A 230,686-nucleotide genomic window follows, 5' to 3' on the forward strand; every position below is an offset into this window, starting at 1 on the left:
GGACGCGTTGAGGGCGATCAGGTTAGTGGTGGAGGAAATGGCTACAATCTCGTTTGTCAGGCTGTTGACCTGATCCACGCTCTTGCTGTTCTCAATGGCTTCCCCCAGCACCGCCAGGATATCCGAAGCCTTTTTCCGGATGACGTCCGCATTGGTCTGGGCGGATGCCTCCATCTCATTGGCGCGTACCTTCATGGCGGAAGAATATTCCGTGATCGCGCCGCACTCCGAAGCCATGTCCCGGACGTCCAGCTTGATGTCCGACGCGCTGCTGTTGATATTTGCCGCGTTATTCGCCACCTTCACAATGGCCATGGACAAAGAATCCGCAAGGGAGGAAAGGCCCTCCGCGCTTTTTCCGGAGGTCCGGGTGCGCTTGAGCACCTCGCCGGCCACGCCGTTGAGCTTCTCCGAACTCTCCTGAAGGGTATCCACCGTCCCCTTGATCGGCGTGATCACATAGTTCTTGATGATCCGCACCGCCGCGAGCACCAGAATCACACAGGTCACAATGGCCGCCGCCGTGATCACGAGCGAAATGATATAGACGGCCAGGAGTTTTTTCCGGGCGTCCGCCGTCCGGGCGCTGACTGCGGCATCCAGTTCTGCCGTGTTGCTCTCAATGGCAGCTCCGAAGCTTGCTACATCGCCGTTTGCGTAAGCATAGGCATCCTGGGTCTTGCTGTCCGCGCTTGCGCACACGAGATAGACCAGGGCGTGCTTGAAAGAGTCGTAGTTGGACAAAAGCTGGGAATAGAGCGCCTCCTCATCTTTGGTGATGTATGCTTTATATTCCTCAAGAAATGCCTCCAGTGCCTGTTCTTCCTCCTTGATCTGCCTTACTACGGTGATCATCGTCGTATAGTCCGCCGCAACAATGTGGGAAAGCGCCATTTTGTGTATATTCGTGGTGGCATGGCGGATATCCTGCAATGTTTCCGAACCCACCATATAGTCGTCTACGATTTTCGAAGCATTGGAGTTGACATTGTTGATGCTGAAAACCGAGAGAAGATTGGAAATCAGGGCCACAACTCCCAGAAGTATGATCGGAAGTATCAGGCGCTGCTGTATACTGAGCTTCGTTTTCATGTTATCTCAAACCTTTCATTTCATCTTGCACATACGCCCTCTGCCATCAGGTCAAGCTGTTCCTGCAGGTCCTGTCCGGTGGGATTGCCTGACGCCATATTTCCCGCAAATAAGGAAACCGGATCCCAGAATTTTCCGCCGATCCTCTGAAGCTGAGAAAACTGAGACTGCTCCAGGAGGGCGGCGATGGCCGGGGACTCCTGGATCTCTGCGGAATCCGCAACCGTGATATTGGACGGGCCCTGTCCGCGCATCTCAAACCGGAGACGCTGGTTTTCCTCATTGGTGATCCACTCCGCGAGCCGGGCAGCCCATTGCGGGTGATCGGAATATGCGTTGACCCCGATCAGCTTGCAGCCGGAGAAAGACGCCATCTGCACCTGACGGCCGCCGCAGGTATAGGTGGGCAGCTTTGCGGCGCCTGCATGTTCGCCCCAAGCTTCCTCAACTGCAACGGCATTCCAAACGCCGCTGATGCCTGCGGCCACAGAGCCATTTCGCACCCCGTCCAGAAATTCCGTATCGGTTCCGCTGGCAAATCCCGGGCTGGCTGCGATCTGGAGCATGGCCTGGGCCACATCGACCCCGCGGATCTCGCCCTCGGCCTGGTTCCAGGTGCAGTAATTGGTGATGCCGTCATCGCTCAGACCAACCTGCATTCCGGTATTTCCAAAGAAAGAATAGACATACCAGGCAGAACTCCAGTCCATCATAAAGTGACGTCCGCCTGCCGCGGCGGCCTCCAGGATTCCGTCCAGGGTCTGCACCTGTTCCTCCGAAATAAACTGCTTATTATAATATAGAAAGTATCCGTTATCTGCCGTCAGCGGATATGCGTACAGCGTATCGCCGATGGAAGCCGCCTCCACAGCGCTTTCCAGATTTTTATTTCGAATCTCCTCATCCGGTTCAATGGGGTCTACGGCTCCGGCCGCGGCCAGTGAGTTTAGCTGGTCGTCCGCGAATGTAAATACATCCGCCCCCGCTTCCAATCCGCCGATCAGCGCATTTTTGCACTCAGACTCGCTCTGCACCTCAAAGGTGATGTTAAAATCTGCCTGGCCCTGGTAGCTGCTCTGGAAGCCCTGGATGATCTGCTCCATCAGCTCGGCGTCCTCCTCCGCGCCCCAGACCGTCAGCTCGACCCGCTCCGTTTTCGAGTCCCCGGCCCCTTTCTTCTCGGCCGTCTTGCACCCTGTAAACGCCGCCGCACACAGGATGGCTAAAAATAAACTGCACACTCTCTTTCTCATGCCTGTTCCGTCCTTGCAAAATCAACTTTTTTCCACCTGTACGGTTGCAATTCGAAGTCACATTTTTATGCAATGTATTGCAATGAAAATGACCTGTCGGATTAGCAACCGCACAACTGGAATTTTTTCTGTGTTTATCCGAAAAATATTATAACATTTGCGGGGCGGGTTTGCAATAAAAGGTTACTGTTCACACGGTGTCGTGCACTTGCTGCACGGCATCCGGCCAATTCAGTGATGGGGCGGGCATCCAGCCCGTCTACACTCCGTTCCGGTCCGTCCTAAACAAGCGTCGCTGGCGCTTAGGACCGCCGTCAGGCGACTTTTCAATGGGCTGGATGCGTTACAGTTCGCGGCCGGGCCGTGAACTGTAACATAATAGTTGTGCTGCAATTAACTGTAACACTCCGGCTTGTTAAACAGCCGGGTTTATGATACTATAAATCAAATTGTGAATTATTTGGAAAGCTGAAGATTGCGTCGCAGGAAGCGGCACGGAGGCTGGAGGCAGCAGGGGGCGGAAGCTACAGGGATTATCTGAACAGATACAATGTGATCTATATTGATTTCAGCGTGGAACCCAGGGACTGCAGCTCTTACAGCCAGTATATAGACCGTGTCCAGTCGGGAATCAATTTTGACCTGGCGGAAGCCTACCCGGAGTGCGGGCTTGATCAGAGCCGCGCTACATGGGATCTGCTGACAGACATATTTCAAAAGACCGACGACAAATTTATTTTTGTGATTGATGAGTGGGACACGGTATTTCACCTGCCGTATATTACGGAGGAGGAAAAGCAGAGCTATCTGCGGTTTTTGCGTTCTCTTTTAAAAGGACAGGTGTATGCGGAGCTCGCATACATGACGGGAATCCTTCCGATTGCGAAGTACTCCGATGGCTCTGAGATCAATATGTTTTTAGAATACAACATGGCCACATCGGAGCGTTTCAGCGAATACTTCGGTTTTTTGGATTTTGAGGTAGACGGGATCTATCACATTTACCAACAGACCGTGAAAAATGCGAGGATTACCCGTGAGGAGCTGGCGGGATGGTATGACGGCTACCAGACTGCGGCAGGCAGCCGGATCTACAATCCCCGTTCCGTGGTATGCGCTTTGACAGATAACCAGCTCAGGAATTACTGGACCAGTTCAGGTACCTATGATTCTATATTCCACTATATCAAAGACCGGATTACCGACATGCAGGACGACCTGGCGCTGCTGGTGTCCGGGGAGGCAGTCCCAGCCGATATTCAGGAATATGCCGCGGCTTCCATGCGGCTTTCTACAAAGGACGAAATCTATTCTGCGCTGGTCGTTTATGGATTACTGACGTATGAAGACGGCTGCGTATTTATCCCCAACAGGGAACTGATGGAGAGCTATTTTTATCTTTTACCCGGAACGCAGGTCGGCCGATGCGCTGATCCTGGAATTAAAGACAGACAGCACGCCGGAAGAGGCAATCCGCCAGATTAAGGAAAAAAGGTATGCGCTTCGTTTCCAGGGAAAGCTTGGAGAGCAACCGAAGTATACCGGAAGGATACTTGCGGTTGGAATCAGCTATGCGAAAGAAACGAAGAAGCATACCTGTAAAGTGGAAGAGCTGGTGCACTCAAATTGATGCCCCGTCAGCTTGCTGCGGGGTATTTGACTGCTGCTCATCCACGAATTTCTGCAGTTTTCCGTCCACGATCCCGCGGTCTGTCAGGATATACCCCGGCAGAACCGACAGCGAGCTGGTCGCGAACCGCAGGAGATTTCCCGGAAATGCGAAAAGCTCCGCGGCAGCCTGCTCAAAGTGATGAATCTCTTCCGCCAGCTTCTGCACCGGGTGACGGGACATGATGCCGCCCACCGGCAGGGCCAGGTCAGCCAGGATTTTCCCGCCGCAGGCCGCCGCGTAACCGCCGCCCATTTCCCGTATACGCTCCGCCGCCAGAAGGGCGTCGGCCTCGTCATGGTACAGTATCACCAGGTTGTGGCTGTCGTGGGACACGGTAAAGGCATAGGCTCCCCGCAGCAGGCCGCTGCCCCGCATGGGAGCCACCGCCTTTTCACCGGAACCGTAACGGTTGCACACGCACATCCGGCACAGCTCCTCATCTCCGGAAAAGTCAACAAATCCCTGAGAAACGGGCAGTCGTTCATAACGGCCGCCGTTGAAGGGCCCTCCGTTTTCCTTATACTGCAGGACAAAAATGCAAGCGCTGTCGTTATCCGTCTCCGCAGCGATCCCCGAAGCGCTGCCAGGATCGGCCCCTGCGGAAATCCCCGGGACGCCGCCGCCAGCCGTCTCCGCGGCGATTCCCAGTGCGCCCGGACGCCGAAGCTGTTCCATATGGATCTCCACCTGCGGAAACAGTCCGGCAGCCTGCTCCGGGGGACTGAACAGGCACTGTCCATGGCTGGCCGCCAACTGCCCGCCCAGAAATACGTGCTCCGGCTGTCCGCCGTCCAGCTCCCGTACCAACTGGATATCAGCCAGAAATCCCGGCGCAATCGCTCCCAGATCCCGGAAGCCGTATTCCCTGGCCGCATGGAGGGTGGCAAAACGAATCGCCTCCAAGGCCGGAAGCCCGTGGCCGATGGCCTCCCCTACAACACGGTTTAGGTGTCCGCGGGTCAGGATCGTCTGGGCATGTACGTCGTCCGTACACAGGGAAATGCGGTCCCGCCAGGGGACGTCCCGGATTCCCTCCAGCGTCTGTGCCAGGTGGTTGGACAGAGACGTACTCTTTAAATTCACATGCATTCCCAATCGCAGCTTGTTCAGGCATTCTTCGCCGCTGCGGCACTCATGGTCGCTGTCGATCCCGGCGCACAGGTAGGAAGCCAGGGCAGGGCCTTCCAGCCGCGGCGCATGGCCCTGAAGGAACAGGTCCTTGTCCAGGCCGCAGCGCAGCTCTTCCCGCATCCGGGGTTCATTTCGGCAGACCCCGTCAAAATCCATCACTTCCCCCAGACCCAAAATGTTCGGATGCTCCAGCAGAAGACGGATATCCTGGGGCGTCAGCACCGCCCCTCCGGTTTCCAGCGCAGGATTCGCGGGAACACAGGAGGGCGCCAGGATAAAATGCCGCAGCGGCATGGAGGACGCATCCTCTGCCATGTGCAGAACACCCTCTGTTCCCAGGACATTTGCAATTTCATGGGGGTCTGTCACTACCGTAGTCGTTCCCCAGGGAAGAACGGCCTCCGCAAAATGGGAAGGTGTCAGCATGGTACTCTCCACATGGATATGGGTGTCGATAAATCCCGGAATCAGATACGCGCCCTCGGCGTCAAATATCTGCGCGGGAGCGGGGAGCGCGCAGCTTCCCGGCTCATCCACCGATGCGATCCATTGCTGAAACAGGCTGACCTCCGCAGGATAGACCTCGCCGGTGATCACGTTGGCCAGCCGGCAGTTCACGATGCGCAGATCACAGGGAATCCGTCCCGCAGCGGCGTCCACAAGGCGGCCGCGGTCCGCATGACTTGATATTCTCATTGTATAACCTCCTCGTATAAATCATAAAAAATAAGTGTTCAGAACAGTACGGCGCAATTTGCCTGCCGCCCTGGATCAAAGAACAAACTGGCAGCAGGCCAGAACCGTCAGTATCACCGTCGGCAGGGACGGCAGGGCATTTTCACTCCGGTCATCGGTAAACAGTCCGTAAGCCAGTTTGATGACGCAGTAGGAGAACAGCCCGATGGCGATTCCCTGTGAAATGCCGTAAAACAGCATTGCGATCACCATGACCGCAACCGGGGGCCATTCGCAGTCGCTGAAATCTACATTCTGCAGGCCCTGCATCATGGAAATGCCGATCATGATCAGAACCGGCGCGGTAGCTGCGTCCGGAATCATCAAAAATAGCGGAGCAAAGGCAATGCACAGCAGGAACATGATCCCTGTGACAACCGAAGCCAGCCCGGTACGTCCGCCGCTCTCCACGCCGGATGCACTTTCCACATACGTGGTGACAACCGCCAGCCCGGTAAAAGCGCCCACCACGGTGCCGACAGCATCCACCAGGAACACCTTGCCGATGGACGGGAAATTTCCGTCCTCATCCATCATGCCCACTTTTCCGGCCAGGCCCAGAGCCGTTGCCAGCGTTCCGAAAAAGTCGCTGATGAAAAAGGCGAAGATGAGGGAAATATATTCCAAACGAAGGGCGCCGAAAAGATCCGCCTTAAAACAGACATTTTTGGCGGAAGATAAAGCGCCGCTGGTAAAAATACTTTCCGGGAGCGCTACGCAGCCCATAAAGACGCCGATGACGGTGGTGAGGATGATCGACAGTAGCAGCGCGCCCCGGATCTGATAGGTTTTTTCACCCACCTTCACACGCAGAAAGGAAAACAGCAGCGCAAGCACAAGCCCGATGGCAGCCAGACGCACCTGGGGCTGGGAAAAATCTCCGAATCCTTTGAATCCTTCGGTAAACAGCCCGGCATTGATCAGGGCGGTCCGGATGATGAACACTCCCAGTCCCGCGCTGATCCCGATCTTGATATTTTTCGGAATCAGCATAACGATCTGTTCCCGCAGACGGAAAAGGCTGAGGAGCAGAAAGAGGATACCGGAGATCAGCACCATGCCCAGCGCGGTCTGCCAGGAAGCCAGTCCCGGGATCACGATTGCCGTTGCGATCATGACACAGGAGCCGATTCCGGGGGCCAGGGCAAAGGGCAGATTAGAGACAATTCCCATGGCGATCGTGACCAGGCCGGAGATCAACGCCGTGGTAATCAGCACGCCTACAGGGTCCATCCCCGCCATGCCCATGAATTTTGGGTTGAGGATCAGGATGTACGCCATGGTGGCGAAGGTCGTGATCCCGGCTACGGTTTCCGTGCGGACATCTGTGCCTGCGGCTTTGAGTCCGAAACGATTTTCCAGCAGATTCATAGTTACCCTCCTTGATTTTGGTAGTTCTTGTGTTTTTTCAAAATCAATAGTATACTTTTTTTGTAGATTTGTTGTGACATTTGTCATAGAAACGGAGTTTTTCATGAAAATAATACATAATCCCAGAATTTTCGACTCGTTTGCTGAAAAGTACGATATTTTTTCGATTTTTCCTGTTTCCATGAAGCCGCACATGAATTTGAAAATGTATGATAAAAATGAATTTATCTTTTTACAGGGATATCTGCTGGACGGTTTTTATTTTCATCTGGAAGGAAATATTAAGATCCTGCACATGCTGGACGACGGCGACGAGGTCATTCTCCGTTTTTCAGGAGGGCCGCGCATATACGGCGGGGCGGAGTTCTTCCTGGGCTATCCGGTTTCCGCCTCCTTAAAAACAGAGGAGACCTCTTACTGCTTCTATCTGCCGTTTCATAAATGCCGGGATACCTTGCGCAGAGATCCCGACTTTTTGTTCTACCTTGGAAAAAATTATGCCGAAGTGATGCATGTTTCCAACCATAACTGGTCCATCAACCAGCTCTCGCCTCATAAAAGCCGGGTCGCTTCCTACATCCTGACACTGGACAGCCAGGAGGAAATCTTAAAAGATCTGAAAGACATCCCGCTGTTTCTGGGAATCGGCTACCGGCATTTCCTCCGGATTCTCAGCAGTTTTGTGGAGGAGGGAATGCTGGAAAAAACGGAGCAGGGCTACCGGGTTGCCGATTTTTCCAGGCTGAAAAAGCTGGCAAAGGACCGGTATCTGATCTGACATTCCGCAGTTCGCCGAACAGATAGGTGATCCCGTTTTCTGATGCATAGATATCCGTGATTTCCCGGGCTGTCATAAAAGTTCTTTTGACGGTCTGGTCGGGCACGCTGCCGAATACAGCCGCCAGCGGTTCCTCCGTCATGACCCTGCGCATAAGCGTTGCGCCGTGGTGTGCCGGAACCAGCGCAAACAGTTTGCGGATATTTGCGGGAAACATGCCGATGGGCAGAAACGCTCCGGTCAGAAAGCCCGCCAGTGCTGATTTGTCTTTCATTCATCATGATTGTGATTCCTTCTCAATTTTTTCGATGATACACTCGTGTTTTTTTGCCGTTTTATCGTAGTTTACAGCGACCAATAGCACGTCTCCGCTATAACTTTCAAGTGCTTTTATATATTTCCGCTCTTTAATTTGATGAATTGCTCCGGCGGCTGATTTATTCCATTTTAATTCGACAATCAAAGCAGGTTTATTTGAAAAAATCCTGGGGAGAAAAACAATATCAGCAAATCCTTTTCCTGCCGGAAACTCTCGAACCAGTATATAATCTTTTCTGGCACTGTAATATGCTAAAGTGATTACACAGCTTAACGAATTTTCATCATTATAGGAAAGTATGGACGTATTATCCATATGCGTCCTGTCTATTCCAAATGCGACAGCGGCAGCGTCACCGCGCAGCGTGGCATTTAACAAATCTTCTGACGCACTCAGTACTTTTGCGACTTCATCCCACCCCTCTCCTTCGACGGCATTTTCAAATTCATCATAAATCTCCATATTTGGAATAAAAACTTCCTTTGCTGTTTCATCGTAGGCAAGATAGCCAAGGTGCACCAGCAAGGTCAATACATCATCCCGACTTTTGAAGGTGGTCATGTCATTTTGAAATTTTCTGTAATTGATCCTGCATCGCCCATTTCCCATCATCTCAAGGATGGAATCTTTCAGGCCGTCAAAATTCATATCCATGTAAACTTTCAGAGCTTCATACGTTTCCGTGCCGGTCCAATAACTGTGAAATTCTGCGTTTAACAGGGCATCTACTACAGATTTTGGATTATACATATGGCTGACATTCTTAAGCTTATAACCGTCGTACCACTTCTGCATTTCTGAAAAATCCATGCCGTATTCCCGGCAGAGATGTTCCGCTTCGTTCTCGGTGAACCCTGTATATTCAGCCATTTCTTTCGGTTCAGTCATAGAGTATTCATAAAAAATATTCAGTGCGGAATGTGTGCCGTATTTTTTGATCGGCAAAATTCCTGTCATATATGCCAGTTTTACATAAGTCTGTCCTTTAAATAAATCCCTGAGAAAATCAAGATACTCTTTCTGTGCCGCAGCGTCATTGCGTGTTTCCCTGAAAACACAATCCCATTCGTCGATGATAAAGATAAATGCCTTCCCTGCCTTTTCCGCGAGGGTTTCCAGGGCAGCCGTCAGATCGGACGATTCGGGATGAATGCAGTCCGCATATACTTCCTTTAGCTCAGACAAAACGGTCTTCTGCAGATAAGCAGTCAGATTTTTCGGAGATTTTGCACGGTTTAAAAATCTCTGCATATCCAGGAACAATATATCATACCGGTTCAAATGGCAATGGAAGGACTCGTCTTTTTCGATTTTTAACCCGTCAAACAATGGACGGGAGTCATACGCTTTGCAGTAATAAGCGAGGAGCATTTGAGCGGCCATTGATTTACCGAAACGGCGCGGCCTGCTGACACAGATAAACCGCTGTTCCGTGTCCAGTACGCTGTTTGTATATTTGATCAGCCCCGTTTTATCTACGTATATCTTAGAATTACGTGCGATTTCAAACCCCTTATTCGTTGGATTCAAATACTTTCCCATACAGCCGTCCCTCCAAATCTGAACCCGTCCCCAATCAAAACGGATTCTCTTTCATTGTCATTCATCGTATCATGAATATCCGTATTTATCAAGTTTCAGGGTGCGGCCTGTGCTTAAATCCAGGCATTATATGTTACAGTTCACGGCCCAACCGGCCGCGAACTGTAACGCATCCAGCCCATTGAAAAGTCGCCTGACGGCGAGGGGCTGGATGCCCGCCCCATCACTGAATTGGCCGGATGCCGTGCAGCAAGTGCACGACACCGTGTGAACCAATGTCATTTAGTTAATATATGGACGAAATCCGATGTTCCACTCACCGGTGTTCACCCGTCTTGTTGGCTTCAACCCGCGATATTACTGGGGTTATTCTATCTGAAAACCTTGCATCTGAAAATCCATTTTCATGGAAATTATTGTTTTTTTCAGCAGAAAACTCAGATGGATGGGGTAGAGCCTTTTTTAAGTGGGGGTCTAACCATTCTTTTTGATTTTTTTGCGGAATTTTATATTAGTACTTGACAAATCAAACAAAATGTGCGGCCGCGCTCGCTGCTGATCCTCTTTTTAGAGGTAGCGAGCGCGGCCCTTGGATTTAGAGCGATATATGATTCTAATCCAAGGAGGTACATTCGTTATGTTTCATGAAAAAATCAAGGCTCTTTTTTCTTCTGCTGTGGACAGCGTTGCGTCCACAATCTCAAAATACTCCGTCCACCCAGACAAGGATTTTACCCGCCAGAAAAAGCTTCCACCGGATAAGCTCATTACGTTTTTGGTTTCCCAGGGCTCTTCCTCCACTTCCGAGGAACTTTTGGAGTTTTTTGATCTGGATGCAGATGCCCCTTCCGTTTCCGCACTCAATCAGCAACGGGCAAAGTTAAAACCGGAAGCCATGGAAGCCGTTTTTCATCACTTCCATTCCTCACTCTCTTCCTTGGAAGGCGCAGACGGCTATGAATCCATTGCTGCGGATGGCTCTACCTTTTCCTTTTTCAGTAAGCCCACGTTTGCTTCCCCTGACTACTTTGTTTCCGAAGGGCATTCTGCCAAAGGATTTTACAGTTTGCATTTAAATGCCCTGTACAATCTGGACAAGCACATCTATACCGATGCACTGATCCAGCCGATTCACAATAAGGATGAATACCGGGCCTTTGCCACCCTGGTGGACCGCCATCAGACTTCCCCCTGGAAAAAGACTATTTTTATCGGTGACCGTGGTTACTGCTCCTATAATAATATGGCCCATGTGCTCAAAAAAGGGCAGTTTTTCCTCTTCCGCGCAAAGGATATCCATTCCAAAGGCCTTCTTTCCGGTTTTGATTTTCCTGACAAGGAATCCTTTGACATCCGGGTTCGGGTCACCCTGGTACGCAGCCAGTCAAAAAAGATTGCTGTAGAGGGATACCGCCGTTTTGTCGATAAGGCAACCTCCTTTGATTTTATTGAGTACGGGACACGGGATACCTACCAGCTTACGTTCCGCATTGTCAGGTTTCCCATATCAGAGTCCACTTATGAGTGCCTGGTTACCAATCTCCCGGAAGAGGAATTTCCGCCAAAGCGTCTAAAAGAGCTTTATTTTTCCAGGTGGGGCGTGGAATCCTCATTTCGGAAACTGAAATATACCATCGGATTGATCAATTTCCATTCTTATAAGCCGGACTTTGTCAAACAGGAAATATGGGCAAAACTCATCGTCTACAACTTGACAGAAAGTATCATCAACCATACTGCTGTGGTCCATCAAAAGAAGACAAAGCATGATTACAAAATACATTTTGGTACAGCAGCCCATATTTGCAGGGTGTTCCTACGTCCTTCTGTGAAAGAAGGCTCAATCAATGTAACCGCCCTGCTTCAGCGCAGGTTGATCCCGATCCGAAATGAACGGCAGTATCACAGGCTAAAGACAGCCCATTTCCGGAGGCCGCGATATCTTATATACCGGGCAGCCTGAAAGCATTTTTACCTTAAATATAGATATTTTTTAAGCAGATGCGGATCTGCTTAGTCGTCATGCCCAAAAATAATTTTCACCTCTTTCATTATGATCCGAACAGTCTCTCAGACACAAGCAAAAACATATGTTCTGGCTTGTGCTGTGAAAACAAGTCCACTTTATATCTAATAATTTATAGAACACCGGTCTGGCTTTGTTTAACTAAATGACATTGGCCGGTAAACTGTAACGATAGTGTAAAGTATCGTATGAAAAAATGATACGGGTATTGCCCGCATTTAAAATCTGCTTCGCAGATGGCGGGCAAGCAATCACTTGCTGTGCAAGTGGTTGCATTCAGAAGGCAATCAATTTGCTTCGCAAATTGGTTACAGGTTACGAAGGGAGGAGATGATATGATGGTTATATAATGGAATTTATGGTCATTTGGTTCACCTTTCACAGGTGTCCATGAAGCACGCAATTCGGAATTGAACTTGTATTCCGGCAGTCGATGAACTATAATATAATTGAAACCAACGAGGAAAATGAATGGGACAAAAAGATATCGTAGAAAAAAATTTAGAGGATTATAACGATGTGTTCTCTGACATCGTTAACGGATTCGTGTTTTGCGGAAAGAGGACGGTTAAGTCCAGAGACTTGAGATCTTTAAAGGTCAGATCTCAGTATAAGGCGGATAAAGGAAGTCTGCATGAGGAAGAACGAGACAATGCGAAATACTGGTCTGTCGGCAAGGTAAAGATTGCCATTTTGGGCCTGGAGAATCAAACGAATCCGGACAAAGATATGCCTTTCCGGATCATCGGATATGACGGCGCTGCTTATCGGTCGCAGCTTCTTGATGAGAACTCAAAAGGGCGCTGCCCGGTGCTGAGCATCGTCCTGTATTTTGGCGAATCCCGCTGGAGCGGCCCCAGATCCATAAAAGAAATGGTTGAGATTCCCGAAGGATTGGAAGAATATGTCAATGACTATAAGCTTCATATATTCGAGATCGCGTATTTGACAGAGGATCAGGTAAAGCTATTCAGGAGTGATTTTCGGATTGTGGCGGATTACTTCGTACAGAAGCGGAAAAACAAAACTTATATTCCCAGCAAAAAGACGATAAAGCATGTGGATGCCATGCTGAAATTTATGTCAGTCATGACCGGGGATGAAAGATTTTTAGAAGCACAGAAGGTAAAAACTACAGGAGGTGAGCCGAATATGTGTGAGATATTGGATCAGGTTGAGAACAGAGGGATTCAGAAGGGGATAAAGTTGATGCAGGGCGAGAATGATATACTGCGCGCGGAAAGAGATGCCGCGCTTGCCGAGAAAGCTGCCGCACTTAGTGAAAAAGACACCGCCCTTACTGAAAAGGACGCCGCCCTTACTGAGCTTGTTCAAAAGGATGCCGCCCTTGCCAGAGCAATGGAATTATTGAAGAAGCATCATATCGCATTTGCATGATAAATCCCAAATACTTGATTGCCGTTTTAACTCTGGAAGTGGAAGCCAAAAGAAAAGCTGCAATTGGGATGGATTCAATGGCATGCTAAAGGAGTACCCATTAGCAAGGCCAGGAATCTATGTAAACGCGTGTGCAAGATCGTTGTGAACAATTCGTCTTGCAAGGAGCCCGGTGCGGGAAAGCTGCACGCCGGGTTCTGGGAGGGGCATACCCCGTAAGGGGCATGTCTACTCGACCACACAGTAACAGGAAAATTCTTATTTTTTGAAAAAGAAATTGCTTTTTATTTCCGGATATGCTAAAGTAAATGCATCTCGCAATGATATTTCCTCTGTCAAGCAGACAGAGGAACGATCACTGCAGGTGCATTTTTCAAACATTCTATCAATCTACAATGAAAATGTCTTTTTATTTTCAGGGCTGTATCGCCTTTACTTCAATGTTTGAAACAGTTTTTTATTAAGAGTTCAGAATAACAACTGTTTTTACAGCGGATACTTCGTGTATTTATGTTCTGAGCCGCACTTACAGTTCACTGGCCAGCCGGTAAACTGTAACGGTAGTGTAAAGTATCGTATGAAAAAATGATACGGGTATTGCCCGCATTTAAAATCTGCTTCGCAGATGGCGGGCAAGCAATCACTTGCTGTGCAAGTGGTTGCATTCAGAAGGCAATCAATTTGCTTCGCAAATTGGTTACAGGTTACGAAGGGAGGAGATGATATGATGGTTATATAATGGAATTTATGGTCATTTGGTTCACCTTTCACAGGTGGTTACAGTTCGCGGCTGGTTGGGCCGTGAACTGTAACACCACAGGTGTCCATGAAGCACGCAATTCGGAATTGAACTTGTATTCCGGCAGTCGATGAACTATAATATAATAGAAACCAACGAGGAAAATGAATGGGACAAAAAGATATCGTAGAAAAAAATTTAGAGGATTATAACGATGTATTCTCTGACATCGTTAACGGATTCGTCTTTTGCGGAAAGCGGACGGTTAAGTCCAGAGACTTGAGATCTTTAAAGGTCAGATCTCAGTATAAGGCGGATAAAGGAAGTCTGCATGAGGAAGAACGAGACAATGCGAAATACTGGTCTGTCGGCAAGGTAAAGATTGCCATTTTGGGACTGGAGAATCAAACGAATCCGGACAAAGATATGCCTTTCCGGGTCATTGGATATGACGGCGCTGCCTATCGGTCGCAGCTTCTTGATGAGAACTCAAAAGGGCGCTGCCCGGTGCTGAGCATCGTCCTGTATTTTGGCGAATCCCGCTGGAGCGGACCCAGATCCATAAAAGAAATGGTTGAGATTCCCGAAGGATTGGAAGAATATGTCAATGACTATAAGCTTCATATATTCGAGATCGCGTATTTGACAGAGGAGCAGGTAAAGCTATTCAGGAGTGATTTTCGGATTGTGGCGGATTACTTCGTACAGAAGCGGAAAAACAAAACTTATATTCCCAGCAAAAAGACGATAAAGCATGTGGATGCCATGCTGAAATTTATGTCAGTCATGACCGGGGATGAAAGATTTTTAGAAGCACAGAAGGTAAAAACTACAGGAGGTGAGCCGAATATGTGTGAGATATTGGATCAGGTTGAGAACAGAGGGATTCAGAAGGGGATAAAGCTGATGCAGGGCGAGAATGATGTGCTGCGCGCGGAAAGAGATGCCGCGCTTGCTGAGATAGCTGAAGCACTTACTGAAAAAGCTGCCGCACTTACTGAAAAGGATGCTGCACTTACCGAAAAAGACGCCGCACTTACTGAGCTTGTTCAAAAGGAAGCCGACCTTGCCAGGGCAATGGAATTATTGAAGAAGCATCATATCGCATTTGCATGATAAATCCCAGATACTTTATTCCCGCGAAGCAACGAGCCAAGTAGCCATGCTTGCATGGATCTTTGGCAAATGCCGTTTTAACTCTGGAACTGGAAGTCAAAAGCTTCCAGTTCCATTTTTTTCCAGTCACTGCATTGACCGACAGCCTTATTACAACACAGCAATCCTCACATCATACTTCCCCAGCATTTCCCCTTCCTCCATCGTCTGTCCCGACAGCAGATCCTTCTTCCCGGCAAATACCGTCGGCAGCGGAAGCTCCTGATCCTTGAAGTTCATCACAAAATAGACCGCCCCCGCATCCGAAATTCGTCTCGTCACTTCCAGTTCTGTTTCTTCCCCGATCACGGAAGCAACACCCGCCCCATCGCAGGCCAGATCCAGCACTTTCGCAAGCCCGTCCTCAGACAGCACGCTTCCTACATAGTACGTGTATCCCTTTCCAAACGCATTTTTCGTAACAGCCGGAGTACCCGCATAAAAATTACTCCCGTACCGGGCGATCTCCTCGGCGCCTTCCAGATGAAGGATATCGCACAGCAGTCCGCAGCAGGCCTTTGTCCCGTCGGTAAACAGGATTTCATTGGACTGTTCCGGCGCCAGCGCGTCGATCTCCTCCGCCCAGATACCCGCCAGAGCGCGCAGTGGCCCCGGGTAGCCGCCCAGATGTACGTTGTCGGACTCATTTACAATGCCGCTCATAAATCCGGTGACCAGGGTGCCGCCTTCCGCCACATAGCGTTCCAGGGCCTTAGCCATGCCCTCCTTCACCATGTACAGCACCGGCGCCGCCACCAGGTCGTATCTGGAAAAATCCGCATCCACAGGGATCAGATCGACGGACATATTTTTGCTGTAAAAATATTCATAATATCTGGTGATCTGATCCACGTATTTCAGGTCTTTGTTGGGGCCGCTTGTATATTCCAGCGCCCAGTAATTGTCCCAGTCGAACATGATTCCCACCTTCGATTCCGTTTTCGATCCGATGATGGAGTCTCCGATCCGATTCAGTTCTTCCCCGAGCTGCGCCACCTCCCGGAATACCCGGGTCTGGTCGGAGCCTGCATGCCCGATCACCGCTCCGTGGAACTTCTCACATCCGCCCACCGATCTGCGGAGCTGGAAAAACTGGATCGTATCTGCGCCGTGGGCAACGGTCTGCCAGCTCTGGGCCCGCATCTGCCCCGGTTTTTTCAGGGAATTGTAGGGCTGCCAGTTCTGCTGGCTGGGGGTCTGCTCCATCAGCATGAAGGGCGCGTTTTTCAATCCGCGCATCAGGTCATGCCACATGGCGACCGTGCTCCATGGGGTATCATAGCTGGGATAATTGTCCCAGGAAACAATGTCCATCTCCTTCGCCCATTTAAAATAATCCAGTCCTTTATACGTACCCATCAGATTCGTGGTGACCAGCGTATCCCTGTCATACTGCTGGATGGTATCCCGCTCCAGCCGGAAATTATCCAGAATGCTGTCCGAGTTGAACCGCCGGTAGTCAATAGATATCCCCGCAAACGCGGTTTTTTCATTTCCCGGCTCTTCCTCTCCTTCAATCCCCTCACTGAGGGCATTTGGCAGCACGACCTCGTCCCAGTCGTAAATATTGTGGCCCCAGAAGGTCAGATTCCACGCCTTGTTCAGCGCTTCGATGGTTCCGTACTTTTTCCGCAGCCAGACCCGAAATGCTTTCTCACAGTTCTCACAATAGCATTCCCCGCCGTATTCATTGTTGATATGCCAGCACACTACATGTTCATGACTGCCGTAACGCTCTGCCAGGCGGGCCGTCAGCTCCTTCACAAAATGCCGGTACACCGGGCTGTTGGGACAGGCGTTGTGCCGCTGGCCGAACTTGTGGCGGCGGCCTTCATAATCCACCCGCGCCACCTCCGGATAACGCTTCACCATCCAGGCCGGAAGGGCCGCCGTGGAGGTTGCCAGCACAATCTGTTTTCCCGCCTTAGCCAGAGTATCCACGATCTCATCCAGCTCCCGGAAGTCGTAAACCTCCTCCGCCGGCTGGATTCTGGCCCAGGAAAATACATTGATCGTCGCGCTGTTGATCCCCGCCTTGTCAAACAGTTCCATGTCCTGCTGCCAGACGTCCTTCGGCCACTGCTCCGGATTATAATCGCCGCCGTACAGCATTTTATTAAATTTTGCTTTCATCGTTCTATACCTCCGCTCTTAGATTTTTGCTTTTCGGTATTTTCATTATAATCTTTCTTTCAGTGAGAAAGTATGGTAAGGTAAGCTAAAAAGTATAAATTTTCGAAACAGATAACGGAGGGATCACATGCCTATTTATTTCAAGCTTTCCATACAGGAGCTGCCCCTGACCATTGACAGCATCGGCAACCGCTGGACCCAGGACTCCATTACCCGTCCAAGGGGCTTTCCCCTGTACCACTGGCTCCAGACAGAAAAGGGCGAGGGGACGGTCACGCTGGCCGGGGAAGCGTTCGTCCTAAAGCCCGGAGAAGGACTCCTGATCGCCCCCCATACGCCCCACCGCTACCGCAACAACACAGAGATCTGGACCACCTCTTTCCTGACCTTCGGCGGAACACTGGCAAATGATATCCGCAAAATCTGCGGGGATTCCGCCTGCCTTTTCATCGACGCCGAGGAAGGCCGGTATTTTCAGGACTGGATTGACCGGACGCTTGAAGCTTACCTGGAAAACCGCCTGGACGACTTAAGCCTGTCCGTCCAGTGCTATGAATTTTTGATGCATTTTTCCAATCTTTATATGAACCATTCCCAGACGGAACACCCGCTGTACCTGCAGTATGTGTCGCCGGTAATAGAAAGAATTGAAACAGATCCTGCCGCTGTGCCCGATGTGGAGGGCCTGGCCCGTGAGGTCCATGTCAGCCCCCAGTACCTCACCCGGCTGTTCCGCCGCTTTACCGGATACTCCGTACAGAACTATATCACCCGTTTTCGAATCAACCGGGCAAAGGAGCTGCTGGTCGGGAAACCCTATCTGAAGGTCCAGAGCATCAGCCATATGAGCGGATTTCATGATGTCAGCTACTTTATTTCCGTGTTCCGCCGGCAGACCGGCACAACGCCGAAGCAGTTCCGGAAGAATTATGGGGTAAATGAAAGCAGGGCACACCTGGAGTAAGTGTGCCCTGCGACTAAACCCGCCACATCCCTATTTCTTCTTTTTCAGCATCGCCAGCACCGACTGCAGCACAATAAAGAAGCAAAGCAGCGCCGCAATGGTAATCCTGGTCCACCAGGAGGACAGCGTCCCCTGGAATGTAATAAACGCTTCAATCGTAGCCTTGATCAGCACGCCGAACAGGGTCCCGATCACATTGCCCACGCCTCCTGTCAGCAGCGTGCCGCCGATCACCGCGGAGGCGATCGCGTCCATCTCAAAGCCCTTGGCCTGCTCCACAAAGCCGCCCAGGGTATTCAGGCAGAACAGGATGCTTCCCACGCCGCACAGAAACCCGTCCAGCATGTACGCCTTCAGCTTCACGCGCCGCACGTTCAGTCCCATCATCAGCGCCGACTGCTCATTTCCGCCGACCGCATAGATGCTGCGCCCGAACTTCGTATATTTCAGCATGATAAATGCCCCGGCCAGCAGGAGCAGCGCGATCACCACGGTAGGATATACATAAGGGTAGATCATCTCGCCCTTTCGGTTTACATGGCCGCCGAACGGGAAGTAAATCTTCATCTTCGCCCATCCCATAAACATCTCATTGCTGATACTGATCATATCCTTGGAGATGATCGCCGTCATCCCCCTTGCAAAAAACATGCCTGCCAGAGTCACAATAAACGGCTGGATATCCATATACGCCACAAGAAACCCCTGCACCAGTCCAAATACCACTCCTGTCAAAAGCACGATCAGAACCGACGGAACCGCGCCCATGCCGGCCCTCTCCATCATCCAGGCCAGCATCATGCAGCCCATGGCCACGAAAGAACCCACGCTGATATCAATGCCCCCTGTGATCATAACCACCGTCATACCGATTCCAATCACGATCAGCCCGGCATTGGAAACAAACAGATTCAGGAAGTTCTGGGTTTTCGCAAAGCCCTGATCCTTAAAAATGACGCACCCCACCGCGTACATTACGAAAAACAGTACAATCGTAATCAAGAGAAGAAAACTGGTCTGGTTCAAAGTAAATTTCTTTTTCATTTATGCCGCCTCCTTTCCTTCCGCCCTGTCCACCTTCTTTTGGGCAAGCGCCTTCCGCCACCTTGCAAATCCCGGGGACTGGAGGGTTACAATGATCACGACCACAATCGCCTTGTACACCGGAATCTGGTCGGAAGAAACATGCATGGCATACAGGGTCGTGGTAAGCGCCTGGATGGTATACGCGCCGATAACGGAGCCTGCAATGGAAAACCGTCCCCCGCCCAGCGAGTTTCCGCCGATGGCCACTGCCAGGATCGCATCCAGTTCCATGTTCAGGCCGATGTTATTTGCATCGGCGGAGTAAATCCGGCTGGAAGCGATCAGCCCGGAAAGCCCGGAGCAGAAACCGCAGTAAGCATAGGCCAGGAAAATAATCAGCACCGCCTTGATCCCGGTCAGGCCGGACGCCTTTTTATTGATCCCCACAGCCTGGATGTACATGCCCAGCGCCGTCCGGTTCAGCAGCAGCACGGTAGCCGCCACCACCACAATGGATACGATAAAGGGCGCCGGAACCGGAAAGCCCGGAAACGACGAACCCAGCGTCTTATAGCTCTCCACCCGCACATAGGTGATCTGCCCGTCCGTGATCAGCTGGGCGATCCCCCTTCCTGCCGTAAACATAATCAGGGTGGCAACCATCGGCTGGATATTCAGCTTTGCCACAAGCACCCCGTTAAAGCATCCGATCAGCGTCCCCACCAGGATGGCCGCCAAAAATCCCAGGATCAGCGGGTTTGCATATTCCGTGGCCGCACGTTCGCCGCCGGTCAGCACGTTGCAGCATACCGCCGCGCTGACCGCCATGATGGCGCCCACGGAAATGTCGGTTCCTGCGGAAGCAGATACCACCAGCGTCATGCCCACCGCCAGGATCACCAGCTCGGAAGCCCGGTTGATAATGTCGATCAAAAATCCGTACAGCACCCCGTCCCGGATCTCAATGGAGAAAAAATCGGGCCTCGTGACAAGATTGATCAAAAGCACCAGTATGAGACAGAAAATCGGAAGGAATAATCGTTTTGATGTTATATTTTTCAATGTATTGTTCATATCACTGTCCTCCTGCTATGGTTGACATAATGGCCGACTGGTTCATCTCTTCCCCGCTCAGCTCGCCTACCTTGCTTCCGTCCCGCATGACCACCATGCGCTCGCAGGTACGCAGCATCTCCTCGATCTCCGAAGAAATGAACACCACCGCCATCCCTTCCTTTGCCAGCCGGATCACCAGCTTCTGGATCTCCGTCTTTGTCCCCACATCAATTCCGCGGGTAGGCTCGTCAAGGATCAGGAAATCCGGATTGGTCAAAAGCCATCTTCCGATGATCACCTTCTGCTGGTTTCCGCCGGACAGAGACTTGATGGGCGTCTCCCTGTTCGCCGTCTTGATCTGAAGCATGTCGATGTATTTGTCCGTAAATTCCTCCTGCTGCTTCCTGGAAAGCAGATGGAACAGCCCCCGCTTCGCCTGGAGCGCAATGATCAGGTTTTCACGCACGGAGAGATCCGCAATGATCCCCTCATTCTTCCTGTCCTCCGGAAGATAGGCCATGCCCTCGTACATGGAATGTATAGGGTGCTTTGCCGCAAGCTTCTTTCCCTTCACAAACAGCTCGCCCTCATCCGTCCTCTCCGCCCCGTAAAGCACGCGGACTGTCTCGGAACGGCCGGAGCCTAAAAGCCCTGTAAAACCGACCACCTCGCCCTTATGTATCACCAGATCAAAAGGCTTGATATAGCCCTTTCTGCCAAGACCCACCGCCTTGATGACAATGTCCTCATCCCGGTATGAGCCGGTTCCGCCGTCGGTCTGTTTGATGGCCGCCAGGTCGTCAAAGTCCTTCCCCATCATCTTGGCCACAAGCTGCACCCTGGGGAGCTCCGCCGTCGTATAGCTGCCGATGAGCCGGCCGTTTCTCAGAACCGTGATCTTATCGCAGACCTCATAGACCTGCTCCAGAAAATGCGTCACGAATATAATGCCCACCCCTTCGGACTTGAGCCTGCGCATCAGCCGGAACAGCTTCTCTACCTCGCTGTCGTCCAGAGAGGATGTGGGCTCGTCGAGAATCAGAACCTTTGCCGACATATCCACGGCCCTGGCAATGGCGATCATCTGCTGAACCGCAATGGAATACTGGTCAATGGTTTTCGTTACGTCCGCAAAAATGTCCAGATCCGCGAGCAGCTCCCCGGCCCTTTTGTTCATAGCCTTCCAGTCGATCATTCCGAACCGCCTGGGTTCCCGCCCGATGAACAGGTTTTCCGCCACTGTCAGGTTGGGACACAGGTTGATCTCCTGGTACACGGTGCTGATCCCGTGCTTCTGTGCCTCCTGCGGGCTGCGGTTGATGATGGGGTGGGTCGAATCCTCCATCATGATCTCCCCTGTCTCAAATTCCTCTACCCCGGTCAGGACCTTGATCAGCGTAGATTTGCCTGCCCCGTTCTCCCCCATCAGGGCATGGATTTCCCCCTTGGCCAGGGTAAAATCAACATCCTGCAGAGCTTTTACACCCGGGAACGTCTTATAGATATGCCTCATTTCGAGAACAGAATCCTTTTCCATAAAAGCAGTGCCTCCTTTTTCTGCATACATAAAAACCTGCCGCTGGCAGCGTTTCCGCATACGATGGTATAAAAAGGAGACGCAGAGAGGAGAATCTAAGCCTCCGGCTCTGCGCCCCCTGACAATAAATACTACGGGTTATCGGATTTCAGAGTTTGATATGCGCTGCTGTTCCCCCCTCAAAGGGGATCTGACTAATACGCCCTCTCTGCCAAAATGGTTTCCAGATCCATGCTTGTATCAAAATATGCCTCGTCTACATACTGGATCTTATCTACAGTCTCGCCTGCTTCCAGCTTCTGGATGATCTCAGCCACACGCGGTCCGTGGAGCGGGTTGCACTCGAAGGTTGCGTTCAGGTCGCCTGCGATCATTGATTCAAAAGCAGCCTTTACAGAGTCAAAGCTCACTACGATGATATCGCCGTCCGGTCCGCAGCTCTTTCCTGCCGCCTTGATTGCGTCGATCGCGCCGAATGCTTCGTTATCATTCTCACAGATCACTACGTCAATGTCGTCATAGCTCTTTAAGAAGGACTCCATAACTTCCTGGCCCTTTGCTTGTGTAAATTCTCCGGACTGCATATCCAGCATCTTCCAGTTGGAATGCTCCTCCAGCTTGTTTGCCATGCCTTCCGTACGTCCAACCTGCGCGGATGCGCCGATGGTCCCCTGAATGGTCACCATATTGATCTCTTCATCGCCCCGGCCCTGCTCTTCCAGATAGTCTGCAAGCCAGTCGCCGCAGGTCTCCCCTTCTTTTACGAAGTTGCCGCCGACCCATGCCTCAAACAGGCTGTCGTCAGATACGTCCATCATACGGTCGGAAAGGATCACCGGGATGCCTGCTTCCTTTGCTTCCTCAAGAACAGTCTCCCAACCGGTCTCAACTACAGGTGCAACTACGATGTAATCCACCTCCTGCTGGATGAAGGAACGGATTGCTTTGATCTGGTTCTCCTGCTTCTGCTGCGCATCGTCAAAAATCAGTTTGTATCCGTTTTCCTCGATAAATGTGGATTTGAAGGATTCTGTATTCGCCGTTCTCCAGTCAGACTCAGCGCCTACCTGTGCATAGCCAACCGTGATGAGCTCGCCGGAATCCGCATCTCCTTCTGATCCCGTATCCTCCGCTTCATCAGAGGCCGGCGCCGTATCCCCTTCGGACGACCCCGAACCTGAACCCGAATTGCCGGAACCGCATGCCGTCATGGACAGCGCCATCGCCGCAATTAAAAATACGGATAATACTTTTTTCTTCATAATACATTTCCTCCTTGGCTTTTTTATACTCTTATTATAAGAGCTGCCCCCTGCATTTACCATGAGATATTTTTTGAAAAAAGTTGAATATTTTTTTATGAAAAAACCGGTTTCGGGCTGTTTTCCCTCCACCGGCAGTAAAAAATGCATTTTTTTCATAAATTTTTATAATTTTTTTTAATCCCTGTCCGCAGGCTGTCCCAGACAGATCCTGACGCAGGTGCCCTCGTCCTTCTTCGATGTGATCTGAATATCCGACTGGTCCCCATAATACATGCGTATCCTCTGGGCTACGTTATTGAGGCCGAATCCCCCTTTGGAGTGCAGGCTGCTTTTCTCCCCCCGGAGCTTCTTCTCAATCTCCCCGAGACGGGCAGCGTCCATGCCGATCCCGTTATCCTCCACCTCAAATACAATACGGTCCCCCTCCCTGCGGCCGCGGATGACGATCTTTCCGCCGCCCCGCTTATTCTTGATCCCGTGGTACAGCGCATTTTCCACAATAGGCTGGAGAGTCATTTTGAGGATCACCTGCTCTTCAATATCCGGCTCAATACAGATCGCATAATCCAGGATATTTTCATAGCGGATCTTCTGGATCTTCAGGTAGCTCTGAATGTGGCTTTCCTCCTCCTTCACGGTAATATAGTCATTTCCGCCGGAAAGCACGGTACGGAAAAAATCGCTCAGGTCGGCGGTCATCTCCACCACCTGCCTGTTGTTTCCGCCCTCCGCAAGCCACACGATGGAATCCAGGGTATTGTATAGAAAATGCGGGTTGATCTGCTCCTGATGGAGCCTTAACTCTGCCTCCCGCAGGTTCTTCTGCTCCCGCTTTGTCCTCTCCATAAGCTCCGAAATCTTGTCGCTCATGGTGTTGAAGGTTCTGGCAAGCACATTGACCTCCTCCAGGGCATACATCCTGGCCCGCACCTCCAGATCCCCCATACCGAACCTTTCCGCGGTCTGCCGCAAGGAATTGATGGGGATGGTGACGGATTTTGTGACCATCGTTGACAGACCGAAGCCTGCTGCCAGCACTGCCACCAGCAGGGCAATGAAGATCCTGACGGTTTGCTCCATCTGCTCCTCCAAATGCTTCTGGAGTTTTTCCATATTGATCAGTTCATAGTAGGTGTACTGGGTGATGTAGTCCTGGATCATGGAGCATAGCCCCTTGATATCGTTTTCCCAGATGACCTCGTTTTCCCCGTAAGTTCCCGGTACGGCGGAATTGTCAATCATGCGCCCTACAGCCGTTTCCAAACCGTCCAGGCAGGACAGGATTCCCTTGATCTTGATATCGCTGTCCGACCCCGGCACCCGTTCGATGGCGGTTCCGAAAGAATACCTGGCCGATTGGATCATATTGGCCGGATTCTTTACCACCGTGGCATATTTTGTTGAGCCTTCCAGAATATCCCCGTCCTCAAATTTGGAAGCGTCGATCAGCCCGATCATCACCCGGTACATGGAATACTCCATGTCCTCCTTAAACGTGATATTAAATTCATTCGCCACCTTCAGATTGGCTATGATCCCGTTGTAAGCCACCGAATAATCCCGAATCATGTTCAGAATCCCCAGCATCATGGCTGTCAGCGGAATCGCCGTAACAAACAAAAGAAGCGCCAGGCGCATTTTCAATGTCAGGCGGCGTTTCCTCTTTTCTTCCCTCTGCTTCCTTTTCAATGCTTTATCCTCTTTTTCTTTATTCCCGCGAAGCAACGAGCCAAGCAGCCATGCTTACATGGATATTTGGCGACTGCCGCGAGGGTCAGTTTTTTCCGCCCCGAAATTCCTTCGGCGACTGTCCCGTCGCTTTTTTAAAGGCCGTACTGAAATAATGGGGGTCGCTGTAGCCCACCTGTTCGCCGATCTCCGCGGTCCGCAGGTTGGTACATTTCAAAAGCTCGCACGCCTTGTCGATCCGGATTTTGGTCAGGTATTCCATCAGGGTCTGCCCGGTTCCCTGCTTGAAGATGGAGCTGAAATAGCTGGAGCTTACGCCGATATATTCCGCGACCCGGTTCAGTGAAAATTCGCTGTTGCTGAAATTCTCCGCAATATAGTCCTTGGCCTCCCGGATGATCTGGCCGTACCGATCCCCGGAGTTTTTGTCCCTGATGGACAATGCGGAAGTAAAAAGCCCCTTCAGATAGTCCATGGTGCCCCGCGCATTTTCAATCGCCTTGGCCAGCCGCTTCAAGTCCGTCCACTCCGAAGCGTTCTCCGCCTCCTCCGAATTGATGGATTTGACAAACTCCCGTACACAGTAAAATATATCCATGGTGATATACTGACGCAGCATCAGGGACATATAGTTTTCTTTTCCGACTGCCTCAAAATATTCCTCAATGAAAAGCCCGCACTCGTCGATCTCCCCGGTTTTTAAAAAGTTTTCTATGAGCTTTCGGTCCACCCCGTTGTAATCCGCCCTGTCCGGAAATTTCATATATTTTTCGTAGTTCACAAAATACCGCTCCAAAAGCCGGGAGTGCTCCCGTTCCTCCCGAATCGTCTCCGCGGCTTTTTTTAATGCGTCGATCAGGACGGAAGAAGTCACCGGCTTGAGAAGATAATCACTGATCCCGATCTTGATCGCTTCCTTGGCATATTCAAATTCATCATATCCGCTGAGTATGATGATCTTCGTCCTGGGGAGCGCTTTTCTTACCAGATGGCTCAGCTCCAGCCCGTCCATGAACGGCATTTTGACATCTGTGAGCAAAATGTCCGGCTTGCTCTTGAGGATCATGGGATAGGCATACTCCCCGTCCTCGGCTTCCCCCACCAGCTCCAGCCCATGGGATTCCCAGTCGATATTGTTGCGGATTCCCTGCCGGATGATCGTTTCATCCTCTACCAAAAATACTTTTATCATCGCTTCTCCCTCATTTCATTCCGGTGTAACCATCACCATTGTTACAGGCCAAACCTGACCAATTGCGCCTGTAACTCATAATTCCTCAATAAACTGAATCCCTTTCTCATGCGCCAGCACTTCCAGAATCTCCGCATGGGTACGGTGTATCTGGCTGGAAACCGTTACGGTATAGCTGAGTATCCCCGGCCTTCCATTCCGTTCAGACCAGGAAAACCCTTTATTGACCCGGATATTGCTCACCTCAAATTCGTGCTCCCTGGCGTACTGCAGAAATCCGCTGAAATTTCCTTTTTCTACATTATATTCAATATACAGATCCAGGTACATGGACTTTTTCCGAATCCAGATGTCAAACTTCAGAAGCCCGGATACGGTAAATGCAATCGCAAGCCCGCCCAGAACCGCACCCTCATAGAATCCGATCCCGATGGCCAGCCCGCTGCAGGCCGCAGTCCACAAGCCCGCCGCGGTGGTAATCCCCATGATCTTATTTCTTCCGGTCAGCACAATCGTTCCCGCACCCAGAAAACCGATGCCGCTGATCACCTGGGCCCCCAGCCGGACCGGGTCTCCGGTATCAAATGTTATATATACGTATTGGTTGGTCATCATGACCAGCGCGGAACCCAGGCACACCAGGATATAGGTACGCAGCCCGGCGGGGCGGTTCTTTCTTCCCCGCTCTATCCCCAAAATCCCCCCGATCAAAATGGACAGAACGATCCGAAGTGATATTGACGCAACATTCAAATCCCGCAGATATTCCAAAATCGCTTCCAAAATATTTCCAACCTCCCATTCTGATCCTGCTTTTATTCTCTGAACTAATCATAGCATGAAATACCGGCACAGAAAAGTAAAATTCATATGAAAGCATGTGTTACTGTTCACACGGCGTCGTGCACCCTGCTGCACGGTGGCTGCGCTCGGTGCGGCGTACATTTTTTCTTCTTTACACAAATATGCATGCGCGCTATAATAATTGCTATAGTATGCCCTTTGGATCTAAAACACTGTAATGGAGAAAAAACGACTATGAGAAAAATAACCCTCGGAAAAACGAATATCACAGTAAACAAAAACGGCTTCGGAGCGCTCCCGATCCAGCGCATTTCTGATAAGGACGCCGTATATCTGCTTCACAAAGCCTTTGACAATGGAATTGATTTTTATGACACTGCCCGGTACTATACGGACAGCGAAGAAAAATTAGGGATGGCATTTCAAGACCGTCGGGACAAGATCTTCCTCGCTTCCAAGACCGGAGCGGAAAATACGGAGGATTTCTGGAAGGATCTGGAAACCACCCTTCGGAATCTGAAAACCGACTATCTGGACATTTACCAGTTCCACAACACGCCCTTCTGCCCGAAGCCGGGAGACGGCAGCGGGCTCTATGAAGCCATGGAAAAAGCAAAGGAGCAGGGAAAGATCCGGCATATTGCCATCACAAACCATCGGCTGGCTGTTGCCCGGGAAGCCGTCGAGAGCGGACTCTATGATACGCTGCAGTTCCCGTTCAGCTACCTGTCCTCAGACCAGGAGCTGGACCTGGTAAAAAAATGCAAAGCAGCCGATATGGGCTTCATCGCCATGAAAGCCCTGGCCGGCGGGCTGATCAACCATTCCGCGGCCGCTTATGCATACATGCTGCAGTTTGACAATGTACTCCCGATCTGGGGCATCCAGAGGGAAACGGAGCTGGATGAATTTCTCTCCTATCAGGAAAACGAACCCGTCTTAGACGGGGAATTGTCGGCGGTGATCCGCCGCGACCAGGACGAGCTGCAGGGAGAATTTTGCCGCGGCTGCGGATACTGCATGCCCTGTCCGGCAGGCATTGAGATCAACACCTGCGCAAGAATGTCCCTCCTGATCCGCCGGGCCCCCTCCGAAGAACAGCTCACCGAAAAAGCCCAGGCCATGATGAAAAAAACCGAGGACTGCCTGCATTGCAACGCCTGCAGTAAAAAATGTCCCTACGGGCTGGACACCCCGGCTCTGCTGGAACGGAATTATCAGGATTATAAGGAAATACTGGCGGGGAAGGAATACGAATAGTATTCCTTCCCTTACGTTATCAGCCGCTCCAAAGAATGCATGACCAGACCACAGACCCGTCTGCTGCCCTGCTGAATCGTTTTATATTAAGTGCCGAAATATTTGGCCGTAAGTATTTTTATTGAGGGACGTTTCCGGAATATGCCGTCCTTATGATATCATCAATCCTGGCCTCCTTAAGCCCTACCTCCTTGATCGGCGCGGTATGGGAAATATCCTCGATCAGGCGGGCCGCAGTGATCTCGTCCTTTTTGAATTTGTACACAGCCCTGGCTTCCTCCACGGACACCAGCTCCGCTTTCGGGTGCCGGATAACGGCGGGATGATAAAAGTCAATCACAAGCTGCCGATAGGGCGCGATCCGGTCCACCAGACTGTCCAGTGAGCCGTCCTCAATGATCTTTCCCTCATTGATGATGATCAGCCGTCTGCACAGCTCCTGGACATCCCCCAGATCATGGGTGGTCAGGATGATGGTCGTCCCGCTGCGCTGGTTGATCTCCCTGATGAACTTTCGGACAGAATATTTTGCCTCTACGTCCAGGCCGATGGTCGGTTCGTCCAGGAATAAGATCTGCGGGGAGTGGAGCATTGCCGCCGCCAGATCCCCTCTCATCCGCTGTCCCAGGGAAAGCTGGCGCACCGGAGTGTCGATAAATTCACTGAATCGAAAGATCTCATCCAGCATCCTCAGGTTCCTGTCATAAAGCCCATCCTCAATCTGGTAGATCCTTTTGAGCAGGTCGAAGGTCTCGCCCAGACGCAGGTTCCAGTTCAGCTGGCTGCGCTGCCCGAATACAACGCCCAGGTTCCTAACCACCCGCCTGCGGTCCTTCTGTGGAGAAATGCCGTCAATCAGAATCTCTCCCGCAGTGGGCTGCAGAATACCGGAGAGCATCTTCACCGTGGTACTTTTTCCCGCGCCGTTGGGGCCGATGTAAGCCACAATATCCCCTTTTTCCACCTCAAAGGAAATATCATCCACAGCCCTTACATACTGTACGTCCTGCACAAACAGATTTTTCACCGCTCCGTACAGTCCCCTCTCTTTTTTGATCTTCTTGTATTCCTTTACCAAATGGCTGACTTCTATAATATTCATGAAAATTTCTCCTCCATGTCTTAGGAAACACTCTCGGAAACTCTCAGGAGCCGCGCAATGCGGCAAGTTATTTCCATACAGTTCCTTAGCAGTTCCTCAGCTCCCGGCGCTCTCATATCTGCGCATTCCGATCCGAAACAGTCCGCAGCTCAGGGCGAACATGACCGCGCCCACCCCCAGGCCGATGACTGCCATAGGAACCGGAATGACGCTCCCCTCCATTTCCAGAATGTCTTTAACCGGATAGAAAGTGATCCACGCCAGGGGCAGAAGGAATGTGAACAGCGCCTGCGTCCATTTCGGATATATAGTAAGCGGATACATGGACACCCGTTCAAAAAGCGCTCCCACCATATCCGTAAAATTTGCCGTACTCTTCGTCCAGAACGAGAGGGAGCCGCAGAAGATCCACACCGCGCCCCGGATCAAGGTCCCGCCGGCCAGAGTAAACAAGATCAGAGCAATGTTCGCGGCGTTTACTTCCAGATGCACCTTTGCGCACCCATAGAAAAATACCATCAGCCCGGGGATCATGTCGGTGATGCCGATCAGATTGAAATCCTCGAACAGAAACTGAAACAGCACTCCCATGGGCCGCAGTAAAAACATGTCATACTCTCCCTCTACCACGCAGTAGGGCATGTACCATGTCTGGATAAAAAACACCACTGCCAGCCCATGGCTCAGCACGGACATGCCATACAGGAATGCCAGGCTTTCATATCCCCAGCCGCCCAGGCTGCCGAAGGAATCCACCACGAACTTGATGGTGGCGAATCCCACCACCCACTGCACGCAGTTGGCCAGCACATGGCCGATCAGCATAAACGGGTATTCCAGCCGGGACTGGATGGATTGCCTTGTCAATGCGGCCGCCACAGAAGCGTAATATTTTATTTTTTTCATCCTCATCACCCTCCTTGGATCAGGACGGCCGCAGCCGCCTTTTTCTGCACCGCATGAAATATTAGCCACAGCGCCGCGCACCAAAACAGCTGCAGCACAGTGCGCAGGAGCATTTCTCCAAATGTATAACGCCCGATATAAATCCCAAGAGGAAGCTGGTAGATATTTACAAAAGGCAGACACTCCAGAACTACCCGAACTCCATCCGGGAAAAACCAGAGAGGGATGACGCTGCCGGAAAGCAGCTTCATAACGAATCCCTTTACATTTCTTATGGGCCCCATGACGATCGTCTTGAAGGCGCACATCCCCAAAAGAGCAGCCAGCATCCAGTTGATGAGATACCCGACCGCAAAGCTTACGAGGAAAAGTATGACGTGGACAGAAGATGCCGGAGCCGGAAGGCCGAACAAGGCGGAGCCGATAAGGAACAGCGGGACGGCGGTCTGGAAAAAGGCAACAGCCATATCGCCCAGATCCTCCGCCAGATAGATCCCATAGATATTCACAGGCTTTAACATGTCAAGCGCCACGCTGCCGGATCGGACACTGCTCTCGATTCGGCCCTCCACGCCCATGGTCAGCAGATTTCCCATGATCACAGAAATCGTCGTGTAGGTAAGCATCTCCCGTTCCCCTACTCCTGAGACATTTCCCGTCCCGCCATAGGCCGCCTTCCAGAAGCAGGCCATGGCGAACATGAGCAGACACTGAATGGATATGGTGGAGATGACGTTGAACCGGTAAGCCAGGGCAGACTGGATCCGCACCTTTGCAACAAATAAATAAGCTTTCATTTTAGACCAGATCATACTTCACAACATCCATCCTGACCTTGCCGTCCGCAAAGAAGGAAATCCCGTCTGCCGCAGGATCTGTGTAGAAGGTCGCCGTCATCACCTGCTCCCCGTCATTGACAAAGACCTCTGCGCTGAACCGGTCCAGGATGATCCTCAGCTTCAGCTCCTCCTCCCGGCCGCTGATCTTACATCTTCTCTGATGGATCAGCGCCCTGCGGGAGCCGGAAAACTTCCGGTCGATCTTCAGCACCGACTCATAGGGGCGGAAGCTTAAGGAGGTCTGATATTCCTCATTCTGTGCAAACCGCACCGCAAATTTCCGGTAAATGCTGTCCGGATCTCCCGGACGGATGGACAATTCCATATCGATCCTCCGTCCCCGGACGCCTTCCAGATGGATGGTGCCGTTTTCCAGGATCACATCGGAATGCACCACCTCATTTTTCCGCATGTCATCCAGTTCCCGGACCGGCTTCTGGTACAGCCTTCCGTTTTTCACAGAAAGCTCTCTCGGAAGGCTCATCTGTCCGAACCATTTCTGATAGGGAGAGTGGGGCATACTGGTGTCCCAGTTCTGCATCCAGCCCATCATGATCCTGCGTCCGTCCGGAGCCAGCACGGTCTGGGGAGCATAAAAGTCAATCCCATAATCAATGGACTGCTGCTTTTGCTCCGAAAATGTGAGCGTCTTCCTGTCATATTCTCCGATCAGGCAGAGCGTTCCGTTTCCGTTGTGAAATTCAAAGCCCTGGGGCAGCATATCCTGGGGGCTGGTCAGCAGCACCCATTTGCCGTCCAGTTCAAAGAAATCCGGACACTCCCACATTTTTCCGATCCGGTTCCGATTTTCCGCAAGCACCTTTTCATATTTCCACCGGAACGCATCCTCGCTGGAGAAAAGCAGGATCTGCCCGCTTCCGTCCGCCGGGCGGTTTCCGACCACACACCAGTACCTTCCGTCCTCGTCCTTCCACATCTTCGGATCCCGGAAATCCTCTCTGCTGAACCCTTCCGGCAGATCCCTGCTGTCAAGGACCGGGTTGCAGTCACATTTCTCATAATCCACACCGTCCCCCACCGCAATGCACTGTGTCTGTATATCACAGTGCCCGCCGTTCCACTGGGGCGTCCTTACCACTCCGGTATACATCAGAAGCTGCCTGCCGTCGGGAAGTTCGATTGCGCTGCCGGAAAAACAGCCGTCCCTGTCATAAGCCTCATCCGGCGCCAGCGCGGCGGGCAGGTAGTCCCAGTGCAGCAGATCCGTGCTCACCGCATGCCCCCAGTGCATGGGACCCCATTTGGTATCATAAGGGTAATACTGATAGAACATGTGATACCTGCCTTTATAATAAGAAAATCCGTTGGGGTCATTCATCCAGCCGGTACGGACAGATAAATGGAAATCAGGCCTTTCTTCTTTTTGGATCATTTTTTCGGAAGCTTCCTCATACTTCCTTGCTTCTCTCAATGTCTGACTTGTCATAATTCATTTTCCTTTCATCATATATATGTATACTGTGCGGCAGATTTATCTGGCGCGCAGTATAATTCATGCCGACCAGATGCTTGGACAGCAGGCCGCAGCCTCGTCCGCAGCCGCTGTCCTGTCTCTTTCGTCATATAATGACATTATAAATCATTTTTACTTATTCTGCCATCTCCGCGTTGTAGGCATCCAGATATTTCTGGAATAATCCCAGATACTCCTCCAGCCCGTACGCATCCAGGTCATCCAGGAATTTTTCCCAGTCCGCGTCCGTAAATCCGTTCATGATCCAGTCCGCCTTATGCCTGTTGATCGTCTTCTCGATATCCGCCTGCAGGTTCGACAGTGTCTCGGTGTCCTCCCTGCTCATGAAAAGGTTGGGATACACATATTTTGTGTGCATGTCCGGCGTGTAGATATCCTTGATCCAGTCCAGACGGTACTGTGCGTCATCCGGGCAGGTCACGTACACATCATAATACTCGTCCAGAACAGCGAGAGGTCCGCCGACAGCTTCGGCTTCCCGGACCTCCACCGGGGAGGCGTCGCCCAAAGGAGCATGTTTCAGCATCTCCCCCCCCTGGTCGTTGGTGCTCATCTCGAAGATATCAAAGTCGTCATCTTCCCCGTAGGTTCCCCAGTTATTCTGCGGGGACTGGATCGGCGCGTACATCTGGTCCAGCCATGCGCATACCAGGGCCGGATTCTCCGCCACAGAAGTTACCACGCAGCGTCCGCGTTCAAATCCGCTGGTAAAGGAGCCGTTCGTAGGAGTTATATTTCTCGTGTCCGCCGTCAGCGCCGGGAGCGGAACCCAGTCCTTCAGGTTGTCGATATTTCCTACGTCCCAGCTGAAGCATACGCCGTAACGGCCTGACTTTCCTTTCGCCACATAGGTGGACCATTCCTGGGTAAATGCCTCCGGGTCGATCAAGCCTTCATCATACAGTTTGTGAAGCCATTCGATCCCTTTCTTCCAGCCATCCTGCGCAGCGGCGCAGATGACTTCCTGATCATCCGTCACCGCGATATGTCTGGCCTTGTCCGCGTCGCCATAGCCTTCCCCAAAGCCATTGATCAGGATCGCCGGATCCTGGCCGCCATCATTAATTATACACGACATGGGGATGATATTTCCATCAATATTAAATTCTGCTTGAAGCTCTGACGCATGGTCGCGGAACGCCATCAGAACCTCTTCAAATTCATCGACTGTCTCCGGCATCTCCAGATCAAGAAAATCCATCCATTTCTTATTGATAAAGCTCATATTATCAATGGTCTGGATCGCCGTCTTTTCCGAACCAAGCTGCTCGATCCAGGGCAGAGACCAGATATGGCCGTTTACATCCGTACACATGATCCTGTACTCCGGATATTTGTCAAACACCGATTTCAGGTTCGGCATATAGTTGTCGATATATTCTTCCAGCGGAATGATTGCGCCAAACTCCCCGTACTTGAGCAGGTTGCTGTCTGAAAAGCCTGCCGTGAAAACAAAATCAGTCAGCTTGTTCGGGTCGGACATATTCAGGGATATCTTATCCGCCCACTGGTCGTTAGGGATGGCGGTCCAGTCAATATGCACATTGGTCTGTTCCTCGAGGCGCTTGAAGATCGTCCTGTTATTGGGTTCTGACTCCGTGCTGGGCGGATAACTGATCAGCCCGGTCAGCGTCACGGTTTCCTTCTGCGGAAACTCCAGGGTTGCCTCGTCCACCGGACGGAATGTGCCGTCATTGATCTTTACCTTGCCGCAGCCTGCCATAGAAAGTACCATACAGCCTGCCAGCGCCGCTGCCATTATACGTTTTACTTTTCTATATCTCATGGTCTATCTCCTTTTCCTCTTCAGCTTAGCCCTTTACAGCGCCTGCCATGATCCCGCTGTCAAAATATTTCTGGAAGAACGGGTACATGATCAGAAGCGGCAAACTGGAAATAATAATAGTTGCGTATTTCAAAAGCTCTGCCAGCTGCGCGCGGGCCGCCGTACTCTGCATATCAGAGATCATGCCGGATTCCGGCTGGTTCTGGATCAGGATGGAACGAAGTACCAGCTGCAGAGGCTGTTTCGCGGAATCATTGAGGTAGATCATTGCGTCAAAGTAGCTGTTCCACATACCTACAAACTGCCACAGAGCAAGCACTGCGATAACCGGCGTACAGACCGGAAGCAGGATCTTGAAGAAGAATGTCAGCTCATTTGCCCCGTCCACGTCCGCCGCTTCCCGGAGTTCCTTCGGGATCCCGCGGTAATAAGTTCTGGCAATGGTCATATTCCAGACGCTGAAAGCTCCCGGGAGGATGACCGCCCACATGCTGTCCACCAGACCTAAGTTACTTACGATCAAGTAGGTCGGGATCAGGCCGCCGCCGAAGAACATGGTGATCATGAAAATAATATTGAAAAATCCTCTTCCCTTGAAATCCGCCCTGGATAACGGGTAAGCCGCTAAAAGCGTAACAACTACAGACACCACCGTAAATAGTATGGAATAGATGACCGCGTTTTTAAAACCAATCCAGATCTGGCTGTTGGACATGACACGCTCATAGGCAGTCGTCGTCCATTTGCTGAAATCAAAGGTAATTCCCTTATTCTGCAGTGTAATGGGATCCATAAAGGATGCCACGATGATGTAGATCATGGGCACGATGATCGCCACTACAAACAGCCCAAGAAGTATGTATCCAATTGTCAATAATATCTTGTCCTGACCGGAATATCTTGTTTTTACCACTTCGTACGCACCTCCTTATAATCCCTGTCCGTCATTCATCTTGGCTACGATCTTGTTCACGGCAACCAGAAGGATGACATTGATCACGGTGTTAAATAAACCTACCGCAGTTGAAAAGCTGTAATCTCCGTCGATCAGACCTTTCCGGTATACATAGGTGGCAATGATCTCGGATGCCGGGAGGTTCAGGTCTGTCTGCAGCGCGTATGCTTTTTCAAATCCGATGCTCATGATATTTCCTGCCTGCAGGATGAACTGGATCACGACCATATCTTTGATCGCCGGCCACTCTACCGCCTTGATCTGCTGCAGGATATTCGCGCCGTCCATGACAGCCGCTTCTTTGAGCTCCTGGCTGGCGTTGGACAAAGATGCCGTATACATGATGGATGCCCAGCCCGCGCCCTGCCAGATACCGCTGATGATGTAAATGGAGCGGAACGCTTCCGGCATGGTCATAAAGTTAATCTCTGTTCCCATCAAAAGGTTCAGAGGACCTGTCACGGAAAGTAAGATCCTCACGATACCGCAAAGTACGATGACAGATACGAAGTTGGGAAGATACAGCACCAATTGTATCTTTTTCTTGATGCCCGTACTCTGGATCCGGTTCAACAGAAACGCCAATAGGATCGGCATTGGGAATCCCCACAGGAGGCCGTACACACTCAGTTTCAAAGTATTGGCCAGATAGCCCATAAAGTCCGGCGAGGATAAGAACCTGGTAAAATGCTTCAGGCCCACCCATTCGCTTCCGGAAACACCCCGGAATGGGTTGTAGTCCTGGAACGCGATCAGAATACCGCTCATGGGCGCGTACTTGAAGATCAGTGTCAGCAACAGCGCGGGCATCAGGAAGATCGCATATAGCTGCCAGTGCTGCTTTACATACAGCATGGTGTTGTGAAATCCCTTGTCCTGTCTTTGATTTGGAACAGTTGTTGCATTTGTATTCATAATTTCCTCCTTTCTCTCAAATCCCTTTTTCTTTTGCACACTTTTTCTCTCATTACCTTATTCTTCTCCTTCCCATTTTTATGATTTGTGCATTTGTAAAATCATTGTAACATATTTTGGGATTTGCTTATATAAATTTATATCACTTTTTTTACATTTAGTCAATACTTTTTCGCCATTTGCACATATTTATTTTTTGCATTTTTATTCTTAATGCACATATCGATTAGATTCAAAGCTATTTTTTATTACATTTTCGGAAAAATCTCTAATTTTTACATTTTTACATTTGACACAATCTCTTTTGTGCATTATAATGTTTTTAGAAAAGATTTACGGCAGACAGATCCCCGGACTCCGGTTTGAGGATATGCCGATACAGCAAAAGGAGGGACATATGGGTACTAGAGTTACGATACAGGACATTGCGGATGAGCTCGGCATTTCCCGCAACACCGTATCAAAGGCGATCAACAATACCGGCATCCTGGCCGATTCGACCCGGGAGAAGGTTTTAAAAAAGGCGATGGAGATGGGGTACAAGCAGTTTTCCTATGTGACCGCCGCAAGCGCTGCCTCGGGAAGCGCCGTGCTTTCCATCCCGGCCGCAAAGCAGAACACGGAGATTGCGTTATTGATCGCAAATTTTATAGACGGCTCTCATTTTGCTTCCGTCATGCTGGACAAATTTCAGATGGAGCTCTCCGGGCTGGGGTACAGCCTGACGATGCACCGGATCCTGGCGGATGAGCTGGATGCCATGAAGCTGCCTGCTTCTTTTTCCATGGAGCGGACCGCCGGGATCATCTGCATTGAGATGTTTGACTATGAATATGATAAGATGCTCTGCGGCCTGGGGCTGCCTGTCTTATTTGTAGACGCGCCGGCGGCCTGCTTCCAGGAACCGCTGGAGGCGGACCTGCTCTGTATGGACAACCAGACCGGTATCTACTTATTTATACAGGAAATGGCCCGGCGTGGAAAGACCAGGATCGGATTTGTCGGGGAATATCTGCACTGCCGTTCCTTCTTCGAGCGGTATATGGCTTACCGGAATGCCCTGCAGCTTCTGGGTCTCCCCTGCCCGGACGAATACTGCGTCACAGGGAATAAGAAGGGGATCCGCAATCCCAAATCGGAGGATTATCAGGAGTATCTCACCGAAAGCCTGCAGAAGCTGGAGCCTTTTCCGGAGGTGTTTTTGTGCTCCAATGATTCCGCCGCTCTGAATGTGCTGCAAGTGCTGAAAAAGCTGGGATACTCGGTTCCGGAGGATGTGTATCTGTGCGGCTTTGACGATTCCCCGGAGTCCAAGATCGTCACGCCCCCGCTGACTACGATCCATATCCACAGCCAGATCATGGGCTTTGCCGCCGTGAACCTGCTGATGTCGCGGATCAATGAGCCATCCCTGAATTACCGTACCATGCACACGGAAACCAGCCTGATCTACCGGGACTCTACGGAGGGGTGAGGAGAAAGGCAGATGCGGAGTATTTCTTTTTATACCTTTCGATGACCTGCCCTCGTACCGCAGGTGAGGGGGCGCCGTATTATAATAGGAGGAAAGATTTTATGGGTAATTTATTCAATCTGGACGGACCGGTCCTGCAGTTTATCAACAAGCTCGTATACAGCGTTTATCTGAATATTTTATGGTTCATCTGCTGTATTCCCATTGTGACGGTCGGCGCGTCCACCACCGCCCTCTTCTATGTATCATTAAAAGTCGCGAAAAATGAAGAGGGGAACCTGACGAAAGCGTTTTTCCATTCTTTCCGGGAAAATTTTAAGCAGGGAACGATCATCTGGCTGATCCTGCTTGGCGTAGGGATCGTGCTGGGCATCGACGGGTATGTCCTGTATCATATGCGGTTTGAAAACGCGTTCTGGACGCTTTGCACGGCAATATTTTTCGTGGCTGCGGCTGCTTACAGCGTAGTCCTGATGTATATCTTCCCTCTTCTGGCCAGATTTGACAATACGGTCGGCGCGATGTTCAAAAACGCTCTGTTTATCGGCATCCGTTTTCTGTTCTGCACCGCATTGATGGCTGTCATCTATTTTGTAATGCTGCTGGTCGTGGTACGGTTCTTTACCCCGGCTGTGATTTTCGGGGAAGGGTTGTGCGCGCTGCTCTGCTCCTACCTTTTGACCAATATTCTGCTGCTCTGCGAGGGAAAGACGGAAGCATAGCTGGCTACGGCGGCTGATGGCAGCTTTTAAGAGGGATTATACATGAGATTACCAGAAAGAAAAGACGTTTTCTTTAAAAATGGCTTGAAAGAACAGTGGGATTCCCTGAACGGAAAACAAAAAGTACAGTATGTCTGGGATTATTATAAATTCCCGATCACAGTGTGCATAATCTTCCTATATATCATCGGCTATATGGCATACGGTCATATTTCCAAAAAGGAGGTCCTGCTGTATACCGGTCTTATAAATGTATCCGCAGGAGAACAGCTCACCTACGATTTGAGCGGCGGTTTTTTGGATCATCTGGTTTCCCTGAACCCCCTGGAAGGCAATGCTTCCAGGACGGATCTGAAATTGTACACAGGATTATATCTCACCGACAATCCTGACGACCCAAACCATGAATACACCTATGCTTCCCGCATAAAGATCATTGCGTCCATTGATGATGAAAAGCTGGATGTGGTACTCATGAATAGAGAAGCCTTTGATGCATTTTCACAGAACGGATATCTCTGTAATCTGGAAGAGCTGCTCCGGGATGCGGAATCTCTGACCAGAACCGAATGGGAGCCGTACCTTGCGGCCAACACGGTCATTTTGGAAGACAATGCCGATGAAGTGCTGCAGGACAGCTCCTTGAAATATCAGGCTGTGACAGAGGAATATCCGATGGGGCTTAATGTGTCTCAGGCGGGAGTTTTCCGGCAGGCGGGCTTTGAGGATGACGTGTACCTGGGCGTGCTCAAAAATTCGCCGCGCATGGAGATGGCGGTGGAATATATCCGATACTTATGTCTTTTGCCCTGAAAAAACGATCCCTTTTTCGCTGCTGTCCGCAGCAGCGAATACATACAGAACAATTACGCCAAAATCTTCCGCACCTTCTCAACCGGAATGTCACACTCGGATGCAATATTCTGCTCCGTTTTCCCCTGCGCCTGCAGCCGGAATACTTGTTTTGCTAATTCGATGCCCTGTTCTTCTCCGATTTTCCTGCCGCGCTTCTCTCCACGTTTCTCCCCGCGTTTCTCTCCAATTCTCTGCGCACTGCTCAAAAATGAATTATGATCCTTCAGCGCTTTCTCTCTCGCTTCATACTCCAGGCGTTTCAAATCATCCGCACTTAACTTCTGCAGCGCCTCATAAGCCTCGCCCAGATATTCACTCTTCTTCGCCATCTGTTCAAACTCCTCCTTATTTTTCCCGTTAAAAAAACGCATCCAGTTGACGATCTCTTCCCCGGTCTGTATCTCCTTCGGCAGCTTTTTCAGTTCCAGGATCTGTATCTCCAGCTTGTCGCTGTAAAGCTTTCCTGTCTTTCTTTTGCAAAAGCCGATCCTGTGATAGCACTCCTTATCCTTTGGAAAACGGATAAAATCCAGAATACTGACGTGTATACATTTTTTCAGATTTTCATAGGATTCTCCGGATTTCAGCTGATCTGAAAACATTTTGCAAAGGTAAAACAGGGCTCGCTCATCCCAAAATTCGTACCCCTTTACCTGCATCTCCATGTTGATCTGAGTGCCGTCCAGCATGCGCACACGCACGTCCAGGATTCCCAGCTTATCGTCTGCGTAGCTGCGCTGCAGATGGGTAGGGAGCAACTCCGTTTTCTCAACCGTTTCCGGGGAAACCCGCAGGATTGCGGCGCAGAAGCCTTTCCGAACCATCGGGTTCTCCATCAGCCCTGCAAAGCATACGTCAACCTTCGGTGACATAATAAAATCCTGGTTTGTTTTTTTCGTTGTCTGATTCATTCAATTCTCCTTTCTCCTGCAAGGTTTTCCGAGTATTTCCATAAGAAGCCGGGAGAATTTCCGTCACACTTCAGAGTCGCCGGCAGGTCTGCGCGCGGCCTGCTGCTCTGAAGCGCTGTAAATTTTATTTTCTGAACTAATCATAACACGAATCACGGACTCAGAAAAGTAAAATTCCTGCGAAAACTGCCTAAATAATATATCCTCCTGGCATATCAGACTCGAAAATCTGCTTTGTAAAAACTGTGATTGAGTAACCCGGCGATGTACCGGCAAGAACAAAAAAGATGAATATCTTTTTGGATTCTTCCTGTTAAGGATAACATATCGCGGCCAAATACACAACCCCGAATGTATTTTCGCATCATGCCTTTTGAAAGACAGTCTTTCCGTTTGTATAAGTATTTTCCGGATTTTCTTCCCCCGAACCGTCGTCTATAAAATGCAGGCCGTCGATACAAAATCCTGAAAACTCCACTGAACTGATCCGCGGGCTTCCGCTCCGGCTGACATAAAATGCGGCGCCCCTGCTTTCGTCGCCCTTCGGCGCAGGCGGAAGGTCTACGAGTATACGGCTTTCCCACGTGCCACTCTGTCACGTCATAAAAATTCTTGCCAGTCATTTATTCAATCCTCCTGAACTTTTTCTATTCCCATGCGGTATTCCAATACGGACAGTCGTTTGTCCGGGCCTTCTCCCATCCCTTAACCGCTCCTGCCGTCATTCCGCTTACGATATATTTCTGGGCCGCGAGTGAAATGATCATGACAGGGAAGCTGAATACAAACGCGCCTGCACACATCGGCCCCAGATCAAGATTGTACGCGGACAGAAAGCCAGCCCCACGGTAAATGTCTTGGCATTGGTGCTTGTCAGAAGCAGAGCAACTAAAAAATCATTCCATGATTCAGTATAGTTTAGGTTCAGTATATTTTAAAAATAGTTCATTGCTATTTTTAGAAAAATCGACTATACTATTGATGAGGAAATATGAAAGGAGTAGATGCACATGGCAACACAGAGTATTAAAAAGAACATTGTAATCCATGACAAAGACTCCGCCGCCGCTTTTGTGGAAGCACTGGAAAAGGCCGCAGCCATTGCTACAAAGCCTGTTTCCCGTAATTACAGTGTAAAGGAATTAAAAGGCACCAGCAATATCAAGGCTTTTTTTGGAGATAAATTGTAATGGGTTATATAGAGCTGAATCTTTTAGAAATGCTCGGCGCATACGGAGAGGATAAACTACAAGCCATCCTCTCCCGTTTCATGTGTCCGCAAAATGCAGATGTAGAAAACTTTATACAGTCAAAGGCTATTGATTTTGCCAGACAGCGGCTTGCAATGACTTATCTCGTATTTTCTGATGAAGCGTCTCCAGAATTAGCAGGCTATTTTACACTGGCAAATAAATTTGTTTCCATTACAGGCAACGCATTGAGTAAAACGTTGCAGAAACGTATCGGAAAGTTTTCACAGTATGATGAAGAACTTGATCGTTTTCTGGTTTCTATGCCTTTGATCGCACAGCTCAGCAGAAATTTCAACCCTTCTTTATCCGCTTCTATACCCGGACAAGAATTATTAGCGATTGCCTGGAATTATCCTGCCGATAAAAATAATAGAGACAAAAGAAATCATCAATTTATTTTTATCTGTGATATATGTACTGATTCCACTGATTGATACCGGAATAAGAACGCAGTAAAAAAACAGGCTGTGACGGAGGATTACCCTATGGGGCTTAACGTATCGCAGGCAGGAATTTTTCAGCAGGCAGGCTTTGAGGATGACGTGTACCTGGGCGTGCTCAAAAATTCGCCGCGCATGGAGATGGCGGTGGAATATATCCGATACTTATGTCTTTTGCCCTGAAAAAACGATCTCTTTTTCGCTGCTGTCCGCAGCAGCGAATACATACAGAACAATTACGCCAAAATCTTCCGCACCTTCTCAACCGGAATGTCACACTCGGATGCAATATTCTGCTCCGTTTTCCCCTGCGCCTGCAGCCGGAATACTTGTTTTGCTAATTCGATGCCCTGTTCTTCTCCGATTTTCTTGCCGCGTTTCTCCCCGCGCTTCTCTCCAATTCTCTGCGCACTGCTCAAAAATGAATTATGATCCTTCAGCGCTTTCTCTCTCGCTTCATACTCCAGGCGTCTCAAATCATCCGCGCTTAACTTCTGCAGCGCCTCATAAGCCTCTCCCAGATATTCACTCTTCTTCGCCATCTGTTCAAACTCCTCCTTATTTTTCCCGTTAAAAAAACGCATCCAGTTGACGATCTCTTCCCCGGTCTGTATCTCCTTCGGCAGCTTTTTCAGTTCCAGGATCTGTATCTCCAGCTTGTCGCTGTAAAGCTTTCCTGTCTTTCTTTTGCAAAAGCCGATCCTGTGATAGCACTCCTTATCCTTTGGAAAACGGATAAAATCCAGAATACTGACGTGTATACATTTTTTCAGATTTTCATAGGATTCTCCGGATTTCAGTTGATCCGAAAACATTTTACAAAGGTAAAACAGAGCCCGCTCATCCCAAAATTCGTACCCCTTTACCTGCATCTCCATGTTGATCTGAGTACCGTCCAGCATGCGCACACGCACGTCCAGGATTCCCAGCTTATCGTCTGCGTAGCTGCGCTGCAGATGGGTGGGAAGCAGCTCCGTTTTCTCAACCGTTTCCGGGGAAACCCGCAGGATTGCGGCGCAGAAGCCTTTCCGAACCATCGGGTTCTCCATCAGCCCTGCAAAGCATACGTCAACCTTCGATGTTACTGTTTGCGGCCGGTTGGGCCGTGAACCAATGTCATTAACTTAAGCTGTCAAGGACAGTTCTGCATGATTAGAATATGCGCAAATACGTGCGATATGGGCATGGCAAAGCCTTAAGTTAATGACATTTGGTATGAACAGCAACAGACAGCGGAAACACGAAGCATCTTCGCTGCAGGCCGCCGGCAATGCAGCCCGTACGCTTCGTTTCCCGCTGTTTTTCTACAGAATATACAGCTATATCCTGTTGTTTTTTATTGTTTTTAAATCTTCCCGTGCAGCAGGAAGACTCTCAGCCTAATCATCAACTCGTCAATCCGTCATGCGGCGGCATATAATTTAAAAACACCCCTTCCATATACCGAATCACCTCCGCAATCGTCTCACTGTTCAGCCGGTAATACACCTTCCCGTCCTTCTTCTCCACCGTCACAAAATGGTTGGAAAGCAGGATTCCCATATGGTGGGACGCCGTTGCCGGAGTGAAACGGAGCTCCTCTGCGATCTCCAGATTGTACTTTCCCCGTTCCTTTAAAGAGCACAGGATCTCAAACTTGCTCTTATCCCCCAGAATCTTCAGCATTCCCGGAAGTATTTCCCTGGCATCTGACAAATTCTTTTTATACAGGTACAGCTTATCCGTCATAATCCCCTGAAACGCGGCTTTCGAATTGAGCCATTCCATCAGCGGAAATACCGCAGTCTGATAAACCGTGATCTCCCCCGGCGCAAGTTCTTCGACCAGGTTCTTCATCACGGACGACAATTCCCTCGGAGCTTCCGAAAGAAGCGTTTCCAGACATTCCCGATTTCTTTCTAATGTATACTCAAAGGCCGGCCGATTTTTCCTTAAAATCCCGACCAATGCCCTGCACTTTTCCAGCGGATGGTTCATAAACGTCAGCAGCTTCCATTTTGTCTCTTCCGGATAGTCCATTGACTGGATCAGAGCAAAACGCCTTTCCATCGTGTCCAGTTTGTCTACGGCGTCCGGCCCGGCTGCAGCTTCCGGTTTTTCCATAAAATCCGCCCTGCCTGCAGCCTGCGAAATCTCTTCCGCAAAAAAGCTTTCGATCCGCCCCAGGACTTCATCCTCCGTCAATGTATCAATGTCCGTTTCCAATTCCGGATATTCGATCAAGATTGCGGAGACGGTGATAAAAAATTCCAGGCTGTTTCCAAAGAAAAAGTCCTCCTCCGGGTCCGGAACATATTTCTTCTCAAATTCATTGACATACTTTTCCAGATAGGAAAGATTCTTTTTGTAAAATGCCTCTCCGTCAATCTCCATTTCTTTCAGAGACTGCACGCACTCTGCCCTGACAGAAGAAAAATTTTTCACTAGATAGATCAGCCCCAGCGTTTCCAGCAGCGGATGAAGTTCTCTTTTATATTCCATCATGCACCTCCCGTTTATATACCAATATATACGACTTCCGAAGTTTTTTCAAGACATGCTGTTACTGTCAGTGGGCTGATGTTACTGTTCATACGGTGTCGTGCACTTGCTGCACGGCGTCCGGCCAATTCAGTGATGGAGCGGGCATCCAGTCCGTCTACACTCCGTTCCGGTCCGTCCTAAACAAGCGTCGCTGGCGCTTAGAACCGCCGTCAGGCGACTTTTCAATGGGCTGGATGCGTTACAGTTCGCGGCCGGTTGGGCCGTGAACTGTAACGACTGATTTTTTGCAGACGTGCAGACTTCACCCCATCCCCATCTGATAGACGCGGTCATACCGTGTTATGAGCTCCGGATCTGGATTATGTGTAATCGTGATCAGCGTAATTTCCTCATCTTCCAGCAGCCGGCTCTCTATCTCATGGGCGGTCTCCCGATCCAGCGCAGAGGTTCCCTCATCCAGAATCACCAGCGGCGTGCGGCGGATCAGCGCCCTTGCAAGCGCAATCCTCTGCCGCTGCCCGCCGGAAAGCAGGGAGCCGTTTTCCCCGGCCATATAATCCAGCCCGTTCTCTTTTTCAGACAAAAATCCGGATACCCCGCTTTTTTTCACAGCCTCTTCCAGCTCCTGCACGGAAAAATCTTCATGCAGGAGGATATTTTCCCGGACAGACCAGTTGAACAGGTAGACATTCTGATGGATAAGGGACGCGATCCCCGCGATTCTGTCCGGATTCAATGTATTCAGTTCCCGCCCGTCATACAATATGCTGCCGCCGTAGCCTTCAAAACAGCCGGTCATCAGCTTTAGAAGCGTGCTCTTGCCGCATCCGCTGGGCCCCATAACCGCGTATTTTTTCCCTTTTTCAAACCGCATCGAAACATCCGACAAAACCGGTGTATTTTCATCATAGGAAAAAGAAATGTGCTTTAACTCCACCTCATGCTCAAACGTCGGAATCCCCTGCCCCGCCTGTTCTGCCTCCCCGCTGTCCGCATAATCATTCAAACGTGCAATCACAGATTTTACACTGCGGACTTTTGGGAGATTCTGCATCAGCATAATGATGGGCGCCGTAAATGTACTGCTCAGCTGCACCAGCGCCAGAAGCGTCCCCGTGGAAATGCGTCCGATCAGGACAAGCCAGGCAGATGTAAAAAGCACTACCGCGACCGACAGGACAGAAAGTGTATCGGAAATCCCTTCGTTCAGCGCAAACAACCTGGCCGCGCGAAACTTTACCCGGGTTTCGGTTTCATTCTCAATCTGAAAGCAGTCGTTGGCATCCTCTGTACGGCTGTAGCTTTTCAGGATTTCATAACCGGACAGGAGATCCTTCAACTTTTCCGTAAAGACCGCCATTTGCCGGGAAACCTGTGTCTGCCGTTTTTCCAGATACCGCCCGATCAAGGACGGAATTAAAAGCATCAGCAGAAATGTGGCCATCAAAAGCGCCGTGACCAGCGGGCTCAAAAGTACAAGGATGACCAGCGTTGCCGCCAGCATCACGATCAGTTCAAAGCTGTTCAGCAAAGCGATAATATAATTTTCTTCAATGAGCTTCATATCATTGGTCAGCGCGGAAATATAGTCCGCCGTATTTTCCTGATAATACCGGGACGGCCGGCGGCCCATGATCCCCCGAAACACGTCCCGCCGGTACTCCCTTATGATCCTCCCGGTAAGAAATTTTGCCGTAACTGAGCTGAAAAAGCTCGTTCCACAAATCAGCAAAATATAAATCACCGTAAATATACACAGCTTCCCGAACACCGCCGCCTGCTTCGCTGCCGCCGCATCCACGACTTCCCGGAGCAGAACGGAAATGCCGGCTGTCAATGCCGACGAAATCACACTGAGTACCAACGCCGCCGCGAGAATCAAACGATTATTTTTCCAATACCTTTTCAATGTTTTACCTCCATATAATTTATTTTATGTGTATAACATTATCATATAATATTATACTTGTCAAATATATTTTATAATTATCTAATTATAAACACGTTAATGGCTGCTGTTCACACGGTGCGTTTTGTCAAGTGCTTTTTTTAGTTATTGACGCAAACTTTTCAGCGCGGCGGGAAACGGGGCAGGAAAAAGGTGCAAGGCGCACCTGTGGACGGTTAGAAACCGTTTTCGAGGGTAGGTAGTATAAAGCCCTTTTCCTATAGATTTTTGCGTCCTCAACGCCTTAAAAATCAATCCTTTTCACCCCCTATTGCACAGCATTCCATACTGTTCCCTGTTTTCGGCGTCAAAACGGCAACGGCAAAAATCCAGACCGTAAAGGGACGTGGAACGAGGATTGTGTTTCGTAATTGGGTATGGTATAATTTTCCCAGTACAAATCGATAAATCGGCGCTGGTAGTGTCAAGTAATTTATGAAAAACTGAGCTGCAAAAAACAGGCTCAAATGAACCTTGAAAACTGTAGATATCGACTCCGAAAAGCTCTCCGAGGGCTTAGGGCGTTGCCCTAAGAACCCACAAGGGACCAATCCCTTGACCCGGTTTCGGGCTTTGCCCGAACCCATCCTCGCCGGAAGGCAGGAAAAGGGCGCAGTGGCCCCTTTTCTGACAGACAGGATCATCCGTGAGCCTTATGTCAATAGACTTTCGCGGCATATCCTCACCGCCTGACGGCGGCTGCGGTATTCCACGGTTCTATTGACAACAGCTCCGCTCCGGCGCAGAGCCGCCGTTTTTCTGCTGGTTCAGGATGGTCTGCTGGCCAAGGAAGATGAGAAGCTGCCATTTTCCAGGCATGTTGTCAGCGCCCCGCAGCATTTCTACTTCGTTAAGAACTTTGTAGTTCTTGTGTTTATGCGGACGGAGAAAGTTATAGTATGCGACCCAGAGGGCAAGGTCATAGTTGGCACCGTCGATGTGGTCAAAGCCGTTTGTGTGACGGTAAGATGCCTTATAAGTACGGTTGAGCCGTTCAATCATCTGTTTGTAGGGACGGTGTTCTTTGGAAACAGCATCGTCGTTGGTAAGTCCAATCACCTGAGTGATTTTGAATGTAAAATCGTTTCCCAGCTTTTTTACAAATTCCATTGCAGCGAGCGGGTAGGCGCTGTAACCGTCAGCAATGAACTTAAAGTTTTCCGGCAGTTTTGCAAGTCCCCGGAAAGCCATACGCATAGCGAGGATACAGGGGCCGACACCACGGTTATCAGAGATCTGGTAGCCAATGATGGATCGGGATGCGGCATTCATAATGAGCCAGACATAGGATTTGATCCCACGGATTTTGATATAGGTTTCATCGGCAGTAAAAACAGGCCCTTTTTCGTAGGGGTATTGGTCAACAAAAGGTTTCACGCAGATAGCTGCGGTCTTGCAGTAATTAGCGATCTGCTGGTGGGAAATGCCGATGTTGTACAGGTCTCTGAGAGCCTGGGAGGTTTTCCTAAGGGAGAGGCCAAGGTTGACGTGTAGGGTCAGGCACAAGGACATTACGTGGGCATTATGCTTGGTGAATTTCAGGGATGAAGCATTTTTAGGCAGGGTATTGAGATCCATGCTGAAAAAATCCATCGTAAACTCACGGTAGATATAGTGGAGTTTATATTTATTTTTGCCGTAGTCCTGCCTGAGATCTTCTTTATCTACCTTTTTGAGGTTGTAGAGGTAATAAGGACATTTGGGATTGATGCACTTATGGATGATAAAGTGTTTGCGCTCCTTCTTTGGGACCAGGGTATTGCCGCAGTGGGGACAGCGTAGTTTTACAGAGGAGAAGCGGCTTTCATCGGGTGAGAACCTTGCGCTGCAGACTTTGCAGAGAAGCTGTCCTTTGGAACCATTATTTTTATAAAGGAAAGGCTTCGGGGCACCACAGCGGGGGCAGGTACAGCTGTCCGGAATATCGCATTCTGACCGTCGGCTGACAGGGCGTATTTTCTTACCATAACGCTTTTCAAAGTAAGGGATGAGATCTTGATAAGTCCAGTCCTGCCGGAAGTCAGTGACAAGAGGGAGATCGTCAATTTTAAACTTCTGGTACTTTGGAGAATGGGAATCATCAAAAGCCCACTGTTTCAGTGGGATATATCTGCAGATAAAATGAATCAGCCAGCAGTTTTGTTGGTAAAGAGATTGAATGAGAAAGAGTAAATAGGTAATAATATCCATAAGCAATGATTTTCCTTTCAGTGTTTGTGGGATGGTAATAGTATTGACACAAAAAAGGGAGGTCATTGCTTTTTTCTTTGAAAAAGTGGTGAAACCCTTGAAATAATAAGGTTTGTTAAAAAAAATATGGTAGTTAACTTGACACTACCTCGGCGCTTGTGGAGGTAATGAAAATGAGATTAACTTTTCGAACTCAAATAATCGTTACTATGATTTTAGTTATTGTGGGATTTATAAGTTCCTTATGGTTCAATAAGGATATGAATAAGGATATGTATTACAATCTTGCATGGGTTTTTACGGGTCTTATTTTTTTCATTAACCCGGTGTATCCTAAAAACATAACTTCTTTAGAACAAGAAAGAGCGAAAAAGGGAATACGAATAGCGGGAATGATTTTAGTCTTTATCGGATTAACAAATGGATTTGGTGTATAAATTCCTGTTTGAATGAGGGATATCTTCAAATAAAAAATATGAATATAGAATTATAACAATCGCAACATCTTTAGCTGTGAGCAGAAAGCAATATGAAAAGATTGCACAAGAGTTTGAAATGCAATTAAATGAGTTAGGTGCTGATGGTTGGGAGCTGGTTCAACGTATGGATGGCATCAAAAAAACGGCGCCTCCATTCATTTAGGAAGCACCGTTTCCATGATACGTTCTATATTCACTATCTATTTTCCTTTCCGAAAGGAACCAGCACAGCATATTCGACCAAAGCCCCCCGCAGCAAACTGACAAAGCGTCATTTTTACAGCGATACAAGCTGACAAGACATCAATTTTACAGCGCTGCACGCTGACAAAACGTCATTTTTACAGCGCTGTAAGCTTCTCAACCGCAAGCTCCGCACTCGGCTGAAAATAAAAATCCCGTCCCATATTGCTCTCATACATAAAATCTTTCAGCGGTTTGCTCGTATACTTTGAAAAATCTCCATAGACTGCAAATCTCACACCATAATTGATAAATTTCTGCAGGATTTCCCCGGCCAGGCAGGTGCTCAAAATAAAGAAATCCTCTGTAACCGCCTCTTTATTGACTGCAATATTCCCGCACCCTGTCTCATAATTTACAGTCATGATCAGGTCTAGTGCGGACTGAACGTCCGTGATCAAAAGCTCCTCGCTGCGGATCACCGCAACGGATCTGTTGTTTTTCGTAATCATCTCTGTTTTCATCTCTTACCTCCTTGCTGAAATCATATACCGGCCTTCCTCCTAACCTGGCTAAATCAGAAAAGCACGATTCGTAAGTGTCTAATCAAATAAACTGCCGACCAGGTGATCGACCATAAAATCAAACGTCTCCTCATGGCTGTACGGCAGAATCTCCTTATTCCTGATATTCATAATCAAAGAATAAATCACCGAAGCCGCCATATCCGCATCCACCCTACATTTCAAATACGGATTGTCCGAAAAAAGCCGCCTGCTCCTGTCGGCAGACTCCGTCAGTTTTCCGGCCTGTTCTTCCGAAAGCTTGTTCATCAGGATCGTAAAATCCTCACTGTCCGCTTCGTATAAAAAATTGTGCTTGTCATACTCCCGGTAAATGAACTTCAGCGCTTCTGCTGCGCCGAATCTGTCCCTGCGCTCCTCGATCATCCGCGACGCCGTATCGCAGATCCGCCCCTGCACCGAACAAATGACCTCACAGAACAGAGCTTCCTTCGATTCATAAAAAATATAAAATGCGCCCTTTGAAATACCCGCCTTTTTGCAGAGCTCATCCACACTCGTCTTTTTATAACCATACCGGGCCCAGCTCTGCCGGCAAAGCTCCATTAAATGATTCCTGATATGTTCTTTTTCCTGCTCCGAAAAACTTCTTGCCATGGCTTTACTCCTCTTTTATGACTCAAAACTCTATTTCAGTCATAGATATAATATCACTGGACCTCAAAGATGTCAAGCAAGAACTGTATAAAACTTATTATTAAATCTTTTTTTGCAATTCACAGTCGTTGCTGTTCATACGGCAATGTCTTTTCACTCACATGCGCAAAAGCGGCCGGCAAATCTGACTGCCGGCTGCTCTGTATTCTATTTCAATTTACGATAAGCAGGTGTCACCGCCGCAAAAGAGCGGCGCTGACACTATGTAATTGATACAGCTAACTTTATCTTCCTTGCTTCAGCTTTTCTAATATGCCTGTTACATCCGGCTGCGTTGAAGTAAATTTTACACCACGTTTGAGCATACCCAATACCTTCTTTGCTTTCTGTTCAATCTTTTTAGCTGTATGCTCACTTGTCAGCATCAGATGATTTCCAGCTATCGTATATTCACGTTCTATATACTCATCTGTTATCGGCAACATATCCTGTATCAAAAATGCACTCTCTCTGCTGTTATCTAATTTCGCAATATGGAGAATGTCACAAGGTTTCCCGTTTTCTTCATTCGCTTAACCTCATTATGAAAAAAGTCCTCCGCTTTGAAGCGAAGGACTATGCTTTCGATCCAACCACTTATATACCGCATATTGGTCAGCGGTAAACTTTCAACCCGACCATTTATATACCACATATCGGTCAGTGGTAAACTTTCCGTGTGTTTTTATTCTAACAAGCACAGAGTGGAAAGTCAATAGAACTCTCCATTAAAATTTATGTAATAATATATAAATATATACATATAATATCTGCTGTTTATATTGATGACCTGCAGCTATTACGTTACAGTTCACGGCCCAACCGGCCGCGAACTGTAACGCATCCAGCCCATTGAAAAGTCGCCTGACGGCGAGGGGCTGGATGCACGCAACCGATATTTTACTGGCCGGATGCCTTGCAGCAGGGTGCAAGGCACCGTGAACAGTAACGCTATTACACCGCGATCTTCCCATCCTCAATCCGCACCACCCGATCCGCCATCTGCGCAATCTCCGGGTTATGAGTGATCATAACAATGGTCTGGCAAAATTCGCTTCCGGTCATCTTAAGCAGCCCGATCACATCGTCGCTGGTCTTGGAATCCAGATTCCCGGTAGGCTCATCCGCAAGGATGATGGACGGCTTGGAGGCCAGGGCCCGGGCGATGGCCACCCGCTGCTGCTGCCCGCCGGAAAGGTTATTGGGCAGGCTGTCCAGCTTGCTTTCCAGTCCCAGCATTTCCACAATCTGCATGATAAACTTCTGATCCGGCTCCCGCCCGTCCAGCGAAATCGGAAACACGATATTTTCCCAAACGGTCAGCACAGGGATCAGGTTGTAATTCTGAAAAATAAATCCGATCTGTTTCCGCCGAAATACCGTCGCCTGCTCGCTGTTCAGCCCGGCCAGCTCCGTATTGCCGATTCGGATGCTGCCCTCCGTGGGCGTATCCAGTCCGCCAAGCATATTCAGAAGGGTCGATTTTCCGCTGCCTGAGGTTCCGATAATGGCGGTAAACCTGCCCTGCTCAATCTCCAGGTCAATACCGTCCAAAGCCCGCACCTGCGTCTCCCCCTCCCCATAATATTTTTTCAGACCCGTTGCTTTTAAAATACATTTCATATTCAATATCCTCCTGTTATCCCAAATCATAATTTCATACGATGTCGCAAAACACTGTTTGATGATTTTTAAATGACTGAGGTCAAATATCCATGCACGCATGGCTACTTGGCTCGTTGCTTCGCGGTAATCAATCACTCCGCCACCCGAAGCTGCTCCACAATACTTTCCTTATAGAAGAACCGAAGCGCCAGAACCGGCACCGCCGTTGACAGAACCAACAGCAGGGCGCTTACGAGCAGCGCAGGCAGCAGCGTAAAATGAAACGTGAACTGCCACATTTTTCCAAGCATTCCTTTCACCAGCGTCAGATCCAGAATTGCTCCCAGCACGATTCCCAGGACGCACGCCCCTCCTGCGTAAAACATGCCTTCGTACACCATCATTTTCGTAAGCTGCCGCTCCGTCATACCGATGCTCTGCATGACAGCAAACTCACGGCGGCGGGCCAGGATCGTTGTGACCAGCGTATTGATCAGGTTCAGCACGCCGGCAAATCCAAAGATCACACCCACCAGCCCGCCTACGAGCTGGATCACCATTCGAAAATTTTCCGCATGTTCACGGGCGGATTGGGAAGAAATGTAATAGACATCGGAATTATTTTTTACATAATCTTCCAAAAACGCGGTCATATGCTCCTGTTCACCCTCCTCTACATCAAAGGCGTATTTATAAATTACAGGTTCGTCATACAGTTCCTGAAAAATGTCCGTCGGCAAATACAGGAACAGCCCGTCTCCGCCGACCTTTGTCGGCCCGTTGACAGAAACGCCGATTTCCTGGTCATCCCCGTTCAGAGCGGCCTTCGCCAATACAGGCAGCTCCATCGCCTTCTGTCCATCCTTGTAAACTGTAATCATGTCGCCCACCTGGATGAAATCAAAATCCTCCATCAGGGACATATCCGCCCGGTCGGTATTTATCCCTGCCAGAATCCCCTCCCCGCGCATCATTTTCTCATAGAGGGCGCGGGCGTCAGTCTCCCCCTCCCGCAGATCCATCCGGGCAACCGTACTTTCCTCCATCCCGTAAACGTTGCAGAGCGGCCGTCCGTCATCCCCCAGTCCAAAGGTGAAGCCCTCTCTGTCACAGCGAAACGGAATCTCTGTTTCTTCATGAATATATTCCTCAGCCGAAATATCCCTGCCAAATTCATAAGTCACATTTGTATCTTCCGCCGTATTTTTATAGACTGGCACGGCATCCTTCACCCCGGGCTGAGCCTCAATTGCCGCCATCACCGACGGCTCCACCGCGTTTTCCCGGAACCGGAAGCCTTTCAAAATATTTCCGGTTTCCGCACCGGTCACGGCAAAATCCGTCCGTATCATAAAGTCTACCTGTTTTTCCACATCCATGCTGCCGGCCGCCGTCCCGACGCAGTTGAGCAGTGTCACGCAAAGGGTCAGGGATATGACGATAAATGCGCTGCGGCGTTTATTTCTCCCCAGATTAAACCATGCAAGATGTGAAAGATCCGCGCCGGGCATGGACTGTTTCCGGGCCGCTGCTTTTTTTCCGCGCTTTTTGGAGCCGTTTCCCACATTGTTTTCCACATACCGAAATGCCTCCACCGGAGGAATATTGGCCGCGATCCGAACCGGTTTGCGGGTGCTCAAAATCACTGTCAACGCCGTAAATAATGCAGCCCCCAGGAAAATGAACGGCGAAGGGGATACTTCTATGGCAACATTGCTGTACTCAATAGACATAAGCCCCATAATCATCGGCAGCGCCGATTTTCCCACAAAGAAACCGATCACCTCCCCCAGCGGGATTCCCGTGCAGGACAGCCAAAATGCCTGCCGGTTGATCAGTCCCTTTACCTGCTTCCTGCTCATCCCGATGGTGCGGTAAAGCCCGTAGCGGCGGATTTCCTTCATCACCGCAATGTCAAATACATTGTAGATCAGAAGATAGCCGCAGAATGTAAACAGAACGACGAGCACGGCTGCCATGGCAATGAGTTCCATATCCGGAATCGGATTGGTCACGGTATTGACCACCGCCGGAAGGGAATTGTCCGCATTGATATCATACGGGTCTCCGCCCATCTGGACGGCAAACTGTTCCATCTTATCCTGCAGCCCAACCGCGCTGTCTGCGGTAAAATCTGAAAAATACGTTCCTGCCAGTTCTCTGTCCTGGTCATAGGTGAATCGGAAAATCTCCGGATGGGCGTCCCGAAATGCCGTTCCCGCCCACATCGTGCTCATCTGGTCGCCTATGGCTTCATACCATCCGGATACCACCATTGTGAGATGGTATACCTCTCCCCGGACTGTAAAATCAATCTCCACCTCCGCGCCCGTCTCCGGCTCTGCGCCCAAATCCATCAGCGCCAGATCCGAAGCCACGATCTCGTTTTCCGCTTCCGGCGCCCGGCCGTGGGTGGGGCTGCTGAATGTCAGATCCGCCTGAACCTGATCCCGCACCTCAAATTCCACATTGTGGCGTTTTGTATTTGACAAAAAGGTGATCGGCATCCTCAGTCCGGCCGACTCCACAAAATCCGCCTGCTGCAGCATTTCAAACTGCTCAGCCGTCATATTTCGAAAATCGCCGTCCGACTTGCTGCCCTTCTGCATCTGCATGGTGACGGCCATGGATTCCGATACTCCCATGCCGATCGTCGTGACCGATGTAAATAAAACCGCAGTCAAAGCGATGGCCAGCACCGCGATCAGGTTCTGCAGCCTGTTGGCCGCAAAGCTGCGGCGGTTGAGGGTTTTCAACATTTCTCTCATGGGTCTTTACCTCCGATGTATGTGATTTCGTAATCGTTCTTACTGACTGATATCATAACATCCCAATGTTACAGTGAAGGTACAGGAAAGGTACATTTTTGTAACGTTGCATAAATGATACCCAAGGGCATCCGGCCAATTCCGAGAACAGCAGAAAAAGCGTCCCGCTTTTTACGGAACGCTCCATTTTATATTCGCTATTCGTCCACTATCCTCCCGTCCCGCAGGCGCACCATCCGATCCGCAAGCTGGGCAAGCTCCTGGTTGTGTGTAATCATGATCAGGGTCTGGTGAAATGTTTCCGCCGTCATTTTCAGGAGCCCCGCCACATTCTGGCTGGTCCTGGCGTCAAAGCTCCCGGTGGGCTCGTCGGCCAGGATTATGGCCGGCTTTGTGATCAACGCCCTGGCAATCGCGGCGCACTGCTGCCCGCCCCCGGAAAGCATATGGGGGTACTGGTTCAATCTCTCATCCAGCCCCAGCAAATGTATGATTTTCCGGAAAAATACTTCATCCGGGCGGGAGTCGTCCATTGCCAGCGGAAACAAAATATTCTCCCGGATCGTCAGCTCCGGCACCAGATTATAGTCCTGAAACACAAAGCCAATCTTTCTGCGCCGGAATACGGTCAACTGCTCCTCCGTCAGCTCCGACAGGTCGGTCCCGTCCACGATCACAGTCCCTTCCGTAGGCTCATACAGGCCGCCTATTGTATTCAAAAGCGTGGTCTTCCCCGAACCGGAAGCCCCCACGATGGAGAGAAACCTGCCCTTTTCTATCGTCAGGTCGATCCCGTCCAAAGCCTTTACCTGGCGGGGACCCTCTCCAAAATATTTTTTAAGTTTGCTTATAGTTACGATGTCCATTTTTTTAATAAAATTATATCCTTGAAATCTTATAAATTATTCGGTTGTTTTTTCTTGTAGGAAGATACAGGTACATAGTATTTATATCCATTCATTTCCAAAACAGCACCACAAACCATTTTTCGTTCGTTTTCATATTCTACATCAGGAACACGAGTAAATCCACGTTTTGTTTTTTCGGCTGCTTTGAGGTATTTTACATAATCTGCATCATAAAAAAATAGATCCATATTGCTTCTCCTAAAAAGTAATGAGTAAGGAAAGATATCCTTACTCATTCATCATAATTCGCCCTTCATGGTGGCGGAACACCAATCATAATTCACCTTTAAGGTAGTGGGACACCTGGGAAGATTCTCTTCTTACCTATATACTATGCGTTTTTTTCGCTTTTGTCAAGAGATTTTCCTGCATTCAGTAACAGTATCCAGCCCATTTTTTTTAATAAAATTATATCCTTGAAATTTTATCTGCAAATATGCTATCTTTAAAAGGTAGGTGAAACTAAGCCTTGACCATAATTTTACACAAATTGAACTTTTAGACGATAAAGCGATAAAGGTAAACCATCTTTTTGAACAGTTAAATGCCCCAGGCAAAAACCGGCTCCGGCTCGACATCGAGCCGCACTCGTCCTGTTGGACGAATGCAGAACGCAAATCTGCTTCCTGCTCCGCACATTGAAAATAATATATCTGCCAAGGGAACCGTTGGGGCGTTATGTCAGCCGCCGGACGAAAGAAAGGGGGCTGGTGCTATGGTTACATATTCGGATTTATTCCAATTTGTGATTATGCTTTGTGCTGTAATAACTCTTGTTATTTACATTAAACGTAAAAAATAGCGCCCCTGCTCTGGTAAAGTAAGGCGCTATTCTTTATAACACTTATTTTTCCGGCGGTCAGGTGTACGCTGACCAACGGTTCTCTTGTCAAATATATTATATGCAATTTTATTGCCGTTGTCAAACCATTTATAGGCATTTCCATTCATTTCAAAAGGCACCGCCACGTGCAGGAATGAGAGGAAGATGATAAGATGCCAGCATATTATGACGAATCTACAAAATCATGGTTCTGTAAGTTCTATTACACGGACTACACCGGTACCAAGAAGCAGAAAAAGAAACGCGGTTTTAAGCTCCAGCAGGAAGCGAAGGAATGGGAAAACAAACCCGTTCAATGGGTTTCTGGACTCTCACACAGTATATTAGCTTCATCCAGCATGTAACTGATACGATTGCATATCATTATTGAAGAGGAAAGTATTAAACCAGAAACTTGAATGTTATTGTTACTGTCGATTATACAGCGGCATCAAACAGTGCTCCATTTTTGTATCCTATCGTAAGAACCGCGTCAATTCCCCTGTTCCATCCTTCTTTTGCGATTCGCCGGTATTGATCGTAATAATCTTCGAGCCTAAAGGAGACTGCCTCTTTACTTTCAGCCATTTCCTTATATTTATTCGAAAGAACCTCCCACAGATCGCTGCCGTCAGGAGTATAGAATCTGCCGTTTTTATTTTCCAGCGTTCTCAGATCATAATCGGTAAGCTGCTTTACCATATGGTAGACTGCCGCTTTCGCCTTATCCCCCTGCACATACTGGTTTGATCCCTGCTGTCCTATATTGATATTGCTCTGATTGCAGTATGAAATATGGTTGTACAGAGAATGGCCATTCTCTCCGAAATTCAATGCAGACTCAATCTCCGCGGCAAGCTCTTTTCCCACTCCCTCCGCATGGATCCTGTAATCATACGGATCTACTGTCAGATACAGTTCTGTGCCGTCAGGGATTACGATTCCGTTTGCGGAAAAGATCTGGTTGATACAGTCATTGATCTGTCCCCGCATTTCCTGATTGTATTCCTGATCGGCCTGAAAGGAATTACAGCCCCCAAATGTCCTCTGGATCACCGGATCGTAACTATTAAGAGACGGCTCCCTGCCGCACAGCATCCCAATCTCCTGCTCCATCCCAATCTCCCGTTCCAGTGGTGACAATCCACGAATATAATAGGGGGATTTCGGATTATAGTATTTATCACGGATATGCTGTGACGGATTTGCAAATCTCAGGTTCTCTTCGTTCTGTTTTTCATAATATTCGTCCAATACTTTCAGGTACTTTGCATACTTAAGCGCCGGATTAAATTTGGGAAATGCCAGATTCGGGTCTGCTGCTTTCCCGGAAACCGTTTCATCCTGTGATACTTCCTCGGTAGTTTTTGCTTCCGTCTGCTCCTGTGACGCGTTCTCTTCCTGTATCGTTTCCTCCTCTTCACCTTCCGCTTCCGCAGGCAGATTCGGAAGAAATTCCTCCTGCCAGTCCGTCTGGCCGACACCATAACCATATTCCGTATCAATATCCAGCAAATGTCCGTCAATGTACTCCAGGCTCAGGGAATGATCCGGAGAGCCTTCCCATCCGGTTTTCGCCAGCTTCTCATAGCCTTCCTGATATTTCTCCAGCTGGAACGGAGAATAGGCTTCGGCTTTTTCCTTTAACTCCAGCCACAGATCGCTCCCATCCGGCGTATAAAACTTTCCGTCTTCATTTTGAAGCTCGCGAAGGTCATAGCCTGTCATTTCTTTCACAAGATGGTAGAGTACGGATTTTTCAGCTGTCTCCGAGTTATATTGGGAAGGGTTATCATATCCGAATTTTGACGGCGCGCATCTTTGGATATGGGTAAATAAATTGAATCCATTTTGCCCCTGATTCAGTACCTTTTCAATTGATTCTGCCAGCGATTTATCCTCCAGCCCTTCCACCCGGATATAGTAGTCGCAGGAATCTACTGTCAGGCGGAGGGACTGCCCTTCTGGAATCTGGATTCCATTTTCCTTAAGCAGACCTTCCACTGTCTGTTCTGTTTCCTGCCGTACGGCACGGTTTGTCAGCAGCTCCAGTTCTTTGATAGTGGGCCATGTGGAACGATCTTTTGTCAGGTCGCGGTATTGTCCTGCCAGCTGTATAAATGTCTTATCAGTGGAGGAAAGTATTCCGCTTTTCAACTGCAGCTCAGGCTTCTGCTCCGGCTGAAAATAGGTCGTCTGATCCTCTGCTTCTTGAATCCGGCTCTCTGCCTGGCCGGGAGCTGTTCTGGATATCAGTACCTCGTCTTTTGAAGCAGGGATTTCTTTCTGCTGTGCATCTCCGGGAGTCTTTGCCGCCGAGTACGGAGCCTGCGTAGAGTTCCTCCGTCTGCTGACCGCTCCTTCATAATTTGTTACGGATTGATAACTGGTATTCATATTTGTATTCATAAAGCATCTCCTCATATAACCACGAAACTATGGCAGTTCCTGTAAAACCGCCATAGTGATTATTGATAACTCTTACTTCTTAACTAAAATAACTCATAATTCGTATTACGAATATCATATTCCCAATTAATCCTCATGCTTAAATTGCTTAAACGGGTACTGGAATATGCACTTTGATAATACCTAACCCGGATAAACCGGAAAAGTTATTTTGCATTTCACTGAAGCAAAAACACCGAAAACGTCGTCCCTTCCCCCACCTTCGATTTCACGCTGACATACCCTTTCTGCCGGGTAATGATGCCGCGCGCCAGGTACAGCCCCAGCCCGACGCCTTCCTCCCCCGCCACTTCCTCCGCCCGGTAAAACCGCTGAAACACATCGTTGTAATGCCCGGCGGCAATTCCGATTCCGGTATCCGTGATATCGATGCGGGTATAAAACTGCCACGGACGCACGCGGATCGAAATGCTTCCGCCCTTCGGCGTATATTTTACCGCGTTATCCAGGATATTTCCCAGCGCTTCCGCGGTCCATTTGGCATCGTGTCTCACAACCGCATGGCTGTCGCACGCAACGTCAATCCGAATCTGCTTCTGATCCGCCGTTGCCCAGATGCCGTTCACCGCCTGGGCGATGGTATTGTACAGGCTGCCCTCTTCCATATGCAGCGTAAATGTCCCGGTTTCCAGGCGGGACATCTTGATCAGAGACTGCATCAGAAAATCAAGCTTGTTGATCTGCCCGGTCATGGTGTCGAGAAATTCCGCCCGTTTTTCGTCAGATAACCGATGCTGCTGCAAAATATTGGTAAACATCCGGATATTCGCAATCGGAGTTTTTACCTGATGGGAAATGTCGCTGACCAGCTCCTGAATCGTCTGCTTATCCTGCTCGCTCTGTTCCCTTCCCTGCTGCATTCTGTCATAATACTGCAAAAGCTTGCCCTGAACCTTCGATACCTGGGAATCCTCATAGGGCTGGTAATTCTCCGGAGATTCCCCGTTCATGAGGGCATCCACCGTCCCGCAGATATCATTTGCAAAATCCGACTGCTCCTTTTTCTGACGCCCATCCCACAGAAAAACAAGAACGAATATGAGGACTCCTGCTGCCGGCAGAAGCGCGTGCAGACATCCGGAGGGAATATATTCCCACAGGCTTCCGCACAGAATCAGCACAAGGGCCGTGGACATCAGTATCCTTTTTTCAGATAAAAATTTCATTCTGCCCATCTCTGTTCTCCATAAACAGCGCCCCTTTTTTTACTTCCCGCCTGTCCAGATATACCCCATCCCCCTGACCGTCCGGATGTAGGAATGGCCTTCCTCCTCGATCTTTGCCCGCAGCCGGTTCATGGTGACAGTCAGCGTATGGTCGTCAATATAATTTTCATCACAGTCCCACAGCTTTTCCAGCAAAGTCTGCCGTGTTACGATATTTCCCGCGTTGGCGGTCAAAAGCCGCAGCAGCTTGTATTCATTGGGCGTAATGTTCAGCTTCTCCCCGCTGCGGACAGCCGTCAGCGCCTGAAAATCCAGACGCAGAAATCCGTCGTCGTAACCGTCCTCCACAGCCTTCGCGCCGGAATTACCGCGGCGCAGCGCGACCTCAATCCGCCGCTTTAAGATCTGGGTATGAAAGGGTTTGGTAATATAGTCGTCCGCGCCAAGGTCGAAGCCGTTCAGTACATCCTCCTCCAGGTCCTTTGCGGTCAGAAATATGACCGGCAGATCCGCAGCAGCAGCCTTAATCTCCCGGCAGAGGTCGAAGCCGTTTCCATCCGGAAGGTTCACATCCAGAATGGCCAGGTCAAAGTGCTCGTCCTCCAAAAAACGGCGCGCCTTCCGGCAGCCGTAAGCCGCCACGGTCAGGTAGCCGCTTGTATCCAGTTCAAAACACAGACCTGCGCTCAGGGCCAGGTCATCTTCAACAACTAATATTTTCTTCACATGCATTTTCCTTTTCATTCACAGTATAGAAAAAGCTGCTTGCAGGATATCTGACTAATCCGGCTGCTGCCCGTCATGCGCTTTCCACTGACATTCTGTGATCTGCAGATTGGAAAATACCGCTTTAAAGGAAGAATCCTCCGGGGAACATGCGTAGATGCCGAACCGGATCTTCCCCTTCCCCTGGTGCATATGGCAGATCCGCATCTGGCTGAATGCAGTCCCGTCCACAGAGCACTCGATGCAGTAATCATCCTCCCTCCGGCTGAAACGATACCACATGGATTTTACAGAGGCGTCAATCTCCGTTGTCGCCCAGTCCGAATATCCGTTGTTGGTCACAACGCTTCCCAAATGCTGGAACTCGTCATTTTCATATTCGATGGAGCCCTTCAGCCAGTTCTCACTGTCTAAATACATCACGATGCCGCACTGGTCAAAGCGATGATGGCTGTCATGAAATTCCGTCTTCACCACAAAGCTGAAGTACTGCTCCTCCGTTTCCATCTGCAGCACCGGAGCATTGTCATTCTGAAAATGATAATACGTCCTCTGCCACAGGTCTGTATGAGGCTTTGTGACAATTTCGATTGTGTCCTGGTTTATTTCATAATGTTCCGGTTCCCTTGTCCAGGTGAATTTTTTCAGATCCATTTTCATCCTCCTTGAATATATCAAATCATCTGTTCAGAGCAAAAACGCCGGCGTTTCTGTAAATGTACTGAATGAATACAATATTTCCCTGCTGGTCATACCACAGCCTCTATCAAAATCTTATCACCGACTACAACCTCAAAGACGCCTGTTTTCTTCTTTTTATTAAAATTAAAGCTGACCATATATCCTTGATCTATATGGTAGTCGTCCAGATAGCCCGCAAGCTGTCTCTCTCCCCGCAGGTTATATTCATTTCCATGCCAGACCTTCATTTCGATCACAAATTGCTCCCCCCGATAATCCACTATAAGGTCTGTGCGTCCCATACTTCTGGTCTGTGATTCAATATAATAATTACCGGTTCCATTAATGATCGGTCGAAGGTAGAGCAAAAAATACTTTCTGCCGACATCTTCAAGAAATGCTTCATCACGATCATGATACAAATCATCAAAATGCTCTACAAATTTTTCCAGAATACGCCTCATGTTCAAACGACCGCCTACAAGGAACTGATTCCTGTCCTTCAAGGATGCTTTATATAACTTCTGTCCCTGAATTTCAGCAGTGGATAAATATCTGTTGTAAAGTCTCGTCTCGAAAATACGGTTCGAAAGTACTGCATTTCCGTTCCGGCAGCATATAAATCCAAACATGAACGCTGCATCCATTGCCGGATTATCTGGATCATAAGCAATACTTTTTCCGGTAAAAAGCAGATCCTGCAGCATTTCGTCCAATTCCGGATAATCCGCCAGCTTCCTGTTCAGAGATTCAAAAAGCGTATTTTTCTCAGCCAGAATCATCCTGACCGCCTGGTGAAATCCGTCTCTCGTCCATGCCGCTTTCTTAGAATCAAACTGCGGTATTTTGCTGACATTTTCATCAATCAATTTGCAGAGTCTTGATACCAGGTACGGATAACCGGATGTATAATCATAAATCAATCCGGCCATCTCTTCTTCATTCATACCGGTTTGATGATCGGCTTCATACTCCCGGAGCATTCCCTGGATTCCTTTTTTGGACAAACTCATGTCAATGTCAAAGTCCGCAGCAATATTCCACGGACTGTTCATCTTGTGCTCATCCTCACGGCGAAATTTTTGTTTCAGATTTTTTACGTCATAAACCCCGGCCAATATCACTGACCAAAAAGCCGGCTGCGAAGCCCGCCTGATATAATATGCCCTCAATTGCGCCAGAAAGTCGAGAAAAATCTGATTATTGCTGACGCTGTCCACCTCATCAATCATCAATACAATCGGCCTGGGGGACGCACCGCAGATATCGCTTAAATATTCAAATAACCTCTGCAGCCGGAAATTTGTCGGCTCTTCATTTACAATGCGGTACATTTCATCGTATAACGTCTTTACCCCATCAGACAAGGAAGCGTTGTTTCTCCTAAATACCCGCAGAAAAAACCTGCCGAACGACAGCGCAAATATATTTTCATTTTCAAATTCTCCTGCGCCCAGCATCTGAAAATCCAAAAAAACAACATCATAATCAGCCTTAAGATATTGCTCCAGCGCAAGCAATGTTGTCGTTTTTCCGTACTGCCTTGCTTTGTTGATGGTAAAGTAGCTTCCCGTATCAACCAGTGCTTTTATCTCCTGCAGGCGCCCGGCAATATCCACCATATAATTTTGCTCCGGCATACATGCTGCAGTCACATTAAAAACTTTGGACATAAATGCACACGCTCCTTTTTTCACTCCGCCCCAAGAATCTCTCCCGCCAGCTCCCTGTGCGGCCTGTCCGGATTTTTCTGAAATACATTCACATGGTTCAGGTCGCCGCTGCGGTCTGTAAATGCAGGAAATAAAAATCCGCACTCCGGTTCCCCCGGCTCGTATTCGTCCGCAAGGGGGCAGATCACGCAGATCAGATATTCAAACACTTCCTCCGACTCCCACAGCCGTTCCTTGTCCGCCGCTTTCGCCGGGATATCGTAGCGGTCATGGAACATCAGAACGGCATATTCCGAATCCGTCTGATAACGTTCCATGACAACATCGTAAAATGTATCCAGCAGGGCGTCATTTTTCAAGCCGCATTCCTTCAGCGCCATAAGGAGCTGCCACATGCTGCCCGGCTTCTGGGCCTCCGCTGAAAATTCATATTTTTTCAGGTTCTGATTCGTATCGGAAAACGGAACCGCTTTGGCCAGCTTCAGATTCCTGGCCTTATCCGATCCCGACAGCTTCAGGAAATTCGTATTGAAGCTGCCGTCAAATTCCCCGTCCCTGTCCACGTAGCATCCCGCAATCCTTGTGATGGATGTCCGCGCAGGCGTCATCCGCCGCGTCAGCTCCAGCATATCTTCCCTGCTGATCATATATCCTGCTCCTCATCCGCGGGCTGGGAAACCGTATCCTTCTCCTGTTCCTCCCCGTCGTTCAGCTTTTCCTTCTCTTTTGCATTCTCCTCTCCCGCCTCTTTCACGGACTCATTCAGCTGCATATACCCTTTCATGGCCTTTGTGTAAAGCTGGTCGGCTTCGCTGAGCACATCCCCCAGGCGTTCCCGCTTGCCCTTGCTGGCTCCGCCCCTGCTGTCGTCCAGCTTCACCTCCATGGAGATCACACTGGCATCCCGCTCCTTCTGGTCATGGGCCTTGTGAATCTGGCTCACCTGCTTATAATCCAGGGAAGCGTTGCTGATGTTATTCAAAGATTGTATCTGCTGTTCCTCTTTGGTCTTGGGATCTTTCTCGTCCTTCTTTTCTTCCTCGGCCTTCTCGAGCTGGTCCTCCACCATCTGCTTCAAGGTCTGCGAAATCTCTGTTTCCACATTGCTGATCTGCTCCTCATACAGAGCCACCATGGCCTTGATGGAATCCCAGTCGCCGCCGCTTGCCATCAGCTCGTTCTTCCGCTCGATCAGCTCCCGCTTGCGCTCCATCAAAAAGTCAAGCCGGCCCTCCATCTGGTTATTCGGAGAAATGTTTACCCGATCCTCCCTGCGTTCCTGTCCGTCCTTCCGCTTTCCGGACTGGGCGTCCCGCGCTGCCTTGCGGTTCATCGAATTTGCCGCCATCTGCACCCGGTTCCAGGTGCTTCCCGCCTTTCCTCTGCCTGATTGTATATGAATCTGCATACTTCCCGACTCCTTTCTTCTCTGCTTTCTGCTTATAATATTTATCGTCAGGGTGGGAAAATCTGTTAAGGCAATTTGGCGCACATCCGGATTTTTCCGATATACAAGGTTTGTCAGGATTCAAAGTCATTGTATATATATTTCTGAAGACGTATCTTTCACACCATTGATCTGAAGCCTTACATGGATTTTTCCATTTTCAAATTCATCCAGCGGATATTCCAGCGGTTCCGAAAGATCTGTCACATCAACGGAACGGGCCGTGTCTCCCTGTACCAGCCACAAAACAAGGGTTGCTCCGTCCGGGACGGTTTTGCAGGAAATGTCTGCGTGAAGCATTTGGGTGTCCGCGTCCTGGATCTTCATATTTTGTTCCTTAATAAATCCTTCGCTGGCGCTGCCGAACTTCAGCTTCCAGACGCCGTCGATAAAACTGCTTGTAGTCATCCCGATAACGCCCGTGTTCCAGACCCGTTCATTAGAAGCAGCGTTCGTGTTTATATTGTTTCCCGCGGCAGCAGTGACAATAAAACCAGTGAGACAAACCAGCATAAGCGCCATGCTGATCACACCGCCGATGATCCATTTCAAGTGATGCGTTTCCTGTTTTACCATGATTGTATCATCCTCCTTATTTTCCATATGCGTTCCGCATTCTTCACAATATTTTGCTCTCAGAGAAATTTGATGCCCGCAGGCGGGGCAGTCCCTTTTTATTTCCGGACGACGCAGAACATAAATCATCCATCCGATCAAGGGGGTGGCGACCAAAACTACAATCGCCCATAATATCGGGTCGTCGCCCCGTTTCCCGCAGTCCTCATATACCCATGCCGCCAAAAAACCGGACGTGCACAAAGCAAAAATAACGACGCCGAGAAGCAGCAGCGGAATCCCCACGGACAGTCCGCTGAATCCCTCGCTTTTCAGAAAAAACAGACCGAACCGAAGGAATACCAGCAGGAAAACCGCCCCGACCGTGATATAAAGCAAACGCTTCCTGTTCTTTGTATGTTTCATGCCAATACACCTCTTTTCCTGATATGGATCGTAATGTCCTCTTTCATGTTTGTTCTTTTCACGCCGACTATGGTCAGCAGTACGCCCGCCAGCCCGATGTAAAAGCAGATGCCTGCGGCGAAGTAAGACAGATACGTGTTGCTGATTACCATTAAGGCAGCCGCCGCCAGCATCGCAAATGCTGCCAGATTCAGGATCATGGGCAGATACCAGAGGGACAGCGCACGGGTCGCAGGCTGTTTTTTCATGGCTGCTTCCTTCTGGTACAGCGCAGCTTTGAGTCTCTGGTTCAGCTCCGGGGCCGGCTCATCGGCCAGCTTCATAGAAGCCCGGATAAGTTCATCCAGATTCTTTTCTTTCTCAGTATAAAAACGTTCATCGTTCATAGCCAGATTCCTCCAATCTTTTTTTAATCAGCTTTCGGCCTTTAAATAACCGGCTCTTCACGGTTCCGGGCGGTTTTTTTATAATCGCCGCGATCTGCTCGACGGAACAGTCGGAAAAGTAAAACAATGTCAGCGGCACCCGGATTTTTTCCGGAAGCGTCCCGATCACCTGATCGACCTCCGCAATCAGCTCTTTTCGAAAATAATTTTCTTCAATGCTTTCCTCGGAGCGCAATACCTGTTCCGCTTCATCGTCCAGATTGCCGCAGGGGGCGATTTTGTTCCGGCGGGCCTGTTTCCGCCTGTCGCTCCTCCAAAGATTATATGCAAATGAAAAAAACAGGGCTTTCGGATTCTGCTCCCAGTCCAGCGTCTGCCCAGTCTCCAGCGCCTTCAAAAAAGACTGCTGGTACAAGTCCTCGGCATCTGCTTTGTCCATACAGAGTTTCAGGCAAAATCTATAAATATCCGTACCAAACTCGTCAATACATCTCTCAATTTCTCTTGCGTCCAACGTCTCACCTCCAATGCCCTTTCACTCTATATTCGCCGTGACCTTATGAACGGTTCATTTTATTTTTAAAAAAAGTTCCAGCTGTGCTCCAAAAGGGGCTGCCGGGAAATCGCTGAATTTCCCGGCAGCCCCTGTCTGACACTGTTTAACCGTTTCTGAAACGTAGTATTTTATCCCTTTCGTCTTCGGGCCAGCAGCCATGTCATCACATGAACCGCCTGCTGGAAGCTGCCCTGTTCAATACTATAATACCTCACTGCATATATCCTTCGCGCCTTCGTTTTACACAGCTTCAAAAGATAATCAAAAGATAAAAACTGCCTGAAATCAAGTTTCTGTCAGCTTTTTATTAAATTTTGAATATTTTCAAAAGATAATCAAAAGATAGAATCCTTATTCCTTTATTTTGAGATTATCTAACGCAATTTGAAGCTGTGTGATTTTTTCATCAGATGTTTCTCTAATGGTATACCTTGTTGCAGGTCCATTACCTGTCTTTTGCACTAATTTTTTTCCGTTTAATATCTCCAACCACTTTCTTATTTTATAATCTGACAAGCCTGTCTCTTCACGCATCTTTGAAACAGAGATTGGTTTCGTGCTTTTTAAGATAACTCTCAAAATAGTTTTTGCCTCCTCTTCCAATTCGGGATATGAATCAGCAAAGTCTATATTCCATATTCTCAAATCCGTTTTTTCAATATCTGTATATACTTCCGGCGTATGCACACCGCCTGATGCTGTTGTTGTAAATATCAACGGTCCACCATAACCCTGCCGCTCCGATGCGCCCAGCCATCGAAACATCTTCATAATAATCTCATTTCGCGGTCTGGAATCTCCACCGGTTCGGAACTGCTGCAAAGATACCAGCATCTTTCCCGGATTCAGAAAGTGAAACCAACCATCGAAAACCTCAATTTTTATACTTGGATATGCCTGTACATAATCAGCGTGTGCAAGGCAGTTGATCAAGCACTCTCTCAGCACTTCATCAAAATCAGACAATGGTATCCGGAGCTGCCCCTCGTCCAATTCAAAAGACTCTTTTAACAATATCTTCATCTTTTCATATACAATTGAGTAGAAGTTGAATATATTCATCTCATAATCACTTGGTTCATCATCCGATACCCGATCAATCCAACGCGGATTATGTCCCTTGCGATTAAAATAGTCTAAATGATAATGCGGGTACACCTCCTTTATCGTGCGTTCCTGTCCTAAAAATAATAGTGCTCCACGCCTGAGTTTCACCTCGCCCGACACACGATCCACAAAGCAAGCCCCTATTTCCGCCAAAAACTCCTGATTTGTCATTTCAAGATATTTCTTCTTCGGAAAACGCTTATTTACTTTTTCTTTATAAGTAATCACAGAATCCATGTCTAAATCGTCAATCGTAAAATGTTCTATCGGCAAGCTGTCATGGCAAGGCGTTGCATTTCGCTCAAATGCTTCTAATTCCTGTTTCGTAGCCCTGCGGTCCCCGTCACCTGTTCTGATAAAAGTGTTTTCTCTCTTCCCATTAAAATAAACAGGTTTCATCGGCTCCGGAGCCTCTTTTACACATACAATCATTATTTCAGCTCCATCTATATTGACAACATGGATGTCCTCATTATCTACGCTTCTATAATTGATCTTGTTCGGATTTGACAGCATATTCCACAAATTTATTTGTGTTTTAGATATATTTCCGACTCCCTGAATCGTATTCACAGGATCCCCTTCAATAACACCAAGCAAAATCCATCCTCCCGATGTATTGCAAAATGCAGAATATGATTCCCAAAAAGCGGCAGGCAGCTCCACCGCTTTCTTCAGTTCAATAAAATATTTCTCATGAATATTTATAATCCAATCTTTTAATTTTTCTAAATTTTTAAAATCAGGCTGCTCCATGCGGTAACTATACCTCCCAAACTTTTCTAAACTATGCCGAAAATCGTTTTATACACTCTTGCACAAATTTTTAGTTACAGTTCACGGCCCAACCGATCGCGAACTAATACCAGTATATCATATATTTCTACTTTCCAATACCCTTGGATTGTAATCTGTTTTTCCGTATGGTAAAATACCTTATGAAACGGCCGTATGGCCATGATGGGGTGCCCTCGGGCATACCTTATGAAACAAACAGTTTCATGCTGGAAATCTTTTACAAATCGGAGGTAATGATATGAAAAAAATATTTACTTGCTTCCTGTGCGTCACCCTCCTTGCCGCCGTCCTCACCGGATGCGGTTCGAAAGGGGATGATTCCGCGCAGGCGGACACAGGCAAAACGGAAAGTACAGACACCGACCGTACAGAAGGTACGGACAAAGACACTTCAAAGGATACGGACACAAGCAGTACAACGGACGCCTCTTCGGAAAAAGAAGCCTATCTGGAAGGGCTGCACCATGTTGAAATCGAAGTGCAGGATTACGGCACCATTGCCCTGGAGCTGGATGCGGATACCGCGCCGATCAGCGTCACCAATTTTATCCGGCTTGCCGAGGACGGTTTCTATGACGGCCTCACCTTCCACCGGATCATCAGCGGTTTTATGATCCAGGGCGGAGACCCGAAGGGAAATGGAACCGGCGGTTCGGACAAAACGATCAAAGGCGAATTTTCCGAAAACGGCGTGGAAAATGAGATTTCCCATGTGCGGGGCGTAATCTCCATGGCAAGATCCAAGGCTCCCGACAGCGCATCCTCCCAGTTTTTCATTGTCCATGAGGACAGCCTGTTTTTGGACGGAAACTATGCCGCGTTCGGCCATGTAACCGAAGGGATGGAAGTTGTGGACAAAATCTGCGAGGATACGCCTGTGCAGGACAGTAATGGAACGGTGGACAAGGGTGACCAGCCCACGATCACATCTGTTCAGGTGATCGATTGATGTAAAACGAATTTTGCGGACATTGACAGGCAGGCACAAGAACGCTTTGCAGCTGGTTAATCTGGCAGCTCTGTAACTGATTCAATACAGCCATCTTTAATCATGATAATTTCATCTGCCTGTGCCGCAAGATACTTACTGTGCGTTACTACAATGACGCACTTTCCAAGCTCATGCGCCGTTCTTTTTAGTAATTCTATGATTTCCCCCGCCGTGTTTTCATCAAGGTTACCCGTCGGCTCATCTGCAAGCAGCACTTTCGCGTTGCTTGCCAGTGCTCTTGCAATGGCAACCCGCTGCTGCTGGCCGCCCGATAGCTGCAAAACATTTCTTTTCCAATCCTCACAAGGAATGTTTACTTTCTCCAATAAATCCTGCGGCTTTTTTGTTCCGCCAAGCCGCACGTTTTCCTCTGTCGTCAGATAATCAATCAAATTATAATTTTGAAAAACCAATGAAACATGATGCTTTCTGTGGTAGTTAAGTCCTTTTTCCTGTATATCTTCACCGTTATACAAAATGGTTCCTCTCACAGGCAGATCCAGTCCTGCAAGCAGGGACAGGAACGTCGTTTTGCCTGCCCCGCTTGCACCGACAATCGTATAAAATTTCTTTTCTTCAAACTGCATGGAAACATTTTTTAAAATTTCTTTTTCTTTCTGAGATTTATAAGAATACTGCACATTCTTGACTTCTAATACCATCATTTTGTCCTCCTAACTAATTTCACTGAAAATATCTTTTGGATTTTTACGGGCAATCAGAATGCCGGCAGCCCCAACCGATATTACAACCAACAACGCTACGCCGAACCAATCGTACAGCATGAGTTCTGGTGTAACGGCGACGGAAACGCCTGTAACTGTTTCCTCTGAATCCACCGCATTTTTTGCAACTTTTCCTTCCTCTAAGACAGACTGCTCCGTTGCCTTTTGCACCTGCTGCTGTACAAGATAATCCGCTGTAATATCAGAAGCGGCGGGCGCAGCCGTAAAAGAGAGGAATAGGGCGGCGGCAGCGATCATGGATGCTTCCAATAATATCTGCCCCAATATTTTTATCTTCGGTGTGCCAAGGGCTAATAAAATTCCGATTTCCTGCACCCGCCCTTTCATCCAAAAAACAAATACTAAAAATAGGATGATCAGGCTGGCTCCTGCAACTACGATAACTAATATCTGGCTGACATTCTCCAAATCATTGAAATTTTTCGACATCTTATCAATATTTCCGTTGTTGTCAATCAAATCATAGCGTTCCCATCCAATATCCGCTTTCTGTATCTCTTTTTTTATTTCATCGTATTGGTTCACGTCTGCCACTTTGAAATATGCTTTTTCGTACAATGCACCTGATGTACTTCCTTCTGCTTTTTCTGGAAATCCTAAATCGGTAAAGATAATATTTTCAGAACGGTAAGTATCTCCGGACATGACAGGCGTCATTTTCTGCTGAACCCTGTAAATCCCAACAATCTCCGCCCCAAAGACGGTTCCATTCTCTATATCACGGCGGTCATTAAATTGTATTCTATTTCCAACCGACAGGTTGTTTTTTGCGGCAAGTTCTTCTGAAATCACGCATACGTCAACATCCTCCTCCGTTATCATCCGTCCCTCCTTCATTGTTACATTTCCTGACAGGACATTGGCATCCAATGCCATATCTTTATTGCCGATTAAGCTGACACAAAGTAAATCAGAGCTCTGGTCTACATCATCATCCTCAATTCTGGAAAAATCCACAGGATTCACTGCTGTAACGGCGGTTGTAATATTATACTCGGAAATGCCGGAAACAGCGGCAATCTTTTCCATATCATGGATTAAAATTGTCTGGAACGAATTATCATATGATACTCTCCATGACGTACCATAGTTTGTTTCTATTTTTTCGACATTCACGCCATCGAAATTCCCTTCTTCCCCCTCGGTCTTTTTTTCAAGAATTTCATCTGCCCTGTTCCGCTTGTTTGCTTCGTTTGCTTCTATCAGAAATCCAGCCCCTACTGCCTGCTTTGTCTTATTCTGGGTGGCGATGCTTGCGTTTCGGCTGGCCATGCCCGATAAAAAAAACAGACTGATCATAAATACTACAAAAAACAGAAGTATGCTTTTGACTGGTTTGCGTATAACCGAACGCCACGCCATTTGGAAACTATTCATTGTCTATCCCTCCATTTTCGATAAAGTTTCTTTGGGGTTCGTTCTTAATATCGGGAGCAGGGAAACTATGACTGCCGCCAATACAAGCAGGCTTCCCAAACCTGCCAGAATGCCTACATCTTTGAACTGTAATAACACTTCTAAAGAAATGTCTGTTGTTCCAGATTCCGTAAGGAAACCTTGTAAAATGCCCGCCATAAAGTTTCCAAAACAACATGAGCCAAGGACAGCGAATGCAAAGACGAAAAATGATTCCATAAATATCTGTAAAAAAATACTGGCTTTTGATTTCCCAACACTGATAAAAATAGCAGTTTCTTTCTGCCGTGTCCGCATCCACATACAAAGCAGTAAAGATACGATCACCGTTCCTGCCAGAAGCGTTAGGGCAAGCATAAGCTTTGCAGCCCTGGTAATCTGTTCTAATGGCAGAGACATTTGTTGATACAAGGTATCAGATGTCGTAGAATCTGCTTTATCAGATAAATATTTGTTCAATTCTTCCTCTAATAAACTTAATTGCTCTGGATTTTTGCAATAAACAGCAACTTTGGCATAACCCTCCGTTTCAAATAAATCCGAATAGGAACTGTTATCTATGAATATCTGATTTTCAATACGGTTTACAGAATCCATTCCTTCTGGCTGCCTGCTTTCATTTCCAGATAAAAAGATACCGACAATTTCTAAGGAAACCCGCTTTCCATTGGTATTTTCTAATTCTATCAAGTCTCCTGATTTTAATTGATTGGCATCCGCAAGATAAGAGTTGATAACAATCCCTTTTATGTCCCCCGCAATATAACTGCCAGATACAAGACGGTATACCCCTTCTGAAAACCCGCTGTCATTTTCCAGATTATCGTAGGATAGAAGGGATACTTTCTGATTGGATGCTTCTGTAGAATCGCTGCCCGTAACCAATTGGAAATTTACAGGAAACGCATCGTTTTTTGCCAGGCAGTTTACTGTGGAAACTTCCTCTAAATCCTTTATCCATTCCACGTCATCCAATGTAATCCTGTCATCCTCTTTCAAAATCCCCATGACAACTTTTGCTTTTGTTTTTTCTCCAATTGCCGTTTTTGAATCAGCCGTTGCACGGAGAATCATGTTTGTGCTTAATATCATGCTGCTCACAATGAGCAGCACAAAAAACAATAAAACTGTCTTGGCTTTTTTTCGCTTCAAATACCGAAACGCAAGCTGATAAAATGCCATGTCTATTCCTTCTTCCTATTCATATTGGGTAATGATTACTTTTGCAGCTGTAAAATTTTCTGTATCGTCAAAATTCCCATAAAGCAGCAATGATGTTTTTTTCTTTATATCCGCTTTGGCAGCTTCATTGACCATGGCTTCTCCAGTCGCTATGCTTATCACTGCTCTCTGGAATATGCAGTTATCTCCATATTTAATAGTCACTTTTGCCTCCTCATTTTCGTACCCTTCCGCGATGACGACAGCCTCGTCAGCATGATCTGATGTTACTTGGTTAACCACGCATCCATGATCTGAAAACTCGATTACATCTCCCTGCAGATCAGATGCCGCAATGATTTCATCACCATCCATACTCCCGACATTATTTGAATTGTTCTCATTGGAAATATCTTTTTTGTCAGAGCCTGTTGTGCCATTTTCAATATAAGTATCTTTAGCTTCGCTTTCTCCGTTTGTGCCTGCTCCTTTTGGCGCACCGCAGCCTGCCAAAGCAAACATACTTGCCCCAACCACGAATGCCCGCATGAATTTTTTGATCTTCATCATTCTTTTCCGCCTTTCTTTTTGATATGTTTGTATTTAGTATTATGGTTTTTAGATGCCCTGCAAGGATGCACGGCATTCAGATAACGAAGCCATTGTATCTAAAAACCCTGCTAAAAATCCTGTAAAATACAAAAAGATATAAGTGACTTTTTAGAGGATTTTTACAGAATTTCATATTATACTAATACTAAGTGGATTCTATATTCCTAACCAGGAAAGGATTAAAAAAATGAAAATACTTCTTTTAGAAGATGATTTAGAGCTTTGCAGCTTGATACAATCACAATTAACAAAAAACGGGTATATGGTTGATGCTTGTAATGATGGGGAAAGTGCCATGCTGTATGCCTTACATACAGATTATTCCTATGATTTGGCTATTGTGGACAGGATGCTCCCTGTTATTGACGGGCTGACAATTATTAAAGCTATGCGGAAAAAAGGCATCCAGATTCCTGTTATTATCATTACAGGGATGACCGCCCTTAATGAAAAGATAGAGGGATTAGATGGCGGGGCTGACGATTATTTAGCCAAGCCCTTCCATATGCAGGAGCTGCTTGCCCGTGTGAGGGCTTTAACAAGGCGTCCAAGCGAAATAAAAGCAGAGGATAGTCTCTACTACGCAGACTTGTGTTTTAATAAATCAAACCGTGGACTGACTTGCAGCCTAAAGACTATTTTTTTAACAGCAAAAGAGTCTGAATTGTTATATGTCCTTATGAAAAGTCCAGAAACACTTTTCTCAAGAGAACAATTGATATTGAAAATATGGGGTACATCATCGGAAGTTGAACAGGGAAATGTTGATAATTACATTTCTTTTTTACGGAAACGGTTAAGGGAATTAAAGAGTATCTGTGAAATAAAAACCGTATATGGGGCTGGATATTCTCTAACCCAGAAACGGAAATAAAATGTTTATGTCATACAAGCGACAGATTGGAGACCACAAATGCTGAAACCACTGTCAAAAAAATTAAATGCTTTTTTTATAACGACTATTATGTTAATCATTACCTCAATTATGATGATTCTCTGCAAAAACTATATCCACATGGAGCAATCAAATGAGATTATTTTTTTTCAGAAAATGGTTACGCAGATGATATACCAGCTTGAAGATAGCAGCCAGGATTTTGAATCTATTGCGGATTTCTACCATGAGTACAAACGCCCTATATTCTGCTATATTCAAGATTCCTCTGGAAAGATGATATACCAGACAGATTCTGACTTTCCTACGGATGCAGACACTCTTTTGGAGCGTTTCCGCATACAGACTGGCAAAGAAGATATTTTCATAATCACAAATGATAAGAAACCGACTACAAACCAAAGCGGTATATTTGAGTTTCATGGAACGAGAAATGACGAATATTTAGGGATACTTGCAACGATTGTAATGCCAAATAACACGGCTTACCACCTGTCGCTGATTTACAGGCAGCAGTCCTTATTTGATATTTTAACAAAACAGGCTTTCCTTTATGTTTCCTTATGGTTTCTTTCCCTTATTGCCGTGTCGATTATGAGCCATTTTCTAATAAAGAAAGCATTAGAGCCAACGGAAGTAATGTTGAAAAGCCAGAAGGATTTTATAGCTTCTGCTTCGCATGAATTGAAATCCCCGCTTGCCGTTATTCTGGCAAACGCAGAAAAGCTGGAACAATTACAAATAGATCATACTGAATTTAGAAAATCTGTTAACATCTTAGACAATGAATGCATGAGAATGTCGAAACTGGTCAAGGATATGCTGCTTCTGGCTTCTTCTGATGCCAAATCATGGACTTTATGCAAAAATATCATTGATATAGATACATTATTAATCTCCTTATATGAAGCTTATGAACCGATCTGCATCAGCAAAAAAATCCGCCTGCGCTTGGAAATCAGTGAAAGCAGTTATCCTAAATTCTGTGCAGATGGAGAACGGCTTTTTCAGATATTGTCAATTTTTATGGACAATGCCATTCACCATTCTATAAACAATGAGCAAATCGAAATTAAAACAGCAGTAACGGCAAAACATATCACATTTTTCGTAACCGACCACGGAAGAGGCATTCCAGAAGATGTTAAGCCGTATATTTTTAACCGTTTCTATTGCGCCGACGAATCAAGGACAGATAAATCAAATTTTGGATTAGGACTCAGCATAGCAGACGAGCTTGCAAAAATGATGAATGGTAAAGTTGGCTGCAAAGACACGGATGGGGGCGGGGCTACATTCTTTGTCACACTTCCTTTGAAATAGTCGAATGTCATATCTCCATGCAGGCATGGCTGCATGGAGATTTACTTCACGGGAATAAAAGGCTGCATTCCAAAGCGATGGTCATATATTTATCTCCAGCGCTCATGCCGTAATCCGTCAGGTCCCGGGGTTCCCATTTGTCAGAATCCAGGCTGTCCGCCCCGTAGAAAAACTGGATGATCGGTACATTGCGGAATCTGGCAGCGGCCATGGAGGCCGAGCATTCCATCTCAACTGCAATGCAGCCCTGCTTTTTGCGCTCCGCCACCGCTTCCTGCGTCTCCCGGTAGATCCCGTCGGTGGTCCAGATTTTTCCCACCGTATAGGGGATCTTGTGGCTTTCCATGCATCTCACCGCCATTTCGACCGAAGCGCTGTCCGCATGGATTTCCTCGCTTCCCGGAATATAATGGTAGCTAGTGCCCTCATCCCTGACGGCTGACGACGGGATGATGATCCTGTTGTCAGCGGCCGCCTGGTTCAAGATGCCGCAGCAGCCAAACTGTATGATTTTCTCTGCTCCCATGGCGATGATTTCCTCCAGCCCGGCCACACAGGCGGGAGCGCCTACCCTGGAGAGAAATAATCCCACCTTTTTGCCCGCATATTCGATCTCGTACACAGGAAGCGCACCATTCGCAGTATACAGGCTTGCAATCACATTTGCCGGATTCCTCCGGACAAATTCCTGGATCACGCCCTCGGAAAATGTTGTGATGCACACCTTCGGAAAACCGGCCTTTTTTTCCATCACATCACAGGGATTGATCATTGCGTTTGGTTCCTCACAAAAACGTTCAAAAATCGTTGCCATTCCATTCACCCCTTTACCAATATTTTTTTGATTTGTCTGACAATCCCGGAGGGTATTCCCTCATCCACCGGCATCAGCTTGCTGTACATCCTTACCCCCTGATACGAAAATACGATCAGATGAAACACCGCCTCAATGTCCACCTCATGAAATTCCTTTCGGTCTATGCCGTACTGTATCAGCTTTTTCCATGTATTCGCGGATATCAGATACTGCTGGTATAATGCATTTTTCTGTCCCGCGATCTCCGGAAGGCTGAAATACTCATAGATTGCCGTGCTTAATGAGGAACGGCTGTCAAGCATTTCCTTCCTGTAGCCCTCCAAAATATCATCCAATATCGTTACGGCTGATTGATTCTGCCCGATTCTCAGGTCAAATTCCTGATCCTGCCGGCTCATCATATCATCAATCATTTCCTGAAAAATCTGGCGGGTGCTTTCATAATGGCAGTACAAACCGCCCCGGCTCAACTGTGCAGCCTCGCAGATATCCTTCATGGTGACCTGTTTAAACCCCTTTTCCGCAAATAAAACTGCAGCGCATTTCTTGATATGCTCCCTTGTTTTCTGTCCTTTTTTATTCATCAGTATACCCACTTTCCGACACATGTGTCTTATATTATACGACACATGTGTCGGATTGTCAATATTTTATCCTCCTGACCCTTTGGCAGCAAAAAAAAGCCCGTCTGCTTCATCTGAATAAAATCTTCATTTATTCTGCCGATATTTTGAATATCACATAATAAGCAAGGAGGAATTTTTATGTCAATGACAAATCTTATGATGGCTGGAAATACGCTGATGCAGATGCGCGCTATGCAGTCTGCCAGCACACAACTGCAGGGAAGGGCAAACGTATTAAAATCAGAGCTGGAACATGATCAAAATCCAAGTGAAAATAAAAAAGCCCAGATGGAAGAATTAGAAGGCCGGGCCCAGGATGTCATGGACCAGATGATGGAAGCAGCCCAGAAGACAAATGACGACTTGAAACAGAACGCAGTAGAAAAGGACCAGAAAGACGAAACCAGCAAGCTGAATGAAAAGAAGGATGAGGAAGATTCCAAAAAAACCGCAGCAGACCGGGTAGAACTGTCCGAAGCGGGCAAAGATTCCCAATCTGCAGCAGCACTCATCATCCCCGACAGCGGTTATTCCTATACCAGTACCGGTATGCCGCAGCCGCAGCCTGCGCAGGCGTTCGCTTTAACAGTGGATATTACGGCATAATAGAAATGTAATCTCATTGCGGAATCAGATGCCGCAGATAAATGTAAATGTATTTTATGATTACGATTCACAGTCATTTCACCCGCATGCGCAAAAACAGCCGGCAAAGCTGTCTGCCGATTCTGGGCATCTTGATTTTTTGCTAATGTGGGTGAAGTGGCTGATTCCAGGCAGCCCCATTTTATAGAACCATCATCAAACTCCCCGTCCCAATCAAAACACAGCCGATCAATGATTTCACCGTAAATTCCTCATGTAGAAACAGAAACGCCAAAACCAATGTGATGACCACACTCAATTTATCAATCGGCACAACCTTTGACGCTTCGCCCAACTGCAGCGCCCTGTAATAGCACAGCCACGAACCGCCCGTTGCCAGACCGGACAATATCAAAAACAGCCAGCTTTTTCTGCTTATTTCAGAAATGCCGTTTTGGGCATGGGTCAGAAACACCATTCCCCATGCCATCATTACCACGACCACCGTGCGGATGGCTGTCGCCAGATTGGAGTTAACACCTTCGATGCCGACCTTTGCCAGTATTGAGGTGAGCGCCGCAAAAACTGCGGATAACAATGCAAATAGGAACCACATACCATCTCACGTCCTTTAAAAACCAAATTTATTTACAGATTCTTCCCCAGCTCATATGCCTGCTTCGGATATTCTGAATCCAGGATGTCATCGAGTACATAGCAGGCTTTTGCAGAGACGATCCCCGCATCCTTCCATTCCAGATATTTTACCATGCCCTTGTAAGAAGCAGCCGCGCCCTCCGCCGATTCTTCTGTTTCATCCCCATATGTAATCATCAAAACCGCCTTTTTATCCGCCCCCTTCAATGCGGAATTATTTGCGTAAAAACGGTCTATGACAGCTTTTATCTGCGCATTTATATCATAATAATAAATGGGAGAAACAAATACAACTGCGTCCGCCTTTAAAAGCTCCGGGTTCAACTCCTGCATGTCGTCTTTGAATACGCAGGCCCGGCTTCCCTTCTGACAGGAATCGCATCCGACACAGGGATGCACATTTTTAAATGCTGCGTCAAACCGGAAGACCTCATGCCCGGCTTCTTCCGCTCCCCTGATAAATGAATCTGCCAGATATGATGATGTTCCTTTTTTATGCGCGCTGCCTGTAATGACCAAAATTTTCATCTTCCAATTTCCTCCAGATTGTATTATCATTTTATTGTGATATGGTCATTATAGCATGGGTTGCTTTCTATAAAAAGACCGATTTTGAAAAAGCGAATGCTGATGAAACCAGCAAATCAAATTTCTTGGAGGAAAAAAGCAATGGGCAGAATATTGATTACCGGTGCATCCGGAAATGTAGGAAGATATGTTGCGCAATATGCCCTTGAAAATGGGCAGGAGATCACGGCTGCAGGCACCCGCACCGGCAAGCTCTCTGAAATGTTTCAAGACAGGGCAGAGATCGTTTATTTTGACTTTACTGACCCAAAAACCTTTCACGGCGCTTTAAAAGATGTTGACAGGGTATTTATTATGCGCCCGCCGCATTTGGGAAAGCCCGAAGATCTGAAGCCTTTTATAGATGCTTTGAAAGAAATGGGCGGAATCCGGCTTGTCAGCTTCCTCTCCCTGATCGGCGTTGAGCATAACCCTTTCCCACCGCACCACAAAATTGAAAAGTACATAGAACGGGCCGGCCTTCCATACTGCCATATACGTCCTGGCTTTTTTATGCAGAACATCAGCGGAGTTCACGCATTTGAAATCAAACATTTCAACCGGATCGTCGTTCCTGTAAAAAAGGCATTGACCAGCTTTATAGACGCAGAGGACATTGGGGAAATCACGGCCAAAGTATTGAGTGAACCGGAAATGCATCAAAATAAAGGGTATTCTATAACAGGCCCTGAAGCAATCGACTACCGGCAGGCTGCGGAAATTCTATCAAAAGAACTGGGCCGGGAAATCCTGTATACAGACCCAAATCCATCCTTTGCCAAAAAATACTGGATCGAAATCAGAGGTTTGGAAAAAGAATACAGCACGGTTATGGGAATCCTGTATATGATGACGCGTTTTGGATCTGCAAAGGAAGTCACCTCCGTCTTTGAGCAGATTATGGGAAAAAAGCCCCGGACATTTCAGCAGTTTGTCAAAAAAAATCTGGCAGCCTGGCAGTAAAAGCGCTGCTGTTCACAGACAGATAAAAATGACAGTCAGATTCGTCGGGCGAAGTTTGTGAGAAACTGATTGACAGTTTTTATCTGACTGGAATCAGTCACGTAAAGGCATCACTAATCTCTCCGCCCGATATCATCCCTTCCGGATGATTCCCTGTCCCGCGAATACGGCGGCCGTTCCGCACACCACGCTCAGAATCGCGTACAGCGCTGCAATATGCGCTCTTCCACCCTTTATCAAATCTCCCGTTTCCAGTGCGAAAGAGGAAAAGGTCGTAAAACCTCCGCATATTCCGGCCTTTAAGAACAAAACTGTTCTGGGATTGAGCCAGTCTGTTTTCATTGCCAGCGCCGCTATGATCCCTATGAGGAAAGATCCTGCTATATTGATTAAAAATGTCTTTATCGGAAATGCGCATCCCTCATTGAATGGGATCAATCCGATCAGATATCTGCAGACCGCCCCGATAAATCCGCCTGCTCCGACAACAATGCACTCGACCATAAGCTGCTCTCCATTTCTCATTTCCATAACATCTTCTGTCATCCACTGTATATCACTTTACATGTTTTCTTATAACATGCGATCCCAAACTTATGGATTGTCTGCATTCCTTCCTGTATAAGCGCAGCTGCATATCCCCCATCCTCAATCTGTTTCATCGCTTCACGGCACGCAAAATCAAATGCCCCGTCTTCCGCATATTTTAGTTCGATAACACACCCGATCTTCTCTGACGGAATTGTAATCTTGATATCCGTGTAACCTGTCCCCGATTCCGCATTGGATTTTACAATCCACCTTCCTTCTGCTTTCAGCAATCCATGAGCGAATTTTCTTCTCGTAAATTCCCAGAACTTCCCTGTTGGGAATAACCAGCCGATGGTATCCCCCATCCGTCTCCCCTTGATCCGTCAGATAACCCGAAGAAAAAAGCGCGCTCCATAAATATGTCTGACGGGTATCTATATCCTCACTGTCAAAATCTGTATATGTCAGTTCAGGAAGCAACTGTTTTTCTACATATCCGCCGGAAATTAATACTTCAATCTCTGCTTTCGTCGTTTCCGTAGCTTCCGACAAAATATCCTGAACAATGGCATTGCTGCTGCTATTTTCCCAGTGCGGTTCCATGACCGCGTCTTTTTTTACTCTCAATTTGTCGCACTGGTTGATCACATCCCAGGGGCAATATACATCAACCGCTCCAAAATGATATCCGTCATACCATTCCTTTACATCAGAAAACCTATCTTCCACCCCATAATACTCCATCATTGTTCTGACTTCATCATCTGTGAATCCAAAATATTCCGCACATTCCACATCGGAAATGCCGCGGATCTTAAAATGATTTAAACCTGTAAAAATACTTTCTCTGGCAATACGCAGACATCCTGTAATAACAGCAAATTCAAGATTTTTATTTGTTTTAAGCGCCTGGCTGAATACAGACCGGATAAAATGTACCATCTGTGTATAATAATGATTTTGATATGCTTTATCCAAAGGAACATCATATTCATCTATTAAAATGATCACGCCCTTTCCATAATGCTTGTTCAGCATTTCTGAAAGCAGCCTGATACTTTCCTGCTGTACATCCTCTTCCAGATATTTTGCGTACAGTTCCCGCAGTGACTCCTTATCTATCTCTGTAAGTTTATTACTTTCCAGCAAATATTGATGCCTGCGGGCTTCTGTTTTTATGACTCGGGACATCACCTTTAACGCTTCCTCATAGGATGCTCCTGTTACATCTTTCAGACTGATCATAATAACAGGATATTTCCCCATATGTCGTTCACATAGTTCTGCTTCTTTCTCGATCTCCAGTCCTTCAAATAATGCGGCGTCTGTCCCAATCTCAAAAAACGTCTTAAGCATATCCAGGTTCAGACTTTTTCCAAAACGGCGCGGCCTTGTAAAGAGATTCACACTTCCCCGGTTTTTTAAAAGATCTGCAATAAATCTGGTTTTATCCACATAGTAAAATCCCTTTGTTCTGATATTGCCAAAAAATTCTTCCCCAATCGGAAGCTTCATCATTTCTGCCACACCTCCCTGTGAAATATTTTCCTGTTCTTCCCCTGATATAAAATAATTCCAGCTGTATGGATGAATGGGTTGGATACTCTTTAGAGTATCCAACCGCACAGCCGGAAACAATTTGCATAAAGCAGGATCAAAGCCCTGGGGCAATGGGCGGCCGCTATGAAACAAATGCAATGTTATATTTTTTCAACAACTCCATCGCCTGTGCAAGCTGGGCTTCCTTCCGGGCAAGCTCCGCTTCTTTCTCTGCAAGAGAAGCCTCCTTTTCTGCCATCTCCGCACGCATGATCTCCATCCCCTTCTGGATTCCGCGGTTTTCAATCTGATCCAGTATTTCACACATGTTTTGGTCACCTCCTGATTTTTTTCCCTTTTGGGCATTTATAAATCTCCTATCCCCTGTCATAACAGACATAAATTTTAATACGGCATCCACATGCCGGATCGTTTTCCTTCCGGGGGTATATTTTTTGTTTTTTCGTTTTTGTACAAAATAATCCGCCACAATTCGAAAATCGCTTCTGAATAATTTTACCTGTTCTTCTGTCAAATACGCCACTTCAAATATGTGGATCTTATAATCGTTTATAAAGTTTTCCATGCCTTCCGGAAGATCCACCATCTCCAAAATCGACCTCGGACCATTCCAGTGGGATTCTCCGAAGTAAAGGACGATGCGTTATCTCGTTCTTCCTCATGCAGCTTCCCCTCGTCTGCTTTATACTGGGATCTGACCTTCACAGGCATCAGATCCCTGGGCCTCACTGCCTGTTTTCCTTTAAAAACAAGCGCATTTACGATGTCGGCAAACACATCGTTGTAATCTTCCAGATTTTTTTCTACGATATCTTTTTGTCCCATCCATACTCCTCTTTGTTTTCCCTTATATTATAGTTCTTTGGCTGCCGGAATACAAGTACAATCAAGGCATGCGATCACTCCTTTCCCAGTATAGTTTATGTTCCCACCTATGGGGTTCACAGAAACGGTATAACAGTTTGTTTTTTCGTTTCAAACATTGAAATCAGGCGATACAGCCTTGAAAATGGAATAGAAATTTTCATATCAGATATTTAGAATGTTTGAAAATGTACCCACTGGAATTGTGGGTGTTTTTACTTTACCAAATGCAGGAGTAAAAAGCAACACAAAAATAAGGCTGAAACACTATATGAGTGCCCCAGCCGTTACTGTGAGCACCCGGCCAGGGTGTGAACCAATGTCATTTAGTTAATATATGGACGAAATCCGATGTTCCACTCACCGGTGTTCACCCGTCTTGTTGGCTTCAACCCGCGATATTACTGGGGTTATTCTATCTGAAAACCTTGCATCTGAAAATCCATTTTCATGGAAATTATTGTTTTTTTCAGCAGAAAACTCAGATGGATGGGGTAGAGCCTTTTTTAAGTGGGGGTCTAACCATTCTTTTTGATTTTTTTGCGGAATTTTATATTAGTACTTGACAAATCAAACAAAATGTGCGGCCGCGCTCGCTGCTGATCCTCTTTTTAGAGGTAGCGAGCGCGGCCCTTGGATTTAGAGCGATATATGATTCTAATCCAAGGAGGTACATTCGTTATGTTTCATGAAAAAATCAAGGCTCTTTTTTCTTCTGCTGTGGACAGCGTTGCGTCCACAATCTCAAAATACTCCGTCCACCCAGACAAGGATTTTACCCGCCAGAAAAAGCTTCCACCGGATAAGCTCATTACGTTTTTGGTTTCCCAGGGCTCTTCCTCCACTTCCGAGGAACTTTTGGAGTTTTTTGATCTGGATGCAGATGCCCCTTCCGTTTCCGCACTCAATCAGCAACGGGCAAAGTTAAAACCGGAAGCCATGGAAGCCGTTTTTCATCACTTCCATTCCTCACTCTCTTCCTTGGAAGGCGCAGACGGCTATGAATCCATTGCTGCGGATGGCTCTACCTTTTCCTTTTTCAGTAAGCCCACGTTTGCTTCCCCTGACTACTTTGTTTCCGAAGGGCATTCTGCCAAAGGATTTTACAGTTTGCATTTAAATGCCCTGTACAATCTGGACAAGCACATCTATACCGATGCACTGATCCAGCCGATTCACAATAAGGATGAATACCGGGCCTTTGCCACCCTGGTGGACCGCCATCAGACTTCCCCCTGGAAAAAGACTATTTTTATCGGTGACCGTGGTTACTGCTCCTATAATAATATGGCCCATGTGCTCAAAAAAGGGCAGTTTTTCCTCTTCCGCGCAAAGGATATCCATTCCAAAGGCCTTCTTTCCGGTTTTGATTTTCCTGACAAGGAATCCTTTGACATCCGGGTTCGGGTCACCCTGGTACGCAGCCAGTCAAAAAAGATTGCTGTAGAGGGATACCGCCGTTTTGTCGATAAGGCAACCTCCTTTGATTTTATTGAGTACGGGACACGGGATACCTACCAGCTTACGTTCCGCATTGTCAGGTTTCCCATATCAGAGTCCACTTATGAGTGCCTGGTTACCAATCTCCCGGAAGAGGAATTTCCGCCAAAGCGTCTAAAAGAGCTTTATTTTTCCAGGTGGGGCGTGGAATCCTCATTTCGGAAACTGAAATATACCATCGGATTGATCAATTTCCATTCTTATAAGCCGGACTTTGTCAAACAGGAAATATGGGCAAAACTCATCGTCTACAACTTGACAGAAAGTATCATCAACCATACTGCTGTGGTCCATCAAAAGAAGACAAAGCATGATTACAAAATACATTTTGGTACAGCAGCCCATATTTGCAGGGTGTTCCTACGTCCTTCTGTGAAAGAAGGCTCAATCAATGTAACCGCCCTGCTTCAGCGCAGGTTGATCCCGATCCGAAATGAACGGCAGTATCACAGGCTAAAGACAGCCCATTTCCGGAGGCCGCGATATCTTATATACCGGGCAGCCTGAAAGCATTTTTACCTTAAATATAGATATTTTTTAAGCAGATGCGGATCTGCTTAGTCGTCATGCCCAAAAATAATTTTCACCTCTTTCATTATGATCCGAACAGTCTCTCAGACACAAGCAAAAACATATGTTCTGGCTTGTGCTGTGAAAACAAGTCCACTTTATATCTAATAATTTATAGAACACCGGTCTGGCTTTGTTTAACTAAATGACATTGGGGTGTGAACAGTAACGACGGAATACCGGAAATAATGAAGCAATAAAAATATCCTTGAATCCTGCTGCCAGATATGCTATATTAAATATGGAGAGCAATCGCCCACAAAGTGGTTGGCCTCTCCGGTATAGATTATATAGTAAACCTGCCTCGATCTGCCAAGTACAAGGTAGGTTTATTTATTTCCGCTTGTTATTCCTATCTATGTAGGCAAGCAATGCTTATGTATAGTGATTTATTATGGAAAGTTCTAAAATAAAATCCCTCTATTTCGCCTTTTTCTCTATTATAGCTTTATAAGTAAACATGAAATACATCGAATCGTTTTATTTTGACCACATCGTCATGCATGGCGGAAAGGAGATCGTCCTTTCCAGAAGCAGCCGTACGGAGCTGAAAAACCAGTACCAGCAGTTTTTATTTCATCTGGCAAGGAGGGGCGCAGTATGATCGCTTTACAATTATTTGCGGGCTGTTTGCAGCAGCTTGCCCCGTATATGTTTTTGTGTCTGTATCCGTTCCGGAAGCGACTTCGGTTTCCTAAGCGTAAGATATTTCTGGTTGCTGCGGCCCTGCTCCTTGCGGCCTCACTTTTGTTTTCCCTGGCAGGAGCCTTCCTTGCCTCCATACTGCCGAGAGGGCCGTTCCTCCGGCAGATGGTAAACTGCCTGTTTGCGCTGGTTTTACTGCTCTGCTTTTTTTGGTATCTGTATACTGTGAAGGATCTCTGGCAGAAAAAGCTGTTTGTCTTTTCCTTTACGGCCACGGCCGCCCTTCTCATGACTTCTATTTATAACTATTTTGACGTAAAGAACCTGCAAAGCTATAGCTGGCTGCCCTACGGCGGAACTTTTTATCTCTATTACCTTATTGCCGAGCTGGTTACCCTGCCGCCGTGCTGGTTTCTTTTGAAATATTTCTACCTGCCCATAGAAGACGGGCTGGACGCAAGAGAAAGCGGATACCTGTCCGCCCTTTCCCTGTTTTTGTTCGCCCTGCTGATTCCCGGACTTTCCCTGACTGCTCCCGAGTACCTGCACTCTAATCCCGCATTGATCTATTTATTCTGCTCACTTCTGGTGATCACTTTTGTGGTGTATATTCTTTTCTTCAAGCTCTACGGGCTGATCCGTGAAAAAATGCAGTCCCAGCAGGAGGCCATGCAGCTCCAGCATCAAAGTGAGCTGTCTGCCGAACAGTACCGCCGAATCCAGGAGCAGATTGAAAACAGCCGTCGGATGCGCCATGACCTGACTCATCATCTGCTGGCCATACAGAGTTTCCTTGCGGACGGCGAAACCGGACGTGCCGCGGAATACCTGGAACAATATCTGGAAAGCACCAGGAAGTATGAGATCCTCCGCTTCTGCGGCAATCCTGTGGTCAATATGCTTGTCAGCCATTATGACGCGCTGGCAAAGGAGGAGGAGATTGATTTTTCTGTCCGGATCAACATTCCCGACGGCCTGCCGGTCCAGGATACCGACCTTTCCGTCCTGCTGGGGAATCTTTTGGACAACGCGGTAAGGGCAGCAGGGCATGTCACGGAAGCAGACCGCTTCGTGCGCCTGAACATGATTTGCTCCGGAAAAATGCTTGCCATTACGGTGGATAACGGATTTGACGGACATGTAAAGCGGGACGGGGAGCGTTACATGTCTACGAAAGAAGGGCACCAGGGGATAGGGCTGAAAAGTATTGCGGATATCTCGGAAAAATATCACGGCGGGGTGGAATTTACGCATGAAGGGGCGGAATTTCATGCTTTGGTGATGGTGGGGTTGGAGTGAATGATAACGGGATTGAGCGTTGCTGTGAACACCCGGCGAGGGTGTGAACAGCCGGTTTGAATTGCTTTTTAGGTTTTCATTCATTGATGAATTTGTTATTTAGTGATATACTACTATCATAAAACACAGTGTTGAGGAAGATCTTTATTATGACCAGGACATTCACTATTGAAAACGGACAAAAGCCTACAGAAGAACAGCTTAAAGAAGTACAAGAAGCACAGATGCATCCCATCACTTTTGATGAAGATTGCCAGGAGCTGTCTCCCGCATTGATGAAGGCGTTTAAAAGTGCTGTTGTGCAGAGAAACAGGAAGAAAAAAGCTTAAACAATTTCAAATATTAAGTATAAAGACAGTATTTATCTTGCGTGTACCGAAGCTGCAAATGTAGACGCACTGTTAACTACTGCCATCAATTACAACTTATACAAAAGTTATGAGTGCTAATGAGAGGTTAATGGATGGGGTTATATGGATGATAGCAGCAAGGTTAAACATTACTGATAGCACACAAAGAAATGGAATAAATGTTTTAAGAACTGCACGGGTGCATAATTTTTTTACACTTGTATAAGTGTTTTTTGACCGACGAGGTCTCTCTGGACAGCCAGAGCAGGGTATGGTTAGCGCCATACCCTTTTTTATCCATAAGAGGAGAATTAACATATTGAAAGAATATCTGAAGGCACAAAACAAGACAAACGAGATCATTATCTGACAGTAAGATATTAGAATGTAATAATTTTTTATTGAATATATCAAATCACGAATTTGATATGATGAAAGAAATTATTGATGAATTTATATGGGGATTGGAGCAAACAGATATACCTACAGGCTTTGAACAATATACAACCGCTTTAGAAAAAAACCTTATCCCATCATTTCAACGCCCACAAAGCCGCATAAATCAAGAGCAAAATAACCTCTACTGCGTAACAACTCCCATAATAAACTGAGGGGCGAAAGCAGTTTACTGATTTCGCCCTCTTGACTACCCCAAGCAAAGGCGGGAAAAACTGTCAAGGGGAGAGTGTCAGATAATCGGAAAATCACTTGCATTTTTTGAGAAATTTGCATATAATATAAGTGAGCAGATAAATTGCTCTATTAAAGTACGTTGCAGCTTTGAGTGCAACCCTTTAATTTAAGTGCTTCACTACTTTGAACGTGAACCTTTAATTTAAGTGCTTCACAGCTTGAAATGTGAATCATTAATTAGGGAGATAAGTTTATTATCTCCCTTTTCTATATATTGGAGGCTAAAATGGATTTTTATAGGATAAATGAGGAATATATTCATTTCCTTCAAAAATATGAGAAAGAAAAACGTGGAGTGACGAAGGTTCCCAATATTCATTATGCGGAACGTAATAAATTTGCTTTTGGAGCGATATTAAAGGTGAATAGCATAAACTACTATGTGTCTGTATCATCTTTTGACAAGAAGCAGGAAGCAAATATATTGATTCGGGTTTCAGGGGATAAAAAAGAAGTAAAGGGATCTTTGCGTTTTAATTATATGGTGCCAGTTCCCGATGAGTGTCTTAAGAAACTTGTTATTAAAGAGGTGGAAGATGAAAAATACCGTATTCTGCTGAATAAGGAGTACCAGTTTTGTATGAAATATGCTGATAAAATCCAGAAGAAGGCGGAAAAAATCTATAAGATGGTAACATCAAACCAAAAACAAATCCTTACAGATAATAGTTGCGATTTTAATCTTTTAGAGCAGGGATATCGGGAATATATTAAGCTGTATCTGGCAGGAAAATAAGAGGGAAGATTGTGGTTGCAAAATGCTTAGTAAATCCAGTGTTTATGCGGGTTTGCGGATTTTTAAAAGGTCTTTTGACAACAGTCGTTTGCGTGCGATTATTCTTACTGTCCAGTGGTTTGTTGGTGGGAGAATGATTTTTAAGCGGTTTAGATGACTGGCATAAATCCATATTATAACGCCCTTAGCTGTGGGTAGGAACTCATGGCTAAGGGCGTTTTTTGTCGTGTTTTTTAATTGATGAATGGGGCTGGTGATTGGCTTAAAGCAGAATTAGAAACTTTACAAAACCAGTTCTCAGCGGCAAAGACAGATTAGCATTTCAGGCATTCCCATTACGGAAATGCCCTTTTTTCATGTCAGGAACAAACTCTGCTGTTCATACTCCTGCTCCCGCCCAAGCACCGGCGGAGTCTTATGAAGGGCATATTGCGCAAATTGATCGTCGTATACCCACTCCTTTAGCTCCCCTGTCTCCAGAACCAGCGGCATCCTGTGGTGGACAGGGGACACGGACGCATTGGCCTGTGTCGTGAGGATGATAAAACGTTCCTCATCCCCGAATCGGTTGTAGAATCCCGCCATATACACAACCGCTGCGTCCTTCCTGAAAAATGTTACCTTATTTTTATCGGAATCCCACTCATAAAAATGCTTTGCCGGTATCACGCAGCGCCTGTGCAACACGCTGTCCCGAAATGTTTTTCGTTCCAGCGCAGTCTCCGCCCTGGCGTTGATCAGAAGTCCTTTCTTTTGATACTGGGGAAATCCCCACTGCATTTCTTTCAGTTCCAGTGCAGGTGAAATACTGCCCGAAGCGATTGCCGCAGGCTGCTCCCTGCGCTTACCGCATTGCGTCAAAATGCCCGCAGGCTGAGAAGGGAAGATGTCGCCTGTGCGCATTCTCTGTATCTGAAGATCTACATTGTGGATCACCTTTTCAATCTCCCTGGCTGTCTCTTCGTCTACAAAAAATCTTCCGCACATAGTTGTCCTCTCCTTCTCCTGCGATGCACACGCTTTTTTCTACAACGTTACTATTCACAGTAACTCTACAGCTTCAAAATACAGCATTGTCACATATCCAAAAATTATCCGCGGCTGCGTCTGATTCTCACTTAAGAGCCTACGTACGGTCTGTGATCTCCCAATATCCATTCTTTGGAGAACCATGGCGGATCAGAATACCACGTCTTTTCAATTTTTTGATATTAGATTCAATATTCCGGCTCGAAATGCCGATTGCATCTGCGATTTTCTTTGCAGAAAGCCGTGTATCCTGCGATAATAGTTCAAGGATCTGCTTCTGAGTACTGTTCAGATTATCTCTGGAATTATTCGGATGGTCCTCCGATGTTTTTTTGATTCTTCTCCGATGCTTTTCCGATTCTTCTCCGATGCTTTCCTGATTCTTCTCCGATGCTTCTTCATTACTTTTCTGGTCTTCTATTGAAAAAGTACTCCGAAAAAGATCTACACGAAACATATCGTCAAACACCTGAAATCTTGGTGTAAGAAGTCCGTTGTAAAGTCCACCCAGTGAGGTCACTTCCAATCTGTCCCCTTAAATACAGCACATTGCGTTTTTGAAAACGGAAAATGTACAAGCAGGTCATCCATTTTCCGGTGAAAATTGGTGACAAATTATAAATCCCCAAGTTTATGAAATGCGGTCTGTATCTTCGTATAGTTCTCCCAATCCACGTTTTTCAATATATTCTGTCTTTCTGCAAATTGCTCTACAGGAGTCCTGATAGAAAAATATGTATCAAATTTTGCTTTTGTAATATGTCTCCTGGACGATAAATATCTTTTCTGTGGATCTATGTCTTCTACAAAAGCAATACATTTATCAATCACATGTTTATCATATGGATCATTTTCTCCTACTGCATCTAATAAAAATGTCTCCATAGCGCCATTTTATTCAAATGGAATGATAAATAATAAGAATGCAAACTCTACTTCTTCTTTAATCTCAGTAGGCATTTTACATTTTATCCAACGGTCATTTTCCAATTCATTATCACAAATTACAGAATATTCATTCAAAGCATCTTTCATCTGCTGAATAAAATTCAATTCTGTTTCTGCTTCATCCCTATCAGTAATTATTACTATTTTACTATATACAGTCGAAAATCCCGGAATAGACAGATAATTACGATCTAAAACCTCCTTAAGACCGCTGCTTAATCTGCTGCAGCCACCCGTAGACATAATCGTTAAGACATCCGAGTCTTTCACCAGATTTCATGACTTTTGCCGATCCATTCTTAATATTCCCTGTTGTCTTGAAGGATCATCTAACCACTGATAAGCTTTTCTCATATAATATTGTAATAAAACATAATCTGTTGAGCCTTCACATATTATAACATTGTTCATTACCTTAACTCCAATCCGAGATTTTCTTGTGCATGGATTGCTTTTTCACAGCTCATCCGTCTTACATAATTCTTACCCTCATATTTATATAGGTAGTGTCAAGTTAACTACCATATTTTTTTTAACAAACCTTATTATTTCAAGGGTTTCACCACTTTTTCAAAGAAAAAAGCAATGACCTCCCTTTTTTGTGTCAATACTATTACCATCCCACAAACACTGAAAGGAAAATCATTGCTTATGGATATTATTACCTATTTACTCTTTCTCATTCAATCTCTTTACCAACAAAACTGCTGGCTGATTCATTTTATCTGCAGATATATCCCACTGAAACAGTGGGCTTTTGATGATTCCCATTCTCCAAAGTACCAGAAGTTTAAAATTGACGATCTCCCTCTTGTCACTGACTTCCGGCAGGACTGGACTTATCAAGATCTCATCCCTTACTTTGAAAAGCGTTATGGTAAGAAAATACGCCCTGTCAGCCGACGGTCAGAATGCGATATTCCGGACAGCTGTACCTGCCCCCGCTGTGATGCCCCGAAGCCTTTCCTTTATAAAAATAATGGTTCCAAAGGACAGCTTCTCTGCAAAGTCTGCAGCGCAAGGTTCTCACCCGATGAAAGCCGCTTCTCCTCTGTAAAACTACGCTGTCCCCACTGCGGCAATACCCTGGTCCCAAAGAAGGAGCGCAAACACTTTATCATCCATAAGTGCATCAATCCCAAATGTCCTTATTACCTCTACAACCTCAAAAAGGTAGATAAAGAAGATCTCAGGCAGGACTACGGCAAAAATAAATATAAACTCCACTATATCTACCGTGAGTTTACGATGGATTTTTTCAGCATGGATCTCAATACCCTGCCTAAAAATGCTTCATCCCTGAAATTCAGCAAGCATAATGCCCACGTAATGTCCTTGTGCCTGACCCTACACGTCAACCTTGGCCTCTCCCTTAGGAAAACCTCCCAGGCTCTCAGAGACCTGTACAACATCGGCATTTCCCACCAGCAGATCGCTAATTACTGCAAGACCGCAGCTATCTGCGTGAAACCTTTTGTTGACCAATACCCCTACGAAAAAGGGCCTGTTTTTACTGCCGATGAAACCTATATCAAAATCCGTGGGATCAAATCCTATGTCTGGCTCATTATGAATGCCGCATCCCGATCCATCATTGGCTACCAGATCTCTGATAACCGTGGTGTCGGCCCCTGTATCCTCGCTATGCGTATGGCTTTCCGGGGACTTGCAAAACTGCCGGAAAACTTTAAGTTCATTGCTGACGGTTACAGCGCCTACCCGCTCGCTGCAATGGAATTTGTAAAAAAGCTGGGAAACGATTTTACATTCAAAATCACTCAGGTGATTGGACTTACCAACGACGATGCTGTTTCCAAAGAACACCGTCCCTACAAACAGATGATTGAACGGCTCAACCGTACTTATAAGGCATCTTACCGTCACACAAACGGCTTTGACCACATCGACGGTGCCAACTATGACCTTGCCCTCTGGGTCGCATACTATAACTTTCTCCGTCCGCATAAACACAAGAACTACAAAGTTCTTAACGAAGTAGAAATGCTGCGGGGCGCTGACAACATGCCTGGAAAATGGCAGCTTCTCATCTTCCTTGGCCAGCAGACCATCCTGAACCAGCAGAAAAACGGCGGCTCTGCGCCGGAGCGGAGCTGTTGTCAATAGAACCGTGGAATACCGCAGCCGCCTTCAGGCGGTGAGGATATGCCGCGAAAGTCTATTGACATAAGGCTCACGGATGATCCTGTCTGTCAGAAAAGGGGCCACTGCGCCCTTTTCTTGCCTTCCGGCGAGGATGGGTTCGGGCAAAGCCCGAAACCGGGTCAAGGGATTGGTCCCTTGTGGGTTCTTAGGGCAACGCCCTAAGCCCTCGGAGAGCTTTTCGGAGTCGATATCTACAGTTTTCAAGGTTCATTTGGTAAGCGATGCAAAAGAAACCGTATTGTAAAAAATGATCTGCTATGGTAATACTTCCATAACAGATCATTTCATCTTTTTCTGAATTCTACAGTATTCCGGGAGTTCCCTGGACCATGGCAGATATGGATCCAAAATACTTGGATCATTTTGATACTGGTAATCAATTTCCGGCATCTTTTCCAACAGATAAGACAGATATCGGAATACATCCAATTGATTCAATTTCGATGATTCTACCAGTGAATAGACAATCCCACTGGCTCTCGCCCCTTCCGGTGTGTCCGCAAACAGCCAGGATTTACGGCCGGTTGCAAAGGGACGTATACAGGCTTCGCACTCATTATTCGAAATCGGAAGCCTTCCATCCTCCATGAAGGTATTCAGATATTTTTTCTGGTTCCGGCTGTATTGCAGCGCCTTTTTCAAAGATTCGTTGGCAGTATATTTTTCGCTCGTTTCTTCTACCCATGACCAAAAAGCCTCAAGTACCGGCTGGCTCAGTTCTTTGCGTTTCTCCAGCCGCTCCTGCGGTTCTAGGCCCTGAATCTTTTTTTCGATTTTAAAAAGCTGGTCGCACCATTCTCGCGCCTCCGCTCCTTTGCTCCCCTTTAGCTCCTTTCCCGCAGAGTCCAGCGGGATGCTCTCTATATAGTAGCGACGCAGATGCGACCAGCACAGAGCCCGGCTGACTCCTTCTACTTTTTCGTAGCTGTCGCAGGCATCTGTTACCAGATATCCAGCAAATCCGGTATACAGCCGTTTTGCTTCTGCTCCGGAACGGGTCCTTGCATAGTGGAAGAGCACTGCGCGGATCTTTTCAAAGCTTCCGGTCCGCACCACCCACATGAAGGATTCGCTGCTGGCCTTCTTTCCCGGTTCCTTGTTGCATTGGATCCGGGTTTCGTCACCCATCAATACGGAGCAGGTCTCCATGATGACCTGGTGCATCCTCAGGAAGATCGGCTCCAGCCATTCCTGACTGCATCGGATCACCCAATGCGACATGGTGGAACGGTAGATACTAAGCCCAATGCGGTACCAGTCCCGCTCCTGCCTTGCCAGGGGGATTCCCATATCATATTTCTGGTATAGGATCCCTGCAACCAGGGATGGACTTGCGATCGAATGTGGGAGCAAACCTTTGGGGACTCTGGCCGCTACGAATGTGGGGGACAGCTTCTCACTGTCTTGGCTGCCGCATTTTGTACATTTTTTTATCTCCTGCACATACTGTTTTACTTTCAGCTTCGCTGGTTCATATACCACTTCGGTCCGTACTACTTTTTCTCCTACTTTTGTCAGTTGTGCACCGCATACAGGGCAGGTTTCTTCTTCACTTACTACGCAGCGTTCGATCTCTGTTTCAAGAGAAGAGAGCATTTCTGAGCGCACACCTGCCTGACGTACTTTCCGTGTATGCTCCGGTACTGTGATCTCTTTCTGTTGTTTTGCCAGTTCCTGCAGGAGCTGCTCCTGCTCCGGAAACAGGTTCAGCTGTCCTGTAACCTGGGTGGCCTCACTGGATGGGCCATACATCTTTTTACGCGCATGCAAAACTGCCTGGGTCAGGTTCTCGATCTGGATACGTTGTCTTTCGATCTGTGCATCCCGTTCTCCCAGCATCTTTTTCAGAGATTCCACCTGTTCCCGCAGTCTGGTTACTTCTTCCTGTTGTGCTGCTGTCTGCATGGCTCTTCCTCCCTCCCCGCATTTCCTTCATTTTAACATCTTTTTATGAAAAAATCAGCATTCCAGGCTTTTTTTTGACCTGAAAAATGCTGATTTTTTAAGGATAATCCGTGGGTTATCCGTCATTTTTTCTGCTCAGAAGCAGGTATCCTCCGGCTGTATCTTTACCGGCTTATGCGCATATTTCTGTTCAATAGACAGCCCCTCCAGGAGCCAGCGTACCTGCTGCGCAGTGATGTCTTTGATATCGTCAGGTGTCCTGGGCCATTGGAAACGCATGTCCGGCAGGAGCTTCTTTGTTGCCAGGAGGAATCCGTTTCCACCTTCAAAACGGAGTGCTTTCAGACAATCTCGTTTTTTATTGCAGAACAAAAATACACAGACCGGGGAATAGGGATCCAAATGGTATTTCAAAGTAACGAGGGCTGCGAGCCCCTCAATCTGTTTTCGAAAATCCGTCGCACCACAGGCGAGGAAGATATGTTCCGCCCCCTGGGTGATCATGCTCAGCATAGGGACTGCAGGAGCCGCAGTACTCCTGAAACCTGTCCCATATCTGCGTTTTTGTGGATGCCCACATGAAATTCGTGGTATCGGACCTCTAGGGAAAGGGATTCCGGTATCGTTGGCAATTCCTGGTGGAAGAGCGGGAGCTCTATGAAAGGCTGTTCTGCAACAGGAAAGGATTCTGGTTCGGTGTCCATCCTCCGGATCTTTTTCTCCCAGTATTTATAGGTATCATATTTGAAGTTGTTCTTCTCACACCACTTACGAACGGAGAGACCACTTTGGAGCCGCTGGCTAAAGATCATCCTCCATTCCTCATGGCTGTAATGTACATTCACTGACTGATTCCTCCTTCTGCTCTTTTAGAAGCAGTATAGCAGGGAAAGAGAGATTATGCACTACGGTAGGTTTTGAATCGCTTACGTTCATTTGAGCCTGTTTTTTGCAGCTCAGTTTTTCATAAATTACTTGACACTACCTTTATATAATGTATATAAGTTGATATGCTGCTGCAGTTCTTCGCTTAACCTCAGTACCTTCCCTATGGCTTCTTTACTGTGCGATGTCATAAAAACCTGAATATTCTGCTCCACGGCGCTTCTCAATAGCCACGAAAAAATGCTGTCCATGGCGGATGTATGGATTGCTGTTTCAAATTCATCCAACAATAAAATACCGTTTCTTGCTCTGACAATACCGCTTAAAAGCGAAACCGCTTTTTTCATCCCATCGCCGTAAGCATTGAGCGGCAAGGCTTTCTTATGTTTTTTTGACAAGATCATGTACTCCGGATAGCGGATATTATTCTCATTTTTTAAAGCATTGATATTCGTGATATCAGCATCAAATTCCTGCAAAATATGAATCAATACCTCATATGCCGCCGAATCTGACAGGATACCGTCAATATTCAGATTATCACTTGCATGATCGAAAGGAGAGATATAAACGGTTTTAACAAAATCGCCTTTCCTATATACAAATGAAAATGTAGACTGAAAATCATATACGGAAAATGTATTCACCTTTTCTTCATTAAAATAAATCGACAGACGCATATGCTTTGCGTCAACCATCTCATCATCGTTCCAATCCTCTTTGATTTTCTTCAAATTGTTCATCCGATACATTTCGCCTTCCGAAACCTGCGTCTGTTCAATTTCGGCTTTTACTTTTACCGTTTTTCTCTCGTTTTTCGTATCCTTATAATCATATGAAACGACTAGATCCTCCTCGTCTATCGGGAACATATTATAAAAATCCTGGAATATTTTATTGACTTTTTTTGTTCTTTTTTCGGCACATTGCATCCAGCAATCCTCCCGCTGCGGCCGTTCCACCGTTGACAGCAGCTCCAGGATACTGGTTTTTCCGCTGTTATTGTCACCTGTTAAAATATTAATGCTGTTTAATTGTTCCAATTTCAATTCATGAATCCCTTTATATCCATGAATGAATAATTCCTTTATATGCTGTGCCATATGATAAACCGCCTTTCCTTTTTATAATGTCTGTGACTAAGGAACTGTTGGAAAATGTTCTTTCGCTTTTTATGATACCATTCCAATCTATAATTGTCCACGCCCCAAACGGAACTGTTCTATTTAAAATTGACTTCATGGTTACATGTCACACCCCGACCAATCACCACGCTGATTGGTCGGGAGGATGCACATAAAAGCTGGTATTCAGGCCGCCCATTGCCGAAGGCAATTTAAAATGGCGGCCTGAGTTACAGGGCACGCCTGGTCAAGGTGTGACCTGTAACACTTCATGCAAGAATGCTCATGTACGGTAAAGAAGCAAGCAACCGAAAACAAGAGATAGACCGCCAGCACCACACTATTCCGAACAAAAGAACTAAAGACCAAAAGACAAGCACCGTGGAAATGTGTATAACTTGCTATTCCGTCATGGAAAAGTCCGTTCACAGAACATGGAAAAGCTAAAGTGCAGCTTTCCCACATTCTGCAAACGGACTTTCCCACAACTCCATAAGACAGCAAGTTATGCACATTCCCACAGTGCCGACTACTACGGAATCCCTCTTTATCTCCACACAGATTATTTCTTTTATGGCATATTCCAACTTGCGTCAATAGAATAAATAAGCTGGATTATTTTTTCCTTTGGGGTAGAAAAATTATTCTTAATCCAAAGTGAGATTATTGAGAGGCAGCCTTGAATATGATATGTCGCCATATAGAGCATTTCTTCTGAAACGGAAGATATATTTTCTTCTTGCATCCATATTTCAAGATATTTTTCTTCGATGATGTCATACATATGCTCTTGAAATTTGTGGTCAATTCCCTTTCCGAAAAAAAGCAAACGGCTTAGGGCAGGATTTTCATAAATATAATCAATAATGGAATTATAAATATTTTCGTAATGACCTGCTGGATTATCGTTAATAAATTTAGTGAACTCAGATATAGCGTCATGTTCCATTTGCTCATATAAGTCATACACATCATGGTAGTGCGAATAAAAAGTAGCTCTATGTATGTCTGCCTTGTTGACTAATTCCTGTACTGTAATTTTTTGAAGTTCCTTATCAAGCATTGCGTCAGCAAGAGCAGACTGTAATGCTTTTATTGTCTTTTTGACCCGCCTATCATGTTTATTCATAGTTTTCTCCTTTAAACAACAGTTTCGAGCGGCAGTGTCGTTTAGGCAACAATTATAGATAAAATTGAAGATAGAAAAACGACACATGTTATAGTATACTGCTTGTTGTACGGATATGTCAATCTGAATACTATAAAATTCCAAGGCAATGGAGGTAACCATGACACAAAAACAAATTGAACGCAAATCGCTGATAGTAAGCTGCATTGTAAACTTAATAATGGCAATAGGTGGGTTTTGGATTTTTTCGATAACAAATATTCAAGCTCTGTTTTTAGACTGTTCCTTTTCAATGATTGCTTCCTGCTCTTGTTTGGCAGCATTGGAAATTTCAAAAATTAGTAATAAAAAGACAAAGAATTACCCGGACGGTCTTTATTTTTTAGAGCCATTATATTCTATTTTTAGAACTTTATTAACATTGGTGCTGCTGTTTTCTTCTGTTGCTCGTACTGCAAAAGCAGCATGGGGGTATTTTGCATATGGCGTTGGAATCCCTTTGATGATTGAACCTGTGATTCCTTATGAGATACTTATGTGTATCATATGTTTTGGGCTGTCTTTTTTTAACAGAAGCCAGAGCCGTAAAACTAATGATTCCAGTACACTTTTAGCAACAGAATCGAAAGGAAATTTTATCGACGGCATATTATCTTTGGGCGTAGCACTGTCTGCGTTCTTGATAAAACTGATAGATATTAACGGAAGTTTGGGTTTCCTTCATTATACTGGAGATTTTTTCATTACGACAATTATAGTCTTGCCTGCAATAAAAGAACCGATAAGTGTTTTCATATCTTCTTTCCGCGAATTGTCAGGAGGGTTGACAACGAATCAGGAACTAAAAAGAACAGTTTTCCAATTTGTAGAAAAGAATCTTAGCGGTATTATGACATTGCAAAAATGTGACATATATAAAATTGGTATGCACATAAAAGTTTGCATTTATATTACCAATAATATTGATTATAAAAAAATACAAACTGTCAAAAGGAATATCTTGAAAGATATATGTCCTATTTACGAAAATGCTGAAATTGTTTTTTGTGAATGGTAAAATGTGATACCGGGAGAAGATAATTAAAGTAGCGAAACGAGTTAAGACCTGCGCATAGAGTTGTTGTTACTTTGAATTATAAACAAGCAACCATAAACCATGCACCGCCCTATGTGGGAGAAAGGGGGAATCATCTATGCCTTGCACAGAAGCATACAAGGAACATATCATGTATACGTTCAATGGCTTTTGCAAGACCGTCATACGCTTTGCGGCACTCAACGCATGGCGTGATAGGAGCAGACGGCGGCAAAAAGAAATATCCCTTGAATACCTCACAGAAGAAAAGTTTTACCCTTTAGGCACGACAGACGAATATTTTGAAGCACCCTATGAAGAATATCCCATTACGATATGCGGTCAGACAGTTATCCTCACCAATGGGGAACTTGCCGCCGCCCTGTTATCTCTGCCGGAAAGAAAGCGGGAAATTATTTTCCTTTACTTTTTCGGAGATTATACACAACAGGAAATCGGGGAAATGTACGGACGCTGCCGGAGTACGGCGTGGCATCACATACACAGTGCCTTGCAAATGCTGCATAAAGAAATGGAGGTGCTTTTCCGTGAGGAATCCTAAACTTGTGCCGTATGAAACGATTGTCCGGGCGACCAGCGGCGAGCCGGAAGCCATTGACGAGGTTTTGCGGCATTACAGCAAGCGAATCCGGCTTGCTTCCCTTGAAAACGGACACGTCAACAAGGACACCGAGGACAATATCAAACGGCGGCTTATCGTTGCCCTGTTCCAGTTCCGCTTTGACGGACAGCCTACCTAACAGGAGGTGAGATTTGTCGCAAAAATAGTCATGCTTATATTTAACGACACAGAAGAAAAAGCGGTTGAGAAAGCCATAGCCGCCCTTGCGGATATGATACCGCTGGAAGCCATGCAGCCGCCCCACTCCCCGGCACTTACTTTTCCGGGATTGGAAATAAAATTACACCAACGCCGGGTATTAAAAAACGGCACAGACATTCCCCTCACCCGTTTAGAGTACGGCGCACTCTGCTACCTTGCCGCCAGTCCGGGGCGGGTATTCACAAAGGCGCAAATCTTTGAAGCCGTGTGGAGCATGGAAAGCGAAAGCTGCCAGTCAAGCGTGTCAAATGTGATATGCAATCTACGGAAAAAGATAGAGCCGGACAGTGGCAAGCCCACTTACATAAAAACCGTTTTAGGCGTGGGCTACAAGTTTGCTTCCGGGGAATGATAACAGAATAACCGCCGCCCATCAGCGGCAGATAAAGACAGGAAATCAAGAAAAGGTTTCCTGTTTTTTTGCGCCCAAAACCAAGCCGGATTTTGCACCGTAATAAAATAATTCAACTACTTTCTGAAAACATTGCCTAAATTTCCTTTTTTCCCGTAGTAGGTAATAAGGGGAAAAATAATTGCCGGAAAGTTTGGCGTTTTTTGAAACTGTCCGTATATCACTACAAAACGGAACTGATTTCAAGCCAAAAAAGGCTTCCAGTTTTCCGTTTTTGTCAAATGCTGTTGTGAAAACACGAAAAGAAATTCCGGGGAACTTTGCCAGATTTGCCTTGCCGTGCGTAGTAAGTAATAGAGGGAGAAATACCGCCGCATAGTTGGCAGAATCCACGCCGAGCAAGCCGGGGGTATCAGCAAAAGCCCACACAGAGGAAGCCGCCACTTTCTTAGAGCAAGATTCTACCACAGTACCAAATTTCGCCTACCGGCTCATTTTGTCCTGCGGGAATCTTGTTGGGGTTGCCACCCCAAGCCCGCCTTTTTGCGGCTTACGCCGCTTGAAAAATCCCCGAAAAAATATTTTCGGATTTTTCAAAAAACACTTCCGTTTTGCCCCCTGTTTTTCTCCTATTGGTGAGAGGGCAAAGCATAAAAAGAAAGGAGTTGAAAGCCATGAAAAGATACAACACGCCCCACCGCCACCGGGTAATCAAGACACGCTTGACCGAGGAAGAATATGCAGAGTTTTCCGAGCGTGTCACCCTCTGCAAAATGAGCCAAGCCGAGTTTATCCGGCAAGCCCTTATCAAGTCAAGCATACGCCCGGTCATTACCGTTTCCCCGGTCAATGATGAACTGCTGTCTGCTGTTGGAAAACTCACAGCCGAGTATGGCAAGATAGGCGGCAACTTGAATCAGATTGCCCGCTGTCTGAACGAGTACGGCGCACCTTATAACGCTCTCTCCCAAGAGGTACGAGCCGCCACAGCGGAGCTTGCCGCCTTGAAGTTTGAAGTCTTGCAGAAAGTAGGTGAAGCCGTTGGCAACGTTCAAACATATCAGCTCTAAAAACGCCGACTATGGAGCTGCCGAGCAGTACCTAACCTTTGAGCATGACGAGTTTACCATGAAGCCCACCCTTGATGAAAACGGGCGGCTTATACCCCGTGATGATTACCGCATATCTTCCCTTAATTGCGGCTGGGAGGATTTCGCCATAGCGTGTATGCGCTCCAATCTCCACTATGGGAAAAACCAAAAGAGGGAGGACGTAAAGAGCCACCACTATATCATCAGCTTTGACCCCCGTGACGCACCCGACAACGGCTTGACCGTAGACCGGGCGCAAGCATTGGGCGAGGAATTTTGCAAGACGCATTTCCCCGGACACCAAGCCCTTGTATGCACCCACCCGGACGGACATAACCACAGCGGTAATATTCATGTGCATATCGTAATCAATTCTTTGCGGATTGCGGAAGTGCCGCTACTTCCCTACATGGAAAGACCAGCGGACACAAGGGAGGGCTGTAAGCACCGCTGTACGGACGCAGCTATGGAGTATTTCAAAGCGGAAGTCATGGAGATGTGCCACCGGGAAAACCTCTATCAGATTGACTTGCTGAACGGGAGCAATAACCGAGTTACCGAGCGTGAGTATTGGGCGAAACGGAAAGGACAAGCCGCACTGGATAAAGAGAACACTTCCCTTGCCGCCGCAGGTGAGCCGCCCAAACTTACGAAATTTGAAACCGCCAAAGAGAAGCTACGGCGCACGATCCGCACCGCCCTGTCCTCTGCTACCTCTTTTGAGGACTTCGCCGGGAAGCTGTTACAGCAAGGCGTGACCGTCAAGGAAAGCCGGGGAAGATTGTCGTATCTCACGCCGGACAGGACGAAGCCCATCACCGCCCGGAAGCTGGGTGATGATTTTGACCGTGCCGCCGTACTGGAAACACTCTCCCAAAACGCACAGAACGCCACAAGAGCCGCCGAAAAGCCCTTACCCAAACAGGAATACTCCCGCAGCATAAAAGACCGTTTACAGCGTAACAAAGCCGCCATAAACGCCCCGAAGAATGACGGAGTACAGCGCATGGTAGACCGGGAAGCCAAGCGAGCCGAGGGCAAGGGCATAGGATATGACCGCTGGGCGGCTGTCCACAACCTAAAGCAAATGGCGGCGACCATAAGTATTTACGAGGAATCCGGCTTTTCTTCCCCGGAAGAACTGGAAGCCGCCCTTGCCGCCGCCAGTGCGGGCTTGCATGAAACCACCGGGAAACTGAAAGCCGTGGAAAGCACTTTACGGGAGAAAAAAGACTTGCAGAAACAGCTATTAGCCTACATCAAGACCAAGCCAGCCCGTGACGGATTGCGGGCGCAGAAAACGGAGAAAGCCCGGAGAGCCTACCGGGAGCAGCACGAAAGCGAGTTTATCATTTCCGAATCCGCCGCCCGGCATTTCAAGGCACAGGGAATCTCCAAGCTGCCAGCGTCCAAAGCATTGCAGACCGAGATTGAGCAGCTTACCAAGAAGAAAAACGCCCTTTACAACGAGTACCGGGAGAAGAAAGAGAACGTCCGGGAATTGCAGACCGTCAAGGGCAATATCGGGCAGATTTTAAGACGTGAGCCGGAACGGGGAAAGGGGCGGGAAAATGAACGGTAAACGCCCATACATGGACTACCCACAGTACAGAGCCGCCCGCCGCCTTGTGCATGAGTGCTGCAACTATGACAACGGCAACTGTATCTTGCTGGATAACGGCGAGCCTTGCGTATGTGTACAGAGTATCAGCTATTCCCTTATGTGCCGCTGGTTCATTGCCGCCGTGCTGCCGCTGGACGGAAAACTGGAAGCCGCCCTTTTGCACCGGGCAGACAGGAAACGCTGTACCGAGTGCGGCGGGTATTTTCTCCCCAAATCCAACCGGGGGAAATACTGCCCGGATTGCGCCGGACGCATGAAAAGAATCCATGCCGCACAGCGCAAGCGGAAACAGAGGGGTAAATGTCACGCTTTAGGATATTCCAAACCCCCGTAAATCAAGGCTTTTTTGACCGCCCTCAAAGGGTAGCCGATACATTTATCCTTTACCCCCACAAGAGCTGTTTTAAATGCGTAACAGAAGCCACAGAACAGACCAAAGGAGGAACGAATGGCAGACAACCGCAAATATTACTACCTAAAGCTGAAAGAGAGCTATTTTGACGAGGACGCTATCGTGCTGCTGGAAAGTATGCAGGACGGTATGCTCTACTCAAACATTCTCTTGAAGCTGTACCTAAAATCGCTGAAAAACGGGGGAAAGCTCCAGCTTGCCGAGAATATCCCCTACACCGCACAGATGATAGCCACAATCACCCGCCAGCAAGTCGGCACAGTGGAGAGGGCTTTGCAGATTTTTATGAAGCTGGGGCTTGTAGAGCCGTTGCAGAACGGGGCTTTATACATGAGCAACATAGAACTCTTAATCGGTCAGTCCTCTACCGAGGGGGAGCGCAAACGCCGGGCAAGGCGGGCTTTGCAGGAGCAGAAAGCCCTGCCGGAAGCCGTGGCGGACAAACGTCCACCATATGGGGCGGACATTTGTCCACCAGAGATAGAGATAGAGATAGATATAGAGTTAGAGATAAAGAGAGAGGGAGAGATAAAAACCGGACAGACCGCCCCCGCCCCTTTTGGCAGATATGAAAACGTATTTTTGTCAGAAAAAGAGCTTGCGGAGCTGCAAGAGGAACTTCCCGGCAAATGGGAGTATTACATAGACCGCTTATCCGGCTATATCGCTTCCAGCGGGAAGAAATACAAGAACCATGCCGCCACTATCCGGCGTTGGGCGGCTGATGACAGGGCAAAGGGGAAGCCTAAAAAGGGAATCCCCGACTATACCTACAAGGAGGGCGAGAGCCTTTGACAGCATAGATACAACGCCCCGTAAACAGGGCGTGAAAGACCATGAACAAGGAGGAATGATTTTATGAGTGATTATGATAACGCTGTTTTCCGGCTTGCCACGGCACAGGAAGCAGAGCCGGAGGACTACACGGGCGAGGACGGGCTTTTGTATTGCGGGAGCTGCCGCCAGCCCAAAGAAGCCTATTTCCCGGAGGGCAAGACCTTTTTCGGACGTGACCGGCACCCCAGAGAATGTGACTGCCAGCGGAAACGCCGGGAAATGCTGGAAGCCGCCGACCGGGAGCAGAAGCACCGGGAGGAAGTGGAACGGCTGAAAAGAAAGGGCTTCACCGACCCGGCTATGAGGGAATGGACGTTTGGGAACGACAACGGCAAATGCTCCCAAATGGTGAAAGCCCGTGCCTATGTGGAACAATGGGAGCAGATAAAGGACGGAAACCACGGAATGATTTTGTGGGGAGAAGTCGGCACAGGCAAGAGCTATTTTGCCGGGTGTATCGCCAATGCCCTCATGGAGAAAGAGGTTTCCGTGTGCATGACGAACTTTGCCCTTATCCTCAATGACCTTGCCGCCAGCTACAAGGACAGGAACGAATACATATCCCGCCTTTGCAGCTTCCCCCTGCTTATCCTTGACGATTTCGGCATGGAGCGTAGCACGGAATACGGGCTTGAACAGGTTTACAACGTGGTTGACAGCCGATACCGCAGCCAAAAGCCGCTGATAGTCACCACAAATTTGACGCTGGAAGAATTGCAGAACCCGGAGGACACGCCCCACGCCCGGATTTATGACCGCCTTATTGAAATGTGTTCCCCTGTCTGCATTACCGGGGAGAATTTCAGAAAAGCCAAAGCAAGGGAGAAAATGGAACAGCTTAAAAAGCTGCTGAACAGAAAGGAGAGCCTATGACCGACACCCCCAACAGAAGCACCGCCACTACCGCCCGCCGCCCGGATTGTGTGACCGAGGTACGCCGGGGGAACACCGTCCTTGTGGTTTCCGGCTATTTCAAACAGGACGCTACCGCCACCGCCGCCGACAAGATGATGAAAGTGCTGGAAGCGGAAAGCGCAGCCGGACACAAGCCGCCATTTACCGCATAAACCGGGCATGAAAAAGCGGTCATGCCGTGGAGTATGACCGCCAGTTCCTGCCTATTTTCTTTTTTGGAATTTTTCGACTGAAAATTCGTATGCTTCTTGAATAAGGGGCTTTAACCGTTCAAATGTCTGTTTGGACGGATTTAGGACGCTTACCCACCCCATCCAAGCATAAACCGGGTGGGGAATGATAATGTCTAAAGCAGTGAAATCACAATCCATATCCACGACACCGCCCGCCGCCGGACGTGCCGGAATTTTACCATACATCTTTTGGAATGTGCTTTTTCGCAGCCCAAGATTGACACGGTAAATACCTGTTCTGTCAAGATTGGACGCTTTATCGTTATCACCGTCTTTTTCCTTAACAGTCAGAACATATACGCCACGTTTTAATACAAGACCGGGATTGTAGAAAATCCCTTTTTCGCCCCAACTTTCAACGAGTACCGTACCGTTTAAGGAGGAAAGGCAGTAATCCAATATTTGTTTTGCTTCCATAGTGTTCTACCTCACAAAATATAAAATAAAGAGCTGTCGGATTATTGTAGCACAAATCAGAGATTATTTCCATAAACATCTAATTTGCGACAAGCCTTAATGAAAAACCGTGATATTTTTCGACATAAAGTAGCAAAAAGAACTGTACAGCCCACCCCGCCCTATGCTATAATAAACCTACGGAATAGTGGGGCTGGCTGTCGGAAACGGAGGAATCTATGTCAAGACAGACCACCCAGCAACTTATTACCGCCCTATATCCGAGATTATCCCATGAGGACGAGCTTTCCGGGGAATCCAATTCCATAAGCAACCAGAAAAGAATTCTTGAAGCCTACGCAAAACAGAACGGCTTTACCAACCTCAAATGGTACACGGACGACGGATTCTCCGGGGCGAATTTCCAAAGACCCGGCTTCCAGTCCATGCTTGCCGACATTGAAGCGGGGCTTGTGGGAACAGTCATTGTAAAGGATATGTCACGGTTAGGGCGAAACTATCTTCAAGTGGGAATGTATACGGAAATGATTTTCCCACAGAAAAACGTCCGTTTCATTGCTATCAATGACGGCGTTGACAGCGCACAGGGCGAGAATGACTTTGCACCTTTGCGTAATATTTTTAACGAATGGCTGGTGAGGGATACGAGCAAGAAAATCAGAGCGGTCAAGAGGTCAAAAGGCATGAGCGGGAAGCCCGTCACAAGCAAGCCCGTGTACGGCTACCTCATGGACGAGGACGAAAATTTCATCATTGACGAGGAAGCCGCCCCCGTGGTAAAGCAGATTTACAGCCTATGCCTTGCCGGGAACGGTCCGACCAAGATAGCCCGTATGCTCACGGAGCAGGAAATCCCCACGCCGGGAACGCTGGAATACCGCCGGACAGGGAGAACCCGCCGCTACCACCCCGGCTATGAGTGCAAGTGGGCGGCGAACACCGTGGTGCATATCCTTGAAAACCGGGAATACACGGGCTGCCTTGTGAACTTCAAGACCACCACCCAATCCTACAAGTGCAGCAAGATTATCTACAACAGCGAGGACAAACAGGCAATCTTTGAGAACCACCACGAGCAGATAATCGACAGGGACACATGGGAACGGGTGCAGGAGCTGCGCAAGCAGCGCAAACGCCCTAACCGCTATGATGAAGTGGGCTTGTTCTCCGGCATACTCTTTTGTGCCGACTGCGGCAGCGTCATGTACCAGCAGAGGTATCAGACGGAAAAACGGCGGCAGGACTGCTATATCTGCGGCAGCTACAAGAAGCGCACGGCAGACTGTACGGCGCACTTTATCCGCACCGACCTGTTGACCGAGGGAGTGACCGAGAACCTACGGAAAGTCACCAGCTACGCCGCAAAGCACGAAGCCCGGTTTATGAAGCTGTTGACCGAGCAGACCGAGGACGGGAGCAAACGCCGGAACGCCGCCAAGAAGAAAGAACTGGAAGCGGCAGAAAAACGGATTGCGGAACTCTCCGCTATCTTCAAGCGGCTGTATGAGGACAGCGTGACCGGGCGCATATCGGACGAGCGTTTCACGGAACTGTCGGCAGACTACGAAGCCGAGCAAAAGGAACTGAAAGAACGTGCCGCCGTTCTGCAGGGCGAGCTTTCAAGGACGCTGGAAGCCACGGCGAACGCTGAAAAGTTTATGAAAGTGGTACGCAAGTACACCAGCTTTGAGGAACTCACCCCTACCCTGTTACGGGAGTTTGTGGAGAAAATCGTAATCCACGAATCGGAAGCCCTTGACGGGAAACGCCGGGGGAAGCTCCGCAGACAGGAAATCGAAATCTTTTACTCTTTTGTCGGCAAGGTAGAGTTGCCCGACTAAAGCCCGACCCGTCCGGCAGTCAGCCGGATAGGGAACGGCAAAATTTTTTACACTTCTTTTACTTCTTTATCTCACATGAGCAAAAGCGGAGGGCTTCCCACGCTCTCCGCTTTCTTATATCCATCATGCCACCCAAGTGTAAGATGAAATGTCCCTATTCAAACCTGACCGACTCCCCCGTCCGTCCGGATTCCCTGACCGCGTCCATCAGCGCGAGCACTCTCCTCGTCTCCGGAATCTGCACGAGAAATTCTTCTTCCCCGAAGTATGCCCTTCTGTAATTCTCAAAAAATCCCTTATGCGTTGTATCTGCCAGCGGAACCGGTTCGGTGAGGATCTTTCCCTCCGGCGGAGGGCCGAAGGAGCGCGTGGGGCCTGCTGCCGTCATGGTTCTCTCGCCACCCACATTTTTCAGGAGCCCGGCGGTGCGCACGATCTTTCCCTCCGGAGCAAATCCGTCCAGATAGGCGCTCCCCTGATTGCCTCCTATGAACCAGTGGCGTTCGAACCACTTGTCATGCATCTTGTCTGTGAGGAAATACGTTCCAAGCTCCACTTCCGCCGTAACATGATTGTCAAACCGCATCAGAATTTTGAAATAATCATCCACCTCAAAATTGATGACATTTCTGATATCTGCATAGACGCTGGTGAGCTTTGCCCCCGGCATCATCCACAAAATCTGATCCAGCAGATGCACGCCCCAGTCATACAGCATCCCGCCGCCTTCACTGATCTGTACATGCCAGTCGTGCATATTTCCGTTAAATCCATACAGGCTGCTCTTGATGGTGTACACCTCTCCCAGCGAGCCCTGGTCAAAAATCTCCTTTGCCGTTCGGAAATCCCGGTCCAGCCTGCGCTGATGGTGTACCGTAAATTTTACGCCGCACGCTTTGGTCACGCGCACCATATCATCCAGCTCTTCCAGACTCATTGCGACGGGCTTCTCACAGATGATATCCTTTCCTGCCCGTGCGGCCTGGAGCACCAGGTCATGATGCTGGTTATTATTTGCCGCGATCAGTACCACCTGCACCTCCGGATCCCGGAACAGTTCTTCATTTGAAGTATACCTTTTCAGTCCTTCTTTCACATCCTCAAGCTGTTTTGGATCCATATCGGCAATTCCGACTACACGGAAGCCCTCCGTCTCTGTCAGCATCTTCTCGTGCTCGTGCCCCATAAATCCATGACCGATCAACCCAATTCTGATCTCTTCCATATTCTAAGTCTCCTATACGATCAGCAGTCTTCTCTCATTTACATGGTGCCCAAATTCCGGCATATACATCTTGCTCTCTTCATCCGGGTCCAGCGCGTCCTGCATGATCGGCGGCATATAGGATGAGGTAAAACAGAATCCGAACTTCAGGTCATGATAGCCCTGTCCGAGTCCTCCCGCCTTTTTCACTTTGATCACCGCCGGCTCCGTCACCGCCCAGTGCGTCTCCATATCGGACTTCATTTCCTCAAAGGAAAAATCCTTTCCATGGATATGCCAAACGATCTCTTCTCTTTCAAACCGCTCTCCGTCTACAAAGAGCGTTCCGGGCCGTAACTGGCTTAGGAAAATCCCTCTGTAATAGGGAAGCCTGACCTTAAACTGGAATCCCGTAACCGCTCCGTCCTCTTTTACATTTCTAAAACCAACCGACTGAATTACTTCTTTTTCAAGCATAGCTTCACCTCCTAGTCTCCCAGACAATCTTTCAGCAGAATATGATGTTTTCTCAGTGTCTGGCCTACCTCATATCCCAGATCATATTTGTCGCGTCCTTCATACTCACTCAGCAAATAACCGTCCCATCCCTGCTGCTTCATGATCTCGATTATTTCTCTGTAGGGAATGGTGGTCTCTTCAAAGTCATCGCTCATGTTGTTGAATTTTGCATGACAGCAGTAAATGTAAGGAAGCAGCGGAATGATCTCTTCCGGTTTGCTGGCCACAAAGCCCGGCTGTCTGCGCTCCCCTTCCCGATAAACATTTCGGAATACGCCGAAGTCGATATTGAGCCCGAAATATTTTGTTCCGGTTTTCTCAATAAATTCCACATAATCATGGACCAGCTTGTTGCTCAGATTGGTCGGAGCGTGGATCTCCGGGCACATTTTAATGTTGCATTCCTCCGCTGTCGGGAGCGCCATCTGAATGATCTCGCGCCAGTTTTTTACCGGTGAGAGGTCGCCCGAGATGACCGGCATCTTTGCCCTCATGACCGTAAAGCCAAGCCTGTGGGCCAAACGCAGATCCCGCTCCAGCATTTTGCAGGATTCCTCTGTCGTCAGATCCCGGTCGCCCAGCACATGGGAGTCGATCCAGTTTCCATACTCTACCGGCACGATCTCATATTTGTCCAGCAGCCGGAACCATTCCTCCACCCATTCATCCGACGGATACGGGTATCCCTCAATGTGTGTATTTGCCAGGATTTCCAGGCCGTGGGCACCCATGTCGTACATGTCCTCCAGACAGTCCTCCAGATTTTTGCTGATCCCAAATTCGGCCGAATAACTGTATAATGCAATCCCTCTTTTTGGTCCTTTTTTATCATACTGATACATTTAACCATCTCCTATCTTCATGAACTATTCCAGCGGCATCCCCTTCCAATCTGCGGACAATCCGCTGTTATGCTGCTTCTGCTTATAATGCGATCTCATGTCCCTCTGCCGCTGCCTTGTAGATCGTATCCAGAATCTGGGTCACTACAAATGCCTGCTCCGGTTTTACGAGGGGTTCTTTGTCTTCGATGATTGCTTCCAGCCACTGCTTACACTCTTTGTCCGCCGGTGAGCCGCCGCCCTTTCCTTCGAAAAACGCGATCGCGCCGGTATCTGAGATATGCTCCTCGGTCAGGATTCCGCCTGTGGTTTCATTGATCACCAGGTCATACGCCTTGCCGCTCATGCCTCCGACCATCTCCGCGCCGGCCTTTGTTCCGCACAGCGTTGTGGCTGCTTCGCGGGAATCCTTCACGTTCAATGCCCAGGCAGACTCCAGGAAGATGGTTGCGCCGTTTTCCATTTTCACATATCCAAATGCGGAATCCTCCACCTCATAGGTTTTTGTATCCCATGGCCCGAACATATTTCCCTCGGTGGCTTCCGGAAGGTGTCCCAATTTTTCAAATACAGATCCGGTCACTGTTTTGGGGCTGTAGTTGTCCATACACCACAATGTGATATCCAGCGCATGTGTTCCGATGTCAATCAGCGGTCCGCCACCCTGCTTGGACTTATCCGGAAATACTCCCCAGGTGGGAACTGCCCTTCTTCTCACTGCGTGGGCCTTTGCGAAATAAATATCCCCCAGCTTTCCTTCCTCGCAGACCCGTTTTAACGCCTGCGCGTCTGTACGGAACCGGTTCTGGTATCCGATGGTAAACTTCTTTCCGGACTTCTTCCATGCGTCCATCATCTTCTGCGCGTCCTCGGTGGTCGCCGCCATCGGCTTTTCACACATCACATGCTTTCCCGCTTCAAAAGCCGCCACCGTGATCGGGCAGTGCGCCACGTTTGGCGTACATACATGTACAACGTCGATTGACTCATCCTTCAGTAATTCCTGATAATCGGTGTAAACCTTTGCTCCCTCCGCGCCGTATTTTTCCGCGGCTTTCCGGGCGCGCTCCTCGATGATATCGCAGAATGCCGTGATCTCGCACTTGTCCGCCTGATTCGTCAGCGCCGGAAAATGTTTCTGATTTGCGATTCCTCCGCATCCCACAACTGCTACCTGCAATTTTCCATTTTTCATTTTTTCCTCTCCTTTTTTATTTTTTTCTATTTTTTTCCTATGATTGGCATACGATGAACCAATTTTCTCAGCGTATGAACTGCCATTCCTATTCTGCCATGTTGCGGGCCGTAATCTGTTCTCTGATCTCATCTGCTTCTTTGTCCGTCATCTTCCAGAAGATCAGCGGAAGCAGACCTGAAATGATAAAGAAGATTCCGGGAACCAGATTGGCCGCCATGTTGATTCCGTGCTGTGCCGAAGCTGTAATATCCGCTCCCGCAACATAGCCAAACGCCGCCATGAGCATGACTCCGATGGATCCGCCGAAGGCATTTCCCACCTTGGTCGCAAGTCCGTAAAACGCATACGCTACGCCGTCCGAGCGGACGCCTGTCTTTAAGTCCTGATAGTCAATGGAATCCGCAACCATGGACAATGTGGACGGGAAGCCGAATCCGGGAATCGTAAATAATACGTGTCCGAAGATCACCATGCCGATATTTTCAAAAGGCGTCATAAAGATGATCAGCAGGCCGATTCCTTTTCCAACCAGGCTGGCAACCAGTACGTTCCTCTTTCCGTGGGCGCCGAAGTGACGGATCAAAAACGGCGCGATTGCATTTCCGACGATGCTTCCGATGGAGGGCAGCGTCATAAGCAGCGCCATCAGCGTAAAGTTTCCGAGACAGTCTCTTACATAAAATGCCATGATTCCGATACGGCCCATATTTCCTGTCATCTGGAAAAGCATGGTCAGCACGATAATCATCAGATATTTATTTGAAAAGATAAGCCCCAGGTTCTTGACGATGGAAACCTTTTCCGCGCTTGTTTTCGGCATGATCACTTCTTTTGAGTTCTTAAATACGATAAAGAACATCGGCAGAGAGATCAGCGCAAAAAGAATTGCCGCGATCGTATAGCTCTTTCCGGAAATCGTTTCCGCGCTTCCCGAGATTTTCACCAGGATGATGGAGGACGCAAAGTTGATCGTCATCATACCAACCTGCATTCCGATTCCCCTGATGGAATTTAACTTGTTGCGGTCGCTGTCCTGTGTAGTCATAACTCCCGCCATGGCTCCGTAAGGAATGTTGACCAATGTATACAGCATTCCGGCTCCGATGTAGGTAAATGCCGCCCACACAATGCCGGCTGTCCCGTTGCCGAAAGGCGCCGTAAATGTTAAAACGCTGAACAGTCCGAGAAACGGCGCGCCGAAAAGAATATACGGCCTGAAACGCCCCCATTTTGTATGGGTTCTTTCCGCGATTCCTCCCATCATCGGATCATTGACCGCATCCCAGATCTTTGCGGCCATCAAAATTGTTGAAACGGCCAGAGGCGCAAGTCCCACCACATCCATGTAATACACTGTAAGGTAAGTCCCTACAAAGCTCCAGACCAACTGGCTGGCCAGATCCCCCAGCCCATAACTGAAAATACTTTTCTTCGAAAGTCTTTCCATGATTCCACTTCCTTTCCTTTTGTTTTTTGATATGGTAAGTATAAATCAGAAAACACGGATCTGCTTTCCGCGTGAGAGCCAGATTTCTCTCGATTTTTTGACATTTTTTTCCCGACGAAAAAATCAGGTTAAAAAAACGGCTCTCATTTTTTTAACCTAATTTTTATAGATTGTTAATATTCACTGATGTAGATCATTCTCATTTCATGGGGTTCCATCTCAACCTGGAAGCAAATCCTCCGGTCCTCGCTCCTCACATGCCGGATATAGATTTTGGGGATGCAGATATTTTTCAGATATTGGATCTCTTCCTTCCCCAGCTCTTCCTGGTTGCTGAGGAGCTGCCACTCGTTCTGTATGCTCCCGCTGCTGCTGTTGATCACCTCTTCCTTAATCATGTACTCCTTGTTGTCATCCAATTCCTCAACTGTAAACTCGACCCGCTCTTTTTCTTCGCTCTGGAAGATCTTCGACAGGTTAAAATGTTCATTCTCTTTCTTCATATAATAATAGTAGCTGTATTCCCGATGGTTGAAGCACAGGCAGACGATCCTCTGTGTGGAATCCCTTGTCACGATATAGTTATTGCCGATCTTCAAAACATGTCCCCCCAGCTTGTTTAAGAACTCGAATGCATAAAATGAAGGCTTTTTGATCCCGTCCTTCGTCAAAAGGCCCCCTCCGCCGTATATCAGCTTCCTGGAATCGTAAAAAATATCCACCGCATCGGAGCCATGCCAGAATCCGATCATATCCGCCGTTTTCCAGATACTCAGAATAAATTTGATGATGTATGTCCCTCTTGCGCAGCTATCCTGCACAATATTCCGGTTGGACAGGCTGTTCGACCACTCCGATATGCACATTTGATAGGTCTGCCCTTCCTCTTCCAGTATCCCCCGGATTTTTTCTATAAACTGCCTTGCGTACAGGTAGTCGCTGCCTGATTGAAATGTCCGTTCTCCCATCATCTGGTGGGTGGAATCCACAAAAATTTTTATGGTAAATATTTCCGGAAATATGCCCCTTGCCGACAGCTCATGAACCGCCTCCCGAAACTGTTCTTCGTCAATCCCTCCATGGGGATTGATCCCGGCAATCCTGCTGCTGCCCAGATTCGACTTCACAATCCTCCACCCCGCCTCATAGGCGTCCAGATATCTGTAGTCCTGGCTGTAATAGGGCTCCTTGTTCCAGGGAAATTCAAAAATCCACTGGCTGAGCACATGCTTATCATATCTGCGGACCAGATGCTTCATCAAATGCTCCAGAAGATTTTTCCATTCCTCGATCGTCTTCAGATTATACTGCATGTTCACCGAATATAGCTCGTTGTCATGTCCGGCCATAATCACCCGGTTGCGTTTTCCAAGATCCAGGAAAAGCGGAATCTTATTCTGTACAAAAAAATCAAAAATCCGATCCAGCGATTCAAAGTTAAAATTCTCCCCTGAAAAATCCGTGGTAATCATAAATTTTTCCGAAAACAGATTCCAGATCCGGATATACCGGATGCTTAAGACCTCCCTGAGAAACAAGATATGCTCCTGTATCGCCGCTTCGCAGACCACAGAGGCTTCTCCGATGTCGATGATCTTATTGGGATTCATCCACGGTATATACCCCCGCCGGACATTGATCGTAACCTCCTTGACCGCGGAATCCTGTATTCTTTTTTCAATCCGGTCATACAGGCTTTTTCGCACTTCCTCCACCTTTTCGATTTTCATTGCGTCATTTTTCACAGATTCCTCTATCTGTTTTCTGTATTCGGAAGGGGTGATTCCATACTTTTTCTTAAAATATCGGTTCAATACGGAAGGGGTCGAAAATCCGCTGTCCATGGCGATATTGGTAATGGAGGCGTCTGTTCCCCGAAGCTCCAGCGCAGCGTTCTCTATTCTGACTTCATTCAGGTAATTGATAAAATTCTGTCCCGTTTTCTTTTTAAAATAGCGGGAAAGATAGGTCTCCGACACCTGAAAATGCGCTGCCACATCCGTCAGGCTCAATGGTTCGTAGTAGTAATGATTGATATAATTCAGAATCCGGTCAATCTTTTCACTCATGTGCTCCTTCAGATAGATTTTCAGGCTGTCCTTGTCCATCCTGTAGTCCGCGGTCAGCTTGTGTATGATCTGAAAAAGAAGGCTTGCGATCTCGCTCAGATCCGCATGTTCCATATTCAAATATCGGAGCAGCAGCGTTTCGATCAAGATCCGCAGATCCCTGTCGTCGCGGGATGTATATAATACGGAATTGCAGCAGAAAATAAAATACTCCTCCCGGATCAGTTTTCGGAATGTCCGATAAGGTATCAGTATCCGAAATGCAATCGTATTGCGGGCGCTGCTGTACGCATGCGGCTGGTTCGAATTTATCACCGCGATGTCATCCTTTCCCAGCCGATAAGTCTCCCCTTCCTTTACAGCCGTTTCCCCCTCAACAATATACAGAATCTCTATGTCCTGGTGGAAATGTGTATCCTCATCTGACAGATACAGCAATTCCATGCTGCAGTCCTGTATGTTCTCCTGTCTCATCTTTTACGTCCTTTCTCTGGTTTTTCGTATGAATCGCGCGGTAAACCTGCGGATTTAACCGAACAGTACGGTTCTTCTCTCTTTCCTCCGGCAAAGCTGTGCATGGGTATCTAATTATTTTAACATAATTTTATTATAAGTCCTCTTTCAACTTTTTGCTTTTCATCAGACAGTAATTTCTTAGCAATAATTTTCATATTTCAATGCATGAAAAAAAAGAAGTGCAATATTCGGCATGTGATTATTGCACTTCTTTTTTTATCTTCATATTTTTTATCTGAGTACTCTATCTATCCCTTGATTCCCGTGGATGCGATGCCCTCTACATAATATTTCTGCAGGAAGATGAACATCAGCAGCATCGGAATCGCGGAGATTGTCAGGGACGCCATGATGGGCCCGTAATTGATCGGCTTCGATCCAAAGAAGGTCTGGATCGCCAGCTGTATGGTCCGCTTCTCCTCTCCCGTAACCACAAGCAAAGGCCACATGAAATCATTCCAGTGAGCAACAAAATCCAGAATAAAAATGGTGGCGTATACGGTTCCCGAGATCGGCATGACCACCTGGAAAAATGTCCTGACCGGGCCGCATCCGTCGATAGATGCTGCTTCTAAGAGCTCATCCGGAATATCCAGGAAGAACTGGCGGAACATATAGATGCTGAAACATTTTGCCACAAACGGCACGATCAGAGACGCCCAGGAGTTGATCCAGCCCAGGTCGGCCATCTCCCTGTACATGGGGAGCATGATCGCTTCCGCCGGAAATACCATCAGACTGATCACAAGTGTCAGTAAGAGGTTCTTCCCTTTGAACTCAAATTTTGCCAGCGCGTATCCGCAGATCGAATTTACGAGCAGATCCAGCAGGATGATCACCAGCACATAGAACAGGCTGTTCCCGATGAATTTCCACATATTGATCCTCTGGAAAACTTCCACGTAATTATTCAGGGATGCTTCTGTCGGAATAAACGTAGACAGAGAATTCAGCCCTTTAAAAATCTGCGCCTCCGGTTTCAGGGAGGAGGAGATCATCCAGATCAGCGGCGATACAAATATCAATGCGATCAAAGTATTTCCGATATAAAATGCGGCAGTTCCAAATGTTTTTTTCTTCGTCATAGTATTCACTCCTCTCCGGCCTATTCGGCTTTAATGATCTTCTTCATTCCAAGTGACAGGCTGATTACGATGACAAAGAACACAGCCGCCACCGCGCAGGCATATCCGAAGTTCCGCTTCTGGAAGCCCTGCTCATAGATATAATATACCAGTGTCCTGGTCGAATTTTGGGGGCCGCCCTTGGTCATAACGTAAGGCTGCGTGAATAGCTTCATTGCCTGGATGACCGTGATCATAACGACATATTGGATCACATTTTTCAGTCCCGGAAGCGTGACATAGAAAAAGCTCGCGATCTTTCCCGCACCGTCTATGGAAGCCGCCTCGTACTGCTCCGCGGAGATTCCCTGGAGCCCGGCAAGGAAGATCATCATCTGATATCCGGCTCCCTGCCATGCGGACATGAATATGATCGAGTTCATCGCTGTCTTCGGATCGTTCAGGAATCCGCACGGCTCCAGTCCCAGATTGACCAGCAGCGCATTCAGAAGGCCGCTGTCCGGGCTGGAATTGTACATCACGGTCCAGAGGATCGCAACGACTACCATGGAGGTCACCTGCGGACTGAAATACGCCGCGCGGAAGATGGACACGCCCCTCCTCCGGGAAGAGATCAGGAGTGCCAGCGCTAACGCCAGTACCGTCTGAAAAGGAACAACCAAAATCGTAAAATAGAGTGTATTTTTCACCGCGATCCAGAAATCCTTGTCCCGAAACAGCTCTGCAAAGTTGTTGAATCCGCAGAAAACGATCCGGTCCGGACGCATAATGTTATAATCTGTGAACGCGTATCGAACCGTCTGTAAAGACGGATAGATCAAAAACGCCGCCAGCAGGACAACTGCCGGAAGGATAAATATGTAAGCCGCTTTTCTCTCACTGGCCTTATTGACTGTCTTTTGCATAGCCAATCCTCCTTTTCTTCGTCAATTATTTGCATAATATTTGTTGTAATCCTTGTCCATGGCCTCTGCCGCCGTGTCCAGCGCCTCCTGCGGATCTACTCCGGTAAAGATATTCAGCATTGCTTCCGCAAATTCCGCCGTCAGCACACTGTAGGAAGGGGTTCTCGGTCTCGGATGCCCGGTTTCCATAAGCTGCTCCTTGAAGATGGAACGGGGATATTCATTATATTCCTCAAGCACATCGTAGCTTGAGACCCTTGTCGGCGGCTTGGAGATCGCCTGTGCGTAGGTGGTTACATTTTCCTCCGAAAATAAGAATCTCATCACTTCCTTTACCGCGTCCATATCCTGTACGTTCTTCGTGACTGATGCCGCCCAGTCGCCGGTAGGGGATGTGGGTATCCCGTCTCCGTCCGCCACCGGAAAATACGTGACTCCCCAGTTCAGGTCCGGATAATCCTTCTCCAGTGTCGCCACCTCCCAGGAACCTCCCAGCATGGTCGCTGCCTTACCGTTGTGAAATTCCTTCTGGATCGGGTCTATATTGGCATATCCGTCCTGTATCAGGCTGTTCAAAAACTTCGCCGCCTCTACACCCTCGGCGCTGTTCAGATACCCCTGCGCCGCGCTTCCGTCCTCGTTGACAAAATCCGTTCCGTTGGAGATCCAGAACTGCTCCAGTACATAGGAAAGGCCTTCTCCCTTATCCATGATGATGTTCGTTCCCACGACACCGTCTTTTGTCAGTTTTTTCGCGGCGTCATAATATTCGGACCAGGTCCACGCGTCTTCCCTGCTCTCCGGCACGCTGATACCGGCTTCATCCAGCAGATCCTTGTTGTAGTACAGCGCCACGGAGCTCTCGGTCGCCCCCACCGCGTAGATCTTCCCGTCATAGGTATTCTGCTGCTTGGAGGAATCAAAAAAATCAGCCCACTCCTCCTCCGGGAAGAAATCATCCAGCGGAAGAGTCACCTCATTTGCCGCGTAGATCGATACATTCGGTCCGTCCACATACAGGATATCCGGCAGGTCGTTGGATGTGATCGCCGCGTTGACCTTATCCTCATAGGCGTATGAATCCGCACGCACGATCGCTTCCCGGCGCAGCTCAATCTCGCCTTCATGGGCCTGGTTAAATTCCTCGATCTTGCTGATCCACCATTCCTCAATCGCCGGTTCGTCGCTGGGGCTCCATACGGTGATCACCGATTCCCCCTGTTCGTTTACGCGCTCCTTTGTCTTCCCGCATCCCGTGAAAGCACCTGATACCATCACGGCCGCAAGCAAGGCTGCAATAACTCTTTTTCTCATCTGTCTCGCTCCTTTCTTCTCTTTCCCAGATTGGCTTCCGGTCACTGCTCGTCTGCGGGCCGGCCTTAAGCCCAGATTGACCTCATGCAGAAAACCTCTGCCCTCTTGATACATTCAGGTGTATCTGTATGTAATATGAAACATCCGGCATCTGATGTGTCATAAAACAACTTGGTTCCTGCCGCCTCCCCATCATTTACATAAATCTCGGCAGTACGGCGGTCTACGAATATCTCCAGCTTCTCTACCCGGTCTACATCCGCCGGAAACGTGACATGCTCGCTCTTCACTCCATAGGTCCTGAGCCGGAGCCCTTTCTCATCATAGATGAGAAGCATCCTGCTCCCGCCGTTTTCAGACAGGCAGATGGAAAATGGACAGTCTCCGTCAAATTCCAGCTCTGCCTTGTAGGCATTGGGGGTAATGTCTTTCAGGCTGATCTCCTCCCCATGCCCCTGGTACAGCGCTCCCATCTTCAGGACCTCTATCTCTTTTACCGGAGTCAGATACAGACGGTGATCCCGGATGTGCATTTCTCTGGGGATCGTCATGCTTCCGCAGACGCCGTTTTCCTCCTCCTGATGCTCTCCGTAAAAATCAGAGATCCAGCCGATACTGATCCTTCTGCCATCATGTTCGAAGCTCTGCATCGCGTAACAGTTTCCGCAGAAGTCGAACCATCCTCTGCTCTCCTCTGTAAATATCCCTTCTTTAAAATCTCCCACATGATATCTGCTCATCTGGTATCTGCCGAACGGGTCCTGATGGTGCATCAGAGCTCCGATCACCAGATATTTCCCGTCAAGCTCCATAAAATCCGGGCATTCTACACAGCGGATCCCGTCTTCCTCCTCGGTCAGCAGCGGGCCTGTATACTCCCAGCTCTCCATATCCTCTGATTCATATTTCAGGATCGCCGCCTTTCCCTCCAGGGCGCTGCCGAGTACCATCTGCCATCTGCCGTCCGCCCGCATCACCTTGGGATCTCGGAAATCAGGGGATGCCCCTGCAGGTCTCTCCCCGATGACCAGCTCCTCTTTCGTAAAATGCAGCATGTCACTGCTCTTCATCCTCCACTGCTGCTGCAGGATCTGTTCGACTTTCCCGCGCGGCTCCCTGCTTCGGGTCAGATAGAAGACCACTTCATCCCCCATCACTGCCGCAGAACCGGAAAAGGCTCCTCCATCCAGCTCATCCGGGTATCTCAGTATCTCCTCCTGGGGTTCTAAGGCAACCGGAAGGTGCGTCCAGTGGATCAGATCCCGGCTTGCCGCATGTCCCCAGTACATATGGGACCATTTCTGGCTATGGGGATTAAACTGATAGAACATGTGGTAATATCCCTGAAACCAGCACAGCCCATTGGGATCATTGATCCAGTTCTTCCAGGGTGTAAAATGATATGTCTCCCGGATTGGAGAATCGTACCAGTCCGACTCCCGCATCCTTATAAATCTGCCGTTCTCATCCTGTTCCAGATAGCAGACGCCTTCATCCAGGATATTCTCACATCCGCTCAGATAGCAGATCGAGACCTGACATTCTTCACAAAGGATCTCATACTCCGTATTCTTATCCACCGGGATCTGAATCCATTTATAAGAGGCCTGCCCCGCAGGGATCTCCTGACATTCCCCGTCATTGGAAATCACACGGACGCTTCCTCCTGCCTGTAAAGCCTTGGCAAATATCTCCAGCCTTGTATACTTTCCTGTATTCATCTGTCTCCTCCTTACTTATGTGAAACCGATTCCATACCATTATACTCTTTTATATTTGCTCTTTTTTTTGTATACTTGCTTTGTTTTTCTATATTTTGTGGAACCCGTTCCATAAACGTAATTGTAGTATTGATTGTAAATTTTGTCAATCCTGTATTTCTTTTTTTCTCTTATGGCAGCAAAAAAAGAGGATTTTGTCTTGTGCATTTTGTACAAAATCCTCTTATCTTATTTTTTACTTATCTATTTTCAACAAATCTGCATCGTATTTTTTTCGCAATTTTACCAAAGGTTTTCCTCTATACCGTTCCTCCCCGCTGTATCTCTACATCTAAAATCAACCGGCTCGGTACATTTTTCCTCTGTTCCACCATATCCAGAAGGGCATTCACGGAAATCTCCGCCAATAATTCTACATTTTGCCTAATAGCAGTCAGCTGCGGATACACCATGCCGGAAGGCGCCATGGCGTCAAAACCTATGATGGAGAGGTCTTCCGGCACCCGAATCCCTTTTCTCTGCGCCACATTCAGACAGGCAAGCGCGGCCAGGTCTGAGCCGAAGATCCCGTCAACATCCGGATGAAGCCGAAAAATCTCCTCCGCCATCTTATAATGCGCTTCCCAGCTGAATATATTCCACCCCATCTCTTCCTGAAGCACGGCAACAACCCCGTTCTCTTCTAATATCTGTCTGAATGTCCTGTACCTGTCATTTGCCATAACGTTGGGGGATATTCCTGAGACAAGAAACACCTTTCTCCGGCGGGCCTCAAGCATGAGCTCCGCCGCCAGCTTCCCGCCTTTCGCATGATCACAGCCGATCAACGGGATTCGTGACCCCAGGTCACGGTCAATGGATACGATCGGTTTCGTCTGCTTCTGGTATTCTTCTACCTCAAGGCCGTGGGATGCTGTGATGATCCCGTCCACGATATTTCGCTCAAGCATATCCAGATATTCCTGCTCCCGCCTGCTGATACCCACGGTATTGCAGATCATCGTCTTATATCCCTGTTCATATAACTCCATCTCTATATGCTTGACAAGCGAAGAGAAGAACGGATGCTCCAAATCAGGCACGATCACGCCGACGATCCCCGTTTTATTATGATACAGGTTCCTTGCCAGTTCATTAGGTGTATAATTCAGCTTCTTTGCCGCCTTCTCAATCTTCTTCCTTGTCTCCGGTGAAACGTACCCCGAACCGTTCAATGCCCTTGATACCGTCCCGACCCCTACGCCTGCTTCCTGCGCTACTTCTCTGATACTTGCCATTTTTGTTTCCTCAATTTACTTTTTATGATTGATTCAATTGCCGGGCAGCATTTCATTGATCAGGCTGACCGATCCTCCCTTATCCGCATAGATGTCATTTCTGATACTGGTAAATCCGCTGTTTTGCGGATTCAAATACATGCCTGCGGCACACCACCTCCCACTCAGCCTGTCAAAGACCTGGAAGCAATATCGGTTCTGTTAAAAAGAATAGCACCTGGATTCTTTCCCTGTCAATCACTTTCCGTCAAACCGTGATATTGTTACCAGACCATATGGCTGATCTGCTCCGTAACTGCTTTTAATTCTTTTTCCAGATCTGCCTGCGTCTGCATATCATGAAGCTGCATGGCCAGGCGGATCTGCATATTCAGAGAGCATTGCTGATCCTTTAATAATGTAAACTTTGTCTTCCTGATATCCAGCGAAAGGGGTTCTATCTGATTATTTTCTATTTGATTATTTTCCATATGAAATTCTCCTTTTTCCTGTTTGTATTTATTCTAAGAGGGCTTGTTAAACTCAATTTAAACTCTCTGCTTCTAAATATGAAAAATATGTGAAATCCTCATATTCTTTAGATTCCGTTTAACTTTCTGTGTTACAATTTTCGCAAATAGATCCGTGATGATCAATGTTCAAAATGATATGGAGGACTTCCCATGCTGCAGATTTTAATTGTAGATGATGATAAGAATATACGCCGTTATCTGGCCGCTGTTTTAACCGAGGCCGGATACTCTGTTTCCTGTGCGTACTGCGCCCAGAAAGCGCTGGAGATTATGGAAAATGAAAAGATCGACCTGATCGTGCTTGACATCATGATGCCGGGCATGGATGGCTATGCCTTTGCAAAGCTTCTGCGGGACTGCGGCAGCGATATCCCGATCCTGATGCTCTCCGCGAAACAGCTTCCGGAGGATGTCAAGGAGGGCTTTCTGTCGGGGACGGACGATTATATGACCAAGCCTGTAAACGAAGCGGTCATGCTTCTTCGGATCAAGGCTTTGCTCAGAAGGGCGAAGATCATTTCCGACCGCAGGCTCACGATCGGCACAACCGTACTGGACTATGATTCCATGACTGTAAAAAACAGCGAGGGCAGTCAGCTCCTCCCCCAGAAAGAATTTCAGCTTTTATACAAGCTGCTGTCCTATCCGAACAAAATATTTACCCGCATGCAGCTTATGGAGGATATCTGGGGGCCGGCCTCCGATTCCACGGACGCGACGGTCAGCGTCCACATCAACCGTCTCAGGAAACGTTTTGAAGACTGCAGGGATTTTTCCATTGTCACCATACGGGGGCTGGGCTATAAGGCGCAGGTAGAGGAGGATCTGGTATGAAAGAGCATGCAGAGGAGGCGCTGGTATGAAAGAACAGGCAGAGGAGGATCTGATATGAAAGAACAGGCAGGCGTCCGCGTCAAAATGACGTTGTTAACTACAGGTTTTGTTTTCATCTTGCTGGTTCTGACCATGTCTGCCAGCAATGCGATCATTATTTTCGCCATAAGACACGGCTGGATCAGCGCAGAACCAGGAGCACATTTGAAACCGTTTCTGTTCCAGAGCGGTATCATCAGTATCGTCATCGGCACGACCATTTCCTTTTTTATAAGCCATTTTCCCCTGCGTCCGCTCCATACGCTGATCGACGCGATACACGAGGTTTCTGCGGGGAACTATGATGTAAAAATCCATCTGGAACATCCGAAAGAATTTCAGAAGCTTTCCGAATGTTTCAACCAGATGACAGAAGAACTGGCCGGAATCGAGATGTTCCGTTCTGACTTTATCAACAATTTTTCTCATGAATTTAAGACGCCCATCGTCTCCATCCTGGGCTTTGCCAAGCTGCTGAAGAGCCAGAAGCTGGATGCCTGCCAAAGCCGGGAATATCTGGACATTATCATTGAGGAATCCCGGCGGCTCTCCGAGCTGTCCGCAACCGTGTTAAACCTTTCCAAAGTGGAAAGCCTGACCCTTCTGACGGACAAGACCGACTTTTCCTTGAGCGAACAGATTCGGGAGGCCATCCTGCTTCTGGAAAGCAAGTGGTCGAAAAAGCAGATTGACTTTGATATTGATATGAAAGAGGTCATGATCCGGGCAAATGAGCCTCTCCTAAAACAGGTTTGGATGAACCTGCTGGACAATGCGGTCAAGTTTTCCCCGGAAAAGGGCTGTATTGCTGTGGCTCTGCATTTGGAAAATGGACATGCGGTTTTCACGGTGAAGGATCAGGGGGCAGGTATGGATGAAACGATACAGAAATATATTTTTGATAAATTTTATCAGGGGGATACGTCTCACAATATGGAGGGAAATGGGCTTGGTCTGCCGCTTGTAAAGAGGATTTTAGAACTGCATAAAGGGGAGGTTGCTGTGAGAAGCAGGGCCGGGGAAGGGAGTGTTTTTGTTGTCAGGGTTTTGGTGGATGGGAAGTAAAAAATCCCGGGGGAAGCTGATGGGGAATCAAAATACCAGCGTCGTTTTCCCTGTCAGCATCGGAATTTGATAGCTGTCATTACCTGTTCGACTGTCCATCTCATGGTATCCATCAGATTTTTTAGAAATATTTAAGAAATAATAAAGATTAAAATAAATAAAACTTATTATTATTAGTGTCAAAGGAGGGATTTAAGTGAAATCGAAAAGGTTTACTTTAGGATTATTGATATTTTATTTGCTTGCTTTGACATGGATTATTATTTTTAAGCTGCAGTTTTCCTTTGAAAATTTACCACACATAAAAAGCATCAATTTAATTCCGTTTGGTCAGTCAGTTGTAGTTAATGGAAAAATGGATTTTGGAGAGATTATTCAAAATGCGTTAGCCTTTATACCTTACGGCTTATTTATGCATGTTTTATGGGAAGAAACGTCTTTGCCAAAACAATTCATACCTATTATTTGCACAAGCCTTATATTTGAAATAGTACAGTTTATATTTGCTATTGGGGCAAGTGATATTACAGACATTATTTCCAACTCATCAGGCGGAATCGCAGGAATTGCTATTGCTGTTTTTATTTCAAAAGTGTCAAGAACAGGCTGGATAAAATTTATAAACATTATCAGTTTTATTGGTGCAATTATTTTAACATTATTTATTGCGATTTTACTTTTGGCTAATATGTAAATCGCTATTTAATCCAAATAACAGCCGCCAAAGCTGTCTGCAGACGTTATTGTTTACACGGCGCCGTGCACCCTGCTGCACGGCGTCCGGCCAATAAAGTAACATTTGCCATAATATCCAGCCCGTCTACACTCCGTTCCGGTCCGTCCTAAACAAGCGTCGCTGGCGCTTAGGACCGCCGAAGGCGGCTTAAAATGGACTGGATACTGTTACTGGAGCACCCAAAGGGCGTGAATCAGGGTCATTCTACAACCGTATTCCATACAAGGATTATATTCAGGCTTCCTGCCAGTTTGTTTACATCTTCCTTCCCAAGGCCGGTATATAACACGATCTTGTCCCCTGGTTCTTTCGCCCGGATCATCCGTTCGGCCATCTCATTCGCCCTGTTCTGTTCCCCAATCCCAATGCCTTCTTCCCTGCCTTCTTCCCTTCCTTGTTCCTTAAACAGCAGCATTGTTTCCTCTTCATTATACTCTGTGATACACATTGATTTCACCTCCGCCCTGTGTCCAACCAGAAATGGCCTGATTTCAAAGTCCTCCGGAAGCTCATCGATTGCCTGATCAACGGCCTCCTCAATATCCTTATGTTTGCTGTATTCCCGAATCCGCTGGATCAGCCACGCATATTCCCCCAGAGGCTTGCAGGCATCCATCAGTTCTTTATTCTGCCCGTAATTGATATTGAGCATCCGTACCCTTACTGCAATATCCGGCTCCATCTCCTTACTTCTTCCATCTGGATCCGGCTTCCTGCTTTCTTCTGCCTCTGTATCCCCGGGATTCTGCTTCTCCTTGCCTGCCCGGAATGCATCCTTTAATTCCAGGATTCGATCCATATAATTGTCCTGTCCGTTATAAAAAACGACCAATTTAGGGATTGGAAGCGCGACTAATGTATCACCATAGATATTCAGTTTGTTCTCATGGATATATTTATCGTACAGCTTTGCGGCATACATCAGTTCCCTGACCGGCATATTGGGGTTATATGTGGCTTGCTGCTCATAAATGCTCATGATATCCGTAATGATAAATGAAACATCATTTTTCATCCCCATATAAAGAATATCTTCCATTGTCGTAATCTGGATACTGTCCGGATCCGTATGGAAGGAATGGTTCACTGCGTTATACAGGCTCAATGTCCATCTCTTATTTTCTTCCCTTCCAAATAGAAAGCAAAACAGGCGGTCCTTATGTTTGGTATTAATCATGTTTGATTCCTCCATCTGTGTTGTAAACAGGTATTTACTCAGCCCTATTCTGCAATAGGGATTATGCAAAAAAGCTGACTCTCTGCGCCTACATCCTGCATAGATATAGATGTACCGTTTTTTGATTACCCTGCACAGTTTTGGGGAAGCCGCCCTCTTTTTCTAAATTATAACATGTGATTCCCTGGATTGCCATAAATATTTGCTGTCAAATTGTCTTTACAATTGCAGTCATACATAGTAAAATATTTGTAATCTACCGACCGGTCGATAGAAAGGAGGAATGCATGAACCATACGGAACGGAAAAATGAGATTATTGAGGCCTCCATCACGCTGTTTTGCGAGCGGGGGCTGGATCTGACATCCATGCAGGATATCGCCAATGCGGCAGGTATCTCCAAGGCAACCTTATATTTTTACTTTGACTCGAAAGCAGCGTTGATCCAGGAGGTACACCAGCATTGTTATCAGATGGATGTGGACGCCTGCAATTTCGGGGTGGAGCAGGAAAAGACGGCCATGGACAAGCTGTGCAGGAGGTTTCGCAATATCATCAGCTATTCCATGAGCCACCCCAGGGAATCCATGATCGAGCAGTTGTATACGGCCTCTCCGGTTTATTGCGGCATGCCCCTGCAGTGTAAAAAGGAATTTTACGCGGATATTGAAAAGATTGTACTGGAGGGCAAGGAGAACGGAGAATTTAAAGAAAGCCCAAGCTGGCTTCTGACAACCGCATATTATGGTTTCGCCTGCCAGATTTACCTGAAGTTGAAGGAAGAACCGTCGTTATGGAATGAGGATACGTTCAATGCCTGTACCAAGATGCTCCGGGGAATGTTTTCTAAATGTGCGGGCGTTTCATAATGTAAACCAGGAGGAAAGAAGATGTCATTTGAAAAATTATTTTCACCAATCAAACTCAGGGAACTGGAATTGAAAAACCGTGTAGTCATGAGCGCCATGGGAACGCATGAAAGCTCAGAGAGTGAGGACGGGAAAGGCGTAACGGATAAATTGATCGCGTACCACGTGGCCCGGGCAAAGGGAGGCTGCGGACTGAATACGGTGGAGGTGTCCTCCGTAGATGCGGCAAGCGCGCCGTCAGGATTTTTGTCCATCGCAGACGACAAGTATATCCCGGGATTCCGCAGGCTCAACGACGCGGTTCACGAGGCAGGCGGAAAGACCTGTCTGCAATTATGGCAGGGTGGTCTTGCCGTTGCAAGCGACCAGACGGTACAGATCCTTCTGCCCGACGATATGCCTCTGTCCGCTGAATATACGGTGCCGGCCATCACGGAGGAAAGGCTGTATTCCGTCATTGACGCCTTCAAAGCAGCGGCAGCAAGAGCGGTGGAAGCAGGCTTTGACTGTCTGGAATTTCACTGTGCGCACAATTATCTGCCTCATTCCATGCTGTCCGGCGGGTTAAATCACAGAACGGACGACTGGGGAGGCAGCTTTGAAAACAGAAAGCGGTTCCCGTTGGCATGTATTCGGGCAATCCGCGAAAAGATGCCGGAGGGGATGCCGCTCCTGATGCGGATCGACTGCCATGACGATATGCTGGATGGCGGCCTGACCGTGGATGATGTCATTGAATTTTGCCGGGACGCCAAAGAGGCCGGTGTGGATGTCCTCAATATTTCCAGAGGAAATATCGTGTCCGCGGCCACGGTTTACGAGGTGGCGCCTGTGGATATCCCGAAAGGATTCAATGTGGAGGACGCTGCCAGAATCCGCAGAGAGACCGGCATGATCACCATGCCCTGCGGCAGGATCAATACACCGGAGTTTGCGGAGCAGATTCTGGAGGACGGCAAAGCAGATCTGGTCGTTATGGCGCGGGCACAGCTTGCGGACCCGGACTTCTGCAATAAGGCGAAGGACGGACGGCTAGGTGAGATCAAGTATTGTATCGGCTGCAACCAGGGCTGTTATGATTACTTCGTTACCTCGCTGTCGAATCCGGCGGTTAAGCATATTACCTGCATGAGAAATCCGGCCCTGCTGGAAGAAAAGGCTGCGGCCTTGAAGCCAGGCACAAAATCCAAAAAGGTGCTCATCATAGGAGGCGGCATTGCCGGGATCGAAGCGGTGCTGGATCTGAAAAAGACGGGCAACGAGCCTGTGATCTATGAAAAAAGCGGAAGCCTTGGCGGGCAGTTTGTCCTTGCGGGCGTTGCGCCGGGAAAAAGGGATTTCAGTTATGCGGCGGAAAAGGCGGTGGCAAATGTAGCGGACCAGGGGATCGAGGTGCATCTGAATACGGAAGCAGGACCGGAACTGATTGAAGAAATGAAGCCGGACGCGGTCATCATTTCCGCAGGCTCCGTGCCCATTGTCCCAGACATTGCAGGGAGTAACAGCGAGTCTGTGATCGAATCCCATGACCTGCTTTCCGGCAGAGAGGTCCAGGGACAGAGCGCGGTCGTGATCGGCGGCGGACTGGTGGGCTTTGAGTGCGCCCAGTATCTGGCATCCAAAGGAATCACGGTGAACATTTTGGAGATGAAATCTGAGGTGCTTACAGAGCTGGGGCAGCTCCGTCAGATTACAGCCAACTTTGCACTCTCCGAGATGCCCATCACCGTCCACAAGGATACCACCTGCAAAGCAGTCGAGACAGGCAGAGTCGTGGCCCTTCAGGGAGAAAAAGAGGTTTCCTTCGAGGCGGACATTGTGGTAATGGCAGTGGGAACAAAATCCGCAGAGACAGCGGCTTTCCAGGATGCCTGCCAAAAGCTTGGCATTCCGGCTTATGTCATCGGGGATGCAAAGAAGGCTCCGGGCATGGCATTGGATGCCATCCATGACGCTTACCATGCAGTATTGGAGATCAATCAATGAAAGCGGGGAATACATATGGCAAAATTATTCAGTGAATTTACAATTGGCTCTATGACCATGAAAAACAGAACCTTCATGGCACCCATGTCATTGGGATACGGGAATCCGGGCGGAGTTCCCGGCGAAGAACAGCAGGCATACTGGCTGGCCCGTGCCAAAGGCGGAGTCGGATGCATCATCACGGACGCGACGAGTGTAGATCCGAATACGCCTTACCTGGGCAACACGTTATGCTTCCGGGATGAGGAAAGCATCGCCGGATACAAAGCATTTACAGATAAGATCCATGCATACGGCGCAAAGATCATTCCCCAGATCACGCATCCGGGGCCGGAGAGCATTTCTTCCTTTTTCGGCGTTACGCCGGTGTCGTCCAGCGGATATAAAAATTCCATGCGGCAGGATACCCGCGCGCTGGAGATTGAAGAACTCCCGCCCATCATCGAACAGTATGCCAACGCTTCCTTTCAGGCAAAACAGGCAGGTTTTGACGGGATCGAGCTGCACTGCGCGCATGGGTATATGCTGCTCGGGTCGTTCTTGTCCCCGCTGAGAAATACCCGTACTGACGAATATGGGGGAAGCCTGATGAACCGCGCCCGCCTTCTGCTGGAGGTCGTGGACGCGATCAAAGCAAAATGCGGAAAAGAATTTCCCATTATCCTCAGGATGTCAGGGAGCGAAAAGGTGCCCGGAGGAAATACGGTTGAAGATATGATGAAGCTGGTACCCGTACTGATCGAGCATGGAATTGATGCATTTGAGATCTCGGGCGGCTCCCAGTACGAGGTGCCGCACAAGATCATGCCGTCCCATGGGGAAGAAGCAGGCGCAAATGTGGATGAGGCAGTCCGGATCAAATCCGTCAGCACGGTTCCCGTGATCCTGGTCGGAAAGATCAATACGCCGGAGCTTGCACAGTCGCTGCTGGAAGAAGGCAAGGCGGACGGGATCGTGCTGGGCAGGGTGCTGCTTGCAGACCCGGAATTTGTCAACAAGATCCGGGAAGGACGTACAGAGGAGATTGCTCCCTGTGCCGGATGTCTGGTAGGCTGCGTGGGTGAGCAGAACAAGCGCCATCCGGCCTCCTGCGTGATCAATCCGTTTTTGGGAAAAGAGACAAAACTGTCCGTCGTACCGGCAGAATCCCCAAAGAAAGTAGCGGTCGTTGGCGGCGGCATCGGCGGAATGGCCGCAGCAAGGATGGCGGCTCTCAGGGGCGAGGATGTGACGCTGTATGAAAAAGAAGAAAAACTGGGTGGCCAGGTTTTGCTGGCAGCGATCCCGCCGCACAAATCATCCCTGCTGAAATGGATACAATATCTGGAGAAGGAGCTTTTGCGTCTGCATGTGAACGTAGAACGGGGGCATGCGGTGAGTGCGGAGGAAATTCTAAAGAGCGGCTTTGACGCAGTAATTCTTGCCAACGGATCCCACCCTGTGTCGTTGAAAGAAGGGGAAAATATCTGTACCGCGCATCAGATCCTGCAAGGCGAGACGGTCATTTCGGAAGGCAATGTGCTCATCGTCGGAGGCGGCATGGTGGGCCTGGAGATGGCCGAGTATCTGGATTCCGTAAAGAGCGGGGATCTGTCGCTTACTGTCATTGAGATGAAAAATACTATGGGCGAAGGCATGGCGCCCGGCAACCTGGTTCCGGCCATGGGAAGGCTGAAAAAGATCGGCGTGACCATGATGACGGAAACGAAGCTGAAATGTATATCGGGAGATACCGTGACATTGGAAGCTGCCGGCCAGGAAAAAGAGGTATCCGGGTTCACAAAGATCGTATTTGCTGTGGGTTCCAAGCCAGACACCGGACTGTATGAAGCGCTCAAAGACTGCGGGAAAGAAATTTACACAGTGGGCGATGCGAAGGAAGCAGGCCAGGCACTGCAGGCGGTTGCAGATGGAACCGCGGCGGCCATGGCGCTGTAGTACGTGTGATTTCGAAAACAAAGGGCCGCAGGCAATTTGAAATGACGGCCTGAGTTACAGGACACACCTGATCAAGGCGTGTCCTGTAACATTTAATTTCGGATCATTTAAGTTTTCTGGAATCCAGCTATACTTTTTCAATCAGATAGCGTATAATGAATCCAGCAGCGAAATCGGAATGGTTGGAGGATAATTGATTGTGAATAAGGTATGGTCTGAACTAAATAAAACAATGCAAACGCAAATCAAAAAGAAAGATACCTATAAAGCAGGTATTGAAACATTGATTCATTTGCGGAATCAGTTAATGGAAACCTTAACATCATTTAGCGAGAAATTAAGCAGAGAAGATTTTGATGCAATTCCATTTATAAATGCAGATGGTTATCATAGTAAACGATTGCATATTCAATTTGGCATATTTTCCGTATTGAAGATATAGTTGCACACACATTGATCAGCGAAAACGAGCAAGTGTTTTTTTCGGGCAATTATCAGGAACGTATCAATTCACCTATAATCACAACAGGAAATGAACTTGTAAAAGAACAGATTGCAGACTTTTCAAAGCAACTTAATTTGAAAGAACTTAATACATATATTTTTGAGGTAAAGGATAGCACCGAGAAGATAATCAATCAATTATCCTATGACGAATTGAAAAAGAAAATATTAGATGAAAGAAAAGAATACTTAAAATCATTGAACGTTGTAAGCGATGATAAAAATGCAATTTGGCTTATTGATTATTGGTGTGGTAAAGATATTCGTGGTTTAATACAAATGCCATTTTCAAGACATTGGATTATGCATATAGAAGCAAGTTTGCGTATAAAAAACAAAATGCATTCATAAGTGCAAATTTGCTGTTTTTGTACCAGCCGCCAAGTCCGATTGTATTTTCTGAAATAAAACCGTTCCTTTATACGACAGTACAAATTAATGGGAGAACTGATCAGCCATCTAACCAATTCTCCCATAGAATTGAATCTCTATAATTTTGCAATATACTTTCCCCGCTCAGCATCCGGGATTTTCATAGCCGTCATTGCCTGTTCCGCTGTCCACTTCATGGTATCCATCAGATTTTTTATTGTTTCAAGCAATGTCTCCTGCTTCGTTTCCTGCCTTGTTTCACGTTCCTGCTTTTCGAAATCTTCCTTCATCAATTCTCTCAATGCGTCACACATAATTTTATCGCACCTCCTGATCGCTTCATAAATTTCCCTGTTCGCAGATACACTAACCTGCAGAACCGCGTCTATGTTATTTCTGTCACCTGGCTCGGTCATCTTTCCTGCCTTTTCAACAAATGCCCGGACATCCTCTTCCTGTACATCTTTCGACAGGACACGCAGTGTACGGTGTGTTTCTTTCTCCAGTTGTTTTGTCACTACAATCTGTGTATCAAACAGCGCCTGCTTCCCGCTTATATAGTATATTCCCGGATATCGCTCCTCAATCTCCAGACCCATTTTTTTCATTGTTTTAAACATTTCTCTCGGGCAGCTTTCCCGGAAAATAGATATTGTCAATTCATCGGCGGGGATCTGGTCTACGCTTTCTCCCAATCCTTTATACAGGCACGCATAGCCAACCGTTTTATAATAATCGTCAATGGTAAGCGCGTCATCCGGATTTTTGTATTCCACTACATTAAACTTTTTAAATATATGCCCAAGCTCGTTTTCTATTCGGACATCCGATAGCTTCTTGATGATCAGCAGATCCATCCGGACAGGCTCTTTGCTCAGATTATATTCCCTCTGAAATTCAAGATCGCCCTTGTTTGATAAAAATTCCAGCTCTGCCGCTCCGTAAAAACCCGGATGCCAACTGATATTCAATACCTCAAGATTGTCCGGCATCTGCTCTCACCCCTTATCCTGCCATCTACTTTTCCTGCTGTTTGATCATCTTCTTTACTATAATTTTGCAATATACTTTCCCCTATCAGCATCCGGGATTTTCATAGCCGTCATTGCCTGTTCCGCTGTCCATTTCATGGTATCCATCAGATTTTTTATTGTTTCAAGCAATGTCTCCTGTTTCGTTTCCTCAAAATCTTCCTTCATCAATTCTCTCAATGCGTCACACATAATTTTATCGCACCTCCTGATCGCTTCATAAATCTCTCTGTTCGCAGATACACTCACATGCAAAACCGCGTCTATGTTATTTCTGTCTCCCAGCTCGGTCATCTTTCCTGCCTTTTCCACAAATGCCCGGACATCCTCTTCCTGTACATGTTTCGACAGGACACGCAGTGTACGGTGTGTTTCTTTCTCTAGTTGTTTTGTTACTACAATCTGTGTATACATTAAACTTTTTAAATATATGCCCAAGCTCGTTTTCTATCCGGACATCCGATAGCTTCTTGATGATCAGCAGATCCATCCGGACAGGCTCTTTGCTCAGATTATACTCCCTCTGAAATTCAAGATCGCCCTTGTTTGATAAAAATTCCAGCTCTGCCGCTCCGTAAAAACCCGGATGCCAACTGATATTCAATGCTTCAAGATTGTCAGGCATCTGCTCTCACCCCTTATCCTATTTTCCTTCTTATATTCTTATACTAGCATCAGACACAATAATTCGCAAGTCATAATCTGTATATGTGCGCGGTTGCGGTTACAGGTCGTTTAAACGGGCTGTTTCATCCGATAAGTTTTCTGGAATCCAGCTATACTTTCTCAATCGAATAGCGTATAATGAACCCAGCAACGAAATCGGAATTGATATAGCGAAAGGATTCATTATGATTGATAATAAACGAGTCAAAGAAATTCTCTTTGGATTGGGAGCAGATTTATGTGGAATAGCGAGTATAGATAGATTTCATGACGCTCCTAAAGGGTATCATCCTACAGATGTCTTACCGACTTGCAAATCAGTTATTTCTTTTGGATGTAGATTTCCGATAGGAACTCTAAGCTGTACTTCTCCCGTACCTTATACAAGAGCGAGAAATTCTATTACATCAAAAATGGATGCAATGGCTCTTGATTTTTGTATTGAAATGGAAAAATATCAAATTGCTTGTGTACCAATTCCAACAAATGAAAGCCAATGGGACGATAATACAAAGAGATGGCGCTCTATTATTTCCCAAAAGCATGCGGCACAGGCTGCGGGATTGGGTACGATAGGGAGACATTCTTTGCTTATTACACCAGAATTTGGAAGTATGGTCTGGTTAGGAGCCGTTTTGTGTGAACAAGAATTAGAATGTGACGAGTTAAAGGATAATATTTGTAATAACTGTAATGCCTGCGTAAACATATGTCCGGTAAATGCGTTAGAGCATTTAGAATTAAAGCAGCAAGCATGTTGGGATTATGCCTTTGGCGATGATAAAACAATACAAAGCTGGGTAATAAGTTGTCACAAATGCAGAGATATTTGTCCTTATAATTTAGGGACAGAAAATTCTTCCTTTTTCATTCATAGAAACAGTAAATGATGGGATACCTTATGAAATTACGATTGTCACATCAGATATGTATTACTGGAAGATGGCGTAACCGCCTATTGGGGAAAAAATGGATAATTTGAGTTTTAAATATGAACAGACAAAATATATGCTCAAACAGAAAATAAAGAAGTTGTTTGCAAATGATTGTTCGGGACATGATTATTGGCATAGTATCCGTGTCTTATCTTTTCTGTGATGAATCCGGCAATATTAATCTTTCACGGAGGAAAGCGGCAAAAGTTTTATATAGATAATCGATGTTTGGAGGAATGAATGTCAAGAAAAATTATAGAGATAAAACATCATCTTTCAAGTGGATGCTGTATGTGTAGTGGAATTGAAGATTTATATGCAACAAAAACAAATCAATCTATTCCAGAGGGTTTTCTTCTTGCATTGGGAAGTTTTGGTGAAACCGTTTTTATTAAAATGAACAATAGTGAAAAACCATATATGTTTAGCGCAAACGACGCAAGACCAAAAACAGTATACGAGAATTTAAAAGATGAACTAGGGTTAGATTATAAAATCATTGGAGGAAGAACTGTAAAATACGCCAAAAATTCTATTAAGAAAGAGATTGATGAAGGCTATCCTGTTGTTTTAGGGCCGTTGGATATGTTTTATTTGCCCTATCTGAAAATGTACCATGTTGAACATATACCTATTCATTATGTTTTGATGACTGGATATGATGAAGAAAAGAATTGTGTTTTAATATATGACTGCGACCGGGAAGATATAATAGAGCTTGCCGTTAGTGATTTAGAACTGGCCTGGAATATCGAGAAAAATGGGGTAGGCGACAAAAACGGATTTATTAAAATCCGATTAGGTGAAAATCTGCCGGATAAATACACCCTTAGCTGCAATTGCCTGTTGAAAAAAGCGGAAAGGCAGTTCAGGGAAAAACCGTATATTCTCGGAATTTCTGCCTACGAAAAAATTGCAAGAGAGCTTCCGAAATGGAAGAAGAAATTTTCAGAAGAAGAGTATAGAAAAGCTCTTATTTCTATTACCGAATATATGGGAAAAGTACCTAAAGTGCCAAATCAGATTATAGGAGTTAAAGAAGCTGATATACCATACTGTGCGAATTACGATAGGCTTGCAGAAATTATCCAGGAATTAGGCCAGGAATATAAGCAGGATAATTGGATCGAGTCTGCGCAATTGTTTGATAAATGTGGGAAAAATATCGAAACGATTGTTACATACGTTGTGCAGTATTGTTGTAATGACGTTGACAGAACAGATGAGCTAAATATTATATAATGAATCCGGTAACGAAATTGAAAGCAATATAAAAAAATAGGATATAGACAAATCGGGATTTGCAGATGATTTTCTTGAACTTTCCTTATTTTTCAAGGCTTTTAGAGCCTTACATAGTGAAATGATTTCTATTTTCCCTTGTTTTTGCCCTTATGGGCAGTTTACAAGGGAAAGTTTTTCTGAATGTATCTAATCGTTGCCTGCCACTTTGTCCAAGAGCCTTACGGAAGTCCGTTTTGCTTCCCTTGTGGCATGGGCATACACATTCATTGTGGTACTCACGTCAGAGTGTCCTAAGAGTTCCTGCACGTCCTTCGGCGCTGCGCCGTTTGACAGCAAATTGCTTGTATAAGTATGGCGGAGCTGGTGGAAATGAAACCCCTCAAATCCGTCCAGTTTCTTTGCCAGTGTCCGGCAGACGATACTCAATGTACTCGGCGTTTCAAGGCAGCCGTCCGGTCTTAAACATACAAATGAGATTTCGTTGTAATCCGCCGGAATGTCCTGCGTGTTCTCCAAGCTGTAATACTCATAGTAAACCCTGTTTTTATCCTGTACTTCCTTGTAGTAGTTGCGGTGGTACAGTTCCCCGTACTGCATCTGATTTTTAAGCTGTCCTTTCCTTGCTTTTTTCAGTATGGCGGTAAGCGTGTCTCCAAAATCAACCGTCCGCACTTTCTTACGTTTTGTCGGCCCGATAATCGTTTTGTGCTTTGCACCGTCATAGCGGACGCTCCGTTTTACCGTAAGATACTGTTCTTCAAGGTTGATGTCCTGCCAGGTCAGCCCGCATACCTCGCCAATCCTAAGACCTGCATAGTAAGCTATCTGTATCGGCAGAACCGCTGAAACATTTTTCTTTTTAAGATAAGCGATAAGTTTCTCATAGTCATCATGAGAAATAGGCTGCGTGCCTGCCTGTCCCATATCTTCCTCTGAAAACAAATCCACTTCCTCTGCCTTTCGTTTCAGCTTGATGTACTGCATTGGATTGAACGTAATCAGTTGTTTTGGGAATACCGCAAAACGGAACGACTGCTGTAAAACCGCCGAGAAAGAGTGGATATAGTCTTTGCTCAATCCTTTTTTGACTTTTCCGTCGGGATAAGTCCCTCCGAAAGTAAGCAGGTCAAGGAATGTCTGCAAATGCTCCGCTGTTACGGTTTTTAACCTTCGGTCAGCAACAGGGTGTTTCTTAATGCACCGTATCGCACCGAGATAATTTTCCACAGTACCGTTGCTAAGCGTGCCAAGCTTTAATTCTTCCTCCGCCCAAATATTGAGCAGTTCCCCAAGCGTGATATTGTCAGCCTTTGCAATAAATTTCTTTTCTTCGTAATCCTCCATTGCCTGCCGTAACAGCTTTTCCGTCTCGCTCTTGCTTTCCGTACCCGTAAACGGGAAACACGTTCGCACCAAGAAAGAGATACTTGACGAAAACGGGAATGTCCGCAAAGGCTGTAAAATCGTGAAGAAGGGCGAAGTTTATGAGCGCAGTCTTTTTACCGTCAAGAACAAGCTGTTCAAGCAGGAGAATTTTGTTGACGAGGTAAAGCATTTCTGTACTGACCTTATCAATCTTCTTGTAAAAGATGACAAAGAGAAACTCCATGTGTTCGACAGCAGCGGATTGTATCTTGCCACCAAGAAGATAGGAAAGAATAACCCGAAAGCAGAACAGATACAGACCGATAACGAAATGTGTATGCGCTGGAATTGTGAGGTAGACAGGGCAATTGTCAGCGGTGTTTCTGAAACGGAGATACAACAGATAAAGAAAAAATATATCACAGACCGCATCAGAGAATCCGTTGATATATTCGGCAGCCAGCCGGAACGTCTGGGAAGTATTATAATGACTGCTGTTACGGCGCTGGCGTTGCTGATTTCTAAAGTATTGGATAAGGCGAAGGAACTGTCTGCAAAGTTTTTTGAGAAAGAATTGTTACAGCCGATTGCAGAGTCAAGCGAGGGAAGAACGGCAGAAATAATACCGCAGACGGATAAAATGCCAAAGCAGGAACAAATCACGCATAAAGAACCGACTGACGATTTATCGACACAACAACGTACATTGCAGCCCAAAACACAGACAGCAGAGCCGGAAACACCACAGATACCGCCAAAGCCCGTCATGTCCGCTGAAGCTGCCGCATATCCAAAGCTACTAAAGATTTATAAGGAGTTAAACCGTCAAAACGGGATTATCTTTGACGCAGAACGAATGCGCAATGAGTTGGAACTGGAACGTGACAGCCTGAAAGGATTGGCAAAACTGACAAAGAAAGGGGAACTGCAAAGTAGGATTGACCGCAAGAATGAGGAAATCGACCTTTTGAAAGTCGGTTTGTCGGGGATAGTCAAGCGATATGGATTCCAGGCGGTTCATGATTTCTACAAAGTCTTTTCTGTCTCTAAAACTGCTAATGCCGAATATCGGAACAAGGTGGATAAATGGGAAGAACAATACGGGGAAAAAGTACAAAACAAGGAAGAAAGCATATCCAAACGGTTACGGAATTATCAAAGGGAAAATGCAGACAGACAAACAAAACAGATTTCAAAAAGCAGAAACAGAGGGGCAAGATGACATGCCCCTCTAAAATTTTATTAAGATATTTTTGGCTTGTAAAAACTTTACATCAATTTTACGATGCCACGATATTGGATTTGATATTTGCGCTATATGATATAGCTGTAAACTTCAAGAAAAACAAAAAGCAAAGGAGATTCAAAAAATGAAAACATCAAAAAAATTCTTGGCATTTGCCCTTGTGAGTGTTCTAATGCTGTCTGCATTAACGGGGTGCAGTAATAAGAACGGGGGAGCTTCCGGCAAGTTTGATACGGCAAGAGAGATCAATGTGCTTACCCGCGAAGATGGTTCGGGGACACGCGGCGCGTTCATAGAGCTGTTTGGAATTGAGCAGAAAAATGAAGCGGGAGAAAAAATTGACTATACAGCAGACACCGCCGCCGTTACAAATTCTACGTCTGTTATGATGACAACGGTTGCCGGGGATTTATACTCTATCGGATATATTTCTCTTGGCTCCATGAATGATACTGTAAAGGCGATTCAGATCGACGGCTGCGAAGCAACGATTGAAAATATCAAAAATGGTACATATAAGATCGCGCGTCCCTTTAACATTGCAACAAAAGACGGTTTGAGTGACACGGCGCAGGATTTTATCGACTTTATTATGAGTGCGGACGGTCAAGCGGTGATTGAGGAAAATGGATATATTTCTGTATCTGATGCGGGAAGTTACAGCGGAGAAATGGATTCGGGCAAAATTATTGTAGCGGGTTCCAGCTCTGTCACCCCGGTTATGGAAAAACTCAAAGAAGCCTATCTTGAGAGAAATCCGGGCGTTACGATTGAGATACAGCAAAGCGATTCTTCTACTGGTATGTCTGACACGATAGACGGAACCTGCGATATAGGTATGGCTTCCCGTGAGCTGAAAGATTCCGAAATGGAAAAAGGACTGACCGCTACCGTAATTGCAATGGACGGTATTACAGTGATTGTTAATAATGACTGTCCCATAAATAACCTTACAAGTGAACAGGTAAAAGATATTTTTATGGGTAATGTGGTTCGTTGGAGTGAAATATCACAGTAGGATTTTAAGAGGCTGCGGTAAGAAAGCCGCCGCCCCTTTTCAATAAGGAGCATGATTATGAAGAATATAAAAGAAAAAGTGATGAAACTGCTTTTTTTCTTGACAGCCCTTGTTTCCATAGCAGCGGTAATTCTAATCTGCATATTCCTGTTTGCAAGCGGTATCCCTGCAATAAAAGAAATAAGCGTTTTCAAATTTTTGCTGGGTACAAGCTGGAAACCCGCAAATAATCTCTATGGGATTCTCCCTATGATTGTCGGCTCTTTCTATGTAACTGCCGGAGCATTGATTATTGGCGTACCGATTGGAATATTGACAGCGGTATTCATGGCAAGATTTGCTCCGAGAAGTATCTATGCGCCTTTGAAAGCTGCTATTAATCTAATGGCGGGGATTCCGTCGGTTGTGTACGGTTTTTTTGGATTGGTAGTCTTAGTGCCTTTTATTCGGGAAGCCTTTGGCGGGCGCGGTATGAGTGTTCTTACGGCTTCTGTCCTGCTGGGGCTGATGATTTTACCTACCATTATCAGCGTTTCGGAAACTTCAATCCGGGCTGTCCCGGAAAGTTACTATGAGGGAGGGCTTGCTCTTGGAGCTTCCCATGAAAGAAGTGTATTTTTTACGGTTCTTCCCGCAGCAAAGAGCGGTATTTTTGCAGGGGTTGTATTAGGGATTGGGCGGGCAGTCGGTGAAACAATGGCGGTTATGATGGTTGCCGGAAATCAAGCGGTTATCCCGGACAGTATGCTTTCCGGCGTTCGGACACTGACCACAAACATTGTATTGGAAATGGGATATTCTACGGATTTACACCGTGAAGCGTTAATTGGTACGGCTGTTGTTCTGTTTGTTTTCATTCTCATTATCAATCTGTCCCTCTCCCTGTTCAAAAGGAGGGTGAAATAAATGGTTGGGAAATTGAAACGGAAATGGTGCGCATACAGACGAGACCCTAAATCTTTTGTTCTCTTTCTTTCTGTATGCCTTGCAGCAATGATTACAATGCTTGCGCTTATTTTTATTAGTGCATATATATTGATAAAAGGGATTCCAAATTTAACGCCGGATTTATTTGACAGCAAATATACAACAGAAAATGTGTCCCTGCTTCCGGCACTTATCAATACACTGTTCATTATGCTGCTTTCTCTGCTGTTTGCAGTTCCCGTAGGAATTGGTGCAGCAATTTATCTGACAGAGTACGCAAGACGGGGAAATAAACTGGTTCATATCATAGGTATTACCGCTGAAACATTGTCTGGGATTCCGTCAATCGTTTATGGGCTGTTCGGTTCCCTGTTCTTTGTAAAATATCTTGGGCTGGGGTTGTCTTTACTGTCCGGGGCTTTGACTTTGAGTATTATGATTTTGCCGCTTATTATGCGGACAACAGAAGAAGCCTTGCGAAGCGTTCCCGACAGTTACCGTGAGGGCAGCTTTGGGCTTGGAGCCGGAAAGCTACGAACCGTGTTCTCTATTGTCCTGCCCTGCGCTGTTCCGGGTATTTTGTCCGGCGTTATTCTTGGAATCGGGCGTATCGTCGGGGAATCGGCGGCACTGATCTTTACTGCCGGAACCGTTGCAGAAATAGCAACAAGTATTTTTTCGTCGGCAAGAACTTTATCCGTCCATATGTATTCTATTTCGGGCGAGGGGCTGTATATCAAGCAGACCTACGCAACTGCGGTTGTATTATTGGTTGTTGTCATTCTGATAAATGCACTTTCTGGGTTTGTGGCAAAAAAGATAGGAGGTAAAAATACAGATGGATAAAATCGTGGTTGAGGATTTGGATTTATTCTACGGAAACTTTCAAGCCTTGAAAAAAATAAATGTGGCGTTTAAGGAACACGAAATTACCGCGCTGATCGGACCGTCGGGCTGCGGTAAATCGACATTATTAAAAACATTGAACCGAATGAATGACTTGGTGGAGGGCTGCCACATCAAAGGGACTATCCGTTTAGACGGTGAAGATATTTATGGAAATATGGATATTAACCTACTGCGTAAACGTGTGGGAATGGTATTTCAAAAACCGAATCCGTTCCCTATGAGCATTTATGACAATGTTGCCTTTGGAGCAAGGACACATGGTATCCGTTCTAAAGCTGCGCTGGACGAAATTGTAGAGCGTTCCTTAAAGGGGGCGGCAATTTGGGACGAGGTAAAAGACAGGCTGAAAAAATCTGCGCTTGGTATGTCGGGCGGTCAACAGCAGCGTCTTTGCATTGCCCGCGCTTTGGCAGTGGAGCCGGAAGTTTTGCTGATGGACGAACCGACCAGCGCACTTGACCCTATTTCTACGGCAAAGGTAGAGGAACTTGCCGCAGAATTAAAAAAGGACTATACCATTGTCATTGTGACACATAATATGCAGCAAGCACTCCGAATTTCCGACAGGACAGCGTTTTTCCTGCTTGGAGAAATGGTGGAGTTTGGCGAAACAGAAAAATTATTCTCCATGCCGCAGGACAAGCGGACAGAGGATTATATTACGGGGAGGTTTGGATAATGCGCCTAAAATTTGATGAACAGTTAGATTTATTAAATAAAGAGTTGATTACAATGGGGGCTTTTTGTGAAAATGCGATTGCTATGTCCGCAAAAGCTCTGACAGAGGGGAATCCCGCGCTTGCAAAGGCTGTTCCCGATCTCTCTGTCCAGATAGACCACAAGGAGCGCGAAATTGAAACTATGTGTCTAAAACTGCTCTTACAGCAGCAGCCAGTGGCAAAAGATTTGAGGGTTGTATCGTCCGCGCTGAAAATGGTGACAGATATGGCAAGAATCGGAGATCAATCCGCAGACATAGCGGAAATTATCACATTAGCCAATATCCACGCCACCGACGACACACAGGTTATCCATGATATGTCGGTTGCTGTCATTAAGATGGTAACAGACAGCATTGACGCTTTTGTGAAAAAGGATATGCAGATGGCGAAAGCCGTGATAGATTATGATGATGTGGTAGATTCCTTTTTTGATAAGGTGAAGAAAATGTTGATTGAGCTTTTCAGTAAACCCGAAACAGACGGTGAATATGCCATAGACCTGTTAATGATAGCAAAATATTTTGAGCGTATCGGAGATCATGCGGTCAATATTGCAAAATGGGTTCTGTTCTCAATCACAGGGAATAAAGAGGGGTGAGTATACCGCCGTTGATGAAATACAGGTAATATGGTATGATTGAGTTCGGAATATTGCCACAGGAAAGAAAGGAGCGGATTTATATGATTTATTGTGTTGAGGACGACAGCTCTATCCGTGATCTGATGATATACACATTAAATTCTGCCGGATTTAAAGCAAAAGGTTTTGACTGCGCGGACAGCTTTTTTGACGCTTTGCAGACAGAAAAGCCCCAGCTTATTATGCTTGATATAATGCTTCCCGGCGAAGATGGCATTTCCATATTGAAAAAGCTGCGTATGCAGGGGACGACAGAGGATATTCCTGTTATTATGGCGACAGCCAAAGGAACCGAATATGACAAAGTAACCGGGCTTGACTTGGGGGCTGATGATTACCTTGCAAAGCCGTTTGGCATGATGGAAATGGTTTCCCGTGTGAAAGCGGTATTGCGCCGTACAAGCCCGAAAGAAGAAACAAAAAAGCTAAAAATTGGAAATTTAGAATTGAATTTGGAAACATATATTGTACTTGTAAACAACGAACGGGTTCAGTTGACACTGAAAGAACATAAGCTGCTCCATATTTTTATGGAAAACCCCGGACGGGTGTTTACACGCGATCAGCTTCTTGAAATGATATGGGGCATTGACTACATAGGGGAAACCCGAACCGTAGATGTTCACATTGGAACACTCCGAACAAAATTAGGCGAATGTGGGAGCTATATTGAAACGGTACGGGGAGTTGGGTATCGAATGGAGGGGGAAGTATGACGAAACGAATTTTTCGTTCAATCTGCCTTGTCGCATTGACTGTTTTTCTCGCGTCTGTTGTCCTGTTCATGGGTGTTCTGTATGAATACTTTTCAAATGTTGAACAGGCACAGCTAAAAATGCAGACAACCCTTGCCGCACAGGGCGTTACAAATGAGGGTATTGATTATTTCCATGATTTGAAAGTGAAAAATTACCGTATATCATGGATTGATACAGAGGGAAATGTCATTTTTGATAGTGCGTCTGATACTGCGGAAATGGAAAATCATTTAGAGCGGGAAGAAGTGCGGGAAGCCCTTTCTTCGGGCTATGGTGAAAGCAGACGGTATTCTGCTACTTTGATGGAGCGTTCGTTTTATTCCGCGCAGAAACTTGATGATGGCACTATATTACGGCTTTCTATATCTCAAAATTCTATTTTGACTCTCCTTTTAGGCATGACAAAGCCGATTTGCATTATCTTTGTGATTGCGCTGTTTCTTTCCATTGTTTTAGCTATTCAAGTTTCAAAAAAAATAGTAAAGCCATTAAATGAAATTGATCTTGATAATCCGTTGTCAAATGAGGGCTATGATGAGCTTTCCCCTTTTTTACGGCGTATTGACAGCCAGCAAAAACAGTTACGGGGACAGAAAGCCGAACTTCTCCAAAAAGAGAATGAATTAAATACGATTATCGGCAGCATGAATGAGGGCATGATTCTCTTAAATCAAAAAGGAAAAATTATCAGTATAAACCCTGCGGCAAGAAAACTGTTAGACGCTGACACAGACTGTATCGGTTCTGATATGCTGTCCTTGTGCCGTAATCTTGAATTGCAGGAAATCCTTACAAAAGCCTTGCAAGGGGAACGGGGCGAGAACATTATCCGGCTGTATGGAGAAAGCTATCAAATTGACGCCGATCCGATCACTTCTGAAAATATTGTGAAAGGAGCCGCACTTTTCTTTTTCAATGTGACGGAAAAAGAAAAAGCGGAACAGATACGCCGAGAATTTACCGCTAATGTGTCCCATGAATTAAAAACCCCGCTTCACTCCATTTCCGGGTATGCGGAGCTTTTGAAAAACGATATGGTAGAGGAGAACGATAAAATACCTTTTGCCGGAAAGATTTATGATGAAGCCGGACGTATGATACGGCTTGTAGAGGACATTATCAGTCTTTCGCACCTTGACGAAGATGCGGACGATATGCAGAGGGAAAATATCGACTTATACACATTGGCAGAAAAGGCGGTACAGAGCTTAGAGCCACAGGCAGATACTGTATGTGTTGCATTGGAGCTTTCCGGCGTTCCGGCTCCCCTTAACGGTATACCCCAGCTTTTATACAGTGTGATTTATAATCTTTGTGACAATGCGATTAAGTATAATCACGAAAACGGAAAAGTAATGGTGAACATACAGAATGAAAACGGCATGGTAGTTTTATCAGTGGAGGACACAGGGATAGGAATTGCACCCGAACATCAAGAGCGGATTTTTGAGCGTTTCTATCGTGTTGATAAGAGCCATTCTAAGGCAGTAGGGGGAACCGGGCTTGGGCTTTCTATTGTGAAACACGCCGCTAAAATCCATAATGCCAAAGTTGATGTAAAAAGTCATGTCGGAAAAGGCACGACGGTTATTGTAACATTTCCCAAATAAAAATATGAACGGTTTTATTACCTCTTGTCATAAGTGTTAATTTAGAAAAAGCTGAACCGATAACATATATAATTAGCAGTTATCGGTTCAGTTAATTTGTTTCAATTTGTTCATTAAAAAGCTACACTATGCAAATATTGATATAGTAATTATAAAAATTACCACAATTCCAATGAATCTTCCGCATCCACCCACATCTGCATATTTCCATCAAGATAGAGCCTTGCGTATTCAAGCGGCTCGTCTATTGCCAGAGTATTTAAGGCACATTCAGAGCAGGGAGTAGTTTTCAACCCTTCTTCCGCTTTATTGCAGTCTATCCGTAAAAAGTTGCCTACATAAGTGTATACGTCAATGCTGTTATGGTGGATATTGTATGTTGCGTAAATCATATTTATTTTATCTGTCCTCTTTTCAATGATTTTTTGAAAGCATTTCAATCAGTTTACCAATTCCCGTATATTATGTGTTATAATATTTTATGTGATTTTGTTTCCCTCATTTTTTCCCTTATCAGGGTTCGTAATGCCCTGTGGGAATATATAACACAAGGGAAACCTTAAGGGAAAGTTCATCTGCGATAAACTTAGTGTTTTCAAGGGTTAGCAAGGATTTTAATAATAAAATATAACAGCTAATATTTCCCTTGAAAATCATCAAAGCACAATCGGAATTTGGGGAAGTAGTATATGGTTAGAGAAGTTGAAGAAAACGAATTAAATGAGCTATTAGAATTATATTTATTTTTGCATGAGAAGTTTTTGCCAGAAATGACAGAACATTTAAGAAATACTTGGAGAACTATTATGCAAGATGAAAATCATCATATTATTGTTAAAGAGATAGATGGTAAAATTGTATCCTCTTGTGTATGTGTGATTATTCCAAATCTAACAAGGAATATAAGACCATATGCCTTTATAGAAAATGTTGTTACGCATGGAGATTACAGAGGAAAAGGATATGCAACAGAATGTTTAAATTATGCGAAGGGGATAGCAGAGAAAACAAACTGTTATAAAATGATGCTACTTACTGGTTCAAAGAAAGAAACCATCCTTAATTTTTATAGGAATGCTGGTTATAATAGTACAGATAAAACAGCGTTTATACAATGGTTTGAATAATCTCTACAACTAAAACAGCTTCCAGCTTTTCGGAACGCGAAATACAGTCAAAAAATCAGCAATTTTTATGGAGGTATATGTAATGTATAAAACCGTATTGATTGAAGGAATCACCACCGAGAATGTAACAGAAAAAATAAATGACAAAGTGACAGAAATGAAAAAAGAAAGCTATCAAATTAAAACCATGTCATTTTTAGGAACAGAGAGAGCCGTGTTAGTTTTCAAAAAAGGATTGAAAAGCAGTTTGCTCTAATCATGATTTCGCCAACTTTATAATTAGACCATTTTCAGTTTGTTGGACTGCTCCATATAATTGCAGATCCGTATTTGGAGGAATGACTTACTATGGATGTCAGACTGGTGAGAATTGGCATTGAAGATGCAGAAAAATTGTGGAATATGCAAATAACAGCTTTTAAAGAATTATATGACAAATATCAAGATACGGAAACCAGCCCTGCAGCAGAACCTATGGACAATATAATTATGAGATTAAAGCAGCCATTTACTTATTACTATTTTATCATTGCAAATGGCATAGCAGCAGGTGCTATAAGAATTGTTGATAAACATGAATATAGTGTAACCAAGCGAATATCACCTGTTTTTGTAATGCCGGAATACAGAAATAGAGGATTGGCGCAAAAGGCGATAAAATTAGCAGAAGAAAAACATGGATGTTCGAATTGGGAATTGGAAACTATATTAGAAGAAAAAGAAAACTGCTATTTATATGAAAAAATGGGATACTGTAAAACAGGAGAGTTTAAAGCAATAAATGAAAAAATGACATTGGTATTTTATAAAAAGGATTGATGCAGCTTTCAACTTATCGAAATGCGAAATAAAGTCAAAAAATCAGAAGCTTTCCACCGGAGGAATTATTATGAACACTACAGGAAATTTTATTTTGGCTATTATATGGATTCTTGCATCGCCATTATGGTTCTTTTTATAAAATTTGTAAAGGAGATAACCCTATGAAAAAATTCAGTCCGGAAGCTGAAAAAATAATGATTGAACGTTTTGGAAAAGACACGGTTATTGCGTTGGCAACAGTAGAAAATAACCCAACTATTGCAATATCTGGTGAATGGTTTACAGCCCATGGAAAGGGTATCAACTTAGGTTATTTTGGAAAGGAAGAAAATCATTTAATTGCCGAAAAACTGAAAAATGTCTTTGCTGAATGGATTGATAACGGACATAATAATTTTAATGATGAGAATACTATAATTTTATGTGTAGAATTAACAGACGGACTGTTACTTTCACATGGAACAAGATATGAGTTTTAGACCTTTTGAAAAAAAAGAGGTTTGAAATTGATTTAAAATTCAAATTTGTCGGTAACTTAGAATATATGCACTGTTGATTATCGGTAGACACACCTTGTCAGGTAGCAAATTAAGGCAGTTCTCGCTTTGTGTCCTGTTCTTTATCAGGCAGTTTTGATAGAATTTTTCTGAAAGGAGAAAAATAATGAATCAAGAAAAAGTAGGAAAATTCTTAAAAGAACTCCGTAAGCAAAAAGGACTTACCCAAGAACAAATTGCAGAAATATTTCATGTATCAAACAGAACAATATCCCGTTGGGAGAATGGCAACAATATGCCAGATTTAGATATTTTGATTGAAATATCAGATTATTATGAAGTTGACTTACGGGAAGTTCTAAATGGAGAAAGGAAAAGCGAGAATATGGATAAAGAAATGAATGAAACTGTATTGCAGGCAGTAGATTATACAAACACAGAAGCAGAACGATACAATAAGCGTGTACGAATATGCAATGGAATAGCAATGCTTTTAATATTAGCTTACACCATCATTAAAGACACAAGCCTTTATGATCATTCGACAGTTGTGGCTGGACTGGATATTGTACAGGGATTTGCAGTTGGAATGCTTTTTGTGGGTTTGTTATATTCAAGCCGCTATGGCGCAAGGATTAAAGTATTCAAGGAACGGCTCATGAAAAGACAAGGATAAGCAGTATCGGTAATAGAACACTATATTTTGGTCATGGTAAACCAGTTAGTAATAATCAATGTGTAAAATGAGTTCCATCTGTGCGGTTTATTCCCGAGAAGCAACGAGCCAAGTAGCCATGCTTGCATGGATATTTGGCGACTGCCGCGAGAGTCAAAGGAGCCATCGGAAAAGTCCTTTACTGCCATGACGGGCGGAAACGTTGTACATAAGGGGGAAGCGTTTGGGGATGAGGACGATATGCTGTTTGTGAACATGCAGTTTTCGGATCAGCGCTTCGCGGTATTGGAATGGTGCTCCGCGTTCCATTGGGCGGAGCACTATGTTCTGATCCAGGGAACAGAAGGCGCCATTAAGATTGACATGTGCAATTGCGGGGAAACCGTAAAAATCGGAGGTAAGGAAGAGCATTTTCTTGTGCATGAGTCGCAGGAGGAGGACGACGACCGGACAAGGATTTACCACGGCACAGAGATGGACGGCGAGATCATTGGATAGGGCAGATGGGGGCGGGAATCGATTACGTGAAAGTCGGTTTTCTGATAAAAGGCCGTGTCAGATAATCTATGTAAGTAAATTGTCTGAATATTCGCATTGACTGCTTGATTATCATAACTCGAATTGCCGGAATCCTATCAAGGCAAGGGTTTCCGACTTTACAGGATTTTGACAATTCGATAAAATCAGAATTGTGGTCTGGACAATTCACACAGATTATCTGACACTCTCCACAAACGGTTGAAAAATAAAGTTCGAGCATTAGCAATCTCTAAAGATCCAGTCCGGAGCCCCTTCACATCCCCGATCTGACAGCTTATCTTTGTCACAGATAACAGAAATATCGGGCTCTATCCATATCTTATCATTCGCATTCAGATTGACAGCGAAATGGAGACACGGCTACATCATTGGCAGAACATACCGGAGATCTGCAAGGAACTTTCCCTAAGTTGCAGCCGTGCAGCGTGGGATACAAATGAAGAAGGCATGTGACAGGGACAGCATAAAGGGATTGATGGTTACTGTTCACACGGTGTCGTGCACTTGCTGCACGGCATCCGGCCAATTCAGTGATGGGGGCGGGCATCCAGCCCCTCGCCGTCAGGCGACTTAAAATGGGCTGGATGCGTTACAGTTCTCGGCCGGTCAGGCCGTGAACTGTAACGATTGATGACTGGGATCTTCGGGAACCGGAAGATTTCTATGGAAAAGCCACCGCTTAGTTGCTATAATGTATTTAATAATCTAAGGCAGGGGATAGTTTAAGGATGATGGAAGGAGCGTGGAAAGAGATGGAGATGCGAAAGAAAAAACTTCCGATAGGGATTGAAAATTTTGAAGAAATCAGGAAAGAAGATTTTTACTATATAGATAAAACAGGGCTTATTATCGAATTACTTCATAACTGGGGAGCGGTGAATCTATTCACTCGTCCCAGGAGATTTGGGAAATCGTTGAATATGAGCATGCTGGAACACTTTTTCTCATTGGATGGAGATAAGAGTATTTTTAATGGGCTTGAAATTTCAAAAGAGACTGCGCTTTGTGAAGAATATATGGGGAAGTATCCGGTTGTATCCATTTCCCTGAAAGGGATGGATGCGCTTAATTTTGAAAGGGCATTTCGGATGGGAGCCCGGGCTGTGAGACGGACAGCGGGGGAAGTGCAGTATCTTTTGGAGAGTGATAAGTTAAGTGAGAGTGACAAATTAGAATATCAGAGCCTTTTGGACAGCAATATGGACGAATCTACATTTTGTGACAGCCTGAGAATCTTGTCAGAAATGTTGGAAAAGCATCATAATACAAAAGTTATCCTGTTGATTGATGAATATGATGTTCCGTTGGCAAAAGCCCATGCGAATGGATACTATGATCAGATGATCTCCCTGATCCGAAGTCTGCTGGGAGAAGCACTCAAAACAAACAACAGTCTGAAATTAGCGGTGCTGACAGGATGCCTTCGGATTTCAAAGGAGAGTATTTTTACCGGGTTAAATAATCTGAAGGTACGTTCTGTTACCGATGTACGGTTTGATGAGTATTTTGGATTTACGGATGCGGAAGTAAAAACGCTTTTAGAGTATTATGGATATCCGGATAGTTATGATGTAGCGAAGAAATGGTATGACGGATACCATTTTGGCAATGTAGATATATATTGTCCATGGGATGTATTAAATTATTGTGATTCATTATTGGATGATAAGGAAGCGCAGCCGGAGAATTACTGGATTAATACCAGCAGCAATGATGCGGTGAAGCGGTTTATTCAGGAATCAGCGAATTATGCGACTAAACGAGAAATTGAAAGCCTGGTAGCAGGTGAGGTTATTACGAAGGAGATTCATCAGGAACTCACATATCCAGAGGTTTACCAGACGATAGACAATATCTGGAGCCTGCTCTTTACCACAGGTTATTTGACTCAGCGTGGGAAGGCAGAAGGAAGGCAGATGAAGCTGGCAATCCCCAATTTGGAGATCCGGGATATTTACGTGACGCAGATCATGGAATTTTTTAAAGAGAATGTCCGGGAAGACGGGGATACGCTGAACCGTTTCTGTGATGCCTTGCAGAATGAAGATACAGAGAATGTAGAGAAGATTTTCACAGAATATTTAAGGAAGGCCATCAGTATCCGGGATACGGCTGTAAAGAAAGAAATGAAAGAGAATTTTTATCATGGAGTTTTGCTTGGAATTTTGGGAGTGAAAACCCGGTGGGGGATTTCTTCCAACCGGGAAATGGGAGAGGGCTATGCGGATATCCTTGTGGAACCGGATACCGGAGATATGGGGATTATCATAGATGTGAAATATGCACATGACGGAGATCTGGACGGGGCATGTAAGGAGGCATTAAAGCAGATAGAATATACAAAGTATGAGGATAACCTTGAAGACGATGGGGTAGAGAATATCCTCAAATACGGGATTGCATGTTATAAAAAGCGGTGCAGGGTTATGCTGGTAAAAAATAATAGGGCTGCCATTGCCATGGCGGATGCGTGCACGAAATCCAGATTTGAGGATCGGAAGGTGAAGCTGAGCGAGATCACCTTAAAAAGTACCGAAAAAGCGGTTGACATTCGAGATTTGCAGTGCTAGAATAGGATTCAATAAAAAAGGGTGTTAGCGATTATCCATGCTATCGGACGACCTGGAAAGCCGAGCCAAAAGGGTGTTAGTGGATAATCGCTAGCACCCTTTTTTACGCTCAGGGGAAATATTTCCCGGCATCTGTATGGCCGGATGTTTGAGCGATCATTCAACCGCACAGGTAGAAAAATTTTAGGGAGGACAAAAGAATGAGCGAAAAAAGAAACAGCGAAAAAAGAAACAAAGTGAATCCAATGGCGTGGGTATTTCTGGCAATTGTACTTGGTATCGCAAGTGCATTGATCTGGGGGGAGAAAATGTCTTTTTTGGCCCCTGCCGGCAACATTTTTATCAATTTGATTAAAATGTGCTGCGTGCCCCTGGTCATGTGCAGTATCATGAAAGCGGTTGCAAACATGAATGACATGAGAAAGCTGGGAAGAATCGGCGGCAAAATGCTTGGTCTATATATAGTATTCGGCGCAGTTTCCGGAATACTGGGACTGATTCTGGCATTTATGACAAATTTGGGAAGCGGTATTGCCCCGTCAAATGCGGAGGAGGTAGAAGCGCAGTCCTTTAGTGTACTCGAAGTGATTGTAAATATGGTTCCGTCCAATGTGTTTTCTGCGATGTCAAATTTTGAACTGCTTCAGTGTATTTGAAAGAAGAAAACAGTCCGGTAAAAATCCAGGGCCTGGAAAAAGCCTGAATTTTTACCGGACTGTTTTTTCTTATCTATCAGGGGCATAAATCGTTATTTCCCGACAGCCCCTTTGACTGAACAATAAGGAAAAAGTGATTTGTAATAGGTTTGTCGTGCCCGTGCAGCCAAAGCTATTGACAGCAAGCTGACGGGCATCAAAATTCCAGCCGTGCGGTTGGATGCTCTCTTAAAGCTGGCAGATCGTTTGGATCATGTCTGTCATGAGGGCATCCCGCTCAATGCGGTACACATATCTCATAGTATGCCTTCCTTCCGAAAATACATACCCCGAGGCCCCCGCAATCTCCGGGCAAGGTACGAGCCGGTCGTTCATAAAACGCTGGTCGTCGTTGAGCAGCCACGCTACCGCCGTCACATCCCAGATCACCTTTGCCCAGGCCAGGCCTGCCGCCCATTCTTCTACATCCTGAATGGCATACCCGGCCACATATTCCGCAAGTGGATTTTTTCCTGTAAAATACTTCTCCAGTTCCGGCCTGCTGATCGAGAATCTCTCCACTACACCCCAGCAGGGCAATTGTACCAGAGGAACCCCGCTGTTAAAAAGAATCCGCGCTGCGGCAACATCCTCAATCAGATTAAATTCCTCCATCTCCTCACAGTGAAAAGCACTGCCCCCCAGCCAGACGACCACCATCCGCTCTGCAATCTCCGGCCGCTTTAAAATCGCGGAAGCAATATTGGTTGCCGCTGCAATTCCAATGACATATAAAGGGTCCTCCGCTGAATGCGCCATGGCCCTGCAGACCAGATCCTCGGACGCTTCGGAAACCGCCGGGGATACCGCGTCTTTCAGAAAATGCTCCGCCCCTTTGAATACCCTGTCCCGATATTGGGAGGCGCCTGCCAGATCCAGCAGCTTTAAGATCTCCTGATAGCTTTTCTCCATCCCTTCTTTCGGAGAGTCTGCCTTTTCGTTTAAAAAAGGCGCCGCGTAGATAGCCTGCAGCCGAAGCCTGTCCGTATTTCCAAGCAGGTATGCCAGCGCAAACTGGTCGTCCACCTCGTTATATGTATCCGTATCTATGACCACATCAACCGGATGCCCCGGACACTGCAGCATGCGGATTCTCTGTGTCTCTTCCAAATCAAGCCACCTCCGTACAGATCATTCTTTTTCCCATTCCGGCTGCTGTTTTGCCGCAGCCCTTTGCTTTATATGTATTGTGCAATTTGTTCACAAAACGCTCTGTATGATCGTTTTATTGCAGCATTTATTTTATTTAATTCTGAGTGTTCTGTCAATATCTTCTCACCCACTTTATCACCAGACAGAAATAATCGTTACAGTTCACACGCACTTGCTGCACGTCATTCGGTCAATTCAGTGATGGGCCGGTCTTGTTATCTCGATATCGTACACCCTGCCGTCTTCCAGTCCATACTTTTTGAAGAAGCTTCCCTCATTGATACCGAAGGAAATATAGGATGCCAGATCCTGGAATACCAGCGTTTCTCCCACCGCCACATCTCCAAAGGTCTTTGCATACACGGTTTTTTCATGGAAAATTTCTTCTCCGTTCCGTATGGATCGTGGCTTTCAATCACGCCTTTTGCATAGCCTTCTCTCACTTCAGCCTGATAAACCGCATGGCGGACCATTTCCTCCACCGGGTAGGCCGGCCCGACTTCCTATGACAAACATGTGCAAAAGCTCCATCGATGACATTGAGCTGCACTACAATTATGCCCCGCCGACCGATATCGGACGCACGAAGCTTAACCTGGGAAAAAGCGAAATTGTACTCGCAAGCACGAACATTTACAAATCCAATCAGGTTCCTGTCGGTTATTCCTTTACACAAATCCCGGCTTCCGCATTTGAAGCGCTGGACGTGGATATCTCCAATGATTCTGCATTAGAGGATCTGATCGAGCACAAAATATTTGATGTTTCCTCCAAAGGGAACATGAGCGTTCAGTTGATCGCTTCTAATGAGGAAGAATCCCGGATACTGGAAGTCCCGGAAGGGACGCCTTTGCTGCTGTCGGAGTTGATTTTATTCAACCATGCACATCAGGCGTTCTCCCGCTGTAAGTTTTATATGCTTCCTGAATTTTATAAAATGGAGTTTCAGATTTGAGTAAATGAAAGGAAAGAAGAATCCGTCAACGGTGCTGTACCACGATTGGGGGATTCTTCTATACATATCTCTATTTTCCCTGTAAAATGCCATTTTCGTACAATTCATGCGGTGCAATATCCTGTCCGTTCATCCATTCAATTCCCGTACCGCCAGGAAGAAGGCGCACTGTCTGGAAATAAGCTTCATTTCCCAATTCCCCGAACCAGCTTCCCATAATATAAGGACGTACATCGAATAACTTTATCTCTCCTGTTTCATAGGTTAGAAGAAGACTGAATGGTTTTACCGGTTTCACTTCTGTAATTTTCGGCTGAAGCATGTCTTGTCCCCCCTTATCTCAATGGTTCTATACGAAAAAATTGTTCCCCGTTGGCCAGCAGCTTCCAGTTTGCTTCCAATTCCTCCCTATGAATCTCTATCCATGCCTCTAAAAGCTTAAATTTATTCTTTGGAATCTTTCCTTCTACAACCGTACCATCTAACGTGATAACAATCTCATCTCCGGAATATTCTGCATGAATATGCGGCATATTATGTTTACCTGTATTTTCCTTATACATACGAACAATAATTCCGTAAAACATACTTAACACTGGCATGACAATTCCTCCTGTACCTATGCGATAAAACAATATTTTTTCTTCATTATACTCATAAACAGCAATTCAGTCAACGCACCTTATTTTCGATTTGCAAGTTAGATTTGCAAGTTATGTAACTTCATCACCGAATAAATCATTTTTTCACTGTATAATGAATGAAAAACTAAAAGGAGTTTTACTCATGGCAAAGAGAAAAGCAGTCGTCAGCATCCAGGAATGTGTAGCCTGCGGATGCTGCATCAAGGTTTGTCCGCGAAACGCGATCACGATTTTAAAAGGCATCCATGCCAGCATTGACAGGGAATTATGTGTGGGATGCGGAAAATGTGCAAAAGAATGTCCCGCAAGCATTATTTCATTGGAGGTGACGGAAAGATGAAAGAAAAGAAGAAATGGTATGATTATCTTTGGATCGTTTCTCTTACCTACCTGATCCTGGGTTTTTTCAATATCCTTTTTGCATGGCTGGGACTCCTCTGCTTTTTTATACCGCTTTTCATAGCGATTATAAACGGCAGCAAAGCCTACTGCAACAAATACTGCGGCAGAGGGCAACTGTTTTCCCTTGTAGGCGGAAGGTTCGGACTGTCCCGGAAAAAGGACATCCCAAAATGGATGAAGTCAGCATATTTCCGGTATGGATTTTTAATCTTTTTCTTTGTGATGTTTTTCCTCATGCTGTGGAACACCTGGCTGGTATTCTCCGGCATAAAGAATCTCAGCACTGCAGTAACACTGCTGTGGACGTTCAAGCTTCCCTGGCACTGGGCTTACCACGGCACGCTGTTTTCTGACGGGACCGCGCAGTTTGCTTTCGGCTTCTACAGCGTGATGCTTACCTCCACCGTGCTGGGATTCCTTACCATGGTGTTATTCAAACCCCGCTCCTGGTGCGTGTACTGCCCTATGGGAACCATGACGCAGCTTATTTGCAGAGCCAAAAACGGGGCGGCGCTGCAAAAATGATTGTCTGACCTCTAGTTGTCAGTCATAGATTTCATTGTTTCCATCAGATTTCTAATTGCTTCCTTAATAGAATATCAAATCGAATATTGGCCAGAATTGTTTATGTTATTCTGGCCATCTTATAGGCGGGGTATTGTTAAATACTGCTTGGTCGTAGTATTTTTTTGCTCAATTCTGCAATAAAATCATACGTAAGCGTAGGTGCTGATTTAGCAACAAGGTCAACAGATACACCATTTTCCAAAAGGTTTGTTGCCATTTTTATTTCAGTTTGTTTTGTTTTTTCCGCTGCATACTCCTCTACTACCTGACACATAATGGACGCTCCCTCCTTGGTTTTTTTGAAAAAATTAACTCGGCTGCAGGTTTTCGGAAACTTAGGGTTTTGACCAACACTTTTCTTAAAGTATTGCATTAGCTCTGCAATATCACTTTTGTCATCGACAGCTATATTTACATAAATTACATGCGTTCCATTTTCTACAATGGTTCCTGTTTCTTTGATAACACGGTCGATATGGTAAATGGTACGTTTCTCACAAAAGATATCAAACTTTGAAATGAAAATAATATATACATCCGGGAGTTCTTTATAGTCGAGTCCCGCAATTGACAGTGATCCGCACAAACATTTTCTGAAGCCTGAACAGGAAATACGCAATTATTTTCTGGCCTTAAATCTTCTGGAAAAGAAGGAACACTTTTCGAAGGAGATGATGGATGTTCTTTTCTATTTTTTATCAGAATAAAATTATTGACAATGCGCATAATGCGCATTATAATCCCGTTTTAAACACTTTGAATTAATAGAAGAAGGCGAAACCATTGAAAACACGAGGTTTTGCCTTCTTTTTGGTGTTTTGAAAATGTTGTATGGAAATCCTAGCTTGAAATTTTTTTTATTCTTTTATTTAGCTCTTTTGGCTGATAGTATTTTTTATCCAGACCAAGCTCATAAATGCTATTTAGTGCAGTGCACAGCTTTGACCCCGTATAGGTCGACATATAGTACATATCCTGGACATTTACAACATTCATATTTTTCAGCATCTCAATGATATTATCAATGGTAAAATGCATTCTTTCCGCAGGATCATTGTGGTCAATACCACACCTGCGGTCATAATCTTTACAGTAATCTTCAAGCTGCTTTTCCATCAGCCGGTAGATCAGCAGTGCTGTGTAGCATATCATAAAATGAGCGGTGATATGTTCTTTGGTATGATGATATACAGGACGGCCGGAAAAATTTGTCTTCATAATCCGAAAACAGTCTTCTATTTTATACCGTTTTGAAGATATCTCAAGAATCTGGGCGGCATCATCATCCAGACTGGTAGCAACCGCATAGTAACCATCGTATTTTTCTTCTTCCCTGATCCGTTCTTCATTAATCTCGTAAATATCCTTCACGCTCCCATCCGATACCCTTTTGATAAATCTTGTCACATCATTTGGGCCTTTTTTATATGTTTCAGGGTCCAAATCCTTTAGCAGGCGCTTGGCTCGTTCAACCTGCCGGTTGCGGATATAGCGCTGATATTCCATGGTTTTTCTGGAAAACGTGATGATAATCTTTTGTTTGAGCATCCCTTTGGCTTTTACCTGTCTCTTTTTTCCATTTTTACATATTTTTTCTTCATAGAAACCCAGGTCTTCCAGACGGTCAGCATTTATTATTTTGTATGCCTTGTCCTGATAAAGACGATAATTTTCTTTTTTATGATGGTCAAAGCTTTTCATGCTATCAATCGTAACCGGATCATCGGAAGAAAGAAGCCGGTAGTCGCAATCGTTAAAAACAGCTTCCTGCAGAGTGCCTGCCATTTTTTTGATTGACTGGGTCACAATAAAAGCCCGCCCACCCATGGAATTAAAACGTCTGATATTGAGTGACCCCAGCCCTGCATCTGCACAATAAATAAACGTCTTCCCTTTAAACATTTTTGTCAGTTCTTTTTCCAAGGGGATGGCAAGTGTCTGTTCATTATCTGACCCCGGGGCAAGACACATGGAAAGAGGAATCCCGTCCGCGTCCATGAAGAGTCCCATCTCTACCAATGGTGCGGGCTGATGCTGTTTGGAAGGGCCGTATTTACGGAAGCCTTTTATAAATTCCCCGGTCACTTCATCAACATAATCATCATCAGGCGACTCAACTTCAAAATAAAAATTTGTGCAGTCAAAGTAACATACGGAAGTATTACGCCTGACAATCCTGCAGCTATATTGGAAAAGGTTCTGGAGATATCCGGTATAGTTTTCAGCCAGAAGATCCAGTGTCCGGTGGATATGCTGGTACCCAATTTCCGGCTGCTCATAATAACGGCCCAGATGGCGGAGCGTAGCAAACTTGGATTCTGGTTCCAGTATTCTTGCGCAGGTCAGAAACCGGTTCACAAGGTTGGGGTCGAAGGTGATCCGGGAATCAGCGGATACTTTTTTGAGGAAGCTGCCAATTGCAAGGTTATGATAAACGGACTGCAGGAAAAAGTAGCCGATATTGCGGCTGGTGTCCGATGAAATAAGGTCATTTGATGCTTTGATCTTTTCGTCAAAGTCGATTGTCACCTCCATAGAGACCTTACTGTTTTTCATCTGCTCGTTATATTCGGCAACTTTTTGCTTGGCATAAGCAAGGGGATCATCAGTGATCTTAAGAAGATCCAAGTGTTTACCGATCACAGCTACATTTCTGGTAGAAGTCTTTTTGCCATTGCGGAATCCTTGCTGGATAAAATAAGTTGGGTTTTTTGATTTTCTGTCATAATTCAATTTCATAATACCATTATAACACAATATACAACTCCGTACAACATATAATTTTATAAAATTTGACATAAAAAAAGCCGCATTTTTGCGGTTTATGGCGTTTTTTGCGGTTCAAAAGTGTTTAAAACCCGTTCCTGTTTCTTTGATAACACGGTCGATATGGTAAATGGTACGTTTCTCACAAAAGATATCAAACTTTGAAATGAAAATAATATATACATCCGGGAGTTCTTTATAGTCGAGCCCCGCAATTGACAGTGATCCGCACAAACATTTTCTGAAGCCTGAACAGGAAATACGCAATTATTTTCTGGCCTTAAATCTTCTGGAAAAGAAGGAACACTTTTCGAAGGAGATGATGGATGTTCTTTTCTATTTTTTATCAGAATAAAATTATTGACAATGTGCATAATGCGCATTATAATATAAACAAATAAACAGAAAGGAGCAATGCCATGAATGAATAAGGAGGTATTGAATGAGATTTAGAGAAATTGAGAATATAATAGAAAAGGATGGCTGGTATCAAGTAAAGCAAAAAGGTTCACACCACCAGTACAAACACCCGACTAAGCCAGGAAAAGTCACAATACCAGAACATGGAGGGGATTTGAACCCCGATACAGTTAAATCAATTATGAAGCAAGCGGGGCTTTAAGCCTCATTTGCTCAATCTTTATACGAGGAGGCGAATATATTGAAATTAATCTATCCGGCTGTATTTAAGCCTTTTACAGATCAAAGCGGCGGATACGTAGTAGAGTTTCCAGACTTGCCCGGTTGTGTAACAGAAGGTAAAAACTTAGAGCAAGCTATTGAAATGGGGATTGACGCAGCTAGCGGTTGGATATTGGGAGAACTGGAAGACGGAGAGCAAATACCACGTGCTTCTAATTATTCAGAAATAACCGCTGAAAATGGGTGTATGATAAATATGCTATTACTGGACATTGATTCCTATGAAGAAAAGTACGGTGAAAAAGCAGTAAGAAAAAACCTTACTATTCCTGCGTGGCTGAATACTTTTGCTGAAAAAAATAATATCAATTTTTCTAAACTTTTACAAGATACTTTATTTTCAATGGCACAAGCAAAATAAATAGATATAAGGAGTTACCCTTTATAAGGTAGCTCCTTTTTGAGTTTCCCACCGTACCATTCCCAGATGGGAATGAAAGAACTGCCAGACTCATATCAGGATATATTCTTGATTATTACGGATATGGTTTTAATGGAATTGGTTCTCTGGAAGAATACTTTGCATATGATCCGGATGAGTACTATGCATCACTGCAAATGGGATTGCCTGCATTATATGATTCAGGAAAAGAAAATCCCCCGCATCCCGAAATTTGGGTTCATTATTTTTTGAAAATTGAAGCTGCACTCACGCACATCAGACATATACTATTAAAAAAGGGGCGAACACAAACTAACCTCCACCCTTCGCCCCCTTTCATCCAACAACCGGAAACACAATCCTTACTTCAAACCCTTTCCCCCATTCCGAATTGGCATCCAGAGACAGGTTCAGCTCTTTGGCCATCTCTTTGGCGAGATACAGCCCCATGCCGGTGGCTTTTTTTCTTCCTTCACCGGAATCGCCGGTAAATCCTTTTTCGAAAATATAGGGCAGGTCGCAGCTTCGTACTCCCATACCGTTGTCCCGGATACTCAGCACATGGCAGTCATTTTCCTTAAAAAATCTGAAGATAAGCTCCGGCTCTTTGCCGCAATATTTTATGGAATTGCTGATCACCTGCCGCAGGAGAAAACGCAGCCCTCTCCGGTCGGAGCAGACCGTCTGCTCGGTCATGTCCGCCTGTATCTGAAACTGCTTTTCCTCCAGCAGCGGTTTATAATCCTCCAGAACCTCCTCCACACATCCCCGGACAGAGATATGTTCGAACAGGTAGTCCTTCCTCGACCCTTTCAGACGTGCGTAAAATAACATCTGGTTCACGGACTCCTGCAGGCGGTTCTGGATATAGTCCAGCTTGCAGCTAACGGTTTCGGACAATTCCTCTCTGCGGTTGTCCAGAAGCAGCGTCAGCAGGGAAAGCGGTGTTTTGGCTTCGTGCGCCCAGGATTCCACATATTCTTCGTAATCATTCATCTGCTCCAGAAGCCCGATATAAGCATTCTGCTTGTCACGCAGGCACCTGCCCAGCAGGCGGACAGCCTCCCCCTGGGCCGGAACCAGAACCCCCAGCAGCCTTTCCTCATGGTACTCATCGGGATTCGCCAGAAAATCAAAAAATACCTGCTCTCTTTTTTCTTCCAGACGAACCAGTACAAAGCATATTGCGGAAAACATCAAAAGCACTGCCAGCAGGAGCAGAGCCGACATCGCATAAAATGCATCCAGATCCGCAATCCACAGCAGAACGGTGAAAAACGCGTCAACCCCAAACAGGAGCAGAAGCCAGGGCATATACCGAAGAATTTTTTGAAATTTACGCTTCATGAGGCTCCTCCTCCGTAAAACGATATCCCAGCCCACGCACCAAAACAATCTGCCGGCGCATCCTGAGTCCCGCCAGTGTCTTTTTCAGCCGCGTCAGATTCACCTGGAGGGCATTTTCATCGATAAATTCCGTTGTTCCCCAGATTGCCATGCACAGCTCTTCCTTCGAAACGGCCTCCTCCCCATGGAGCAGAAACATTTCCAGAATTTTTCCCTGGTTTCTTGGAAGGACTACGGAGCTGTTATGGATATACAGCGTATAGGTCTGACGGTCCAGAAGGCATTCCGGGCCTTCCAGCAGATTTTGCCGTCCCTCATAGCGTTTCAATACATTTGACACACGGGCCAGCAGCCGTTCTTTCCTGCATGGTTTTATCAAATATTCGTCGGCGCCCAGATTCAGCGCGTGAAGCTCGTCCTGCAGCTGATCGCGGGACGTCAGTACAAGAACCGGGATGCTGCTTTTTTGCTTGATTTCCCGACAGATCTGGAAACCGCTGCTCACAGGCAGGTTCAGATCCAACAGCACCAGATCCGGTGAAAGCTTCAAAAGCTGCTTTGCAGCATCCCCAAATTCGCTGATCTCTTCCACCTCATAGTCCGCTTTTTGCAGAATGCCGGATAACTCTTCCCTCATAAAAAGTTCATCTTCTACAATTGCAATCCGCTTCATAGATCTGTCCTCCCTGTTGTAACCAATTTGCGAAGCAAATTGATTGCCTGCATCATTTTTTCATACGATACTTTACACTACCTAATTTTTTAACCGATTTACGCCCATATGGTTCTGCCTGGATCATTCTTCCCGTTCCAGCTCCGTCAATGTCAGCAGATAACGGTCGCTTGATTTTTTCACCGCGGCAATATAAATATATTCTAACACACACAGCCCTGAAATCATAACTATAGAAAGCATGATCATCTGTAAAAAATGTTCCTTTGCATCCGGTGATAAAAGTCCGGTAAGCAATGCGCGTACTCCAAACACACTGCTGCATGCGGCGGCCACGGTAGGGATTCCAAAATACCAATTGATCTGTTTTCTGGCAGACCTGCATAAGGTCTTATACGAAGCCCCCAGACGGATCAATGTCCGGTAACGGCGGTTTACATTCTGCTGGCCCATCAGGAACTGTACGCCAATGACCGTATTTGCAATAATCAGAAATATAACCGCAAGGTAGATCGTAATATAACTGGCGGACACCATATAAAACATCTGCCGTCCCATATTCTGCAGGTAGCTCTCATACTGCAGACCTGTTTTGTCCAGCTCCCTGTTCATATCCGATATGGCGGACATAAGGCTCGCCTTTTGGATCGTTTTTTCATCCAAAACACCGTCGAGATAAATTTCACATTCTCCCTGAGTATAGTATTCAAACATTTCATCCGGAACGATCAGCGCGAAAGCCAATGTAATCGAACGGTCCGTCACCACGTCCGTTGTCTGCACCGGGCCTGTCAGATAGAGTGCATCCCCATCCAGCAGGGCTTCCGGCCTTGTTTCCAGAATACGGTTCAGCATCTGCTGCGTTTCCTCCGAGCTGAATCCGCTGTCCATATACACGGCCGCTTCCTCTGCATCCAGCTTCAGTTCCGGCATGTCTGCCGCTGCCAAAAGCCGGTTATAGCCGCTCAGGGAAATGAGATAGGGAGTGTAGTATTCCATATTATTCAAAAGCCGGCTGCTGATTTCGACAGGCTGCATTCCATCCAGCTCCTCCATCAGCCGATCCATTTTTAATACATCTTCTCTATCTTCCCCGATCCGGCTTTGAACCATTCCGATCTTTATTTCAAATAAATCTGAAAACCGGGAATCCAGCCCATGATCCGAAAGCTGCTGTCTGATTGCCGCAGCTTCCTCACTGCTTTCCACATACGCAAAGGTATAATCCAATACATGGGGTTCCGATTTTCCGTAAAAACCTGCGATGGCCACGCCAGAGCCAAAACAGCACATGGCAACCAGAATCAGCAGAGAGCAGACCGCAAGCGTACCGGATTGGTAAATCACCGTTTCCTCAACCTGCCGAAAATGAAAGACATGAAGCTGCCGGTCACATTTTCCGGCTTTCACCAGCAGGCCGATCGGAAAACGAAGTCCCCAGAAAAGCGCCATGGTTCCCACCAGCCCAAACATCACCGCGGCTGTCATCTGCCGGATATAAATCCACGCTTCCCCTCTGGTCACGCTGGTATAGGCAATGATCAGGCAAATGATCCCGGCGATAAGGGACGCTCCGTAAACAGGCGCGGGAAGCTGCTTCTTTTCCCCTTTCGGCATTTCTGCCAGCAGGGAATCAATTTCCTGCCTGCTGATCTTTCCGCTGAGAATCAAAAATGCGGCGAATTTGATCAGGAGGAATCCCCCTGCCGTCCAGAACATTGCCTCAAATGAAAAGGAAACCTGATGCCCCACGATGCTGATTCCGACCAGGCGTGCCGTGATCAGGCTGATCATCTCTGACAGCAGGAGTGAAACAGGCAGCCCGATGGCCAGTAAAATCAAGCTGTTCCGAAGATCCTCGGCCAACAGCATGGTAAATAATTTGCTTCGTCGCATCCCCAGGATCAGATAAACGCCGAACTCGTGCTTGCGCCGTTCCATCTGAAACCTGCTGGCATAATAGATAAGAAAGAACAGGATCACCAGGGCCATTCCATAAAATACCGGGATCATGGACATCAGCTTATTGACCGCGTCACTCTCCATTTTGGATAAAAAAATCATCACATCCTGACGGGGCAATGCCAGAATTATATAAAATACAATGATTGCTGCCAGCATAGAACCAAAAAACAAGCCGTTTTCTTTCCGGTTCCTTTTGCTGTTGCGTGAGACCAGTTTAGAGAACATTTGCACTGCCACCTCCTAACTGCGCCATCATCATCAGTATTCTCTCGTAGAATAAGGGCCTTGTTTCATCCGGGATATCCCGGCGCAGCTCATGGAAAAGCACACCGTCCTGGATAAACAGTATCCGGCTGCAGTAACTTGCCGCGTTGGAATCATGTGTCACCATGAGGATTGTAGCATGTTCATCCTGGTTCAATCCGGCCAGCTTCTCCATCAGCGCCTTTGCATTTTTCGAATCTAAGGCTCCGGTTGGCTCGTCCGCAAGAATAATGCCGGGATTCAGGATCAGCGCCCTGGCAGCCGCGATCCTCTGTTTCTGTCCCCCTGACATCTGTACGGGAAATTTATCCAGAACGTCTGTCACTTCCAGATAAGATGCCAGTTTTTCGAGCCGTATCCTGCTCTCCTGCTCCGGCACGCCGTGAAGGGACAGCGGAAGCAGAATATTTTCACGCCCGGTCAGGTTATCCAGCAGTTCAAAATTCTGGAATAAATATCCGATCTCCCTGCCCCGGTAGTCTGCCAGCTCCGCCCCGCTAAGGCTTAGAACCTGCCTGCCCTTCATCATGATGCTGCCGCTGCCCGGCCGGGTCACGGCTGCAATGCAGTTCAGCAGCGTAGATTTTCCCGACCCGCTGCAGCCCATAATCCCCAGAAATTCCCCGGGCATTACCTGAAATGTGATACCGTCCAGCGCCTTTGTCTGGTTCGGATTTTTGCCGTAATATTTTTTCAGAGATTCAATTTCGAGAATTGGTTCCATCTTTTTTTGCCTCCCTTTTTGATTATGCATTTATCATAACACAGGGCGGCTTCGGGTAACACTTACATCTGATGAAAGGGTTGGGAGATCATCGTTGCTGGATCGCAGACTTATTCCATGCTTAATAGAAATTCTTCAGGGCTATATACCGGCAGAGCTGCATTTTTATAATCACCAAGGTTTCTTGTAACAATACAATCCATTTCCTCACGGATTGCAGACTCTGCCATAACCGCATCCTCAAAATCTGAAAGATTGGACGATACTGCCTTGAGACAGTCTATTCCCGCTGTATCCAATAGCCCAAACAGGCAAAACAGCTTATTCAGGATCTGTCTTGTATCTTTATCGCTATGTGTGCATCTATGTGTGAGATAATAAATATCCGTAACAGATTTCGCAGTCAGAAACCCTTCAAACTGCTTATTTGCCGCTCTCAGAAATACCTCCTGGGCCTCTCTGCAGAAAGGCTCCCGATTCTGCAGCGCATCAATTATAATACAGGTATCTATCAATGCCCTCATATTTTATTATGCCTTTCTTCCTGTGCTTCTTCAAGTGTCATCTCAGCGGGAACACTGCCAAACAATGACTTCGCCATACTGACCCGATCCTGAAACGGATTCGTCAGTTTTGCAACTACTTTTCCGTTCTTTGTAATAAAAACATCTTCTTTTTCAGCAAGCAGCAGATATTTGCTGAGATTAAGCTTTAATTCTGTAGCAGTAATTGACATTGAGTATCCCTCCTTCACTTTATGTTACTTTTATTATACCGATTTCGAACGATTTCAGCAATAAAATTGTTCGAAATTATCAGTCTGACAGGTGTTTCGTTGTTACTGGCCATCTACACCCGCTCAGACAGCTTCCTTTCAAAACGGTCCTTACGCAGGTCTGCCGGAATTTTGGTCGGATAATCCCCCTGAAAGCAGGCGGCGCAGTAATCCTCACTGTCTATCAGTTGATCCAGTTTTTCTATCGGTAAATATCCCAAAGAGTCTGCTCCGATGATCTTTGCAATCTCGTCCGTACTATGATGGCATGCAATCAGATTTTCTTCAGAATCAATATCCGTGCCGTAATAACAGGGATATAAAAATGGGGGAGCGGAAATTCTCATATGGATCTCTTTCGCTCCGGCATCACGCAAAAGCTTTACAATGCGTTTGCTGGTCGTCCCTCTGACAATGGAATCATCAATCAGTACAACTCTTTTTCCATCAATCACCTTCTTGACAGGGCTCAGCTTAATCCTGACCTGATCCAGCCGTTCATTTTGTCCTGGAGAAATGAATGTCCTACCGATGTATTTATTTTTGATCAGGCCGATCCCGTAGGGAATACCGGATTTTTTCGCATATCCCAATGCCGCGTCCAATCCGCTGTCTGGAACGCCAATCACGATATCCGCCCATTCTGGATAGCTCTCCGCCAGTAATTCTCCGGCTTTCATCCGGGATTCATGTACGGATATGCCGTCTATCACAGAATCCGGTCTTGCAAAATAGATGTATTCAAAAATGCAGGTTCTCCGTCTCTGTTTTTTACAGTGTTCCCGCCTTGATTCCACACCGTTTTCCGTAAACACGAGAATCTCTCCCGGCAGCACGTCACGGATAAATTCTGCTCCTACCGCTGACAGCGCACAGCTTTCGGATGCAGCCACATATGCCCCGTCCGCCGTCTTTCCGTAGCAAAGCGGCCGAAACCCATATGGATCTCTTGCCGCAATCATCTTTGTGGAAGAAATCATCACCAGCGAATAAGCGCCTTCCAGTAAGTTCATGGTATTGCTGACTGCTTCCTCAATGCTTGGCGTCATAAGCCTTTCTCTCGTAATCACATAAGCGATGGTTTCCGTATCACTGGTTGTATGGAAAATGGCTCCCGATAATTCCAGCTTATCGCGAAGCTCCAATGCATTGCTCAGATTTCCATTGTGCGCCAGCGCCAGCTTTCCTTTCTGGTGATTGACTTCAATAGGCTGGCAGTTATTTCTCGTATTTCCTCCGGTTGTTCCATATCTTACATGTCCCACCGCCATATTTCCCATCGGAAAATGGGTGAATGTATCTTCAGAAAATACTTCGCTGACAAGCCCCAGATCTTTATAGGAAGAAAATACGCCGTCATCATTCACGACAATCCCGCAGCTCTCCTGTCCTCTGTGCTGCAGGGCATACAGCCCATAATAAACAATGCCTGCCATATGTTCCTTTTTTGTACCCATCACTCCGAATACGCCGCATTCTTCATGAATAGCCATAACCTAATCCCCCCCTGCTATATAGAGTATTCTGCACTAAAGGCGCGGCCGCAGCTCCCGGCCTGATCTAATGCAGCCGCAATAAATCCCTTAAACAACGGATGTGACTGATTGGGACGGCTTTTAAATTCCGGATGGAACTGCACACCTACGAAAAAGGGATGCCTGCGAAGCTCTACCGCCTCGACCAGTCTGTCATCCGGCGACGTGCCGCCAATCACAAGCCCGGCTTCCGTCAGTTCTCTGCGGTACTGATTATTAAATTCATAGCGGTGACGATGGCGCTCATGTATGATTTCCGCACCATAGCATTGTTCCATTTTTGTTCCCGCCTTAATCCTGCAGGGACAGCTTCCAAGACGCAGCGTCCCGCCTTTGTCAATCGCTTCGCTTTGTCCCGGCATAAAATCAATGACTTTATGACGGCACTGCTCGTCAAATTCCCCGGAATGCGCGTCCGCAATTCCAGATACATTTCTTGCAAATTCAATGACTGCAATCTGCATACCAAGACAGATTCCAAAGTAAGGTATCCTGTTTTCGCGGGCATATTTCGCCGATAAAATCATCCCTTCTATGCCCCGGTTTCCAAATCCGCCCGGAACAATGATCCCATTCATTCCTTTTAACAGGTCATTTACATTTTCTTTCGTGATATTTTCCGAATCAATCCAGTGAATTTTTACAAATGTATTCAGTTCATATCCTGCATGGTTCATCGCCTCCGCCACTGACAGATATGCGTCATGAAGTTTTACATACTTTCCAACCAATCCTATGTGAACTTCCTCTGAACGTAAACGGATGCGTTTTGCCATCTCTTCCCAATCTGTCAAATCCGGTTTTAGCGCTTTTATGTTCAGTTCCCTGCACACAACAGAGGAAAACCCGGACTTCTCCAACATCAAGGGAGCTTCATAAAGGTTCTCCAATGTCCGATTTTCAATGACACAATCCGGTTTTACATTGCAGAAGAGAGAAATTTTCTGAAAGATGGATTCCTCTAACGGCTTGTCGGAACGCAGAACAATAATATTCGGATTTATGCCCATTCCGCGGAGTTCTTTGACCGAGTGCTGCGTCGGTTTTGATTTATGCTCCTGGGAACCGTTTAAATACGGAACCAATGTCACGTGAATAAACAGGCTGTTCTCTCCGCCCACTTCCAGGGAAATCTGACGCACCGCCTCCAAAAAAGGCTGTGATTCAATATCCCCGATGGTTCCGCCTATCTCCGTAATCACCACGTCCGCGTCTGTCTTTTTCCCCACGCGATACACAAATTCCTTGATTTCATTTGTAATATGAGGGATCACCTGAACCGTGGAACCAAGGTATTCCCCTCTGCGTTCCTTATTCAATACATTCCAGTAGACTTTTCCTGTGGTCAGATTGGAATACTGGTTCAAATCTTCATCTATAAACCTTTCATAATGTCCCAAATCCAGATCCGTCTCTGCCCCATCCTCGGTCACATACACCTCGCCATGCTGATAAGGACTCATGGTGCCGGGATCTACGTTAATATATGGATCTAACTTCTGAGCCGCTACCTTCATTCCTCTCGCCTTTAAGAGCCGTCCGAGAGAAGCTGCCGTAATCCCTTTTCCCAGACCAGATACCACACCTCCGGTCACAAAAATATATTTTGTCATAATTTTTTCGCTTCCTTTTTTTAAAAATAAAAAAACAAGGATGACTTTTACGGCGCTTTTTCTGCACCGCAAAAGACTTCCTTGCCTTTACGTTTTGGATGATACACCCTGAATGATTATTTGTCAATCCTTTTCTTCCATTAAATCGGCTACAATCCTTTTGGAAGCTTCATCCAACGGCCTGAATGGTGAGCGGCAGGCCCCGCAATCCACTCCCCGCAAAGTCCAGCCGTACTTCATAGCGTTAAAAATCCCCACTTTCACGGCAGCTTCCACCCGCTGGTTGACCGCATGCTGCCAATGGCACGCTTCAGCCATATTGCCCGCCTGAAACGCGTCCCTCACCTTTTGGAACAAGGGTGCAAAAAGATTCACCGTTGTCCCGATGGTAGCACAGGCGCCCATAGACAATGCACCCAGCAGTTGTTCGTCAAAACCATTGATTAAAGCTTTGCCGGGAAAAGCCTGTCCAATCCGTTCTAAAGCATACAGGTTGGTGGATGTGTGTTTAATACCCACGATATTCCTGTTGGACAGCAGCCTGCCGGCGTTATCTTTTGAAAATTCCACCCCTGTAAACTGTGGAATGTTATAGACAATCACAGGCACTCCGGGTACAGCTCGGATCACATCCTCATAGTAGCTTATGATCTCATCCATAGAAAATTTATAATAGTAAGGCGGGATCATGGACACTGCCATCGCTCCGGCAGACATGGCATGCCGTGTGAGTTCAATAACATCTTTCGTTCGAATGGTGCCCACATGTGAAATGACAGGTACCCGGCCGTCAACAGCCTTTAGAACATGTTCCACTACTTGCTTTCGCTCATCCAAGGTAAGCAGCAGACCCTCGCCGGAGGAGCCGCAGCAATAAAACCCTTCGACACCATCCTGCATCTGCAGTTCAACAATACGTTCCAGCGCCTCATAATTGATACTTTCATCTTCATTCATGGGAGTGATCAGAGCCGACCAGATGCGTGAAAATTGCTCCGATTTTACGCTTTCTTCAAGGCTACTCTCAGACCCCCGCTCATTGCTGCCGGCAATAACGTGGGGCTTTTCTTTTTCATGAAACAGCTTATTATTTCTCATAACAGACAACACTCCTTTTCATTCAAACAGAATCAGGTCTCCCTGGTCAGCATCCATTCATTAATCTATGGCATTAATAAATTCGGAATAAATGTAGAAACCTCAGGCACGTATGTAACGATCAGCAGAACAGCCACCGCTACTCCTACAAAAGGCAGAATCCCCCTGTACAGCGCCGATAGTTTTACTTTTCCAACATTAGAGATCACAAACAGCATCATTCCCACCGGCGGAGTCAGATTTCCAATCATCAGGTTCAGGCACATGATAATACCAAACTGGATATCTGAAATATTATAGACCTGAGCAACCGGCCAAAGAATAGGAACCATCAGCAGGATGGCCGGGGTAGCATCCAGAACCATTCCAAGAATCAGCAGCAGGATATTCATAAACAGAAGAAACATAAATTTGCTTGTAATAAACTCCAGACAGAATGCCGCAAGGGTCTGTGCAATCTGAAGCGTAGTGATAGCCCACCCCATCGCTGTAGACGCAGCAATAATAAAAAGGACATTGGCAGTAGCTTTTGCAGAACGGATACAGGATTCTTTAAATGTTTTCCATGTAAGCCTTCTCTTCAAAAGCGAAACAATCATTGCATAGGCAACAGCCAGAGCGCTTGATTCCGTGGCGGTACAGATACCGCTGATAATGGAACCCATAATGATAATCGGCAGCAGCAGCGCCGGCAGTGTGTCTACCAGCGATCGAAGGATTTCTTTCGCGCTGGAACGTTTTTTCCGATACGGCATATGATATCTGACAGCCATAAAATAACAGATTGCCATATATGCGATTCCTAAAAAGACTCCTGGTATCGCGCCTGCCAGAAACATTTTTCCAACCGATACAGTTCCGATACAGCCGGAAAAAATGATCATAATATTAGACGGAGGAATAATCGGTCCTATAATCGCGCTGGCAGCGGTGACAGACGCCGAAAAGTCCCTGTCATATCCGCCATCTGTCATCAACTGGATTTCTACAGGGCCCAGTCCGGAGGCGTCTGCAATGGCGGAGCCGGACAGACCTGCAAACAACATACTGGCCAACACATTCACATGGGCTAATCCGCCTTTGATATGACCCACCAGTTTTTCACAGAAATTTACGATTGCACTTGTAATTCCGCCCACCGACATCAAATCTGTCGCCAGAATAAACAGCAGGATACATACATAGGTATATGTGTCAATACCAGAGAACAGTTTCTGAGCAATCATTGATTGATCTCCGCCAAGGAAACTAAAAGAAATATTTGTCAAAGTCCCCATAGCAAATCCAACCGGAGTGCCGATTAATATAATAATCAGAAAAAGAACTAGCAATAAAACCATCATCAGACTTCTTCTCCTTTCTTAACATCCGGATACTGTCTTTTTTCACCGGCATAAAAAGGCTCAAGAATGCCGGAAAAAACGCCTATCATCTCTGTAACGATCTCGTATGCCATCAGGATACAGCCGAATATCGGTGCAGAGTACAGCATATATCCGGGCGCATGGAGCATAGAAGATGTGAACATAATCCGGGTTCGTACTACATGAATACCAAAATAAACGGCAATCACAATAAAAATCAGGCAAAGAATCCTGGTAAGAATATATAATGCCATTTTGCCTTTCCTTCCAAGGCGGTCAAAGATCAGATCCAACTGAGCCATAGAACCTTCTCTATAGACAATGGGCAGCGCCAGATAGCACAGCCAGATCATAGAATAACGAGAAAGCTCCTCTGTCCAGGGGAATGAAAGGTCGGATACCTTTACAATGACATAACGGTTCAATATCTGTAAAAGAACCGACCCCGCATTAATGATAACAACTGCCACAATTAAACCACTTAATATTTTACAGATTACGTTGGATACCTTATTCAATGTAAAATATAGCTTTTTCATATTTCCCTCCAAATATTGTAAAACATTTGTTACCTGCCCCAACCGGTTTATCCACGAATCTCAGCCAGCAGATCGAGAAGCGAATCAACCAGCTCATCACCGACCTCTTCTCTCATATACTTTTCGCAGACCGGGCCATAAGCATCATGCCAGCCCTTAAGTTCTTCTTCCGTGGGGATATAGACAGTCATGCCGTTTTCCTCCAATGTGGCAATTCCGCTGGCCTCCAGTTTCTCAGTAACCGCTCTTGCTTTTTTGGTAGCCTCTTCATTTGCTTCATCTATAACAGCTTTCTGATTTTCAGACAGTCCATTGTAAAACTCATCATTTATCATATAGCTCATAACCGTAGGGGTGTGATTGTCAAGAACATACCAGTCCTGTACCTCATAGGTTTTGTCAATTACAACATTCTGGATTGGATTTTCCTGACCGTCTACCACGCCGTTCTGCATAGCTACGTACATTTCAGAGGACGGCATAGGAACGGGATTCGCACTGATAGCCTCTACCATCTCCGTATAAATGGCACTTTCCGGTATACGGAATGTCAGTCCCTTTGCATCTTCTACTGTACGCAGCTCACGCCCCTTGCAGGTAAAGCTTCTCATACCGGTGCAGGAATTGCCCAGCACACGGATACCCGTGTTTTTCGCTATATCCTCTAAGATCTCTTCGGCCCAATCGCTGTCCACAACCTTGTTCGTCTCCTCAATATCGGTAAATATACCGGGCATGCCGAAGATCAGAGAACTTTCATCATAATTATTCAACTGAGAGGAATTCTGAATGGTCATCTGAACAGTCCCTGAAGCAACAGCTCCTACTGTATCCGCCTGGCTTCCCAGCGCACTTCCAGGATATAATTCCACCTTGATAGAATCACATTTAGACTCCACATACTCCTTAAAAGTCTCAGCATACATAACCTCGTCATCCACCTCACGATCCGGATTGCTGTGGGTAAAGCCTAATTTAATAGTGACAGCCTTATCTTCTGAACTGTCAGACTCTGAACTGCCGGAAGTATTCTGCTTTCCGCAAGCGGTAAGCCCAGTCAGCATCATGGCTGCAGTAAGTAACATAACCAAACTTTTCTTCTTCATAATAAATTTTCTCCTTTCAGACTTTTTCACAGGATCTAGTAAATTACTTGAATTTTGCAAGTGTCTCGTCACGGATTGTTTTAAGTGCTGCAGCATAGTTACCAAGATCATTCCCCATAATAACCATATTCACACCCTTGTCTATCAGTTTTTTTGCATTTTCATAAGTAGGAGGAACGGCAGGAGCCATAACGCCTATTTCTTTGGAGCGTGCCTTGGCGATAATTTCTTTCATAGCGACATCTGCAGGACTGTCATTGAGATCATAAAAAGAGTTTTCGCCTGAGGTATTGGACTTGCAGTTCAGAGACATAGAGAAATCTGCAGGCCCAAAATTAATTGCATCTATACCTTGAACAGACATCATTTCATCCAACTGATCTGTAAATTCAAAGTCCTCGGCCATTGGTATTACCAGTTCTGTCCGATTGGCCTCCTCATAGAACTCTACCCCGCCCAAATCAAAACCATACTGAGCCGCCCGTACATTGACATCAAAACCACGGCGCCCTATCGGAGGGAATTTCGCGCCCTTTACACAGATCTCCATCTCCTCAACCGTACGTACATGAGGAACAATCACACCCTCAGCGCCCATCTCAAGGGCTTTACGGATTTCTATCATATCAGGGCTGGTAACCCTTACCAACGGACTTATGCCTACGGACCTTGCCGCAAGAACAGCCTCGTGCAATCCCGTCGTCTCCCAGGGACAATGTTCTGCATCAATAAAAGCAAAATCAAAGCCTGCATATCCGAGAAGTTCTATAAACTGAGGGCAGCCGGAATAAATCGTCACACCAAATACGGGCCTCTCTCTCATAATTTCTTTTAAATGGTTTTCATAGATTTTGTTTTTCATTTTCACTCATTTCCTCCTTACTATTTACCAGGCCGTCCAGCCGCCGTCAATAACCAAATTTGCCCCCGTCATAAATGATGATGCCCTGGATGCAAGAAAAATAACCGCTCCATTGTATTCGTCTTCACGTGACATACGTCCCATAGGTATTCTGGAGGTAAAGTTCTGGATGAAGACCTCATCCTGTGTGTCTCTCCAAACTCCGGCGGGTGTCAGTGTATTTACCCGGATTCCTTTTTTACCCCAATAAGTTGCACAGTATCTTGTCAGATTATAAATACCGGATTTAGCGGCAGAATAGGCTACCGGCTTGATAAATGGGACGCCTGTCTGCTCTTCTTTATATGCATAAATGTCCTGAACAGGCGAAACCATGCCGTAGATCGAGCCGATATTGATGATCGAACCGCCCTTGCCGGCCTCTGCCATTCTTGCGCCGACTGCCTGAGTCATCAAGAAGGTGCCAACAAGATTTACATCCACTACTTCTCTGAAAACCTCCTCCGGAAATTTTTCAAAAGGTCCGGACACTTCGGGCGGCGCGCTGGGCTGAGTATCAATTCCGGCACAGTTAACTAATACATCCGGAACTTCTTTCCAAAGCTCCTGCAGTTCATCCAAAGCTGCTTCTATGGTATCCTTCTTATTGATATCTACCTTGATTGCCTTGAAGCGCTCCTTCTGATATTGATCAGAAGGAAAAATCCGTTCTACACGCTCCGGAGTAGGATGGGCTGTGAAAACGGCTACCTTTGCTCCCCTTTCATACAGGGCTTTCGTAAAATTTTGGCCTATCTGCCCCAGCCCCCCGGTGACAATACAAATTTTATCTGTTACATCAAACAATTCATCCCTCATAGAATTTCCTCCTTTTCGCAACGTCTTCTAGGTGGTATGATGTCCGGACGTCTGATTATATAATATCGTATGTTCTTTTTATAGTCAATATACAATTTCCACATTTGTTAGATCAGAAAATTGTGCATTATGCTAAAAATTTAATTCGTTTTCAGGAAAGATTTTGGAAAATCAAAAAGTAACAAACCTGATTTTTACCCATTTTTTTTGAATTATTTTTGTATTATGTTGCGTAAAATTTTGAAATATGATATGTTAATTACATGGAAAGCTTGATAAACGGCTGAAAAAGCTTTTGTTGATGCAGGCTTAAATAATTTGTATTTTATTTATGTTTAAATGGGAACAAATTTTAAGAGTAGGAAAATAGATCAATTATGGAAATAATCACAAAAAAATCCGCATCTCAGTTAGTATTAGAAAATCTGTGTTCCTATATTTTGGATGACGCCGTCAAGATCGGTGACCGTTTTCCCAGCGAAAAAGATTTATGCGCTATGCTGGGAGTAGGGCGGGGAACTGTTCGTGAGGCAGTAAAGATCCTGATATCACAGGGATTTTTAGAAATCAAGCCAGGTTTAGGCACCTTTATAAAGGGAAAGACCCCAATACAGACAGATTCTCTATCCGATTGGTTTGCAACCAACGAAGTGGAATTACAGGATTTAATCGTTATACGTTCAGCGCTTGAACCCCTTGCCACAAAACTTGCAATTGAAAAATGTAATGATAACCAACTGAATATGCTTAAGAAAAACCAAACTGAAGCTATGAAATCGGCTGAACACCTGGACGCTGCCGCACTGGCACAATATGACGAGGAATTTCACCGTATTATATTTCATATTACAGGCAATGCTCTGCTGATTGAAATCAACGATATCATTACTCGTCATCTGCTGCAATTTCGTCAGCATACATTTAAAATCAAATCAAATATTGATAACTTTATTCCTGCACACGACGCGATCATTAAAGCTTTCGAGACGCATGATACAGCATTAGGCGAAAAAAGGATGAAGCAGCACATAAAAAAAGTGGCAAAAGATCTTGAAAACAGTAAATTCAATTCCTAAAAGCAAAAAGAGGTGGCAGTTACTCTTGAAAGAAGGGTGACTGCTATCTTTATTTTTCTTAGATTTCACTTGATACAATATCGCTAAATCACTAAAAGAAAATCCAAAAAGAAAACGAGCAATCTTGAGGACTGCCTATCATCTTTATAAATTTTTTTCCAACGATTTTAGAAGTGCTTCCATTTCGGGCAGTAGAGAGGATAGTTTTTCAGAACAGTATCCTCCCAAACCATGTTGCGGGTTTTATTCCCGCAGAGAGGGCATAATATCCATTCTGTCTTATCCATATCAAATTATCCCAATTCCTTTTTTAGTGTTGCGATCCATTCTTCAATTGCCTGCACCAACAAAAACTGTTGATGCAAGACTGCCATACCCGTGGCAGGAATATCGGGGGCATTTTCTTTTAAATCTATGTTCTCCTCAAGATAGGATTTCAGCACATTGATATTGCTCTCAATGTGATCCAGACATTCCCTCTGCTGTTCTTTTTCCATACTTTCTAAATTAACGATAACCGCATTAAAATCCAAGAATATGTGAATCGGCTTGCAGGATATTTCGAGCATCAGTTTCTCAAATTCCTCATTTCCTGCATCTGTCAAGGAATATACCGCCTTTTCGGGCATTTTTCCCTCTTTCTCCGTGCGGCTTGTGATAAGCCCCTTTTCTTCCAACTGAATCACCTTTTTATAGATGGATGGTGTGCTGATTTTTACCCATTTTGAAATGTTGCGGTATTCCACCAGTTTCTGAATATCGTATGCACTCAAGGATTCCCGTTTCAACATTCCCAATACAATCAAGTCAATGGTCGCCATTCAAAGTCCCTCCTTTTTCTATTGACAACTACTGTAAATTATAGTAGTATAATCCCTGCAACGCAATTACTATAAATTATAGTAGTATAAATAATATTATTTTTTAAGAGAAAGGAGTTCAAAATGAACAGTCAAAGTAAAAAGATGGAGCTGCTCGGCAGTGCATCCATACCAAAAGCACTTTTAGCAATGGGCATCCCAACAATGATTGGTATGTTGGTAAATGCTTTCTACAACCTTGTTGACGCTTATTTTGTCGGCGGGTTAGGGGAAAGCCAGATGGGAGCAATCTCCGTGGTCTATCCGCTCGGACAGGTCGTTGTCGGTCTTGGTCTGCTGTTCGGAAACGGTGCCGCTTCTTACATTTCCCGATTGCTAGGTCGTGGGGATAAGGAAAATGCGGATAAAGTGGCAAGTACCGCTTTATACAGCAGCGTGTCCGTTGGGGCGGTCATCATTATCATTTCTATGGTGTTCCTGCATCCCATACTGAAGCTCTTGGGGGCAACTGACAGCATCCTCCCCTTTGCCGCCACATATGCGAGCATTTACATTGTTTCCTGCATCTTCAATGTATTCAATGTCACCATGAATAACATTGTGACAAGCGAGGGATCTGCCAAAACAACCATGTGTGCCTTGCTGACGGGTGCGGTACTCAATATTGCCTTAGACCCGCTGTTTATCTATGTGTTTGACTTAGGCGTGGCAGGAGCGGCGATCGCGACCGCAATCTCACAAGTCGTTTCAACCTGCGTATATCTGACCTATATTTTTCGGAAAAAAAGCGTATTCCATTTTCGGGTTAAGGACTGCACATATACAAAAGAAACCATGTCTGAGATTTTCAAAATCGGCATTCCAACATTGGTATTCCAGATTTTAACAAGCGTGTCCATTTCCTTAATCAACAATGCTGCTGGCGATTACGGGGATTCTGCCATTGCAGGTATGGGCGTTGTCACCCGACTTATTTCAATGGTCAGCTTGTCCGTATTCGGGTTCATCAAAGGCTTTCAGCCCATTGCAGGGTACAGTTACGGGGCGAAGAAGTTTGACCGTCTGCGTGAAGCAATCAAGACTTCCATCCTGTGGTCTACTGTTTTCTGTGTGATTTTTGGCGTGATACTGGCTCTGTTCCCTGCGGCTATCGTTTCGAGGTTTACAAAAGGGGATGCCGAGATGATTCGTATCGGGGCAGCATCTTTGAGGGCAAACGGCATTTCCATCATGCTCTTTGGATTTTATACGGTGTATTCTTCCCTGTTCCTTGCTCTGGGAAAAGGCAGAGAGGGCTTTATCCTCGGAGCTTGCAGGCAGGGGATTTGCTTTATCCCCGTTATCCTGCTTCTTCCGATTGTCTGGGGGCTAAATGGAATTATGTATGCCCAGCCGATTGCCGATGTGCTTTCCGCAGTCATAACGGTATTCATGGCGATACCACTCCACAAAAAACTGAATGAGATAGATTTTTTCACTTAACAATACCTCTGTCTTTCCATTTACCACTCATAAAACGCCCAAAAGCAAACAGCGCTGTACAGAACCATGTCAGTGCTGTTGTCCACCAAATTCCCCATTGACCTATGAAAGATATATTTGTCAATAAGAAAACAAATACAAGCCGACAAACAATTTCAATAATTCCATTCACCATTGAATAAGCGGAATCTCCTGCTCCATTCAATAGATAACGGAGTATTTGAGCTGTTCCAAGTGCAATAAAAAATATACTGGTTATATGGATACCACGTACTGCATTTTCAATAATAGTCGTATCAGATACAAAGATATTCATAATTGTTCTTCCAAAGCCCCAAAATACCAATAGTAATAACAACGAATATACCGCACATATTTTCAAAGCAGAAAATAATCCCTGTTTTATTCTGTCAGTCTTTCCCGCCCCAATATTTTGTCCTGTATAGGTTGCCATCGCTGTTCCCAATGCTGTAAAAGGTTGTTGGATTAGATTTTCTATCTGGCTTGTCGCCGTAAACGCCCCTATTACACTCGTTCCAAATCCATTGATTACCCACTGTAAAATACAGCTTGACAGATAAATAAATGAATACTGGAATCCCATCGGTATGCAAATTATCAAGATTTGTTTTGCAATAGTTCTGTCAAATTTTGACTGCTTTAACGCCATTTCAAAATAGGAATATTTTTTTACAGCATAAATGAAACATAAAATTCCTGCTATTCCCTGTGCCAGCAATGAAGCTATGGCAGTTCCTCCTACACCAGTATAGAATACCAAAACAAATATTAAATCAAAAGCGATATTTAATATGCTGCAAACTGCCAAAAAAATAATCGGTGATTTTGCGTCACCCAATGAACGCAATATACTGAATGGTATATAATAAAGAATTACTACAATCAAGCCACACATAGATATTGACATATAGTTAATAGAATCCTCCAGCAAAGAAGTTGGCGTATTCAGCAATATGAGAATTGGCCTTGTAACAACTAATGCTAGAATTGAAACAATTATGGTGCTTAATATACTGATCATCGTCCCATTTCTAATTGCGGATGCCGTCCCATCTTCATCATTTGCCCCGTAAAACTGCGAAACAACAATTCCAGAACCTATCGCAATCCCCAGACAAAGTGAAGTGAATACCATTGATATAGAGCCAGTTGCTCCTACTGATGAAAAAGCATTTGCACCTATTAAATGCCCTACAATAATTCTATCCACAAGGATAAAGGACTGCTGAAAAATTGTCCCCAACATAAGGGGAATGGCAAAACTCAAAAGCAATTCTGTAGGATTGCCCCGTGTCATATTTGTTTGTGTACTCATGTTTACCTCTCCTTTCATCTGCATTATTATAGGTCTTGTAATGAAAGAAAAGAAGGACATAAAATAGATATAACCATTTTATCCGATGAAAAAAGGGCTTTACCCTTTATGGATAAAGCCCTATAAATTAACTTTTATTATTTTACGAATCGTATCATAGGATAGATTAAATTGTTCGCAAAGCTCGTCAATACTTGTATTTTTTTGATACAGTTCCACAATATTGCTATTCCTCTGTTCATAATACTGCCTTGATCCGCTTTTACTTCCCCATGATTTCTTATTCTCTGTTGATGGAACATATAATAATTGTCCATTCACATAAGTGGATAGCTCCTTTAGAAGTTTCTTCGGAAGCACATCTGCTGCATTCAAATATTCCATAATTTCTTCCGTCCTTTACTTAATATGATTAAATAAAGTGCAGAATCAGCAGACCATGCAACTTTTACTTAACCCATACAGACCGTTGCATTCTGCTATTCTGCATGGGAAAATTCACTATCTGAACAATTTTGAATCCGAAAGTCCATTACCAAACACCTCCTTCGGTAAATCCAGTAACAAATGAAACATAAAGATTGAAGTATTGTAACATACTTTTTCTGGGAAATCAATTTTTTCTTAGCGACCGCAGCCGCTTGACACAGATTATTCCCGTTATCTTTCAAAACATCCAGCCGAAGACTAAAAAGTTAATAAGTATTTCCTTTATAGGCGTTCAGAACTGAGCGTCTATTTTTTTACCCCAACATCAGAATTTTTCTTTGAAAGCAGATTTAATGTCCCAACATCTACATATCCGTCTATCAGAGTAATTTCTTTCTTTGCTTTTTGAATTAGACTTACTATCAGACTGAACGCATCGTAAATCTGTCCATCAAAAAATACTTTTTGGCTGGATTCCTCATGTTCAGATATGTACGCAAAAACTCTCTCAAAACGCTCATCTGTTTCCGTCTGGTAATTTATCTGGCGAACCTCTATTGCATTTAACCGCTCATACAACAAAGATGTATTTGCCATATACTTCCGCATCTCCACAAAAGTGTCCATAATTCTAATGCTTACTCGAATAGCAACATCACTACGCAAAACAGCTGAAAGCATTGCTATTCCTTGTTCTGTGAATACAAATGGCAGTTTCCTACGCCCGCCATATCATCCTCCAAACTTGAAATCACAAATTGTGATTTCAAGTTTTCATATTCCTCTTTCGTCAGTTGAAATCGGAATCTTTCTGGAAACCTTGAAATGTTACGCTGTAAAGTCTTTCCCGATTAATACCTGCATTTCACAACTAATCCCAGAATAGTTTAAGCTGTTTGTAGTTTTGTTTGAGGTCATAAATTGCGGCCTCAAAGAGTTTCTCATTTCTCTGTTTCCAGTTCCAATCTTTGCAGGATGTCCTTGATGATGCCTGCATCTTGAATTAGATTGATTCCAAAACACTTTTTTCCTGCATCTTTCAAAGACGCTCCTACATGATAAGCTGTTACTCGGTCAAGAATCAAAAACCTGTCATGGAATACTTCGGTATATTTTATCTTCAAAGTCGGATACTGTGCATTGAAATTCTTAACATCGGCTTTTGTTAGCATCGTCTGTTTCTTCGTATAAATTGTAACTTCAACATCAGACTTTTTCTTTGAAAGCAGGTTCAATGTCCCAACATCCACATATCCGTCTATGAGAGTGATTTCTTTATCTGCCTTTTGAATCAAATTCACTATCAAACTGAACGCATCATAAATCTGTCCGTCAAAAAATATCTTTTGGCTGGATTCCTCATGTTCGGATATGTACTCAAATATCTGCTCTAATTTTTCGTCTGTCTGTTTCTGATATTCTAATTGCCGTAATTCTACTGTGCTGATACGTTCAAAAAGCAAAGTATTATTAGCTATAAAACGCCGCATCTCTACAAAAGATTTCATTATACTAATGCTTACTTGTATAGCTACATCACTTCGTAAAACAGCAGACAACATAGCAATTCCCTGTTCCGTAAAAACATAAGGTAAATATTTACGATGTTTCCCTCGACCATCATTTTCGTTTAAGGTCGCAAATTGCGACCTTAAAGATTCTGTTTCTTCTTCGGTTAATTGAAAACGGAATTCTTCTGGAAAACGAGCTATATTTCTTTTCACTGCTTCGTTGAGCCTTTTAGTTTCTACTTGATATAACATTGCTAAATCGCTATCTATCATAACCTGTTGATTACGAACAACAAAAATCATGCTTTTTATATCAAATTGAGTTGTTCCGGTATGTGGCTCTCGGACACTGTTATTAATCTCTACTAAAGTTTTTTGTTCCATATCTGCCATCTTTATCATCCTTTCCATTTTGAAGTACCAGATTGGAACCTCAAACTTTATGTATTAGTCCTAACCATTTCTCCTATACATTCTCTTTCTGTCAATCTTTCATCCGTATATCTTTTAATCGGTATATTTCCAGTTCTTTTATCTGCGGAATGAATTTCTTTGCCTTTTTGTAAACGTCTGCTTGAAAATTCTCTGTGATAACAACATCAACATAAGGGGCAATACTACTAATCAATACATCCATTACATCATTAGGCTTTATAGTCTTTTGAGTTTGGAGAGAAACACCAGAAAAAAGCTCTTTGAACGAGTAACTTTTGCCTTTTCAATTAGCAGACTTTTTAGCATAATTTTTGCTCCGATTAGCAGGAGAGCCCTTTTGATTAGCAAAAACCTCAATTTTCCTGCTAATCGCACATTGTTATGAGTTCAAATTCTTTTGGAAAATGAGAAACGCCGAAAACCTTGAAAAATCAATGTTTTCGGCGATGTTTTCAGCGTCGCTAAGAGGATTTGAACCTCCGGCCTACCGCTTAGGAGAAATCCTAACCGATTGAATTTACGTGTAGCCAAATCGTCTCTAATGTCCTCGGAAGCCCCTATTTTCCTGGACATTTCGTAATTTTCACCGAGAGGGAATATCCTCAAATTCCCTCTCGCATCTGCTAATATTCTGACGTGAAATTAGCAAGTTATTAGCAAATACAAGAGTTGAACTCTGTACTGGCACCAACTTATTAGCACAGGGACGCCTATTCATAAGCTGCTTTTGGCGGCTTATTTTATGTTTATTTTACCATAGGCTTCCTACTTCTACAAGAAAATTGATATACCGTTTCTACATTTATGCATCGGTACAATTCATTTCTTATAGGCTTAAATATTCTGAAAGAAACAAAGGAGATACTTATGGAGCAAATTAAGAATCATCAAACTTATCAATTAGAGCTGAAACAGATTGTGGAATTTCCACGCTGTAGAATTTACAGAGATTTCATACGGTCACTCGTCACTAACAAGGGCATCCGGACAAACGGAGGCTCTTTTCTTTTTTATTACATAGTCCTGTGCTCTTATGCAAATTACAGGTCATCCTACCGCCGTACAGAAACTATGACTTATCTTGTCGGGCCTGGAGAATGGATTTGTACTTTGGCAGATCTGCGCACATGGTTCCGGTGCCGGTTCCAGCATCAGGCAGTTTCGATCTTAGAATATCTGCAGAAGCAGAACTGCATCACATATTCTCTTCTGGAGAATAAGAAAGTCGTGAAGTTTAAGATCACAGACTGGCCGAAGGATAATACTGTACTGGAATACAATTTCCCTTGCAAGAAGGATGACGGCTTTTTCTTTTTCCCGATTGCCAAAGTCCATGAATTAATCAGCATGGGCAAGTGCTCGGAGATGGACATGCTTTTGGATATGTGGATCCATACCATCTATAACGATCCGTCTGTGCAAGGCTCCTATTCTGGTCCTGTTGTGTATTACCGCAACAACACCGGCAATCCGGTAACCAGCTTCCAGACATTAGGCGAACGCTGGAGCCATTCCAAGACAACTGTATCACGTACCTTAAAGAAATTTGAAGAAATGAATCTCATCACATTGGTTTCATTTACTGGAAAGCATGGCAGCATGATCTATCTGAATGATTACTTGTCAGTTATGTTTGATATCAGCGATGTGATGATTGACAAGGAGGAGATCGCTATGACTATGCAATTACCAATCCATGTACCAGAAAACAAGGGAGAACTTTGCGTTTCAGAAGTCGTGAAAGAAGAACAGGTCATCGTTCCAGAAAATGATCCGTGCGTTCCGAAATCGCACATGCAGTTTATCATCCAAAAAGTGGCGGAAATGCTGAAATCACAAGGGATTCCGTGCTGCAAGTGTCCCAAAACCCGCTATATATTATCTCCTTTATCCTCTGCCTGCAAGAATATAGTAAATATATATACTCTAAGTATTATCTGCCCTTACGGAAATGCAGCCTATCGGTTTGAACTGACAGTCAAGCCTGAAGAGAAGGACTATCTGGAGAGGAATCCAATTCTGAAAGAGCATGCAGATGTTGTGGAGAAGATTCTAAAGGGGGCTGAATAGGATGAAGGATACAAGCAGTATAGATGCAGGGATGCAAAGCGCAAAATGGAAAGATGCAGGTGCGAATGGTGCAGAATCGAAGAATACAGGAATGAATGGTACAGAATCGGGGAAAACAGGAATGGGGATTGCAAAGATAAATGCGAAAAAAGGTCGGGGAATAACAAAGAACGATACAGGAACTCCAAATTTAAAGAAAAGCGCCACCAGAAAGAGGGATATCAGGAATGGATTAAGTGACTGGAATCCGGAGGAGGATCCACGCTTTCATGACACTTATAAATTTCTTCGAAGATACCGGGATGCCACATATAGCCTGAAGGTAGTAGTCCACCAGATGGAGACACAATTCCTGCTAAAATATGGGACAAGTGTGGATGAATTCCTTGATTCTATCTATGCTGCAGGAGCCGATCTGTCTGGAGATGATATTGAAGAACGGGCAAAGAGTATCGAACGAAGCAACCGGATGCTGAAAATGCTGGATTCCTCTGTGGATTTGCTTAGAACCAATCACAAGCACGGAGAACAGTATTACTGGATTCTTTACTATACCTTCCTGTCTCCCCAAAAGCCGAACGGTACAAATGAGATCTTAGAGAAGCTGCGGCCACATATTTCCAATATTTCTTACCGCACCTATTACAGGAAAAGGCATAAGGCAATCGAATCGCTGAGTACCATACTTTGGGGGTATACCGCAAAAGAAACTTTAAATATTTTAAATACTTTTTTTCCTAATGATTTAATATGAGCAAACAATAACTAGCGATGATTTCTTTTTGCCTGTTACTATTAGACGTGCAGTTTAATACGATAAAACTGTCCTATTTTCATATAACAGCAACTGCAAACTACTTGCTAATCTAATTTTATTACAATTGAAAATAGGACATGTTCTGAATAAATTCTAATAATGATATTGATTTGAAAATGGGTCGGTCAGTTTTAAGAATGCAGACTTGATATGCAATAATACCTTATAGTGTTGGCCAGCACATTATAATATGTCATTTTCGGAGAATTAAATTATGCGGAAATAATATGGGAATCTTCCATCCCCGAATGGATATTCCATCTAAATATTGCTCTCTTTCCGAAAACTCGGAGCATCCAATCCAATATTTTAGAGCAGGAAATTCCGTTCCAGAGTGCATCTTTGTTTTAGGTTAACTTACTTTGCATTTGAAAAATGGGCTTTTGTAAAGGGCAGAGCCGCCCTTTACAAAAGTTGACTTCTAAATGCCCTTAATACATAAAAAGCAAATATTGGTTTGGTTAAATTTAACGGCTCTAAATCTCCGAATGTCAAATAAACCCGCTGCTTTCAAATTCTGTATTAATATTCTGTATAATATCATTAAAATCAGGTAACGGATATTGCGATTTTGACTGGTTTAATATAATCTGATTGTCAAAATTCAATACAACAAATTGCATATGTTCCACTATTTTAAATATTTTTTTATCAATATCTTTTGAGTAACAATATTGGTTTTCCAAAATCCAGTCAAGAAAACTTTCATACAAATATTTTATATCTTGTCTGTATTTTTCATACAATGCATCATTTGATTTCCTAACAAAAATATCTAATTGTGAATCAAAATTATATACATTATTAATATTGCCCAATTTAAATTTAATTGGCAAATAATATTTTGAAAAAACTTCTCGTTGTAACATTCTCTTTTCCTGTGCTCTATTTATCTTTATATTGACAAATAAAAATAGAGCACTACTAATAATAGTCACAATACTAATTATACCACTTATTATTGCTGCGCATATTGTGTCCGACATTTACGTTATCCCCTGTCTTCTTTTTATAATGATGGCACCATCTCGAGATATATCATCACTACAATTATTAAAATTACAAGTATCCTTTATGTATTTAACACAATACATTAAATCCGTATATAATTCTTTACTAGATGAACCATACAAAGAATTATCTTTTAATAAAGAAAGATAGTTTTCTATTAATGGTACTATTCTTTTATTTATCAGTATACAATCCATATGTTTACTTACAATTAAATACTTTCTATAGGCTTCAATATAGCCAATATGTTGATGAATAATTCTTTCTTCATGGAAAAGTGGTGCCCTGTCTTCCTTATGATGTACATATTTTTCCTTCAACAAAGATTCTCTTGTATATTTAAGTTTATTAATAAAAATGTCATTTGTAAAATCATTTAATTTTTTACAACATTTTGTCACAGCATTATATACTTGACTTATAATCTTCTCAAACTGATATATTCCTTTACTATCTAAAGATAAATTTTTATCCGAAAAAAGCGGTTTATCTATATCAGAAAATCTACATGCAAAAAATTCAAAATGTGTACAAACAAAATTTACATACGTTCTTCCTGCACATGTAATTCTTATTTGAATATCAGATCTTATCTTTTTTTCCTCATAAAATTGTTTAAATTCAGAAAAAAGTATATCCTTTTTAACCGTTGCAACACTATCAAAAGTTATTAAATGATTCCAAGTTTCTGATTTTCTTAATTCATACATAGACCACAAAGCATCCGCTAATAAATGTTGTGATTGCTTCCATGTAGGAGAAAGAATATTTATAAAATCTTCATAAATTTGATGTAAAGAAACCAAATCACTATCATCAGTCAAAAACTGATCAATATGCTCTGGTTGGATATTATTCAAATAGGTTAGTATTACTCTAAATGGAGTAAAATCATTTACCCAATAATCTTTCCTATTTAATCCCAAATTGTGAAAATATCTCTTTCCTTTAAAATGATTAAAAATCAAACGATATACAATACCTCTAGCACCATGTTTATCAAAACTATGGCCATAATTCATTATTTTAATTTCTTCATGAATCGCTTTCGAATTATACTTATATGTTTTTGTTAAACATGACACTGCCCGTTTATAATCATTATTGAATAGCGAAAAAATTGTACCATTAACATATGTGTCTTTACATAGTAATCGAATATTTTTAATATCATCATACAATCGTTTATTTAAATTTTTATTTTTTTCAATATATTGATATTTTTTTTCAATGATGTTTCTTTTCTTTATATCTTTTGATATATCAAAATGATCAGAAATATCATATAAACGATCTGTAAAATGGTCAGACACTTGTGTTGCAGAAGTTTCCCGCATTACAAAAATGTAAGTTATATCTTCATAAAACCCTTTAGAATTCGTTAAAATATCTGTTTCACATATATCCGGGAATATTTCACTAAAATTTTCTTCAAAAAGTGCAAATTCTCTTGTAAAATCCTCAAGAGTACTAATATCAAATACTACATCAATATTATCTAAAATCAAAAAAACATGCTCGTTAAGGCTATCTGCATATATTAAATTTAATAATGTAAAAATACACAGCAATTGGTTAGAATTAAAATCAGATAATATATCGTCTATCTCATTTTCAATATCATTATATTCAGCACCTTGTCTAATTTTAATTTCAACTAATTTAAAAAAATTCTCCCAATTTCTTTTTCCCGGTCTTTTAAAAATTTCAAAACTTTTTGGTAAAAGCTTATATATCTTATACAATTTTTCAAAGCACTCTATATTTTTTGTTATTAACAAATCAGAAATAAAATATTTTAATTCCCTATTTAATTTTTCTTCAACAGGTTTTTCTACTTGATTAATTCCTACTTCAAAATTAATATATCTACTAATCCCTTTTAAAGTATCGTGAATAAATTCAACATATTTTTCAGGGAATTCCAGATCTTCTTCTTTCATTTTATCAGATATAAATGCATGTATTTTCTCCATGCTTTCTAAGTATAAATCGGGAATTTCCTTAATATATTTTTCATCATACGAATTTAAAGAAATCTCTTCTTGTTGACTTAGTTCGAAGCTTGGCAACTGAACACGATTATCTATGATTGCTTGTAATATTTTTGAGAATGTTGTTTTACCGCATCCTCTATAGCCAGTAATAAATACTGTGTTCATTGCTGAATCTAAAGATACATTTGCTATTCTAGCCATTCTTTCATATATTTTATTTGAAATAACCATAAAAGTTTCAAAAAAGCACTTTTCGTTATCCTTCGTATTATTCCCCATCCGAGAATTGCCTAATTTTGAATATGGATTACAAATCAAATAATGAGTAGCATTCATATTTTTCATATTTCTCTCCAAATACTCACATGCCATTTTCTTTCTCCTTAGTATAAAATTTTGAATTCCTTATAATCTATTTCGCTACAACTATCTGTAAGCGACACTCCTGACTCGTTAGTAACTCATATTAGAACTTGGGTTATTCTACTCGTTTATAATTATATTCTCGTCAGTATTAAAATAATAGTAAATGAGTAAATTTTTTGTCTATTCTGTATGTTGGAAGTATACCGATTTGTACATTTTCCACAAACATTATGGACATATGTTATGAAGCTGGTCTAAATCTGCTCATTTATAGTTTATTTGTATCTTTTTCCTATTTTACATTAACTATACAATTTTTTCTAGCTTATAAAAACTAAACACATCATATCCGCTGCTTTTTGCAACACATTATAAAAAAAATCTTAAATTCTACCAAATACCGTCAGTTTTTGGTGCTTTGATTGTCTTTATATATATAGCGATGTAAAAAAGGATGTGTAAACATGGACTGGATACAGGAATTAACACAAAAGGAATCTTTATGCTGTTCTCTGATTGCCTTCTTAGACGAGCATGGATTTTCCGGGTTAGAAAAGGCCCTACAACTTTATTCAAAAGCCCAGGCAGAGTATATATGCAAAACGAAGGCTGCCGTTACCAGAATTAAAATGGATGATATCTACTACCTGGAAATACAAACGCATACCATCACAATCCACACAGGATATGAGACCTATCAAAAATATGGCTCCCTGGCAGATGAATTGAAATTCCTGGCACCATATGGATTTATCAGATGCCGGCAAAACTGCCTTGTCTCTTTTGAAAAAATCCAAAGCATTTGCGACAACACTATTTATTTGACCAATCATATCCAGCTTCACATGAGCCAGCGTTATGCACCGAAGGTTCTGGCAGCTTTTGCACGCAGCCGTGTTTTAAGATAAAACACACTTTTTATGCTGGTTTTGGTACAAATTGCAGGCCTATTTTATGAAATATTTAGAATTGGCACGGAATTGACATTTAATGGCACAGTTCTGCGATTGAAGCGTATATCTGCATATGTTAAAATGGTATTGGTTAAAGTTTTCTCTTTTCACAGCACCTTTACAGGGTGCTGTTTTTTTACTTTAGCACACGGAAGCGACTGTCAATCAACGACAGCCTTACGTAATTGTACCCCGTAAACCGATGATTGACCGCAGGCTGATACATAGGCTGTACGTACACCATGCATACCATTATTAAAAATTAGTACAATACGAGCGCAACCCGTATACTGTACATACATCATATGTATATGATGCGTACATAGCACGTACAGCTTATGTAAAGACTGTCAATCCACGTAACAAAGGAGAACGTCATGAAATCAAGGAACCAAATTTACAGAGGGGAAGGTGAGCGTCTTCTAAAACTCATTACCACCTACCATGCGCTGCAGTACGAACAGGTACTGCAGTTTTTTATTCGTAACAGGAATTCTATGAAATCCCTGATTACAAGCCTGATCAAGCAGGGGCGTATCTACTATGACCAGGACAGAGACCTCCTATGCGACAGCCCGGAAGCTTCTGAGTCCCCAGATTATGGCATGATTGCCGCTGTCTGGGTTCTTCTGGACTTCAAAGAGGCTGTTGTCTATCATACCAGCGGAGACTTTCCGGTAAAACTCCATTTTTTCTCGCAAAATGAAGCTTATGAGGTCATCTATGTCGGTTTAGAGCAGGAAATTCTGATCAGCCATGTCCTGAATGGCCTTCCTACAGATGACACAAACCGGCTGGTCATACTGGAATCCGAACAGCAGGCTTCCCGTCTTTCTCTTGACGGGGTAACCGCTTACTGTCTGGTAAGTCCAGATGGAACTGTAAACTATTATCAAAAACAACAGAAATGAGGTATTGTATGGACTCTATAACAATCTATCAGAGACTTCATAGTATCGAAAATGAAGTTGACAAACTCAGTAACACTATTTTTGCCCTGAAAAACACCGACCTGGAAAAACATGGGGCAAATTATGAGAAACTAAGCACAGATGCCGCCCTTTGTGCAGAGCGGATCGCCTGCCGCTTAAGGAATCTCATACGGATTACGGATCTTACCGGAAAATCCGCTTATATGAAGGAAGCTGTAAACGCCCTAGGAATACAGGTTTCCTATGGAGATGGCATCCTTTCTGTCACATTGCCGGGACTATTTCCCAAAAGGAGAATCCGAAGCAGTACGGCATTTTTACATGATCCACTGCACTATGCATTAAAGGAATTTTTTACAAATCATGATGTGGCTCCTTTTAAAGAATGCGTCATCTGCTTCTGTCTGGTCTACGACCGGGAACTTCCACAGCACCGGATTAAGGACTACGATAACATGGAACTCAAACTGATTTTGGATGTCATTTCATCTTATGCGCTGTTTGATGACAGCGGATTGTATTGCGACGCCCACCATACTACGGAACTGGGAGAAACCGACCAGACAATCATCTATATCATGGAAAAAGATAAGTTTCCCGACTGGCTTGGGAACCGCATGAAAGCGAAAAATACCTTATCCGAAAATATGTGATTTTCCCATTTTTTGTGCCGATAACGGTAAATTTACCGGAAAGCCTGCATTTTTCCGCATTTTGCTTCCAAGAGAAATTTTCAAAATACCGAAGCAGGCTCTCTAAAGGTAAAAATACTACTCAAAATATTTTAAAGGAGATACTATTTTGTTAAAACCAAATACCCAGAAATATAAACTGTTAGAAATGATTGGGATAAGCGGAGAATTCCCTGCCAGCCAATTATCCAGGCTGTTTGATACCCCGGCTTATACAGAGAAAATGATCACAGATTTGAAGGCAAACCATTTGATCCGTTGCCATTACAAGGACGGGCTGAGAGGCTACCGGCTGACAAAGCGTGCCAAGGAAATACTGCTATCCTACAACCCTTCCCGGTTTCGCTGCTATCTGGATGGTAATGTGGAAACAAACAGTATCCGCAGTGAACCGCAGAGAAGGATCCGACTACATCAGAAAGCACAGACTTATTTATCGCTTTCTCATGTAGCAATCCCATTTCTTCCCGACGAGAAACCTCCTGTCTTTCATGAAGACCGCCAAAGTGTGGATATCATCTTATCAAGCCTTCCCTGTTTTTACTCTTCCAGGGAGATCAAGGAGCTTGGTGATGTGACTACAAAAATCAGGAATTCCCGAAGTGTTGGGAGTCTGCTGGCCAGGCATTGTGTCTACTGCATCTACAATACAGGTTCTACTGTTATGAAATGGGAATATCGGACAGAAGTGCGTCTGACTGCTTTCCTGCAGCATTATCTCAAAGGTTATCCTTATACCGGGCATCCGCCAATCCGGGCTATTATGTTCGGAGATACGATGGATGTCGCCCTGCAGCTTATGACCAGTACCGGAGGGCCTCGTCGTGACTTGTTTATGCTGGATAAAGCTTTTGATTTCTTTCATTTTCTGCCAAACAGCGATGAGGGCGAACCTATCCTGAAGTTGCTGGCAAATCCAGAGCTGCTTACAAAGTTAAACCAGCTTTTATTATCTGACCAGGAGAAACGCTGGGGAGATATTCCCATGGAACATGACGCGATCTCGCCGGATGGCCGCCCGACGCTGCTCGCTTATGACTTCGATATGCAGAGGATCAACCGGTTCAATACGGGATTAAATGTATTAAAATTGTCCGGAAATGTAATTTGTTTTGATTTTCAGATTCCGGTTCTGGAGAAATCTATGGGCGATAAGGTGCAATTCTCCAGTATTGACCTGTCCAAGTTCAGAAGGGAGTTTTTACATGAATTATAAATGGTGGAAACTCATTTTCGTGCTTCCGATCTTCCTGTGCATTTTATATGCTGGGGGCTATATCGCACAATTTATCTGTAACTACAAGATCTGGACCAATGCCGGCAACTTTGCTGGTAATGGTTCCTACCCGAAAGCTCCCTCCCTGCATCCGATGGCATGCTTATCAGCACTGGCTCAGTTCCCATATAACCTGTATGGGATTTTTCTTTGCCTTCTTGCGCTCGGACTCTTAGTCTTTCTGCTGATGCGGATGGGCGTTGACCGGAACGGAGAGGTCTTTGATAAGGAGCGGAATCTGAATTATTCCCTGAAAGGAACCTATGGAACATCCGGATTTATGACACCGGATGAGATGTATAAAGTGCTTGAACTGGCAGACCATGTGAAGAGAACAAAGGGGACAATTCTTGGAAAGCTGAACGGGAAGGCGGTCTGCCTTCCCTATGAAACACGCATGAACCGCAACATTGCCGTTTATGGCGCAAGCGGCTCTATGAAGTCCAGGGCCTTTGCCCGTAATATGATCTTCCAGTGTGTTGCACGCGGGAAGAATGGCGGAGTCGGGGAAAGCTTAATCATTACTGATCCCAAGTCGGAACTGTATGAAAGCATGGCCGGTTATCTGGAAAATGAGGGCTACACGGTAAGATGCTTTAACCTTGTAAACCCGGAGAACTCCGATGCATGGAACTGTCTGATGGAGATTGACGGCCAAGAGACTATGGCACAGGTTTTCTCCGATGTCATTATCCAGAATACCGGTTCTGCCAAAGGGGATCATTTCTGGGATAATGCGGAATTAAATCTGCTCAAAGCACTGGTTCTCTATGTCGAGCAGGGATTCCCGCCAGAGTCCAAGAACATCGGGCAGGTATATAAATTGCTGACACTCAGCTCGGAAAAGGAATTGAACAGCCTCTTTGACCTGCTCCCAGTGAGCCACCCGGCAAAGGTTCCCTACTGCATCTACAAGCAGGCAAGCGATACGGTGCGGTCGGGAGTAATCATCGGGCTTGGAGCTAGGCTTCAGGTATTCCAGAATAAACTGATCCGGCAGATCACTTCCTATGATGAGATCGACCTGACACTGCCGGGAAAACAGAAATGCGCGTACTTCTGCATCACTTCCGATCAGGACAGCACCTTTGACTTCCTGTCATCGCTGTTTATGACCTTTGTGTTTATTAAGCTGGTGCGGTTTGCGGATAAGCACGGAGTAGACGGGCATCTGCCGGTTCCAGTGCATATCCTTGCGGATGAGCTGGCAAATACTGGGGCCATCCTGGAATTAAATAAGAAAATCTCGGTCTGCCGTTCCAGGGGTTTAAGCATTTCGTGCATCTTCCAGAACCTGCCTCAGATGCAGAACCGCTATCCTTTTAACCAGTGGCAGGAAATCATAGGGAATTGCGACACTCAGTTATTCTTAGGATGCACGGACGAAGTAACGGCTGAATTTATCAGTTCGCGCTCCGGAGACGTAACGGTGGGCGTCAGTTCGGAAGCGAAGCAGCTCAATACATGGCGGGTGTCTGACTATTCTCCGGAGTACCGGAAAACCCAGTCCATCGGCAAGCGGAAGCTCCTGACGCCGGATGAAATCCTACGGCTTCCGCTGGATACTGCCCTCATTATCCTAAGAGGACAGAAAGTGCTGAAGGTACAGAAATACGACTACACGCTGCACCCGGATGCCAAAAAGCTGGTGACGCGAAAGGCGGCAGAACATATCCCGAAATGGCGGGAAGAAGGAAAAACCGAGGAATATGACTATCTCCCCAAGCCGCCTCCGAAACCACGCAGGCAAAGGAATGGCTCTTCGGCCTCATCATCAGCTCCCCGTAAGCCACCAAGCGCATCTGCATCTGCAATGCCGACACAGGCAACTCAAAAACACATTTATCAGGAATCTCAACATCCGGATTCTTCAGACCTGTTATCAGATAGCTTAGATAACCCGTGGACGGACGAACCGGAGATGGTTCCATTAGATAAAAATTCAATCATGTCATAGAAAAGGAGAGCATTTATGCAAAACGAACAGAACACGATCACAAACGTACCTGTACTAATTCTTGATTCCGACGCTGTGTTGGAAACGGCGCAGTCGAAGGCAGACCTCATCTGGCACGAGATCCAGAATGCCTACCGCACAAAGAAGATCCTGACCGGGATGTTAGGCGGAATTGAAAAGACGGAGAATGGCAGCTTAATTGCTATCGTCTACTATAAGGACTTCCGTACCGTCATTCCGATTACGGAAATGATGATCAATCTGGTACAGGATGAATCACACGACTACGGTGACATTTCCCTTCGCCAAAACAAAGTCCTTAACAACATGCTCGGCTGTGAGATCGACTTTATTGTGAAGGGACTGGATGCCCAGTCAAGGAGTGTGGTTGCCAGCCGGAAAGAGGCTATGCTGAAGAAACGCCAGATCTTTTATCTCGACCGGGATGCGTCAGGCAATTCTAAGATTTATGAAGACCGTATCGTGCAGGCAAGGGTTGTCGCTGTGGCGGAAAAGGTTGTACGGGCGGAAATCTTCGGTGTGGAAACTTCCATCCTGGCACGCGACCTGTCCTTTGACTGGTTGGGGGACGCACGGGAGCGATTCCATGTAGGCGAGCATATCCTGGTGCGTATCTTATCTGTGACTGCTGAAAGCCTGGATAAGATCACTGTCAAGGCAGATGTCAAAAGCGTGGAAGGCAATACCAGCAAGGAGAACATGAAGAAATGCAAGATTCAGGGGAAATATGCCGGAACTGTGGAGGATATCCACAAGGGGACAGTATTTGTCCGGCTCTCCATCGGAGTCAATGCCATTGCTCATTCCTGCTATGACAACCGAACCGTGGGCAAGAAGGATGAAGTTTCCTTTGTTGTGACCCATATTGATGAAGATCGGAATGTGGCAGTGGGGCTGATTTCACGGATTATCAGGCAGAACCTTTGATATAGTGTGCAGATCTTCCGGATATTTTCTTCTCAAGTCAAAAGATGATTTGATTGCCTATCATCAAGGTGCATGAAATATTATTTTTGTACAATTAAACATGGAAGAAAGCAGATGCGATTTCGATTCGTCCTCTAGTCTTAGGAAAAAGGTGTTGATTGTCAAGTAAAATTGACCCACTTTTTCGTTAAAAATTGACCCACCTTAGTACCCGACAAAGCGGATTGCTAAGGCGGGTCAATTCTATCTGTCAATCAGGACTGGGCTTTATTTACTCACACCCCCCTCCACTAAGGTGGGCCAGTTTTCCTCGTAATCCCCGGGTCAGTTTTAATTATAAATCAACAAGAGGGTAGTGTCCATGACATTAATGGAAGTTTTAACTCTGTTACTGGTTCTATTTACATTGACCTACATAGATAACCAACAATAAGACATAGCCTCCTTAATCTTGAAAGTGAAAGTTCGATGGATGCTATGTCTTATATGTAGGTAATTCGACTTATTGTTGGAATCAGATCTTGGATCTGAAAACCTCCTTTGATTTTGTCCGCTTTTATATATTATGATTAGGGTGTCAAAAGGGTATTTTGTGAAAATAGTGACCTCTAAAACACTCAAAAGGTAGTTAATTGGCATTGATTTTTGTGCAATATAGCAGTGCCTGTTTGAAAAATTGACCTTTTGACACCCTAATTATATTATGCCCGAATTATTCACGGAACAGTATCTGAATTGATAACTGTACCATGAATCTGAAAATTGATCCATACAGCCATAACATTACTCAATGCCCCCGTCAAAAGGGCATAAAATCCCTGTGACAGCATTTAGAGCAGTTGTTAAGCTGTCAAGGTTCGTTAATAGCTGCTATTCCAGCTGTACATTTAGCTTACCGATATTTGAAAGTGTCTCATTGAATTCGTTCTTATAAGGGCAACTGCTACACAGCTTGAATATGATATATCTTGCTGAATGAATTACTTTCGCAGCAATCTTCAGCAGTTTTAAACGGACGGTATCAATGCGTTGCTTTCGCATGTTTGCTGATAACGCCAATCGTCTAAACCAATTAAATATGTTATATGCAAGAGCGTGTGCCTGAAGTCTGTTGGCATTTACCATTCTGGTATGACTGCTTACGGATGCAAAATCAAAACCGGATTTGCCTTCTTTGATGAAGTTTTCCATCAGCCCTCTCTTGCAGTAAAATTTGATGAGATACTCCGGTGAAGAATCCATGTTTGTGACAATAAATGTGTATAGGTAAACCATTTGGTTTTCCGGTTTTTCAACTTTGCATACCACGCGCCTTTCATAAGGCCATGAACCTGCTTTGTACATAAATTCACCATAAACTACCGCATAATCAACTTTGTTATTCCTTGTGCTCGCATCAAGCTCATCCACAAGATAGGAGGCTTTTTCACGGAGCATGCCATTTTCTTTCAGCCGAATCACATAGCCTGCGCCATTTTCCTCGCACTGCTTATAAAGGTCAGGCGTAGCAAAACCGCTGTCACCACGAAGCAGAATACGGATTTCCGGATAATCATTCAGGTATTCATCAAGTATCGGCTGCAGGAAGTCAACCACTCCGGTGCAGGAATACTGTGTTCCGTCACGAAGTTGGATTTTTATCAGATCTCCAGTCATTCCATCATAACAAACAAGTGGATGATAACCATTGCTTTGATAATGAAAGTTAAAGGCTCTGCCTTCCTGTTTGCCGTATGCATCAAGAAGAGTGGAATCCAGATCCAGAATAACAGCCTGAGGCATCTGAATACTGTAAATTTTATTCCGAAGTATTCTGCCAATCGCAAGAAACTGGTTTAAAGTATTTTCATCCATACGGTTAAAGAATCTTGAAACAGTAGGCTGTGATGCAAGGGCATCTTTTTCAAGTATGGACTTGAATACGGGGTCATTCGTCAGTTCATCGGAAGCATCATCCTTGAAATAACCGGCAATGATCATATATATCATCTGGAGTAGGTTTTCCTGATCCGTATGGTATCTGAATAATGCAGAATCATTGGTCTTGAAAGCTTTGCCTAATAGCTTATCAATACCAAGTTTGCTTACGAATTCTTTGATGAGAAGTAAGCCTGCATCGGAGGATAAATCTCCTCCGTCAAAATTTATTTTAATCTGTCTATTGCTTTCTAATGGTAAGGTGTTTACAATACTCATAAAGGGCTCCTTTTGTTGGTATTATTTGAGATTAGACACCTTAATTTTATCACAAGTGGATGCTCTTTTTTCATTCACTTGACAGGTGAAAAGCAATATTCAGTTAAAACATAGTAACTATGTGGCTTTCAGCCACTTTCACGGCTGTGCCGTGAATAATCTAGGTTATGTATGTTCTTGTTAGCTGATTCTTTCTATTTTTTGTATCGTTTTAATTATATCATTCTGCCCCTTCTCCTTAAATTTGTTAGAAAATACGAAATTTAAAATAAGACTCAATCTATCAATTGCAATTATAGATGCATTTCTACATAATATATATGCATATTTTGAAAAGTAATTTGATGTAATAAAATATGGGATTATTGGTGTAAATGCATCTATAACTAAATTGCTGTATATAGTCTTATCACCTTTATTATTTCTTTTCTTTGAAAAATCATTCGCTTTTAGTAAATAAATAGAACCTGCCAACTCTCTAATTTCATTTGTTTCTACATATTGACTTTTATAATGTTTTGCCTGTCCAATCACATACAGTAAATTCTGATTTTGCTCTTGGGTTGTTAAACTTTGTATATACCTTTTATATCCTACAAAATCAATTCCTTGATCATGTGAACGTTGTGTTGCATTAACAGATTCACAGTTCACAATTTCTTTAAGAAATAATGCTGAAAGCTTCTCAAAATCATCTGCCGTAATTGTTTCCATCACCTTTGTTACATTAATTAAATCGTTTTTATAATGTTTATCTATACGATATATGAATGTTTCTGTATCTAATTCTAGAAGCTCATAACCATAATTCTGTTTTACTGTTTCGAAAAAAACAGAAATTTCTTCTACTAATTTTATGGTTGCTTCAATATCAACTTTTCCAAACATTTCTTCGTATAAATTGTATACATTATCAATTTCATCTGAAAATATAATTAATTTTTCAATTAGTCTTCTAAATTGTTTTTCTTCCTCATAAAAATAGCTCATATATTATTTATACCTTATTGGATAAGCTTTTTGATTAAATCTTTTTGGCTTTCCATTTTCTCTAATATCTCGTTTATCGTTTTTTTATCTTCATCAGTAAGTTCCGTTAATGTTCCTAAATTTAATTTACTTAATATCTTGGTTATTTGCTTTAAACTATTTTTAAATCCTTCTTTAGAATATACCTGACTTTCCTCTAATGCCACACCTATACTTCTACTATCTTCCAATTTATCCAATGCTTCTTCATCCATAATAAATTTTGCTAGCACACGAATTTCATCTCTTTTAGTGATAATAGGATCTAACATTTCTCCGCTTTCATTTTCATAAGGAACTAGCCATGAAAAAAGTCTTCTCATATTTTCTTTATTTGTAAAAGTATTCAATTCTGTATTCCATTGTAACCACTGTTCTCTAATTTCCAGTTTTCCCATTATCTCGTAAAAAATCGCAGATAACTTATTGGGTACAAAGTATTCCCCATAATCTGAATCATTTCTAAAAATTTCCAACGCATAATACGTATTCAATCGTCTTTTCACTTTTTGAGTCGATATTCCTAAACTTTCGGAAATATCTTTAGGTGACATTTTATGCTTTCTTGCTAAATTCGAAATCAATTCAGATTGCTCATAATCTCCCCATTCTTTAATTCCACTAACATGTCGCAATCCCATTAAGATTTCGTAGTCTTTATCATTTACATCATATAAGACACTCTCTATATTACAAAAAATCTCTGGATCTAACCTTCCAATTTCCATTCCATCGTCATACAATTCCTTTAAAACTTTTAAAGTTGCAACCCTTCTATTTCCTTCTACTACTACATAAACATTCTTTTTTTCAACTTCCCTAACTATAATATTATCAATTTTAAGGTATCCATTCTCTTTAAAGCTATCTAGCAAATCTTTAATGTTAGCTGAATTTTCTCCTTTTAACATTTTTAAAACACGTCTTTGAACCATTACATTAGTCACGTTTTTATCTTCTACATATTTATAGCTCTGTTCTCCTCTAAGTCTATAGTTATTAGGATCAAGCATTAATTTCTCAATAGGAATTTCTATAGTTTTCATGATAATCTCCTTTTTCAATCTCTTCTTATTATTAACGAACCTATATAATATATTCAATACATAAATACAAATTACACCTAATTAAAATATATTTTTTACTCTTCAAAAAAATTCAACTAATTTCTTTATCTTCAAATTATCCTTTGAAATCTTAAGATAATACAGTTCCTCCATTAAAAGTAGAATTTCTATAAAAACAATTTTATCTTCTAGAATTTCAGGAATTTTTCACTACTTTTCTAATAGTTTACTTCACACTTGACAATAATGCAATCATATATTGTTTATTATATTCTTTTAATTAACTTTTACATAGTTCCAATCTCCACTATGGTCTGTAGCTACCACATGTTCCCGGTTTCTGTGCTTTCGGCGCGAACTCATATTTCTTCAGATTCTTATTGGCATCAGCAAACGGCACCGTCTTTGCCAGTTTCAGATTCTTCGCTCTGTCGGAACCGGACAGCTTCAGGAAATTGGTATTAAAGCTTCCGTCAAACTCCCCCTCCCGGTCTATGTAACACCCGGCCACCCTCGTTATGGATGTCCGGGCCGGCGTCATCCGCCTGGTCAGTTCCAGAATGTCTTCCCTATTGATCATTTTGGTCTCCCTCATAAATTAATTTATTCTACAAGTTCCGGATAAGGCCAGTCCAGAATCCCGCCGAATTCCAGAACATTTTCGTATCCCATATCTGCAAGCTTTTGTGCCGCCTGTTTGCTTCGGTTCCCACTCCGGCAGTATACCAGAATGTGCTGACCTTTATCCGGCAGTATATCCGGTTCACTTAAAATATCTTCGTTCGGCAGGCATACGGCGTTTTTGATATGTCCGGAATCATATTCCTCCTGCGTCCGGACATCCAGAATAATCACATCCTCCTCATTATACATTCTTTTTTTTGCTTCCTGCGGACTAATCTGCTCATAAGTCTTCATTGCTTCCTCCTGCTTCTGATCCTTATGAGCTTCCATCATATCCAAAATTGCCTCCACGGTCTGCGCTTGCTGTTTCTCCCGGCTGATCTTGGCAGTATGGTCGCCCTTTTGCTTCCCATAATTTCCAAACTGTGCATGGTTTCCGCCTTCTATACAGATTTCTGTATAATCTGCAGGCATATACGAATTTCCTTCTTCCACCTTCTCCATATTCAGGACACCATCCTCACTTCCATAGAGCGACAGAACAGAAAAAGAATCTGACTTCAGGCTTTTCGTTGGATATGCTGCCAAAAGCACCAGACCATTAAGACTCTCCAGATGTCCGGACGCATAGGATGCCGCCATTGCCCCGCCCAGAGAATGCCCGGAGAGATACCAGTGATCGTACCCATAAGAATCCATAATCTTTTCAGCTTTATTCTGCCCGAAAAACGCAAGATTACACGGCATCTTGATAAGAAAACAGTCGATTCCCCGCTCTGCCAAATCATTCAATAATGGAAGATATGCGGTATATTCCACCTTCGCTCCTGGATAGAAAATCAATGCCGTATCGTTTCCCGATCCATCCAGATATAATCCGTCTGAAATCTCCGTCACCAATACGGAGTCTTTTTTCTGCAAATATTCCTGTACATTCTCATCTGTATGATAGTAGTCATTTACATACCAGATACCAATGATTGCGATTAAGAGAAAACCTATTATCGGAATAATTACTCTTTTCTTCCATCTCATATTTTCATGCTAATCCTTTCCTGTTCACTTTGTAACTCCATTATTTATATCTGATTACAGGCACCTGTTTCCACTTTTTCCCGCATTTTCTTCTTTCCAATGCAAAAACCATATCTCCTGTGCGTTCAAAATAACCGATATCCCGTTTCCAGCTCATTCCGTATTTGCAATGCTTCAGTCCAATAAACTGCTGTTTCATCATTCTTCCGCAATTTGGGAAGATCCTCTTATTGTTTTCCACTGTATCTTTCCCTTCTGCATCTTTCTTCTTATATTATATCCTTCTTTTTTATCCCGCGCAATCATTCCTCCACCTGCTCCCCATTCTCCAGTACCGGTGCATAGATTCCGATGACTTCCAGTTCGTCTCCGTCCCGTCCATCAATCTGTACATAATAATCCCGGATGTAATGGGAAATGTAATGTTCCTGCAGGGAGTAAAGCTCCAGCGTCTGAAAATCCACCAGGCATACATCCTTTGCCCCCAATTCCTTCCCCTCCTCGCTATAACTATCCATGACCTCCAGCAGCTTATCCAGACAGGTCTGGCACAAATGGCTTTGCACCTTCTTCACGTCAAAGATGCTGTTCTCGCCATATTCTACCGTTACTTCTGAGATACCCCGTTCCGGATTCCGGTCCGTCCGGAAGCTGCAGGCTCCTTTGGCGCCAACAGTCCAACCGGAACCGCCTCCGCCCATCCCGTCCAGATTCCGGATCTGCATATCCATCACATACCAGTCATTGACACAGATCACTCCCAAGTCGTCCCTTCCCCGGAACATGCTCATCAGACTCCGGTTATGGTTCCCGCATAGATAACACTCTGCCGGATCCGAAAGCGTGCTGTCTGCCGGAGGCTGTTCCTGCCTTTCCCATGTCCTCCTTGTTTCCTGTTCTTCAGCCAGGAATTCCTGCCTCTTAAACCCTGCTAAAACTCCTCCAAAATACATCCCTGCAGTAAAACACAGGATGCCGATTCCAAATACTGTCTTGTTTCTGCTCATACTCCCTCCTTGATTCTAATAGATGTAGTCCCAACGCTATCAGAATCAGTATAGCAAACATAGACCATATTTTCATCATATACTACTTGATTTCTATATTTTTCCAGTATTATACTGCACATCAATTAAATGTTCAAAAAAATAACCCGTACATTTGCACAGGCTATTTTCTCTCTTCCTCAATTAGAAAGTCCAGAATCCGCAGGATCTTATCCTGTTTCTTATCCGGAAGGCTTTGCAACTTTTCTTCCAGCTTTGTACACCGCGCCTTCCGCCCGACACGCAGCACGTCCAGCATTACATCATCCGCTGATACTTCCAGGGCATTGATGATTTTGACAAGGGTGGCAAGCTTCGGTGTTTTCACTTCCCGTTCAATCGCCCCAAGATAGTTCCAGCTGATCCCCACGCGCTCTGCCAGCGCTTCCTGCGTCATTCCTGCCTTCTCCCGGCATTTCTGGATCCGTTTCCCTAATCCCTGCATCTGTTCGACCTCCATTTTCAGCCAACGCTAAAAGCGTGTATACCATTTCTATCAGTATATTTGTTCCCGGAACCCGCAAACAGTATCCAACAGAGCTTGTACCAACGCTTTTGGAACATGCTATAAAAATGGCACAATAATTTCTTAAACTGGCACGGTTGTGCGATTTACACCGTAAAAGTCATATGTTAAAATTGATATTGTCAAAATTATGTGCAGAAACAGCGCAGCAGTATCGGGGGCATTGCCTCATCCCCGGATATTGGCTGCGTTTTTTGCTGCAGGAGGTGAAAATAGACTTACAACTTCATATGGAACCGTAAGAAGCAGCCTGTATTGACCGGACTGCTTTTTTTCATCACAGTATGCAGGAGAATATGCCAGTGATGCATTCTCAGCACTGCCGGGAAATCCGGCCAGAGGCAGGAAACCTTCCTGAAACAGGAATAACATCCTTTTAATAAAGGATGCAGTTTTTCCGTTCCTGATCGAACGGCAGATTGCAGGAATCCTGATTTCAGGTATTAACCATAGGCAGGGCAGACACAAAGTCTCCCTGCCTGATTCAGAATAAGGAGACAACACTGATATGAGACAACACAAAGTCAAGGAAACACCGCCGAATCCAAAATCGTTCATGAAACGCTTTCATCGTCCGCATGGTGAAAAACGCCATATCGACTACATGAAATACCTCTATACGGCGGCCCTGTTATTTACGCTCTTAGCCTGCAGCGTCCAGCCGGTCATAGCGGCAAATGTATGGGACAAGGCAAAGGAGATCATGAAAGACGTTTACAACCAGATCGTCCTGATCTCCACCATCGCCGCCGTTGTGACCGCATCCGTTGCTTTGCTGATGATGAACTTCTCCAAATCCGGCAAGACCGTGGATGAGTCCCGCGCATGGCTCAAGCGGATCATCATCACCTGGGCCATTTTAAACGGGCTCGGATTCATCATGGCCTACATCACCCCGTTCTTTGCGGGTGGTCAGTGGAATGGCTAGGATAAGAAGGGAGGCATCCGCATGAAGATCTTAGACGGAATCGTGGAATGGATCGCAGAGCAGGTTATGAACATCCTGGATCTCATCACCACTTCAGTATTGGGCGCGCTGGGCTGTTCCATGGATACCTTCCTCCGCTACTTCCCGGCAGCCGAGAGCATGTACCAGATCTTTCTGGCCCTGGCTATCGGACTCATCCTCTTAAACTGGGTCTGGCAGCTCTTTAAAAATTATTTTGCAGGGGCAGGGGTGGAGGCAGAGGATCCACTGAAATTATCCATGCGAACCTTCCTCTTCCTGTTTCTGACTTTTTATGCAAAGGATATTGTGGACCTGCTTTTGAATATCGCGGGAACGCCTTACAGCTGGATCTTGACTGACGACCTGCCCTCCTTAAAGTTTGCAGACTTTAACTCAGTCATTACCGTTATCTTAGGAGTCTGTGCAAACGGGGCGGTGGCTCTGATTGCTTTAATCCTGGTGCTGATCCTGGCGTGGAATTACATCAAACTCCTCTTTGAAGCGGCGGAACGGTACATCCTTTTAGGGGTTCTGGTTTTTACGGCTCCGGTTGCCTTTGCCACAGGTGCTTCCCAGTCCACCGGAAACATTTTCAAGAGCTGGTGCCGGATGCTCGGAGGACAGTTCTTCCTATTATTAATGAACGCCTGGTGTTTGAGGCTGTTCACCTCCATGGTCGGCACCTTCCTTGCGAACCCGCTGTCCATCTGATGAAAGGAGAAGATGATGAAACATAAGAAACAACTATTGTATATAATCCTGCTGGTCGCCTGTATGGTACTGCTTTTCTCCATGCCAGTCTTTGCCTCAGAGCTGACGGAAGCTGATGTCGAGCAGGCGGTAGCAGACCAGGGAAAGGAAGCCGTGACCGGAAATGTCTTCATCTGGTTCCTGTGCGCCATTGCCTTTCTAAAGGTCAGCCAAAAGATTGACTCCTTCATGGCAAGCCTCGGCATCAATGTGGGGAATACAGGCGGAAACATGATGGCGGAGCTTCTGATTGCCGGTCGGAGTCTGACCGGGGCCATGCACTTAAAGGGCGGCGGAAGCAGCGGAGGCAGCGGATACCGGAAATCCGTTTCTCCGGGTGATGCAGCCGTAGGGGGAAATTTCCTGTCTGGCGGGTTCGCCGGGTCTGTGGGAAGGCAGACCGAACGGAGCGCTGTCAATCATGTGACTGGATATACGGAACACTCCAGTATCGGAAGCGCCATGTACCATTCTTCCTTAAATAAGGGCGGGGACTTCGCTAACAACGTCATCAGCAACATCGCCCAGGGAGATTACAGCCAGGTCGGCTCCATCAAAGGGGAAGAGGCAGAGAAAGCGTTCATTTCCTATATGGGCATCAATGCGGGTACAATCCAGCCTAATACAAATCAGACAAATACCGGCCATAATGGAACAAACCAGACTGGTTTCGATTGTGGCGGTACGAACCCGGCTGATCCCATCCAGCCAATCCCATCATACACCAACATCGAGATTGGCGGCGGACGGATCACCGGGACAGAAACAAACGCAGATTCCGGGAGCCGGGATTTTGCACTCTACCACGCTGACCAGTATATGGCTCCCTCACCGGGGACATTCGATACCGTGCAGTCGGTTGACGGCGCTACCTGGTACAAGCAGTACGCCCAACCAGCCGTCAATAAAACGCCTTATGAAACGGAGGATGGAAAAGTTGCCTACCACGAATCCATTGTCCAGAAACTTCCGCAGGCTCCTCAGAGAAAGGAGCGCATCTAATTGGCAGAACGGCAGAGCAGTTTGTCTGAAGCAGCCGGTGTAGGCACGGCTGTCTCTGATCTGCTAAGATTGAAACAGGCGGCTCCATTTGCAAAGGCTGTAAAAGGCGGAGTCGGCGGCGCTGCAGGTGCTGCAATCGGCATGGCTCTTTCGTATAAGGAAGAAATCAAAAAATCTGCCATCGCCATTACTGCAGCACTGATGCTGCCGGTATTGTTCCTGACCATGCTCCCCGGACTTACCTTCGGGGACTTATCGGAGAACTCCGGCGTATTAAACAGCGGCACCCTGATCAATGAGAACCTGCAGAAAGCAAACCAGGCAATCGTGGAGGTTTTAATGGAATGCCACGATGAGGTGCTGGCGGAAATCCAAAAGGAAGCATCCAAAGTTCCGGAAGGAGATACCATATCCATCACCGATCCTTATGCCGCTTCCATTTCCGTCAATTCCAACCTGCTGATCGCGCAGTTCTGTGCCAGCAGGGAAAGTTACAAAGAAATAAATATAAAAGAGCTTCAGAAGGTCATCCGGGAAAATAAGGATGATCTTTTTTCTTATGATGTCTCAACGGAGACTGTCACCATGGAAGTTAAAGTTGACGCAGGTGCAGAAGGCGAGTCCGGGAATGGAAGTACCGGAGATGGTGCAACCGCAGGAAACACTAATGCAGCACCCCAGACCAAAACAGTCACGTTTACGCGCCACAATTATGTTGTGAAATATGCCGGTGATACCTATTTTGCAGACCACGTCTTCCATCTGACGGACAAACAGAAAGAGCTGGCTGAAGCCTATGCGGAAAACCTTGAACTCTTTTTCGGCTCATCTGCTTCCGGGGTTGCCACTGCCAATGTATCCGAAGAGGTACTGGCTTACCGGGCAACGGTAGAACGGATTGCCGCTAAATATGGCATGAGCCAGTATGTGGAATTGATCCTGGCAGTCATGATGCAGGAATCCGGAGGCCGGGGAACCGATGTCATGCAGGCATCGGAAAGCGGTTATAACCAGAAGTATTCCCATTCGCCGGGCAGCATTACGGATCCGGAATACAGCATTGAGTGCGGGATTCAGGCATTGAAACACGTCCTCACCAAAGCCGGATGTACCGGGCCGACAGACCTGGACCGGATCAAGCTGGCGCTTCAGGGGTATAATTACGGCTCCGGCTATATTGACTGGGCGATGGCAAGGGACGGCGGGTACACCAAGGAAAATGCCATTGCATACTCCGATATGATGTGCGCCCGTCCGGGATGGCATTATTCTGTCTATGGCGACAAGGAGTATGTGGAACACGTCCTTCGCTATTATATCGTCACTTCTACAGGCGGCACCTATCCGGCAAACGGAATGCAGATTCCCCATTACCTGCAGACGGATTACGGGAATATCCCTTACGGCGGAGGCTCCATTGCTTCCAGCGGATGCGGCCCTACCAGTTTTGCCATGATCGCAAGTTACCTGACAGGAACAACGATTACCCCTGTAGACGCGGTTTCCTGGTGCGGGAATTCCTATTATAAACCAGGCGTGGGAACCTACTGGTCTTATTTCGGGGCGGCGGCATCCCATTTCGGATGCGGTTCCGTTATCCAGACTACGGATGCAAATGCTGTTTTAAAGGCATTATCCGAGGGACATCCCGTCATCAGTTCACAACGGGCGGGGCTATTTACAAGCGGCGGGCATTTCATCGTCCTCCGGGGAGTCACTGTTAATGGAAAGGTTCTGGTGAACGATCCCAATGACAGCGCTTCCAAGAACTATATCAACCGGGAATTTGACATGATGTCCGAAGTCCATGCTACCTCTAACGCATACTGGATTTTTGACAAGAAATAGAAAGGAGAACCTATGAGCAGAAAAAAATTTATTTTATCCATCTTTCTGATGGCTGCACTCGTATCAGTCGGCATTATACTGCCGGCCATGCACCGGAATCAGACGGAAGGACAGCCGGCAAGAAAGAAATCTCTTCCGGCTGCCGGGAAAACAACGAAACCAGCACCTATCAAAGAAGAATCTTCTCTGTCCGGATTACAGTACCTGGGGTTTGAAAATCTGGAGACCTTTCTCCCCCTTATCCAGATAGAGGATTTAAAAACACAATTGGCTTCTTATTTACAGGAGACGGGATATATAAATATCGCATCCGTAACCTTTCTTGCAGATGAGACCACTTATCCCTCCAATGGAGAAACCCTGTTTCAGTTCTCCCTATCAGACGGCAGCAAGCTTCCTGTAACCTGCCTTACTGCAGACGGGACATTTACATTTGGTGAGGAAAACCAGCAGACATCCACATCCGATACTGCATATACACGTATCTACACACGTCAGACAGATGATACTCTCCCTGCCGTAACAACGGAGGAGATTGAAGCCATGCAGGAAGGCGGTTATGCAGATACGGAAAATATGGATAGTAATACTGCTTCAGATTCCACCGTAAGCGGTAATCAAAATGATGGCACTATAAACCATTCAGGAAATAACACAGAGGGGGTGACGCCATGAGCAGCACGGAAGAACAGCAGGTCGCTTTGATCCCCCGCAATTTTATGGAACGCGATACTTTTATGGGTGGGATGTTCAAGATCCGAAATGCCATTGAAGGGGCTGTGCTTGCAGGCGGAATCGGGATTCCGGTTGTCCACCTGCCCTTGTCCCTGACCACACGCATTATCATCCTGTGCATGACTTCCCTCCCGGCCGCCATGGTTGCCCTCATCGGGATTGGCGGGGAAAGCCTGACTGCATTTTTAATGAATGCCCTCCGGTTTGTGAAGAATAGGAGGATCATCTACCGTTCTGATGTTATGCCGGATTACTGGAAACGGAGACGGCATGCAAGGGATCGGGAGCCAAAGAGCCAGAAGCGGAAAAAGAATAAAGGAAACACAAAGCAAAGCGCTGATAAGCAAAAGAGTCATGATAACGATATCTCAGAAGAAAATACCGATCAGGATTCTCAATCAAACTTTGGAGGAGTTCAGGAAGCTGGTCGTTCCAGCCGGAAAGCCAGAAAAAAAGAGGCTGTCCGTAAGAAAATAGAAAAGAAACGGGAACGCCGGATCTTCGATACTTCTACCAGCAGCGGCATTAAAAAGCAGGCAAAGGAAGACATACGGATCCTGAAAGTAGAACGGAAGCTGACGAAGAAAGCACATGCTCAGGCACTAAAAGATGCCAAAAGAGAAAAGGCCGCACGCGAACGGCAGAGAAAGGAGGATAAAAAAGAAGCCGTCCGCACAGCCAAGTATGAGAAGAAAGAAGCCCTTCGGCGGGAGAAATACGAAAAACAGGAAGCCGCACGGCTTGAAAAGGAAGCAAAGAGGGAGGCTGCCTACCGGAAGAAACATCCGGACAGCCCGCCTTCCTCCCCGGCGAAAAAGAAGAAGCGGAAATATCAGACATTGGAGGACTATCTTCCCATCGAAAAGATTGCCAACGGGATTGTCTATACGACCGACCACCGTTACGTCAAGATCCTGGAGATTGAACCGATCAACTTCCTGTTAAGAAGCGCCAGAGAACAGCAGAGCATCATTTACAGCTTTATTTCTTATTTAAAGATCAGCCCTGTGAAGCTCCAAATTAAGATGATCTCCAAGAAAGCGGATATCAACCGGCACTTAGAGCAGTCTGCAAGAGAGCTGGAACGGGAATCAGATTCCAGATGTCGGGAACTTCAACGGGATTATATCCAGTTTGTCCGGCATTTAAGCTCCAGGGAAGCGGTATCCCGCCGTTTTTTTCTTATCTTTGAGTACGAGCCGTTCAATGTAAACCGGAAGACGGAGGAAAAGGAAATCCTGGCGGCGCTGGAGACGGCGGCGCAGACGGCAAAGACTTTTCTCTATCAGTGCGGCAACAATGTGGTCGCACATGAAAATGAAGATGAGTTTACTACGGATGTACTCTATACGCTATTGAACCGGACATTATGTACCGACAAGCCTCTTCCGGAACGGATTACCGAAGTATTGGGACAGCGCATGGCGGAGGGTAAAGATGTGGATACCATCCACTGCAATGCATTTACCGCACCGGAATCTTTGGATCTGAAGCACAGCAATTATGTACGGATTAACGGGCTTTACCATACTTACCTCATGGTTCCGTCAGACGGCTATAAGAATAAAGTCACTCCCGGCTGGCTCTCCCTCCTCATCAATGCGGGGGAAGGGATTGATATTGACTTCTACCTGCATAAACAGCCGAAGGACAAGATCCAGCAGCGTCTGGGACAGCAGATCCGTATCAACCGCTCCAAGATCAAGGATGCCTCGGATACCAACTCAGACTTTGACGATCTGGATTCTGCGATCCGTTCCGGCTATTTCTTAAAAGCAGGGCTTGCCAATAATGAGGATTTCTACTACATGAACCTACTCATTACCATTACGGCGTCAGACCTGGAGGAACTGCAGTGGAGGATTCAGGAGATGAAGAAATTATTGATCTCTCAGGATATGGACTTACGTTCCTGTTATTTTCTACAGGAACAGGGATTCCTTTCTTCCCTGCCGCTGGCTTCTCTGGATAAAAAGCTTTATGAGCTGTCCAAGCGGAACGTGCTGACTACTGGAGCCGCAAGCTGTTATCCATTTACCAGCTATAGTATCTGCGATGATAATGGCATCCTGTTCGGAGTCAATAAGCATAATAATTCGCTGGTCATTGCGGATATCTTCGATTCCAAGCAGTATAAGAACTCCAATATCTGCATCCTGGGTTGCTCCGGAGCCGGAAAGACCTTTACCATGCAGACCATGGCGCTCCGGATGCGCCGCAAAAGCATTCAGGTATTCATCATCGCGCCTTTAAAGGGGCATGAGTTCTACCGCGCCTGTAAAAATGTAGGCGGAGAATTTATCCAGATCTCTCCGGCCAGCCGGAGCTGCATCAACATCATGGAGATCCGGAAGGTCGATAATTCCGTCAATGAACTGCTGGACGGCCCGACGCTGGATGCCTCGGCATTAGCTTCCAAGATCCAGAAGCTGCATATTTTCTTCAGCCTGCTGATTCCAGATATGAACCACGAGGAGAAACAATTATTGGATGAGGCTCTGATCAAAACCTATGCCAGAAAAGGGATCACCCATAAGAACGAATCCCTGCTTGACCCGGAACATCCTGGCCAATATAAGGAAATGCCAATCCTGGAGGATGTCTATGATATCCTGATGGAAAGCCGGGATACGAAACGGCTGGCGCACATCCTGAACCGCCTGGTGCATGGCTCTGCTTCCTCTTTCAACCAGCAGACCAACGTAGACCTGACCAATAAATATACGGTACTGGATATCTCGGAGCTGACCGGTTCCAGCGACCTCTTAACGGTCGGCATGTTCGTGGCGCTGGATTATGTCTGGGACAAGGCGAAGGAGAACCGGACGGAGGAAAAGGCAATCTTTGTGGATGAGGTCTGGCAGTTAATCGGAGCTTCCAGCAACCGTCTGGCTGCGGAATTCGTGCTGGAGATTGCCAAGATCATCCGTGCATACTCAGGAGCCGGGATCTTCGCCACCCAGGACTTAAATGACTTCTTTGCTTTAGATGACGGCAAATATGGAAAAGGAATCATCAACAACTGTAAGACCAAGATCATCCTGAACATGGAGGATGAAGAAGCCCAGAGGGTGAAGCACATTCTTCATCTCTCTGAAACAGAGGTCATGAACATCACACATTTTCAGCGGGGGAATGGCTTAATTTCAACCAACAACAATAACATCACCGTAGAGTTTAAAGCTTCTGCACTGGAAAAGGAACTGATCACCACCGACCGTCAGGAACTTTTAGAGATCCTGGCACGCCAGAAACAGAAGGCAGGTTAATTCTATGGAGAAAGATTTCAATACGCGCAAAAATATATTATTTATAGTGCAGAGCTTATGGCTATGGAGGAATCGTGGCCCGCCAAAGTTTTTATATGTAACTGTATAAGCACTAAGCAGTTACAAAAGCGGTATGTTTCTGATGTTTGAGTAATTCTAAAAGAACCAACATCCGCCCAATACAACTAAATAATCCGTAGATGAAGCAGCTGATATGGCTGCTTTTTTCTTTGCCATCTTACGAGGGGAATCTGCCAACGGTGGATCCCGTAGAGATGGCAAAATTTTATTTCCAAGGAGGTAACCTATGTTACAAAAAGCAAAACACCTTACAAAGCGGCTGTCTGCATTTCTGCTGGCAGTCCTTGTTACCGCAGGCACCTGCCTCTCCGGCAGTGTCCCTGTCCATGCCGCAGACGGCACCATCCAGTACCAAGCCGGAGCTTCTATCAAATACGGAAGCTATTCTACTTCCCGAATGACCTTTGACGGCAGCAACACCGCCTACTGCGTAGAGCCGTTACAGCCTACGCCCTCATCCGGAACCTATGCCTACACACTGCTTGGCAATGACTCTCCCATCCGGAAAGCATTATATTACCTGAATGGCGGATACGGGTATGACAAACATATCAAAAACCAGTATCTTGGCGGATGGTCGGATGATAATTCCTATGTCATCGGCCATCTGGTGGTCGCCTACATCTATGCAGGCTATGCTTCAGACAGCGGCGCCTTCCATGGTGCGCCCCAGAATTATATTGATAAATCTGTGGAAATAGCAAATGCCATCAAGGGACTTCCTAATCCTCCGGCAACCTTCAAGGCTTTCATCGTTCCAGGCAATAACGACCAGACCTTAGTTGGAAGCTGGTATCAGATCCCCTACGGTTACATAGAGCTTCACAAGGCATCCGCAAATGCTGCCGTCTCTAACGGGAATAGCAATTATTCCTTAAAAGGTGCGGAGTATGGCATTTATAAGGGAGAAAAACTGGTTGGAAAACTGACCACTGACCAGAACGGTTACGCAAAATCCGGTGAATTAGAATCCGGAAGCTATACGGTCAAGGAGCTGAAGGCATCCAAAGGCTACATTATTGATGTAACTGCCCATAATGTGACGGTAGAGCCAGAAAAGACGGCTTCCTTAAATGTAACGGAAATACCCCAGAACGACCCCATGGACCTGCTGCTCCAGAAGCTTGATAAAGAACTGAAGACCGCACAGCCGCAGGGCAAAGCTTTTCTGGCAGAGGCTCAGTTTACGGTGAAATTTTATACCGAACAGTCTGATACAGATCCGGCTGCTGGTGGTGCAAAACCTGCACGTACCTGGATCTTTAAAACAGATTCCGAAGGGAAAGCAAAATTTTCCAAAAATTATCTGGTTTCTGGGGATGAGTTCTATACCCAGAAGGACGGGAAAACCCCCTGTCTTCCCCTTGGCACCGTAACGGTACAGGAGACAAAGGCTCCGACCGGATATCTTGCCAATGATACCGTGTTTGTACAGAAGATTACAGCAGGAGGCAAAGCGGAGACTGTATCCTGCTATAACGCCTCTTCCGTAGAAGAACAGGTCTATCGGAGCGGTGTAAAACTCCAGAAACGGGATTTTGAGACAAAGAAAGCGGAACCCCAGGGATCTGCCACTTTGGAAGGCGCGACATTTACCATCACGTCCTTAAATGAAAATCCTGTCATTGTTGACGGCAAATCCTATACCAAGAACCAGGTGGTTATGAGCCTGACGACAGACAGCAAAGGCTCTGTCTCCACAAAGAAAGATGCGCTTCCCTTCGGGCATTACCGGGCAGATGAAACCAAGGCTCCGGAAGGCTATCTGAATGAAGGAAAGCTCTCTGTGGAATTTGATATCACAAAAAACGGCGAGATCGTGGACCTGACTTCTGAAGAGGCTGCCATATCAAACCAGATTATCCGCGGAGATCTGGAACTCGTCAAGGTCGCTGATGGAGAACAGAAACGGCTTTCTGATATCCCGTTCTCTATCACCTCCGTTACCACCGGGGAAAGCCACACGATTGTTACCGACAAGAACGGTTACGCCAACACTGCTTCCAAATGGAATAAGCACACCCACAACACCAACCAGGGGAAGACCTCCGAAGACGGAATCTGGTTCGGGACATCTAAGCCAAAAGATTCCAAGGGCGCGCTTCCTTATGATACCTATATCATAGAAGAACAGCGCTGCAAGGCGAATGAGAGCATGGATCTCTTGAAGTTCGAGGTCACCATTTATAAGGATTCCGTCAGTGTGGATTTAGGGACGCTGACCGATGACAAGATTGAGATCGGCACCACCGCCCTGGATAAGAATACCGGAACCCATATGAGCAAACCGGAAAAGAAAGTGACACTGATTGATACTGTGGAATATTCCGGGTTAAAGAAGGGCCAGAAGTATCAGGTCATCGGCACGCTGATGGATGCCGAATCCGGAGAAGCAATCCTGATTGACGGAAAGCCTGTGACCGCTGAAACGGAATTTACGGCAAAGATGTCCTCCGGAAGCGTAGAGGTTACCTTCATGTTTGACGCAACCTCTCTGGAGGGCAAAACCACGGTCATTTTTGAGGAACTGCATCAGGACGGGCAGAAGCTGGCTGTCCATGCAGATTTAAAGGATACAGACCAGCAGATCTCATTCCCAGAAATCGGCACGAAGGCGAAGGACTCCGATACCGAAGAGAATATCGCTAATGCAGATGAAAAGGTACAGCTTACCGATACCATTTTCTTCAAAGGGCTGGTTCCAAATCTGGAGTATGTTGCGACCGGAAGGCTGATGGATGTGGAGACAGAAGAACCTCTCTTAGACGGCGACACTCCGATCACGGCACAGACCACCTTTACCCCGAAAGCCAGCGAAGGCACCGTTGACGTTGTATTTGAATTTAACGGCAGCTCCCTGAAAGGGAAAAATACGGTCATCTATGAATCCGTCACCCAGGAAGAAAAAGAGGTGGGGATGCATGCAGATCCGGAATTTAAAGATCAGCAGATGTTTTTCCCGGAAATCGGCACAAAGGCAAGCTGTCCGGAGACAGATTCCCAGATGGCGATTCCAAAGAAGGATCTTACGATAGTAGATACCGTTTCCTATCATCTGGTTCCGGGAAAGGAATATAAGCTGACGGGAACACTCATGGATAAGGAAAGCGGAGAGCCTCTGCTGATTGACGAAAAGCCGATGACCTCCGAGCTTGTCTTTACACCGGAAGAGGCGGAAGGCACAGTGGAATTATCCTTCACATTCGACGCAAGCGCCCTGAAGGGCAAAACCATTGTCGCGTTTGAATCCGTATCCTATCAGGAGAAAGAGATCGCTGTCCATACAGACATTGAATCCACTCCCCAGAGCATCTATTTCCCGGAAATCGGCACGAAAGCCTCTTGCCCTGAGACAGATTCCCAGATGGCGCCTGCGAAAAAGGAAGTAACGATTGCAGATACCGTTTCCTACAAGCATCTGGTTCCGGGAAAAGAGTATAAACTGACCGGCACCCTTATGGATAAAGAGAGCGGCGAGCCCCTGCTGGTTGATAAGAAGCCTGTTACATCTGAGCTGGTATTTACACCGGAGACAGCAGATGGAACGGTGGAATTATCCTTCACGTTCGACGCAAGCGCACTGGAAGGTAAAACGATTGTTGCTTTTGAATCTCTTTCTTACAAGGGGAAGGAACTTACGGTTCATGCTGATATCGAATCCGAACCGCAAACCATCTATTTCCCGGAGATTGGCACAAAAGCCTCCTGCCCGGAAACCGGAAGCCAGATGGCGCCTGCTAAGAAGGAATTGACGATTGTAGATACCGTTACCTACCAGCGTCTGGTTCCGGGGAAGGAATACAAACTGACCGGCACCCTCATGGATCAGGAAAATGGCGAATTCCTGTTGGTTGATGGGAAAATAATTACCTCGGAGCTTGTCTTTACACCAGAAGCAGCGGAAGGAAGCGTGGAGCTTTCCTTTACTTTTGATTCCAGGGCCCTGAAAGGCAAAACTATCGTTGCTTTTGAGTCCCTTTCCTATCAGGAAAAAGAAGTCGCTGTCCATGCAGATATCGAGTCCGAGCCGCAGAGCATCTATATCCCGGAAATCGGCACTACTGCCAAGGATGGTAAGGATGGAGATCAGGAAGCCCTGGCGGAGAAGGAGACACAGATCATAGATACCGTAAAATATAAGGATCTGGTTGACGGAGGCCCTTCCTACTGTCTGGTGGGAACCTTAATGGATAAGGAAACCGGCAAGGAAGTCCTGATGGACGGCAAGCCGGTTACTGCGGAAACCACTTTTAAGCCAGAAGAATCCAGCGGCTCCGTGGATGTCACATTTACCTTTGACGCGACAGAACTGAAAGGGCATGATGTGGTTGTCTTTGAGAAACTCTTTGTTACGATGAAGGAAGAGGACAAAGAGAAAGAGGTAGAAGTGACCAGCCATGAAGACATCAAGTCCAAAAGCCAGACCGTGAAGCTGACGGAAGTACCGACCGAGCCAAAGGAACCGGACATCTCCTCTCCTGTCAAGACCGGGGATGATGCGTCGATCCTGCTATACATCTGTATTGCTGCAGGCTCCCTGCTTCTTATCATTATCAGCGGGCTTGTTTTCTACTGGAGACGTAAGCATGAGAAGTAATTTTGATAGGGTAACTCATTCACTTTATGCCGACAGATTTAGCAGGCTTCAAGATGAATCACTGACTGCCGCATCTACCGGCATTAATTTCAACACAGGCAGCTTTTTTACGGGCTGCCTGTATCTGGAGATAACTATGGAGATAACACACTGCCTCACGGATGCCAAACATATCCGCCGATTCTTAGATGCCTGTGACGGGAACTGGCATCGCTGTATTTATGTAGAATGTGCCAACTGCAGAGTAAAGAATCCCTGCAATCAGTCTGGATTCCTGTTCTGTCCGGATTACCGGGCGGTTCCGCTGGTTCTTCCTCTTTCGGATGCAGATATACTTTTCGCCTGCCGTCCGGAACCTGGAGAATGCCTTGCAGTATTTAAAGATTCTGTCTTCCTGGATATGTATGCACAATTCCTAAAAGAACAGAAGATCCTCTCTCCGGACTGTCCCTGTATGGCGCTGTTAGACATCCAGAATAAGGACTGCTATGACTGGTAATAAAGCAGATATATTTATTTTTACATCGATCCGTTGCACTTTTTCTGCCTGTCACGTACAGAGAAAAGAAAAACCGGAGGGATGACCTATGAAAAATCTTACCACTATCATACAATTCATTGACCAGACGTTTACCAGCTTAATCTTCATACCCATGTGCTTTATTTTATACTGTAGGTTCTTTCCTTCCAAAGAAAGAAGCAGACGCATGCGCATTTTTTACCGGGTATGTATCATACTGGTGATTTTGTTCCTGCTCCGGTATTTCTGTGATAAATTTATTTTTACCGCAATCAACTATCCGAGATTTACAGACAGCGGCCTGTTTCCTCTAATCCAGGCAGTATTTTATCCGGAAATATGATAGCGGACAGCAAGCTTTTTTAGCAAATTAAATTTTCAGGCAAGGAAGGATAAGAAAATCATAAGGTGATTGGGATCTGACAAAAATCCCTTTCCTACATAAAATCGCATATGAAAGCATCCAAAATAAGCATTGGAAGGTTCTGCATCAGCACAATTTTTCAGTGCTTATTCTTTTACTTTATTACATTAACGTATTAACTGGAGGAAATTGGGGAAAAGTCCCAAATTGGCACCTGTTTTTACTCTTGACTTATAGGAATCCCTTGTCAATTTACTTATAATATACGTATATAAAACGTAAGAATTGTTATTTTTAAGTATTTTATACATATACAAAACGTAAGAGAGGTGAACATTTATGAAAAAACAGACAATACGCTGCCCATACTGCGGCAGTCCTGCAATCTTAAAAGATGCTTCCTATATATATGGCCATCATTCATCCGGGGGGAGGGTCTATGTATGCAGCCGCTTTCCGGCCTGTGATTCCTATGTAGGCGTCCATCAGGGGACATCCTTACCGAAAGGCTCCCTGGCGAACCGTACGCTCCGTAAGAAACGCATCCAGGCACATCAGATTTTCGACCAGCTCTGGAGAAAGGGGATCTTCAGCCGCGAAGAGGCTTACCGGTGGATTGGAGATAAATTCTGTCTGCAAACGCGTCAGGCACATATCGGGAATTTCAGCGATTATATGTGCGACCAGCTGATACAGGAAGCTTCCAAAGTTCTACAGAATAACCTCATACCGCTTGGTATGGCCGGATAAAGGAGGGATACCATGGATGGAATCATGAGTTATGAACAGAAACAGCTTGTAACCACTCATTTAAGCCTTGTTCCCCGGATGGTGCGGGCACTTACCAGAAGCTTTTCCCATCTGTCTCAGGATGAGTTTGACGAGCTGACACAGACCGGATATCTTGCCCTGTGCAATGCCGCCATGAAATGCAGTCCCACACAGCCGTTCCCGCCATATGCAAGGGCGGCAATCCGGAATGCCATTTATGATTACTGGCGGGACTGCGGAAAACGTAAAAGCGCGTTCTGCTCTCTGGATGCAATCCTTACTGCCGAAGATGGCAGTACCTATGAACCGGAATTTATGCTCTGTAAAACAGACGCACTGTCCCCAGAACAGGCGGTGCTGTCGAAAGAATCCGACTCTTACCTGAAGAGACTGGAATGTGCAGGCAGTAATCACCTGAAAAAAGGGATTATCTCACTCCGTCTCCAGCAGAGCGGATACACCAGCGCGGAAGTGGCAAAGCTCTACAAAGTCCCTTCCAACCATGTCCGGGCATGGCAGAGCAAAGCAAGGAAACAGTTGAGAGAAGATCAGGAATTATATGCACTTTTAGCGTAATTCTAACGGAAAACACATGAAAAGAGGAGGTACTTTTTATGCTGACATTATACACCGCAATCGGAAACTTAAAAATCAAAAGGGATGAGATGGGAAATCCAGTACCGGTAGTCATCAATAACAGGCAGGAATATGGATTATCCGAACATGAACTTGTACTGTGGAGCTGTCTTGCTTTCCAGATCCTACAGATCTATGAACTGGAGAAGGCGTATAGCAAACGGCTTGCAGATTCCGGCCGCCCGGAAGGACTTTCCTTTTCCCATTACTTAAACCGCCTGCTTCTGCGGGGACTGATCGTAAAGGGTGACGGGCTGACCGGCGTGGACGCCCTGTACCGGCTCCTTGGAAAACTGCATATCCAGCCGATTACTGACCATTTTTCGGTACGGCTCTTCACCTGCATCCAGCTCTATCTGGAGGGGAAAATAAGGTTTCGTGATTTCGGGCGGTATCTGAGGAAAGAGAAATGCGATCCAATGGAAGATACTGTCCTGGAACTCGCTAAAGCGACGGAACTTACCACCGCAGAACTGCTCGCCTGTGTAGAACAGGGGGCAAAAACAAAAAACCCGAAGGAAGTATGGGATCTGCTCTATGAAGATACGGATGCGACCTACGAATCACTGGCAGATGAGGCACAGCTTCTCCACGTCCAGTATCCGGTACTGCAGGCAATCGGGAACCTATACCTTAACAAACAGATTTCATTTCAGCAGTTTTGAAAGGAGAACTATGCCAAAACCATTATTATCAAAGCTGATTGCCCAAGCGGCAGTCGGCTTTTTCTTTGCTATTAGTCATGTTTGGAATACAATTTATATCATCAAGGAAAAAATAGGACATATAATATATTAGAAAGTTGTTTCTATGATAACTGTAAACAGAAAAGAGGTTTGACATGCTTGGAAACTGGGAGTATACTTTGAACAAAAAGATAATAAGAAAGGAAAACTATCTGATGACTTTAGAAAGTATACTTAAAAATATAACTAAAAAAGAACATTGTTTTGAATTAAAAAGTAAAAATCAGACCATACGGTATATTCAAGAAAACGAATATCGCGAAGATGTATATAAATATATAGAACCTCAATTTATTGAATCATTTAGAAAAAGAATAGATAAGTCTAGATTTCTATTGTTTTCCGCACCGGGAGCGACTGGAAAAACGGCATTAGCTAAACATATTTGCTATACAAAAAATGGTATATACTGGGATTTGCCTGAAAATAAGATTGCGGAATATAGTTTTCAAGGTGCTATTGCGGAATCCGTGGGTTTTGAAAATATGAGCGATTTTATAAAAAGTATTGTAGATGGAGAAAATTTTTTAGTTATAGACGCATTTGATGAAGCAGAAGCCAGTTCAGGAAGGTCCGGTGTTGAATACTTTTTGAGGGATTTGAATGATGTAACCCAAAAAAGTAACGAAACATGCGCTATTCTTCTAGCTCGAACAGAAAGCGCAATTTTTATTAAAGACTTTATGTACAAGAATAATATTTCTTTTACACATTATGAAATTGGATATTTTGCAGAGTATAATTCTAAATTTTATATACAAAATAAATTAGAAAGAGATAAAGTTGAAATATCTACGATTGTTACTGAATGTATTGATGAGCAATTTCGTGAAATCTATAGAATTTTTCAGAATGGTAGTGCAAATGAATTTTTGGGATATGCTCCTGTTTTAGATGCGTTAGCAGCGTCATATAGCAAGGAAAAGAACACTGTTAATTTGTTAAAAAATATTACAAGCGGTGAAAATAGTTGTAATTTAATATTAAAAATCTTAGATGATTTATTGCAAAGAGAACATAACAAATTTATTAAGGCATTAAAAAATAAATTTTCAAAAATTGAAGAAGATATAGAATGGGATGTTTTATATAAAAAAGAAGAACAACTTTACCGAATTATTGGAATGATGTTATTCGAAGACACAACAATGTTTGGCGAAATAAGTGAAGCAATACCCATAGATTATAGAGACGAATATTTAGAGGTTATTAATACACAGTTACCTCAACATCCTTTTTTACGCGTAAAAAATATAGATAATAACGCGATTTATGAATTTACAGGTCCAGCATTTAAAGATTATGTAATTGCTTATGGTCTTGCTTCAAATGAAATGTCTGAATTTGTTAATGAATTTCTGGCAAATAATTCAAAATATTGTCCATCACAGATGCTTATTGAATTTTATGAGATTTTCTCTAAAAAATTGATATTAGGAGAATATATTCCATTAATGTATAACTCTTTTAAGGCGCACGCTCAATTAGGTGACATGACGGCATTATATATAAGTGGTGATAAAAAAGAATGTTATATTGAATTCAATTTAAAAAGGGAAGATAAAGATATATATAATACGACATTTTTGCTAAATGATATTGAAAAAGGTATCTATATTAGTCAACTACAAAATTGTTATATTGACATTGCTGGAAGTGTATATATTGGTAACGCTTCCGGCGAAGCAAGAATTAATAACTCTGTTATTATTTGTGATAAATTGATTTGGAGTAGTGAACAGATTTTGATTGAAGCATATTCACCAGGAGAGAGTATTTTAATTGGAAATACTTTTGAGGTATCTTCCAACATTAATCCCAGGTTTGAAATAAAAGTGGATAATAAAACAAACTTAAAAATATCGGCAAGTAATTTAGGAAATTATTATAAATTACTAAAATATAAAGATGATAATGTATTAGAATCTGAAGATGTTGGTTTTATTAATTTTTCATATATTATTAGACGTATTTTTAGTTGTTTAAGATCCCATAGTAAAGATACACCGGCAAGAAAGATGGATTTTATTGATAACAGAATTATTAATAAAAATGAGGGAAAAAGAAAAATCTTGGACTTTCTTTTAATGGAAAAGTTACTTTATACAGATGAACAGGACTGGCTATATAAATTAGATACAGACAAGTTATCGGCTTTTGGAATCACTTGGAATGATGTACGGAATGGAGATTTTACTTCATTGCAAGGATTATATAAAAAATATAATTCACAAATGTAGAAAGCATTATAACGAATTTTCAAGCTAACATGTTTTACTCTCTTTGCTATTTATAACTTTTGCTGAATTATTCGAACCTTCGGTACGTTGCCGCACACCATCTTAGCATGATTGCACGTTCGACCACTCAGACACGTAAACATAAAGTGGATGGGTTAGGGCGCAAGATGTCCGGCGATATCTTGCGCTCTAAAACAGATTCACGATCTGCTGGACTACCGTTATCTATGGCCACATCAATCCCCATGTGGCGTTTCCAGTGGACCATGCTTAGCACCGACCGAAGCAGCGCGGAGACCTTGAACCCAATATCTCCGGCTTGAAAGGCCGGTGTCCTGACCTTTTAAACTAGGGGACCCTACTGCAGGCTTTCACCTGCATATTTTATCTATTTTCTTCATGCACCTATCTGCATCGGAATTACTGTATTTACCACCAAAATATCATCCAGGCTTACCTGAAGCACTGCTGCAAGTACGACCAGATTATCTATGGATGGTAACGCTGCGCTTTGCTGCCACTTGTATATCGCTTGCGGTGTGGCAAATCCGAAAATATTCTGCAAATCCTTTACTGATAAGTTTGCCTGCTTCCTCAACCTGTTAATGTTCTTTCCTGTCCGTATCATATTTATTGTCGGCAGATCCATGTTCATTCACCTCCTGTCATTTTACAAATATCCAGGCGGTACTGCCCCATGTGAGATTCGAACTCACGGCCGCTCGATTAAAAGTCGAGTGCTCTGCCAGCTGAGCTAATGGAGCGTGTACAGAAAACCTTCCGTTGGAATTTTCTGCTTTCTAAGACAAAAAATACCGCCTACCTCATACAAGATAAGTGGCATCTGATATCCATGTTTTTATCTGTCAGTCTCCTGTATAGAAAGACAGCTTTTTAATCACACAGTTATTTTCCGTTTTCTTACCTTACATGAGCGTACCAAAATCAAACCCTGCTTTTTTTCTTTACTGTGCAGCGTCTCATAATGTTCACTATTCAGGCAATATACGAAATTAACTGTTGTCATGATTCTTTCCTTTCTGGACTTATTTTCGTCCGCTTTATTTTTATCTGTACTCACTATATCACCAATATCACGCTTTGTCATTATACTGGTAATATATTCTTTTATAAACTTATGCTCAAAGGACCAAATAAAATTTCCCCATATCTTCATATCTTCTTCATTTCAAACATTTCTGTTATCTCGTCATTACATTCGTCGATATCATCTGGAATCTTATATTTCCCATTTGCAATTCCCAAAATCCGTTTCGCATCAGTTTCGGATAAATGCTTGTACAATAACTCTGCCTGTTCTTTTAATTCTGTCATCCTTTCAAGCCTCTTGCCTGCCTGTCCATGTCTTCCACAACAATATCATAAATTTCTCCCAGGGAAGCACAATATTCCAACACCTCCCAGGGTTCATTTGTATGGGAATGGATTTTTATTAATTCCTCGTCCCCAACCACCAGCAGACAATCCCCCTTAAAGTTCTCCGTAAAATATTCACTTATCACATCTTCATCAAGGCCTTCTCCTTCAATCAATAATTGCGTATCATACCGAAATTCTAACATCTGTTCAACCACCCTTCCTGTCCTGATTACTTAAAATAGAGTTCACATAATTCCTTTTCGCCCTTATCCGCATCATCATGATCACCCTTTTCTCCTATGCCTTCCAGGCTGGCATATGCCTCCATTAGCTGCTCATATGAAGCATACGGTTCCAGTCCGAGCTCTTCCCATGTCGTTCCATAAGGCATGCCCCCACTTGTATATCCTGCAATAAAGGCAAACCTGTCATCCGAATCTGCATACAAAAAAGCTTCTTCTTCCATCAGCTTCTGTCTTTTTTTCGCATGTTTCTGCCGGATCCGTTCCTCCTCGCTGCGCTTTACAGCCTCCAGATACTCCTGTGTAAATTCCACGCCTATCGCCTGAAGGTCAGAAAGCGCTGTATTGATATCAACGTGGAACCGCTTCCGGTAATTCCTTGCCATATGCTTCGGTGTCCCATTATAAGTCAGAATCCATTGTCTTGCTTTTTGTAAACGTATTTCTTTTCTCATCGTTTTCGATGAACCCTTATTTTTTCTTCCCATAATCACCACTGTTTGAATTCCAGTTCCACTCTTGCAATTTCTTCTACTTCATGTATTGATTTTTCATATGACCATAACGGAAGTACCTGCACCAATCAGGACAAAGCCAAACAGAGATTTCGCTGGCTTATTTCATGTTCAACAAAAATTCTTCAGGACTATATACTGTTAGAGCTGCCTTTTTATAGTCGCCAAGGTTTCTTGTAACAATACAGTCCATTTCCTCACGGATCGCAGATTCTGTCATAACTGCATCCTCAAAGTCCGAAAGATTGGACGATATTGCCTTACGGCAGTCCATTCCAGCCGTGTCCAGTAATCCAAACAGGCAAAACAGCTTGTTTAGAATTTGTCTGGTTTCTTGATCGCTATGTGTGCATCTATGTGTGAGATAGTAAATATCAGTAACAGATTTAGCAGTCAGGAATCCTTCAAACTGCTTATTTGCCGCTCCCAGAAATATCTCCTGGGCCTCCTTAAAGAAAGGCTCCCGGCTCTGCAGTGCATCAATCACAATACAGGTATCTATCAATGCTCTCATATTTTATTTCGCCTTTCTTCCTGAGCTTCTTCAAGTGTCATTTCAGCAGGTACGCTGCCAAATAATGACTGTGCCATGCTGACCCGGTCCTGAAATGGATTCGTCAGTTTTGCAACTATTTTCCCGTTCTTTGTAATAAAAACATCTTCTTTTTCTGCAAGAAGCAGATACTTGCCAAGATTAAGCTTTAATTCTGTAGCCGTAATAGACATTGTGAATCCCTCCTTCATCTCATATTACTTTTATTATATCCTATTTGAACGATTCCAACAATAAAATCGTTCGAAATTATCATATTTTACTCTTCACTTAGCCAAAAATCTATATATAGAATTTATTCCATTGACTATCGCTATATCTTGTGTTATTATAATCATGTATTTAAGTTTTTGTGTTATCCCACATCGGGAGTCTGGACCATTCCTCCAGAGCACACGCGAGTTTAAGTTTGGAAATCAGAGTCATTAGGATAGCCGCACCCTGCGGTCGTTTAATGGCTCTTTTTTTATTTTTTAGGAAAATCAAGTTATATACAGTAAAAACCCCGTAAACACTGGGTTTTAGAGGTTTTAAAACAACAAAATCTGACGTATTTACTACCGATTTACAACTTTTGAAAGAGTCTTGATATGACAAACAAAATCGAATAATTTTTAAAATCTAAGAGCAAAAACAGCACCGGATTTTCCAAAGAGATTCTTCGAATGAGTCTCACGTGTGCTGTTTTTTCGATTTTATCCTAGATTCTCATGCGTTCATGTTTCCAAAAAGTAGGATATTTATTGTGTAATATGCCGAAAATAAAGGTGAGCTTCGAAAATCACTTTGAAAAAGAGGATAAAATTGTTATTATATATCTATAAATTTTAAAGGGAGGACATAGTATGAATAGTCTTACAGAAGAACAAAAATGTGAGGTAAGAAAAGAAATCGAATCTGTTCTGCGCAAGAAAACGAGAGAGGTTCTTGATGAAGTGGAGAAAAAATGTCCATTTGCTAACAGGCACCAAATAAGTGGTGTTTTGTCAGGAATGAACACAAATAAAATTATAAAATGTGACGAACAGAAATATTCTTATTTTATGGGTGATGAATAATCCTGCCTTGATAGTTTGCAAATTGGAAAGCCAAGAAATTGCCAGAAAATATATTGTGTAGTCGAAGGCTGTAAAACAGCAGACTATCTCATTTCCTCTTGACCGTCTTATATCCTATATTATGGAATGTGTCAAGGACATGCCGTTATGCGGTGCGAAGCATCCTTGATACATACCGTAATATAGGATATACTGCCCGGAGAGGAAAGACTTTTACTTTCATTCCACCTATTGATAGATTAAAGCTATGTTATAGAATGTACAGTATGCAACAGACAAATTCCCCCTATGGGAGAGGGCATAGGGGCAAAAAATTTTGCTCGAGTGCAAATGTGAGTTTTACATTTGCTCTCAAAATTTTTGTTTCAGGGGTGAAGGAATGGTACATAAATAATAATCTGGGTAATATGATTTTCCGTTGAAGATATTTTTGTTGAATAATTTAGCTACTACCGAATCGTTGATATAATCTATTACAATAGTTTTGTAAGGATTATATCCTTTTTTTATATCTGAATCCCATTTGTATAAATTAATTTTTAATTCTGTAGGTTGTCCGTTAATTCGGTTATGCTCTGATTCAATCCGCTTGTAGAGGTTCTCGTCGTTATAATTTCGATACACTATAACATTGATTTCCGTATCACGTCTCTCTGAATCGTCTTTCGTTGTGTATGACTGGATAAAACTGTTGTAAATTCTAAATTCTGGTAGTTCGTTGTATGATTCAATAATCAGGATAACTAAACAGGCAAACACTATAAAAGCACTTATCTTTCTTTTTTTCTTCATCATCTAAATTCCCTCCTTTCTTTTTTGTGCTTATATAGAACGTATTTAATTATACAGTAATCATATAAACACTGTCTATAGCGGATGTATTCAAATATATGATATTTGGTTATACTGTATACAAATAGGAAGAGGTGCGAATATGAAGTATCTACACATAAATATCATGGAATTGTTACAAGAGCGTGGAATCAGCAAAACAAGAATCTGTAAAGATTTAGATTTACAGAGAGGAAATTTCAACAGGTATTGTCGTGATGAATTTCAGCGATTAGATGCGAATTTATTGGTTCGTTTATGTGATTATTTCGATTGTGATATTGTGGATTTATTGGAGATAAGGGAGAAAGACTGAAAAAGCACTCCTTTTGAAGTTACAAAAACGTAGATTCTTAAAATAATTTTTAAGTAACTTAAGAATATCGTTCTCTGATATATCGGATTCTGTCATCAGTCTGTGGATTTCGCTTGGCATGTTTACCGTTCGATGCAAATTGATATCCTCCAATACATTTCCAAGAATCTTAATCATATGGTCTACAGACCATTTTGAGAACGGGATTTCGATATATGTGTCTGGTTCTTTGATATAGTCTTCAATTGCGCCGCAAAAGATATGTTGTTGATGTGTTTCTTTGTTTTCGACTACATGCCAGTCTTCAAATTCCATGTAAAATCTCCTTATCTATAAATGGTTAACAGGCTTCCAGATAGTAAATGTCTTCTTTGTCGAATGCTTCCAATATCTCGCAGACATCCTTTTCAGCCACACAAATCAGACGTTCGTCATCGATGCTATATGAAATCTGGTTTCTATCTAAAATGACTATTGCCGCCTCAAAGTCTGCAAGCCTCTCAATATAGAATTGTGACATATCGCGCCCCCTTCCGTATTACCTTAATCTGACATTTAACTTTTTAAAGATATTCATATTTAGCTGATATTCTTCACATTTATGTTCCGTCTTTTTCACTCGGACTTTGTCGCCTATTGCAAACATATCCGATATGGTCTCGATTTTCTTCCTGTTTGTGCAATATCCACTATCATAAAATGCACAGTTTAAACACATAGGTACAATCTCGACTTTACCCACTAATCGTCCAAGGCTGCAGTTGCATCCATCATCGTCTTCATAACGTTCCAAAGTGCCCCTATGGTGCCCCAAATAGTCATATCCGTCATCTTCAATGATTGTGATAGTCCGCTCCTGCCCACAGAAAATACAGCGCCTTTTTTCGTAATGTTTTCGTTCCATTTCGTCTCCCTCTTTCTATGTTATTATGGTATTCCCGAAAAAAAAAGGCACCGACATCTTTCGATGTCGGTGCCTATACGTTATGAGATATGCGTATTACTGCTTTGCGCCGCAGCCTGTGCAATATCTGTAATCTACAGTGGTCTTGCTCTCATAATGTCCCTGATCTTCCGTATGGGATCCAACCTGAACCTGTGTTGTGCGTGTTTCGGTGTGTCCGTTGTCGGGTTCACCAGCATCAAGATGTGCAATCATATGAGCATCCATTGCGGAAATATCCATAACTGCGCCACAGTTACATACCCAAACACCTGTTGTCTGTGTCTCATAATCCGGAACTGTTACCATGTTAGAAACCCACTCCTGTGTCGTTACTGTATGGTCTGCCCAAGAATGTGTGTGAACTGGTGCTTCCGGCTCTGTTACAACCGGTGCAGACGGCTTTTCTACTGGCTTCTCAACCGGTGCCGGGTTGCTTGGAACTACCGGTGCCTGTGCGTTGTTGTTCTGGTTGTTATTGTTCTGAACATTGTTGTTTCCGGCATTGTTCGGAACGTTATTGTTGCCTGTATTGCTGTTATCCGGAACGTTGTTGTTCTGAACATTGTCATTCTGACCGTTATTGTTCTCTACAGCATTGTTTTCCGTCTTATTTTCTGTCTGATTCTCTGCTTCCGGTGCCTTTACTTCGGTTTCCGTCTTTACAGACTCTGCCATATCCTTTGTTTCCTCGGATGCGTTCGGGCTGTTCTGAACGTTTTCTGCCAGCTTATCCAGTGTGTTCTTTCCAGCATCACCTTTCAGGGTATCGTCACCCTTTGCAATGGCATCCTGTGTCTTTTTTACGATGTCCTGAATCATTTCGTCAGTCACCTTGTCAGCCGGAATCTGTGTCATTTCACAGTCGATCACCATATCCTTGCCATATTCAACAGTGATTTCCTGAGCAGTGCCCATATCGAAAATCTCGTATGCAGAACCATCATGATTCAGCGGGCTGATGAACTCAACCGTATAGGTATCGTTTGCCAGAGATACGGTTGTGGAACCCTTGCCGCCCTCTGCGTCCGGTGTAATTGCGTGACAGAAGTCTACCTTGTCAGAGGTTACGTGCAGAATTGCCGGTGTGGAATCGCTGTCCCAGCCGTTGTCTACTGTTACGCTAATCTCCAAGTTATTTATTTTCTTCTCTGTTTGTTCCTTATCTGTGTCGGAACTTTTCTCTGCCGTTGTGGTTGATGCGGCTTTAGCTGTTGAATCTTTTGATGAACCGCATCCTGTAATAACTCCGCTTATGATAGTTGCCGCCAAAATCGTTATTAAAATCATTCTATTTTTCATATGTAGAATCTCCTCTTACTTTTTATTTCTTAAGTTACTTTGCTTTCTTTCACAGCAATAATTTTACTATTTGTCAGTTTACCCCCCCCCCAAAGCATTGTCAATATTTAACATTTATATTTTTTTGTATTTATTATACCGATTTTTATCGGTATATTCAAGTCTATTTTAAAAACTTACAATAAGTAATAGGAAGGTGGTGTGATATGATATCTTATGAACCTCTATGGAAAACAATGAAAGAAAAAGGTGTCACTACATATACACTGATTAAAAAGTATGATGTACAGTCAAAAACAGTCTATAATCTAAAGCATAATAAACACGTTACTACTGCAACATTAGAAAGATTGTGCGAAATATTGGAATGTACTCCTAATGAGATATTAGAATTTACAGAATATATAAAGTAATAAGGGGATGATACCATTTTAGGAATTATCCTCTTATTTACTTTTAGCTGGAAATATTTTACTTGTGAACTTTACTTGCGTTATATAAGAACCGAAAAAACTTCATTAAAAAAGATAGGATTATGATATATTTTTAATCCTATCTTTTCTCTATCTTATCAATCTTCAATTTTCGATCAATTTTTTACTCCCCCTGTTTTGCATACGCAAAACAGGTTTTCTTGGGGCTACGCCCCAGCCCCATCCTATTCTTGAAAAAATAAACTCGACAACTGACCTGACTGTTATCATTTATCCTTACAGGTTAAATATAGCAATTTTTGAAAAAGTTTGTCAAGTGCTATTTTTCAAATTTAATAAAATTTTAATAAATACCATCATTATACACTTATAGCAATTCCGGAAACGCTCACAAAGTCGAATGATGGAGAAAGGAGTGATATTTATGACTTAAAGACAATAACAGTAATAAATTCCGAAAAAACTCGCAGTTGCAAATGCGGGTTTTTTTGTTGTATCAAGTGACCTAAAAATATGTTGCAACTATCAAAATATCGCAGGCCTGCACTAATCTAAAGAAAGGATTAAAGTGCGCACTTTACAATTTTGTAAAGACATGAACAAAAAAGCATGGACAACGAAAGAGTTAAACGAGGAATTAAAACATGACTATATCACAGATAAAGAACTCAACCAAGTAAATTACTACGAGTACATAGAAAATGTCCTAAAAAATATTGAAAATATACGAAAAAAACGATTAAAAGAGTTAAAAAGCTCAAACGGTATAAACGAGCATTACACACAAAAAGACGTGGCTAAAAGAGCAGGTGTCAGTATAACTACCTATAAAAATTATATGAGTCGTAAAAGCTATAATATTAGTCTGATGACAGTGCTCAAAATAGCACATGTTTTGCGCTGTGACTTAAATGATATACTTCCCGTTGACCAATATAAGAAATAAAAAAATATAAAAAGTATAAAAAAATAAATATGGCCATTTAATTGGCCATTGTATGACTTATCTTCGTTTTAGAAAGGAGGTGAAACATATGTCAATACAAAATAGTTGGATATTTAAAAACACTACATTTGATACAGATACGTAGCTGAAAATGACAACAAATATCTTTCAAATTGTAAATTAAAAATATTAAGAAAGGAACTTAAGTTATGAAAGAAATAGTAAATGACACAGCAATTGCAAATAGTGTAACTGCTACAGAAACTATGAAGTGGGAAAGCACCGTGAATGCTGTAAAAAAAATCGATTACATGAATGTTAGGATAAAAGATTTATTATCCCAGATTGAATTACAGTCTGCAATAAGCAGTCATGTTTGTGTACCTGATGAAATGTTTATTAAAAAGGTAAGTAAACCTTCAACAGATCACCACACACAAAAAATCGAATTTATATACGGGAAAAGTATCATGGATGCAATGCATGGACAAGGTACTATATATGATGAAACGGATAAACAATTTTTAGATCCGGTTCATGCAATCAACAAAAAATATAAGATTGTTGAATATGAACTCGCAATGAACTCAAATATGGTAGGTAAAAATTTTCAGGGTTACAGTGCTACAGGTCTAAAGCTACTTATCAAAAAATTAGAGGAGGTAAAATAAGATGCATAAATTAAAACTAAAGACAGATGGCAGTGTAATAGCTGCCATCAAACAAAGTATATTAGTTATAGCATTATTATTTATAATTTTACCAATTTTTATTTTCTGGGACGGCGTAACAGCTATCCCAGAATTAAATGAGATACTATACGATATGCTTATTGTAGGTATCTTTTTACTGTTGAATTACAGTATATTAATTTTTTTGTTATCAAGATATTCACCTGTTAAGATTTTAAAAATAAGAAAGCAAATAATTAATTTTACTAGATTATTTTTAAAATCAGAAACAGATGGCCTATTGATTCATTCCGTCAAATGGATATACGGGATAAAAGGCAGAAAAACTATAATTGACTTATATTTCAATGGGTTAGTTAAAGATTCTGCCGAGATAGGCAGAAAACTATCCGAGTATTTAGGCTTACCAATGCTTAAATATGAGGAGTCCGATGGTAAAGCCAGATATATATTTGCTAATCCGCCGAAACGCTATGACGGAATTATGCTAATAGGAAAAGGTATACCGAATGAATATAAAGGCGATTATAAGCCGGATGTGAGTTATGAACCAATACCGATCTATGACAATATAATTTGGAATTATAACAGCGAAGCATTACACATTTTATTAATCGCCCCGTCCGGCGCAGGAAAAAGCCAGTTTTTACGCTATCTGGGCGGGATGGTACTTAGGCGTCAGCACATGTTACATGTAATAGATGCCAAAAATTCCGATCTTGGCAGATTATTCCGCCATATTGGTGTGGGAGTAGCCGTAGAAACGGATGAGATTATCAAAATGCTCACAAAAATTGTGAATGAAATGAATGAAAGATACTCAAAATATTTTGCGGCTGATAATGCGGATATAGACGCAAATTTCACTTCGCTTGGATTAAAAGGAGAAATACTTATTTTTGACGAAGTTCTGGCGGCTCTGGGAGAGGCTGACAAAAAACAGAAAGCGGAAATTGAGCGGTTACTGGGACAATTAGCCCTGAAAGGCAGAGCCGTAGGTATTTCTCTCGTGATTACGGCGCAAAAATTAAATGCAACGGATTTACCTAAGTCGATAACAGAGCAATGCCAGACTCGTATTATTTTGGGGGCTGTGGTGTCAGACGAAACATTTCACCAGGCAACAGGATATTATAAAAAAGACATTGCAGGCGCTTATAAAGGCGGAGTCGGTAAAGGTTACGCAATTACGCCTAAATCAGACGGATTGGCGTATATCGAGACGCCGCAGATGCCGGAGAAAACAAGCGACTACATAATGTTATTTAAAGAATTAAGGGATAGGGGGACGCCATATGGGGAAGGTCGCTAAGATGTTATATATAATTGTGCAGGATAACGGAGAGACTTGTGTTATCAGTACGGATAAAAGGCAGATGGCCCGATGGTATGCATTGGACTATCTGCGTGATAAGCCTAAACTGACAGAAAAAGGCTACAGAGCAGTTGTATCTGACGGCTTTTATTTCTCTCCTGCCTTTCGAAAAAAGAAATAATACTGATCCGCCTGTTATGCGCAGTATTGCGGCGTTTTCCACAATCGCATATTGCAATGTCGATCATTGCGTATGGTGGGGCATGGCGCATGGGGTGG

228 protein-coding genes, 1 tRNA gene and 5 pseudogenes (1 of these 234 cut by a window edge) are annotated in these 230,686 nt (G+C 45.1%); 99 read left to right on the forward strand and 135 right to left on the reverse strand.

Annotated features, from left to right (window positions below; genetic code table 11):
• Both EBB54_RS22255 and EBB54_RS22260 read right to left on the reverse strand, forming a co-directional pair.
• A protein-coding gene (locus tag EBB54_RS22255; protein WP_125129042.1) for a methyl-accepting chemotaxis protein crosses the window boundary here: on the reverse strand, positions 1-1,092 show its 5' portion. Its footprint begins 495 nt before the window's first position; the window shows 1,092 of its 1,587 coding nt (coding positions 1-1,092); it begins with the start codon at positions 1,090-1,092; the stop codon falls past the left edge of the window.
• A gap of 20 nt (positions 1,093-1,112) precedes the next feature.
• Positions 1,113-2,345, reverse strand: a complete 1,233-nt coding sequence (locus tag EBB54_RS22260) for an extracellular solute-binding protein (protein WP_125129043.1) — start codon at positions 2,343-2,345, stop codon at positions 1,113-1,115.
• Between the two features lie 474 nt (positions 2,346-2,819).
• Between EBB54_RS22260 and EBB54_RS22265 the strand changes: the two genes are divergently transcribed.
• On the forward strand, positions 2,820-3,830 hold the full coding sequence (locus EBB54_RS22265; RefSeq protein ID WP_334295303.1) for an AAA family ATPase: 1,011 nt from the start codon (positions 2,820-2,822) through the stop codon (positions 3,828-3,830).
• Between the two features lie 136 nt (positions 3,831-3,966).
• Here EBB54_RS22265 and EBB54_RS22270 read toward each other — a convergent pair whose 3' ends face one another.
• On the reverse strand, positions 3,967-5,844 hold the full coding sequence (locus EBB54_RS22270) for an adenine deaminase (protein WP_125129044.1): 1,878 nt from the start codon (positions 5,842-5,844) through the stop codon (positions 3,967-3,969).
• A 75-nt stretch (positions 5,845-5,919) separates the two neighbouring features.
• Positions 5,920-7,254, reverse strand: coding sequence for an NCS2 family permease (locus EBB54_RS22275; RefSeq protein ID WP_125129045.1), 1,335 nt, complete (start codon positions 7,252-7,254; stop codon positions 5,920-5,922).
• Between the two features lie 193 nt (positions 7,255-7,447).
• Here EBB54_RS22275 and EBB54_RS22280 point away from each other — a divergent pair, with 193 nt between their 5' ends.
• Positions 7,448-8,032, forward strand: coding sequence for a Crp/Fnr family transcriptional regulator (locus tag EBB54_RS22280; RefSeq protein ID WP_162307183.1), 585 nt, complete (start codon positions 7,448-7,450; stop codon positions 8,030-8,032).
• 277 nt (positions 8,033-8,309) lie between these two features.
• Here EBB54_RS22280 and EBB54_RS22285 read toward each other — a convergent pair whose 3' ends face one another.
• A complete protein-coding gene (locus tag EBB54_RS22285; protein ID WP_125129047.1) occupies positions 8,310-9,893 on the reverse strand; it encodes an AAA family ATPase in 1,584 nt (527 codons plus the stop codon).
• Positions 9,894-10,530: 637 nt separating this feature from the next.
• Between EBB54_RS22285 and EBB54_RS22290 the strand changes: the two genes are divergently transcribed.
• The 3 genes from EBB54_RS22290 (at position 10,531) to EBB54_RS22305 (ending at position 15,172) form a co-directional block, all read left to right on the forward strand.
• Entirely contained in the window at positions 10,531-11,856 is a 1,326-nt protein-coding gene (locus EBB54_RS22290) for an IS4 family transposase (protein WP_125127865.1), read from the forward strand.
• A 534-nt stretch (positions 11,857-12,390) separates the two neighbouring features.
• Positions 12,391-13,317, forward strand: coding sequence for an Rpn family recombination-promoting nuclease/putative transposase (locus EBB54_RS22295; RefSeq protein ID WP_125129048.1), 927 nt, complete (start codon positions 12,391-12,393; stop codon positions 13,315-13,317).
• Between the two features lie 907 nt (positions 13,318-14,224).
• Entirely contained in the window at positions 14,225-15,172 is a 948-nt protein-coding gene (locus tag EBB54_RS22305; protein WP_125129049.1) for an Rpn family recombination-promoting nuclease/putative transposase, read from the forward strand.
• A 150-nt stretch (positions 15,173-15,322) separates the two neighbouring features.
• Here EBB54_RS22305 and EBB54_RS22310 read toward each other — a convergent pair whose 3' ends face one another.
• Positions 15,323-17,344: a beta-galactosidase gene (locus EBB54_RS22310; RefSeq protein WP_125129050.1), complete on the reverse strand. Its 2,022-nt coding sequence runs from the start codon at positions 17,342-17,344 to the stop codon at positions 15,323-15,325.
• A gap of 127 nt (positions 17,345-17,471) precedes the next feature.
• Here EBB54_RS22310 and EBB54_RS22315 point away from each other — a divergent pair, with 127 nt between their 5' ends.
• Complete coding sequence (locus EBB54_RS22315; RefSeq protein WP_125129051.1) at positions 17,472-18,308, forward strand: AraC family transcriptional regulator; 837 nt, start codon at positions 17,472-17,474, stop codon at positions 18,306-18,308.
• A 30-nt stretch (positions 18,309-18,338) separates the two neighbouring features.
• On the opposite strand, the gene EBB54_RS22320 is transcribed toward EBB54_RS22315, so the two are convergent.
• The 7 genes from EBB54_RS22320 to EBB54_RS22350 all read right to left on the reverse strand — a co-directional run bounded on the left by EBB54_RS22320 (position 18,339) and on the right by EBB54_RS22350 (position 26,856).
• Entirely contained in the window at positions 18,339-19,352 is a 1,014-nt protein-coding gene (locus EBB54_RS22320; RefSeq protein WP_004071418.1) for an ABC transporter permease subunit, read from the reverse strand.
• Positions 19,353-20,408 (reverse strand): ABC transporter permease, encoded by a 1,056-nt coding sequence (locus tag EBB54_RS22325; protein ID WP_125129052.1) that lies wholly within the window; start codon positions 20,406-20,408, stop codon positions 19,353-19,355. It lies immediately after the preceding gene.
• Position 20,409: 1 nt separating this feature from the next.
• Complete coding sequence (locus tag EBB54_RS22330) at positions 20,410-21,927, reverse strand: sugar ABC transporter ATP-binding protein (protein ID WP_125129053.1); 1,518 nt, start codon at positions 21,925-21,927, stop codon at positions 20,410-20,412.
• Positions 21,928-22,121: 194 nt separating this feature from the next.
• On the reverse strand, positions 22,122-23,138 hold the full coding sequence (locus tag EBB54_RS22335; protein ID WP_408640807.1) for an ABC transporter substrate-binding protein: 1,017 nt from the start codon (positions 23,136-23,138) through the stop codon (positions 22,122-22,124).
• Between the two features lie 228 nt (positions 23,139-23,366).
• Positions 23,367-24,881, reverse strand: coding sequence for a sensor histidine kinase (locus tag EBB54_RS22340; protein WP_125129055.1), 1,515 nt, complete (start codon positions 24,879-24,881; stop codon positions 23,367-23,369).
• Between the two features lie 85 nt (positions 24,882-24,966).
• A complete protein-coding gene (locus tag EBB54_RS22345) occupies positions 24,967-26,073 on the reverse strand; it encodes a response regulator transcription factor (RefSeq protein WP_125129056.1) in 1,107 nt (368 codons plus the stop codon).
• Positions 26,074-26,148: 75 nt separating this feature from the next.
• Positions 26,149-26,856, reverse strand: coding sequence for an MgtC/SapB family protein (locus tag EBB54_RS22350; RefSeq protein WP_004071435.1), 708 nt, complete (start codon positions 26,854-26,856; stop codon positions 26,149-26,151).
• Positions 26,857-27,111: 255 nt separating this feature from the next.
• Here EBB54_RS22350 and EBB54_RS22355 point away from each other — a divergent pair, with 255 nt between their 5' ends.
• Entirely contained in the window at positions 27,112-28,137 is a 1,026-nt protein-coding gene (locus EBB54_RS22355; RefSeq protein WP_125129057.1) for an aldo/keto reductase, read from the forward strand.
• A gap of 118 nt (positions 28,138-28,255) precedes the next feature.
• On the opposite strand, the gene EBB54_RS22360 is transcribed toward EBB54_RS22355, so the two are convergent.
• From EBB54_RS22360 to EBB54_RS22390, 7 genes are all read right to left on the reverse strand, one after another.
• Complete coding sequence (locus tag EBB54_RS22360; protein WP_016298263.1) at positions 28,256-29,239, reverse strand: ABC transporter ATP-binding protein; 984 nt, start codon at positions 29,237-29,239, stop codon at positions 28,256-28,258.
• Between the two features lie 96 nt (positions 29,240-29,335).
• Positions 29,336-30,145: an ABC transporter permease gene (locus EBB54_RS22365; RefSeq protein ID WP_004071438.1), complete on the reverse strand. Its 810-nt coding sequence runs from the start codon at positions 30,143-30,145 to the stop codon at positions 29,336-29,338.
• A 5-nt stretch (positions 30,146-30,150) separates the two neighbouring features.
• Entirely contained in the window at positions 30,151-30,942 is a 792-nt protein-coding gene (locus EBB54_RS22370) for an ABC transporter permease (RefSeq protein WP_004071439.1), read from the reverse strand.
• 1 nt (position 30,943) lies between these two features.
• A complete protein-coding gene (locus tag EBB54_RS22375) occupies positions 30,944-32,431 on the reverse strand; it encodes a glycoside hydrolase family 32 protein (RefSeq protein WP_125129058.1) in 1,488 nt (495 codons plus the stop codon).
• Positions 32,432-32,594: 163 nt separating this feature from the next.
• Entirely contained in the window at positions 32,595-34,265 is a 1,671-nt protein-coding gene (locus tag EBB54_RS22380; RefSeq protein ID WP_125129059.1) for an extracellular solute-binding protein, read from the reverse strand.
• Between the two features lie 25 nt (positions 34,266-34,290).
• Positions 34,291-35,178 carry a carbohydrate ABC transporter permease gene (locus tag EBB54_RS22385; protein ID WP_016298259.1) on the reverse strand — a complete coding sequence of 296 codons (888 nt, stop codon included), beginning with the start codon at positions 35,176-35,178 and terminating at the stop codon, positions 34,291-34,293.
• 15 nt (positions 35,179-35,193) lie between these two features.
• The gene (locus EBB54_RS22390) at positions 35,194-36,075 is read right to left on the reverse strand and encodes an ABC transporter permease (RefSeq protein ID WP_334295304.1); all 882 of its coding nucleotides are present in this window, start codon (positions 36,073-36,075) and stop codon (positions 35,194-35,196) included.
• A gap of 457 nt (positions 36,076-36,532) precedes the next feature.
• On the opposite strand from EBB54_RS22390, the gene EBB54_RS22395 reads away from it, so the two are divergent.
• From EBB54_RS22395 to EBB54_RS22405, 3 genes are all read left to right on the forward strand, one after another.
• The gene (locus EBB54_RS22395) at positions 36,533-37,609 is read left to right on the forward strand and encodes a LacI family DNA-binding transcriptional regulator (RefSeq protein ID WP_125129060.1); all 1,077 of its coding nucleotides are present in this window, start codon (positions 36,533-36,535) and stop codon (positions 37,607-37,609) included.
• 101 nt (positions 37,610-37,710) lie between these two features.
• Complete coding sequence (locus tag EBB54_RS22400; RefSeq protein ID WP_004071449.1) at positions 37,711-38,331, forward strand: YesL family protein; 621 nt, start codon at positions 37,711-37,713, stop codon at positions 38,329-38,331.
• A 42-nt stretch (positions 38,332-38,373) separates the two neighbouring features.
• Positions 38,374-39,144 (forward strand): hypothetical protein, encoded by a 771-nt coding sequence (locus EBB54_RS22405; RefSeq protein ID WP_125129061.1) that lies wholly within the window; start codon positions 38,374-38,376, stop codon positions 39,142-39,144.
• 53 nt (positions 39,145-39,197) lie between these two features.
• On the opposite strand, the gene EBB54_RS22410 is transcribed toward EBB54_RS22405, so the two are convergent.
• Positions 39,198-40,097 carry an Rpn family recombination-promoting nuclease/putative transposase gene (locus EBB54_RS22410; protein ID WP_125129062.1) on the reverse strand — a complete coding sequence of 300 codons (900 nt, stop codon included), beginning with the start codon at positions 40,095-40,097 and terminating at the stop codon, positions 39,198-39,200.
• Between the two features lie 1,010 nt (positions 40,098-41,107).
• On the opposite strand from EBB54_RS22410, the gene EBB54_RS22425 reads away from it, so the two are divergent.
• Genes EBB54_RS22425 through EBB54_RS30255 form a run of 3 tightly spaced genes read left to right on the forward strand, consistent with a single transcriptional unit; the run spans position 41,108 to position 41,973 of the window.
• Positions 41,108-41,287, forward strand: coding sequence for a hypothetical protein (locus tag EBB54_RS22425; protein WP_125129063.1), 180 nt, complete (start codon positions 41,108-41,110; stop codon positions 41,285-41,287).
• The gene (locus EBB54_RS22430) at positions 41,287-41,784 is read left to right on the forward strand and encodes a hypothetical protein (protein WP_125129064.1); all 498 of its coding nucleotides are present in this window, start codon (positions 41,287-41,289) and stop codon (positions 41,782-41,784) included. The genes EBB54_RS22425 and EBB54_RS22430 overlap by 1 nt, the downstream gene beginning before the upstream one ends.
• A gap of 51 nt (positions 41,785-41,835) precedes the next feature.
• On the forward strand, positions 41,836-41,973 hold the full coding sequence (locus EBB54_RS30255) for a hypothetical protein (RefSeq protein ID WP_154677808.1): 138 nt from the start codon (positions 41,836-41,838) through the stop codon (positions 41,971-41,973).
• Positions 41,974-42,026: 53 nt separating this feature from the next.
• On the opposite strand, the gene EBB54_RS22435 is transcribed toward EBB54_RS30255, so the two are convergent.
• The 4 genes from EBB54_RS22435 to EBB54_RS22455 form a co-directional block, all read right to left on the reverse strand.
• A complete protein-coding gene (locus tag EBB54_RS22435) occupies positions 42,027-42,839 on the reverse strand; it encodes an Rpn family recombination-promoting nuclease/putative transposase (RefSeq protein WP_243127772.1) in 813 nt (270 codons plus the stop codon).
• 337 nt (positions 42,840-43,176) lie between these two features.
• Positions 43,177-44,274: an ArsR/SmtB family transcription factor gene (locus EBB54_RS22440; protein ID WP_125129066.1), complete on the reverse strand. Its 1,098-nt coding sequence runs from the start codon at positions 44,272-44,274 to the stop codon at positions 43,177-43,179.
• A gap of 301 nt (positions 44,275-44,575) precedes the next feature.
• Positions 44,576-46,183, reverse strand: a complete 1,608-nt coding sequence (locus EBB54_RS22445; protein ID WP_125129067.1) for an ABC transporter ATP-binding protein — start codon at positions 46,181-46,183, stop codon at positions 44,576-44,578.
• A 756-nt stretch (positions 46,184-46,939) separates the two neighbouring features.
• Entirely contained in the window at positions 46,940-48,412 is a 1,473-nt protein-coding gene (locus tag EBB54_RS22455; RefSeq protein WP_125129068.1) for a DDE-type integrase/transposase/recombinase, read from the reverse strand.
• Between the two features lie 173 nt (positions 48,413-48,585).
• Between EBB54_RS22455 and EBB54_RS22460 the strand changes: the two genes are divergently transcribed.
• On the forward strand, positions 48,586-48,849 hold the full coding sequence (locus tag EBB54_RS22460) for a hypothetical protein (RefSeq protein ID WP_125129069.1): 264 nt from the start codon (positions 48,586-48,588) through the stop codon (positions 48,847-48,849).
• Between the two features lie 49 nt (positions 48,850-48,898).
• Positions 48,899-49,054: a DUF4177 domain-containing protein gene (locus EBB54_RS22465; protein ID WP_279230001.1), complete on the forward strand. Its 156-nt coding sequence runs from the start codon at positions 48,899-48,901 to the stop codon at positions 49,052-49,054.
• Positions 49,055-49,232: 178 nt separating this feature from the next.
• On the opposite strand, the gene EBB54_RS22470 is transcribed toward EBB54_RS22465, so the two are convergent.
• The 7 genes from EBB54_RS22470 to EBB54_RS22500 all read right to left on the reverse strand — a co-directional run bounded on the left by EBB54_RS22470 (position 49,233) and on the right by EBB54_RS22500 (position 55,763).
• Entirely contained in the window at positions 49,233-49,598 is a 366-nt protein-coding gene (locus tag EBB54_RS22470) for a DUF4180 domain-containing protein (RefSeq protein WP_125129070.1), read from the reverse strand.
• 78 nt (positions 49,599-49,676) lie between these two features.
• Complete coding sequence (locus tag EBB54_RS22475) at positions 49,677-50,255, reverse strand: TetR/AcrR family transcriptional regulator (RefSeq protein WP_125129071.1); 579 nt, start codon at positions 50,253-50,255, stop codon at positions 49,677-49,679.
• Between the two features lie 284 nt (positions 50,256-50,539).
• On the reverse strand, positions 50,540-50,740 hold the full coding sequence (locus EBB54_RS22480) for a hypothetical protein (protein ID WP_243127774.1): 201 nt from the start codon (positions 50,738-50,740) through the stop codon (positions 50,540-50,542).
• Between the two features lie 508 nt (positions 50,741-51,248).
• Entirely contained in the window at positions 51,249-51,917 is a 669-nt protein-coding gene (locus tag EBB54_RS22485) for an ABC transporter ATP-binding protein (protein WP_004071464.1), read from the reverse strand.
• Between the two features lie 134 nt (positions 51,918-52,051).
• Positions 52,052-54,667 (reverse strand): ABC transporter permease, encoded by a 2,616-nt coding sequence (locus EBB54_RS22490; protein ID WP_125129072.1) that lies wholly within the window; start codon positions 54,665-54,667, stop codon positions 52,052-52,054.
• 197 nt (positions 54,668-54,864) lie between these two features.
• Positions 54,865-55,533, reverse strand: coding sequence for an ABC transporter ATP-binding protein (locus EBB54_RS22495; protein ID WP_125129073.1), 669 nt, complete (start codon positions 55,531-55,533; stop codon positions 54,865-54,867).
• Positions 55,534-55,562: 29 nt separating this feature from the next.
• Positions 55,563-55,763 carry a type III toxin-antitoxin system ToxN/AbiQ family toxin gene (locus EBB54_RS22500; protein WP_162307184.1) on the reverse strand — a complete coding sequence of 67 codons (201 nt, stop codon included), beginning with the start codon at positions 55,761-55,763 and terminating at the stop codon, positions 55,563-55,565.
• A gap of 808 nt (positions 55,764-56,571) precedes the next feature.
• Here EBB54_RS22500 and EBB54_RS22510 point away from each other — a divergent pair.
• Positions 56,572-56,763 carry an Arm DNA-binding domain-containing protein gene (locus EBB54_RS22510; RefSeq protein WP_125129076.1) on the forward strand — a complete coding sequence of 64 codons (192 nt, stop codon included), beginning with the start codon at positions 56,572-56,574 and terminating at the stop codon, positions 56,761-56,763.
• Positions 56,764-56,836: 73 nt separating this feature from the next.
• Here the strand turns inward: EBB54_RS22510 and EBB54_RS22515 are convergent, their stop codons facing one another.
• The 11 genes from EBB54_RS22515 to EBB54_RS22570 all read right to left on the reverse strand — a co-directional run bounded on the left by EBB54_RS22515 (position 56,837) and on the right by EBB54_RS22570 (position 68,346).
• Positions 56,837-58,807: a DUF4885 family protein gene (locus EBB54_RS22515; RefSeq protein WP_162307185.1), complete on the reverse strand. Its 1,971-nt coding sequence runs from the start codon at positions 58,805-58,807 to the stop codon at positions 56,837-56,839.
• Positions 58,808-59,025: 218 nt separating this feature from the next.
• Positions 59,026-60,042: a sensor histidine kinase gene (locus EBB54_RS22520; RefSeq protein WP_004071474.1), complete on the reverse strand. Its 1,017-nt coding sequence runs from the start codon at positions 60,040-60,042 to the stop codon at positions 59,026-59,028.
• 30 nt (positions 60,043-60,072) lie between these two features.
• A complete protein-coding gene (locus EBB54_RS22525) occupies positions 60,073-60,777 on the reverse strand; it encodes a response regulator transcription factor (protein ID WP_243127775.1) in 705 nt (234 codons plus the stop codon).
• Positions 60,778-60,813: 36 nt separating this feature from the next.
• The gene (locus EBB54_RS22530) at positions 60,814-61,413 is read right to left on the reverse strand and encodes a DUF1349 domain-containing protein (RefSeq protein WP_125129079.1); all 600 of its coding nucleotides are present in this window, start codon (positions 61,411-61,413) and stop codon (positions 60,814-60,816) included.
• Between the two features lie 95 nt (positions 61,414-61,508).
• Complete coding sequence (locus EBB54_RS22535; protein ID WP_125129080.1) at positions 61,509-63,113, reverse strand: AAA-like domain-containing protein; 1,605 nt, start codon at positions 63,111-63,113, stop codon at positions 61,509-61,511.
• 20 nt (positions 63,114-63,133) lie between these two features.
• On the reverse strand, positions 63,134-63,760 hold the full coding sequence (locus EBB54_RS22540; RefSeq protein WP_125129081.1) for a DUF4317 family protein: 627 nt from the start codon (positions 63,758-63,760) through the stop codon (positions 63,134-63,136).
• Entirely contained in the window at positions 63,757-64,521 is a 765-nt protein-coding gene (locus EBB54_RS22545; protein ID WP_125129082.1) for a hypothetical protein, read from the reverse strand. The genes EBB54_RS22540 and EBB54_RS22545 overlap by 4 nt, the downstream gene beginning before the upstream one ends.
• A gap of 126 nt (positions 64,522-64,647) precedes the next feature.
• Entirely contained in the window at positions 64,648-65,541 is an 894-nt protein-coding gene (locus EBB54_RS22550; RefSeq protein WP_125129083.1) for a zinc ribbon domain-containing protein, read from the reverse strand.
• Positions 65,538-65,927, reverse strand: a complete 390-nt coding sequence (locus EBB54_RS22555; protein WP_004071496.1) for a hypothetical protein — start codon at positions 65,925-65,927, stop codon at positions 65,538-65,540. Before EBB54_RS22555 ends, EBB54_RS22550 begins: the two co-directional genes overlap by 4 nt.
• Entirely contained in the window at positions 65,917-66,441 is a 525-nt protein-coding gene (locus EBB54_RS22560; RefSeq protein ID WP_125129084.1) for an RNA polymerase sigma factor, read from the reverse strand. The genes EBB54_RS22555 and EBB54_RS22560 overlap by 11 nt, the downstream gene beginning before the upstream one ends.
• Before the next feature lie 393 nt (positions 66,442-66,834).
• The gene (locus EBB54_RS22570) at positions 66,835-68,346 is read right to left on the reverse strand and encodes an RNA-binding domain-containing protein (protein WP_125129085.1); all 1,512 of its coding nucleotides are present in this window, start codon (positions 68,344-68,346) and stop codon (positions 66,835-66,837) included.
• A gap of 280 nt (positions 68,347-68,626) precedes the next feature.
• Here EBB54_RS22570 and EBB54_RS22575 point away from each other — a divergent pair, with 280 nt between their 5' ends.
• Positions 68,627-69,337, forward strand: coding sequence for a peptidylprolyl isomerase (locus tag EBB54_RS22575; RefSeq protein WP_125129086.1), 711 nt, complete (start codon positions 68,627-68,629; stop codon positions 69,335-69,337).
• Between the two features lie 56 nt (positions 69,338-69,393).
• Here the strand turns inward: EBB54_RS22575 and EBB54_RS22580 are convergent, their stop codons facing one another.
• From EBB54_RS22580 to EBB54_RS22595, 4 genes are read right to left on the reverse strand one after another with little or no spacing between them, the layout of a single operon-like run.
• The gene (locus tag EBB54_RS22580) at positions 69,394-70,041 is read right to left on the reverse strand and encodes an ABC transporter ATP-binding protein (protein WP_125130962.1); all 648 of its coding nucleotides are present in this window, start codon (positions 70,039-70,041) and stop codon (positions 69,394-69,396) included.
• A gap of 12 nt (positions 70,042-70,053) precedes the next feature.
• On the reverse strand, positions 70,054-71,502 hold the full coding sequence (locus EBB54_RS22585; protein WP_125129087.1) for an ABC transporter permease: 1,449 nt from the start codon (positions 71,500-71,502) through the stop codon (positions 70,054-70,056).
• A gap of 3 nt (positions 71,503-71,505) precedes the next feature.
• A complete protein-coding gene (locus EBB54_RS22590; RefSeq protein ID WP_125129088.1) occupies positions 71,506-72,723 on the reverse strand; it encodes an ABC transporter permease in 1,218 nt (405 codons plus the stop codon).
• Between the two features lie 15 nt (positions 72,724-72,738).
• Positions 72,739-73,272, reverse strand: a complete 534-nt coding sequence (locus EBB54_RS22595; RefSeq protein WP_125129089.1) for a hypothetical protein — start codon at positions 73,270-73,272, stop codon at positions 72,739-72,741.
• A 229-nt stretch (positions 73,273-73,501) separates the two neighbouring features.
• Between EBB54_RS22595 and EBB54_RS22600 the strand changes: the two genes are divergently transcribed.
• Together EBB54_RS22600 and EBB54_RS22605 are read left to right on the forward strand one after the other, a co-directional pair.
• The gene (locus EBB54_RS22600; RefSeq protein WP_125129090.1) at positions 73,502-74,188 is read left to right on the forward strand and encodes a response regulator transcription factor; all 687 of its coding nucleotides are present in this window, start codon (positions 73,502-73,504) and stop codon (positions 74,186-74,188) included.
• Between the two features lie 39 nt (positions 74,189-74,227).
• A complete protein-coding gene (locus EBB54_RS22605; protein WP_125129091.1) occupies positions 74,228-75,532 on the forward strand; it encodes a sensor histidine kinase in 1,305 nt (434 codons plus the stop codon).
• Positions 75,533-75,578: 46 nt separating this feature from the next.
• On the opposite strand, the gene EBB54_RS22610 is transcribed toward EBB54_RS22605, so the two are convergent.
• Both EBB54_RS22610 and EBB54_RS22615 read right to left on the reverse strand, forming a co-directional pair.
• Complete coding sequence (locus EBB54_RS22610; RefSeq protein WP_125129092.1) at positions 75,579-76,346, reverse strand: nucleoside phosphorylase; 768 nt, start codon at positions 76,344-76,346, stop codon at positions 75,579-75,581.
• A gap of 5 nt (positions 76,347-76,351) precedes the next feature.
• Positions 76,352-76,933, reverse strand: a complete 582-nt coding sequence (locus tag EBB54_RS22615; protein WP_125129093.1) for a TetR/AcrR family transcriptional regulator — start codon at positions 76,931-76,933, stop codon at positions 76,352-76,354.
• A 180-nt stretch (positions 76,934-77,113) separates the two neighbouring features.
• Here EBB54_RS22615 and EBB54_RS22620 point away from each other — a divergent pair, with 180 nt between their 5' ends.
• Positions 77,114-77,581 carry a hypothetical protein gene (locus EBB54_RS22620; RefSeq protein WP_125129094.1) on the forward strand — a complete coding sequence of 156 codons (468 nt, stop codon included), beginning with the start codon at positions 77,114-77,116 and terminating at the stop codon, positions 77,579-77,581.
• Between the two features lie 181 nt (positions 77,582-77,762).
• Here EBB54_RS22620 and EBB54_RS22625 read toward each other — a convergent pair whose 3' ends face one another.
• Both EBB54_RS22625 and EBB54_RS22630 read right to left on the reverse strand, forming a co-directional pair.
• Entirely contained in the window at positions 77,763-78,176 is a 414-nt protein-coding gene (locus EBB54_RS22625) for an EamA family transporter (RefSeq protein ID WP_004071522.1), read from the reverse strand.
• Between the two features lie 32 nt (positions 78,177-78,208).
• On the reverse strand, positions 78,209-78,745 hold the full coding sequence (locus EBB54_RS22630) for a flavodoxin family protein (protein WP_125129095.1): 537 nt from the start codon (positions 78,743-78,745) through the stop codon (positions 78,209-78,211).
• 141 nt (positions 78,746-78,886) lie between these two features.
• On the opposite strand from EBB54_RS22630, the gene EBB54_RS22635 reads away from it, so the two are divergent.
• Positions 78,887-79,747: an NmrA family NAD(P)-binding protein gene (locus EBB54_RS22635; protein ID WP_125129096.1), complete on the forward strand. Its 861-nt coding sequence runs from the start codon at positions 78,887-78,889 to the stop codon at positions 79,745-79,747.
• Positions 79,748-79,879: 132 nt separating this feature from the next.
• Here EBB54_RS22635 and crcB read toward each other — a convergent pair whose 3' ends face one another.
• The 4 genes and pseudogenes from crcB to EBB54_RS31395 form a co-directional block, all read right to left on the reverse strand.
• Positions 79,880-80,251: a fluoride efflux transporter CrcB gene (gene crcB / locus EBB54_RS22640; RefSeq protein ID WP_125130964.1), complete on the reverse strand. Its 372-nt coding sequence runs from the start codon at positions 80,249-80,251 to the stop codon at positions 79,880-79,882.
• Positions 80,252-80,289: 38 nt separating this feature from the next.
• Positions 80,290-81,796: pseudogene (locus EBB54_RS22645) on the reverse strand (AAA family ATPase).
• Positions 81,797-81,959: 163 nt separating this feature from the next.
• Positions 81,960-82,403: a hypothetical protein gene (locus tag EBB54_RS31390; protein WP_243127776.1), complete on the reverse strand. Its 444-nt coding sequence runs from the start codon at positions 82,401-82,403 to the stop codon at positions 81,960-81,962.
• Positions 82,388-82,663 carry a hypothetical protein gene (locus EBB54_RS31395; protein ID WP_243127777.1) on the reverse strand — a complete coding sequence of 92 codons (276 nt, stop codon included), beginning with the start codon at positions 82,661-82,663 and terminating at the stop codon, positions 82,388-82,390. Before EBB54_RS31395 ends, EBB54_RS31390 begins: the two co-directional genes overlap by 16 nt.
• A 720-nt stretch (positions 82,664-83,383) precedes the next feature.
• Here EBB54_RS31395 and EBB54_RS22655 point away from each other — a divergent pair.
• From EBB54_RS22655 to EBB54_RS22680, 6 genes are all read left to right on the forward strand, one after another.
• Positions 83,384-84,709, forward strand: a complete 1,326-nt coding sequence (locus EBB54_RS22655; RefSeq protein ID WP_125127865.1) for an IS4 family transposase — start codon at positions 83,384-83,386, stop codon at positions 84,707-84,709.
• A 523-nt stretch (positions 84,710-85,232) separates the two neighbouring features.
• On the forward strand, positions 85,233-85,376 hold the full coding sequence (locus tag EBB54_RS22660) for a hypothetical protein (protein ID WP_193554379.1): 144 nt from the start codon (positions 85,233-85,235) through the stop codon (positions 85,374-85,376).
• Positions 85,373-86,716 carry a sensor histidine kinase gene (locus EBB54_RS22665; protein WP_125129097.1) on the forward strand — a complete coding sequence of 448 codons (1,344 nt, stop codon included), beginning with the start codon at positions 85,373-85,375 and terminating at the stop codon, positions 86,714-86,716. Before EBB54_RS22660 ends, EBB54_RS22665 begins: the two co-directional genes overlap by 4 nt.
• Positions 86,717-86,865: 149 nt before the next feature.
• Positions 86,866-87,045 carry a hypothetical protein gene (locus EBB54_RS22670; RefSeq protein WP_004071541.1) on the forward strand — a complete coding sequence of 60 codons (180 nt, stop codon included), beginning with the start codon at positions 86,866-86,868 and terminating at the stop codon, positions 87,043-87,045.
• A gap of 449 nt (positions 87,046-87,494) precedes the next feature.
• Positions 87,495-87,677 carry a hypothetical protein gene (locus tag EBB54_RS22675; RefSeq protein ID WP_125129098.1) on the forward strand — a complete coding sequence of 61 codons (183 nt, stop codon included), beginning with the start codon at positions 87,495-87,497 and terminating at the stop codon, positions 87,675-87,677.
• A 308-nt stretch (positions 87,678-87,985) separates the two neighbouring features.
• Positions 87,986-88,495: a type III toxin-antitoxin system ToxN/AbiQ family toxin gene (locus EBB54_RS22680; protein ID WP_004071543.1), complete on the forward strand. Its 510-nt coding sequence runs from the start codon at positions 87,986-87,988 to the stop codon at positions 88,493-88,495.
• A gap of 354 nt (positions 88,496-88,849) precedes the next feature.
• Here the strand turns inward: EBB54_RS22680 and EBB54_RS22685 are convergent, their stop codons facing one another.
• From EBB54_RS22685 to EBB54_RS22700, 4 genes are all read right to left on the reverse strand, one after another.
• On the reverse strand, positions 88,850-89,482 hold the full coding sequence (locus tag EBB54_RS22685) for an SOS response-associated peptidase (RefSeq protein ID WP_004071545.1): 633 nt from the start codon (positions 89,480-89,482) through the stop codon (positions 88,850-88,852).
• Positions 89,483-89,621: 139 nt separating this feature from the next.
• Positions 89,622-89,981 carry a winged helix-turn-helix transcriptional regulator gene (locus EBB54_RS22690; protein WP_243127778.1) on the reverse strand — a complete coding sequence of 120 codons (360 nt, stop codon included), beginning with the start codon at positions 89,979-89,981 and terminating at the stop codon, positions 89,622-89,624.
• 158 nt (positions 89,982-90,139) lie between these two features.
• On the reverse strand, positions 90,140-90,409 hold the full coding sequence (locus tag EBB54_RS22695; RefSeq protein ID WP_125129099.1) for a hypothetical protein: 270 nt from the start codon (positions 90,407-90,409) through the stop codon (positions 90,140-90,142).
• 9 nt (positions 90,410-90,418) lie between these two features.
• Complete coding sequence (locus tag EBB54_RS22700; RefSeq protein ID WP_148099394.1) at positions 90,419-90,742, reverse strand: hypothetical protein; 324 nt, start codon at positions 90,740-90,742, stop codon at positions 90,419-90,421.
• A 381-nt stretch (positions 90,743-91,123) separates the two neighbouring features.
• Here EBB54_RS22700 and EBB54_RS22705 point away from each other — a divergent pair, with 381 nt between their 5' ends.
• Positions 91,124-92,596: a DDE-type integrase/transposase/recombinase gene (locus EBB54_RS22705; RefSeq protein WP_125129101.1), complete on the forward strand. Its 1,473-nt coding sequence runs from the start codon at positions 91,124-91,126 to the stop codon at positions 92,594-92,596.
• 318 nt (positions 92,597-92,914) lie between these two features.
• Here EBB54_RS22705 and tnpC read toward each other — a convergent pair whose 3' ends face one another.
• The 5 genes from tnpC to EBB54_RS22735 all read right to left on the reverse strand — a co-directional run bounded on the left by tnpC (position 92,915) and on the right by EBB54_RS22735 (position 97,678).
• The gene (tnpC, locus tag EBB54_RS22710; RefSeq protein WP_243127744.1) at positions 92,915-94,540 is read right to left on the reverse strand and encodes an IS66 family transposase; all 1,626 of its coding nucleotides are present in this window, start codon (positions 94,538-94,540) and stop codon (positions 92,915-92,917) included.
• Between the two features lie 135 nt (positions 94,541-94,675).
• Positions 94,676-95,053: an IS66 family insertion sequence element accessory protein TnpB gene (tnpB, locus tag EBB54_RS22715; RefSeq protein WP_125128754.1), complete on the reverse strand. Its 378-nt coding sequence runs from the start codon at positions 95,051-95,053 to the stop codon at positions 94,676-94,678.
• Complete coding sequence (tnpA, locus tag EBB54_RS22720) at positions 95,047-95,385, reverse strand: IS66 family insertion sequence element accessory protein TnpA (RefSeq protein WP_125126868.1); 339 nt, start codon at positions 95,383-95,385, stop codon at positions 95,047-95,049. Before tnpA ends, tnpB begins: the two co-directional genes overlap by 7 nt.
• A gap of 126 nt (positions 95,386-95,511) precedes the next feature.
• Positions 95,512-96,528 carry an AAA family ATPase gene (locus EBB54_RS22725; protein WP_125129102.1) on the reverse strand — a complete coding sequence of 339 codons (1,017 nt, stop codon included), beginning with the start codon at positions 96,526-96,528 and terminating at the stop codon, positions 95,512-95,514.
• A 592-nt stretch (positions 96,529-97,120) separates the two neighbouring features.
• Positions 97,121-97,678, reverse strand: a complete 558-nt coding sequence (locus EBB54_RS22735) for a TetR/AcrR family transcriptional regulator (RefSeq protein ID WP_016292402.1) — start codon at positions 97,676-97,678, stop codon at positions 97,121-97,123.
• A 160-nt stretch (positions 97,679-97,838) separates the two neighbouring features.
• Between EBB54_RS22735 and EBB54_RS22740 the strand changes: the two genes are divergently transcribed.
• The 4 genes from EBB54_RS22740 (at position 97,839) to EBB54_RS22755 (ending at position 99,949) form a co-directional block, all read left to right on the forward strand.
• Entirely contained in the window at positions 97,839-98,735 is an 897-nt protein-coding gene (locus tag EBB54_RS22740) for a cation transporter (RefSeq protein ID WP_125129104.1), read from the forward strand.
• Between the two features lie 136 nt (positions 98,736-98,871).
• Complete coding sequence (locus EBB54_RS22745) at positions 98,872-99,315, forward strand: RNA polymerase sigma factor (RefSeq protein WP_016292401.1); 444 nt, start codon at positions 98,872-98,874, stop codon at positions 99,313-99,315.
• Positions 99,302-99,514, forward strand: coding sequence for a helix-turn-helix domain-containing protein (locus EBB54_RS22750; protein ID WP_016292400.1), 213 nt, complete (start codon positions 99,302-99,304; stop codon positions 99,512-99,514). The genes EBB54_RS22745 and EBB54_RS22750 overlap by 14 nt, the downstream gene beginning before the upstream one ends.
• Before the next feature lie 30 nt (positions 99,515-99,544).
• The gene (locus EBB54_RS22755) at positions 99,545-99,949 is read left to right on the forward strand and encodes a winged helix-turn-helix domain-containing protein (RefSeq protein WP_016289765.1); all 405 of its coding nucleotides are present in this window, start codon (positions 99,545-99,547) and stop codon (positions 99,947-99,949) included.
• 45 nt (positions 99,950-99,994) lie between these two features.
• On the opposite strand, the gene EBB54_RS22760 is transcribed toward EBB54_RS22755, so the two are convergent.
• Complete coding sequence (locus EBB54_RS22760; RefSeq protein WP_125129105.1) at positions 99,995-100,417, reverse strand: hypothetical protein; 423 nt, start codon at positions 100,415-100,417, stop codon at positions 99,995-99,997.
• Positions 100,418-100,623: 206 nt separating this feature from the next.
• Between EBB54_RS22760 and EBB54_RS22765 the strand changes: the two genes are divergently transcribed.
• The 6 genes from EBB54_RS22765 to EBB54_RS22790 all read left to right on the forward strand — a co-directional run bounded on the left by EBB54_RS22765 (position 100,624) and on the right by EBB54_RS22790 (position 104,980).
• On the forward strand, positions 100,624-101,019 hold the full coding sequence (locus tag EBB54_RS22765; RefSeq protein ID WP_016227216.1) for a plasmid mobilization protein: 396 nt from the start codon (positions 100,624-100,626) through the stop codon (positions 101,017-101,019).
• Positions 100,991-102,622 (forward strand): relaxase/mobilization nuclease domain-containing protein, encoded by a 1,632-nt coding sequence (locus tag EBB54_RS22770; RefSeq protein WP_125129106.1) that lies wholly within the window; start codon positions 100,991-100,993, stop codon positions 102,620-102,622. Before EBB54_RS22765 ends, EBB54_RS22770 begins: the two co-directional genes overlap by 29 nt.
• Entirely contained in the window at positions 102,612-102,998 is a 387-nt protein-coding gene (locus EBB54_RS22775) for a cysteine-rich VLP domain-containing protein (RefSeq protein ID WP_125129107.1), read from the forward strand. The genes EBB54_RS22770 and EBB54_RS22775 overlap by 11 nt, the downstream gene beginning before the upstream one ends.
• 114 nt (positions 102,999-103,112) lie before the next feature.
• Positions 103,113-103,871 carry a phage replisome organizer N-terminal domain-containing protein gene (locus EBB54_RS22780; RefSeq protein ID WP_125129108.1) on the forward strand — a complete coding sequence of 253 codons (759 nt, stop codon included), beginning with the start codon at positions 103,113-103,115 and terminating at the stop codon, positions 103,869-103,871.
• 63 nt (positions 103,872-103,934) lie between these two features.
• On the forward strand, positions 103,935-104,786 hold the full coding sequence (locus tag EBB54_RS22785; protein ID WP_125129109.1) for an ATP-binding protein: 852 nt from the start codon (positions 103,935-103,937) through the stop codon (positions 104,784-104,786).
• Positions 104,783-104,980, forward strand: coding sequence for a transposon-encoded TnpW family protein (locus EBB54_RS22790; protein ID WP_125129110.1), 198 nt, complete (start codon positions 104,783-104,785; stop codon positions 104,978-104,980). Before EBB54_RS22785 ends, EBB54_RS22790 begins: the two co-directional genes overlap by 4 nt.
• A gap of 51 nt (positions 104,981-105,031) precedes the next feature.
• Here EBB54_RS22790 and EBB54_RS22795 read toward each other — a convergent pair whose 3' ends face one another.
• Positions 105,032-105,478, reverse strand: coding sequence for a DUF6194 family protein (locus tag EBB54_RS22795; RefSeq protein ID WP_117460706.1), 447 nt, complete (start codon positions 105,476-105,478; stop codon positions 105,032-105,034).
• Positions 105,479-105,696: 218 nt separating this feature from the next.
• Between EBB54_RS22795 and EBB54_RS22800 the strand changes: the two genes are divergently transcribed.
• Entirely contained in the window at positions 105,697-107,319 is a 1,623-nt protein-coding gene (locus EBB54_RS22800) for a recombinase family protein (protein WP_125129111.1), read from the forward strand.
• A gap of 154 nt (positions 107,320-107,473) precedes the next feature.
• On the opposite strand, the gene EBB54_RS22805 is transcribed toward EBB54_RS22800, so the two are convergent.
• The 12 genes from EBB54_RS22805 to EBB54_RS22860 all read right to left on the reverse strand — a co-directional run bounded on the left by EBB54_RS22805 (position 107,474) and on the right by EBB54_RS22860 (position 121,886).
• Positions 107,474-108,544: a Gfo/Idh/MocA family protein gene (locus EBB54_RS22805; protein ID WP_125129112.1), complete on the reverse strand. Its 1,071-nt coding sequence runs from the start codon at positions 108,542-108,544 to the stop codon at positions 107,474-107,476.
• 12 nt (positions 108,545-108,556) lie between these two features.
• Positions 108,557-109,000 (reverse strand): C-glycoside deglycosidase beta subunit domain-containing protein, encoded by a 444-nt coding sequence (locus tag EBB54_RS22810; RefSeq protein WP_125129113.1) that lies wholly within the window; start codon positions 108,998-109,000, stop codon positions 108,557-108,559.
• Positions 109,001-109,011: 11 nt separating this feature from the next.
• Entirely contained in the window at positions 109,012-109,884 is an 873-nt protein-coding gene (locus tag EBB54_RS22815; RefSeq protein WP_125129114.1) for a sugar phosphate isomerase/epimerase family protein, read from the reverse strand.
• 82 nt (positions 109,885-109,966) lie between these two features.
• Positions 109,967-111,079 (reverse strand): Gfo/Idh/MocA family protein, encoded by a 1,113-nt coding sequence (locus tag EBB54_RS22820; protein WP_125129115.1) that lies wholly within the window; start codon positions 111,077-111,079, stop codon positions 109,967-109,969.
• An 88-nt stretch (positions 111,080-111,167) separates the two neighbouring features.
• The gene (locus EBB54_RS22825) at positions 111,168-112,529 is read right to left on the reverse strand and encodes an MFS transporter (RefSeq protein ID WP_125129116.1); all 1,362 of its coding nucleotides are present in this window, start codon (positions 112,527-112,529) and stop codon (positions 111,168-111,170) included.
• Positions 112,530-112,702: 173 nt separating this feature from the next.
• A complete protein-coding gene (locus EBB54_RS22830) occupies positions 112,703-115,072 on the reverse strand; it encodes a GH39 family glycosyl hydrolase (protein WP_125129117.1) in 2,370 nt (789 codons plus the stop codon).
• 290 nt (positions 115,073-115,362) lie between these two features.
• Positions 115,363-116,199 carry a carbohydrate ABC transporter permease gene (locus EBB54_RS22835; protein ID WP_125129118.1) on the reverse strand — a complete coding sequence of 279 codons (837 nt, stop codon included), beginning with the start codon at positions 116,197-116,199 and terminating at the stop codon, positions 115,363-115,365.
• A 20-nt stretch (positions 116,200-116,219) separates the two neighbouring features.
• Complete coding sequence (locus EBB54_RS22840; RefSeq protein WP_125129119.1) at positions 116,220-117,104, reverse strand: carbohydrate ABC transporter permease; 885 nt, start codon at positions 117,102-117,104, stop codon at positions 116,220-116,222.
• A gap of 21 nt (positions 117,105-117,125) precedes the next feature.
• Positions 117,126-118,418, reverse strand: a complete 1,293-nt coding sequence (locus tag EBB54_RS22845) for an ABC transporter substrate-binding protein (RefSeq protein ID WP_125129120.1) — start codon at positions 118,416-118,418, stop codon at positions 117,126-117,128.
• Between the two features lie 65 nt (positions 118,419-118,483).
• Positions 118,484-120,139, reverse strand: coding sequence for a glycoside hydrolase family 32 protein (locus tag EBB54_RS22850; RefSeq protein ID WP_125129121.1), 1,656 nt, complete (start codon positions 120,137-120,139; stop codon positions 118,484-118,486).
• Between the two features lie 299 nt (positions 120,140-120,438).
• On the reverse strand, positions 120,439-121,416 hold the full coding sequence (locus EBB54_RS22855; RefSeq protein WP_125129122.1) for a LacI family DNA-binding transcriptional regulator: 978 nt from the start codon (positions 121,414-121,416) through the stop codon (positions 120,439-120,441).
• A gap of 263 nt (positions 121,417-121,679) precedes the next feature.
• Positions 121,680-121,886, reverse strand: coding sequence for a hypothetical protein (locus EBB54_RS22860; protein WP_125129123.1), 207 nt, complete (start codon positions 121,884-121,886; stop codon positions 121,680-121,682).
• 192 nt (positions 121,887-122,078) lie between these two features.
• Between EBB54_RS22860 and EBB54_RS22865 the strand changes: the two genes are divergently transcribed.
• The 3 genes from EBB54_RS22865 to EBB54_RS22875 all read left to right on the forward strand — a co-directional run bounded on the left by EBB54_RS22865 (position 122,079) and on the right by EBB54_RS22875 (position 124,560).
• On the forward strand, positions 122,079-122,762 hold the full coding sequence (locus EBB54_RS22865) for a response regulator transcription factor (protein ID WP_125129124.1): 684 nt from the start codon (positions 122,079-122,081) through the stop codon (positions 122,760-122,762).
• Positions 122,763-122,816: 54 nt separating this feature from the next.
• Positions 122,817-123,866 carry a HAMP domain-containing sensor histidine kinase gene (locus tag EBB54_RS22870; protein ID WP_125129125.1) on the forward strand — a complete coding sequence of 350 codons (1,050 nt, stop codon included), beginning with the start codon at positions 122,817-122,819 and terminating at the stop codon, positions 123,864-123,866.
• Between the two features lie 196 nt (positions 123,867-124,062).
• On the forward strand, positions 124,063-124,560 hold the full coding sequence (locus EBB54_RS22875) for a VanZ family protein (protein ID WP_125129126.1): 498 nt from the start codon (positions 124,063-124,065) through the stop codon (positions 124,558-124,560).
• Between the two features lie 241 nt (positions 124,561-124,801).
• Here the strand turns inward: EBB54_RS22875 and EBB54_RS22880 are convergent, their stop codons facing one another.
• Positions 124,802-125,779 (reverse strand): hypothetical protein, encoded by a 978-nt coding sequence (locus EBB54_RS22880; RefSeq protein WP_016297932.1) that lies wholly within the window; start codon positions 125,777-125,779, stop codon positions 124,802-124,804.
• 287 nt (positions 125,780-126,066) lie between these two features.
• Here EBB54_RS22880 and EBB54_RS22885 point away from each other — a divergent pair, with 287 nt between their 5' ends.
• From EBB54_RS22885 to EBB54_RS32660, 5 genes are all read left to right on the forward strand, one after another.
• Complete coding sequence (locus EBB54_RS22885) at positions 126,067-126,648, forward strand: TetR/AcrR family transcriptional regulator (RefSeq protein WP_125129127.1); 582 nt, start codon at positions 126,067-126,069, stop codon at positions 126,646-126,648.
• Between the two features lie 21 nt (positions 126,649-126,669).
• Positions 126,670-128,634: a bile acid Fe-S flavoenzyme BaiCD gene (gene baiCD, locus EBB54_RS22890; protein ID WP_125129128.1), complete on the forward strand. Its 1,965-nt coding sequence runs from the start codon at positions 126,670-126,672 to the stop codon at positions 128,632-128,634.
• Positions 128,635-128,649: 15 nt separating this feature from the next.
• Positions 128,650-130,572, forward strand: a complete 1,923-nt coding sequence (locus tag EBB54_RS22895) for an oxidoreductase (protein WP_125129129.1) — start codon at positions 128,650-128,652, stop codon at positions 130,570-130,572.
• 199 nt (positions 130,573-130,771) lie between these two features.
• On the forward strand, positions 130,772-131,014 hold the full coding sequence (locus EBB54_RS32655) for a hypothetical protein (protein WP_330554581.1): 243 nt from the start codon (positions 130,772-130,774) through the stop codon (positions 131,012-131,014).
• Between the two features lie 11 nt (positions 131,015-131,025).
• Positions 131,026-131,427, forward strand: a complete 402-nt coding sequence (locus EBB54_RS32660) for a hypothetical protein (protein WP_330554582.1) — start codon at positions 131,026-131,028, stop codon at positions 131,425-131,427.
• Positions 131,428-131,564: 137 nt separating this feature from the next.
• On the opposite strand, the gene EBB54_RS30715 is transcribed toward EBB54_RS32660, so the two are convergent.
• From EBB54_RS30715 to EBB54_RS22915, 3 genes are all read right to left on the reverse strand, one after another.
• Positions 131,565-132,440 carry a hypothetical protein gene (locus EBB54_RS30715; RefSeq protein ID WP_193554380.1) on the reverse strand — a complete coding sequence of 292 codons (876 nt, stop codon included), beginning with the start codon at positions 132,438-132,440 and terminating at the stop codon, positions 131,565-131,567.
• A gap of 57 nt (positions 132,441-132,497) precedes the next feature.
• Positions 132,498-132,671 carry a hypothetical protein gene (locus tag EBB54_RS31400; protein ID WP_243127779.1) on the reverse strand — a complete coding sequence of 58 codons (174 nt, stop codon included), beginning with the start codon at positions 132,669-132,671 and terminating at the stop codon, positions 132,498-132,500.
• A 76-nt stretch (positions 132,672-132,747) separates the two neighbouring features.
• The gene (locus EBB54_RS22915; RefSeq protein WP_125129130.1) at positions 132,748-133,104 is read right to left on the reverse strand and encodes a hypothetical protein; all 357 of its coding nucleotides are present in this window, start codon (positions 133,102-133,104) and stop codon (positions 132,748-132,750) included.
• A 226-nt stretch (positions 133,105-133,330) separates the two neighbouring features.
• Between EBB54_RS22915 and EBB54_RS22920 the strand changes: the two genes are divergently transcribed.
• Together EBB54_RS22920 and EBB54_RS22925 are read left to right on the forward strand one after the other, a co-directional pair.
• Positions 133,331-134,035 (forward strand): 4Fe-4S binding protein, encoded by a 705-nt coding sequence (locus tag EBB54_RS22920; protein WP_243127780.1) that lies wholly within the window; start codon positions 133,331-133,333, stop codon positions 134,033-134,035.
• Positions 134,036-134,320: 285 nt separating this feature from the next.
• Positions 134,321-135,322 carry a BtrH N-terminal domain-containing protein gene (locus EBB54_RS22925; RefSeq protein WP_125129131.1) on the forward strand — a complete coding sequence of 334 codons (1,002 nt, stop codon included), beginning with the start codon at positions 134,321-134,323 and terminating at the stop codon, positions 135,320-135,322.
• 189 nt (positions 135,323-135,511) lie between these two features.
• On the opposite strand, the pseudogene EBB54_RS22930 reads toward EBB54_RS22925, so the two are convergent.
• A pseudogene (locus tag EBB54_RS22930) lies at positions 135,512-136,720 on the reverse strand (tyrosine-type recombinase/integrase); the annotation flags it as partial.
• A gap of 70 nt (positions 136,721-136,790) precedes the next feature.
• Between EBB54_RS22930 and EBB54_RS22935 the strand changes: the two are divergent.
• The 8 genes from EBB54_RS22935 (at position 136,791) to EBB54_RS22970 (ending at position 144,520) form a co-directional block, all read left to right on the forward strand.
• Positions 136,791-137,912 (forward strand): hypothetical protein, encoded by a 1,122-nt coding sequence (locus tag EBB54_RS22935; protein WP_193554381.1) that lies wholly within the window; start codon positions 136,791-136,793, stop codon positions 137,910-137,912.
• A gap of 148 nt (positions 137,913-138,060) precedes the next feature.
• A complete protein-coding gene (locus EBB54_RS22940; protein ID WP_125129132.1) occupies positions 138,061-138,954 on the forward strand; it encodes a substrate-binding domain-containing protein in 894 nt (297 codons plus the stop codon).
• 57 nt (positions 138,955-139,011) lie between these two features.
• Positions 139,012-139,860 (forward strand): phosphate ABC transporter permease subunit PstC, encoded by an 849-nt coding sequence (pstC, locus tag EBB54_RS22945; protein ID WP_125129133.1) that lies wholly within the window; start codon positions 139,012-139,014, stop codon positions 139,858-139,860.
• Complete coding sequence (gene pstA / locus EBB54_RS22950) at positions 139,861-140,727, forward strand: phosphate ABC transporter permease PstA (RefSeq protein ID WP_016223442.1); 867 nt, start codon at positions 139,861-139,863, stop codon at positions 140,725-140,727.
• Entirely contained in the window at positions 140,720-141,469 is a 750-nt protein-coding gene (gene pstB / locus EBB54_RS22955; protein ID WP_004071609.1) for a phosphate ABC transporter ATP-binding protein PstB, read from the forward strand. Before pstA ends, pstB begins: the two co-directional genes overlap by 8 nt.
• Positions 141,469-142,110, forward strand: coding sequence for a phosphate signaling complex protein PhoU (gene phoU / locus EBB54_RS22960; protein ID WP_004071611.1), 642 nt, complete (start codon positions 141,469-141,471; stop codon positions 142,108-142,110). The genes pstB and phoU overlap by 1 nt, the downstream gene beginning before the upstream one ends.
• Before the next feature lie 83 nt (positions 142,111-142,193).
• Positions 142,194-142,868 carry a winged helix-turn-helix domain-containing protein gene (locus EBB54_RS22965; protein WP_125129134.1) on the forward strand — a complete coding sequence of 225 codons (675 nt, stop codon included), beginning with the start codon at positions 142,194-142,196 and terminating at the stop codon, positions 142,866-142,868.
• Positions 142,865-144,520 carry a sensor histidine kinase gene (locus EBB54_RS22970; RefSeq protein ID WP_125129135.1) on the forward strand — a complete coding sequence of 552 codons (1,656 nt, stop codon included), beginning with the start codon at positions 142,865-142,867 and terminating at the stop codon, positions 144,518-144,520. Before EBB54_RS22965 ends, EBB54_RS22970 begins: the two co-directional genes overlap by 4 nt.
• 158 nt (positions 144,521-144,678) lie before the next feature.
• On the opposite strand, the gene EBB54_RS22975 is transcribed toward EBB54_RS22970, so the two are convergent.
• Positions 144,679-144,912 carry a DUF6061 family protein gene (locus EBB54_RS22975; RefSeq protein ID WP_016223438.1) on the reverse strand — a complete coding sequence of 78 codons (234 nt, stop codon included), beginning with the start codon at positions 144,910-144,912 and terminating at the stop codon, positions 144,679-144,681.
• 297 nt (positions 144,913-145,209) lie between these two features.
• Between EBB54_RS22975 and EBB54_RS22985 the strand changes: the two genes are divergently transcribed.
• The 6 genes and pseudogenes from EBB54_RS22985 to EBB54_RS23005 form a co-directional block, all read left to right on the forward strand.
• Entirely contained in the window at positions 145,210-145,647 is a 438-nt protein-coding gene (locus EBB54_RS22985; protein WP_125129136.1) for a GNAT family N-acetyltransferase, read from the forward strand.
• An 82-nt stretch (positions 145,648-145,729) separates the two neighbouring features.
• A complete protein-coding gene (locus EBB54_RS30595; protein WP_170178103.1) occupies positions 145,730-145,903 on the forward strand; it encodes a hypothetical protein in 174 nt (57 codons plus the stop codon).
• 92 nt (positions 145,904-145,995) lie between these two features.
• Entirely contained in the window at positions 145,996-146,466 is a 471-nt protein-coding gene (locus tag EBB54_RS22990) for a GNAT family N-acetyltransferase (RefSeq protein ID WP_125129137.1), read from the forward strand.
• 164 nt (positions 146,467-146,630) lie between these two features.
• Entirely contained in the window at positions 146,631-146,948 is a 318-nt protein-coding gene (locus tag EBB54_RS22995) for a pyridoxamine 5'-phosphate oxidase family protein (RefSeq protein ID WP_125129138.1), read from the forward strand.
• Positions 146,949-147,132: 184 nt separating this feature from the next.
• A complete protein-coding gene (locus tag EBB54_RS23000) occupies positions 147,133-147,642 on the forward strand; it encodes a helix-turn-helix domain-containing protein (protein ID WP_016297919.1) in 510 nt (169 codons plus the stop codon).
• A 186-nt stretch (positions 147,643-147,828) separates the two neighbouring features.
• Positions 147,829-148,134, forward strand: a pseudogene (locus tag EBB54_RS23005) (Gfo/Idh/MocA family oxidoreductase); the annotation flags it as partial.
• Between the two features lie 282 nt (positions 148,135-148,416).
• Here EBB54_RS23005 and EBB54_RS32325 read toward each other — a convergent pair.
• Positions 148,417-148,530: pseudogene (locus tag EBB54_RS32325) on the reverse strand (Uma2 family endonuclease); the annotation flags it as partial.
• Between the two features lie 404 nt (positions 148,531-148,934).
• Between EBB54_RS32325 and EBB54_RS23015 the strand changes: the two are divergent.
• Together EBB54_RS23015 and EBB54_RS23020 are read left to right on the forward strand one after the other, a co-directional pair.
• Positions 148,935-150,752 (forward strand): AAA family ATPase, encoded by a 1,818-nt coding sequence (locus EBB54_RS23015; RefSeq protein ID WP_243127898.1) that lies wholly within the window; start codon positions 148,935-148,937, stop codon positions 150,750-150,752.
• Between the two features lie 200 nt (positions 150,753-150,952).
• The gene (locus EBB54_RS23020) at positions 150,953-151,408 is read left to right on the forward strand and encodes a dicarboxylate/amino acid:cation symporter (RefSeq protein ID WP_125129139.1); all 456 of its coding nucleotides are present in this window, start codon (positions 150,953-150,955) and stop codon (positions 151,406-151,408) included.
• A gap of 228 nt (positions 151,409-151,636) precedes the next feature.
• Here EBB54_RS23020 and EBB54_RS23025 read toward each other — a convergent pair whose 3' ends face one another.
• Positions 151,637-152,557, reverse strand: coding sequence for a nucleoside hydrolase (locus EBB54_RS23025; RefSeq protein WP_125129140.1), 921 nt, complete (start codon positions 152,555-152,557; stop codon positions 151,637-151,639).
• Positions 152,558-152,794: 237 nt separating this feature from the next.
• Positions 152,795-152,998 carry an SAM hydroxide adenosyltransferase gene (locus EBB54_RS30260; RefSeq protein ID WP_330554706.1) on the reverse strand — a complete coding sequence of 68 codons (204 nt, stop codon included), beginning with the start codon at positions 152,996-152,998 and terminating at the stop codon, positions 152,795-152,797.
• Positions 152,999-153,104: 106 nt separating this feature from the next.
• Between EBB54_RS30260 and EBB54_RS23030 the strand changes: the two genes are divergently transcribed.
• Positions 153,105-153,554: a UTRA domain-containing protein gene (locus EBB54_RS23030; protein ID WP_162307186.1), complete on the forward strand. Its 450-nt coding sequence runs from the start codon at positions 153,105-153,107 to the stop codon at positions 153,552-153,554.
• 70 nt (positions 153,555-153,624) lie between these two features.
• On the opposite strand, the gene EBB54_RS23035 is transcribed toward EBB54_RS23030, so the two are convergent.
• Entirely contained in the window at positions 153,625-153,876 is a 252-nt protein-coding gene (locus tag EBB54_RS23035) for a DUF2442 domain-containing protein (RefSeq protein WP_125129142.1), read from the reverse strand.
• Between the two features lie 13 nt (positions 153,877-153,889).
• Positions 153,890-154,156: a DUF4160 domain-containing protein gene (locus EBB54_RS23040; protein WP_125129143.1), complete on the reverse strand. Its 267-nt coding sequence runs from the start codon at positions 154,154-154,156 to the stop codon at positions 153,890-153,892.
• Between the two features lie 184 nt (positions 154,157-154,340).
• Here EBB54_RS23040 and EBB54_RS23045 point away from each other — a divergent pair, with 184 nt between their 5' ends.
• Both EBB54_RS23045 and EBB54_RS23050 read left to right on the forward strand, forming a co-directional pair.
• On the forward strand, positions 154,341-154,538 hold the full coding sequence (locus EBB54_RS23045; RefSeq protein WP_125129144.1) for a 4Fe-4S binding protein: 198 nt from the start codon (positions 154,341-154,343) through the stop codon (positions 154,536-154,538).
• Positions 154,535-155,125, forward strand: coding sequence for a 4Fe-4S binding protein (locus EBB54_RS23050; protein ID WP_125129145.1), 591 nt, complete (start codon positions 154,535-154,537; stop codon positions 155,123-155,125). The genes EBB54_RS23045 and EBB54_RS23050 overlap by 4 nt, the downstream gene beginning before the upstream one ends.
• Before the next feature lie 136 nt (positions 155,126-155,261).
• Here the strand turns inward: EBB54_RS23050 and EBB54_RS31410 are convergent, their stop codons facing one another.
• Both EBB54_RS31410 and EBB54_RS23065 read right to left on the reverse strand, forming a co-directional pair.
• Positions 155,262-155,753: a hypothetical protein gene (locus tag EBB54_RS31410; protein ID WP_243127781.1), complete on the reverse strand. Its 492-nt coding sequence runs from the start codon at positions 155,751-155,753 to the stop codon at positions 155,262-155,264.
• Positions 155,754-156,007: 254 nt separating this feature from the next.
• Positions 156,008-157,906: an IS1634 family transposase gene (locus EBB54_RS23065; RefSeq protein ID WP_125126599.1), complete on the reverse strand. Its 1,899-nt coding sequence runs from the start codon at positions 157,904-157,906 to the stop codon at positions 156,008-156,010.
• Positions 157,907-158,375: 469 nt separating this feature from the next.
• Between EBB54_RS23065 and EBB54_RS23075 the strand changes: the two genes are divergently transcribed.
• On the forward strand, positions 158,376-158,555 hold the full coding sequence (locus tag EBB54_RS23075) for a type II toxin-antitoxin system HicA family toxin (protein WP_125129146.1): 180 nt from the start codon (positions 158,376-158,378) through the stop codon (positions 158,553-158,555).
• 39 nt (positions 158,556-158,594) lie between these two features.
• Entirely contained in the window at positions 158,595-158,996 is a 402-nt protein-coding gene (locus EBB54_RS23080) for a type II toxin-antitoxin system HicB family antitoxin (RefSeq protein WP_125129147.1), read from the forward strand.
• 357 nt (positions 158,997-159,353) lie between these two features.
• On the opposite strand, the gene EBB54_RS23090 is transcribed toward EBB54_RS23080, so the two are convergent.
• From EBB54_RS23090 to EBB54_RS23155, 14 genes are all read right to left on the reverse strand, one after another.
• On the reverse strand, positions 159,354-160,364 hold the full coding sequence (locus EBB54_RS23090; protein ID WP_125129148.1) for a sensor histidine kinase: 1,011 nt from the start codon (positions 160,362-160,364) through the stop codon (positions 159,354-159,356).
• Positions 160,354-161,037: a response regulator transcription factor gene (locus tag EBB54_RS23095; protein ID WP_125129149.1), complete on the reverse strand. Its 684-nt coding sequence runs from the start codon at positions 161,035-161,037 to the stop codon at positions 160,354-160,356. Before EBB54_RS23095 ends, EBB54_RS23090 begins: the two co-directional genes overlap by 11 nt.
• A 123-nt stretch (positions 161,038-161,160) precedes the next feature.
• Positions 161,161-163,227 (reverse strand): ABC transporter permease, encoded by a 2,067-nt coding sequence (locus EBB54_RS23100; protein ID WP_125129150.1) that lies wholly within the window; start codon positions 163,225-163,227, stop codon positions 161,161-161,163.
• Positions 163,217-163,990 (reverse strand): ABC transporter ATP-binding protein, encoded by a 774-nt coding sequence (locus tag EBB54_RS23105; RefSeq protein ID WP_004071645.1) that lies wholly within the window; start codon positions 163,988-163,990, stop codon positions 163,217-163,219. The genes EBB54_RS23100 and EBB54_RS23105 overlap by 11 nt, the downstream gene beginning before the upstream one ends.
• A 110-nt stretch (positions 163,991-164,100) precedes the next feature.
• Positions 164,101-164,514 (reverse strand): PIN domain-containing protein, encoded by a 414-nt coding sequence (locus EBB54_RS23110; RefSeq protein ID WP_125129151.1) that lies wholly within the window; start codon positions 164,512-164,514, stop codon positions 164,101-164,103.
• On the reverse strand, positions 164,511-164,726 hold the full coding sequence (locus EBB54_RS23115; protein ID WP_125129152.1) for a type II toxin-antitoxin system Phd/YefM family antitoxin: 216 nt from the start codon (positions 164,724-164,726) through the stop codon (positions 164,511-164,513). Before EBB54_RS23115 ends, EBB54_RS23110 begins: the two co-directional genes overlap by 4 nt.
• Positions 164,727-164,839: 113 nt before the next feature.
• Positions 164,840-166,258, reverse strand: coding sequence for an amidophosphoribosyltransferase (purF, locus tag EBB54_RS23120; protein ID WP_125129153.1), 1,419 nt, complete (start codon positions 166,256-166,258; stop codon positions 164,840-164,842).
• A 17-nt stretch (positions 166,259-166,275) separates the two neighbouring features.
• On the reverse strand, positions 166,276-167,913 hold the full coding sequence (locus tag EBB54_RS23125; protein WP_125129154.1) for a CTP synthase: 1,638 nt from the start codon (positions 167,911-167,913) through the stop codon (positions 166,276-166,278).
• 123 nt (positions 167,914-168,036) lie between these two features.
• Positions 168,037-169,011, reverse strand: coding sequence for an N-acetylneuraminate lyase (locus EBB54_RS23130; protein ID WP_125129155.1), 975 nt, complete (start codon positions 169,009-169,011; stop codon positions 168,037-168,039).
• A 65-nt stretch (positions 169,012-169,076) separates the two neighbouring features.
• Positions 169,077-170,354 (reverse strand): TRAP transporter large permease, encoded by a 1,278-nt coding sequence (locus tag EBB54_RS23135; protein ID WP_125129156.1) that lies wholly within the window; start codon positions 170,352-170,354, stop codon positions 169,077-169,079.
• On the reverse strand, positions 170,354-170,914 hold the full coding sequence (locus EBB54_RS23140; protein ID WP_125129157.1) for a TRAP transporter small permease: 561 nt from the start codon (positions 170,912-170,914) through the stop codon (positions 170,354-170,356). Before EBB54_RS23140 ends, EBB54_RS23135 begins: the two co-directional genes overlap by 1 nt.
• A 47-nt stretch (positions 170,915-170,961) precedes the next feature.
• Entirely contained in the window at positions 170,962-172,020 is a 1,059-nt protein-coding gene (locus EBB54_RS23145) for a TRAP transporter substrate-binding protein (protein WP_162307187.1), read from the reverse strand.
• 43 nt (positions 172,021-172,063) lie between these two features.
• Positions 172,064-172,882, reverse strand: coding sequence for an HpcH/HpaI aldolase family protein (locus EBB54_RS23150; RefSeq protein WP_243127900.1), 819 nt, complete (start codon positions 172,880-172,882; stop codon positions 172,064-172,066).
• Positions 172,883-172,906: 24 nt separating this feature from the next.
• Positions 172,907-173,740 carry an SDR family oxidoreductase gene (locus tag EBB54_RS23155; RefSeq protein ID WP_125129160.1) on the reverse strand — a complete coding sequence of 278 codons (834 nt, stop codon included), beginning with the start codon at positions 173,738-173,740 and terminating at the stop codon, positions 172,907-172,909.
• Between the two features lie 377 nt (positions 173,741-174,117).
• Here EBB54_RS23155 and EBB54_RS23160 point away from each other — a divergent pair, with 377 nt between their 5' ends.
• The gene (locus EBB54_RS23160) at positions 174,118-174,816 is read left to right on the forward strand and encodes a FadR/GntR family transcriptional regulator (protein ID WP_125129161.1); all 699 of its coding nucleotides are present in this window, start codon (positions 174,118-174,120) and stop codon (positions 174,814-174,816) included.
• Positions 174,817-174,983: 167 nt separating this feature from the next.
• On the opposite strand, the gene EBB54_RS23165 is transcribed toward EBB54_RS23160, so the two are convergent.
• Together EBB54_RS23165 and EBB54_RS23170 are read right to left on the reverse strand one after the other, a co-directional pair.
• Positions 174,984-175,103, reverse strand: a complete 120-nt coding sequence (locus EBB54_RS23165; RefSeq protein WP_125129162.1) for a cysteine-rich KTR domain-containing protein — start codon at positions 175,101-175,103, stop codon at positions 174,984-174,986.
• Positions 175,104-175,109: 6 nt separating this feature from the next.
• Positions 175,110-175,637, reverse strand: a complete 528-nt coding sequence (locus EBB54_RS23170; protein ID WP_125129163.1) for a PadR family transcriptional regulator — start codon at positions 175,635-175,637, stop codon at positions 175,110-175,112.
• A gap of 123 nt (positions 175,638-175,760) precedes the next feature.
• Here EBB54_RS23170 and EBB54_RS23175 point away from each other — a divergent pair, with 123 nt between their 5' ends.
• Positions 175,761-177,119 (forward strand): MATE family efflux transporter, encoded by a 1,359-nt coding sequence (locus EBB54_RS23175; protein ID WP_125129164.1) that lies wholly within the window; start codon positions 175,761-175,763, stop codon positions 177,117-177,119.
• Here the strand turns inward: EBB54_RS23175 and EBB54_RS23180 are convergent.
• The 6 genes from EBB54_RS23180 to EBB54_RS30430 all read right to left on the reverse strand — a co-directional run bounded on the left by EBB54_RS23180 (position 177,112) and on the right by EBB54_RS30430 (position 181,032).
• On the reverse strand, positions 177,112-178,455 hold the full coding sequence (locus tag EBB54_RS23180; protein WP_125129165.1) for an MATE family efflux transporter: 1,344 nt from the start codon (positions 178,453-178,455) through the stop codon (positions 177,112-177,114). The two genes, EBB54_RS23175 and EBB54_RS23180, sit on opposite strands and share 8 nt — an antisense overlap.
• Positions 178,456-178,575: 120 nt before the next feature.
• Positions 178,576-178,839: a helix-turn-helix domain-containing protein gene (locus EBB54_RS23185; protein ID WP_125129166.1), complete on the reverse strand. Its 264-nt coding sequence runs from the start codon at positions 178,837-178,839 to the stop codon at positions 178,576-178,578.
• A gap of 351 nt (positions 178,840-179,190) precedes the next feature.
• Entirely contained in the window at positions 179,191-179,481 is a 291-nt protein-coding gene (locus tag EBB54_RS31990; RefSeq protein WP_330554585.1) for a hypothetical protein, read from the reverse strand.
• A gap of 86 nt (positions 179,482-179,567) precedes the next feature.
• A complete protein-coding gene (locus EBB54_RS32330; protein WP_334295305.1) occupies positions 179,568-179,711 on the reverse strand; it encodes an ORF6N domain-containing protein in 144 nt (47 codons plus the stop codon).
• Positions 179,712-179,825: 114 nt separating this feature from the next.
• Positions 179,826-180,788 (reverse strand): ORF6N domain-containing protein, encoded by a 963-nt coding sequence (locus tag EBB54_RS23195; protein ID WP_125129167.1) that lies wholly within the window; start codon positions 180,786-180,788, stop codon positions 179,826-179,828.
• Between the two features lie 91 nt (positions 180,789-180,879).
• Positions 180,880-181,032 (reverse strand): hypothetical protein, encoded by a 153-nt coding sequence (locus EBB54_RS30430; RefSeq protein ID WP_162307188.1) that lies wholly within the window; start codon positions 181,030-181,032, stop codon positions 180,880-180,882.
• Positions 181,033-181,697: 665 nt separating this feature from the next.
• Between EBB54_RS30430 and EBB54_RS23200 the strand changes: the two genes are divergently transcribed.
• Positions 181,698-182,900, forward strand: a complete 1,203-nt coding sequence (locus EBB54_RS23200; RefSeq protein WP_243127782.1) for a MarR family transcriptional regulator — start codon at positions 181,698-181,700, stop codon at positions 182,898-182,900.
• 220 nt (positions 182,901-183,120) lie between these two features.
• Entirely contained in the window at positions 183,121-183,654 is a 534-nt protein-coding gene (locus tag EBB54_RS23205) for a hypothetical protein (protein ID WP_125130978.1), read from the forward strand.
• Positions 183,655-184,208: 554 nt separating this feature from the next.
• Here the strand turns inward: EBB54_RS23205 and EBB54_RS23210 are convergent.
• Positions 184,209-184,703, reverse strand: a complete 495-nt coding sequence (locus tag EBB54_RS23210) for a hypothetical protein (protein WP_125129168.1) — start codon at positions 184,701-184,703, stop codon at positions 184,209-184,211.
• On the reverse strand, positions 184,704-187,097 hold the full coding sequence (locus tag EBB54_RS23215) for a hypothetical protein (RefSeq protein WP_125129169.1): 2,394 nt from the start codon (positions 187,095-187,097) through the stop codon (positions 184,704-184,706).
• 458 nt (positions 187,098-187,555) lie between these two features.
• Between EBB54_RS23215 and EBB54_RS23220 the strand changes: the two genes are divergently transcribed.
• The 6 genes from EBB54_RS23220 (at position 187,556) to EBB54_RS23245 (ending at position 193,849) form a co-directional block, all read left to right on the forward strand.
• Positions 187,556-187,999 (forward strand): LytR/AlgR family response regulator transcription factor, encoded by a 444-nt coding sequence (locus tag EBB54_RS23220; protein WP_125129170.1) that lies wholly within the window; start codon positions 187,556-187,558, stop codon positions 187,997-187,999.
• A gap of 422 nt (positions 188,000-188,421) precedes the next feature.
• Positions 188,422-188,955, forward strand: a complete 534-nt coding sequence (locus tag EBB54_RS23225) for a DUF5697 family protein (protein ID WP_125129171.1) — start codon at positions 188,422-188,424, stop codon at positions 188,953-188,955.
• Between the two features lie 8 nt (positions 188,956-188,963).
• Entirely contained in the window at positions 188,964-189,629 is a 666-nt protein-coding gene (locus EBB54_RS23230; protein ID WP_125129172.1) for a DUF6100 family protein, read from the forward strand.
• A 148-nt stretch (positions 189,630-189,777) separates the two neighbouring features.
• Complete coding sequence (locus EBB54_RS23235; RefSeq protein ID WP_243127783.1) at positions 189,778-190,884, forward strand: hypothetical protein; 1,107 nt, start codon at positions 189,778-189,780, stop codon at positions 190,882-190,884.
• Positions 190,874-192,901: a VirD4-like conjugal transfer protein, CD1115 family gene (locus EBB54_RS23240; RefSeq protein WP_125129173.1), complete on the forward strand. Its 2,028-nt coding sequence runs from the start codon at positions 190,874-190,876 to the stop codon at positions 192,899-192,901. The genes EBB54_RS23235 and EBB54_RS23240 overlap by 11 nt, the downstream gene beginning before the upstream one ends.
• Before the next feature lie 15 nt (positions 192,902-192,916).
• Positions 192,917-193,849, forward strand: coding sequence for an RNA-binding protein (locus tag EBB54_RS23245; RefSeq protein WP_125129174.1), 933 nt, complete (start codon positions 192,917-192,919; stop codon positions 193,847-193,849).
• Between the two features lie 870 nt (positions 193,850-194,719).
• Here the strand turns inward: EBB54_RS23245 and EBB54_RS23250 are convergent.
• The 8 genes and pseudogenes from EBB54_RS23250 to EBB54_RS29955 form a co-directional block, all read right to left on the reverse strand.
• Positions 194,720-196,045, reverse strand: a complete 1,326-nt coding sequence (locus EBB54_RS23250) for an IS1380 family transposase (protein WP_125126542.1) — start codon at positions 196,043-196,045, stop codon at positions 194,720-194,722.
• Positions 196,046-196,225: 180 nt separating this feature from the next.
• Positions 196,226-197,035: a restriction endonuclease gene (locus EBB54_RS23255; RefSeq protein ID WP_125129175.1), complete on the reverse strand. Its 810-nt coding sequence runs from the start codon at positions 197,033-197,035 to the stop codon at positions 196,226-196,228.
• Positions 197,036-197,049: 14 nt separating this feature from the next.
• Positions 197,050-198,120, reverse strand: coding sequence for a ParB N-terminal domain-containing protein (locus EBB54_RS23260; RefSeq protein WP_125129176.1), 1,071 nt, complete (start codon positions 198,118-198,120; stop codon positions 197,050-197,052).
• A 349-nt stretch (positions 198,121-198,469) separates the two neighbouring features.
• A pseudogene (locus EBB54_RS23265) lies at positions 198,470-198,721 on the reverse strand (DUF4317 family protein); the annotation flags it as partial.
• A 23-nt stretch (positions 198,722-198,744) separates the two neighbouring features.
• Positions 198,745-199,800 carry an alpha/beta fold hydrolase gene (locus EBB54_RS23270; RefSeq protein WP_125129177.1) on the reverse strand — a complete coding sequence of 352 codons (1,056 nt, stop codon included), beginning with the start codon at positions 199,798-199,800 and terminating at the stop codon, positions 198,745-198,747.
• Positions 199,801-200,102: 302 nt separating this feature from the next.
• Positions 200,103-200,807, reverse strand: a complete 705-nt coding sequence (locus EBB54_RS23280) for a hypothetical protein (protein ID WP_125129179.1) — start codon at positions 200,805-200,807, stop codon at positions 200,103-200,105.
• 163 nt (positions 200,808-200,970) lie between these two features.
• A complete protein-coding gene (locus EBB54_RS23285; protein WP_125129180.1) occupies positions 200,971-201,291 on the reverse strand; it encodes a helix-turn-helix domain-containing protein in 321 nt (106 codons plus the stop codon).
• 249 nt (positions 201,292-201,540) lie between these two features.
• On the reverse strand, positions 201,541-201,930 hold the full coding sequence (locus tag EBB54_RS29955; protein WP_148099395.1) for a hypothetical protein: 390 nt from the start codon (positions 201,928-201,930) through the stop codon (positions 201,541-201,543).
• Between EBB54_RS29955 and EBB54_RS23290 the strand changes: the two genes are divergently transcribed.
• The 13 genes from EBB54_RS23290 (at position 201,881) to EBB54_RS23350 (ending at position 219,880) form a co-directional block, all read left to right on the forward strand.
• A complete protein-coding gene (locus EBB54_RS23290; RefSeq protein WP_456300112.1) occupies positions 201,881-202,300 on the forward strand; it encodes a fimbrial protein in 420 nt (139 codons plus the stop codon). The two genes, EBB54_RS29955 and EBB54_RS23290, sit on opposite strands and share 50 nt — an antisense overlap.
• A 21-nt stretch (positions 202,301-202,321) precedes the next feature.
• Positions 202,322-203,032: a hypothetical protein gene (locus EBB54_RS23295; RefSeq protein WP_125129181.1), complete on the forward strand. Its 711-nt coding sequence runs from the start codon at positions 202,322-202,324 to the stop codon at positions 203,030-203,032.
• A 15-nt stretch (positions 203,033-203,047) separates the two neighbouring features.
• Complete coding sequence (locus EBB54_RS23300) at positions 203,048-204,073, forward strand: hypothetical protein (protein WP_125130984.1); 1,026 nt, start codon at positions 203,048-203,050, stop codon at positions 204,071-204,073.
• On the forward strand, positions 204,074-205,921 hold the full coding sequence (locus tag EBB54_RS23305) for a lysozyme family protein (protein ID WP_125129182.1): 1,848 nt from the start codon (positions 204,074-204,076) through the stop codon (positions 205,919-205,921). It abuts the gene before it with no gap.
• 12 nt (positions 205,922-205,933) lie between these two features.
• On the forward strand, positions 205,934-206,596 hold the full coding sequence (locus EBB54_RS23310) for a DUF5038 domain-containing protein (RefSeq protein ID WP_125129183.1): 663 nt from the start codon (positions 205,934-205,936) through the stop codon (positions 206,594-206,596).
• Positions 206,593-209,925 (forward strand): TraG/VirB4 family ATPase, encoded by a 3,333-nt coding sequence (locus EBB54_RS23315; protein ID WP_125129184.1) that lies wholly within the window; start codon positions 206,593-206,595, stop codon positions 209,923-209,925. The genes EBB54_RS23310 and EBB54_RS23315 overlap by 4 nt, the downstream gene beginning before the upstream one ends.
• A gap of 307 nt (positions 209,926-210,232) precedes the next feature.
• Entirely contained in the window at positions 210,233-214,603 is a 4,371-nt protein-coding gene (locus EBB54_RS23320; protein ID WP_125129185.1) for a VaFE repeat-containing surface-anchored protein, read from the forward strand.
• 136 nt (positions 214,604-214,739) lie between these two features.
• Positions 214,740-215,102, forward strand: a complete 363-nt coding sequence (locus tag EBB54_RS23325) for a hypothetical protein (RefSeq protein WP_125129186.1) — start codon at positions 214,740-214,742, stop codon at positions 215,100-215,102.
• 724 nt (positions 215,103-215,826) lie between these two features.
• Positions 215,827-216,237: a zinc-finger-containing protein gene (locus tag EBB54_RS23335; RefSeq protein ID WP_125129188.1), complete on the forward strand. Its 411-nt coding sequence runs from the start codon at positions 215,827-215,829 to the stop codon at positions 216,235-216,237.
• Positions 216,238-216,249: 12 nt separating this feature from the next.
• On the forward strand, positions 216,250-216,834 hold the full coding sequence (locus EBB54_RS23340; RefSeq protein WP_125129189.1) for a sigma-70 family RNA polymerase sigma factor: 585 nt from the start codon (positions 216,250-216,252) through the stop codon (positions 216,832-216,834).
• Between the two features lie 38 nt (positions 216,835-216,872).
• Positions 216,873-217,559: a cell division protein gene (locus tag EBB54_RS23345; RefSeq protein WP_125129190.1), complete on the forward strand. Its 687-nt coding sequence runs from the start codon at positions 216,873-216,875 to the stop codon at positions 217,557-217,559.
• Between the two features lie 10 nt (positions 217,560-217,569).
• Positions 217,570-217,692, forward strand: a complete 123-nt coding sequence (locus EBB54_RS31675) for a hypothetical protein (RefSeq protein WP_279229980.1) — start codon at positions 217,570-217,572, stop codon at positions 217,690-217,692.
• 43 nt (positions 217,693-217,735) lie between these two features.
• The gene (locus EBB54_RS23350) at positions 217,736-219,880 is read left to right on the forward strand and encodes a hypothetical protein (protein WP_125129191.1); all 2,145 of its coding nucleotides are present in this window, start codon (positions 217,736-217,738) and stop codon (positions 219,878-219,880) included.
• Between the two features lie 397 nt (positions 219,881-220,277).
• Here the strand turns inward: EBB54_RS23350 and EBB54_RS23355 are convergent, their stop codons facing one another.
• From EBB54_RS23355 to EBB54_RS23380, 7 genes are all read right to left on the reverse strand, one after another.
• Positions 220,278-220,529: a helix-turn-helix domain-containing protein gene (locus EBB54_RS23355; RefSeq protein ID WP_243127784.1), complete on the reverse strand. Its 252-nt coding sequence runs from the start codon at positions 220,527-220,529 to the stop codon at positions 220,278-220,280.
• A gap of 42 nt (positions 220,530-220,571) precedes the next feature.
• Positions 220,572-220,644: transfer RNA gene (locus tag EBB54_RS23360), tRNA-Lys, on the reverse strand.
• 409 nt (positions 220,645-221,053) lie between these two features.
• Positions 221,054-221,215, reverse strand: a complete 162-nt coding sequence (locus EBB54_RS30600; RefSeq protein ID WP_170178105.1) for a hypothetical protein — start codon at positions 221,213-221,215, stop codon at positions 221,054-221,056.
• On the reverse strand, positions 221,212-221,463 hold the full coding sequence (locus tag EBB54_RS23365; RefSeq protein ID WP_125129192.1) for a kinase to dihydroxyacetone kinase: 252 nt from the start codon (positions 221,461-221,463) through the stop codon (positions 221,212-221,214). The genes EBB54_RS30600 and EBB54_RS23365 overlap by 4 nt, the downstream gene beginning before the upstream one ends.
• 26 nt (positions 221,464-221,489) lie before the next feature.
• Positions 221,490-221,957: a hypothetical protein gene (locus EBB54_RS23370; protein ID WP_148099396.1), complete on the reverse strand. Its 468-nt coding sequence runs from the start codon at positions 221,955-221,957 to the stop codon at positions 221,490-221,492.
• Between the two features lie 160 nt (positions 221,958-222,117).
• Positions 222,118-222,531, reverse strand: a complete 414-nt coding sequence (locus EBB54_RS23375; protein ID WP_125129194.1) for a PIN domain-containing protein — start codon at positions 222,529-222,531, stop codon at positions 222,118-222,120.
• Complete coding sequence (locus EBB54_RS23380) at positions 222,528-222,743, reverse strand: type II toxin-antitoxin system Phd/YefM family antitoxin (protein ID WP_125129195.1); 216 nt, start codon at positions 222,741-222,743, stop codon at positions 222,528-222,530. The genes EBB54_RS23375 and EBB54_RS23380 overlap by 4 nt, the downstream gene beginning before the upstream one ends.
• A gap of 672 nt (positions 222,744-223,415) precedes the next feature.
• Between EBB54_RS23380 and EBB54_RS23390 the strand changes: the two genes are divergently transcribed.
• Entirely contained in the window at positions 223,416-223,628 is a 213-nt protein-coding gene (locus EBB54_RS23390; protein ID WP_125129196.1) for a hypothetical protein, read from the forward strand.
• Between the two features lie 351 nt (positions 223,629-223,979).
• Here the strand turns inward: EBB54_RS23390 and EBB54_RS23395 are convergent, their stop codons facing one another.
• A complete protein-coding gene (locus EBB54_RS23395) occupies positions 223,980-224,423 on the reverse strand; it encodes a hypothetical protein (RefSeq protein WP_125129197.1) in 444 nt (147 codons plus the stop codon).
• Between the two features lie 163 nt (positions 224,424-224,586).
• Between EBB54_RS23395 and EBB54_RS23400 the strand changes: the two genes are divergently transcribed.
• Complete coding sequence (locus EBB54_RS23400; protein ID WP_243127785.1) at positions 224,587-224,775, forward strand: helix-turn-helix domain-containing protein; 189 nt, start codon at positions 224,587-224,589, stop codon at positions 224,773-224,775.
• Here EBB54_RS23400 and EBB54_RS23405 read toward each other — a convergent pair.
• The 4 genes from EBB54_RS23405 to EBB54_RS23420 all read right to left on the reverse strand — a co-directional run bounded on the left by EBB54_RS23405 (position 224,749) and on the right by EBB54_RS23420 (position 227,020).
• Positions 224,749-225,090, reverse strand: a complete 342-nt coding sequence (locus tag EBB54_RS23405; RefSeq protein WP_125129198.1) for a hypothetical protein — start codon at positions 225,088-225,090, stop codon at positions 224,749-224,751. The genes EBB54_RS23400 and EBB54_RS23405 overlap by 27 nt on opposite strands.
• A gap of 25 nt (positions 225,091-225,115) precedes the next feature.
• Complete coding sequence (locus tag EBB54_RS23410) at positions 225,116-225,295, reverse strand: hypothetical protein (protein ID WP_125129199.1); 180 nt, start codon at positions 225,293-225,295, stop codon at positions 225,116-225,118.
• 18 nt (positions 225,296-225,313) lie between these two features.
• Entirely contained in the window at positions 225,314-225,679 is a 366-nt protein-coding gene (locus EBB54_RS23415) for a hypothetical protein (protein ID WP_125129200.1), read from the reverse strand.
• A gap of 96 nt (positions 225,680-225,775) precedes the next feature.
• Positions 225,776-227,020: a hypothetical protein gene (locus EBB54_RS23420; RefSeq protein ID WP_125129201.1), complete on the reverse strand. Its 1,245-nt coding sequence runs from the start codon at positions 227,018-227,020 to the stop codon at positions 225,776-225,778.
• A 206-nt stretch (positions 227,021-227,226) separates the two neighbouring features.
• On the opposite strand from EBB54_RS23420, the gene EBB54_RS23425 reads away from it, so the two are divergent.
• The 4 genes from EBB54_RS23425 to EBB54_RS30815 all read left to right on the forward strand — a co-directional run bounded on the left by EBB54_RS23425 (position 227,227) and on the right by EBB54_RS30815 (position 230,404).
• Positions 227,227-227,433, forward strand: a complete 207-nt coding sequence (locus EBB54_RS23425) for a helix-turn-helix domain-containing protein (protein WP_125129202.1) — start codon at positions 227,227-227,229, stop codon at positions 227,431-227,433.
• Between the two features lie 616 nt (positions 227,434-228,049).
• Positions 228,050-228,400 carry a helix-turn-helix domain-containing protein gene (locus EBB54_RS23430; RefSeq protein WP_148099397.1) on the forward strand — a complete coding sequence of 117 codons (351 nt, stop codon included), beginning with the start codon at positions 228,050-228,052 and terminating at the stop codon, positions 228,398-228,400.
• A gap of 209 nt (positions 228,401-228,609) precedes the next feature.
• Positions 228,610-229,071, forward strand: a complete 462-nt coding sequence (locus EBB54_RS23435) for a hypothetical protein (protein ID WP_125129204.1) — start codon at positions 228,610-228,612, stop codon at positions 229,069-229,071.
• A 1-nt stretch (position 229,072) separates the two neighbouring features.
• On the forward strand, positions 229,073-230,404 hold the full coding sequence (locus EBB54_RS30815) for a P-loop NTPase family protein (RefSeq protein ID WP_205128765.1): 1,332 nt from the start codon (positions 229,073-229,075) through the stop codon (positions 230,402-230,404).
• Positions 230,405-230,686: the final 282 nt, after the last annotated feature.

Origin of the sequence: Schaedlerella arabinosiphila (assembly GCF_003885045.1) — a bacterium.
GTDB classification, from domain to species: Bacteria; Bacillota; Clostridia; order Lachnospirales; family Lachnospiraceae; genus Schaedlerella; species Schaedlerella arabinosiphila.

Bases quoted from the DNA above. Each gene is read 5' to 3' on its own strand.
- EBB54_RS22260 (WP_125129043.1), bottom strand. From the start codon at position 2,345: ATGAGAAAGAGAGTGTGCAGTTTATTTTTAGCCATCCTGTGTGCGGCG.
- EBB54_RS22270 (WP_125129044.1), bottom strand. From the start codon at position 5,844: ATGAGAATATCAAGTCATGCGGACCGCGGCCGCCTTGTGGACGCCGCT.
- EBB54_RS22275 (WP_125129045.1), bottom strand. From the start codon at position 7,254: ATGAATCTGCTGGAAAATCGTTTCGGACTCAAAGCCGCAGGCACAGAT.
- EBB54_RS22280 (WP_162307183.1), top strand. From the start codon at position 7,448: ATGAATTTGAAAATGTATGATAAAAATGAATTTATCTTTTTACAGGGA.
- EBB54_RS22285 (WP_125129047.1), bottom strand. From the start codon at position 9,893: ATGGGAAAGTATTTGAATCCAACGAATAAGGGGTTTGAAATCGCACGT.
- EBB54_RS22290 (WP_125127865.1), top strand. From the start codon at position 10,531: ATGTTTCATGAAAAAATCAAGGCTCTTTTTTCTTCTGCTGTGGACAGC.
- EBB54_RS22295 (WP_125129048.1), top strand. From the start codon at position 12,391: ATGGGACAAAAAGATATCGTAGAAAAAAATTTAGAGGATTATAACGAT.
- EBB54_RS22305 (WP_125129049.1), top strand. From the start codon at position 14,225: ATGGGACAAAAAGATATCGTAGAAAAAAATTTAGAGGATTATAACGAT.
- EBB54_RS22310 (WP_125129050.1), bottom strand. From the start codon at position 17,344: ATGAAAGCAAAATTTAATAAAATGCTGTACGGCGGCGATTATAATCCG.
- EBB54_RS22315 (WP_125129051.1), top strand. From the start codon at position 17,472: ATGCCTATTTATTTCAAGCTTTCCATACAGGAGCTGCCCCTGACCATT.
- EBB54_RS22320 (WP_004071418.1), bottom strand. From the start codon at position 19,352: ATGAAAAAGAAATTTACTTTGAACCAGACCAGTTTTCTTCTCTTGATT.
- EBB54_RS22325 (WP_125129052.1), bottom strand. From the start codon at position 20,408: ATGAACAATACATTGAAAAATATAACATCAAAACGATTATTCCTTCCG.
- EBB54_RS22330 (WP_125129053.1), bottom strand. From the start codon at position 21,927: ATGGAAAAGGATTCTGTTCTCGAAATGAGGCATATCTATAAGACGTTC.
- EBB54_RS22335 (WP_408640807.1), bottom strand. From the start codon at position 23,138: ATGACGGCATGCGGTTCCGGCAATTCGGGTTCAGGTTCGGGGTCGTCC.
- EBB54_RS22345 (WP_125129056.1), bottom strand. From the start codon at position 26,073: ATGATAAAAGTATTTTTGGTAGAGGATGAAACGATCATCCGGCAGGGA.
- EBB54_RS22355 (WP_125129057.1), top strand. From the start codon at position 27,112: ATGAGAAAAATAACCCTCGGAAAAACGAATATCACAGTAAACAAAAAC.
- EBB54_RS22360 (WP_016298263.1), bottom strand. From the start codon at position 29,239: ATGAATATTATAGAAGTCAGCCATTTGGTAAAGGAATACAAGAAGATC.
- EBB54_RS22365 (WP_004071438.1), bottom strand. From the start codon at position 30,145: ATGAAAAAAATAAAATATTACGCTTCTGTGGCGGCCGCATTGACAAGG.
- EBB54_RS22370 (WP_004071439.1), bottom strand. From the start codon at position 30,942: ATGAAAGCTTATTTATTTGTTGCAAAGGTGCGGATCCAGTCTGCCCTG.
- EBB54_RS22375 (WP_125129058.1), bottom strand. From the start codon at position 32,431: ATGACAAGTCAGACATTGAGAGAAGCAAGGAAGTATGAGGAAGCTTCC.
- EBB54_RS22380 (WP_125129059.1), bottom strand. From the start codon at position 34,265: ATGAGATATAGAAAAGTAAAACGTATAATGGCAGCGGCGCTGGCAGGC.
- EBB54_RS22390 (WP_334295304.1), bottom strand. From the start codon at position 36,075: ATGCTGTATGTAAAGCAGCACTGGCAGCTATATGCGATCTTCCTGATG.
- EBB54_RS22395 (WP_125129060.1), top strand. From the start codon at position 36,533: ATGGGTACTAGAGTTACGATACAGGACATTGCGGATGAGCTCGGCATT.
- EBB54_RS22400 (WP_004071449.1), top strand. From the start codon at position 37,711: ATGGGTAATTTATTCAATCTGGACGGACCGGTCCTGCAGTTTATCAAC.
- EBB54_RS22405 (WP_125129061.1), top strand. From the start codon at position 38,374: ATGAGATTACCAGAAAGAAAAGACGTTTTCTTTAAAAATGGCTTGAAA.
- EBB54_RS22410 (WP_125129062.1), bottom strand. From the start codon at position 40,097: ATGAATCAGACAACGAAAAAAACAAACCAGGATTTTATTATGTCACCG.
- EBB54_RS22425 (WP_125129063.1), top strand. From the start codon at position 41,108: ATGGCAACACAGAGTATTAAAAAGAACATTGTAATCCATGACAAAGAC.
- EBB54_RS22430 (WP_125129064.1), top strand. From the start codon at position 41,287: ATGGGTTATATAGAGCTGAATCTTTTAGAAATGCTCGGCGCATACGGA.
- EBB54_RS30255 (WP_154677808.1), top strand. From the start codon at position 41,836: ATGGGGCTTAACGTATCGCAGGCAGGAATTTTTCAGCAGGCAGGCTTT.
- EBB54_RS22435 (WP_243127772.1), bottom strand. From the start codon at position 42,839: ATGGAGAACCCGATGGTTCGGAAAGGCTTCTGCGCCGCAATCCTGCGG.
- EBB54_RS22440 (WP_125129066.1), bottom strand. From the start codon at position 44,274: ATGATGGAATATAAAAGAGAACTTCATCCGCTGCTGGAAACGCTGGGG.
- EBB54_RS22455 (WP_125129068.1), bottom strand. From the start codon at position 48,412: ATGGATATTATTACCTATTTACTCTTTCTCATTCAATCTCTTTACCAA.
- EBB54_RS22460 (WP_125129069.1), top strand. From the start codon at position 48,586: ATGAGATTAACTTTTCGAACTCAAATAATCGTTACTATGATTTTAGTT.
- EBB54_RS22470 (WP_125129070.1), bottom strand. From the start codon at position 49,598: ATGAAAACAGAGATGATTACGAAAAACAACAGATCCGTTGCGGTGATC.
- EBB54_RS22475 (WP_125129071.1), bottom strand. From the start codon at position 50,255: ATGGCAAGAAGTTTTTCGGAGCAGGAAAAAGAACATATCAGGAATCAT.
- EBB54_RS22480 (WP_243127774.1), bottom strand. From the start codon at position 50,740: ATGTTGCCGATAACAGATGAGTATATAGAACGTGAATATACGATAGCT.
- EBB54_RS22485 (WP_004071464.1), bottom strand. From the start codon at position 51,917: ATGAAATGTATTTTAAAAGCAACGGGTCTGAAAAAATATTATGGGGAG.
- EBB54_RS22490 (WP_125129072.1), bottom strand. From the start codon at position 54,667: ATGAGAGAAATGTTGAAAACCCTCAACCGCCGCAGCTTTGCGGCCAAC.
- EBB54_RS22495 (WP_125129073.1), bottom strand. From the start codon at position 55,533: ATGGACATCGTAACTATAAGCAAACTTAAAAAATATTTTGGAGAGGGT.
- EBB54_RS22500 (WP_162307184.1), bottom strand. From the start codon at position 55,763: ATGGATCTATTTTTTTATGATGCAGATTATGTAAAATACCTCAAAGCA.
- EBB54_RS22510 (WP_125129076.1), top strand. From the start codon at position 56,572: ATGCCAGCATATTATGACGAATCTACAAAATCATGGTTCTGTAAGTTC.
- EBB54_RS22515 (WP_162307185.1), bottom strand. From the start codon at position 58,807: ATGAATACAAATATGAATACCAGTTATCAATCCGTAACAAATTATGAA.
- EBB54_RS22520 (WP_004071474.1), bottom strand. From the start codon at position 60,042: ATGGGCAGAATGAAATTTTTATCTGAAAAAAGGATACTGATGTCCACG.
- EBB54_RS22525 (WP_243127775.1), bottom strand. From the start codon at position 60,777: ATGAAAAGGAAAATGCATGTGAAGAAAATATTAGTTGTTGAAGATGAC.
- EBB54_RS22530 (WP_125129079.1), bottom strand. From the start codon at position 61,413: ATGGATCTGAAAAAATTCACCTGGACAAGGGAACCGGAACATTATGAA.
- EBB54_RS22535 (WP_125129080.1), bottom strand. From the start codon at position 63,113: ATGTCCAAAGTTTTTAATGTGACTGCAGCATGTATGCCGGAGCAAAAT.
- EBB54_RS22540 (WP_125129081.1), bottom strand. From the start codon at position 63,760: ATGATCAGCAGGGAAGATATGCTGGAGCTGACGCGGCGGATGACGCCT.
- EBB54_RS22545 (WP_125129082.1), bottom strand. From the start codon at position 64,521: ATGCAGATTCATATACAATCAGGCAGAGGAAAGGCGGGAAGCACCTGG.
- EBB54_RS22550 (WP_125129083.1), bottom strand. From the start codon at position 65,541: ATGAAACATACAAAGAACAGGAAGCGTTTGCTTTATATCACGGTCGGG.
- EBB54_RS22555 (WP_004071496.1), bottom strand. From the start codon at position 65,927: ATGAACGATGAACGTTTTTATACTGAGAAAGAAAAGAATCTGGATGAA.
- EBB54_RS22570 (WP_125129085.1), bottom strand. From the start codon at position 68,346: ATGGAGCAGCCTGATTTTAAAAATTTAGAAAAATTAAAAGATTGGATT.
- EBB54_RS22575 (WP_125129086.1), top strand. From the start codon at position 68,627: ATGAAAAAAATATTTACTTGCTTCCTGTGCGTCACCCTCCTTGCCGCC.
- EBB54_RS22580 (WP_125130962.1), bottom strand. From the start codon at position 70,041: ATGGTATTAGAAGTCAAGAATGTGCAGTATTCTTATAAATCTCAGAAA.
- EBB54_RS22585 (WP_125129087.1), bottom strand. From the start codon at position 71,502: ATGAATAGTTTCCAAATGGCGTGGCGTTCGGTTATACGCAAACCAGTC.
- EBB54_RS22590 (WP_125129088.1), bottom strand. From the start codon at position 72,723: ATGGCATTTTATCAGCTTGCGTTTCGGTATTTGAAGCGAAAAAAAGCC.
- EBB54_RS22595 (WP_125129089.1), bottom strand. From the start codon at position 73,272: ATGATGAAGATCAAAAAATTCATGCGGGCATTCGTGGTTGGGGCAAGT.
- EBB54_RS22600 (WP_125129090.1), top strand. From the start codon at position 73,502: ATGAAAATACTTCTTTTAGAAGATGATTTAGAGCTTTGCAGCTTGATA.
- EBB54_RS22605 (WP_125129091.1), top strand. From the start codon at position 74,228: ATGCTGAAACCACTGTCAAAAAAATTAAATGCTTTTTTTATAACGACT.
- EBB54_RS22610 (WP_125129092.1), bottom strand. From the start codon at position 76,346: ATGGCAACGATTTTTGAACGTTTTTGTGAGGAACCAAACGCAATGATC.
- EBB54_RS22615 (WP_125129093.1), bottom strand. From the start codon at position 76,933: ATGAATAAAAAAGGACAGAAAACAAGGGAGCATATCAAGAAATGCGCT.
- EBB54_RS22620 (WP_125129094.1), top strand. From the start codon at position 77,114: ATGTCAATGACAAATCTTATGATGGCTGGAAATACGCTGATGCAGATG.
- EBB54_RS22625 (WP_004071522.1), bottom strand. From the start codon at position 78,176: ATGTGGTTCCTATTTGCATTGTTATCCGCAGTTTTTGCGGCGCTCACC.
- EBB54_RS22630 (WP_125129095.1), bottom strand. From the start codon at position 78,745: ATGAAAATTTTGGTCATTACAGGCAGCGCGCATAAAAAAGGAACATCA.
- EBB54_RS22635 (WP_125129096.1), top strand. From the start codon at position 78,887: ATGGGCAGAATATTGATTACCGGTGCATCCGGAAATGTAGGAAGATAT.
- crcB (WP_125130964.1), bottom strand. From the start codon at position 80,251: ATGGTCGAGTGCATTGTTGTCGGAGCAGGCGGATTTATCGGGGCGGTC.
- EBB54_RS31390 (WP_243127776.1), bottom strand. From the start codon at position 82,403: ATGGAAAACTTTATAAACGATTATAAGATCCACATATTTGAAGTGGCG.
- EBB54_RS31395 (WP_243127777.1), bottom strand. From the start codon at position 82,663: ATGGGACAAAAAGATATCGTAGAAAAAAATCTGGAAGATTACAACGAT.
- EBB54_RS22655 (WP_125127865.1), top strand. From the start codon at position 83,384: ATGTTTCATGAAAAAATCAAGGCTCTTTTTTCTTCTGCTGTGGACAGC.
- EBB54_RS22660 (WP_193554379.1), top strand. From the start codon at position 85,233: ATGAAATACATCGAATCGTTTTATTTTGACCACATCGTCATGCATGGC.
- EBB54_RS22665 (WP_125129097.1), top strand. From the start codon at position 85,373: ATGATCGCTTTACAATTATTTGCGGGCTGTTTGCAGCAGCTTGCCCCG.
- EBB54_RS22670 (WP_004071541.1), top strand. From the start codon at position 86,866: ATGACCAGGACATTCACTATTGAAAACGGACAAAAGCCTACAGAAGAA.
- EBB54_RS22675 (WP_125129098.1), top strand. From the start codon at position 87,495: ATGATGAAAGAAATTATTGATGAATTTATATGGGGATTGGAGCAAACA.
- EBB54_RS22680 (WP_004071543.1), top strand. From the start codon at position 87,986: ATGGATTTTTATAGGATAAATGAGGAATATATTCATTTCCTTCAAAAA.
- EBB54_RS22685 (WP_004071545.1), bottom strand. From the start codon at position 89,482: ATGTGCGGAAGATTTTTTGTAGACGAAGAGACAGCCAGGGAGATTGAA.
- EBB54_RS22690 (WP_243127778.1), bottom strand. From the start codon at position 89,981: ATGTTTCGTGTAGATCTTTTTCGGAGTACTTTTTCAATAGAAGACCAG.
- EBB54_RS22695 (WP_125129099.1), bottom strand. From the start codon at position 90,409: ATGGAGACATTTTTATTAGATGCAGTAGGAGAAAATGATCCATATGAT.
- EBB54_RS22705 (WP_125129101.1), top strand. From the start codon at position 91,124: ATGGATATTATTACCTATTTACTCTTTCTCATTCAATCTCTTTACCAA.
- tnpC (WP_243127744.1), bottom strand. From the start codon at position 94,540: ATGCAGACAGCAGCACAACAGGAAGAAGTAACCAGACTGCGGGAACAG.
- tnpB (WP_125128754.1), bottom strand. From the start codon at position 95,053: ATGCTGAGCATGATCACCCAGGGGGCGGAACATATCTTCCTCGCCTGT.
- EBB54_RS22725 (WP_125129102.1), bottom strand. From the start codon at position 96,528: ATGGCACAGCATATAAAGGAATTATTCATTCATGGATATAAAGGGATT.
- EBB54_RS22735 (WP_016292402.1), bottom strand. From the start codon at position 97,678: ATGAATAAACATGATAGGCGGGTCAAAAAGACAATAAAAGCATTACAG.
- EBB54_RS22740 (WP_125129104.1), top strand. From the start codon at position 97,839: ATGACACAAAAACAAATTGAACGCAAATCGCTGATAGTAAGCTGCATT.
- EBB54_RS22745 (WP_016292401.1), top strand. From the start codon at position 98,872: ATGCCTTGCACAGAAGCATACAAGGAACATATCATGTATACGTTCAAT.
- EBB54_RS22755 (WP_016289765.1), top strand. From the start codon at position 99,545: ATGCTTATATTTAACGACACAGAAGAAAAAGCGGTTGAGAAAGCCATA.
- EBB54_RS22765 (WP_016227216.1), top strand. From the start codon at position 100,624: ATGAAAAGATACAACACGCCCCACCGCCACCGGGTAATCAAGACACGC.
- EBB54_RS22775 (WP_125129107.1), top strand. From the start codon at position 102,612: ATGAACGGTAAACGCCCATACATGGACTACCCACAGTACAGAGCCGCC.
- EBB54_RS22780 (WP_125129108.1), top strand. From the start codon at position 103,113: ATGGCAGACAACCGCAAATATTACTACCTAAAGCTGAAAGAGAGCTAT.
- EBB54_RS22785 (WP_125129109.1), top strand. From the start codon at position 103,935: ATGAGTGATTATGATAACGCTGTTTTCCGGCTTGCCACGGCACAGGAA.
- EBB54_RS22790 (WP_125129110.1), top strand. From the start codon at position 104,783: ATGACCGACACCCCCAACAGAAGCACCGCCACTACCGCCCGCCGCCCG.
- EBB54_RS22795 (WP_117460706.1), bottom strand. From the start codon at position 105,478: ATGGAAGCAAAACAAATATTGGATTACTGCCTTTCCTCCTTAAACGGT.
- EBB54_RS22800 (WP_125129111.1), top strand. From the start codon at position 105,697: ATGTCAAGACAGACCACCCAGCAACTTATTACCGCCCTATATCCGAGA.
- EBB54_RS22805 (WP_125129112.1), bottom strand. From the start codon at position 108,544: ATGGAAGAGATCAGAATTGGGTTGATCGGTCATGGATTTATGGGGCAC.
- EBB54_RS22810 (WP_125129113.1), bottom strand. From the start codon at position 109,000: ATGCTTGAAAAAGAAGTAATTCAGTCGGTTGGTTTTAGAAATGTAAAA.
- EBB54_RS22815 (WP_125129114.1), bottom strand. From the start codon at position 109,884: ATGTATCAGTATGATAAAAAAGGACCAAAAAGAGGGATTGCATTATAC.
- EBB54_RS22820 (WP_125129115.1), bottom strand. From the start codon at position 111,079: ATGAAAAATGGAAAATTGCAGGTAGCAGTTGTGGGATGCGGAGGAATC.
- EBB54_RS22825 (WP_125129116.1), bottom strand. From the start codon at position 112,529: ATGGAAAGACTTTCGAAGAAAAGTATTTTCAGTTATGGGCTGGGGGAT.
- EBB54_RS22830 (WP_125129117.1), bottom strand. From the start codon at position 115,072: ATGAGACAGGAGAACATACAGGACTGCAGCATGGAATTGCTGTATCTG.
- EBB54_RS22835 (WP_125129118.1), bottom strand. From the start codon at position 116,199: ATGACGAAGAAAAAAACATTTGGAACTGCCGCATTTTATATCGGAAAT.
- EBB54_RS22840 (WP_125129119.1), bottom strand. From the start codon at position 117,104: ATGCAAAAGACAGTCAATAAGGCCAGTGAGAGAAAAGCGGCTTACATA.
- EBB54_RS22845 (WP_125129120.1), bottom strand. From the start codon at position 118,418: ATGAGAAAAAGAGTTATTGCAGCCTTGCTTGCGGCCGTGATGGTATCA.
- EBB54_RS22850 (WP_125129121.1), bottom strand. From the start codon at position 120,139: ATGAATACAGGAAAGTATACAAGGCTGGAGATATTTGCCAAGGCTTTA.
- EBB54_RS22855 (WP_125129122.1), bottom strand. From the start codon at position 121,416: ATGGCAAGTATCAGAGAAGTAGCGCAGGAAGCAGGCGTAGGGGTCGGG.
- EBB54_RS22860 (WP_125129123.1), bottom strand. From the start codon at position 121,886: ATGGAAAATAATCAAATAGAAAATAATCAGATAGAACCCCTTTCGCTG.
- EBB54_RS22865 (WP_125129124.1), top strand. From the start codon at position 122,079: ATGCTGCAGATTTTAATTGTAGATGATGATAAGAATATACGCCGTTAT.
- EBB54_RS22870 (WP_125129125.1), top strand. From the start codon at position 122,817: ATGAAAGAACAGGCAGGCGTCCGCGTCAAAATGACGTTGTTAACTACA.
- EBB54_RS22880 (WP_016297932.1), bottom strand. From the start codon at position 125,779: ATGATTAATACCAAACATAAGGACCGCCTGTTTTGCTTTCTATTTGGA.
- EBB54_RS22885 (WP_125129127.1), top strand. From the start codon at position 126,067: ATGAACCATACGGAACGGAAAAATGAGATTATTGAGGCCTCCATCACG.
- baiCD (WP_125129128.1), top strand. From the start codon at position 126,670: ATGTCATTTGAAAAATTATTTTCACCAATCAAACTCAGGGAACTGGAA.
- EBB54_RS22895 (WP_125129129.1), top strand. From the start codon at position 128,650: ATGGCAAAATTATTCAGTGAATTTACAATTGGCTCTATGACCATGAAA.
- EBB54_RS30715 (WP_193554380.1), bottom strand. From the start codon at position 132,440: ATGCCGGACAATCTTGAGGTATTGAATATCAGTTGGCATCCGGGTTTT.
- EBB54_RS31400 (WP_243127779.1), bottom strand. From the start codon at position 132,671: ATGTGTGACGCATTGAGAGAATTGATGAAGGAAGATTTTGAGGAAACG.
- EBB54_RS22915 (WP_125129130.1), bottom strand. From the start codon at position 133,104: ATGCCTGACAATCTTGAAGCATTGAATATCAGTTGGCATCCGGGTTTT.
- EBB54_RS22920 (WP_243127780.1), top strand. From the start codon at position 133,331: ATGATTGATAATAAACGAGTCAAAGAAATTCTCTTTGGATTGGGAGCA.
- EBB54_RS22925 (WP_125129131.1), top strand. From the start codon at position 134,321: ATGTCAAGAAAAATTATAGAGATAAAACATCATCTTTCAAGTGGATGC.
- EBB54_RS22940 (WP_125129132.1), top strand. From the start codon at position 138,061: ATGAAAACATCAAAAAAATTCTTGGCATTTGCCCTTGTGAGTGTTCTA.
- pstC (WP_125129133.1), top strand. From the start codon at position 139,012: ATGAAGAATATAAAAGAAAAAGTGATGAAACTGCTTTTTTTCTTGACA.
- pstA (WP_016223442.1), top strand. From the start codon at position 139,861: ATGGTTGGGAAATTGAAACGGAAATGGTGCGCATACAGACGAGACCCT.
- pstB (WP_004071609.1), top strand. From the start codon at position 140,720: ATGGATAAAATCGTGGTTGAGGATTTGGATTTATTCTACGGAAACTTT.
- phoU (WP_004071611.1), top strand. From the start codon at position 141,469: ATGCGCCTAAAATTTGATGAACAGTTAGATTTATTAAATAAAGAGTTG.
- EBB54_RS22965 (WP_125129134.1), top strand. From the start codon at position 142,194: ATGATTTATTGTGTTGAGGACGACAGCTCTATCCGTGATCTGATGATA.
- EBB54_RS22970 (WP_125129135.1), top strand. From the start codon at position 142,865: ATGACGAAACGAATTTTTCGTTCAATCTGCCTTGTCGCATTGACTGTT.
- EBB54_RS22975 (WP_016223438.1), bottom strand. From the start codon at position 144,912: ATGATTTACGCAACATACAATATCCACCATAACAGCATTGACGTATAC.
- EBB54_RS22985 (WP_125129136.1), top strand. From the start codon at position 145,210: ATGGTTAGAGAAGTTGAAGAAAACGAATTAAATGAGCTATTAGAATTA.
- EBB54_RS30595 (WP_170178103.1), top strand. From the start codon at position 145,730: ATGTATAAAACCGTATTGATTGAAGGAATCACCACCGAGAATGTAACA.
- EBB54_RS22990 (WP_125129137.1), top strand. From the start codon at position 145,996: ATGGATGTCAGACTGGTGAGAATTGGCATTGAAGATGCAGAAAAATTG.
- EBB54_RS22995 (WP_125129138.1), top strand. From the start codon at position 146,631: ATGAAAAAATTCAGTCCGGAAGCTGAAAAAATAATGATTGAACGTTTT.
- EBB54_RS23000 (WP_016297919.1), top strand. From the start codon at position 147,133: ATGAATCAAGAAAAAGTAGGAAAATTCTTAAAAGAACTCCGTAAGCAA.
- EBB54_RS23015 (WP_243127898.1), top strand. From the start codon at position 148,935: ATGGAGATGCGAAAGAAAAAACTTCCGATAGGGATTGAAAATTTTGAA.
- EBB54_RS23020 (WP_125129139.1), top strand. From the start codon at position 150,953: ATGAGCGAAAAAAGAAACAGCGAAAAAAGAAACAAAGTGAATCCAATG.
- EBB54_RS23030 (WP_162307186.1), top strand. From the start codon at position 153,105: ATGACAAACATGTGCAAAAGCTCCATCGATGACATTGAGCTGCACTAC.
- EBB54_RS23035 (WP_125129142.1), bottom strand. From the start codon at position 153,876: ATGCTTCAGCCGAAAATTACAGAAGTGAAACCGGTAAAACCATTCAGT.
- EBB54_RS23040 (WP_125129143.1), bottom strand. From the start codon at position 154,156: ATGCCAGTGTTAAGTATGTTTTACGGAATTATTGTTCGTATGTATAAG.
- EBB54_RS23045 (WP_125129144.1), top strand. From the start codon at position 154,341: ATGGCAAAGAGAAAAGCAGTCGTCAGCATCCAGGAATGTGTAGCCTGC.
- EBB54_RS23050 (WP_125129145.1), top strand. From the start codon at position 154,535: ATGAAAGAAAAGAAGAAATGGTATGATTATCTTTGGATCGTTTCTCTT.
- EBB54_RS23065 (WP_125126599.1), bottom strand. From the start codon at position 157,906: ATGAAATTGAATTATGACAGAAAATCAAAAAACCCAACTTATTTTATC.
- EBB54_RS23075 (WP_125129146.1), top strand. From the start codon at position 158,376: ATGAGATTTAGAGAAATTGAGAATATAATAGAAAAGGATGGCTGGTAT.
- EBB54_RS23090 (WP_125129148.1), bottom strand. From the start codon at position 160,364: ATGAAGCGTAAATTTCAAAAAATTCTTCGGTATATGCCCTGGCTTCTG.
- EBB54_RS23095 (WP_125129149.1), bottom strand. From the start codon at position 161,037: ATGAAGCGGATTGCAATTGTAGAAGATGAACTTTTTATGAGGGAAGAG.
- EBB54_RS23100 (WP_125129150.1), bottom strand. From the start codon at position 163,227: ATGTTCTCTAAACTGGTCTCACGCAACAGCAAAAGGAACCGGAAAGAA.
- EBB54_RS23105 (WP_004071645.1), bottom strand. From the start codon at position 163,990: ATGGAACCAATTCTCGAAATTGAATCTCTGAAAAAATATTACGGCAAA.
- EBB54_RS23110 (WP_125129151.1), bottom strand. From the start codon at position 164,514: ATGAGGGCATTGATAGATACCTGTATTATAATTGATGCGCTGCAGAAT.
- EBB54_RS23115 (WP_125129152.1), bottom strand. From the start codon at position 164,726: ATGTCAATTACTGCTACAGAATTAAAGCTTAATCTCAGCAAATATCTG.
- purF (WP_125129153.1), bottom strand. From the start codon at position 166,258: ATGGCTATTCATGAAGAATGCGGCGTATTCGGAGTGATGGGTACAAAA.
- EBB54_RS23125 (WP_125129154.1), bottom strand. From the start codon at position 167,913: ATGACAAAATATATTTTTGTGACCGGAGGTGTGGTATCTGGTCTGGGA.
- EBB54_RS23130 (WP_125129155.1), bottom strand. From the start codon at position 169,011: ATGAGAAATAATAAGCTGTTTCATGAAAAAGAAAAGCCCCACGTTATT.
- EBB54_RS23135 (WP_125129156.1), bottom strand. From the start codon at position 170,354: ATGATGGTTTTATTGCTAGTTCTTTTTCTGATTATTATATTAATCGGC.
- EBB54_RS23140 (WP_125129157.1), bottom strand. From the start codon at position 170,914: ATGAAAAAGCTATATTTTACATTGAATAAGGTATCCAACGTAATCTGT.
- EBB54_RS23145 (WP_162307187.1), bottom strand. From the start codon at position 172,020: ATGAAGAAGAAAAGTTTGGTTATGTTACTTACTGCAGCCATGATGCTG.
- EBB54_RS23150 (WP_243127900.1), bottom strand. From the start codon at position 172,882: ATGAAAAACAAAATCTATGAAAACCATTTAAAAGAAATTATGAGAGAG.
- EBB54_RS23155 (WP_125129160.1), bottom strand. From the start codon at position 173,740: ATGAGGGATGAATTGTTTGATGTAACAGATAAAATTTGTATTGTCACC.
- EBB54_RS23160 (WP_125129161.1), top strand. From the start codon at position 174,118: ATGGAAATAATCACAAAAAAATCCGCATCTCAGTTAGTATTAGAAAAT.
- EBB54_RS23165 (WP_125129162.1), bottom strand. From the start codon at position 175,103: ATGGATAAGACAGAATGGATATTATGCCCTCTCTGCGGGAATAAAACC.
- EBB54_RS23170 (WP_125129163.1), bottom strand. From the start codon at position 175,637: ATGGCGACCATTGACTTGATTGTATTGGGAATGTTGAAACGGGAATCC.
- EBB54_RS23175 (WP_125129164.1), top strand. From the start codon at position 175,761: ATGAACAGTCAAAGTAAAAAGATGGAGCTGCTCGGCAGTGCATCCATA.
- EBB54_RS23180 (WP_125129165.1), bottom strand. From the start codon at position 178,455: ATGAGTACACAAACAAATATGACACGGGGCAATCCTACAGAATTGCTT.
- EBB54_RS23185 (WP_125129166.1), bottom strand. From the start codon at position 178,839: ATGGAATATTTGAATGCAGCAGATGTGCTTCCGAAGAAACTTCTAAAG.
- EBB54_RS31990 (WP_330554585.1), bottom strand. From the start codon at position 179,481: ATGGCAAATACATCTTTGTTGTATGAGCGGTTAAATGCAATAGAGGTT.
- EBB54_RS23195 (WP_125129167.1), bottom strand. From the start codon at position 180,788: ATGGCAGATATGGAACAAAAAACTTTAGTAGAGATTAATAACAGTGTC.
- EBB54_RS30430 (WP_162307188.1), bottom strand. From the start codon at position 181,032: ATGGATGTATTGATTAGTAGTATTGCCCCTTATGTTGATGTTGTTATC.
- EBB54_RS23200 (WP_243127782.1), top strand. From the start codon at position 181,698: ATGGAGCAAATTAAGAATCATCAAACTTATCAATTAGAGCTGAAACAG.
- EBB54_RS23210 (WP_125129168.1), bottom strand. From the start codon at position 184,703: ATGTCGGACACAATATGCGCAGCAATAATAAGTGGTATAATTAGTATT.
- EBB54_RS23215 (WP_125129169.1), bottom strand. From the start codon at position 187,097: ATGGCATGTGAGTATTTGGAGAGAAATATGAAAAATATGAATGCTACT.
- EBB54_RS23220 (WP_125129170.1), top strand. From the start codon at position 187,556: ATGGACTGGATACAGGAATTAACACAAAAGGAATCTTTATGCTGTTCT.
- EBB54_RS23225 (WP_125129171.1), top strand. From the start codon at position 188,422: ATGAAATCAAGGAACCAAATTTACAGAGGGGAAGGTGAGCGTCTTCTA.
- EBB54_RS23230 (WP_125129172.1), top strand. From the start codon at position 188,964: ATGGACTCTATAACAATCTATCAGAGACTTCATAGTATCGAAAATGAA.
- EBB54_RS23240 (WP_125129173.1), top strand. From the start codon at position 190,874: ATGAATTATAAATGGTGGAAACTCATTTTCGTGCTTCCGATCTTCCTG.
- EBB54_RS23245 (WP_125129174.1), top strand. From the start codon at position 192,917: ATGCAAAACGAACAGAACACGATCACAAACGTACCTGTACTAATTCTT.
- EBB54_RS23250 (WP_125126542.1), bottom strand. From the start codon at position 196,045: ATGAGTATTGTAAACACCTTACCATTAGAAAGCAATAGACAGATTAAA.
- EBB54_RS23255 (WP_125129175.1), bottom strand. From the start codon at position 197,035: ATGAGCTATTTTTATGAGGAAGAAAAACAATTTAGAAGACTAATTGAA.
- EBB54_RS23260 (WP_125129176.1), bottom strand. From the start codon at position 198,120: ATGAAAACTATAGAAATTCCTATTGAGAAATTAATGCTTGATCCTAAT.
- EBB54_RS23270 (WP_125129177.1), bottom strand. From the start codon at position 199,800: ATGAGATGGAAGAAAAGAGTAATTATTCCGATAATAGGTTTTCTCTTA.
- EBB54_RS23280 (WP_125129179.1), bottom strand. From the start codon at position 200,807: ATGAGCAGAAACAAGACAGTATTTGGAATCGGCATCCTGTGTTTTACT.
- EBB54_RS23285 (WP_125129180.1), bottom strand. From the start codon at position 201,291: ATGCAGGGATTAGGGAAACGGATCCAGAAATGCCGGGAGAAGGCAGGA.
- EBB54_RS23290 (WP_456300112.1), top strand. From the start codon at position 201,881: ATGAGACAACACAAAGTCAAGGAAACACCGCCGAATCCAAAATCGTTC.
- EBB54_RS29955 (WP_148099395.1), bottom strand. From the start codon at position 201,930: ATGAACGATTTTGGATTCGGCGGTGTTTCCTTGACTTTGTGTTGTCTC.
- EBB54_RS23295 (WP_125129181.1), top strand. From the start codon at position 202,322: ATGAAGATCTTAGACGGAATCGTGGAATGGATCGCAGAGCAGGTTATG.
- EBB54_RS23300 (WP_125130984.1), top strand. From the start codon at position 203,048: ATGAAACATAAGAAACAACTATTGTATATAATCCTGCTGGTCGCCTGT.
- EBB54_RS23310 (WP_125129183.1), top strand. From the start codon at position 205,934: ATGAGCAGAAAAAAATTTATTTTATCCATCTTTCTGATGGCTGCACTC.
- EBB54_RS23315 (WP_125129184.1), top strand. From the start codon at position 206,593: ATGAGCAGCACGGAAGAACAGCAGGTCGCTTTGATCCCCCGCAATTTT.
- EBB54_RS23320 (WP_125129185.1), top strand. From the start codon at position 210,233: ATGTTACAAAAAGCAAAACACCTTACAAAGCGGCTGTCTGCATTTCTG.
- EBB54_RS23325 (WP_125129186.1), top strand. From the start codon at position 214,740: ATGGAGATAACACACTGCCTCACGGATGCCAAACATATCCGCCGATTC.
- EBB54_RS23335 (WP_125129188.1), top strand. From the start codon at position 215,827: ATGAAAAAACAGACAATACGCTGCCCATACTGCGGCAGTCCTGCAATC.
- EBB54_RS23340 (WP_125129189.1), top strand. From the start codon at position 216,250: ATGGATGGAATCATGAGTTATGAACAGAAACAGCTTGTAACCACTCAT.
- EBB54_RS23345 (WP_125129190.1), top strand. From the start codon at position 216,873: ATGCTGACATTATACACCGCAATCGGAAACTTAAAAATCAAAAGGGAT.
- EBB54_RS31675 (WP_279229980.1), top strand. From the start codon at position 217,570: ATGCCAAAACCATTATTATCAAAGCTGATTGCCCAAGCGGCAGTCGGC.
- EBB54_RS23350 (WP_125129191.1), top strand. From the start codon at position 217,736: ATGCTTGGAAACTGGGAGTATACTTTGAACAAAAAGATAATAAGAAAG.
- EBB54_RS23355 (WP_243127784.1), bottom strand. From the start codon at position 220,529: ATGGATCTGCCGACAATAAATATGATACGGACAGGAAAGAACATTAAC.
- EBB54_RS30600 (WP_170178105.1), bottom strand. From the start codon at position 221,215: ATGACAGAATTAAAAGAACAGGCAGAGTTATTGTACAAGCATTTATCC.
- EBB54_RS23365 (WP_125129192.1), bottom strand. From the start codon at position 221,463: ATGTTAGAATTTCGGTATGATACGCAATTATTGATTGAAGGAGAAGGC.
- EBB54_RS23370 (WP_148099396.1), bottom strand. From the start codon at position 221,957: ATGAGAAAAGAAATACGTTTACAAAAAGCAAGACAATGGATTCTGACT.
- EBB54_RS23375 (WP_125129194.1), bottom strand. From the start codon at position 222,531: ATGAGAGCATTGATAGATACCTGTATTGTGATTGATGCACTGCAGAGC.
- EBB54_RS23380 (WP_125129195.1), bottom strand. From the start codon at position 222,743: ATGTCTATTACGGCTACAGAATTAAAGCTTAATCTTGGCAAGTATCTG.
- EBB54_RS23390 (WP_125129196.1), top strand. From the start codon at position 223,416: ATGAATAGTCTTACAGAAGAACAAAAATGTGAGGTAAGAAAAGAAATC.
- EBB54_RS23395 (WP_125129197.1), bottom strand. From the start codon at position 224,423: ATGATGAAGAAAAAAAGAAAGATAAGTGCTTTTATAGTGTTTGCCTGT.
- EBB54_RS23400 (WP_243127785.1), top strand. From the start codon at position 224,587: ATGGAATTGTTACAAGAGCGTGGAATCAGCAAAACAAGAATCTGTAAA.
- EBB54_RS23405 (WP_125129198.1), bottom strand. From the start codon at position 225,090: ATGGAATTTGAAGACTGGCATGTAGTCGAAAACAAAGAAACACATCAA.
- EBB54_RS23410 (WP_125129199.1), bottom strand. From the start codon at position 225,295: ATGTCACAATTCTATATTGAGAGGCTTGCAGACTTTGAGGCGGCAATA.
- EBB54_RS23415 (WP_125129200.1), bottom strand. From the start codon at position 225,679: ATGGAACGAAAACATTACGAAAAAAGGCGCTGTATTTTCTGTGGGCAG.
- EBB54_RS23420 (WP_125129201.1), bottom strand. From the start codon at position 227,020: ATGAAAAATAGAATGATTTTAATAACGATTTTGGCGGCAACTATCATA.
- EBB54_RS23425 (WP_125129202.1), top strand. From the start codon at position 227,227: ATGATATCTTATGAACCTCTATGGAAAACAATGAAAGAAAAAGGTGTC.
- EBB54_RS23430 (WP_148099397.1), top strand. From the start codon at position 228,050: ATGAACAAAAAAGCATGGACAACGAAAGAGTTAAACGAGGAATTAAAA.
- EBB54_RS23435 (WP_125129204.1), top strand. From the start codon at position 228,610: ATGAAAGAAATAGTAAATGACACAGCAATTGCAAATAGTGTAACTGCT.
- EBB54_RS30815 (WP_205128765.1), top strand. From the start codon at position 229,073: ATGCATAAATTAAAACTAAAGACAGATGGCAGTGTAATAGCTGCCATC.